This window comes from Polyangium mundeleinium, assembly GCF_028369105.1.
GTDB lineage: Bacteria > Myxococcota_A > Polyangia > Polyangiales > Polyangiaceae > Polyangium > Polyangium mundeleinium.
In genome coordinates this window covers 11,988,250-12,218,935 of the sequence record NZ_JAQNDO010000001.1, presented here as the reverse complement: position 1 = coordinate 12,218,935, position 230,686 = coordinate 11,988,250, and the positions used below count along the sequence as shown (strand labels likewise).

The window sequence follows — 230,686 nt, the reverse complement described above, 5'->3', positions numbered from 1 at the left end:
CGAAGACCATGCTCACTGCCCACCAGATCGAAGAGATTGCCTTGCGGTTCTTCCCGTTCGAGCACGACGGGGACACCTTCGGGTTCAAGAGCTTTTTTTATGAGGACCAGTCGCCCTCGGACGACATCCGGATCGAAGGCGATACCCTCACCCTGACCTACACGATCGTGAAGCGAATGCCGGATGGCAGCATCTCCGACGTTTACGAGTTCGAGGACCGGTACGACCTGACGAAGCTCACCGAGGAGCGCTGGACGGCCTATCTGGAAGGCTTCCGGCGGGCGTTTCCCTCCCTCGAGCACGACCCGGGGATGAGGCGTCCGGAGGCGCTCGACGATCCAGCGAACGTGACGGCGGACGATTTCGAGCGGGCGTTCCTGACGCCTGATCCCGAGGACGAGGACCGCCGGCCGTTCCTCGAGAAGACCGAGGAGGGCTACCAGGCCTACCTGCTGAAGGCGCGGCCCAAGGGCAAAGAAGACGCCCGGCGCCGGCGCGCCGAAGCCGTCGACAAGTTCATGGCCCGCCACGCGGAGGTGGCGGCCCGGGTCGAGCAGACCTACGGGCTTCTCCTGCCCAAGCATGCGGCGCTGACCTGGGCTTTTTTCTCCAGCCTCTCCCCGTATGAGTGGCGGGCACCAGCCCAGCGCCTCGGTATCGGCCCGTATACGGTGTCCTCGGGGGTGCTCAGCCTCTATTCGGAGCGCGCTTTCCAGCGGCCGCTCAAGGAGGGATTCGATCCGCAGATGCACTTCGTCGCTCCGGCCTTCCCGCCGGAGGCCCTGATCATGTTCTGCGGGGACTTCAGCGCGTTCGCGCTCTTCTATGACGATCCGGCCTACCTTCCCAGCGGCGCGGTCGTTTACGACATGGAAGACAAGTCCCGCTGGATGGGAGAGACCTTCCTCGACTTCTTCCGGGACTGGGCCCGTGAACTCATCAAGTACCCCGGGATTCTGAGGGGCGAGGACGGGGAGATCGACGAAACCACGTTCTTCAACGTCCGCTTGTTTCTGGAGGCGCTCGAGGAGTTCGAGGCGTATACGGAGCAGGTCCGCGAGGAAGATCGCGCTCGAATGCGCTGGCCGTACAACGAGCGCGCGCAGATGGCGGAGCACGGCTCGGGGGTCGGCATTTGCACCGATCAAGGGGATGGGGCGGGCTTCGAGATCCCGTCGGACATCCATGCCCCCGAATCCCAAGCGGCCGTCGCGCAGGCGGTCGCGCGCGCCAGGCAGCTCCTCGCGGAAGGAGATCCGCGATATGCATTGGCGCTCGGCCGGGAGCTCCATTGCGCCTGCACCATCCCCCCGGACCGGAGGAACGTCTCCCCGCTCTGGCAGGCGGAGGCGCTTTCGTTGATGGTGGCCGCGTACGAGGCCCTCGGGCGCGGCGCGCTCGCGCGCAAAGCGGAGGTCCACCACGCAAACCGTGGGATCTTCATGCAGGACGCCTACAAGAATGCAGATCCCGTCACCGAGCCGCTGGGGTTCGAGAGCGCCGTGTCGCTTGCGGGAGACTACTTTCCCTTCCTGCGCCGTGACTACAGCCTGGGCTTCGAGACCACAGACGGACAGCGCGCGGAACCGATCGATTGCATCCAGCTCCAGGATGGAATCCTCACCATGAACCTGGCCTTCACCTGCACAGATCCCACGGACGGCTCGGCTGTGGGATTTTTCGTGGCCGCGCAGTACGACGTGACGAACGTCTCCGTGCAGCGCTTTCGCGCGTTCCTCGCCGGGTGGCAGAAGGCGTTCCCGGACCTCGTGGCACGCTGGGAGACGTGCATCGAGCGCATTCGAGAGGAGAACGCGGACCAGGATCCCCTCGAGGGGATGGACATGGCGGACATATGGAGCGCCTATGCGCTGGCCAACGAAGCGAATACCTCCGAGGAGGACTTCGCGTGGGCGATCCGCGACGGTCTCCAGAGCGGCGGCAGAAACAAGGAAGAGCAGTACCGGGCGTACCTGGAGGCCGTGCATCCTTCGGACCCGGAGCAGGACAAGCGTCGCTGGGCCGCCGCGCTCGAAACGGCCCTGGTGCGCTTCCCGGCGGTCGCAGCGCGGGTGGAGAAGACGTACGGGTTCCGCCTGCCCAAACATGTCGCGCTCACGTGGGCCTACTTCAATGGCCTGCAGGAATCCGAGGCGCGTGGTTTCCGGGAGCTGTTCAGCGTCGAGCCCGCGGGCGTGATGGAGCTCTTCGAAGACGGCGGGCTCGATCGAAAGGTCAAGGAGGGCTTCGACGAGCGATTGCACCAGGTCCAGCCGTGCGATCTCCCCGAGTACCTGCTCGTCGCGGCAGCCGGCTCCGACCATCGGCTCGTCCTGGTCTACGACGATCCGTCCTGTACGCCGAGCGGCGTGATGCTCGTCGACAGTTATTTCATGGTTTGGCGCGGGGAGACGCTGCTGGACCAGATTCGCGACTGGGTGGACGGCGTCCTCAAAGACGAGGTGGGCGCATTCCACGGCCGAAAGGTCGAGATGCTTCTGGCGCGGCGGTTGCTCGAGGTGCTGGATGGATTCGCGGAGCACGAGGAGCGAATTCGACGGGAGGACCGCGCCGCCATGCGCTGGTCCTACGAGGAGCGGAGCGCGGTGGACTTCAAGCTGGGCATCGTGGGCATCCGGACCGACCAGGGTGATTCCCAAGGAATGGAGCTCGCCGACGCGCGGACGAAGTACCAGGACGCGGAGGACGAGGTCCAGGCCAAGCTGCCGGGCTGGATTGCGCGCGCCAAGCGAGAGCTCGCGGACGGAGATCCTCGTTATGCGCTGGCCCTCGGGCGGGAGCTCCACGCGTCCTATCCCTGGCCGCCTCAGGAGGAGCGTCCTCCGCGATGGCAAGCTGAAGCGCTTTCGCTGATGGTCGCAGGGTATGAGGCGCTCGGACGGCACGCGTTGGCGCGGCGGGTGGAGGCCCACCACGCCGAGCGGTCCCGGTCCTATGAGAGCGCGTACGAGGATGAGCCCTCGTCGAAGCGCGCTCCCTGATCTCCTCTTCGACCGCGCCTAAGCTTCGTCTTTGCGCTCTTCCCCGGACGTGGCCTCTTCGGCCGGCGGCGGCGTCGGGGCCGGCGTCGCCGGTGCCGCCGCCTCGTCCGGCGCCGCGATCACCTTCCGGATCGCCGTCAAATGCCGCTTCGTCACGCCCGTCACGGCGAGGATCTGCGCGTCCGTGGCCGTGCGTAGCGCACCCATGGAGCCAAGCTCGCGCAGGAGCGCTTTGCGCACGGCGTCGCCGAGGCCCGCGATGTCCTCGATTTCGGAGCGCAGGCGCCGCGCTTTGCCGAGCTTTTCGCGAATGTGGTTCGCGAACCGGTGCGCTTCGTCGCGGGCGCGCGCCAGGAAAAACAAGGACGAGCTGCCAGGCCGGAGCAAGATGCCGTTCTTCTGGCCAGGCAAGTAGACGCGGTCGACCATTTTCTCGCCGATCACGCTCTCCCGCTCTTTTGCCAGGCCCACGATTGGCAAATCGTGCAGCCCCAGGTCGCGCGCCGCCGAGAGCGCCACATTGAGCTGTCCGCGCCCGCCGTCGACCACGAAGAGGTCCGGCAAATCCCACTCGACCTCGGCCTTCTTGCCCGACGACGGCGGCGGCGCTTCGGTCTCCGGCTCGGTCTCCGCCATTGCGTCCGCGGCCGCCTCGATCTCCGTGGCCGCTTCCGCTTCCGCTTCCGCCGCCGCTTCCGCCGCCGCTTCCGCAGCCGCCTCGGCCTCCTTGATTTCTTTGGCCGTGCGGCCGCGCCGGAAGCGGCGGGCGAGGACCTCGTACATCGCCGCGTAATCGTCGCCCTCGGTCTTCGTGCGCACCCGGAAGTTGCGGTAATGCTTGCGGTCGGGCTGGCCGTCGCGCAGCGCCACGATCGAGCCGACGGTGTCGCCGCCGCCGAGGTGCGAGATGTCGCAACATTCGATGCGCCGCGGGAGCGCGGGCAGGCGGAGGCGCTCGCGGAGGTCGTCGAGGCGCGCTTCGATGTCGTCCGAGGCGCGTTGTTTTTCCTTGAAGGCGTGCTCGGCATTCTCGCGCGCCATCGCGAGGAGCTCGACGCGGGGTCCACGCTGGGGCACGACGATCGCGACCTTGCGGCCACGGCGATCGCCGAGCCATTCGGAGACGCCCTCGGCGCCGTCGGGCAGGACCGGCAGGAGGATCTCGTCCGGAATGACGTCGACCGGGACCTCGGCCTCGTCGCCGTAGTATTGCGTGAGGAAATTGCCGAGGATCTCCTCGTCGGGCAGCTCGACGCCGCGCAAGGAGAACGAGACGGTGTCGGCGACGCGGCCGCTCCGGACCTTGATGAGCTCGACCTCGGCGATCGAGCCTTCGCGGTAGAGGCCGACGACGTCCTGGTCGACGTCCTTCACGGAGACGACGCGCTGCGATTCACGCGCGATTTCGACGGCCTTGAGCTGGTCGCGGTAGATCGCCGCGCGCTCGAACTCCATGGAGCGCGCCGCGTCCTTCATGCGTTTTTCGAGCTCGCCCGTGAGCTCGTCGTGCCGGCCTTCGAGGAAGAGCGAGACGGAGCGGACCTGCTCGGCATATTCGTCGCGGTCGACCTCGTAGACGCAGGGCGCGGGGCAACGTTTGATCTGGTATTGCAAGCAGGGCCTGCGCCGCGAGGCCATGTCGAGGTCGGTGCAGGTGCGGAGCTTCCAGTGCTTGTTGACGAGGTGCAGCGTGCGGCGCGCGCTCGTCGCCGAGTGGAAGGGGCCGAAGTAACGGGCGCCGTCGGGCGAGGGGCGGCGGACGGTCTCGAGGCGCGGCCACGCGGCCTTCGTGTCGATGCGCAGGCAGAGGAAGTCCTTGTCGTCCCGGAGCTTCACGTTGAAGCGCGGCTTGTGCTTCTTGATGAGCTCGTTCTCGAGGACGGCCGCTTCCTTCTCCGTGGAGGTGACGACGGTCTCGAGGTCCCGCACGATCTTGCGCAGGATCGGGATGAAGTAACGCGAGTCGCTGCCGCCCTCCTGGAAGTAGCTGCGGACGCGGGAGCGCAGGCTCTTCGCCTTGCCTACGTAAATCGCAGCGCCGCTCTTGTCGTAGAAGAGGTAACAGCCAGGCTTGGGCGGGAGCGTGTCGAGCTTCGCGAGGACCGGATCGGTCTCGGGCTCGGGAGCACGTGCGTCGTCGGACACCTCCTTCGTCTAGCGCCGGATCGCCGCTCCAAGCAAGCTCTGGCTTGACGCGACGCCGAACCGAGAGCGACGCTCCCGTCCGCACGAACGTCCATGCCCAGCCCCAAACCCACGCCCAAGCCAGCACCCAGGCCCACGTCGAGCGAGCCGTCGAAAGGCTTCCGCGTCGCGCTGACCCTCCTCAAGATCGTCGCGATCGTCTGGGGGTTCGTCGCCACGCTGATCTCGCTGATGGCCGTGGTCGGCGCGATGACGGAGAACGGCTATGCCCGGCTGCTCATCGCGCTCGCCGTGACCGTGATCGTGCCGCTCGGGATCGCCGACAAGCTGCTTCCCGAGGGGCAAACCAAGGGGGGGGCGAGCATCGTCACCGACGTGCTCGCGATCGCTTGGCTCGGCGTGGCGCTCGCGTTCACGGGCGCCGCGAAGTTCACCGGGTCGCTCTACGTGAGGGAAGGCGATCGGCTCGCCATCGCGGGGTACAAGCAGCTCGCGCAGGTCGCGTACCTGCTCGGCGGCGTGCGGCCCACGTTTTGGGAGCCCACGCCCACGCCCGCGCCCGTCGCGGACGGGGCCGCGGACGCCGGCGCAGACGCCGAGGCCGCAGCGGATGCGGGCGCGGCGGCGGACGCAGCGGCGGCGGTGCCGGCGGTCGTGGATGCGAGCGCGCCCGTGGATGCGGGCACGCCCGTGGACGCCGGCGCGACGGGGAAGGCCGACAAGACGCCGGCCGAGCTGTTCCGTGACCTCTCGCCTTCAGTCGTGACGATCTTCGTGAAGAAGGGCGAGGCGCAGGGCGGCGGGACCGGGTTCTTGATCGACGAGGCGGGGGTCGTCGTGACGAACCACCACGTGATCGAGGGCGCGACGTCGGCGCGCATCAAGTTCGAGAACGGCGCGGCCTACCACGACATCCAGGTGCTCGTGGACAACCGCGAGGTGGACCTGGCCCTGCTCGCGATCGATCTGAAACAACCGCTCGAAGGCGGCGCGCCGCCGGACGCGAAGCCGCTCGATCTCGGCGACTCGGAGAAGATCGTGGTCGGCGAGAGGGCGATCGCGATCGGCAACCCGCTCGGGCTCGAGCACACGCTGACGGACGGGCTCGTCTCGGCGCGGCGGCTGCACGAGGGGCGGCAGTGGATCCAGATCTCGGTGCCGATTTCCCCGGGAAATTCGGGCGGGCCGCTGTTCAACATGCGCGGTGAGGTGATCGGGATCAACACGGCCCAGTTCGGCGGCGCCTTCGCAGGGGCGCAGAACCTGAACCTGGCCGTGCCGGTGAACGAGCTCAAGCGCCTCGTCAAATCGAGCTACCCCGGGCGGCGCAAGCTCGGCGATCCGAGCGCCTCCTCCAGCCAGTGGTGAGTCCCTTGCGCCAGAAAATCGTCTTCGTTTTGCTCATCTGTCTCCTCGGAGGGTTCGGCGCGATCTTCGTGACGCGGAGCCGCGCGCCCCACACGGCGCCGGCGCCAAGAGACGAGGCCGTCGCGGCGCTGCCCGCCCCGAGCGAGAGCGCAAGCGCGGGCGCAGGGACGAGCGCCGCCGCGAGCGCCGGGCCGGTGCCGAGCGGGAGCGGGAGCGCGGGCGCTGCGCCCGTGGCGAACGGGAGCACGAGCGCGGGCGCGCCGCCGGTGGAAACGAAGCCGCAGCCGTTGCTCGATCGGCCGCTGAAGGTGGTGTCGCTCGGCTGGGAGCTGGCGGCGCCGGGGCTGCTCGCAAACGAGGGGCAAACGCCGGGGCCGAAGAGCGTGTTCACGGCGTCGGGGCTCGACGTGCGGCTCTCGGTGTCGGACGCGATGAGCGCGGTCGAGGAGGCGCTCGCGCGCGGCGGCAGCGACGAGAACGGGGCGGATGTGGCCGTGGTGCCGCTGCCGACGTTCCTCGCGGCCTACGAGCGGCTGCGGGCCCTGTCGCCCGAGGTGTTTTTCGTGGTGGGGTTTTCCCGCGGGCGGGAGGCGTTCGCGGCGAAGGACGGGCTGCCGACGGCGCCCGTGAAGGGCGACGTGACGCTCGTGGGCACGCCGGGCGCGCCGGCGACGTTCGTCGGGCTCTTCTTGCTCGACGTCGCGGGCGTGCCGGCCGCGAACGTGAAGGTCGTGGCGCCCGGGAGCCGTGACGAAAAAGAGGCCGGGTTCGTCGCGTTCGATCGGACGGAGATGGGCGCGGACGGCGCGGCGGGGCGCAAGATCGTGCTGACGACGGCGGACGCGCCGCGGCTCGTTCCGCTCGTGGCCGTGGCGCCGCGCGGGCTCGTGGCGGACAAGGAGCGCGCGCTCGTGGCGCTCGCGAAGGGGTTTCTGGAGGGGCAGAAGAAGCTCGCCACGGATCCGCCGGGCGGGGCGCGGATCGTGGCGGCGGCGAAGGGCGCGCCGGAGCCGCTCGCGCTCTTGCGGCGGCTCGGGGACGTGGCCCCGGCGTCGATCGGGGACAACGCGAGGATGGCGGGGTTGTCGGGGCGCGGGGCGCTGACGCTGACGACGTTGTTCCAGCGGACGTGGCAGCTCTATCGCGGGGCCTCGGTGCTCGCGACGCCGCCGCCGGAGACGCCGCCGATCGCGACGAACGTGATCGCGGCGCTCGCGCGCTCGGGCGCGCTCCCCGGCGGGGACATGAAGAGCGAGGCAGGCAAGGGGAAGCCCTCGGAGGGCGAGAAGCCGCTCGTGGTGTTCCGTCAGGAGAAGCTCGACGAGGAGGCGTTGATCGACACGATCGGGCTGCTCGCGGCGGTGTTCGAGCGGAGCGTGGTGCGCGTGTCGGTGACGAGCGCGGGGGGCGTGGACGGGGCGAAGACGAAGAAGGTGATCGAGGCGGCGGAGGGGCGCTTCGATCTGGAGAGCGGAAAGCTCGTGGCGCCGAAGAAGGCAGGCGCGAAGGGGGCGGCGGTGGTGGAGGTGATGGCATTGCCATAAGGGGGCGCCGTGATTTCGGTCGTCGGGAAGAACGATTCGCCGCTCGTGACGGGCGCGTGATCTAGAGGACTTCCAGAGGTCGGGGCACCTCGTGTACCCTGTCCCGGATGGCATCCGAGAGCGGCCGTTACGACAAGCTCGCCGAGATCGCCTCGGGTGGCATGGCCACGGTCTACCTCGCGCGGGCCCACGGCCTCGGCGGGTTCGAACGGCTCGTCGCCGTGAAGGAGATGCACCCGCACCTCGCCAAGGAGCCGGAGTTCGTCGCGATGTTCCTCGACGAAGCCCGGCTCGCCGCGCGGATCCGGCACCCGAACGTGGTCGCGACCCTCGACGTGACCGAGGCCGAGGAGGGCGCGCTCTCGCTCGTGATGGAATACGTCGAGGGGCCGAGCCTTCAGCAGATCCTGCGGCGCGCCGCTCGTCAGAGCGATCGGGTCCCGGTCGACGTCGCGCTCCGGATCTTCCTCGACGCGCTCGCGGGCCTCGAAGCCGCGCACGAGCTCGCGGACGAACAGGGCGTACCGCTCCGGATCGTGCATCGCGACGTGTCCCCGCAAAACATCCTCGTGAGCACGGACGGCATCACGAAGCTCACGGATTTCGGGGTCGCCCGCGCCGATTCACGGCTTTCGAGCACGCGCACCGGGACGGTGAAGGGGAAAGTGCCGTACATGGCCCCGGAGCAGATTCGTTCGAAGCCTCTCGACAGGCGCACGGACGTGTACGCGGCCGGGGCGGTGTTATGGGAGATGCTCGCCCGTCGCCGGCTGGTGAAGGCCGAGAGCGAGGTGGCGATGATGTACCAGATCACCGAGAACGCGGCCGTGTCGCCGCGCGAGGTGATCCCGGAGGTGCCCGAGGCCATCGCGCAGGTTTGCATGAAGGCCCTGGAGAAAAACCCCGACGAGCGTCACGCGAGCGCCGCCGATTTCGCCGATGCGCTGGAGGCAGCGGCGCGCGCCGACGGGGTCGTGGTGGCAAACGCTCGCGTGGTGGCGGCGTATGTCCGGACGATCAACGTGCACCGTCCGCCGTCGGCGCTTGCCCCGGAGGGCCGGCGATCGACGGTGTCCGGTATTTCGAGCGTGACGGGGACGGGAGGAACGGGGAGCCAAGAGGCAGCCCTGCCCGCGCCGGCGGCGACCCCGGCGCGCACGGCGCTCACGAGCACGCGGGACGCGGAGGTCGAGCCGCCGAAGAAGAGGTCGTTCCGGGGGATGTTTGTTCTGGTGGCCGTGGCGGCGGCGGCCGTCGGGGTGTTCGTCGGGGTGCGGTATGGGCAGCCGTCTCCGGAAGCGAATGGGCCGAGCGAGGGGCGCGTCACGCAGGGCGCGCCGATCGAGACGCAGGCGCCGGCCGTGACGACGGCCACCGAGCCGCCGCCCGTCGCGTCGACGGGGGCGTCTGCAGCGGCGGCGCCAATTCCCACGCCCACGCAGGCGGCGCCATCCGCGGTGGCGAAGCCTGCGACGCCTCTTTCGACGGCTTCGACCCTTCGGACGGCAAACCCTCCGTCGAAGGGGGGCTATCGTCCCCGGGAGTTATGACGCGTTTCATCCGACGTTCCCTCGCTGCATTCGTGGTGGCGGTCCAAATCGCCCTTTCGGGCGCGCCCGCGCTCGCCGCGCCGACCCCTGCATCCACGGCCGCGGCGCAGAAGGCGTTCGACGCGGGGCAGGAACTGTATGACAAGGGCCAGCACGAGGAGGCGATCGCCCGGTTTCGCGAGGCCTACGCGATCACGAAGAGTCCGAATGCACGGATGATGATCGCCCGGTCGCTGCTCGCGCTGGGCAAGCTCGTCGAGGCGTATGAAGAGCTCGCGGCGACGCGGGTCGAGGCGGCGGTCCTGGCCCAGGAGCAACCGAAATACGAGCGGGCCCGCGACAGCGCCGCGGCCGACCTCGCCGCGCTCGAGCCCAAGGTGGCGAAGGTGATCGTGGCCCTCGCGCAGCCCGAGGGCGCCCGCGTGACCCTCAATGGCACGGCGCTGCCGGCCGAGCGGCTCGGCGTGGCCATCGTCGTGCTGCCGGGCAAGGTGGTGGTGGAGGTCGAGCCGGCCCAAGGCGCGCGGATGCAGCGCGAGGAGACCGTGGTCGGCGGGCAGACGAAGACGATCTTCGTGGCCCCGGGCGCCGAGGGGCCGAAAAACGAGCCCATCAAGCCCGCGCTCGCAGAATCGACGGCGGGCGGCGGCGTGCGGATCGCCGGGTACGTGGTCGCGGGGCTCGGCGTGGTGGGGCTCGGGGTGTTTGGCGTGACGACTGCGATGGCGCAGAGCAAATACGACGGGCTTCTCGCCGATTGCGGGGGCAAACGGTGCACGGATCCGCGGTATGCGGACGTGATCGACGAGGGAAAACGGCTCGACGCGATCGCGCTCGGCTCGCTCGTGGGCGGGGCGGCAGGCGTGGCGGCGGGCGCGTTGATGATCGCGCTCGGCGGGCCGAAGGCGGCGAAGCGGACGGACGCGCGGGTCGTGGTCGGGCCCGCGGGCGCGTTCGTCGAAGTGGGTGGAGCGTTCTGATCCGGGCGAGGTTTGGCATGATGTGCAACAACATGATTTCGAGGCTCGCCTGGTTGCCGCTCTTCGCTCACCTCGTCGGCTGCAACCGGGACTGGGACGCGTACGATCCGCGGCTCGGCGGCGGAGGCGCGGGCGCGGAGATGGGCGTGTCGAGCGTCAACAGCAGTTCCGGGTCGGGCGGCGTCGGCGGAATGGGAGGCGAGGGCGGCGCGTCGAGCAGCAGCTCCGCAATGGGCGGCGCAGGTGGTGTGGGCGGCGCGGGCGGCGCGGGCGGGGCTCCGCAGTGCACGATCGCCTTGAAGGACAATTTCGACGACGGGATGACCGATCCGGAGAAATGGTCGAACTACGTGGAAGCCGGCGCGTCGATCGCCGAGTCCGAGGGCAACCTGATCGTGACGATGGAGTCCGGAGCCCCCGGATACGCGGTGCATTACTCGACCCAGCCGTACGACATCTCAAACTGTGGCGTGTTCGTCCAGGTGCTGGAGGTCCCGAACCCGACCGCCAAAGCTTATGCGGCGTTCCAGGTCGGCACGGGGAGCGATAACGCGGTCGAGATCGCTTTCTACCAGGGGACGCTGTACTGCCACAAGATCCTCGCCGACAACTACACCGATGTGGCGTTCACCGAATACAATCCCACCGAGCACGCGTTCTGGCGTATTCGCGAGCAGGACGGGACTACGTTCTGGGAGACGTCGCCCGACGGGCAGCAATGGAAGGTGCAGGCGAGCGAGCCGAACCCGCTGCCCGCCGGAGAGATGTACGTGGCCCTGACCGGAGGGATCGACGAGCCGGCGCCGAACCCGGGCCGGGCGCGTTTCGACAATCTGAACATCCTGCCCTGACGCGGGCCGGCGGTTCAGCGCGTCAATGCGATTCGACGCTGATCACGTTGCCCGTGACGTCCGTGGCCACGGCCCGGATGCGTAGCAGGCCGCTCGTGACGGCGCCGACGAGCCCCGTGAACGTGAAATCGACTTCGTACGCGGGCATCGTGTTGTTGTATTTCTTCGGCCGTACGAGGATGCCCTCGTTGTTCGGGTCGTCGATGACGACGTCGGATTCGCTCGATGAATAGGTGCGATTCCAGTCGTCGATGTCGTAGGCCCGCTCGGAGAGGGGCACGAGGCCTTCGAGGATGGCGCCGGTGTCGGCCTCGAAGGTGGCGACGGAGACGCGGCGGAGGTCGAGCTCGCCCGCGCCCACACGCGCCGTGATCGTGACCTTGGGCTGGAGAGGGTTCGTCATGTCCACCTTGCCAATCTCCAGCGTGGGTGCGCCTTTGTCCGTGTAGGGCAGGACTTCGAGCGGGTGGACGCAGTCCTTTTTGTTGTCGCCGGGCTTGCGAATCTCGAAGTGCAGGTGCGCGAAGCCATTCGAGGCTTTGCCGCTCAGGGCGATGACCTCGCCGGCGTCGACGCTGTCGCCGACGTCGACGTCCACCTCGGAGCAATGCACGTACGTGCTGTAATAGCCGCCGTGGTCGACCTTGACGAGCATGCCGCCGGCACTCGTGTTTGTCTGAATCTCGCTGACCCTGCCCGCGGCGATCGCGGAGACGTCCGTGCCCTCGGGGACGGCGATGTCGATGCCGCGATGAAAGTCATAGATGTCGTCTTCCGTACGGACACGGGGACCAAAGGTGGATGAGAGCGGAAAATCACCGTCGGTCGCGCCGCTGATAGGCCATACGACTGGGCCATCCGCGCCGCAGCCGGCGAGGAAGAGCGCACCCGCAGAAACGAGGACGGAAGCACCCCGTAGCCATAAGAATTTCATGAATGGTATGATATCATTCGTGGCCGGCCGCGGGAGGGAAATGCGCCGGCGATTGCGTGCCGTTCAGGGCAACGTGGTGCCTTGTGGCAGCTCTGCGCGAAAATTCGGCGCAAGCAGGTCCCGCGCGAGCTGGACCTCGACGAGATCGAAGATCGGGCTGTCCGCGACTTTACGCAGGCGCTCTTGTGTGGCCGGGTCGCCCGAGGCGCGTCGTGCCATGGCCGTGTAAAACTCCGCCTCGACTCGCTGTGACGCATTCTGCGCAGCCGCGAGGAGGCCTTCGTCCGTCATACGTCCGAGCGCCCACTGCGCGAGCTTGACGACCCACGCGTCACGGTCGCCATTTGTCGAGAGCGCACGCGCCGTCGTATCGTCCGGCGTCGCGCGAAGTTCCCGTTCGAGGAGGAAGAGCCAGAGGCCGCCATAGATGCGTTCTTCCTGATCGACGTCGGCTTCGAGGCCCTGGCGAACGGCCGCGCGCGCCGCGTCGAGGTCGCGCCGGACGAGCGCGCGCGAGACGACCTGGAGGACCGTGGCGCCGAGCGCAGGACGATCGGTGGCCGCAACCGCGAGGGCCCGATCGTGCGCGCGTCGTGCAGTCTTGGCGTCGCCGTACGCTTCGAGGACGCGGCCGAGCAAGGTCTCGGCCCGGGCGCGCGTGCCCGCTTCGCCGCGCTGCTTCTGGGAGGCGAGCGCGGCGGAGAGCGCGTCCGCGAGCTCGGCCTTCGCCGCATCGGTGGCCCCGAGGTCGCGATGAATCTCGAACGCGAGCAGGTGCGCCTCGGCGAGGTCGGCGAGGGAGGCGCGTGCGTCGGGCGCGGAGAACGAGCGGCGCAGGTTGTCGAGCGCCGCCGCAGAGTCCTTGGCCTGACGATCCGCGCGCGCGACGCGCAGCCACGCGGCGACCGAGGGGTCCCCCTTGGCAGCGGCCACGAAGAGCGGGCGCGCCGCGGCGAGGTCGCCAGCGTGCACTTCGACGGAGGCCATGAGCAAGCGCAGGCGCGCCGGCGTGGGTTCGAGGCCCGCGGCCGCGATCTCGGGGCGATCGGCCGCCGCGAGCAGGGGCGCGGCGGCGCGGAAGGTGCGGCGCACGGCGTCGATGTCGCCGATGTCGGCGTCGACGGCCATGCCATCGAAGACGATGTGGTTCGCGGCCGCGATGAGCCTCGCGTTCGGCTGCGGGCCAAGCGCGCTCGCAAGCACGGCCGGCGCGCCCTCGGACATGCCGAGCAGGACGAGCTCTCCGGCGAGGATCCGGGCCGCGGAAAAGTCCTTCGGGTCCTTGCGGTACGCTTCGAGCACGCTGCCCCAAAGGCCCGCCTCGACGAGGCGCGGATCGAGCCGCTCCTCGCGGTCCTCCTCTTCCTCGTCGCTCATCGGCGTGCGTTCATTGACGAACGCCGAGGCGAGCAGCTCCCACGCCCGCGCGTCGCCGTCCTCGGAGGCCATCAGGAGGCCTTGGCGGAGGCCAGGCGCGGCGATGAGGCGGACCTCGGAGCTCTCGATGCGCGCCAGGGCGCTCTGCGCGTCGCCGTGCCGAGCGAAGATCGACGCGAGCATCATCGCGCCGGTTTCGATGGCGCGCGCGGCCTCCATGGCCTCGGCGCGCTCGGGCCGCTTGCCCGTCTGCCGGAAGATGCGGTTGATCTCGATGCCACGCCCGACCCACGCCTCGATCGCGTTCGCCGCAGCGTCGAGCGTATCGCCGGACGGATCGACCATGGCGCGCGCAGCGAGGTACCGCGCCTCGGCGCCGAGCTTCACGCCGGGGCTGCCCGCGTGGGTGTCGCCCATCCAGCGTTCGAGGTTCGCGAGGTGCTCGTCGAGCTCGGTGCGTCCCGGGGCGTTCGTGCCGAGCGCGGCGGCGCGCATGCGCATGAGCGCGTGCACGCGGCCCTCGTCGCCGAGGCCCGAGAGGTGGCGGATCGCGCCGTCGAGCGCGCGCGCGCCGGTCGCGTCGACCATCGCGCCTTGCCCTTCGCCGACGCGGACGAGGTAGAGCGCGCCGAGGACGCTCGCGGTCCCTCGCTCGGCATGCCCGAGCGCGAAGCGACGTTCGGCATGCGCGAGCTGGCGGCGCACGACGCCCGCGACGAGGCCGAGCCGCTGCGGGGTGCGCGCGCCGTCCGAAAGGACACGCGCGAGGCTGGCGGAGAAGTCCGCGTCCTGGACGTCGACGGGGCGGACAGGGCCCTCGACGACCTGCACAGGGGTCTTCGTGGGCCGGTTCGACGTCCCGCAGCCGACGGCGCTGGCGGCGAGGAGCGAGGCGAGGATGGCTCGGGCGAACGCGCGCGCGCGGGGCGTAGATCTCGGAGGCATCTTCGCGGAGTGTACACGGCGGGCGCGAACCTGCACGAGGGCACGAGGCCCCCCGGACGTCGGAAGCAGGCTCGAAACCGGCCGAAACCAGGATAGACGAACCGGATCGCTTCGCGCTTACGCCTTCGTGCTCGGCTTGTGTCCGAGGAGCTTGCCGGCGAGCTCGTCGCCAAGCTCGTTCGCCATGAGCTTCTCGACGATCGCCTCGGTTTCGCGTCGCTCTTTGTCGTCGTTGTACTGGAACTCGATGCCCATGCCGGCGGGGGAGTCGGGTGTGGCGTCGACGGGACGCACGATCCACTTGACCCGCCCGCGGAGGCGGAGCGGCTCGGCCAGGTTCTTGATGCTGAGCGCGAAGACGAACTCGGTGTTCACGTCGAGGGGCCGGTCCGTGCGGATGAAGGTGCCGCCCTTCGAAATGTTGCGCGTGTAGTCGGCGAAGAACGTGTTGAGCCGCTTGTACTCGACGTTCAGCTCGATGGCCGCGCGGCCTCCGGTGGTTCGCCGCTCGCTCACGGGAGTAACCTATCCCCAACGTCGCGAGACTACAATCCGAGCATGCACTGGAAGGAGAGGCTCTCCTCGCTCGAGCGGGTCGCCAAGGATGTCGTGTTCGGGGCGCGGACGGTAGGCCGCGTCGCGATCCAGACCAAGATGCCGAGCCACGTTCGCTGGGCCGGGCTCGAAGCCACCGCGCGCGAGCTTTTGCGGACGCGCAAGGCCGCGCCGCCGCTGCTTTTTCACTTCATGGCGCACAACGATCCCCACACCGTGGGCCTCGTGGGGCTCTCGGCGTCGCCGAGCGGCAGGCTCGTGGAGGAGCGCGCGTACTCGTTTCAGGAGATGAACGAGCGCATCGAGCGCATCGCCGCGGGGCTCGCGGAGCGAGGCGTTCGGCCGGACGATCGGATCGCGCTGATGATCAAGAACCGGCCGGAGTTCGTGCTGCTGCAGATCGCCGCGGGCAAGCTCGGGTGCGGCGCAGTGAGCTGTTCGTTTCGGTCGACGCCGAGCGAGCTGGAGTATGTGGCGACGCACTCGGGCGCGCGCGCGCTTTTCTTCGACGTGGACGTGGCCGAGACGGTGCGCGAGGCGGCGCCGAAGCTCGCGCAGATCGGCGGAGAGCGATGTTTTTCGGTGGGCGGCGAGGTCGCGTCGTTTCCGACGCTCGAAGCGCTGGTCGCGTCGGCGAAGGGGCCGCCGCCCAAGCCCGGCGACGAGCCCGCGGTGGTGATGTACACGTCGGGCACGACGGGCAAACCCAAGGGCGCGGTGCGGCAGTTCGCGAAGGGAGCGACGAGCGCGGCGTTCGCGTTCATCGGGGAGACGCCGATGCAGATGGGCGAGGTGCACCTCGCGGTGTGCCCGCTCTATCACGCGACGGCGTTCGGGTTCATCACGATGTCGTACCTCGTGGGGAGCACGGTGATCGTGCTGCGCGACTTCCGGCCCGAGTCGTTCCTCGAAGCGATCGAGCGCTACCGCGTGACGACGACCGCCGTGGTGCCGACGATGCTGCACCGGATCGTGGAGCTCGGGGAGGAGAAGATCCGGCGCTACGACACGTCGTCGCTGAAGGCGATCTTCACGGGCGGCGCGGCGATCTCGATCCCGCTCGCGAACGAGGTGCTCCGGCTCTTCGGGGACAAACTGTTCAACTTCTACGGGGCGACGGAGACGGGCGTGGTGACGCTCGCCAAGCCCGCGGATCTGCGCGCGGCGCCGGGGACGATCGGCCGGACGATCCCAGGCGCGGAGGTGCGGCTCTACGACGAGGCGGGGCGCGTCTGCGGGCCGGGAGAGGTGGGCGAGCTCTACGCGCGGAGCGGGCAGCTCTTCTCGGGCTACCACGCCGACGACGCGGGCACGCGCGACGCGATGCGCGACGGGTTCTTCTCGGTCGGTGATCTCGCGCGGAGGGACGAGCGCGGCTACTTCTTCCTCGAAGGTCGCAAGCGCGACATGATCATCTCGGGCGGCGTGAACGTGTATCCAGCCGAGGTGGAGCACGTGCTGCACGATCATCCAGCGGTCGCGGAGGTCGCGATCGTGGGCGTCCCGGACGAAGCCTGGGGCGAGCGGGTGCGCGCGTTCGTGGTGCTGAAGGCGGGCGCGCGCGCCGAGTCGAAGGAACTCGAAGCGTTCGCGCGCGCTCGGCTGTCGGGCGCGAAGGTGCCGCGCGAGTTCGTGTTCGTTCCGTCCTTGCCGCGCAACCCGACAGGCAAGGTGCTGAAGCGCGAACTGCGCGCCATGGCCCTGTGACGAGCGCGGAGGTTTGGTGTAGGAGGGCTTCATGGTCCTCCGCGTTGGCTTGCTCGTCGGACGTGAGCGCTCCTTTCCCGATGCCCTGATCGCCGAGGTCGCGCGGCGCGACGCCGGCGTCGTGGCGAGTTACGCCGAGCTCGACATCACCTCGATCGATCGGCCGCCGCCGTACGACGTGCTCGTCGATCGCATCTCGCACGAGGTGACCTGTTACCAGCCGGTGCTGAAGCTCGCGGTGCTGAATGGCACGCGCGTGGTGAACAATCCGTTCTGGCGGATCGCGGACGACAAACTCTTCGGGACGGCGCTCGCGGCGCGGCTCGGCGTGCGCGTGCCGAGGACCGTGGTGCTGCCGTCGAAGTCGTACGGCGAGGGGGTGTCGAACGAGACGCTCTGCAACTTGCGCTTCCCGCTCGACTGGGAAGGCGCGGCGCGCGAGCTCGGCTTCCCGATGTTCATCAAGCCGCACTGGGGCGGAGGGTTCCGTGACGTCTATCGCGTGAGCTCGCTCGAAGAGCTGTGGCGCGCGTACGATCGGACAGGGATGCTGACGATGATCGCGCAGGAGGCGATCCCGTGGTCGCAGTACGTGCGGTGCATCGTGGTCGGCAAGGAGCACGTGCTGCCCGCGTTGTGGGATCCGCGGCTCGGGCACTTCGACAGGTACGTGCGGGCGAGCGAGACGATGCCTCCGCTCGAACCCGCGCTGCTCGCGCGATGCGTGGAGGACGCTCGTTCGCTCTGTCGCGCGCTCGGCTACGACATGAACACGGTCGAGCTCGCGATCCGCGACGGCGTGCCGTACGCGATCGACTTCATGAACTCGGCGCCCGACTTCGACATCTCGTCGCTCGGGCCCGAGCACTTTCCGTGGGTGGTGGAGAAGATGGCCGACCTCGTGATCCGGCTGGCCCACGAGGGGCCGCCGAAGCCGGCGATGAGCTTCAAAGACGTGATGCGCTGATCACTCGGCGTCGGCGAGGGCGAGCGCCTCGTGCGCGTCGGCCTTCGCGGACACCGGCTTGCGGGCGCCGGGCGGCGGCGCGAGGCGCTTGCGCTTGATCATCTCGACGAGCGTCGTGCGGTTCAGGCCGAGCAGGCGCGAGGCGCGGTTCTTGTTCCAGCCCGTGCGCTCGAGCGCCTGGAGGATCATGCGCGTCTCGAACTCCTCGACCGCAGCGCGCAGATCGAGCCCCTGCACGGGCAAGGCGCCGAGAAGGAGCGGCGAGGCGGGCGCCTTCGGCGCGCGGATTTCCTCGGGCAGATCCGAGACGGTCACGTACGGGCCCTCGGCGAAGCCGACCGCCTGTTCGATCGCGCGTTCGAGGCCACGCGCGTGCTCCGCGAACGTGTGACCTTCGAGCAGCGAGCTCGCTTCGGGGGAGATGCCGCGCAGATCGTTGCGGTGCGCGCGCGCGGCGTGGAGCTCGAAGAAATGCTGGACGAGCTGGGGCAGGTCGTTCGCGCGCTCTTGCAGGGTCGGGAGTTTCACCGTGGTCTCGGCGAAGAGCGCGCAGAGCGCAGCGTTACAGCCGCTGCTCGGATCGAGCGGCCGCTCGGAGGTCACGACGAGGCGCGTGTCGCCGCGGTTCGCGAGGGCGACGAGCTCGGCGGAGAGCTCGGCGGGGAGACGATCGATCGCGACGACGACGAGCGTCCCGCCGCGGGCGCTCTCGGCGGCGGCGTGGAGCGCGGCGGTGTCGATGGGCGCGCTCTCGTCGGAGAGCACGACGAGCGGACCCTGGGCCGTCGTTTCGTGCAGGACCCGCGCGAAGAAGCGCTTGCCGGCGCCGGGCTCCCCGACGAAGTGCACGGGCACGCGGGACATCGAGAGGCGTCCGATCACGCGGACGACCTCCTCGATCGTGGCGCTCTGCCCGACAACGCGGGATCCCATGAAGGCCAACGCCGGGCGCACGGCGCGGGTCTGCGAAGAGGGCTGGGTTTCGTGGCTGAGCTGATCCTGCGTGGCCGTCGACATGTCAGGAACTCCCCGATGCTGAAGTCAGGTCCGCAATGGACTTCAGCAAGGGATATGCCAGCCAAGGAATTGGCAGAGTTTCGCAGATTTACATCAAACCGGGGGGTCAAGGAAGACCCAGGCTTGATTTTGTAAGCTATCGAAATGACGTGGGTGTCGATCCCGTGACGTTCCGTCAGGAGGGTCGTGCGTGACCCATGGGGGTCAGCGTGGACCCCCCTTACGGAATCGACGTACGAGGGCCGCGACGCCGGCGAGGGCGCTGAGGGCGAGGCCACCGGAGGTGGGCGCAGGCGCGTCGGTGCCCGCAGCGCGACAGGCGCAGCCGCTCTCCTGCGAGATGTCCTGCGACGGAGCCACGGGGCCGCCGAAGCCCACGCCCTTGAGGACGATCTCCTGGACCGGGTCGTTCGGATCGTTCGAAGCGATGAACAACGTCGCCTCGAAGGGGCCGTTTTTCTTGGGCATGAAGCGCACGGCCGTGTCCGCCGTGACGCCGGGTTCGATCTCGAGGCTCGGATCCCACGCGGGGAAGAGCTCCGGGCTGCTCGACACGATCGTGACCTTCGCGCGCGCCTCGCCCGCATTCCACAAGCCGAAGCTTTCGAGGCTCTTCTGCCCGACCTCGACCTCGCCGAAATCGATCACGTCCTTCGGCAGCACGAGGTCGGGCAGCGGGACGTGCACGCGCTGCTTGGGGAACGACCACTTCGTCTCCGTGATCGGGAACGAGATCGGGATGTCGATGAGGTCGAACGAGAAGTTCTGGCCGAGGATCTCGACCCACATGCCCGGGATGAGGTGGATGATGCCGTCGTAATCGACGTACCCCTCGGGATGCACGTCGAGATCGATCGAGGGGCCGTTCAAGTACTCGGCCTTCGTCTCGCCGCCCTCCTCGGTGATGTCGCCGCCCACGACGAATTTGCCCTCGGCGGTCTCCACGACGATCCGCTCGGTCGTGTACGTCGCGGCGAGCTCCATCTGCACGTCGACCTTGAGGCCGCCGTCCACGAGGACGCTGGGAATGCTGATGATGTCGCTGAGGGGGACCTCGATGATCGTCTGCGGCGTGGTCTTGCTGGAGAGCGTGGCGCCAGGTTTCCAGCCCCATGCATCGAAGACCTGTTCGCCTTCGACCTGGAAGTCGATCTGCGGGATGTACGGGATGTCGCCGACCCAATCGTACGGGATGCCGGCGATCTTCACGTGGAGCTGCGCCTGCGCGCCGAGCTCGACGCCGTAGTGATACGAGAGCAAGCCGCCCTCGGGCGTGCCGGGCGCGCGGAGCAGGAGCGCTTCGGGCCAGTTCGTTTCGAGCGCGCCTTTGAGCGAGACACGCGTGGTCGCATAGACGCCCGCCCATAGGTGGACCTGCAAGGGCGAGTTTGCCGGGACCCAACCGGTGTCGAAGCTCCATTCGATCGGCAGCGAGTCGCTGCGCGAGAAGGCGATCGGAGCGGTCTTGCACCAGTCGGGATCGACGTCGCAATCCACGGCGACGACCTCGGCGCGCGCAGCGCTCGGAAGAAGCGCGACCCCGAGGGCGAGGGCGGAGGCCGCGAGAACACCTTTTCTCCAAAGAAAGCGCGTCTTCATGGTCGCGGCGCATTATCGCCGCGATGCCCCGCGAAAGCCATCCGCGATGCGTGGCTTCTACCGCGCGCCCGCCATCGCGCCGACGGCGATGGCCGCGGCCGCGAGCACGACCGCCAAAAGGATCCACGGCCACCGTGTCGCCGGCTGTCCCGGGCGCTCCGCGGCGGCGTTCACGGGCGGTGCAGGCTTGGGAGCGAGCGCGACGGCCTTCGCGACGGCCGTGCGGAGCTCGAGCTCGGTGTCGCCCGTGGCGAGCGCGTCGGCGTCGTCGACGGCCGCAGGCGCGATGACGTGATGCTCGTCCCGCGCGCCGGAGAGGGCCTCGGCGAAGGCGCGCGCGGTCTCGTACCGCTCGTCGGGGTTTTTCGCGAGGGCGCGATGGACGACGGCTTCGAGCGCGGGCGGGATGTCCCGATCGGGGCTCGACGCGCGCGGCGAGGGGACGGGCTCGGTGAGGTGCGCGGTCATGGCCGCGATGGGCGTCTTGCCGGTGTACGGCGCGCGGCCCGTGAGCATCTCGAAGAGGAGCACGCCAGCCGCGTAGATGTCGCAGCGGTGATCGACGTCGTCGCCGCGGACCTGCTCGGGCGACATGTACTCGGGCGTGCCGAGGATCATGTTGCGCTCGGTGAGCGAGGTGCCCGAGGGATCGCGGTGCAAGGCCTTGCCAAGGCCGAAGTCGACGACCCAGACCATGGGCACGCGGCCCGTGCCGAGCTCGCCCTGGATGATCACGTTCGCGGGCTTGAGGTCGCGGTGCACGAAGCCGCCCGCGTGCGCGGCGCCGAGCGCGGCGCAGATCTGGAGCGTGATCTCCACGGCATCGTCGATCGAGGGCCGATGCTTGCGGAGCGCCACGTCGAGCGAGAGGCCCTCGACGTATTCGAGCACGAGCACGGGCAGGCCGTCGTCCTCGGTGACGTCGAGCAGGCGCACGATGTGGTTGCCTTCGAGCTGCTTCAGGATCGAGGCCTCGCGCGTGAAGCGGCGCGAGAAGTGCGGGTCGAAGCAGAGGGTCCGGTGGATGACCTTCAGCGCGACACGCGCGTCCGTCTCGCTGTCCTTGGCGACGTAGACGATGCCGCTCGCGCCCTCGCCGACGACGGACTCGACCGTGTACCGCGAGGCGACGACACGGCCCGGCGCGAGCTGCTCGGCGCCGGAGGCGATCGGGGCGCGCGGCTCGCCTTGCTCCACGCCTACCGACCTCCCGCAGGCGCGCGGCGTGGCGCGGTGGGCGCCGCGGACGCGGACGCAGAGGGGATCACGGAGGGAGGCGGCGCGGCGGCGCCGAGGGTGCTCGCGTTCGTACAGGCACGAACGATCTTCGGGGAGAGCTCGATCGGGTCGAGGACAATCGCGGGATCGGCCTCGCGCCAGGCGAGGCAAGAGGTCTCGGCGAGGCCCTGGGCGTCGAGCGCGACGTAGGCCTCGACGAGGCGCTGGTGGATCTGCGCGAGCTGCGTCCGCGAGAGGTCCCCCGAGCCGAGCATGCGGCTCGCGCGCGCGACGGCGTCGACGTAGCGGCCGTTGCGTACGTCGGCGGCGAGCTGCGGCAGGTCCGTATCGACGCGGCGCTGGGCTTCCCGCGCGCGGCCTGCGCCTTCCGAGCGGACGAGCGCGCCTGCGCTCGCGGCGAGGGCCTTTCCTTCGGCCGTGAGCTCGAGCTCGGTGAGCGGCACGAGCACCACGTCGCCGCGCTGGAGCGCCTCACCGCCGAGGCGGTTGTACCGATCGAGCATCCACGCCTTGTCGCGCTGGCCGAGGAAGCGGTAGGCGACGGTCAGCGTGGAGTCGCCTGGGCCGGCGACGTACCGGAGGTTGTAGGGGACGCGGATCTCCTGGCCTTCGGTGGGCTGGATCCAGGGCTTGGCTTCGTTCGTGAGGGCGAGGACGTCGCTGCGATCGGGGTGGCCGAGCAGCGTGTCGGCGAGCGAGGTCCAGGTCTCGCCGGCGGCGACGCGGTGGTGCCCGACGGACGGGATCTCCAGGCGCATGCCGGGCACGATCGAAAGGCCCCTGCCTGCGTCGAGGGCGTTCGCGGAGACGAGGATTTGCTCCATCTCGACGCGGCCGTACACGCGCTCGGCGATCTGAGCGAGCGTCTCGCCGGCGCGGACGACGTGCGGGAACGCGCCTGCGGGCCGGGCGGGGACGAGGAGGAGGGCGAGCGCGGTCGCCACGCCCGCGAGGGGGATCCTCCGCGGGCCGTGCCGGCGACCGAGACCTTGGCGAAGCACGCCCCGAGCGTACCAGACGGACGCGAGGAATGGCGACCGGTTACGCCCGCGGGGGGTGTGGGGGGCAGAGGAACGACCGCAGAGCCGTCCGACCGGAGCCCCCCACCGTCAAGCCAAGAGCGCCTCCAGGAGGGACAGGCTCTCCTCCTCTTCCGGATCGACGCTCCCGTCGGCCTTGACCATGCGTTGCGCGAAATCGAGCACCATCTGCCGGTGCGCGCGCGGGATGGCGGCCGGGTCGACGTCCTCGGCGCGCGGCGGCACTTGCAGCCAGCTCTCGACCTGCTTTGCCTCGTCCGGATCGAGCTTCAGCTCCTTGACCATCTTGTGGACGAGAGCGCGCTCCTTGGGCTTGACCTCGAGATCCGCCCAGGCAAACGAGCACACGAACCCCATCACCCGGAGACGATCCTCGCGGCTCAGGTTCTTCAGCATGGCGGTACTCTATCAGACCTGGTCAGGACGGTGGGGACCGTCTGCGGCCGCGGAGGAGGGCGCGGCGAGCGCTCGGGAGGGTCGAAACACGAGGGCCGCGAGCAGGCAGAGGACCGGCGTGATCACCACGTGATAACGGTCCTCGCCGAAGAAGATCGCGTGCGTGAGCGCCACGGTGGCGACGGCGAAGACGAGGTAGCCGACGGTGGCGTTGCGGGCCGGCGCGCCCGGGAGCGGCAAGGCGCCGAAGAGCACGATCAGCACGGCGAGCGGCCAGAACGGATGCGCGTCCGCGGAGATGCCGTGGAGGACGACGCCCACGACCGCGAGCAGCGCGGCGATCTGCGTGAGCCGCGCGCGCAGCGGCAAACGACCGAGCGGAGAGGCCACGAGGCCGAGCGCGGCGAGCGCGAGCAGCGCGACGTGCACGGCGGTGAGCACGGCGCGGCCCGTGGCTTTGCGGGGCTCGGGCCAGGCCGCGGGGTTCGCCTCGCCGAGGTAGCCCATCGGGAACGACTCGTGATCGAAGGTGTGGCCGAGCTTCTTCGGGACGAGCGAGAGCCAGCGGATCGGGTCGTTTGCGATCCAGCGCAGGCCCTCGTCGCGCCAGCATTGATCCTGCTGGACCTGGCCCGTGACGACCTTGCAACCGTCGCTCGCGCGCAGCGTCTCGAAGCGCCCCGTCGCGCGCGGGGAAGCGCCGATCGCCAGGTTCCATCCGGCGTTCGTCGAGACGAAGGCGCACCCGTCCATCACGCGGCAGTTGCGCGCGGTCCAGGGCAGGACGACGAGCACGGCGGTCGCGAGCGCCAGGCCGGCCGTGATCATGCCCTTCTTCAGCTTCGCGCGGAGCGTGCCGTCGCCGAGCGTGAAGAAGCCTAGGGCCGGCGCGCAAAGCAAGCTCTGCGGCCGGACCAGCGTGGCGAGGCCAAGCGTGAGGCCCGCGAGGAGTGCGCCGCGCAGGGGTTTTTCCTTGGCGTCCCGCGCGACGAGCCACCCAGCTGCGATGAGTCCGAGCGCGGCGAGCGGCTCGGTCATCACGAGCGCGGCGTAGACGATGAGGCCGGGATCGAGCGCGCAGAGCAGACCCGCGGCGCGGGCGCGGTTCTTCGTCGTCGCGTACCGCGCGAGCCTGTGCACGAGCACCGCGACGAGGGCGCCCGTGACGGCGTTGACCACGGGCGCGGTGGCGGGGCCCGCGCCGAAGAGGCGGTAGAAGATCCCGAGGAAGCCGCTGTAGCCGACGGGGTAATGGCACCACGGGTGCCAGACGCGCTGCCCGCCGATGACGACGTCGTCGGAGTAGCCGAGGCCCTCGGCGATGCGGCGTGCGCCGAAGTCGTAGTAGTGCCCGTCCCACACGGGCTCGCGGGCCCAGGCGATCGCGACGTAGAGGCGCGGAAGGAGCGCCAGCACGAAGAGGGCGGCTGAAAAGAGCCGATCCCGTCCTTCGTCCGAAGGCTTATCCACTGCTCCTCGCGCGCCCAAGGGAGAGATCTCGCAGCCTTCGCGTGTACGTCTTCGCGACCTGCGCGGGGTCGAGCTTCAAGAACTTCGCGATCTGCTGGACGAAGCCCTGCACGTACACGAGCGCGGGCAGATCCCCGAACGACTCGTTCTCGATCGCGTGGAGGTGCGTGATGTTGATCTTCGTGCGCTGCGCGATCTCGGTGATCTCGATCCCCTGCGACTCGCGCACCTTGCGCAGGAGCGCGCCCGAGAACTGGGTCTCGGCGTTGATCTCGCGCGCGAGCTCGGCCTGGAGCATGGCGAGCTCCGCCATCTGCGCGGCGTTGCTGCTGCGCTGCGGCACCACCGTGGCCGGCGTGTCGTCGGGGAACGTGGAGAGGTCGTAGGCGCGACGGCGCACGGGATCGAGCAGCGTGTCGTGCGCCTCCTCGATCCGCGCCTGCACCTGGCGCAAGACCTCGGGCGCGACGACCGAGCAGAGCGGCAGGCTGCCCTCGCGGAAGATCTCCCGCTGACGCTTCACGGCACGGCGGATCTCGTCGTCGGCCGCGGTGCGCGGCACGCCGAGCACTTCGTACAACGTGGCGGGCAAGGCGGCGGCGCGCTGCTGGGTGACGGGCGCGCGGGGCGGGAGCGCGCCGCCGCGGGTGCTCTGCGCGGCGAGCAGCGCGAGGATGCGGCGCGCGACGCGCTCGATGTTGCGCGCGCTCTTCGAGGTGGGGCTGTCGATGAGGAGCGGCTGCCTGCGCCGCACCGTGAGCCACACGGCGTCGTCGTGCTCGATGTGGCCGAGGTTGTCGAGCGAGATGCCGAGGAAACGCTCGGCGATCACGGACATGCTCATGCCGAGGTCGAGGTCGGAGCGCAGGCGCGTCTGCCCGACGACGAGGTGCGCGGCGACGCGGAGCATCTCCTCGGCCGCGACCTTGGCGACGCCGTCGTCGTAGCGCTTGATCTCGGCGACGATCGCGGGCGGCGGGGCGAGCGGCGGCAGCGCCGCGATCACGCGCTCGACCAGGCGCAGCTTGAAGCGCTCCTTCGTGAGCGCGCGCCGGAGCACGCGCAGGTAGAGCGCGCGGCAGAAGCGGTAGGTCGTCTCGATCGCGAGCGGCTCGGGCGCCGTCACGCAGATCCCGACGTCGGCCTGGAGGAAGAGATCCAGCGTCGAGGCCGTCGTCGAGGCGCCGAGGTTCAGAAGGACGTAGTCGACGTCGAGCTTCTCGATCTGCCGCGCCCAGTGCGATCCGCGGTTCGGTCGGATCGGCGTCGCCGTCATGGGATCGTAGGCCGTGGGCAAGAGGCGCAGACCCGGCACGATCGTGCTCACGGGCTTGGCCTTGCCTTCTTCGAGCGCCTCGCTCGTCACGAGCGGCGGCGTCTCCAGGCCGAGCACGCCGTGCAGGTTCGAACCGAACGGATCGGTGTCGCAGACGACGACCTCGCGGCCGAGCTGGGCGAAGTAGACGCCGAGGTTCACGGTGAGCAGCGTCTTGCCGACGCCGCCGCGGCCTCCGCCGACGGCGATGACCCGCCGCGTGCGTGCGCCCGAGGGCGACTCGATCATGGGCGGCGGCGGGATCGTGGGTGTCAGCCGCTCGTTGTCGTCGTCTCCGGGCACGGGCACGCCCGGACGTGTACCACAGGATCTGCTTGGTCAAGGGGGAGGTCGGGGTGAGGGGGCGCATGTCCGCGTTTGGCGAAGGCGTGTGCGCGCGTCCGCGAGGGGTTGTGGCGTCGCGGCGAGGGGTTTTGGCGGGTTTGGGACGAGTGATCAGACGTCGACGACGGGTGTGGTTGAGGTTCCTCGAAAGCACTGTTGACGCCGGTTGTACGTCGGGGCATCACCGGGCGGCATGCATCAGCATAATCGAGCAGCATTCTTCAATGTGGATGGGTCTGCTTCGCTTCTTCGACTGTACGTCCGGCTGGTAGCGTTGGAGTTGACGTTGAAGGACGACGACTCGACGAACTATGCGGAGGGGCACGACGTCATTGAGATGGTGAACAAGCGAAGCGATCCTGCGTTGACTTCGCTGGCAACGGCGCTCGATACTACCCTCAGGAAGCTGTGGTGCAGCCACAGGGATGGTACTCCCAGGCAGGTCAACTCCAAGAAGTACCCGGATATCCGGTATTTGCGTCATGAATTTGATTATACGGGCACGACGACGGATACAGACCTCATGGCGGCCCTGGATGCTTTGGAGAGCCTCTGGGAGGAGTTCAGGAAGAAGGGGCTCAAAGCATGCTGACGGGTGCTGATCTGATTGCTCAGATCGACGCTGCGTTTCCAGGTGAGACAAGGCGTCGGTTTCAGTTTCCCTTCGTCCGCATCCACGTGGTCTCTGCTTCTTTCGAGGGGATCGACGAGGACGACCGGGAACAATTCCTGGCCAGACGGGTACGCATTTCGATAGCGGATCTACAAGCTGTCTGCAACAGGCTATTCTTCCGATTGGATCTCCAGACGCCGGGCGAGGCCTCTACCGCGAGAAAGGCGGATCGCGGTCACTTTTGGGCACGACTCCTCATCGAGGAAGACCCGCAGCCCGAGCCACTCGATAGCCCCAGCCCCCTTGTAGCTCATTTTTATGGCTACAAGGGTGGGCAGACGCGCTCCACCGTACTCTGCTTTCTTGCTCGAAAGTTGGCGGATGATGGGTGGCGCGTACTGACCATCGATGTCGACGCCGAGGCGCCTTCGCTAGACATCCTCTTCGGTACACCCGCTTGGGGTATGGCCTCCTCAATCCTCGGCATACATGCCGGCGCGGACGTGACCCCCGTGCGCGCAGTGACTCCGGCGCGCGGTCGAGGTTACGTGGATGTTTTGCCATTTCGACCTCAAGGGGAGCGTTTTGATCTCGATGCGGCCGCGCTGGCGCTAGAGGGCAATGTCCACCCACCAAGTCAGAGCAAAATTATCTCCGGCGTCGTAAAGCTCGCTGTCGACTACGATGTCGTGCTCGTCGATCATCGTACAGGACTTTCATCGACGCTCCCTCCTTGGGTGCGGCATTTGCCTGGTCCTGTCATCGTCTTTGCACGTATGGATGGTCAGTGGAGACCTGCAAAGAATCATTTGCGGCACCTTTGGAGCCTGAGGCCTCGGAACCCAGGCGCGCTCGTATCGTTCAAGCCGGACAACGAGTCCACGGTGGAAGAATATCGCAGGCGAATGTGGGACCAGGCATCGGAGCCGGTCGGAGAGCTGGCTGCCGCCAAAGCGACGCCTGAGATGGATCCCGATGACGTGCCAACCGCCGAAGACATTGCCGATCACTGGATCGTGTGGCCTTATGATACTGCATTCAATGAAACACGCGTTCCGGATGCCGGACGCGTCGGGGCTGCGGTACGTGAATCATGTGAGATGCTTCGAAGGCTTCTCGACCTGGCGGGTCGACCTGCTGTAGAGAAAATTGCATCAGCGCCTACCAAGCAGGCTGTGCTCCATCCGAGCGGTGCGCTCGATGAGGGCGATTTGATTCAAACAGAGGCGTTGCGCGCGCTGCGACCGCGCAACAGCCCATATATTTTCATTGTTGGGCGCAAGGGTACTGGCAAGACCCGCCTCATGCGGACGCTCGTCGAGGAGAATCTGGGCGAAGCGCTTCTCGTACCGAGCGAAGTTGCTGGAGAAACTGGCATCACGGCGGGCGACACCGTGCTCCAAGAGTTCGCGCGCAAAACGAGTCGAGACCCGGAACTGTTCTGGTGGACGCTGCTGCGCGTGGCTCTGGAACGTGAGGACACCGAACGCTCCGCGATGTCTGCAGCACTCGACATGGCCGGTCATGAGGCAGAGAGAAGCTTGCGTCTGGCCAGGATGGCGGCTGCAAACGCAGCATGTGCAAGGACGTTTTTGATTGATGGGCTCGAGACGGCCTTCAGGCCAGCCGAAACATTTGATTTCGTGGGAGCCCTTTTTCGCGTGGAGTCTGCGCTGCGGAGTGACCCTGTCTTCAGCGACAAAGTTCGCATGCGAATCTTCATTCGTAAGGATTTGGCCGATCGAGGTTACGAGAACTTCGAGCAACAGGCGCATGGCCGTAGATGGGATCTGGTTTGGTATACCCAAGGCATCTTGAACTTTGCTCTGTCGCGTATACGCAAACTCCCGTGGTTTGAGCGACGGTTCGCTGCGGCGTACGAGGTAATCAACGAGCATGAGTATGCAGGCGCGATTCTTAATGGCGCGCTGACAGTTGAGGCGTGTGAGGAGTTGCTGCTCGAGATATTTCCGAGGAATCTCGGTCGCCTTAACTTGAACACAACCACGTTCCTGAAAACCTATTTCAGCGATGACCCGACGGGCGAGTCTTCGTACTACCCCCGGATTTATGACGATTTCCTTCGCATCATCGCCGGTCAGGATGCGAAACGAAGAGCGTTCCACGGTCCAGAGCTGGGGGATGACGGGAAGATCAGCGATGCGCTCGTGTTCTTTGCACACGAAGAGGCGGCCGCGAAGTTCTTGATCGATGTTAACGCCGAGCTCCGTAACCTCGTCGAAATGGACAACGAGATGCTGTCGCGCTTGATCGCGGCATTCGCAGGCACCGTCACTCCGTTCGAGGTCGAGAGCCGTCGTGACGAGCTGGCGAGTCGTACGGGCATCGACAGAGTGACCGTTGGGCACGCGCTCGACCGAATGCGTCAGTTCGGTATATTCGAAGATCGCCCCAAATACCCGGGACAATGGCGAGCCGGACGACTCTTCAAGACCTCGCTGAGAATGCGTTACTACCGCAAGCGGAAAGGAGAGGAGTAAACGAAATGAGCTTCGCTCCCCATCCCCCCGCGTTCCGCCTCGACACCTGAGCCCAACCGGGCTAACCGCAGCGCATGGCCAAAGTCCGCCCCTTCCGCGCCTTCCGCCCCCCGCCCTCCTTGGCCCCTGAGGTTGCGAGCCCGCCGTACGACGTCATCTCCACGGCCGAGGCGCGCAAGCTCGCGGAAGGCAACGCGGCGAGCTTCCTGCACGTCTCCCGCCCCGAGATCGACCTCCCCGAGGGCACGGACGAGCACGACGACGCGGTCTACGCCATGGGCGCGCACAACCTGGCGAAGCTCATCGCTGAAGGCGCGCTCGCCGCGGACCCCGAGCCGCACCTCTACCTTTACGCGCAGACCATGGGCGACCACCGCCAGATCGGCGTCGTCGGCTGCGCGGCCGTCTCCGAGTACCTCGCCGAGACGATCAAGAAGCACGAGAAAACCCGGGCCGACAAGGAAGACGACCGCACGCGCCACATCGACGAGCTCGCCGCGCACGACGAGCCCGTCTTCCTCACGTACCGCAAGGACGGGGCGATCGACGCGCTCGTCCGGGCCTCCACCGAGGCGCCGCCGATCTACGACTTCACCACGAAGGACGGCGTTGGCCATCGCTTCTGGGTGCTCGGCCGCGACGCCACGCGCGCCCTCGAAGAGCGCTTCGAGGACGTGCCGTGCCTCTACGTGGCCGACGGCCACCACCGCAGCGCCGCCGCGGCCCGCGTGCACCAGACGTATCGCGGCGACGGCCGCGAACATGACGTCTTCCTCGCGGTCGTCTTCCCGCACGACCAGATGAAGATCCTGCCGTACAACCGCGTCGTGCGGGACCTCGAAGGCCGCTCGCCCGAGGCGATCCTCGAGCGCCTCGCGTCCGTGATGCAGGTCGAGCCGCGCCCCGACGGCCTCGCCGCGACCCCGCCCGAGCCGCGCACCTTCGGCGCTTACCTCGCCGGCAAGTGGTACCTCCTCCGTGCCCCGCAGGATCCCGCGCGCGACCAGGATCCGGTCGCCTCGCTCGACTGCTCGATCGCGCAGGACCTCCTCCTCGGCCCGATCTTCGGCGTGAAGGACCCTCGCCGGGACAAGCATGTCGACTTCGTGGGTGGCATCCGTGGGTACGGCGAGCTCGAACGGCGCGTCGACGCGGGGGCGTTCACGCTCGGCCTGCACCTCTACCCGACGCAGATCGAGCAGCTCTTCGCGGTGAGCGACGCGGGTCTGCTCATGCCGCCGAAGAGCACCTGGTTCGAGCCGAAGCTCCGGAGCGGCCTCTTCGTCCACACGTTCTGATGCGGATCTCGACGCGCCTGTCCGCTTGCCGAGCGGCCTTTTCCGTGGAAACGAGACGCTGAACTCGCCGATGCCCCTCACGCGCCGCCAAGCCCTCGCCTCCGGCCTCGCCCTCCTCACGCTCGGCGGCGGCGGTTACGTCTTCTGGGCGGCGTCTCGTTTCCCGCCGGACACCACGCCCGAAGGCGCCTACCTGCGGATCGCCTTCAACCTCGCGCAGGGCGACGCCCGCACCTGCTTCCATTACCTCGAAGACTCCGCGCAGCACGCCGCCTACAGCATCCGCGATTATCGCAAAAAGGCGAGCGAGCGCATCGCGCAGGCCTACCCCGAGGCCGAGCGCACGCGGCTGCTCGACGCGTACCGGACACACGCGACGGCCGAGGACGGGGCGGACGTATGGGTGGATCTCGCGACGAAAAAGGGATTCGTGACGCGGCTCCGGCGGGATCTCTCCGGCATGGCGAAGGTTGAAATCGTGGGCGAGCGGGCGACGGTGGAAACGGCGCGCGGGACGCGGTATGGGTTTCGGCGGCGCGAGAATGGGATCTGGGGGCTCACGTTGTTCACGGCGGATCTCGTGGCCGAGTCGGAGCGGGCGGCGCGGGATTGGGACATCGTCGAGCGCGCGGCGAAGGATTACGAGCGGGGGCGGTGAGCGGAGGGATTTCGATGGCAGACGACGACGATCTTCAGCAGAAACTCGACACGATTTCGATCTCCGAGATGCGGCGCCGTGTCGACCTCGTGGTGGCTTTTTTGCGCGAGCAACGCCACGCGCTCGCGGTCGAGGTGGGCATGACGCTGGAGAACGCCCCCGGCCCGAGGCCCGCGCTCGACCATGAACAGGGCCAGCGGCACCTGCAGGAGCTGATGGAGATGCTCCCGCTGCTCCGGAGGCGGCTCACGCCGGAGGAGCGCGCGCAGATGAAGCCGAGGAGCGAAGCGCGCACCGAGCAGATGAAGGAGGTCCTCGACGAGCTCGCCTCGCAGCCGGAGCTCTTCGATTCCCTCATGGAGGAGGGGGGACACGACGTCCGGCACGAGGACATCGTGCGGATGCGCGAGGACGTCGAGAAGATGGAGATGCTCAAGGACGTCGAGCGCGAAATGCGTCTCCTCGTGGAGGAGATGCACGCGTACCGGGAGCGGCTGGAAGCGAGCGTCGTGGAGATGATGAAGAAGGCGAGCGGACCGATCGGCCAGGGCTGAAGCTCCCCGTAGGCCACCCCACGGGCCTCTTGTCCGCCCGCGGTATCCCATGGTACCGTCCGCGCACACCATGGCCTTCAAGAACCTCCAGACCGAAGAAATGCTCCAGGTCTCCGCCACCTGGACCGACCCTCACTCCCCCGCCCGCGCGGCCATTCTCGGAAACCCCGATCTCTCCGCCAAGCTCTCCCGCATCGACGAGATCCATTCCATTCTCGGCGCCGCGGCGCAGCCCTCCAAGAATCCGCGGCTCGACGAGATCAGCGCCGAGGAGACCAGGATCGACGTCCGCCACGATGCGATCATCCGGGGTGCCTTCGGGTTCCTCACCTCCACCGCCGAACTCCTCGGCGATGAGATCGGAGCGGATCTCATCCAGCTCCGCGATATCCTCGTCCCCGACGGCCTCCCCAGCTTGCAAAAGACCTATCGCGCGCAGGCCGGCCAGGCGCAGCAGCTCGCCGATCGCCTCACGCCCGCGCTCAAGATGCGCACGAATGCCATTTTCATCGGCCAGGGGCCCGCGCAGAAATCCCTCACGGCGTACCTCGAAGAGTGGATTTTCCTCGGCAAGCAGCTCGGCGAGCGCGAGGACGAAAAAGGGCGCCTCCTCGCCGAGCAATCCGAGCTCGCCACCGGGTCGGCGCTCGTCAAGGCGCGCAATCGGTGGATCCGGGTCGTCAATGCCTTCGTCGCCGACGCCGAGCTCGCCGAGCTCGCGCCCGCCACCGAGGCGCTCGTCTTCGGGCCGCTCCGCGACGCGGAGAAGAAGGCCGACGCACGCGCGAGGAGCGCCCCCGCCGCCAAAGTCCCCGAAAAGGCCTAGTCGAACCACTTCAAAGCGCCGTCGACCCGGCGTTCGCGTGGTTCGAAACCGCCTCGAAGCGCCGCCGACCCGGCGTTCGCGTGGTTCGAAACCACTTCGAAGCGCCGCCGACCCGGCTCGCCGGTGGTTCGAACCACCTGGAACCGCCGCCGACCTGGCTCGCCGGTGGTTCGAGACCCCTTCGAACCCTCGACGACCCGCCTCGCGGGTGGTTCAGTCCCTCTCGCCCCACCATGACCGCCTACCGCGGCCGATTCGCCCCATCGCCCACCGGCGCCCTCCACCTCGGCAGCGCCGCCGCCGCCCTTTTTTGCGCCGCCGCCGCCATGCAAGCGCGCGGCACCCTCGTCCTCCGCATGGAAGACATCGACCGCCCGCGTGTCGTCCCCGGCGCGGCCGAGGCCCTGCTCGACGACCTCGCGTGGCTTGGCCTTCGCTGGGACGAATCTTCCGCGCAGGGCGGCCCCTTCGCGCCGTACGTGCAATCCGAGCGCCTCGCCCTCTACGAAGCCGCCATCGAGCAGCTCGCCGCGCGCGGGTTCGTCTACTACTGCGACTGCTCCCGCGCCGAGATCGCCCGCGTCGCCAGCGCGCCACACGCCGGCGAGGAAGGACCTCGTTACCCCGGCACGTGCAGGCCCTTCGGCATGCAGAAGCGTGACTTCCGCCGCCCGCCCGCTGTTCGCCTCGCCGTGCCCGACGACGACCGCGCGATCGTCACCGTCCACGACCGCGTGCTCGGCACGTACACCGAGCACGTCGGCCACGTGACCGGCGACTTCGTCCTCCGCCGCGGCGACGGCGTCTTCGCGTATCAGCTCGTCGTCGTCGTCGACGACCTCCACATGCAGATCACCGACGTCGTGCGCGGCGGCGACCTCGCGAGCTCCTCCGCGCGGCAGATCCTCCTCGCGAGGCTGCTCGGCGGAGCACCTCCCACGTTCGCGCACGTCCCCTTGCTCGTCGCCGACGACGGCAGCCGCCTCGCCAAGCGGGACAAGCTCATGCCGCTCCACGATCATCGCGCCGCGGGGCGCGACCCGCGCGCGCTCGTGCGCGCCATCGCCCGCGCGTACGGCCACGACGTCGGTGACGCCGATGCGCCGCTCGAAGCGCTCGCCGCGTCGCTCGACTGGTCTCGCTTGCCGCGCGAATCCGTGCGTGTGTCGGCGATCGTCGCGCGGTAAGATTCCCCGCCGATGCACCGCGAGAGCTCCGCCACGTCCGATGCGCTCATCGGAGCTGTCATCGACAAGCGCTTCCGCGTCATCCAGTACCTCGGCAGCGGAGGCGTGGGTCACGTCTACGTCGCCGAAGGGCTGCGCGGCGGGCGCAACGGTCCTCGCGTCACCGTGAAGGTGCTGCGCTCCGAGCACCAGTCGAACGAGATGCTGCGCGCGCGCTTCCATCGCGAGATCGCCTCCGCGTGCCGCGTCGCCGATCCACGCGTCCTCCAGATTCACGACTCCGGCACCTTGCCGAATGGCTTGCCGTACTTCGTGGCCGAGCACCTCGTCGGGCTCGACCTCGCCGACACGCTCTCCTACGCGCGCACGCTCACGCCCGTCCGCGCCACGCGCATCGCCGTCGATGCCGCCTTCGCCCTCGCCGCCGCGCACGCCTCGGGCGTCGTGCACCGCGACGTCAAACCCGAGAACATCTTCCTCGTGCACGCGCCGGACGGGCGCGAGCTCGTCAAGTTGCTCGACTTCGGCTCCGCATGGATCGACGGGGATCCGGGCGGCCCGGGGTTTGGGGCGCAGGGCGCCGAAGGCGACCCGATGCCCCAAGCGTTGAAGGACTCGTTTCGTCTCACGTCGCGACGCTCGGCCGTCGGCACGCCCGAGTACATGCCGGCGGAGCAGGCCGCGGGCGAGCTCGCGGAGCCGACCGCCGACATCTACGCGCTCGGCGTCGTGCTCTTCGAGATGCTCGCCGGCGCTCCGCCGTTCGTCGGCCCGCCCGCGGTGGTCGCCGAGAGGCACGCCGTCGAGCGCCCGCCGCCGCTCCGCATGGTGAACGCCGCGCTCGAAGCCTCGACCGCGCTCGAAGCCGTGGTCGTTCGTGCGCTCGAAAAGGACCCGGCCCGGCGTTACGGTTCCGCCGCCGCCATGGCCGAGGCCCTGCGCGACACCCCCGAGGGACGCTGTTTGCGGTGAGAGTGCTCACGATTCTGCGGTGGACATTTGCCCCCGGGGCCGTCCCCTGCTAGACGCCGTGAATCCTCTCGAAGGGCGGCCCTGGACGTGCAAATCGCTCGGACGAGCCGAGCAACACTCCCACGAGCCGCATGGAAGCCATGGGGCGAACGACCCCCTCTCCTCTGAATCCCCTCCCTGATTACGCCGAGGCCGACCTCGAGCCGAGTTACACCGTCGGCCCGGCGCCGCTCCCGCTGTGCGAGCCTGCGCGTCGATACGACGTCTCCTTCGACGAGGCGCGCATCGACCCGGACGTGCAGAAGGTGATCCGGCGCCTCACGCGTCACGGTCACGAGGCGTACCTCGTCGGCGGTTGCGTCCGCGACCTCCTGCTCGATCGGAGCCCCAAGGACTTCGACGTCGCGACGAGCGCGCGGCCCGAGGAGGTGCGCGAGCTCTTCCGCAACTCCCGCATCATCGGCCGACGCTTCCGCCTCGTGCACGTCCTCTTCCAGGGCGGCAAGGTCATCGAGGTCGCCACGTTCCGGCGCAACCCGAAGGACGACGGCGACGAGTCCGCCGAGCTGCTCATCCGCAGCGACAACGTCTTCGGCGTCGCGAGCGAGGACGCCATGCGGCGCGACTTCACGATGAACGCGCTGTTCTACGACATCGAGGCGCGCCAGATCCTCGACTGGGTGGGCGGCATGGCCGACGTCGAGCGCCGCGTGGTGCACACGATCGGCGACCCCGAGACGCGCTTCCGCGAAGACCCGGTGCGCATCCTGCGCGCGCTCAAGTTCGCAGGGAGGCTCGGCTTCGGGATCACGCCCGACGTCTACGACGCCATCGTCTTCTGCCGCGAGGCGCTCGCGCTCGCAGCGCGTCCGCGTCTGTCGGAGGAGATTCTGCGCCTGCTGCGCGGCGGTCAGGCGCGCCGGACGATCTACCTGGCCTGGGAGACGGGCGTGCTCGACGTGCTGCTGCCCGAGCTCTCCTCGCTGCTCTACGACGAGGAACGCGAGGACGGCCCGGGCATTCGGCAGTGGCGCTTGCTCGAGTACATCGATCAGCGCAGCGTGGAGGTGGGCGGGCTCGACGACACCGTCCTCTGGACCTTGCTCCTGCTCGAACCGCTCAAGGAGGCGTGCGACGGCGCGCGCGACCGGGGCGCCGCCGTGGCCGATTTCCTCGAACCGCTCATCGAGCGGCTCGCGCTCTCGCGCAGGTACGCCGACGGCATCCGCCGCATCATCGGCGTCATGCCGCGCCTCTCGACGGGCCGCGCCGGTCGTTTCGCCCGCACCGAGCTCTTCCAGGCGGCCCTGGAGGTCGCCTTCGCCGACCTGACGGCCCGCGGCGAGCCCACGGCCGCGCTCGAACGGTTTCGCGGCTCCGCGCCTTCGACATCGTCGCTGCCGCACCACCACCATCGCGAGCGGCCGCATCCGTCCCATCGCGGACGGCGATAGGCCCAGCACGCGGATCGCTCTGGTACGCTTCGCGCGTGTCCCGCACGACAGGAGGACCCGCGATGACCAGCTCGAACGACCTTCCCTCGCGCATCGATCGGCTCGAATCGCTGGAGGCGATCCGCACGCTCAAGGCGCAGTACGCCGTCTTCGCCGATCGTTGTCTCGTCGCGCCGAGCGTCGAGCACGCCCGCGCGCTCGCGGACCTGTTCACCGACGACGCCACCACCGACTACGGCTTCTTCGGCACGTTCTCCGGCAAGGAGGCCCTCTTCCACGCCTTCGCCGAGGTGCTGCCCGCGAGCGCGCGCTGGGCCGCCCACCACGTGATGAACCCCATCCTGTCAGTCGACGGCGACACCGCAGAGGGGACGTGGGCGTTCGTCGCGCACAGCGTCCCGCGCGAACCGAAGGACGCCGCGCGGCTCACGTATTTCGGCAGCTACGAGGAAAAGTACCGTCGCGTAGGAGGCGCCTGGAAGATCGCCTCGATCGTCGTCCACTTTTCCTCGCCCTGACGCGATCTCACGCGCATCGCGTGGAACTTCCGCGCCCGTCGTGGTTCACTAGCGGAACGTCATGCGCGTGGCTCCTCCTCCGCTCCCCGCCCGCTCGCGACTTCGACGCGCTCTGGCGCGTCTGCCCTTCGTGCCCTTCGTCCTCGCCGCGACGATCGCCCTCTCGGGCACGGTCGACGCGCAGCAGAGCTCGATCCTGCACGAGTTTCTCCCGCCCGATCCGCAGGAGAACCTCTCGTGGAGCACCACGACCATCGACGGCGACTTGCCCGCCGCGGTGCAGACGCCGAGCGGCATCGCCACCGCGCCCGACCCGCGACGGCCGCCTGACGCGCGGAACCTCTACGGCGGCTCCACGACCGACGACACCCCCGAGTCCACCTACGAGCCCGACCGGGACACGCGCCGCCCCAACGTCGAGAACTACGAAGATCCTTTCACGCCCTCCACCGCGCCGTTCAAGCGCCTGCGCGCCTTCGACGCCGTCCTCGACGACTACACCCTCGCCGTTCGCGACAAGACCCTCCGCCCCGTTCCCATCGGCGGCACGCTCGCGCCCGGCGAGGAGACCTTTTACGGCGACTTCTCCGTCGGCCTCATCCCCGAACAGCCCGTGCGCATCCCGAACGTCGGGCCTGGCTCGCGGCTGCTCCGGCTGAGCTCGAATCCCGAGACGCGCATCGAGGTTCTTCGCGACGGCGCCGACAACTGGTTCGTCCGTGGACACGATCGCAAGGAGGTGCGCCTCGTGGTCCAGCTCGGCATCCCGCGCGCCGCGTTCGGCAGCGCGTTCGCGGACGTAGGCTGGACCGAGCTCGATCGTCTCGTGCCGCCGCAGCCCACCACGCACCGCACGGCCTTCGCCCAGGTCGCCGACGCGATCGGCATCTCACGCGCGATGCGTCCGCGCGACGTGCTCGAAAAGATGGTCGGCTACTTCCGCTCGTTCGAGCCCTCCGACGATCCGCCGCGCGGGCGCGAGGACATCTACCTCGACCTCGCGCTCACGCGGAAAGGCGTCTGTCGGCATCGTTCGTTCGCGTTCCTCGTGACCGCCCTCAACATCGGCCTGCCCGCGCGCATGGTCGTCAACGAGGCGCACGCGTGGGTCGAGGCGTTCGACGGCAACATCTGGCATCGCATCGACCTCGGCGGCGCCGCGCTGAACATGGAGTCGCAGCAGGACGATCGGCCTGCGCACCAGCCGCCACCCGATCCCTACGCTTGGCCGGAGAGCCAGGACTCCGGACAGGAGATGGCCGACCGCGCACGGAACGACGCCGGCGGTCAGAGCGGGAACGCGCAGAATGGCGGGACGAACGGCGCCACGCCTTCGCCGAGCGCGACGACGTCGTCCAGCGCGGCCCCGCCCGAGCCCGCGCCGAGCGCCACGGAGCCCACGGATCCGAACGCGCCGCCCGCGGAGATCACGGTGGGCGAGGTCGGCCGGGACGTGCGTCGTGGCTTGCCGGTGATCCTGCGCGGCGAGGTGAAGAGCGGCGGCAGCGCCTGCCCGAACGTGCGCGTCGACGTGGTCCTGCGCAGCAGGAACGCGCCCGAGGGCATCGTCGTCGGCTCGCTCTCCACCGACGATCGCGGCACGTACAACGGGCCTGTCGTCATCCCGCGCGAGCTCTCGCTCGGCGAGTACGAGCTCGTGATGCGCACGCCGGGCGGCGCGCGTTGCGGGGCGGGGGAGACCAAGTGACCGAGCGAGGCGAGCCTTAGGTGTTCGTCGACGGCGCGCCTCGCCTGGCCGTCGGCGCGGCCGTGATCGATCGTGGTGAGAGCGAGCCGCGTATCTTGCTCGTCCGCCGCGCGCATCCTCCGATGGCCGGGACGTGGTCGCTACCGGGGGGACGTGTCGAGCCGGGCGAGCGGCTGGAGGTCGCGGTCGCTCGGGAGGTGATCGAGGAGTCGGGGCTCGTCGTACGCGTGGGTCCGCTCGTCGAGGTCGTCGAGGTCGTTGATCCCCCCTACCATTACGTGATCCTCGACTATGCGTGTCTCCGGACGGGCGGCGACCTACGGGCGGGGGATGACGCGAGCGAGGTGATTCTCGCGCGTGTGGACGATCTCGGCCGTCTCGGGGTGACGGAGGCCGTTCGGCGGGTCGTGACCCGGGCGCTCGTCTTGCAATGAGGTCGGATGGCGGGATCGTCCGCGCGCCATGCCAGAGGCCTGCGCAATGCCCGTGCAAGGGCCGCGCATCGGGAAGCGGTCCCTTTGTTTGGGACGGATGAATTGCATGTGAGGGACGTGGGAATCCGCGCGCCACGCCGAGGCCACGTGGCCCATCGATTGCACCCCTGACCTTCGTGCGCATCCTCGAAGTCGACCCCGGTCGCTGGCGCGTCGAATTCGACAGCGGCCTGGGCCTCGAAGTGGTCCTGTTGTTCAGCCGCACCGTGGCCTTCTGGCGATGGGGCGGCGAGCTCTTCGCGGAGGTAAATATCGGGGAGTCATGAAGGCGATTGGAAATGAAGAGGAGGCTTCGGAAGAGCCTGCCCGGTGTGGCAGGCTCTTCCTCTTTTCGGCGCCGGAGCCGGGCGTGGTAACCTCCTTGCCGCGAAGCCCATGACGAACGCGCGCCGAACCTTTCCAACCCTCGCGTGTGTTGCGACGCTCGCCGTGCTCTCCGCGGCTTGCGGGGCGCGTCGCGACGTGGGCCCGGGTCCGGCGGTCCCGGCAGCGCCTCCGCCGGTCTCCGCGGGCTCTCAGGCGCCGCCGCGGGTCTGGTCGGATCTCCGTTGCTTGCGCCTCGCGGACGGGCGCGTGGCGGTGGCGTCGATCTGGCGTGGGTCGGATCAAGTGATCCTGCGGTCGAACGGGGTGTCCGAGGCGCCGGTGGTCGATTTCTTGTGCCGCGACAACGACATCATGCTGCTCCTCCCGGATGGCCGCGTGGTGCATCGATATTTCGAGGCATCCGGCATTGGACCCGAAAAGCCGTACGACGATTTCACCGAGGGGAGAGTCGGGTTCGAGGTGAAAGGCGGGAAGCGGCTCGTCGAGGTCACCGGGCGAGCGTGGGCGCTCGTTTGTGTGGCGGGCGCCGGCGACATTCGTTGTCCGCGGGACCTGAAGGTGATTTACGGGGAGCTCGAGGCGTTCGGCGCCATCCGGAATTTGTATGCGCAGGGGAGGGCGGCGCTGCTCGAAGACGGCCGCTTCGTCCTCGGAGGTCCGCAAATGACGAACGACCCGGACAGGTCTCCGCTCTTGCTCGACCGGGTGGTCCGGGCGGAGGTCGCGGACCTCGGCTTCAACCATATCGTGGGCTGCCTCCTGCGCGACGACGCGAGCGTGTGGTGCTGGGGTCCGAACGAATTCGGCCAGCTCGGCGACGGCACGCGCGAACGTCACGACAAACCTGTGCGTGTGGTCGGATTGCCGCGCGTGGTGGACGTAGCCACGTCGGGCCAGCATGCCTGTGCGATCGACGAGCAGGGCGGCGTGTGGTGCTGGGGCCGTTCGGAGCAGGGAGAGACGGGCGAGGCGGGCCGGGAGGCGACGAAAAAGGAAGAGGGGCATCCGGTGCCGGTGAGGCTCGAGGAGATCGAAGGCGCCGTCGCCATCGAGGCAATGCCCGGGCGGACGTGGGCGGTGCGTCGGGACGGGGTGATCGTGATGTGGGGAATCGACGCGCAGGATGGCGAGCCGCGCATGCAGGCGTTTCCCGTGGAGAACGGGGCGGCCGCTTTTCCTAGTTCGCGCTGACGACCTCTTTCCGCACCGCCACCACCCAATCCCGCGCTTCCCATCCCCGCTCGTTGGCCATCACCACCGGCACCGGCCGATACAGCGCCGTCGCCGTCACCGTTGCGCCCGGACAACCCGCCGGCAGCACGAACGAATGCAGGCTCGTCACCGGCGTGAACGGCGGCAGCCTGCTATCGCTCGCCATGTCCACCGCACGGTAATGCGGGACGAACCGGTTTCCCTCCGCGTCCACGAGCACCCGCGCGAACGCCTGCCCCGGCGCCCCCGCGAGCGCCGCCGAGCCCGATCCGTCCATCACCTCCGCCGCGAGCCCATCCCCGAGGAACACCCGATCCCCGGGCATCACCTCCGCCACGCCCGCCGCCACGATTTGCCCGTTCGCCGCCGATACAACGTTCACCTCCGCGACCTGTACACGAATCGGTATTCCCTTGTCCGCCGGAGAAAGCGCAGGATCCGCGAAGACGCCGATGCCCGGGTAGTCCAGCCAATTCCCCGTCTCCCGCACCACCCGCAAGACCTGCCCCGGCTTCGCGCGGGCCGCGCCCTCCGGCCAGGACCAGGATGTCCCGACGACCGCCACGCCTTGCCCGATCCCCCCCTCCGCCCACGCGCCGCCGACGTCCGGCACCGTCGGCCCCGCGCTCGCCACGAGCACCTCGCCGCAGGCCTCGGCGCGAATCACGAGCACGAGGGATCGCATCGGCTCGCCCGTCGGCAAGGCGTGACCACATCCCTGGTTCGAGAGCGTCACCGAAACGTCGACCACGCCTCCCGCGGTTTTCGCCGTCATCCACATCCCGAGCGCCAGACCCAGGAGCCGCGGCGTCCCCGCGAGGGGCCCCCGAAAGGCGTGCGACCGAATCTGCTCCGGCGGCCGCACGAAGCCGAACGTGATGCCTCCATTTTTCGGGGTCGTCTTGTCCAGCGTGTTCCAGAGCCCCTCGTTCGGCGGCATGTGGCAATGCTGGCAAGGCGCGCCCGCCTCCGCCCACGGGCTCGCCGACCATTCCGCGAACGTCGAATGCACGGGCAGGCCGCCGGGGAAGCGCGCCGGATCGACGACCTGGCCCGGGAGGAGCGCCGGCTGCGCCTGCTCGTGGCAGCCCGCGCAGAACGTCGCCTCGGAGAATTTCGGTTGATAACTCCCACCCATGAACTCGTTCGGCACGTCCGGCAGCGGGCCGAACATCACCTGGCGGAGTTTGGCCAGGGGGTCACTGGAGACTTTTTCGCTCGGCCGCTGCAAAAGGAGCCGGCCTGCGGTTCCCGGCGGTTTCGTCAGGTCGATGTCCCGCACCTTGTGGCACGTGTCGCAATGGTTCCCGTTCTCGAACGCGATCCCGGTTGCCTCCAGCAGATCACGGCCGCCCGCCTTTCCGTCGAGCCCCGCCGCGTGGCAATCGGCGCACGCGCCGAACGCAGTCGGCTTTTCGGCCGCGGGCAAGGCCGGATCGTCGCAGGCGAGCGCGCCCTTCGCGCCGCAACCATTGAGGTCCGGCAAAACCCCGCCGCCGAGATAACAACGCGACGCCGTGCCCATCATCGTGCCCGGCACCCGCCCCGTCCGCCATTCCCCGCCCGCCGCCGCGCACGACGCCGCGTCCCCGTGCGCGCGCGACGTCCCCGCATAAAGGTCTTGCACGAGCGGATCCCGTGTCGCCTTCGCGTGCGCCGATTGCTGGAACTGCGCGACGAGCGTCGTGTGACAGTGCCCGCAAATGGCCGTCGTCGCGTCGAGGTTCTCGTCCCCGACGCCCGGCGTGCCGAATTTGTAGCCGTCGGCATTGTCCGGCGGCGCCGCTTCGTGCAGGACGAGCTCGATCGGCCCCTCGGGCAGCGCGTCGAATTCGATGCCGGCGCTCCGGTAGCCCACCTTCGCCGCGACCACCGTGGGCGCGCCCGGGATCGACGTGGAGAGCTCGATCGAAAACGCACCGTCGGGCCCCGTCACGAGCGCAGGCGCGCCGCCGCCTTGCATCACGATCGCGCCGGGCAGCGGCGACGCGCCGTCCGTCACCACGCCCGTCACGGGGAACACCTCGGGCAACGCGCCTCCCGCGCCCGTCGTCGGACCCACTGCCGCTGAAGACGACGACGACGACACGGACCCGGCCGCGCCTTGCCCGCCTGCGCCACCTACGCCCGCGGGTTCGGCTTCGCCGCAGCCGGAGAGCATCCTGGCGGCGGCCGTGACCACGATCGAGGCCGAGGCGAGACGCGCGTGTTTCCCGGGACGCCACATGCACCCGACGCTACCACCGCGCTCGCACGTTTGCGCGGGACGCTCCTTCGGGGGACGCTCGGGGCATGGACGAGCCCGCGCTCCTCTCCCGCATCGCCCGAGCTGCGTCGCTGCTCGTCGCCACCGACTTCGACGGAACGATCTCGGACATCGCCACGGATCCCGACAAAGCCCACGCTCGAAACGACGCGCTCGACGCGCTTTCCAGGCTCACGCGCGCGCCCGGCGTGCACGTCGCCGTCGTCTCGGGACGCACGATGGAGAGCCTGCACGAACGAACGGGCGCCCTCGCGTCGATCTACCGTGTCGCCGAACACGGCGCGTTCATCGAGGGCCCTGACGGAGGCACGATCGGGGGCACGCACCCCGGGCGCGCGGCCGGCCGCTCCGCTCTTTGGGACTTCGTCGAGGCGAACCATGCGCGTGTCCCCGGCATGCGCTTCGAGCGCAAGTCGGTCGGCGCCGCCGTGCACGTGCGCGAGGTCGAGCCTGCGATGCGCGAGGCCGCGGCAGAGGTGCTCGACGCGTTCCGCAAGGCCGCGGTCGCTGCGGGGTTCGAGATCATCGAGGGGCGACAAGTCGTCGAGGCGCGTGACCCCGGCGCCACGAAGCAGACGGCGCTCGCGCAGTTGCTCGCGCGCTTGCCGCCCCGCACGCTCGTCGTGTACGCGGGGGACGACACCACCGACGAGGGCGCGATTGCCCTCGCCCGGCAGCGCGATGGGGTAGGGATTTACGTGGCCTCGGCGGAGCGGCCGACGCCGAACGTCGGGGCGGACCTGGTGCTGCCCGGCCCACGGGCGTGGGCCGAGTTGCTCGCGCGGATCGCCGACGCTCGTGCTGCGATCACTGCCCGATCAGGGCCTTGATCTCCTCGGCGATCTTGTCCTCTTCGCCCTCGCCGTAGCCGGCGTGGATGTGGCGGATCGTGCCCGTCTTGTCGACGACGAACGCGGTCGGCATCTTGGGCGGGCTGTAGGCCTTCGCGGCGCTCTTGTCCTTGTCCCACACGACCGAGAACTTCACGCCCGTCGCCTTCACGAACTCCTCGAGCTTGGCCTTGTCCGTGTCCTCCTCGTCGACGCTCACCGCGATGACGCTGAGGTCGCCGCCGAACTGATCGACGAGCTCCTGGTACTTCGGGAACGACTTCTTGCAGGGGCCGCAGTACGTCGCCCAGAAGTCGATGATGGTCACCTTGCCGGCCGCTTCCTTCACGCTCTTCGGGCCCTCGCCGGTGACCGCCTCGGCGGTGAACTCGGGCGCCGGCTTCCCGACGAGGCCGCCCTCGGCGCCTCCGGTCTCTGCACCGCCGCCCGACGCGGCGCCGCCGCCGCACGCCGCGACGGTGAGCGAGAGGGCCGCGCCCATGACGAGCGCGCTGAGGGTGCGGACAATCGACGATCTCGAGCTCATTCAGGTCTCCTGGTTTTGCTAAGACGGCGCTCTTTGCGCTCGGAAACTGCGGCGTCGGGCCTCGATCGCGAGAGCACGACCGATCCTTCGAACCGCGCGCACGGCGCGAGCTTACCTCAGCCCAAACCCACCCAGTCGACTTTGTGACGAACCGAGGGCACCATGCGGGGCCATGACCGCGAGAACCTCGCCCAGGGCCCGGTCGCGCCGCACCTTCCGCGCCGCCCTCGCCCTGATCCCCGCCCTCGCGCTTGGCGCGTTTGCCGGCTGCCAGATCGGCGTGGGTGACCAGGCGTGCACCGAGCAGTCGATCGTCAACGACAAGGACGACGCCTGCCCCTACGGCCCGCCCGGAGGCCCCAAGGTCCGCGAGACCGGCTGCCCCGAGCTCACGATCCTCGACCCCTCGGCGTGCACCACGGCCCCGACCTGGGCCGAGGTCTACTCGATCCTCACGGGCCCCTCGGCGGGCTGCACGATCGGCGGTTGTCACGGCGCGGCCCCGGGCGCGCGCGGCATCTTCCTCTCGGCCGACAGCTCCGACGCGTTTTACGACGAGCTCAAGGGGTACTCGGGCGCGCAAGGGTATCCCTACATCAACGAGGAAGACCCTTCGCGGTCGTGGATCCTCTGCAACCTGCAAGGCACGCCGGGCGGCGGCGCGCCGATGCCGCCCCCGAGCGGCCTGTCCGACACCGACTACGCCATCATCGAGCAGTGGGCGCTTTGCGGCCTGCGGCGGACGGGCGGCGGCGGGGACGCGGGGCCGTAAGGAACACGCGGCGCTGGAAGAATCTTGACGCGGGGTGAGAAAAACCCCGTTATACAAGAGAAAACCGGAGCTTCCCGCGATGCTGAACGAAGACACCTCTGCCTCGCTCGTCGTGCGCGCCGGTCGCGCGCTCCTCGTGGTCCTCGTGCTCGGCGGAGGCTTGCTCGCGAGCACCGGCTGCGCGCCCGTCGCGCCGTACGAGCGCGGCAAGCTCGCGCACCCGACGATGACGGCCGCTGACATGTCCGGCTTCGGCGAGTCGCACCTGCGCGCCATCACCGAGGGCGCGGTCGGCGGCAGCGGCGGCACCGGCAGCGGTTGCGGCTGCAACTGATTTCCTCCTCCGAGCCGAAGGTCGCCATCTTGTCGGATCCTTTTTCCCGGGGACGGGTTTATCTTGGCCGCCGCGTGATCCGCCGCCTCGCACAAGCCCTCCTCGCCCCGCTCGTCGCCGCTGCGCTCACGCTGGCCCCCGCGCCTGCGAGCGCCGCGCCCAACGACGAGGAGGTCGAGGTCCTCGTCCAGACGGTGCTCGAAGCGAGCTACAAGGAAGGCAAGTACCAGGAGGCGCTCGACACGCTGAACCTGGCGAAACAAGCGTGCGCCAAGAAGAGCGCGTGCAGCTCGAAGGTCCGCGCGAAGCTCTACGTCGCGCTCGGCACCGTGCTCGCCGGCGGCATGAAGAAGTCGAGCGAAGCGAAGGCCGCGTTCGCCACGGCGATCAAGGAAGATCCGACCATCGCGCTCTTCCCCGACTTCACCTCGCGCGAGATCGAGAAGGCGTGGAGCGAGGCGCGCAGCGCCGGTTCGCCGAGCGGCGGCAACCCGGAGACGAAAGAGGCGAAGGCCGCGTCGGGCGGCTCGAAGAAGCTCAAGGCCACGTACGAGGGGCAGCCCCCGGCGCGTGGCTGGCGCACGGGCGAGGGCTCGTTCTACTATGAACTCGCGACCAAGGCCGAGAAGGAGCGCGAGTGGCTCGACTGCATTGCGTACGGGCGCGCGTCGTACGAGGCCGAGGATCGCACCTCGACGCTTTTCCTCGTCGCCGCGTGCGAGGCGCGCGCCGGCCTCTGGGTCGAGGCCGTCTCCGACTACGAGGCGACCGCCGAGGCCGCGTCGCGCAAGAACATCCGTCAGATGGCCGCGCAGGCGCGCAGCCGCGCCGATGAGCTCCGCGCCAAGATCCCGAAGATCATCGTCCAGAAGCCGGCGAACGCGACCGACCTCAAGGTTCGCGTGAACGGCGTCGAGCTCGCAGAGGATCAGCTCGGCGCCGAGATCCCCGTAAACCCCGGCGAGCGCACGATCATCGCGACGGGCAAGGTGAACGGCGCCGAGCAGTCCTTCGAGCAGAGCGTGAACGTCGGCGAGGGCGAGACGGCGACGGTCGAGGTCAAGCTCGTGCCGAAGGGCAAGGCGATCGACCGCGCGCTCGTCCAGTGCATGCAGAACGCGCAGACGCAGGACCAGTTCGACGAGTGCATCGCGAAGAACCGCAAGCTGCCGTTGAACCTCAAGTTCGGCCTGGAGTTCTCGGCGTACCACGACTCCGACAAGGTCGACGTCGTCAGCCCGACGGTCTTCTTCAACGTCGAGAACCCCACGAGCGGCTGGGGGTTTGGTGGCTCGTTCCTCGTCGACGTCGTCACGGCCGCGTCGACCGACATCGTGGCCACGGCCTCGCCGCGCTGGACCGAGCAGCGGTACGTGCCCGCGCTCGGCGGCCACAAGAAGTTCGGCGACGTCGACGTGAACCTTCACACCGCGATGTCGATCGAGCCCGACTACCTGGCGACGAGCGTCGGCACCACGGTCGCGATCGACCTGCGCCAGAAGACGGTCACGCCGAGCCTGAGCTACGACTTCTCGTACGACATCGCGGGCCGATCGGGCACGAGCTACGAGGTCTTCTCGCGGCGCATCCAGCGCCACGCGCTCGACCTCTCCTCGTCGTTCGTGCTCGACAAGAACTCCATCCTGACCACGAACTTCAGCGCGGTGATCGAGGCGGGCGACAGCTCCAAGCCCTACCGCTACATCCCGACGTTCGCGCCGGACATCGCCCCGCGCGTCTTGCCGGGACAGTCGCTCGCGACGGTAAATTTTTACCGGAACCCCGAGCGCATCCTCGAACAGCTCCCGCTGAGCCGCCAGCGCTTCGCGTTCGCCGCCCGCTACGCGCGCCGCTTCTCCGCGAGCACGTTGCGCGCCGAGGAGCGGCTCTACGCGGATAGCTGGGGCCTCAAGGCCACGACGACGGACCTCCGGTACCTCTACGACATCAGCCAGAACGTGCGCATCTGGCCGCATTTCCGGTTCCACGCGCAGACGGGCGCGGCCTTCTGGCAACTCGCGTACGTGTCCGAACGGACGCCCACGGGCCTGCAAGTGCCTGCGCTGCGCACCGGCGACCGCGAGCTCGGCCCGCTGATCGGCGTGACCGGCGGACTCGGCACGCGCATCGCGTTTGGCGAGGCCAAGAACTGGGGCCTCATCGTGAGCGGCGACGTGATTTACACGCGCTTCTTGAACACGCTCTTCATCCTGCAGCGCTTCGGCTACTTCGGCGCGCTCACGCTGGAGGTCGACGTCGAATGATGACGGCCAAGACCGCCCTCGCCTCGTCGCTCGTTGTGCTTGGCATGCTCGTCGGCTGCGGCAACCGCGCCGTCGACGAGCGTATCGCCGCGCTCGGCGAAGAGGATCCGAATGTCCCCGTGGGCGAGTTTCATCGCCCTGGACAGCCCTGCGTGCTCTGCCACGGCGAGTACCTACGGGAGAACCCGGTCATGAGCGTCGGCGGGACGATCTATGCGTATCCGACGCAGACGCCCGAGCAGAAGCCGCTTCCCGTCAAGGGCGTGAAGGTCAAGCTGACCGATTCGTTCGGCGAGCAATACGAGGTCGGCACGAACTGCGCGGGCAACTTCTTCATCGAAACGGACAAGTGGGACCCGGCCTTTCCGCTGCGCGCCGAGATCGAGTACCCCGTGCCTGGGGCCCTGGAGAGCACGAAACGTGTGGTCATGTCGACGCGCATCAGCCGCGACGGATCCTGCGCGGGGTGCCACGTGGGCAATCCGAACCAGGGTTCGCCCGGGTGGGTGACGTGCGCCGCCGCCGAGACGAATCCTCCGTTCCCGCCGCAAGACCCCGCCTGCCCGGGAGCTGCGAAATGAACACACGACGCAAGGCGAGCCTCTTTTGCTCCAGCGTGGCGCGCTTCGCCGTCGCGGGCTGCGGCGTCATTCTCGTCGCCGCTGGTTGCGGCGTCATTCTCGTCGCCGCTGGTTGCGGCGACCTGGGCCCTGCCGTGAATGAAATCGTGGCCCCGCCCTTCGACCCGACCTCGTTCCGCGCGGTCTCTGCGGTCCTCGAGCGCCGTTGCGGCACGCTCGATTGCCACGGCCACGCCGCGCGGCCGCTGCGGCTGTATGGCCAGTACGGGCTGCGCCGGTACGAGGAGCGAACCTCGCCGAACGTCGAGAACTACGACGAATACTATTCCGGCGGGAAAGAGCCCACGACGATCGCCGAGCTGGAGGACAACTACCGCTCGATTCTGGCGCTCGAACCGGAGCTCGCAGCGAAGGTATTCGCGAAGACCGCGGACCCCGAGGTGCTGTCGATCGTGCGAAAGGCGCGATTGCGCGAGAAACACAAGGGCGGGCTCTTGTGGAACAAGGGCGACCCCGGGGACGTGTGCATGACCAATTGGCTGACGGGGAATACCGATACGACGCAGTGTGAGGTCGAGCTCGGGCATCCTTAGCGGCCCGTGGCCCCGAGGCCACGGGTGAGATATCGCTGCTTGCCACGTTCGTGTTGCGCCAGTCGCGCAATTTGCACAAGTAGCGCAATGCGCGAACCGTGCATTTGAGGCCATGGCGGGGCCGTGTGCCGATGGACGTCCTCCCCAAATTCGACGTCCCCGTGGTTGGTATGGTACCTGCCGTCGCTTCCACGTCCCGGGATGGCGCCGTCGTCACCTCGTGGATTTGTTTGGGAGGTTCAGCATGCTTCGTCGATTCGCCACTTTGATGAAACCGTTGGCCGCGCTCGTGCTCTTCTGCGCTGCCCCGGCTGCATGTCTCATGAGGAGCCCCGACCCGCAGGAGAGTGTCGAGGAGGACACCGACCAGGCGAGCAGCGAGCTGCTGCTGCCAGCGGGCAGCCCGTGTTCGTCGAACTGTCAATGCGAGCTGGGCACGGCCTGCAAGGCGAATGAATCCGGTCAAAAGGTATGCTCGAAGATCAATAATGTCAGTCCGCCCCCGCCGAGCCCCTTTTGCGTAGCCTCATGCCAGTGTACGGGTTCCAAGAGCTGTGTCTTCTTTTCCGAGAGAGACTATGGCTCCTGCGAGGCGCCGACGGAGCCTTGCAGTAGCAATTGTGATTGCGGCGTCTCCAGGATTTGTTCCAACGGAGTCTGCGGCACTGCCTTCAAGCCCTACCCGCAGTGCGTTTGCGACAAGCATTGTCCCACCGGGAAGTCCTGCATCAGCGGCGCCTGTAAGTAGCTGCGCCAGCGCGGTTCCCATCGCGAGACATCGTGGCGGCGATCTCGCCGTTCAGTTCATTCCCGTCTCGATCTCCGTATTTTCTCGACTCCGCGCAATGCGGCTCCTCTGACCCTCCTTCAGCCCCACGCGTGATCTCGTAGGGACGGCTGACGACCCGGTCTGGCTGCATTACGTTCCTCCGCAAAGGATACGTTCCACGAGGAGGGGCTCATGACGCGTACTCTATTGGCGGGTCTTCTCGCGTTCGCAAGCGTGCTCGGTGTCGTTGGGTCTGTCTCGCCCTCGGCGCAGGCCGATGCTCGGCAGCAGGCCCAGGCGCAACGCGCGCCGCGAGCCGGGGTGACGTTTCACGCGAACATCGACGCGCTCACCCGGCAGAATGAAGCCTATCGTCGCGTGCTCTTCACGGCGAAGCGGATGCAGGTGGTGGCCATGAGCATCCCGCCGGGTGGTGAAGTCGGGCAGGAGCAGCACAAGCGGGTCGAGCAGGTCCTGGTCCTGGTCGAGGGAGAAGGAAAAGTCGTCCTCAATGGCGTCGCGTCGCCGTTCCGACCTGGTGACGTGGTGCTCGTGACGCCCGGCGTCCGCCACAACTTCATCAATACGGGCAAGACGCCGCTCAAGCTGTATACGCTCTACGCGCCCCCGAACCACATCCCCGGGCGGGTCCAGCAGACGAAGGCCGACGCCGAGGCGGACCTTGCGGACGAGGCGTTCGGGCAGCAAGTCCGGTGAAGGGTGTCAAAGACCGCCCAATCGAAATCGTGTTTCCCGTCGAAGTCGGTGATCGACGTGAAGCGGCCCACCCGGCTGCGCGAAACTCGCGCGCCCGCCGTGAGAGCCGTCGCTCGCTGCCGTTCCTGAGGGAGTGCCGCCGAGGCCGTCGTTCAAGAAGGGCGGCCATGAAGCCATACAGAGAATCCCTATCGGCAGAGGCTGTCGAGGCCATGCGCACGTCAATCGCAAAACTTGGCAACAAGTCCCGCACCCGTGCTCCGAAAATTTCGAGGATGAGGCTGCCTTCGCCCTTGACGATGCAATCGATGGCTCGATGAATCGAATGCACCCGTGGATTCGCGAGATGAATCACGCGGTTCAAAGGAGGCACCACATGTCCACGCACAAGAATATTTTTCAGCTCAAAGAGGTCTCGGCCAAGGTGAACGCTGCGGCAGAAACGCAGAAGCCCCTCGACTGGGAAGACTGTAAGTGCAAGTGCAAGTGCAAGTCGTTCAGCGATTGAACGATCTCTAGCATAGAGTCGTGGGGGAGCGGCTGCGCCCTGGGCCTGTCGCACAATGGATTGCGCGATGCCATGAGAACGCAGCCGTTCGCCCCTCCTCCGAAATGGAAGAGGTGGCTCGTGAGCCTCAGCGAAATGCAGCGTTACCTCGTCCGCCTGTACACGGACGATTGTTTTCGGATGTTATCCCATATAGCTCCAGAAAAGACGCTTCACATGTACGCGCTTTCGCCTGAAGAGGGTCGGGCTGTTACGGAGATCGACCGCGACATGCTCGAAACGTTCGCGGCCTCTTTGAAGGGAAAGCGACTCGAGCGGATCCAGGAAAACTACCCGCTCACAGGCCGCCTCGTCCCCGCCGCAATGGATCGCTATACCGATCGATTCTACCAGCTTTTCCCGGCGAGACCTCATGCTTCCACGCAGGAGTACCTCGGGAGCTTTGGCACGTTTCTGGAAGAGACGCTTCGGGGGGATGAGGATGTCCCGACATACGCCGCGGAGCTCGCCCGTTATGAGCGCCTCTTTTGCGCAGCCGGATTCCCGCCGACGCGAACGGACGACGACGTAGAGGGCGCCGGGGCGCCCGCCGGTGGCATTTCAATAGACGCCTGCCCCGTCGTGAAGAGCGGCGTTTGTTTTGGTGGATTCGAATACAACATCACGGACATCGTATCCTCGCTGCGTCACGATGAGCTCCCCTGCCGCATCGAAAAGGCCCCAGTTTGGATCGTATTTCAACATCTGGCAGGGCTTTCGCCTCCGCGCGTATTCGAGGTAAACCAGGCTCTTGGGAGCCTGCTCGACCTGTGTGATGGCGTGCGGACCGTGCGGGGTATCGTTGCTGAGCTCGAACATCAGCTTGCTATTGAAGGCCTCATGGAGGATCTGATTCAGGCGCTGGGACACATGGCGTCGATAGGAATTCTCAGGAGCTAAAGCAATGTTACAGTCCTCCGCTCATGCGATCCCGCACCTCGGCTCCGGCCTCGGATTTCGGCGCCGGATGAAATCATCCATCCTGGCTCATAGGGACTCCATCGATTTCATCGAGATCACGACGGAGCATTTCATGACGCCGCGCCAGCTCGACGAGCTCGAGGCGCTCTGTGCCCTCCTGCCCTGCGTGCCCCACGGGCTCCAGCTCTCGGTCGGTTCGACGGCGCCACCTACGACGGAATATCTGCGGTGTATCAAGAAAGTTCTCGAAGTGACCGGCGCTCCCTACTACAGCGACCATCTGGCGATCACTTCCGCACCAGGCATCGATCTCGGACATCTCTCGCCGATTGTGCTCACCAGAAGCAGCCTCGAGAGCATCGTACGCAACATCTCGACCGTGCAGGACCATACGGGCAAGCTGCTGATTGTCGAAAATATAAGCTACTTCTTCGATATCCCTCAAGGCGAGCTCTCCCATACGGATCTGTTGAACGAAATCGTGGAACGCACGGGTTGCGGGCTCCTCCTCGATGCGACCAACCTGTACACCAACGCGACCAACCATGGCTATGACCCCATTCACTTCCTCGAGCAGATACCGCTCGACAGGGTCATACAGGTGCACATGGCCGGCGGCGTTCGGGCGGGCGGGCTGCTCTTCGACTCGCACTCCCATGCGGTCGAAGAGGGGAGCTGGGACGTGCTTCGGGCGCTCGCGCTGCGGACCGACGTCAAGGGCGTGATCATCGAGCGGGACGACAACTACCCGCCGATAGAGGAGCTGCTGGTGGAGATAACCAAGGCGCGGGATATCCTGGAGACGGCGCGCAAGCAGAGAGAGGCGGCCCAGCGATTCGAGTCTCCGAGGCCAAACCTGCCGGGCGGCGCCATGGAGGGAGTCGCATGAACGAAATACTGCGTAGCGTCTTCCCTCCACTTTACTGGAGCTTCCTGCCCTCGTTCTTCGACGAGCCTGCGCCCCGGGAAGACAAGGCCACGTGCGACCGCTGTGCCATGGCCCCGGCCGCTGAGGGCGGCCGTGCCTTGCCAGGCGCCGTCCGTTTTCGTCCCGATGTCAAGTGCTGCAGTTTCCACCCCAGGCTCCCCAATTATCTCGTTGGCGCGATCCTGGCGGACAACAGCCCTGACATGGCCGAGGGGCGCAGCCGCATCCGCGCCAAGATCGCCGCGCGCTCCGGCGTTACGCCACAATGGCTCGCGCCTCCCGCCAAGACGCAGCTCCTGCTGAAGGCCACCCGCCGCACGAGCTTTGGCCGATCGCTCGTGCTGCGCTGCCCCTATTACGAGGTCGAGAGCGGCCTTTGCACCGTATGGCGGCACCGTGAGTCGACTTGCTCCACGTTCTTCTGCCGGTATTCGGCAGGCGCAGATGGCGCAAATTTCTGGACGGCCATGCGCAGCTACCTATCTCACGTGGAGAGCAGGCTCGCCGAGCACGCGCTACAGCGCGTCGCGCCTCAGCTCCGCGAGCCCGCAGCTACGCTCGGCGAGCTCACCCTGGAGGACCTCGAAGACCGGCCTCCTGCCCACTATTCCGCGTGCTGGAGCGAGTGGGAAGGACGCGAGGAGGAGCTGTATCTCCGCTGCCACGAGCACGTCGCCGCCACCAACAGTCAAGAATTCGAGGCCGTTGTAAACAATGGCGATGGCCGGGCTCTGCTCGACGAAGCGGTCCGAGCTTACCGGCAGGCCACGGCGCCGACCTTGCCCGAGCGCCTCGTGATGAATTCTCATATGGTCGGCATCCCCGCGAACGGCGGCATCTATGTGAAGAGCTACAGCCGCTATGAAACCTTCTTCCTGTCCCTGGAGCATCAAGAGGTCCTCCGCGACTTCCGCGGGGACCAGACCGTCGCGGAGAACCGAGTTCGGCTGGCGCAGGAAAAGGGCGTAAGTATCCCCGACGATCTCCTCCTCACGTTCTACCAGGCCCGGATCCTCGTCGAACCATCCATATAACTCGAGCAGGGGGTTTCGCCGGTTCAACGGGCGCCCTGGCCTGCTCGAGCCGACAGGCTGGGCTTTCCTGTCGCGCACTCGCCGTAGCCATGGCTCGTATGCCGTGGGGAGAGGCGAGGACGTTCGTCGTTTTTGCCGCCCTCCAGAGATTCGGGCTCCCCGTGGCATGGCCCCTGCGGATGGCTTCACCCAGGAGGAGAAGGATGCTCCAACGTACCCACGTAGCACACGCCGCGACCCTTTTTGCTCTAGCTTTCTTCCCTGCTTGCGGCGGCAATGGCGAAGGCACAGGCGGCCCGCCATCGTCGAGGCCCCCGAGCCCCTCGGAGAGCGGCGGCGAGCGCGGCGCCGTGTCCGTCAGCGCGGTCGACGTCTGGATCGGAGAAACCGCCACCGTCGAGGCCCCCCGAGACCTCAGCACGACCCCCATCGAGGCCCTCGTTCCCATGGGCGGCGGGCAGTGGCAGACATTCAAAGGCACGGGCAAGGCGGATGGCTCGGTCCTCATTCCCGGCGTCCCCGAGGGCCCCTATGTCCTCCGCGTGGGCGAGTTCGAATATATCTATACCTCGGCCAGGGTCGTCGACCTCGGCGGCGCAATCGCTGGACGCAAGGGTGCGCCGCGCGCGACGGTCGTTCCGACCAACCTCGTCCTGGACATCACGAACCTCGCTCCTTGGCAGGCCAAGGATGACATCCAATTGTTCGTGCCCAACAGCGGTGCAGGGCAGAGGATGTTCGGCTCGGGCTCGGGCGCCGAGAACTGGCCTGCGGTCGGCGACACCAAGCTCGAGAGGTTCACCGTGAACTGGTCGGGCTTCGCCTGGGGCAGCCTCATCGACGCGGGCAAGGGGGATGTCCTCACGGTCTCCCAGCTCTCACAGCAGACGGGCGCTTCCGGCGTGCCTTACGCCATCGTCACGCGATTCGCGAGCTTCGACGATATCACGCAGACCGACGGGAGTACCGTCTCGAGGAGCGGCGCGTTCACCAGCGTCCCGTCGAACGTGAGCGTCTCGCTCGATGTCCATACAACGAAATTCACGAGCCACGTCACAGCGGTGAACCCAAAGGCCGTCGACCAAGGTACCTTCGTCGAGATCCGCACGCGGCCCGGCAACACGTACGCCCCCGTCGGCGCTTCCGCGACGCTTCTCACCCTCGGCATCGCTCCCGGACCCGCCGACGTGAATCTGGGAGCGATCCCGTATGGAAACCCGTATCCCGCGGCCTGGGGGAGCTCCGTGTTCGTCTACCACTATGGCCTGGTGGCCTATACCGCGCCCGGCGTGGCGACGCCGTGGAACGACTTCGGTGTCATCATGTTCAGCCGTGATGTCGCGAGCGTCAGCGGGCGGCCCATCGAGCCGCTGGTGAGCCCGGTCCAGGACCTCGAGGTCAACGGGAAAAACGCGTTCAGCGATCAGACGGGCGTCACCCGGACACCACGCTTGAGCTGGACGGCGCCGGCCGTCGGGACGCCGACGCACTACACGATCGATATCTTGAAGCCCGACGGGGGCTCGTTCGGGACGCTTATCGCGAACCTGCGCACGAAGGACACGAGGATCGATCTCCCTCCGGGCATCCTCGATGACGTGAGCGCCTTCTATGTCCGTGTCGCAGCCCATGTGTCGGATGTCGACATCACGACCCATCCGTTCCGCTCCGCCGCAAAATTCGCGCAGGCAGATGCCTTGTCGAATATCCTCGTACCCTGACGCCGCACAGGGGAGCGCTCGGGCCGGGCGGCCTACGGCGCGTCGATATCGAAGAACGCGGCGAATCTGATCAAACGTACCACCTCGCCCGCCCCCGTCGTGACACCGACGGTGTATGGAACGGCTTGTCCTCGACCGTGCGTCGCACGGCAGTCAGGTTTGTCCCACGCCGTGCTCGTCGGTCCGACGACGATATGGAGTTGGTCCGAGTGGGCCCGGAGGTTCGTCGTGACAGAACCATGCGCCTCCCCCCTTGTCGTTTCCAGACGTTTCCTGATAGCATCAAGGTTCGTCCACGGACTCGATGCGCTACCCCGGTGTAAAGTTACTCACCGCCTCCGTCGTCGCGCTTGCGACGCCTGCGACGCCTGCGATGGCTGACGATACGTCGGTGGACCAGCGGATCGCGTTTCGTCTGGCGTATGTCGTTCCTGCGGACGTTCGATGTCCCACGGAGGCGGCCCTTGCCGAGCTGACGAGCGCGAAGTTCCGCTACGACGTCTTCCCGGAATCGGCGCGTGCGTCCCTCTCCGTCACGGTGCGGCGTGCCGGGGGCCAACTGGAGGCCGTGCTCACCGCGCGAGACGAGCAGGGGACGCTGCAATGGGAGGAGACGGCGACGCCCCGAGGGAAGTGTATTGATCTCGTCGAGGACGTCGCGCTCATGGTGGCGGCGCGTTTCGTCACCGTGAAGGGGGAGACGCCGGAGGCGTGGACACTCCTTGCCCCACCGGCGCCTCCGGAGGCACCCAAGCCCCCGCCGCCGAGCATGGCGGTGCCCCTACCGCAGCTCCGTCGGCGGGCTTATGAGGAGCCCCTGTTCCCACCCTCAACGCCCTCAACGCCCTCAACGCCCTCGGCTCCCGACGGTCCGCCGTTCCGGACCGAGCTGTCTGCGGCCGCCGTGTTCGGACCGTTCGACACTCCGAATGTTGCGCTCGGCGGAGCCTTCCAGGTCGCGATACGCTGGGAATGGGTAACGCTGGGCGCCGAGCTGCGGGGTGTGATCGATCTTTTGGGGGAGGTGGAGGGTGTCCCGGTCCGCACGTCGCTTGCAACCGGTGCAGTTGTTCCGTGCCTCGTGCTTGGGGCGCGGGGACGCATCTGCACCCCCATTTCGGCAGGGTGGTATCAATTCAATTTGGGCGACGCGTTTGGAAAATCCGATGGCATAGCCCAACCATTCTTCGGCGCGGGCCTACGAGGCTCGTACGATCATCCAGTCGCTACGAACGTGTGGGTGCGCGGATATCTGGAGCTCCTGTTCGCGGGAACGAGAAGCGAAGCGGCTGTATTTATGGGCGAATCTGACGCGCAACGATTTTGGAGCACGCCGGGATTTTTGCCTTCTTTCGGAATAGGTGTGACGTGGCAGCCGTCAATGATGAGGCAACCGGAATGATGAGGCATAGAACGTTCATTGTTGTATTGTCTACCCTGTTGACCGCATGTTACACGGGGACCTTCGAAGTTTATCCCTACGTCGACGCCGGACCGGACGCCGAGGACGCCGGAGCGAACGATGGCGGCGAGGAAGACGGCGACGACGGCGGCGTCGAGGCCAAATCATGCGAGGCACGAGGGGGGCAGTGCGTCCCTTTGCGGCCCCTCGGATGGAGCGACCCCATTCTCGTCGCACTGTCGCCGGGGCACCCCCTCGAATGCCCACCGGAGGCGCCCGTACACCATTTTACCAAGTACGCTGAGCTGATCGCGGGGCCGCTCAACTGCGCCTGTGGCTGCAAGCCATCCACCGGGACATGCAAGCTCCCCGCGACGATGACCGCGTCAAACGCCGCCTGCTCCACGCCGGGAGCCGTCGTGACGTCGTTTGATCCTCCGACCGCGTGGGATGGAGCCTGCTCGAACGCGAGCGCAGTCGCTGCCGGTAAACAATGCGACGGGAAGGCGTGCGTCGAATCCCTCACGATTGGCCCGATGGAAGCCGTGGACGAAGGCTGCGAGGTGGAGGAGGATCCCATCCTCACGGGAACCTCCGACGTGCCGAGATGGGGGCTCACGGTCCTTGGCTGCGAGGGCTTCCCGGAAGGTGGGGAGGTGGGGTGCGGCTCCGCGGCGAAGTGTGCCCCCGCGCCCGCGCCCCCGCCCGCGTTCCGCGTCTGCGTGTATCAGGAGGGGGACGTCCCCTGCGAGGCGAAAGTTATACCGAGCGCTTCGTCATTTATACCGGCTACGACGACAAGCGGACCTGCACGGATTGCACGTGCTCGCCCGAGGTCGCCGGCAGTCTGTGTACAGCGACCGCCTCGATCTACTCGGACAGCATGTGTCTGACGCCAGTGATTTCGGGATACCCGATCTCGTCGCTGGACGAGGTGTGTTTGCCCTTGACGCCACCCGGACCGGCGCTCGGGAGCAAGGCCGTGTCGGACGTCAAGTACCACCCGGGCACGTGTCAGCCGATCGGCGGCGCGTCCACCGGCGAGGTAGAGCGCCTCCGCCCATCGACGATTTGCTGTCGCCCTTAGGATTTTGGTGTCCCTCTCGGGGGCTCGACCCAATCCCCGAAGATGTGACCCAGGAACGAACCTCGAACACGTCGACTCGTGACCAGCTCGTGCAGCTCTCGCGCCGCGTCCCGATCTGGTTGGCCCGTCTCGCGCCCCCGTGGGGGCCCGTCGCCGACGAGCACATCCCAGACCTCGCGCAGGAGGTGCTTGTCGCGGCCGTCGCTGGGTTGTCGCGGTACGATCCGGCCAAGGGATCGCTGGGCGTCTGGCTGTACGTGATCACGAGGCGGATGGCGCGCGATCATCGCCAGCGCGAGGACTATCGGAGCGATTTCACCGACGATGCAGACGTGACCATCCTGCCGGTGGGCACGAGAAACCCCGAGGAAGCCATGGCGACAGCGCAGTACGAGCGGCTCGTTCACGAGACCATCGGGGAAATGGACGAGGATCTCCGCGAGGTGCTCACGGCCGTGGAGCTCGCGGAGCTGAGCTACGAGGAGACGGCGCAGCTCATCGGGGGCTCGAAACGAACGGTCAAGGATCGGCTGGAACGGGCGCGGCAGGATTTTTCCCGGCGGATCAAGCGGAAGATGCGCGACCGCGGGCTCGTCGTCCTGCCCTTCGCGGTGGACGGGCTGTTCGCGTTCCTTCGCGCTCGCACGGAGCAGGTGCCGGAGGATCAGCTCGCGCAGCTCCGCGCCATCGTCGAGCAGAGCCCCGCGTCGGGGGCTCGGCCAGCGGTTCCGGATGCCGCGCCGAATGCCGATGCGCCCACGTCTGGCGGGTCGGATGTCGGCTCGTTTGTCGGCGGAAACTTCACGGGCGGTCTTGTGGGTGGGGCGATCGTCTATCTCCTCATGCAGACCGCGTCGGCCCCCGTGCCGGTGGCTGCACGGGCGCAGTTCGACGAGCGCGTCCCGCACGTCCCGACCGTGGACGCGATGCCTATGCAGCAGCCAATCATGCCGCCAGCGGCGACACCGCGGAAACTCCTTGCGGGGCATCCACCGGCGGATCCCCTGTTGGAGGCGCGCGCCTTGCTGGATCGGGCCCGAGGCGCCTTGGAGCGGGGCGATATCGCGGATGCCCGAGAGGCGCTTGCTCGTTACGATCGCCGCTTCCCTGCGAACCCGTTCCCCAAGGTGAGGGCAGCGCTCCTCGGGAAAATCGTGAAGGCCGCGCGCTGAGTGAACTTTTGGGTGTCCTTTCGCCGCGGCCGAACCAATCCCCCTAAGTAGGCCCGCCACAACGACGGGCCGAAGGAAACGTCCCGCAAAGAGGGCGAACGAGGCTGCACGCCCTGGGCGCGTGGTCTCCATCGTCCCCTTTGACGTTCGTTCAGGAGGTAGAGCCATGCCCAGGAAGCCCAGCAAGAGAATGGTCCCCGCCGAGCACGAGCCGTCCGAACCTGAGAAGCTGGCCACGGAGCTCGCGCTTGCCAGCGACGGCAAGCTTTATTTCCAGTTCGAGGACGAGCCGCCTCCGGGGCGTCCGGTATTCGTTGGTTATGCATTGCATGCGGAAGAAGCCGTGAAGTTCAGCGCGGCGGACTTGCTCGCGTGGGCCATGCTCCACACGCTCGCGCTCGGGAGTGATGGCCGCATTTACGTGGAGGAGGGGGCTATCGATGCGGAAGGCCGGGACGTGTTCCGCGGCTTTGCTGCGACGGCGGAGGAAGCGATGCGCGCGGCCGATGTCATGCACCGCGCCGCGTTCAACCTCACGGTGGAGGTGTTTGCGCGGAAGCGCGCGGCGTAGAATCGGTGCGGATCACACCGGATGTGTTCCACGCCTGGCGGGGAACGATCGCGCATGCGATATGCCACGGCGAGACGGCGAGGTCGAGGAGGGGCGGTCGGGGCCGACCATTCGCACCTGATACGATCACGACGGTTGCTCCCGCGGCATGAACAGGGCAGAGATGAGGGCGAGAGGTCCCATGCTCGAGGCGGATCCTTGAACCGACCAACCCCGGCGCAGCTGGAGACAGCCAGGCGATTGCTGGTGTACGAGGGTGCGGCCCGCGTCGCGGACGAGCGTACTGCGACGGCCGCCGGCCGCGTCTACGAGAAGCTCCATGCTCACATGGTCCCTCTTGTGAGCGTCGCCGGCGTCCAGTTGTTGTTCGCGCGTAGCGCGAAGCTGACGCAAGGTGAGTTCGCTTGCCTCGCTGAGTCCTCCCGCCTCGAAGGCTCGACGGAGCTCTGCGCGTGTTTACAGGCACAAGATCCCGCCGTCGCCATGGCGGCGGCCACGGCCCTGTTTGGAACCTTCATCGCGTTGCTCACGACCTTCATCGGAGAGCGACTCACGACCCAGGTGCTACGCAGCGCTTGGCCGAGGATCGAAGAGATGCCGCCCACGGAGAACGAACCATGATCGACCGCGTTCCGATTCGACGATTGTCCTCCGGGGTGCCGGGCCTCGATGAAGTATTGGGCGGTGGGATTCCGGAGTTCTCGTTGAATCTGATCGCTGGCGGCCCAGGGTGCGGCAAGACGACCTTGGGACATCAGATCATGTTCGCGAACGCGAGCCCCGAGCGGAGGGCCGTGTACTTCACCATCATCGGCGAACCTCCCATCAAGATGCTTCGCTATCAGCAGCAGTACACGTTCTTCGACGCGACCAAAGTGGGCGACGGCTCGGTTCGTTTCATCCACCTCGGCAAGCAGGCGCTCGACGGAGGGATGACGAAGGTGCTGGAGGCCATCGCGCAGGAGGTCGAAGCGTCAAATCCGGGAATCGTCGTCGTGGACTCTTTTCGATCCATGGTGCGAGGCACGCTCGCCTCTGGGCCGACCGGCGAGCTGGAGCTGACGGACTTCATGCAGCGCCTCGCGCTGGCGCTCACGGGCTACGAGGCCACCTCCTTCCTCATCGGGGAGTATGCAGAAGGCGAGCACGACAGCGCCGTGTTCACGGTGGCCGACGGGCTCATCTGGCTTTACCAGGCTGTCGAGCGCAACTCCGTCGTGCGCAAGGTGCAGGTGATGAAGTCGCGCGGCCAGGGGCAGATCCCCGGACTCCATACGGCCCGCATCACGGACGAGGGCTACAGCGTCTTCCCGCGGCTCCTCAAGCCGATGGAAGTCCTCATCGAGCGCCCTCTCGAACATCGCCTCTCGACCGGCGTAGAGGGCCTCGATGAGATGATGGGAGGCGGCATCCCGCGCGGGTACTCCACGCTGATCGCCGGCCCTTCCGGCTCGGGCAAGACGGTGCTCTCCAATCAATTCATCCTCGAGGGAGCCGCGCGTGGCGAACATGGCATCGTGGCCATCTTCGAAAAGCGGCCCAACGATTATCTGCATACGACGCCGCACGGGGAGGATTTCGAGAAGCTGGTCCGCCAGAAAAAGTTGGAAGTCATTTACCTGCGCCCGCTGGATCTCTCGATCGACGAGACATTGCTGGAGATTCAAGGTGCCGTGAAGCGCCTCGGCGCGAAGCGGGCGGTGATCGATTCGTTGTCCGGTTTGGAGCTGGCGCTCGCCCCCACGTTCCGAGAGGACTTCCGCGAATCGCTGTACCGAATGATGGGAGCGCTGACGGGGCTCGGCGTCACGGTCATGGCGACGGTCGAGCACGCAGACTCCTACGGCGATCTTCGATTCAGCCCACAGGGCATCGCGTTCCTGACGGACGCCATCATCATGCAGCGCTACGTCGAGATTGACGGGCAGCTCAAGCGAGCGCTGGCGGTCGTGAAGGTGCGCTCCAGCCAGCACAGCAAAGACCTGAGAGAGTACGAAATTTCGTCGGATGGCGAGGTCGTCGTCGGCCGAGCGCTCAAAGGATACGAGGGCCTTCTCACGGGGCGTCCGAGCGGTGGGGAGAGGGGCAAAGGCGGAAGAAAGAGGCGCAGGACGCGCTGAGAACCGCCCGCTCACGATGGATTTCGTGAAGGGCGGTGCACCTGACGCGCGAACCGAGTAATGTAGATGTCGGCGCACGAGGGGCGCGAGTCATGGCGAAGCAAAGCATCGTCGTCGAGCTGGACGACGAGACGATCCGTTCCTTGGCCGTGCTCGGCCAGCCGAACGAAGTGCTCGTGCGGCTGGCTGATTCCGTGAGCGAAGCCGTGCACCGCCCCGACCACCAGCGACGCGCCCGTACGGACGAGAGCCTGCGGATTGAACGGGACAAGGCCGACGACCGCGACGCGGAGGCGCTGGAGCCCTTGGACCAGCGAGCCGCCGCGGATGCGATGCTCGCGCACGAGCGCGCGGAGCGGAGGCGTGACCTGGCCGGCATTCTGGCGCACGAACGCCAAGCCACCGACGAGGATCTCACCGGCGAACGGGCTCACGTCGATACGCTGCTCGTCGACCAGCGCGAAGCGAACGCGCAGATGGTCCGCGCGGCGATTCGTGCGCACGAGCTGGCGGACGAGGCGGACGCGGCCATGGAGCGCGCAGAGGAGAGCGCGCGCGAGCTCCGTAGGATCGCGGAGTTCCGGGAGCTGTTCATGGGGATCCTCGGGCACGACCTGCGTAACCCGCTCGCGTCGATCGTCACGTCCGCCGCCGCGCTGCTTCGGCGCGGCCACCTCGACGAGCACGACGCCAAGACGGCCGCGCGTATCATCCGCAGCAGCCAACGCATGAGCCGAATGATCAGCCAGATGCTCGATTTCACGCGCGCTCGTCTTGGCGGCGGGTTCCCGCTCGAACCGCAGCCGACCGATATGGGTGATGTCTGCCGAAACGTCGTCGAGGAATTCGATGCGACCGTCGACCTGGAGGTGGAAGGCGACGTGACAGGCGCATGGGACCAGGATCGCTTGGCGGAAGTCCTCTCGAACCTCGCGGGCAACGCGATCGAGCACGCCGCGCGGGGAACGGTCGCACGCATCAAGGCACACGCCGAAGGAGCGGAGGTCGTCGTCGAGGTCAGCAATCAGGGCAATGACATTCCCGCGGACGTGCACCCGTTCATTTTTGAGCCCTTTCGCCGAGCGAAGCCGCAGGAGAAGTCAGCGACCGGGAATCTCGGCCTCGGCCTCTACATCGCCCACGAGATCGTGCTCTCGCACGGCGGTACGCTCGAGGCGCACTCTGCCGGCGGCACGACAACCTTTGTGATGCGCCTGCCACGCCGTTCCCCTTCCTGCTGACCCGCAAGGACATCCAACGGCTCCCCCGTTTCAGGCCCTCCGCGACGCGGAGCCACCACGCGTCAACGGGGCGGATCCGTCGTCAGCTCGCCGCGGACCGAGCGGGTGACGCCGAGTCAGAGGTGATGGAACCGACCTCCGAGGTCGGGTCCGAGCGCATCGCGGAGCTCGAAGGGAACCTCGGAGGTCGGATCGAGGTGTCGCGCGACGCTCGAAGGTCGCCTCCGAGGTCGAAACGCAGCTCGGCGCAGCGCTCGAAGCCAACCTCCCAGGTCGATTCGGACGGCAACGGGCGCTCGAAGGTGACCTCAGAGGTTGGCTTCGAGGTCCGCGGCGAGCCCTGAACCAACGTCCGAGGTCACCTTCGAGCTCGGCGTGGCGCTCGAAGCCAACCTCCGAGGTTCCTCCCGTATCCATCCCACCCTGTCATCCTTCCCTTGCCAACCGTTCCGTGTAGGCCGTACAGTCCCACACCATGACAGCTTCCGTCCGTGACCTACAAATCGGGGAGATGATCAGTGTCTCTGCGCACTGGCTTGATCCCCAACACAAACCGACCCTCCTCGCCATCCCGGAGATCGCGCCGCTCGTCGGGCGCATCGAGACCGTGCACGTGAACCTCGTCGCGGCGCGGGACGGCGACTCCTCGGCGTCCGTGCTCCGCGCCCTCGGCGAGGAGGCCGAGGACCTCGACGATCGGCACGACCACCTCTCGCGCGCGCTCTTTTATTCAATGCTCGCGGCCCAGCATTACGAGCTCGGGAAGCCCGTGCCCAATGAAGCGGCCGCGGAGGCCATCGAGAGCGGACGGGATGCGCTCTTCCCCCAGCGTCTCAACATCGTTTCTGCCTCGTACCAGGCGGAAGCTGGCAATGCCGCGCAGATCGCGAAGCTCGCCGAGGGCGAGCTCGCCCCCCTGCTCGAGGTCATTCACGTCGATAAGGGGACGTCGGCCAAGGACCTCGCCTTGCAGCTCGGCGAGACGGGACAAAAGCTCGGGGCCGTCGAGAACCAGAAGCCGCAGGCCGCCGCCGAGGCGCAGAAAATCGCAATCACGCCGGCCGAGGTCCGAAAGCGCATGCGCGCTTGGGCCGCGGTCGCCGAGACGATTCTCGCGAACCTGGAGCAATCGACCGCGCCCGCTGCGGTGGTGGACGCTATGCGCGCACCGCTGCTCGCGGCGGCGGAGAAGGCGACCGCGCGGAGGCGCGCGAAGCGGGCCGCGAAGGCAAAGCAAGGGGCCGGGACGCCGGAGGGGTGATGCGCTGGGGGGGGGCGGGGTTGACGCTCTTGTCGACCCCGTGTGAACCTACCCGCATGAAACGGCTCCCCCGCGCTGCGGCGATCGGGATGCTCGCCTTCGTTCTCCCAAGCGGCTCGATCATGGATCCGGATGATCGCCAGGCGCTGCGTGATCGTCTCGCCGCGATGGCGCCGGACGACATCCTCCATTTGCGGCGGACGTCCCATGAACGTGAAGGGGGTCAACTACTTCAGCGTGAAGCCGGAGGGCGATCAACTGGGCAAGCTCCAGTGCCGTTTCAAGGCCGGCAACCAGTGGACAGAATGGCATGACGAGGAGGACAGCTGGCTCGTCTGGCACCTCTTGGAGTGTCTTCGGGGGAGGCGCTGCTCGCGGAACTCCTGGAGCTCGATCGCCGGGCGAAGCAAGATCCCATTTCCGAGGAGGACGCGGAGTGGGCCCGTGCCCATCGGAAGGGTGAGCGTGGCCTCCTACGAAGAATACGCGCCGCGTGCAGCGAGATCGCCGCTGAGTTCGCCTACCGCGCGTATTGCGAGACCGAAGGCATACCGGTCGACGAGAAGGCGCTCGCGACCCGCCTCCCGGACGCCTTCTACTGGGTCGGTGATCGGATGATCGACAAGCCCGAGGAGCCCGAGCAAGAGCCGCTCGCGGCGGCCCTCGCCGTGTATGCGGCCTGCACGCGAAAGGAGCCGCCCCGCCCCTCGGAAGCCTGGCTCGCCGCGATCCGCAGGCCCGCGAAGTTCTGCCAAAGCCCTACAAACCATGATCCCCCGCGCCACGATTGGTTTCTGCGCGCCCTTCCTCGCCGCGTCCCTCCACGCGGGCTCGGCCCACGCGGAGCCCAATGCCTGGCAATTCGACGTGAAAGCCTCCTACGTGGTCCTCGGCGACCACGCCAAGCGCTCGACCGGCGGCCTCATGCCTTCCTTCTCCGCCCGCCGCTCCTTTGCCCTGCGCGAAAACGTTTCCCTCGCCCTCGGCGCGAATCTCGGAGCGTTTGGCCTCTTCCGTGACGCAGCCTGGATGGGCATCCTCGATCCATCTCGGGATGGCCTACACGCTGGCGAAGCACCTGGCCCTTGTCGCGGCGTGCGGCGTGCGCTTCCTCCGAACGCTCGCGTGGACCGGCGTCAGCGTGGAACCCGCGGTCGCCGGCAGGTTTTTCCTCTGACCGACTTGTCAAGAACCAACCGAGATCCCCCCGCTACGCCCCGTCCGTTCGAGCGCTCTCCGCGGGTGGCGCGGGGGCGGCAGGCGGGGAAACCGCTTCGGTCCGACATTTCCACAGATGATGGATCACGCAGATCGCACAAAGCGCCCACGCGATCTGCGTGGCTCGATGGTCCAGCAGCCGGTCGAGGAGGACCTGCCGCGCGAAGTCCCATACCCGCGGCCCGCGGGGCGTCTCGCCGGGGATCAGGCATAACACCCCTGCGATGAACGTGCACCAGGCCAGGGTCTTCCGTTCCGTAGCGTCTAGCATGCGATAGCCCCGCGCTGGATACCCACGGGCGCGCCGAGCCTAACGCAAACGGCCATGCCCGGGAAGGGGAGGGGAAGGGAAGAGGTGCGGCGGCTCGAAATTCGCGCTAATGGGGGAGCGCCCCATGAGCTCCGCTACCGGCCAGCCGCCCATCGACGCAAGCACGGCCTCCGAGGCCCTCGAAGAAGCGCCGGAAGAGCCTTCTGTAGAAGACACGCCCGCAGGCGCGGCCGAGAAGCCGACGGGGCTCGGGTGGCTCTCGTGGCACCTCCAGGGCTACTGGACGATCTTCCGCGACGTCTACCTCACCATCGACCGGCGGACCCTCGGCTTCGCCCGGCTCATGCTCGGCTTCCTCCTCGTCACGGACCTCATCCGGCGCACGCCGGACTGGCTCCACATGTACTCCGACAAGGGGGTCCTGCCGACGCACCTGAACCTCTTCCGCCCGCAGGCCTGGGGCGCGTTCACCCTCTTCAATGCCTTCTCCACCGCCCCGGAGTTATGGGCCCTCTGGGCGGTCCTCCTCGTCACGTTCCTCTGCGTCTTCGTCGGCTACAAGACGCGTATCGCCCACGCGCTCGCCGCGATCTTCGTGGCCAGCATGAATGGCCGCATCCTCCTCATCGAGAATGGCGGATACGTCGTTTTCAACCTCCTCGTGATGTGGACCGCGTTCCTCCCGATGGGGGACCGTTTCTCCGTCGACGCCCTGCTCGACTCGATGCGCCGCCGCAAAGAGGCGAACGCGGACGAGCTCAACGACCGCACGAACGTCATCGATCCGCGGCGACTCGCGCCCCACGTCTCGCTCGTGGCCGGCGTGATCCTCCTCCAGATCATCGCCATTTATTACTTCAACGTCATTCACAAGACCGGGGCGGCCTGGAAAAACGGTACCGCGGTCCATTACGTGCTCTGGGTCGACCGCATGGTCACCCCGATCGTGGCGGCCGTGCGGGGCCTCGTCCCGCCGGCGCTCATCATCGTGGGCACGAAGTTCGTCTTGATGGCCGAGGCCACGATCCCGATCTGCCTCGCCTCGCCGCTCGGCCGCGCCTGGGCCCGAAGGCTCGCCGTCGCGCTCATGTGCATCCTCCACATCGGCTTCGGCGCGACGTTCGTCCTCGGTCCCTTCGCCTGGGCCATGTGCGTCTTCTCCACGCTGCTCTTCACCTCCGACGACTGGGACCTCGCGACGCGCACGATGCGCCGCGCCCACCGCGCGCGTGTCGTCCTCTTCGACGCCTCGTCCGGCGCCTCGCTCTGGCTCTGCCGCGTGCTGAAGCGCCTCGACCTCTACGAGCTGCTCACGTTCCGCGCCGAGGAGGGCCTGACGCGGGGCATCACCGTCGAGCATCCCAAGGACCACGCGCGCCTCGAACGGAGCGCCGCGCTCGCCGACATCGTCGCCGCGTTGCCGCTCGGCCCCACGATCGCCTGGCTGCTCCGCGTGCCTGGTTTCTCGCACCTCGTCGACGCGATCTGGAAGGCCGTCACGGCGCGCGACGTGTCGCGGATCTTCGGTCTGCGTGTCCCGCGCGCGCCGGGCGCGGTGATCGTCACGGAGCCCTCGCCGCTTCGCCGGAAGGTGGGGCGCTTCGTCGTGACGCTGCGCGAGCTCGCGGTCGTCGCGATGCTCGCGGGCGCGGTGAACCAGGCGATGGTCGAGCTCTGGGTCATCAACCGCCGCGTGAAGGTGCCGCACCCGGAGCCGCTGCGCGTGCTCGCGCAGAAGATGAGGTACCTCCAGGGCTGGTTCATGTTCTCGCCGAACCCCGTGATGGACGACGGCACGATCGTGGTCGACGCGAAGACCGTCGACGGCCGCTCGATCGACCCGTTCACCGGCAAGCCGCCGGAGTTCGACCTCACGAAGGCGCAGAGCCTCCGGTACAACCAGATCTGGAGCGACTACTTCAACCGCATGCACCTGCCGGCGAACACGGCGTACCGGGACGCGATGCGGGACTTCATCTACCGCTACCCGGAGCGCACGGGGCGCCCGGAGGACACGATCGTCTCGGGGGACGTGTACTGGGTGCAGGACATGAACCCGCCCTTCGGCAAGACCGCGTCGTACAAGCTGGAGAAGAACAAGCTGTTCTCCTTCGAGAACCCCGCCGCTCGCAGCCAGCCGAGGCCTGGGGGCTGACCGAACGGCCGAAACGAAAACTTTCGTCTTGACTCGCGAAGCTCTATCAGTAGAGTCCCGCGAGTCGCTGACGGGCCTGTAGCTCAGTTGGGAGAGCGCTAGAATCGCACTCTAGAGGTCGCAGGTTCGATCCCTGTCAGGTCCACAAAGAAGACCCGCAGCGAAAAGAAACGCCGTGTTCCAGTCTGGAACACGGCGTTTTTCGTTTTCCATTCCCCTCTCCCTCCCGGAGACGGCCGGGGCTGAGGCCGGCGCCTTCGAAAACGCGGGAAAGGAAGCGCGCGGCGAGCGCCGTCCGAGGCTTGCGGCTGCCTGCTCGCCTCCACAGGTTCGCCAGCGGACGGCACGGCGGGGGCGGTCTGGGCGGACCCCTGCGCTTTCGTCGTGCCCATGCACCGCCGCGGGTCGTCACCCGCGAGCGATCGAACAAGGGGGGTATCAGAATGAAGAAGCTGCTCGTTGCGCTCGTCGCGGCCAGTTCGGCAGTCCTCGGCATCTCTTCGCAGGCCGATGCACAGCCCTACGACCTCGTCGACGCACCCGAGGGCGTCCAGATCCGCGGGCTCGTGTACAACGGGACAGGTTGCCCGCAGAGCTCGGTCGCCGGCACCCTTTCCGAGGACCGCAAGGCCCTGGAACTCATCTTCGGGGCGTTCACCGCCGAGGCGAGCCAGGTCGGGTTGCCGAGCGAGGCGCGCAAGTTCTGTCAGATCACGGTCGATCTGGCTTTCCCGCAAGGCTACAGCTTCTCGCTCGTCTCGGGCGACTACCGCGGCTACGCCGACCTTCAGGCGGCCGTCGTCGGGACGCAGACGTCGAGTTACTACTTCACCGGCGGCTTCGGGTACACGTTCCGCACGAAGATCGTCGGGCCCTTCTCGGAGAACTACTTCCGCCGCGACAACCTCGCGCTCGAGGCCGCGGTGTGGTCGCCGTGCGGCGCGACCCGTCCGCTCAACATCAACACGCAGGCGGCCGTCTCGACGCTCGCGAACCGCGCGGGCAGCGGTCTCATGACCCTCGACACGCTCAGCCTCGTCGTGCGGCAGACGTACGGTCTCGCGTGGCGCAAGTGCTGACGCGCTTCTCGTGAACGAACCACGGGCCTCCGGACGAGCGTTCGTCCGGGGGCCCGTATCGTTTTCAGGTCAAACCTTCGAGGTGGCTGCGGTCGTTGATGCAGACGATCCGCACGGTGTCGTCGTGGCGCTCGACGCGCTGGACCGAGCAGTTGTCCACGCGGAAGACGACCGGCGGCGGCGCTTCGACCGGCACGCCGAGCAGGTGGTAGAGGAGCTGGTTGATCGCGACGCCGTGGCTCACGAGCACGATCCGACCCTCGGCGCCGCGGGCGAAGAGGGCCTCGACGAAGCCTGCGATCCGGGCCCGGCAGTCGGCGTTCGACTCGCCGCCGGGCGGGCGGAAGAGCGGGTCACGCGCGAGCAGCGCCCGCCACACGTCGGGGTGGCGTGCTTCGATGTCGGCGAACGAGGTGCCCGTCAGATCGCCGAAGTTGCGCTCCCGCAGGGCGGGATCCGCGACGAGCTCTACGCCTGTCTTCTCGACGAGGGGCGCTGCTGTCTCCAGGGCGCGCGGCAGGTCACTCGCGAAGATCGCCGAGACTGGCTTCTCTGCGATCTTCCGCGCGACGGCGTCAGCCTCGCGACGGCCGCGTTCGGTGAGCGGTGAGGGACCGTGCCCCGTGAAGACACGATCACGGTTTCCCTCCGACTGGCCGTGGCGAACGATGATGAGTTCGATGTGCATGGTATGAGAACGTTGCCCTGTGGCGCGCGGCGAGCATAACGCCTCTGCGCGGGGTGAGGACCACGGGCCGCACAGGATCGATGCCTACAGGCATCGATATGAATCTTTCTTCATCGAGGAAGAGTGCGCGGTTCTTGGGGATGACGCGCGCATCCACTGCTGGTACGAAACTTGAACATAACCAAGGTGACCATCCGATTGCTTGGAGAGGATGAATGAGAAGAAGAACGGCCCTCAGCGGTATCGTCGCCGCTCTCGTCTGCGGGGCGGCGGGTACGGCGAGCGCAGAACCGACGCTGCGCGTGCAGGTCACCCAGCGGGGTGACTTCGCTTTGATCGGCAACACGCTCGCGCAGGACTGCGCTGCGAGCGTCCCTGCGCCCGTCGTGGGCGTCATCGGTGCGGCGGGGTGCGGTCTCAACACGAGCGACAACGCGCCTGACGTGTACTGGCGCTCCGACTCGCCCGCCGCGGGGCAGGCGACGGCAGACATCACGGTGCTGCCAGCGTCCGCGCGGACGACCGCGATCTTGAGCCTGCCGGCCGGAGCCACCGTCACGCACGCGTACCTCTACTGGGGCGCGCGCAGCCCCGTCGTCGGCGGGCCCGATCTCGACGTGTCCCTCGATGCCCCCGGCGCGCCCATGTCGACGTCGATCACGGCGGACGAGCACGTGGTGGGGAACTCGAGCTTCACCACCTCCTACCAGGCCCGTGCCGACATCACCGCGCTCGTGCAGCAGCACGGCTCGGGTCCGTACCGCCTCGGCGGCATCGACGCGTTCGTGCTCGCCGGTAGCCCCAGCACCACGCCGTTCGCCGGCTGGTGGATGGTCGTGCTCTACGAGCTCCAGAGCGAGCCGCCGCGCAACATCGCGCTCTTCGACGGCTTCGAGGAGGTCGGCGACGGCGCGAGCGCCGCGACCACGATCTCGGGCTTCAAGGTGCCGCTCGCGGGCTACAACGCGAAGCTCGGCGTCGTCGCGTACGAGGGTGACAACGGCTCGATGGGCGACAGCCTGAGCTGGAACGGCACGACGCTCTCGAACGCGCTGAACCCCGCGAACGACTTCTTCAACAGCACGCGCTCGCTCCTCGGAATGCCCGTCTCCGTGGTCGGTGACCTGCCGCAACTCACGGGCGGCCTGGGCAGCATGAGCGGCATCGATCTCGACATCCTCGACATCACCGGCAACGTGATGCCCGGATCGACATCGGCCGCGATCGAGGCCGCGTCGCTGGGCGACACCTACGTCCTCGGCGGCTTCATCACCTCGATCTCCACGCTGAAGCCCGACTTCACCACGTCCGCGAAGAGCGTCGCCGATCTCAACGGCGGCGTGGTCGACCCCGGCGACGAGCTCGAGTACACGCTCGTCGTCACCAACACGGGCGACGACACCTCGAAGGACACGATCCTCACGGACAAACTGCCCGCCGAGGTCACCTACGTCCCCGGCTCGCTCGAGATCGCCTCCGGCCCGAACATGGGCGCGAAGACGGACGCAGCGGCGGACGATCAAGGCGACTTCGACGCGGGTTCGGGCACGGTCACCGTCCGCCTCGGCACGGGCGCGAACGCCACCGTCGGCGGCAGCCTCAACGTCGGCCAGACGACCTCGGTCCGCTTCCGCGTGACGGTGAACCCCGGCGTCGGCGGCAGCATCCTGAACCAGGGCGTCATCAACGCGAGCGGCACGCAAGGCGCGCCCGCCGAGGACACGCCCACCGACGGCAACGGCGGCGACCCCGGCGCGCCTCCCACCGTGATCATCATCGACTCCGACGGCGACGGCCTCTCGAACGACGACGAGAACGCCGCCGGCACGAATCCGAACGACGCCGACTCGGACGACGACGGCGTGCCCGACGGCGACGAGCCGTTCTGGAACATCGATTCGGACGGCGACGGCCTCATCAACGCGCTCGATCCCGACAGCGACAACGACGGCCTGCTCGACGGCACCGAGCTCGGGCTCGACTGTTCGAATCCCGCGACCGACGTCTCGAAGGGCGCATGCCGCCCCGACGCAGACATGGGCGCGACGAAGACCGATCCGCTCGACGCCGACACCGACAACGGCGGCGTGGACGACGGCTCCGAGGACGGAAACCTCAACGGCCAGATCGACCCCGGCGAGGGCGATCCGAACGATCCGAGCGACGACAACACGATCGTCGACACCGACGGCGACGGCCTCTCCGACATCGTCGAAGCGACGCTCGGCTCGGATCCGAACGACGCCGACAGCGATGACGACGGCGTCATCGACGGCGACGAGCCGAACCCCGGGATCGACACCGACGGCGACGGCGTGCCCAACGTGCTCGACGCCGACAGCGACAACGACGGCCTGTTCGACGGCACCGAGCTCGGGCTCGACTGTTCGAACTCCGCGACCGACACGAGCGCCGGCACCTGCAGGCCGGACGCGGACATGGGCGCGACGAAGACGAGCCCGATCGACGCCGACACGGACGACGGCGGCGTCTCCGACGGCTCGGAGGATACGAACCTCAACGGCCAGGTCGATCCGGGCGAGACGGATCCGAACATCTTCGCCGACGACAGCACGAACACCGACACCGACGGCGACGGGCTCTCGGACAAACTCGAAGAGACGCTCGGGACCGATCCGAACGACGCGGACTCGGACGACGACGGCGTGCCCGATGGGCAAGAGCCGAACCCGGCCGAGGACTCGGACGGCGACGGGCTCATCAACGCGCTCGATCCCGACAGCGACAACGACGGTCTGCTCGACGGCACCGAGCTCGGCTACGACTGCAACGGGCCCGGGACGAACAAGGCCGTCTGCGTTCCCGACGCGGACATGGGCGCGACGAAGACGAGCCCGATCGACCCCGACACCGACGGCGGTGGCGTGAAGGACGGCTCGGAGGACTCGAACCTCAACGGCCAGATCGATCCGGGCGAGAAGGATCCGAACGATCCGAGCGACGACAGCACCGTCGTCGACACGGACGGCGATGGCCTCTCCGACGACCTCGAAGAGCACCTCGGCTCGGATCCGAACGACGCGGACTCGGACGACGACGGCGTGCCCGATGGGCAGGAGCCGAACCCGTCGTTCGACACCGACGGCGACGGCGTGCCCAACGTGCTCGACGCCGACAGCGACAACGACGGTCTGTTCGACGGCACCGAGCTCGGCCTCGGCTGCGACAACGCCGCGACCGACACGAGCGCCGGCCGCTGCGTGCCCGACGGCGACATGGGCGCGACGAAGACGAACCCGCTCGACGCAGACACGGACAACGGCGGGCTCTCCGACGGCTCCGAGGACTGGAACCTCAACGGCGTCGTGGATCCAGGCGAGGGCGATCCGAACGATCCGAGCGACGACAACACCATCCTCGACACGGACGGCGACGGGCTCAGCGACGAGCTCGAGAACTTCCTCGGCTCGGATCCGATGGACGCGGACACGGACGACGACGGCGTGATCGACGGCAAGGAGCCGAACCCGGCCGAGGACACGGACGGCGACGGCATCAAGAACGTCGTCGACCCGGACAGCGACAACGACGGCTTGCCCGACGGCCTGGAGCTCGGTCTCGATTGCTCGAACCCGGCGACGGATCCGGCGGCGAACATCTGCAAGCCGGACGCGGACATGGGCGCGACGACGACGAGCCCGATCAACGCGGACACCGACAACGGCGGCATCCCCGACGGCGTCGAGGACGCGAACGGCGACGGCGCGGTCGACGGCGGCGAGACCGATCCGAACGACCCGAGCGACGACGTGACATGCTCGACGGACGCTGATTGCGGCGGCGAGACGAGCGGCTTGGTGTGCAACCCGAACAAGGCTTGCGTCGAGGGTTGCCGCGGCGTCGGCGGCAACGGTTGCCCGACGGGGCTCGAGTGCACCTCGACGGACAGCACCATCGGGCAGTGCGTGATGCCCGGCGTGGGCGGCGCGGGTGGCGAGGGCGGCGCGGGCGGCGCGGGCGGCGCGGGCGGCGCGGGCGGCGCGGGCGGCGCGGGCGGCGCCCAGGCGGACGGCATCGCGCTCTCCGGTGGCTGCTCGGGTTGCGCGGTCGCGTCCGACGACGACGCTTCGCGTGGCCTGATCGCGGCGCTCGGCGCTGCGCTCCTCGCCTTCGGCCGCCGCCGTCGGCGCGCCTGACACAAGGCAAAAGGGGCTCGGCCTTCCGCGCCGAGCCCCTCCTTCCCCCCGTTCATCCTTCCAAAGCCGGGCTCACTTGCAGCAGAAGGTCACTGCGCCTTCCGGGCTGAGCTCGCCGATCGGCTGGCCGCCCGTGGCGGTGCAGACGCCGCTCGGCGTGGCCAGGACTTGCTGGATCGACCACGTGTTCGAGTCGAGCGACGCGCCCACGTTCCTGCACGTGTTGCTGTCGACGGCGATGGGATTGTCGCCGCCCTCCGTGCACATGTCGTAGTCGAAGAAGCGATACTGCCCGCCCGTGCACGTCGTCGGGGGCGCACACGAGCACGCGCTGCACGCGCGCGTGTCCGTGGCGCTCTTGTAACTCACGACCTGGCTGAAGCCGTCGGGGCAGGCGTGATCGCCTTCCTGCCGGATGCACAGGCTCTCCGTGTCCATGGCGGGTTTCGGCGCGCAGGCCGCGCCGGCGCCGCATCCGCCGTTCGAGGTCTTCGCGGCGCACGCGAGGATCCGTCCGGCGAAGGGCTCCTTGTTCTGGAAATCGCTCGCGGACGGCGGACAGATCCCGGGCGTGGTCACCATCGCGCTCCCGTTCAGGCGGCAGGAGAGCAGGCCTGCGAAGCCGAGCAGGTCCGTCGGTTTCACGCAGGTGGCGCCGTTCTGGAACGCGCTCGTCCAGCTCTCGCCGCCGCCGAAACAGCTGTTCGAGTTCGGATGACATTGCAGTCCCGGCATCGAGCACGCCGCGCCTTGCAGATCCCCGCAGGTGCACGCCGAGCACGCGGCTGCGCCCGCGGGATCCGTGAAGAGCTCCTCGGGCGCAGGGCCGTTCCCGCAGGACGGGGGCGGCGTGTCCCCTTCCGCGGTCCACGCGTACGACCACCCCGAGGGCGCCTCGTCCACGCAGGTAAACCCTGCCGTGCAATCGTCGTCCTCGCAGTCGACATCGCCGTCGTCGTCGTTGTCCTTGCCGTCGAGGCAGTCCTCGGACCCGGTCATCCCGGCGCCCGCGCCGCCTTGCCCGCCGCCGTTGCCGCCTTGCCCGCCCCCACCGGCTTGCCCACCGGCCCCGGCCGAGCCGCCGGAGCCCGTGTTCGTGTTGTTTCCTGCGCCGGCGCTCCCGCCGGTCTGAAACACGCCAGACGTATCGGTGCCGCATCCGAAGAGCGACGCGCCGAGGAGAGTGAGCGCACCACCTGCCAGGGCAGTGGACGCGATGACAGAGAGACGCAATGTGCGACGAGGCCGAACGCGGGTGAACATGGCAAGCTCCCGGGTTTTTGAAGGATTCGAACAGCCCCGAGAGATATCGTGAAACGTGGGATTCGAGAAGGATCGTCTTGAACGTTACTGCGCCCATTGCGCGCGAAGGCGACTGCCCTTAGCATCGCGCCTCTCCGGACCCCCACCGCGTTTCTTGCGATGACGATGTCCATCTCTGCGGTCCCGCGTGCTTCCCAGGTCCAGCTCGTGCCGCCGCGCGCCGCGCATGCGCCGCTGTGGTTCGGCTGGCGGAGCGAGGCGCACGCCCAGCGTCACATGCCGATCGAGCCCTGGTCGGTGGATGCGCTGCGCCGCCGCCTCGTTGCGTCGACGCCGGACCTCGCGGATCCCGAGAAGCAGGAGCATCGCTGGATCGTGCAGTGGCAGGAGGAGTGCGTGGGGATCGTCTCGATCCTGCGGCCGAGCTTTCGCCTCGGCCATGCCGAGCTCTCCTACCACGTCGCGCAGGCCCACCATCGGCGGGGCATCGCCACGCAGGCGGTGGCGGCGCTCGTCGATCGGGTCTTCGAGCAGACGGACCTCGCGCGGCTCTACGCGTTCATCAGCGAGCCGAACCGCGCCTCGCGCAAGCTCGCGGAGAAGCTCGGCTTCGTGCACGAGGGCACGCTGCGCGAGCATTTCATGATCCACGGCCGCCGCATCGATCAGTGCGTCTACGGCTTGCTCCGCCGCGAGTGGTGCTCGCCACGCAAGCGCTGAAGAATCAGCCGAGGACGGGGTACTTGCGCTCGTCGTAGAGCTCGCCGAGGCGCTTGCGCATGCGGCCGACGACGAGGTCGAAGCCGGCCTGCACGATCTCCGGATCGGAGGCATGATCGGGCTTCAAGTCACGGCCGAGCGCTTCGGAGAGGTGGATCGGGGGCAGGACCTCGGTCGTGATCTTCGCAGGCAACGGGATTTGCGGCAGGAACGGCAGCGCCCACACGCCCCACGGCAGCCCTGCGAGCAGGGGCCATACATCGGCGGAGCGAACGATTTTCGGGATGCCGAGCATCTTCGCGAAATCGTGGCCACCCGACAGTACGACGACGGTCTCGTGCGAGCCGGCGGAGACCACGGGCGTGATGGGCAGCCCCCAACGGATCGCCTGCGCGATGAAGCCCTTGCGGCCGCCGAGGTCGATGTTCCTGCGGTGCCAGAACGGGCGGAACGACTCGCGCGCGGCGCCCGGGAAGATCAGGACGGATTGCCCGCGCTCGAGCACGGCGTCCATGGCGTTGCGGTCAGCGCGGAGCAGGCCCGAATCTGCGAGCAGGCGGGAGAACGGATCCCACAGGCTGTGCAGGAGATCGTGCGTGAGGACGTAGAGCGGACGATCGAAGCCGAAATGGTCGTACCAGTGGACGCCGAGGCAAAGGCCATTGATCGGCAGCACGCCGCCGTCGTGGTGGGAGACGATGATCGTCTGGGACGACGGGAGCCGCTCGGCGCCTCGAATCTCGCTGCGAAAGTACGATTTCACGATCCGCGAGATGATGCGGTGCGAGCGACGGACGACGTCGGTCCGGATCTCGGGGACGGTATGTCCGTATTTTCGGGAGTTTCGCGGCGCGCTCGAATGCTGCGCGTCTTCGGATTTCATGCGGGGGCCGTCCTCGTCACCTCGGGCACGATCACGGAGCCGAAAAAGCCATCGATCGTCCGGACGACCTCGTCCGGGCATTCGATCATGGGCAAGTGGCCGCACCCAGGAATGACTCTCATTATAACCTTCGGTAGCTTGGCTGCCACCTCGGCCGCGCTCTCCTGCGGAATCAGTCGGTCCCGCTCTCCCCAGACGACCAGGACTGGCATGCGGAAGAGGTGCGCATTCTCCAGGATCGTCGGGGACACCAGATCCTTTGCCAGGTCGTGAAACACCTTCGCCATTTCATCCATGGTCGGGTGAATCGGTCTGTCGAGGGAGTCTTTTACGAATTTCTCGGTATACGCGTTTCGCGCGACGAACACGTGGTCGAGCATCGGCATCGCGAGCCGGTCGAGCGTGCGCGACAGGAGCCAAGGCTGAAGGAGCGTCTCGGCGAGCCACGGCGTTCCGGGGGGGTACCGCCGCATCCCCGCCGCGCCGATCAGCACGAGCCGCTCGACCCGATCCGGTGCTTGGAGCGCCGCCTGTGCAACGACCTGCCCTCCGGCCGAGTGCCCGACGAGCGTCACCCGATGCATCCCACGCTCATCCAACCATTCCAGGAGCGTATCGGCGTATCCCGCGATCGTGTTTCGCGTCCTCGGTTTGTACGAGAGCCCGCAGCCCGGAAGATCGAGCCCTGCGAGGCGAAATCGTCCGGCGAGGGGCTTCATGAGATGTTCGAAGTGCGTGAAATCACCCACGAGTCCGTGGACGAACACCACGCTTTCACCCTCTCCGGCGTCGAAGTAAGCGACGTTCCCACGGCGGAGCGCGGCGAAGCGCGTAGGGAACGGAAACGACTGCGAACGCCCCTGACCCTGACCACCGGATACGACCACGCGCCCGAGGGTAGTGACGAGGCGAGCGACGTCGAGCGAAACCATTCGCCGTGACGCACCTCCGGGTCGGGGCGCGCGTCGCGCCGAACCCGTGAAATATTGCCCACATCACGCGACGACGCGAAGGAAAGCTTTTTCCTGGGGTGCATCGTGGGGGCTCGACGGCGCGCCCACACCGAAGTACATACGCCGCTCGCTCGGCCTCGATCCGGGGCTGGAACGGGCAAAATGACACCTCCTCGAAATCGGCGAAGGTCGGCCTCTCCTCGGGTGGAATCGGAAAACCACGGCGAGCCGGGCTTCGTGCTCGCAAGCCGCGACGCGCAGGTCGATTGGGTCTTCGAGATCCTGTTCGGCAAGGGCGCGCTCGACAGGGACGACGCCGTCGGGCAAGCGCTCGACGCGCTCGTCCTGCTCGGTCTCGCCGACGAGGAGGACGAAGCCAAGAAGGCCAAAGCGCGCGTCGCCGTCGAGCGAGCGATCGACAACGGCCTGCGCGCGGGGCGCTTCGATCGGCCGAAGCGCGGCCAGATCCGGGCCATTCGTACCGACGCGAAGGATTATTCGTCCGAGGATTGGACGCTCTGCCTGGTGAACGCGCTCGACCGCGAGCCGACCGATCGCGACGCGGCCTTGCGCTTCGCGGCCTACTGGGCCGCGTCGAACACGGGTCTGTCGTTTGCGCGTTTGCAGCGCGGCGGATCGATCCTGACGGGCCTCGACGCGGCGCTCGAGTCGGCCTTGCGGCGGGGCCGCTTCCTCGACGTGGGCGGCGGCTGCGTACGCAAGGTCTGACAACCGATCGCTTCGTGATACGTTCCGCGCCATGTTCGGCCGGATCGGCGTCATCGCCCTGAACACGTACCGCGAGTCGGTGCGCGCGCGCATCTTGCTCGGGCTCGCGGTCATGGCCTTCTTCGTGTCGCTCTTCGCGCTCGTGGTCGGCGCCTTCACACTGAAGAACGCGCCGCGCGTCGTGAGCGACCTCGGCGCGGCCTCGATCTCGATCTTCAGCTTGCTCGTGGCGATCGTCATCGGCGCGACCTCGCTCTACCGCGAGCTCGAACAGAAGACGCTTTTTCCCATCCTCGCCCGGCCGATCCGCCGCGGCGAGTACCTCGTCGGCAAGTACCTCGGCACGCTCCTCACGATCGCGGTCTTCGTGATGGCCGACGCGGGCCTCGTGCTCCTGCTCAGCGCGGGCCTCGGCGCGCCCGACTCGGCTGTGCACCTCTATCGCATCGTGGGCGGGCCGCTCGGCTGGCTTTTGCTCATGGTCCTCGTCGGCTGGCGGATCCCGACGATGCGCACCTACGGCGTGATCCCGTGGGCCGCGGGCATGCTCGTGCTCGGCGTCGTGCTCTCGGACGTCGCGCCCGACGAGCGGCGCGTGGTGCTCGCGTCGAGCGCGCTCACGCTCCTCGAGATCGCGATCGTCGCCGCGGCTGCCACGCTCTTCGCATCGTTCTCCACGCCGTTTCTGTCGGCGCTTTTCACGCTCGGGGTGTGGATCGTGGGCCGGTACGCCGACAACCTGGCGCGGCTGCCGGTGAAGCAATTCGGACAAACGATTCACGACATGGGTGTCGGGCTTTCGAAGATTGTCCCGAACCTGCAGATCTTCGTGCCACCGCGGCCGTTGCTCGTCGGCGAGGCGATCGACGTGAAGCTCTCTTCGTACCTCGGCATGGCCTCGCTCACGTCGCTCGGCTGGTCTTTGGGGCTTTTGGCCGTGGCTGCGCTCGTCTTCAACGAGCGTGATTTCCTGTGAGCGACGCGGCCCCTTCGCCCTCGATTTCGCCGGCGCGCGCGCGCTTCGTCACGCGGGTCGTGCGCGCGCTCGGAGCCGTGGCGATCGTCGGGCTCTTGCTCGGCGCCGTGACGGCGCGTGTCGTGTGGTCGGGCGAATCGGAGATCGCCGAGAGCACGGCGGCCTTGCGGCGCGGCGATGCGTACGAGGCGACGGTGCGGGCGCGGAGGGCCGCGGGCTGGTATGCGCCGGGCGCGCCGCACGTGCGGGTCGCCTACGAGCGGCTCGCGTCGATTGCTACGACGGCGGAAGGTCTCGGCGATCGGGATCTCGCGCTCCTCGCCTGGCGCGGCGTCCGCACGGCGGCGCTCGAGACCCGCTGGCTGCTCGTGCCGCACAAGGAGGACCTCGACCGCGCGAACGTGGCCATCGCGCGGATCGAGGCCGCGGCGCCGCGCCCGCCGGGCACGCGGACCGAGCCGCCGCAGCGCATCGAGGAAAAGCAACTCGCGGCGTTGCTCCGCGACGAGGCCCCGCGCACGCCGTGGGTCGTGCTCCTGCTCGTCTCGTTCGTCGCGTGGGCGGGCGGCGCGGCGTGGGCCCTGCGCCGTTCGAGCGCGTCGTCGGGCGTCTTCGAACTCGCGCGGGCGCGGGCGGGCGTCTTCGTCGCGCTCGTCGGTGTTTTCTTGTGGGTGCTCGCGCTCTGGCGCGCTTGATTCAGGGTTTGGCGAGGCCCATTTCCGAGGCCACACCCGTCCCGGGCGAGGACGCGACGACGGGCGGGGGCAGGAGCTTCGGCCTCGGCTGCATGCCGTGCGTGGCCTCGGCGAAGGCGACGAGCGCGTTCGTCTGGACGTGCACGCGCTTGGCGAGCGAGCGCGCCCCGTCCGCGGCGATCTTCCCTTGCTCGTCGCGGTGGGAGCGCGCTGCGCCGATCATCTGCTCCTTCTTCGACACCTGAAGCGGCTCGGTCACCGAAAACAGGATCGTCCCCGTGCGCACGTCGAGGAAATCGGCCTGGGCGATCCCCTGGCTCTCGACCGTCACGCCGGGCGCGAGGAACATGCCGATCACGGTCGGATAGAGCCACGCCCAGCCGTTCAGGTGCGTGCTGTCCTCGAAGCGCTCCGAATAAAGGACGAGATACCGGAGGCGGTAGCGAGCGGCGATCACGCGCAGCCCCTCGATTCCGCCCACGTTCGGGAGATCGGTCGAGATGTCGGTGACCTGCGAGAAATGGGGATTTCCCGCGAGTGCCTTGGCGAAATGGTGTGACGCGGTGTTGCGGAGGCCGAGGGAGGGCGAACCCTTCGGATCAAAAGGCTCGGCCAGGGGAATCACGCCGATGCGGGCGGGGAGCTGCAGATCGATCGGCGCTTCGAGCACGGTTTGCAGGTCCTGCTCGGTGAGCGCGCCGGTGACGTCCTTCGTGAAGTACGAGCGCTGGAGTGCGGGCGCGGCGGGCGCGACCATTTCGGGCCGCGCGGCGGCGTAGGCCTGGGGGTCGGCCATCGGCGCAGGCGCGCCGCCGCAGCCGGCGAGCAGGGCGATCGAGGCGAGGACGGGGGCGATTGTCGAGGCGAAGCGCGTGCGGGCGATCATGGCGGGTATCCGTTCTCCGTGGCGTGTGCAGGAGAACGAGGCTCGAGCCTTCGCCTTACACGGCGATCATCAAGCGCGCGCGAGGGGGGCGAAGAGCAGCGACCGATAATGGGCGAGCTCCTCGATCGATTCACGGATGTCGTCGAGCGCGCGGTGCGTCTCCTTCTTCTTCGGCGCCTGCCGCTCTGGACACCACCGCTTCACGAGCTCCTTCAGCGTGGACACGTCGATCATGCGGTAATGCAGGTGCGCCACGAACGCGGGCATGTAGCGATCGAGGAACTCGCGGTCCTTCCAGACGGAGTTTCCGCAGAGAGGCGCCGTCCCTTTCGTCACGTGCTTCTGTACGAAGGCGAGCGTCTGCGCGGCGGCGTCGTCGAGGGTGACCTTCGAGGTCGGGATCCGTTCGAGCAGCCCCGAGCGCGCGTGCAGGTCGCGGACGAAGTCGTTCATGGTGGCGAGCACCTCGGGCGGCTGGTGGATGACGAGGTTCGGGCCCTCCTCCACGACGCGGAGGTTACAGTCCGTGATGATCGTCGCGATCTCGACGATCGCGCAGCGCTGTGGATCGAGCCCGGTCATCTCGAGGTCCACCCACACGAGGCGGTCCGACGGTTCGGCCATGGGGCGGAGCATAGTCAACGAAGCCCATCCCCCGCCAAGTTTTGACCCGCTCGGCCCGCCCGAGCGGAGCGCCCGAGGCCCGAGCGCGTCGATCGGTGTCTTCGCCCGCTCGTGGATGGACTACCCTCCCGGCCATGGCCCGTGCGGCGCACCCCGACGACCACGCGCATCACGACCACGCGCATCACGACGGTCATGAGCACGACCACGATCACGACCACGATCACGACAAACGCACGAAGGGCCACGCGCACGACGACCACGACCACGGCCACGCGCATGGCCTGAGCGAGCTACGGCGCACGCCGATCCGGCGGCTCGTCGTGGCGTTCACGATCACCGCGGGTTTCATGGTCGTCGAGGCGGTCGTCGGCTTCCTGTCGGGCAGCCTCGCGCTCCTCGCGGACGCGGGCCACATGCTCGCGGACGCGGCGGCGCTGGCGCTGGCCATGATCGCGCAGCGCATCGCCTCGCAGCAGCGCACGCGCGCCCGCACGTACGGCTATCGCCGCGCAGAGGTGCTCGCGGCCTTCGCGAACGGCGTCGCGCTCGCGCTCACGGCCGTGTGGATCTTCGGCGAGGCCGTGCAGCGCTTCCAGGAGCCGCGCTCGATCGACGGCACGGCCATGACGGCGACCGCGGTGGCCGGCCTCGTCGTCAACCTCCTCGCCGCGGCGGTGCTCTCGCTGGGCGACAAGGGGCACAACATCAACACCCGCGCCGCGCTCGCGCACGTGCTCTCCGACGCGCTCGGCTCCGTCGGCGCGATCGTGGGCGGCGTGCTCGTCCTCTCGCTCGGCTGGACCCGGGCCGACCCGGTCATCAGCGCCGTCATTGCGCTCTTGATCTGCTGGGGCGGCTTCAAGCTCGTGCGCGACACCTCGCATGTGCTCATGGAGGGCAGCCCCATCGAGATCGACATCGCGCATGTGGAGGAGACGCTCCTGCAGGTCCCTGGCGTCGTGGGCTTTCACGACCTGCACGTCTGGTCGATCTCCGAGGGCTTCGACGTGCTCACGGTGCACATCGTCATCGCGCGTGGCTTCCACGGCACCGACGTCGTCCAGGCCGTCGCCGCGCGCATGCGCGAGGCCCACGCCCTAGAGCACTGCACCATCCAGCCCGAGCCCTCCTCCGAGCCTCAGCTCGTCCCCCTCCGCCGCAAGTCCCAGGGGGAAAATCCTTCGACCTCCAACGAAGGGAAGAACTGAGCGTCACGACCCCGAGAACAGCTCCGTCACCCAGTACGACCCATCCGTCCCGCGCGACACCGCCACCCCTACGCGCGAAAATCGCTCCAGCAGCAGGTTGCCCCGGTGTGACGGGCTCGCCCAGAGCGCCCGGTGTGCGTTCGGCAGCGAGCTCGCACTCGCCACGTTTTCCCCGGCGATCGCCGCCTGGATCCCCGCGGCCTCGATGCGCTTGCGTGGATCGCCGCCGCCCACGTCGTGGCCCACGAGCCGCGCCTTCATCATCTCCTCCGAGTGCGCCCGCGCCACCTTGTCGAGCGCCGCGTCCCGCACGAGCGGCTTGCGACCTTCGGCGATCCGCGCCGCGTTGATCATGCGCAGCATCGCGTCCGCGTCGTCCTTCGCGCCCGCCGCCGCCTCCTCGCCTGGCACCGCGGCTCGGACGAACTCGCTCGGCGGCTTTTGCCCGGCGTAAATCGTCGTTTCCAGCACGGGCCGCGGCCCCGTCGACACCGTCGCGAGCACCTGTACGAGCCATGCGCCGGGCTGGTCCACCGCGAACGTGGAGCGAATCTTCCCGCCCGACAGCGAACTCGGCACCGTGCGCGGCGCTGCGCGTGGCCCGAGCAGCACGACCTGCACGCCCGAGGCCGGCACGAGCATCGTCCCTTCCAGCGTGATCCATTGCCCCACGCGCGCCGTCGTCGCCACCGGCGCCATGTCCGCGAGCGCGTCGAACGTGATCACCGTTGCGACCGAAGCCCCTGCTTCGCCGTCGAGCTTCGCGACCCCGCACCGCCGCGCGCCGAGCGACCGAAGCCCGCCGATCCACCCCTTGAAACGCGTCTCCGAGTCCGCGTCGTCGAGGTTCACCCCGGACAAGGACCATGCCTTCGGCCACACGTGCGGGTCTCCCGCGGCGCGCAGCGCGAAGGCGAGCTCGTCGGCTGTCAGCGCGCTCGCCCCGTCGAGCTGGCGCCGCGCCACGAGGCCCGCGACCTCCATGAGCGCGCTGTCAGCGGGCCCGCAAAGGCCGAGCAGCGCGGCTTCGCGGGGCCCGGCCTTCGCGGCGGGGTGCGGGGACGAAACGGCTTGCTTCCAGGTGACGCGCAGCGCGCCGGCTTCCGCGGAGGCGACGAGCGGCAGCGCCAGGGCGGCCAGGGCGGGAAGCGAGCAAACGAGCGCGTGGAGGAGGGACGGACCTCGGTGCAATCGGCGCGCATGAGCGTTCATCGACGATCTCCGGGTGGTGTCAACGCGCCGCCGTGTACACCCCTTGCGCGGGGTCGGCGACGAGCGGCGCGCCGAGCATCGTGCGTTCGACGTACCGCACCATGGCCTCATGCACCTCCCGTGGCGCGACCCGCGCCCGCTCGGGACGGTGCCGGCCCAGGATCTCGGTCATGACGTACCCGCCGAGCCCTTCCTCGTGGGCGACCTCGAGGAGCGCGTCCATCGCCGGATCCGCGGGAGCGCGCTCCTTCGACATGCGCGCGGCGACGTACGTCCCGATCGCGGACTCCAGGCAGATCAGCTCTTCCATCATCGTGAGGTGGTAGGGCACGTCCTCGGGCTGCTCGAAGATCCGCGCGCGGATCTCGGGCTCGTAGCGCATCACGGCGCGGCAACCAGCGTAGATCCGCGCGGGATCGCCGCCCGAGGAGCCGACGTGGATCGCGCCCGCGTTGTCGACGTCGAAGAAGACTTGGAACAAGGGCAGGCGCGTGTGACGCGACGAGGCGAGGCCGTTCGAGAGCCGGTCGGCGAGCGCCATCGCGCGGCGCGAGGCGGGCCAGAACGCGATGGCCTCGGCGAGCCTGCGGCGCGCCTCGTCGCGATCCCCTCGTTTTTCGGCAAGCTCGGCGAGGCGGAGGTGCGCCGTCGCGAGCGTGGGGTCGATGCGGACCGCATCCTCGAAGGCCTCGCGTGCTTCCTGCGTCTGCTTTTGCGCGACGAGCATCTCCCCGAGCTCCAGCGCGATCCCCGCGGCCCGCGCGAACCCGCGCGCCGCGCGAAACGCCTCGACGGCGGCCTTCGTATCGCCCGCGTCGCGTTTCGCGCGGGCCGTCGCGAGCGACGCCTTCGCCTCGTCCGAGAGCTTCACCGGCGCCAGCGTGAGCGTGCGGTTCTTGGGGACCACCTCCGCCGTTTGCCACGGATCCGGCTCTGCGGCCGGGGGCGGGCCGTACTGCGCGATCAGGTTCGCGAGCTCGGGGGCTGCGTCGTCGAGCGCGTAGAGCCGCGGGGACTTCTCGATCACCGTGACGATCAACGTGGAAAACCGGAGCGTCCTCTTGAGATCGTCGAGGCGCGCGGGGCCTGCGTACTCGAACCGATGCAGGTCCGGATACACGCGCGATGCGGGCGCCTGAATCGGCGTATCGACTGGCGCGAGCAACGCGCGCTGCGCATCCGTGTACGCGGGGAGCCACGCCGGCCTGTCCCCTCTGGCTTGCGATTCTGTGGCCGGCGCCGTGGGGGCGGGCGTCATCGGCGCGGCGCCGGTGCAGCCCATCCCGCCGAGCGCGAACGTCACGAGCGCTGCCCGAGCTACGCCACGCATGCCTCAGGTGGTAGCAAATTTCGGCGCGCCTGTCGCTCCCTGGTGATCGCCCCGGTGACCACGCGAAACGAGCGCGTCTCTTCAGCATTTCCGTGGTACGCTCGGCTCGCTTGGGCATCGAGGTCAATAAAGGCGCCAAGGTCGGCTTGATGACCGTCGCGCTCGCGGCTGCGGCGTGGGGCGCGTATCGCTTCATCTCGCCCGATGCGGGCACTGAGAACGGTTATCGCGTCTGGGCGTACTTGCCCGACGTGACCGGCGTCGCACCTCATTCGCGCGTGATGATCCAGGGCATCCAGGTCGGCACGGTCGACCGCATCTGGCTCGACGGCGGCAAAGCGCGCGTCGACATCAAGATGTTCCCGACGGCCCCGCTTTTCGACGACGCTGCCATTGGCAAGCGCGCGACGAGCCTGATCGGCGAATACTACATCGTGCTCGCGCCCGGGACGGAAGGCACGCCGCGCATCCCGGATCGCGGGCAGATCACGCACTATATCGAAGAGCCCTCGATCCAGTCCTTGCAGGGGCAGGTCTCGGAGATCCTGAAGGACGTCAAAACGGTGACCGAGTCCTTGAAGGGCACCGTCGGCAGCGACACGGGCAAGGATCAGCTCGAAAAGATCCTGAAAAACCTCGCCGAGGTCACCGAGGCGCTGAACGAGACCGTCAAAGAGAACCGCACGGCGGTCCGCGACACGATCAACAACATCAACACGATCACGCAGAACTCGCAGCCGAACATCAACGCGATCCTCGACAACCTGCGGCAGGTGACGGGCGACGTCCGCAAGATGACGAGTGCGCCCGGCGAGAACGGCAAAGGGGGCGAGCTCCGGAACGCAGCGGCGCGCATCGACAAGGCGACGACCTCGCTCGAGAGCGCGCTCGCGCACGCGGACAACGTCGCGGCGCGGATCGATCGTGGCGAGGGCACGCTCGGCAAGCTCTCGAAGGACGAGACGCTCATCAACGAGGTCGAGAGCGCCGTCGGCGACGTCGGCGAGCTCGTCGGCGGCATGGGCCGGCTTCAGACCATCGTCGGCCTGCGGACCGATTACAACTTCCTCGCGAACACCATCAAGAGCTACGTCGAGCTGCGCCTCCAGCCGTCCGAGGACAAGTATTACCTCATCGAGCTCGTCAACGACCCGCGCGGCCTCACCACGTTCGAGCAGATCGACGTCGACACGACGAACCCGAACGACCCGCCGCATTACCGCGAGGTCCGGACGGTCACGACGAACGCCTTTCGCTTCTCGTTCCAGTTCGCCAAGCGATTCGGCCCCTTCACGGGCCGCTTCGGCATCAAGGAGTCGACGGGCGGCATCGGCCTCGACTTGCACCTGCTCGACGATCGATTCGAGCTCCGCCAGGACCTCTTCGGCTTCGGCGAGCAGGTCTCGCCGCGCTGGAGGGTCGCGCTCGCGTACGAGTTCATCCGCAAACTGTGGCTCCTCGGCGGCGTGGACGACATCCTGAACGCCGACCGGCGTGACTACTTCATCGGCCTTCAGCTCCGCTTCAACGACAAGGACCTGAAGACGATCCTCCCCTTCGCGCCGCCCGTCTTCTGACATCCATCCCGCGCGCGGTGCGGAGCCTGCGCCGCGCCGATCTCTCCGCACGTCGCGCCCGCGGCGATCGCTCCGCAGCCAATTTCCGGCGAAAATCGCGGATCCGCCGCGCGAACGGGCTCGGCACGGTGCGTGCAATTCCTCCTCGCGAGCGCCGAGACAGGCGCTGTCCCAAGGAGCCAGCCATGACGTACGTCCCCTCGTTCTTCCGCCCCCTCGCCGTCGCTCTTTGCCTCGCTTTCGCCGCCGCGCCCACGGTCGCTTTCGCGGGTGAGGGCAGCGCCCCGGCCGGCGCCAAGGCCAGGGACGAGGCCGGCAAGAAGAAGCGCGTCGCGTTCCCGATCCCGGCCGATCAATTCACGAAGCACGTGGAGAAGCGCATCGAGAAGGCCCGCGGGCGCATGGAGAGCCACATGAAGGAGAAAAACCTCCCCGAGGCCGACCGCGCCGCGCGCCGCAAGGCCTTCGACGCGAGCGCGACCGAGGTGCGCGCCGCCGCCAAGCGCGTCGCGCAGGACGGCACCGTCACGAAGGACGAGGCCAAGGAGGTTCGCAAGGCCGCGAAGGGCCTCAAGCAGGGCGGCCACGACAAGAAGAAGGGCCGCGCCCACGACAGGAAGCCCGGAAAAGCGGCCTGATCCTTCGCCCGCTCGCAGCGCCCTCGCTCCCTGAACCTGCCCGCCCCTCACGCCCGCCTCGACCGGAGGCACTTGCTGTACTACTGAACAACCGCCCCCTGTTCCCTCCGGTCGAGGTGCCCTGAAGAACGTATCCCGCCCAACGGCACGTCCGTTCGTCCCCTTGGAACCACAGGTGTTTTTCCACGGTGGATCCCGCGCCGAACCTGGATCGAGAGCCCCGTTGACATGAACTGAAACTTCGTTCAGTATCCGGCCCAGGTCGCGCCTCGCCCGGTCGTGCTGCTCGGGCCTGCTCGCGCGCGCCAGGGAAGTCGTCATGGCTCCGCCCAGCGCCAGTCATCGTGTCGTTTGCCTCGGAGTGCCCGGCGTGTCGCAGCTCGGGTGCGAAGAGACCAATGCCCGCGACGTGTTTCGCCTGTTCACGGGCGCGCTCGGGCCGCCGGACACCGTCGCGACGTGCCTCGTGGGCGAGGACGCCACGAAAATGGCCGTCAACAGCGCATTCGACGCGGCGTCCCGCGAGAGCACGCCGTTCTTCGTCGTGTATTTTTCAGGTCGGGCCAGCGACAAGGGGCTCCATGTCGCGGACGGGTGTATTGGCGCGGAGGCGCTCGCTCGCCATTTCGAGCGCGTGTCTGCGCCGTCCGTGCTTTTCGTCCTCGATCTCGTGGTCGGGGCGGTGCCCGACGAGGACGTGGTGCCAAAATGGGTCGAGGCGGTGGCCCGGGCGCGCAAAGGCCTGCGGGTGGCTGCGGCGCGGGCGACGCGGATCGGCGTGGGGACCGAGGGGGAAGGGCGAGCGCGTTTCACCGGAGCGCTGCTCGAAGCGATGCAAACGTCCGACGGTGATCTGGAGTTTCAGGGCGCGAAATACATTTCGGATATGCGGGCGCTCGACCAATCGCAGGGGATCTTGCAGCGGCGGTGGCACGCGACCCATGTACCTGTTCGAATCGGCACATTCGGTGATTTTCCGTTATCGCGTTGCCAGGCCGCCGCGGGGGTCGGAAAAGGCAGCATCCTCGGCGTCGCGGCCGGGACGCGTCTCTCCGCGACGGTGCGGTATTCGATCGAAGGCCGGGCGCACGTGCCGACGACGCTGCATTACGCGCTCGAAGATACGAGCCACGAGGTGCTCGGCGAGGGCGACGTGGTGGTGATACCCGACAGCAACGTTCATGTCGGTCGCCAGCGCATTCGCTTGCCCTCGCGCGTGCTCGCCGACCACATCGTATGGGGGCCGACGCTCGACCTCGGCGAACGCGTGCATGTCCGCTGGCGCGTCTCCCTGCGTGATGCTCGGGGCCGCACGCTCGATCGGAAGGTCTTCGGACACGAATATGCGGCGCTGCCGAAGTCGTCGCGGCGGTCGCGGGGCTGAGGCGCGAGGCGGCCGGCCGGCGACGAAGCGCCGCGCGCTGTGCTACAAGCCGTCCGATGCCTCGCGCGCTTCCTAGCACGGCTCTCATCCTGTCCCTCGTCCTCGGAGCCACCGTGGCCGCGTGTCAGGGTTGCCGGACGCCTCCCGCTGTCACGGCCGAGGACGACGCGGCCCCCGCGCAGCCGACAATACGCCTGTACCTCCTGAGCACGGTCGCCGGCGCGATCGAGCCGTGTGGTTGCACGAAGGATCAGCTCGGCGGGGTCGATCACCTGGCGGCGTTCCTCCGCGCGGAGTCGGCCGGCGTGCCTGCGGGCCTGGTTCTCGGCGCGGGTCCGATGCTCTTCGGCGAGCCGACGCTCCGGCCCGAGGAGGTGACGCAGCAGTCGTGGAAGGCGGAGACGCTCGCGGCGGCGGCGAAGGAGCTTGGGCTCGTGGCGTGGGCGCCGGGCTTGAACGATTGGGCGGCCGGCGGCGAGGCGCTCACGAAATACGTGTCGACCGCGGGATCGGCGCTTCTCGCGGGGAACGTGGACGGCGTGCCCGGCGTGACGGGCGTTGTGGTGCGCGAGGTCGCGGGCGTGAAGGTGGGGATCATCGGCGTGGCCGAGCCGCGGGATCGCGCGGGGAAGCTGCCCGACGGGATCCGCACGAAGCCCGCGCTCGACGCGATGAAGGCGGGGGTCGCGGAGGCGAAAAAACAGGGCGCGCGCGTGCTCGTGGGGCTCGCCGCGATCCCGCGCGGCGAGGCGCTGCGGCTCGCGGACGCGATTCCTGAGCTCGCGGTGCTGGTGCTCGGCAAGCCACAGGAGACCGACCATAACAACGACGCGCCGAAGCCGCCGATGCGCGTGGGCTCGACGCTCGTCGTGGAGACGTCGAACCACCTGCAGACGGTGGGCGTCGTGGATCTCTACGTGCGCGCGCGGGATTCGGAAGTCCTCTCGTTCGCGGACGCGAGCGGCATCGAGCGCGCCGAGGAGCTCGTCTCGCTCGCGGGCCGCGTTCGTGACCTCGAGACGCGCATTCAATCGTGGGAAAAGGGCGGCAAGGTGAAGGCCGAGGATCTCGCCGCGCGCAAGGCCGACCTTGAAAAGCTGCGCGCCGAGCGGGCGAAGCTCGAAGCACCGATGCCTGCGCCGAAGGGCAGCTTCTTCCGGTACAAGCTTGTCGAGGTGCGCGAAAAACTCGGCGCCGACCCGACGATGGCGACGAAGCTCGTCGATTACTACAAGCGCGTGAACGAGCACAACCGCACGGCGTTTGCCGACCGCAAGCCCGTGGCCGCGGCGGCGGGGAAGGCGACCTTCATCGGCATCGAGGCGTGCACGGTTTGCCACGACGAGGAGCGCAAGGTCTACGACGGCACGGCGCACGCGAAGGCGTACGAGACGCTGCAGAAGGACTTCAAAGAGTTCAACCTCGACTGCGTGAGCTGCCACGTCACGGGCTACGACAAACCCGGAGGCTCGACGGTCACGTTCGTGGACAAACTCAAGGACGTGCAATGCGAGGAGTGCCACGGGCCGGGGTCGCTCCACGCGAGGAAGCCGGATGCGGAGGGGCTCATCATCCTGAAGCCGGATCCGCAGTCGTGCGTCTCGCAATGCCATCACCCGCCGCACGTCGAGAACTTCGACCCGGTGGCGAAGATGGAGCTCGTGCTCGGCCCGGGGCACGGCAAGTAGCGTTGCGCCATTTTCGGGGCCGCTCGCGGGTTCCTCGCGGAGGGGGGCACCCCGCGCCTGCGTCCGCGGTAAAACGTTTTACTTGACGGAACCCCACCCCATCGGTACACGGCGCGTGTGTCCCCCGAAGACGACAGCGTCGATCTGATCCTGCGCCACATCTCGCAGCGGTTCCCGGACGAACTCGCGCGCGGCCTGCTCGGCTGCGAGGGACCGCTCACCGCGACCGTGCTCGAGACCCAGGTCACCTCGCGCCACCGCGAGCTCGATCGAACGCTCGATGTGCGCATCGACGGTGAGAGGAGGCTCCTCCACGTGGAATGGCAGACAGCGATGCCCTCGAACATGCCATATCGGACCTATGAGTATCAGGCGCTCCTCGGCTTTGCGGTCGCGGAAGAGAACAAGAGCGGCCCGGAACTCGTACCGCCCATCGAGAGCATCGTCGTCCTCTTGGGCGGTCGCGAAGAGCCGTGGCCCCTGTACGGCACCTATCGGGTTTCTCCGCGCGGCGCGCCGTTTTCGGGGGTCCACTTCCGCATCGAGCCGGTCTACCAGCGGACGATCGCCGAGCTTGCTGCCTGGGGGAGCTTCTGGCTCGCCTTCGCGCCACTCGCCGTGGACGCGGACGAACGCAGCGTCGAGCGCGTGCTCGGCGAGCTTCGCGCGCGTGTCCCGCCCGCGACGTTCGACGAGCTCGGCACGGCCATGGCCGTCCTGGCGGAAGCGGATCAACGCGAGCGGGGATTACGAGACGTGGTACGATCGCTGTTGCCGAGGGAGCTGGTGATGCAGAACTGGATCTACAAGGAAGGGCTGGAGGAAGGGTACTCGAAGGGGATCGAGCAAGGAATCGAGAAGGGGATCGAGCAAGGAATCGAGAAGGGGATCGAGCAAGGGATCGAGAAGGGCCTCCAGGAAGGCCTCCAGGAGGGCCTCCGGCCGCTCATTCACCTCTTCGAGCGCCGACTCGGCCGCGCGTTGACCGAGCCCGAGCAACGTTGCTCGCGCGAATCCGCGCAGACGGCCCTGACCGGGTCGGCGACGCTGTTCTCGACCTCTCCCCGCAGGACCTCGCCGCCTGGATTGCCGCGACGAACGGTCATTGACGGCCGTGTGCCCCCTGCGCGCCCTTTACCCCTTCCTGCGCAGCCGCAGCCTTCCGTACTCCAAAAGCCTTCCCACCAGCGTCCATCGCGAAATACCCGAGCATCTCGGCGGCGCGGATCTGGTTCTCTCCGCATTGACCGAGCGCCTCGTCGATCTGTCGACGCTCGATCGCCGCCGGCGCCACGCCCCTGTATTCAGCTCCGCGCGGGCAACCCGGCGTTCATCATGACCCGCGTCGCATTGTCGTCGCCCTCGTCGTTGCCCGGCTGGGCGCGGAGCACGACGCGGTCGCGGAAGCGGTACGTGCACTCGATCGACGAGAGGCCCGCCGCGTCGAGGCGTTCTTCCAGCTCGGGGAGCTGGAGCCTGCGCACGGGACCGTCGAGGCCGCCGCGGGCCCAGGGCGCGCCGAGCGTCTCGGCCAGGAACAAGGACCCGTTCGGCGCGAGCATGGCTGCGAGCTCTTCGAGCGCTCGATCGAGCCATGCGAGCCCGTCGCGGAGCGTCCCGCCGCGCAGCTCCATGATGGGCATGAGCACGCTGCCCACCGTCACGACCGTGGCGAGCGGCGTGATGGCGAGCCCGCCTTCGCCGAGCCCCTGCGCGATCGACTTGATGCGTGTCGAGGAGCGGGTCAGGGCTTCCGCGAGCGACCGCTCGGCGCGGATGATCTTCTGGATGTTCGGCTCGACCAGCGTGATGCGGCCGAGCTCGGGGTACGCCGACGCGATGAGGCGCGTCAGCTTGCCCGTGCCGGCGCCGACGTCGACCAGGTGATCGTCGGCGTCGAGCGGCGGGAGCGAAAGGACGAGCTCTCGGTAGTGCTCGGGTTCCCGCTCGGGTCCGGCCGTGAAGGTGGTGTCGTGCAGGTCGTACCAGTCGGGGTGCTCCCACGGCGGCAACATGCCCCGAGCTTATCGCGCCGCCGCCGTCCGCGCCACGCACCGCCCGGCTGACCCCGGGGGTCGCGCGTGCGCCTCGGGCGGGTTCGGCCGGACGTACCCAAGGTTTGCCCTGGGACGCATCCGATGAAAAAAACGTGACCCGGGACAAACGTCGAGGTTGTCAAACGTGAGCACTGTGCCTATAGTTTGCCTCGGAACGATGTTCGTCTGGACAACCGATGGCGAGACACACTGCGCGGGATTCGACGAGACCGGCGCGCTCTTCGGGGGCGCGTTTGCGCTCGTGTTCGGGGGATTGCTCGCGGTGCTCTTGTCCCTACCTTCGCTCTGGGGCCTCGGGGTGCTCGGGATCGTCGTCACGTTGTGCGTGGGCTGCCGGTATTCGATTCGGATCGGACCGGACGGCATTCGCCTGACGCTCTACCGTTTCTGGCTCGTCCCCGTCCACCGGCGGCATTCCTTGCTCGACGCGAACATCGACCTTCATCACGACCTCGACGTGGCGGAGCTCAGGGGGCTCGTCATTCGCGAGCTGTACGCCGATCCCGGCTTCGACAACGAGTCCGACGTGTTCGGGCCTCGGTTTGGCCAGACGCGCCTCGTTCGGCTGCACGCGAGGCTCGTGAACGCGCTCGAAGCCATGCGCGCGGCCGCGGCGAACGCGCCGGTGCCGCCCGAGCTCCGCAATTTCAAGCTCGGCCCGCAGATGGGCGCGTTCGACCTCGTCCGGGCGATTCGCGACGACCGAGGACGCCTTCGACGGGTCCGCTCCGTCTCGCCCGTGTACCTCGGCGAGGTCGAGGTGCCGCCGGGGTCGATGTTTCATTTCAATGAAGACCGCTTCCTCGATCCACGCCGGGAGGACCGGCTGCACGAGGTGGTGCTCGGCGGGCCGATTCCGCTGCTCGGGAAGACGGTCCGCCCGGGGGCGAGCTTCGTGTTCGCCCCGTCGGGGCGTTTGTCGAGCCTGCGCGGCGCATTCGAGTCGGAGGTCGAGATCGACGGGACCTGGGTGAACGGACGCGACGTGCTGTCGTTCAATGAAGAGGGCGAGCTCATGGGATTCACGCTGGCGAAGGACGGGCGCGCGGCCGGCCGTCGTTTTCCCATCGGCAGCCGGTTTCAATGCTGGCCGGGCGACGATCTCTTGCCCACGCGCTGGACCGTACGCCTCGGAGGTCCCCTCGAATTGCCCGACATCACGCTACGCGCGGGGGAGTCGATCGAGCTCTCAGACGACACCTCCCGGATCACGGGCATCTGGCCGCGCCACGACGTGAAGGCCCACGGGCTCGTGGTGCGGGCCGGCATCGTGCCGATTCCGCTCCGCAAGGACGGGCGTATCGATCTGGCTGGCTGCTTGAAAAGCGGAATCTTGCGGCCCCGCGAGGGAGCCGAGGCGCAACGAGGCTACTGACCTCAGGCCCTCGGCATCGGCGGCGTCGGCACGAAGAAACCTTCGAATTCGTCCCAGCCTTCACGCGGGCCGGGGAACCCGAGCACGGCGAGCGTCCGGCGCGCCGGCTCGACGACCCCGGGCGGCAACTCCTCCTCGATGGGAGCGCCGCCCGGCAGCGCGTCGCAGATCTCCTCGACGAGCGTCGCCGCCTCGACCACGCGGCCGACGTCCCCCGAGAGCGAGCCGTTCCGAGACCGGATCCCTTCTGCCGTGCGCACGAACGCGCGGAGCGTCTCCGTCGCCGAGGCGAGCGCCTCGGGGCTGGCCGAGCGGACGGAGGCGAACACGCGGGGCGCCGCGAACATGAAGAGGAGGTTCATGCACTGGGACATCGCATGCGCGACCTCGGCCGCGCGGGGAGAGCTCGCATTCATGGAGGGACATGGTACCACGGACTTTCGGCGTCGGAAAAGCCCTTCGCCGCCTACAGCACAGCCACGACGAGGCATCTCCGTCGCTCCGTCCACAATGGAGAATGACGGTACGATCACTCCGCCGACGAGGAAAAAACTCGTTTGGCGGGGTCAAACGTGACGTTGCGGAGCCTGCTTTTCGGCGGGATGACGGCGCGCATATCCCAGGCGGGCGCCCAGAAAGCCGAAGAGCGCGCCCAGCACGCCGAGCAAGACGAGCAGCGCAGCCCACGTCGGGGCGCCGGGGCCTGGTGTGGGCGCTGCCGCCGCGAGCGCCCAGGCGAGGGCGGCCGCGACGAAGCCGCCCACCGCGCCCTCCTTCGGCCCCGCCTTGCCGCCGAACCGACCCACGAGAAATCCGCCCGCGAGCGTGGCGATCAAAAACCCCACGAGCTGCAGGCCGATGAACGCGAGCTGCGCCGAGAGCGGCACCGCGAGTTTTGCGTCTGCGGGCGCGGGGACGCCGAGCTCGGCCCGATCGACGAGCCGCGCGCCGAGCTTCGCCGCGATCGCCGCGAGCGGCAGCCAGACCAGGAACGTCGCGACCGCGCCGATCCCGGACCAGTGCCACGGCGGCCGATCCTCGGCGTCCGGCTCGTCCGGCGGCGGGCCCGCTTGCACGAGGGGCAGGCGTCGCTTCTTGTCTTCCGTGCTCACCTAGCTCGGCCTGCGCCAGCGCGCGCGAGCCTCGTCCTGCATGCGGAGGAGCCGGCGCTGCTCCTGGATGAAGCTGCCGTAGGCGCGCGGGACACGCGAGTCCTTCGCGAGCGCGTAGAGCACGCGCAGCGCGGCCTCGGCGTCGTCGGTGGCGCGGTGCGCGTTGACGAGCTCGATGCCGAGCAGCGCGGCCATGTCGCCGAGCGCACGGCTGCCCTCGTGTTTGTAGAGCTCGCGCGCGAACGTGAGCGGATCGATCCAGTCGACCTCGCGACGCATCGCGGGCGGCGGGTTTTCCGGACGAATCGAGGCGCGCTCGAGCTCGGCGAGCATGAAGCCGCGGTCGAAGACGGCGTTGTACGCGGCGGGGATCGCGGCCGCGAGCGTCGCGAGGATCTCGCTCGCGACCTCGGCGAAGGCGGGCTTTCCGGCGACGTCCTCGTCGCGGATGCCGTGCACGGCGGTGGACTCGGCGGGGATCGGGCGGCCGGGGTTCACGAGCCAGCTATGCCGCGCGACCACGTCGCCGCGGAGGCCGATGACGACGGCGACCTCGACGAGCCGATCCTGCGCGGCGTTGCGGCCCGTGGTCTCGACGTCGAGGAACGCGATCGGGTGATCGATCCACGGCGCGCTCGCGTCGAGCTCGGAGGCGACGCCGACGGCGCGCACCTTGAGCAGGTGCGCGATGCCGGGGTAGTGCCTCCCGGTCGGGAAACAGCCGCAGGGATCGGCGACCTTCATTTCTTCGCGGGAGCCGTCGAGGGAGCTGCCGAGCCAACCGCAGGGATCGCGGAGCCAGCCGCAGGCACGGCCGAACCCGCCGCGGGGATCGCGGAGCCAGCCGCAGGCATGGCCGAACCTGCTGCGGGCATCGCCGAAGCTGCGGGCTTCGCGGGCGCCGGGGCCGGCTTGATGCCCGCGAGCTCGAGGTCGAGCTTGATCCAGTCCTCGAGGTCTCCGTAGAGGTCCGTGAGTTTGCCGAGCTCGACCTCGCGGCCGTTGATGAAGACCGTGGGCGTGCCCTGGAGACCCACGCCGTCGGCTTGCTTCTTGTCCTTCTCGATGCGGCCGCTCGTGTCGTCCGAGTTCATCTCCACGCGGAACTTCGCGACGTCGAGCTCGAGCTTCTTCGCGTACCGTTCGAGGTCCGACTGCTCCAACCGATCCTGGTTGTCGAAGAGGAGATGGTGCATCTCCCAGAACTTGCCCTGCTTGAACGCCGCGTTCGCCGCGCGCGCGGAAATCTCTCCGTGGGGATGGCTGCCCAGCGGGTAGAACTTGTAGACGGCGCGGACCTGCCCCGGGAACCGCTTCACGAGGTCGTCGACCACCGGGTAAAACGCGCGGCACGCGGGGCACTCGAAGTCCGCCCACTCCACGATCGTCACGGGCGCGTCGGGAGGACCGAGCTCGGGGGAGCCGTCGGTCACCAGCGTGCGGACCTTCTTCGGATCAAAACGAGCCGTGTACGCTTCCTCGCGCTCTTGCTTGCTGCGCCCGGCTTGCACCTGTTTCAGGAGAAACTGCGCCGCGGGAAAACACGCCTTGCAGGGCCGGTTTTCCTGGATGCACTGGCTGATCGGGACCGGCGTCTCGGCGCAAGGGGCGAGCAGCGTCGAAACCTGCGCCGTCCAATCGCGCCGCTCCCGCGGCGTGAGCTGGCCGAGCTCGATCCCCGGGACGCTCGGATCAGGCGTCGCAGAGGGGGCGGGTTTTGGTTCGCTCTGGTCGGACGAACCATGACAGGCGCCGCCGCTCCCGAGGAGGGCCAAGAGGAGAGGCGACCATCGCAGTAGGGCCATCGCGGCGCGAGCTTAGTCGGACCGTTCGTCAGGCGCTAGCCCCGTAGCCCCTTGGGCGAACTGGGTGTAGCGTGTGCGCGTGCGGAGCATCTGCTATCGGTTTCCCGACCCTCGGCAGTTCGAGCAGATGATCGGTTCGGCCGGGGATTCCGAGCTCGAGCTCGGGCTTCCTTCCGGCGAATCGGTGGAAGACGGCGAGTGGGTGCTCGCCATCTTCGACGTCGGTCCGGAGAGACGGGCCACGTCCGCGGCGGCGCGCGCCTCGATCGGCCCCGAGGGTCCTCTCCTCGCGTTCGAACCTCGCGACTGGCGCAGGCTCGCGGACTTCGCGGCGATCGAGGCGTTCCATCGCCCCTCGTCGCGGCCGCCGGCGCGCGCCTCGCAGCCCGACATCGAGCTGCCGCCGAGCCTGCCGCGCTCGTGGCCACCGCGTGCCGGCGAAGGCGCGCAGATCCTCGTCGTCGACGACGACCCCGACATCCGCGACGTCGTCAGCGCGATGCTCGAAGCCGTGGGCCTCGTCGTCACGACCCGCACGAGCGCGGAGGAAGCGCTCGAGACCGTGCAGCGCGAGCACTTCGATCTCCTCGTGCTCGACTGGAACCTGCCGAAGATGACGGGCATCGAGCTCTGCCGGATGATCCGGCGCGACCTCAACGTCACGCTGCCGGTCCTGTTCTTGACGGCGAACGCGTCGAGCCAGGATATGGTCGAGGCGTTCGCGAGCGGCGCCGACGACTACGTCGTCAAACCCTTCCGCGCCCCCGAGCTCGGCGCGCGCATCTTCAGCTTGCTGCGCCGGACTGTAGTTCGAGGAGCGTGATCTCCGCGGGCGCGCCCACGCGCATCGGCGGCCCCCAGTAGCCCGTCCCGCGGCTCACGTAGATCTGCGTCTCGCCGAGGCGATCGAGCCCCGCGACGAAGGGCTGCTGCAGCCGCACGAACATCGTCGCGGGGAAGATCTGCCCGCCGTGCGTGTGACCGCTGATCTGCAGGCCCACGCCGTGCGCGGCGGCCTCGAAGATCTGGCGCGGCTGGTGCGCGAGCAGCACGAGCTCGCGGTTCGGATCACGGCCTGCCACCGCCTTCGCCATGTCGGGGCCGTGCCCCTTCACGTACGAGCCGCCGGTCCAGTCGTCGACGCCCGCGAGGTCGAAGCTCGCCGCGCCCTCGCCGATCGACACGTGCTCGTTGCGCAGCACGCGCACGCCGATGCGGCCGAGCTCCTCGATCCATGCTTCCACGCCCGAGTAGTACTCGTGGTTGCCCGTGACGAAGTAGACGCCGTGCTTCGCGCGCAGCTCCGCGAGCGGCGCGACGTGCTCGCGCAGCGCCTCGACCGAGCCGTCCACGAGGTCGCCCGTGATGACGACGACGTGCGGGTCGAGCGCGTTCACGCGGCCGACGATCTCCGCGAGCCACGCGCGCCCGATCGTCGGGCCCACGTGCACGTCCGTGAGCTGCACGATGCGCAGGCCCGCGAGCTCCTTCGGCAACCTGCGCAGCGCGACGTTCACCTTGCGCACCGCGACCTCGCCGAGCGCCTCCGCCGCGCCCGAGCCCGCGAGGCCGAACGTGATCACGCCGGCCGAACCCGCGATCGTGCGCGAGAGGAACTTGCGCCGCGCCTCGTCGAGCGGACGTGAGGCGAGCTTCGAGAGCGCGTGCACCGCGGCGCGCATCGGCTCGCTGACGAGCAGCGTCGAGACGAGCAGCGCGGCCACGCCCATCCACGTGTACACGACGAACGAGACGAGCGCGCCCGCCGAGCGCGGCAAGAGCCGCACGAGGAACATCGACACGGGCAGCGCGACGCCGAGCGCGACGAGCACGCGCTTCCCCCAGGTCTGCACGCGCTGGTGCAGCGCCGGTGCGCGGAGCAAGCGGTGCCAGAGGTAGAAGTGGATCCCGCCCACGAGCAGGGCGAAGACGGCGAGGAAGATCGCGTACTGGAGGAGAGAGCGCTGCACGCGCCGCAGGATGCCACGCGTTCCTGCGCGGCGCTCCGTCCGGCCCGCTCGATCACACTACTTCACACAGACGCCGATCCCGTCGGGGAAGCTGTTCGCGCCGCCCTGGCAGAACATGCCATCGGGGCAGTCGTTGCCGCCCGTGTGGCAGAGCGCGAGACACTTCTTGAAGGCGGCCACGCAGAGGTAGCCCGCGGCGCACGGGCAGGGACCGTCGAGCCCGCTCGCCCCTGGCGCCACGCAGCTCGTCGTGCCGTCCTCGCGCACGAGCGTGCACGTCAGGCCCTCGGGGCACGACGTGTCGTCGAGCAGCGTGCACTCCGTCGCGGGGATGCACACCGGGATGGGGAGCGGCGTGGGGTTCATCGTGTCTTCCGCCATCGGCGCGGGCGCGCAGTACGTGTCCTCGGGACAAGCCTCGACCGCGCCGCAGCAGTAGGGCCTGCACGAACCCACGCTCGACCCGGTGAGCGCGCAGCCGAGCCCCGCCGCGCAGTCGCTCGTGCGCGTGCACGGGTCGCCCGTCTGGAAGGTGCCCGGCGTCAAACACTGGGCTGACGCGCCGTTCGGGGTCGGCACGATCTGACACGCGATCTGGGGCGCGCCTTCGGGGTTCATCGTGACGCCACAGCCGAGCGCGCTCTCGCTCGACATGCACCCCGCGCCGCAGAGGTGCGTGTACGACGTGTTGCCGTCGGGCGCCGGGTTCGGCGGGGGCAACGTGATGCCGCCCGAGGTGGCCCCGCCGCTCCCGCCGGAGCCGTCGGCCGTGGTCGGCCCCGTCGCTTCACCGCCGCCTGAGGTCCCGGAGTCGTAGTTCCCCACAGTCGAACGCTCATAACTGGCGTCGAGCTGGAAGTTGCACGCGACGCCGAGGACAGACGTGGCCGCGAGGGAAGAGAGAAGGAGAAGGGAGTGGAGGGAGCGCTTCGTAGAGGCCATGGCTAAGGAGGGGTGCGAGCGCGGGAAGGAATGCCCGAGTTTATCACCACCCCTCATTCACGTCCCGTGCCGCGAGGCGCTCACGCAAGGGATCGACGCGTCAGAATCCCGCCTCCCGCCCGCGGATGCTGCGCGAGCGCGGTGCCGAGCACGGACGATGGGGGAGGCTTCGGCGTCGAGATATGACGCCCGTGTCGTGGCGCGAGGTCGAGGCACAGCATCTGGCGCGTCCCGCTCCCTCGACAGGAGCGGGACGAGCGTCAGGGCGCCGTCGGATTACTTCGCTTCGACGTCGCGCGTGACCACGTTGCCCGCGCTGTCGTAGGCGCGGACGGCCACGATGTGCGCCCCGGGCGGCACGATCGACGCGAGGTCGACGTCGAAGGCCTCGGAGGGCTCGTCGAGGACGCCGTCGCTCGGGAAGAGCGGGCGCCACTCGTCGGAGCCGGCGATCGAGACCTCGATGCGGGCGATGGGGCCGAGGCCGTCGACGACCTCGCCCTTCAGCTTGCGGCCTTGCATCGCGAGCGCCTTGTAGACGGGCGGCGTGTTGTCGACGAGGACCGTGGCCGACTCGAGCGAGTGCTTCTGCACGCGGTCGGGCGGGTTCGAAAGCTCGTCCGTCGCCTCGACGAGGATGCGGTAGGGGCCCTCGGGCAGGCCCGTCGTGTCCCAGTCGAGCTCGGGCCGCGTGAGCTTCTCGCCCGGCTTCTGCACGCTGCGCCACGTGTTCTGGCCTTCGAGGCGGTACGAGACGCGGTAGCGCAGGTCGTCCTGATCGGGGTTGTCGACGCGCCACGAGAGCTTGACCGAGCTCGACGGCCGCGGCGACTCGCCGCCCGAGGCGACGATGCCCATCTTGCCGCTCTTGCTGCCGCTGTTCTTCGCCGTCGCGTCGATCGAGGTGATCACCGCGCGCGCGTTGTCGGTGACGAAGTAGAGCGTCACCTCGCGCAGCACCGCCTTCGGGTCGCGGCCCCACCGCGCGCGGATCTGCACGTAACGGCCCGGCGGGCTCTGCACGTCGCCGGGCGCGCCGAGGCCCGAAGACCACGCGCCCCACGTCGCGTCGGGCGTCTCGGTGTTGCCGCTGCGCGTGGAGAGCTCGAGCTGACCCTCGGAGCGCCACGCCAGACGACCGAACGTCGCGCGCAGGCCCGCGTCGAGCACCTTGCTCGTCCACACCGCGTCGGCGCCGCCCGTGCCCTTGATCTCGCGGAACACCACGGGGTCGGTGGTCGCGAGGAAGCGCTGCTTGCCGCTCACCACGACGGCGCCGATCTGGCGCTCGTCCGTATCGGCGACGAGGCTCGCGACGTGCGCGTCGTCGACCGTGTAGAGCCGCCCCTCGGCGCCCGTGCCCACGTACGGCGCGCCGGTGTCGTCGACCGCGAGCGCGACGTAGTGCGACTCGTTGTCGGTGAGGAGCTGCTCGGCGATGCCGTCCTTGCCGAAGCGGTAGAGCATGCCCTTGCCGGGCTTCGCGGGCCGCGTCGACTGCGGGCCGGCCGGGCCCGTGCGGTTGCGCTTCGGCGCCGCGAAGCTCTCGCCCATCTTGTTCGCCACCACGAACATCGAGCCGTTCTTGCCGAACGCGATCGCCTTCACCTCGTCGGCGTCGAAGTCGTACGCGACCGTCGCGCGGCCCGGACCCGTGATCTTGTAGAGCAGGCCTTTGCCATTCGAGCCCGCGTAGACCGTGCCGTCGTCGGCGACCGCGAGCGAGACGATATGCGCCTCGTCGCTGTCGAAATGCACCTGCGCCTTGCCCGCTTGATCGACCCGGAAGACCTTCCCCTCGGGCCCCGTCGCCGCGTAGAGCGACTTCGACTTCGCGTCGAACGCGAGTGCCCACACGTCCTCTGTGCCCGGCAGATCGCCGAACGCCGCCGCGGGGCCGCCGTTGCCGCCGCCCGCGGGCAATCGATAAAGCTTGCCGTCGGGGAACGTCCCCGCGATGACGTCGCCGTTCCAGGCGACGACGAGCGAGCTCACGGCCATTGCGCCCGTCGTCGCGACGAGCGTGGCCTTGCCGCCGGAGACCTTGAAGATCTTGCCGTCGCTGCCGGTGCCGAGCAGCACCGAGCCGTCGGGCAGCACGACCGAGCTCCACACGCTGCTCGCGTCCTGCACGGGGATCGAGCCGAGCGTGAGGCCCGCGCGCACGTTGCCGTTCGAGTCGACGCTCACGCCCGTCAGATCACCGCCCTTGAGCTCGTCGATCGTGTCGAGCTGGAAGGTGCGCGTACCGACGGCGGAGGCGGTTTTCGCGGGAACGACAGCGGCAGCGAGGACGAGCGCGCCGATGCCGAGGCGCGCGATCTTTCCAGGAGAGAGGGATGTCATGCGTGGAGCTTTCTTCGGGGCGGCGAGAAACAAGGGGCTACTTCGCCCCTCTCCCTCAGGGAGAGGGGTTGGGGGTGAGGGGCGTCCAATCAGCGCAGGACGTTGCGGACCTTCACGCGCACGGTGTCGCGACCGATCATGAACTGCTTCAGCGGCACGGCGGTTTGCACCTGGGCGACGAACACCTCGGCCGAGTCGGAGTCGACGCTCGAGCGGAGCGTGTCGAGCGCGCCGGCGGGCAGCCGCGAGGCGAGCTTGCCCTTGTAGGCAGCGCCGTTCTCGCGCAGCCGGAACGAGGCCACGATGCTCTCCGGATCGAAGGTCTGGTTCGGCAGGTTCGCCACGAGCTGCGCCACGTTCTCGGGCGAGGGCAGCGGGCGCTCCACCTCGTAGCCGGGGGCGAGCTCGATCTCGACCTCGCGGCCCGCGAGCTCCGTGGGCACGTCGACCTCGATGATCTTCGTCTCGGTCTTGCCCTGGTAGCGCTGCAATTCGAGCTGGATGTGCACCTTCGCGCCCGCGTCGATCTCCGGCTCGAGGATCTTCGCGCCGCGCAACGTGACGACGTCGCGCTCGTAGGAGACCTTCACCTCGGTCTCGATGCCTTCGATCGACACCGACTCCCAGGGGTTGTTCATGAGCGAGCCGACGGCGCGCACGAGGCGGCCGCGCACGAAGTCCTCGGCGCCGGGCGGATTGCCGTTGCCGGCGCCGAAGTCCGTCAGCGTGATCGTGCCCCAGCGGCCGATCTTCAGCTTGCTCGTGGCGCGGTAGGTGAGGTCGTTGCGCTCGGAGGCCGAGGTCTCGAACGCGTTGCCGATCGCCATCGCGACGAACGTGGGCGAGAGGAATTGATCGTGCGCGACCTCCAGGTTCCACGTCGGGTGCGGGACGCCGCCGGGCGCGGTGATCGTGACCTTCATCGGGAAGACGGGCGCCTTCACGCCCGAATCGACGACGATCGCGGCCTGGCGATCGTTGACGAGCGCGCCGACGGAGCGCACGGACTCGCCGATCTTGAAGCTCCGGTTCTGGCTCGCCATGATCCAGTGCACGCGCGCGACGGCCGTGGGCAATGCCTCGACGCCGCCGCCGAGCATGGGATGACCAAAGGCGACGAGCTTGTCGCCGCTCACGCGCGTGACCGTGCCGAGGCCCATTGCGGAGATGTCGCCGCGGATCAACTCGACGCCGATCGCGCCGCCGTCGACGAACTTCGTGGGCGCGTCGGCCGGGGGCTTCGTCGAGGTGCCGCCGCCGGCCTGGAGCGGCTCCATCCCCATCGGCCCGAGCAGGTTCTGCGCGATCTTGAGCGACGACCCCGCGAGCCCGCCGAGCATGATGGGCGTCGAGGCGCGGGCGAGCGCGCTGCCCTCGGGCGGCGCGAGGAGGCTCGCCGCGCGCGACGCGAGCTGCGTCGCGTGTCCTTGGAGGTCATAACTTTCCGGCGCGCCGTGGAACGTGCGGGCGTGTTTGTCGCGCTTGACGCGGCCGTCATCGTCGGCCGAGGGCAGGGGGCCCTTGCCGGGGATGGGCATGATCGCCTTCGGCATGGGGCGAGCGAGCTCTTCGAGCATCGACTTGATGGGCGTGACGCCGGCGATGGGCTCGACGCCGAAGAGCCATCCATAGGCGTAGGCGCCGATCATCTTGCCATTGAGGTAGATGGGGCTCCCGCTCATGCCGCCGACGGTGCGGGCGACGTCGAGGCGCGGGTGGTTCGGCGTCTTGATGAGGATGAGATCCTGGTTGGGCCGGAAATTCCTGAGCGTGGAGATGACCTCCACGTCGAAGCGCTCGGGGTTCGTCCCGGAGAACACGGTGAGCCCGTAGCCCTTCATGCCGGGCTTGACCTCGGAGAGCGGCAACGTATCGGGCGGGTCCGTGACGGCCTCGGCGACGCCCACACCCACGAGGGCGCTCGTGATCACACCGAGGGCGAGGCCTGCGGGCACGACGCGGGAGCCGGGGAGGAGTCTGTCGAGGAGGGAAGATCGAGGAGAGGCGGGGCGATCTGTGTCGCGGACGGGGATGAGGCTTCTCGGCACGGGCAGAGCTTAGCGTGAAAATGGAGCGGGGACAGAGCCGCGAGCGTGGATCGATCGTGGTGATCGCGCCGGGTTCGTGGGAAAGGGCGCGGGAGGTCTGCGAAGTCGAGGCGAGTCGGCTCCGCCCGCGCTAGGCTCGGGCGCGTGTCCGGTAAGGACGTTGCCGTCGTCGTCCTCCTGATCGTGGGGTTCGCCTCGTTCGTGACCACGCACGTGTGGCTCGCGGGGAGGTTGATTCTCCGCGGATCGTCCCGCTTGCGTGGGATGCTCGCGCTCGTCGTGCCGCCGCTCGCGCCGGTCTGGGGATATCGGCAAGGCTTCCGAAAAGGCGCCGCGTTGTGGGTGGTCGCGCTCGTCACGTACGTGACGGCGCGGGTCGTCGCGTTTTTCGCTTGAGCGAGCTAGCGCGTCAGGGGCTCGGGCGCCTCTTTGACGTGGCGCTCCCAGACGAGCTTGTTCGCGCCCTCGGCGACCCATCGATCACGCACCTTCTTGGCGACGTCGCGGTGTTCGGTGGCGACGACGGCGAAACCCTGGACGAGGCACGTGCCCGGGAAGGACTGGTAGGCGGCGACGGCGCCGACGTAATCGTCGCGGCCGAGCAAGCTGTCGAGCCTGCCTTCGACGAGGTCGACGATCATGGGACGGATCTCGGCGCCGACGCTCTGTGTCATGCGGACGCGTTGACGCTCGCCGATCCGGACGCCGTTCGCGTCGGCGATGGGCGTGGCCATGTCGAGGAACTTGGCGAGACAAGCCTCGGGCTCGTTCGGGCCTTCGATGGTCGTGTACCAGATGGAAGCGACGGCGTAGTGGTCGTCGCCGTACCGATAGGAGGCGCGGGTGGGGTGTCCGAAGATGCGGACCCTGCGCCAGTTTTTCCAGTCGGCGAGGGGGACGTGGAGGGTGTTCCAGAAGTCGCGGCGAAAGCCCCAGGGTTCGGCGCCGAGCCTGGCGAGGGCGGCGCTCTCGGGATCATCGGCGTCGCCGCCCGGGTTCTCGCGGGTGACGGTCTTGGGCGTCGGGGGCGCGCCGGGGGGCTGCGTGTTCGTCTGCGAGGCGCATCCCTCGGCAACGAGGAGAAGTGCAAGAAGAGGAAGCAAACGCGACATCGACATGGCGAGCCCCTCGGGGTGAACGAGCTTCAAGGCTAGCAGGTAGACGGAGGTCGCGTGCGGAGCACGCAGGGGCGCGGGCAGGATCGTGGGGCCTCGCGGTCGAGGTCGGGGACGTCGCGGGCGAAGTCGGGGAGCTCGTGGAGGAGGTCGGGGAGCTCGTGGCGGAGGTCGGGGGACCTCCTGGCGGAGGTCGGTGGACCTCCTGGACGAAGTTGGGGAGCTCGTGGAGGAGGTCGGGGAGCTCGTGGAGGAGGTCGGTGGACCTCCTGGACGAAGTCGGAGAACTCGTGGAGGAGGTCGGGGACCTCGTGGACGAAGTCGGAGAACTCGTGGAGGAGGTCGGGGACCTCGTGGTCGGAGTCGGGGACCTCGTGGACGAAGTCCGGGGACCTCCTGGACGAAGTCGGGGAGCTCGTGGAGGAGGTCGGCGACCTCGTGGTGGAAGTCGGCGACCTTGTGGTGGAAGTCGGGGACCTCGTGGTCGAGGTCAGGCGGGTTCGCCGATGGCGTTCGCGAAGGCGCTCGCGCTCGTGGCGGTGGCGGCGAGGACGAGCCAGCGATCGAGGGTCTCGATGTCGGTGCACGTCGCAATGCGCGCGCGCGTCAGAGGCGGAATGTCCAGGCCGCGAGCGAGGAGGACCCGTTCGATCGACGTGACACGACCACGTGCTTCCCCACGCGTCTCGCCGCGCGCTTCGCCACGCTTTTCCACCCACTCGTCCGTGTAACGCGCCACCTCGCGCTGATCGAAGAACGCGGTCACGGGCAGCGCCGTGAGCCCGTACTTGTCGAGCGCGGGGATCATCGGGACCTCCGCGCCGGGGCGGTAGACGACGGACGCGACCCCGCGGCGCAGGACCTCGACCTCGTGCCGCTCGGCGTGGACGATCCAGACCTCGGGCCAGTCGTGTTCGAGGTAAAGCTTCACCTTCTCTTCGAGGTACTTCTTCGACTGCGTGCCGCGGATCTCGACCGCGAGCACGGGCGTGCCGCGATAGGCGTCGTTTCGCGGGGCGACGAGGTCGCTGACGACGACGACGTCGGGCGCGCGGAGCGAGGGGCCCTGCTCGTCCGTCAGGTCGCAGTAGATGTCGGCGAGGACCGTGTGACCCTCCCGGGCATGCACGCGGAACAAGGCCGCGAGCAGGGCCATGGTGATGCCGTGGATGTCCTTGCTCCCCATCTGCTCCACCAGCTCTCCTCGGTGGAGCTCCCACGGGCTGCCGTCGTAGCAGTCGTCGGGCGTTCCCAGCCGAAGACCGTTCGGTCCGAAGTCGCGGAGCTCGATCGGGCCGGTCCTGCGGGGAGGGCGGGTCGGTCGTGCGTCCATGTGTGGAACGTAGCACGGGCGGAGGGTGGATTGACCGGGCGAGGGCAGCCGTGCACCGCCCCTGGGCCGGCTCCTCGATGGAGAGCTACCGCTCGCCGCGGCGGAGGCGATCAAGCTCCGCCTGGAGCGCTGCCACTCGTTGTTCGGCCTCATCGGCCCGCTTGCGCTCTTCCTCCACCTGCTTGCGCTCTTCCTCCACCTGCTTGCGCTCTTCCTCCACCTGCTTGCGCTCTTCCTCGGCCCGCTTGCGCTCTTCCTCGGCCCGCTTGCGCTCTTGTTTGGCCCGCCGACGCTCTTCCTTGACCTGCCGCCTCGCCTCTTCGAGCGCGCGTTCGTCCTCCTCGCGGCGGTGCACGAGGCCGTCCACCATCGTTTCGAGCTGACCGATGATCTCTTCCGATTCCAGGAGCGGCGTGCCTCCGACCACGAAGCGCAGGCGGCCCTCCACGAGCATCAAGTCGAGCCCCAGCAGCGCGGACGCATAACGTCCCCCCTGCGGCACGATGGGCTGGTAGACGCGCGCTCCCGGCGACACGAGTCGATGACCGCGCAGGCTGAGTCGGCCCCGGTCGAAGATGAAATACTCCGGGATCCCCAGCTCGGCGTAGAGCGCGACGTTGCGCTCGTGATCCTTGCGCTTGTCGCCCTCGACGTGCACTTCGAGCACGAAGTCGAGCCCCTTGCCTTCCGTGGCGACGACCCACTTCGACCGCGGACGCGGGTCGACGTCGAGGACGGCCAGGACATCGGGCACGATGCGCGGGCGGTCCGGGTAGTACGTCGCGAGCTCCGAGGAGAGGTAGACCCTGCGGCCCATGCGGCGGAAGAAGCGGCCGAGCACGTCGAGGGTGCGCTCCTTGGCCTCGCGGTGCGGATCCCCTTCGGGCGCCATGACGTCGATGGGGACGTCGGCCGGAAGCATGTCCACGACGCGCCGCCGCTCCTCGGCGGACAGGGCGTTCCAGACCTCCTCGGAAGGGGCGCGCGGGTCCTCGGGGTCGACGGCGAACACGAGCGGCGGCGTCATAGGGGAAAACGTAGCATGTCGGGTGTCGCCATCGCCGCTGCGCGCCGCGGGTGCGTCGCCGAAGGCCGGTGTGTTAGCGTCGCAAGAACGAGTTTTTCCGCCCGCATGAGCACCGATAGCGCCCCAAAGAGCCCCGCCGGTGCCTCGCCCGAGCCGAAGGCGCCCGAGCTGGGGGACGTCGTCGCGGGCAAGTACCGCGTCGAGCGCGTGATCGGAAAAGGCGGCATGGGGCTCGTCGTCGAGGCCCAGCACACGACGCTGCCTCAGCGCGTCGCCATCAAGATCCTCCTGCCCGAAGCGGCCAAGCAGGATGACGCCGTGGAGCGATTTCTGCGCGAGGCCCGCGCCGCCGTGTCGATCCAGAGCGAGCACGTCGCGCGCGTGATGGACCTCGGCACGCTCGCGTCCGGCTTGCCGTACATGGTGATGGAGCTGCTCACGGGGGCCGATCTGCAAGAGATCGTGCGGCAGCGCGGGCCCTTGCCCATCGCGCAGGCCGTCGACGCCGTGCTGCAAGCCTCCGAGGCCATCGCCGAGGCGCACGTGCTCGGCATCATCCATCGCGACCTCAAGCCCGCGAACCTCTTCGTCACCACGCGTCCCGATGGCTCGCCGCTCGTGAAGGTGCTCGATTTCGGCCTCGCCAAGGCGACGAGGGGCGACGCGCTCTACACGAGCCTCACCGCGGCGAACGTGATCATCGGCTCGCCGTTTTACATGTCGCCCGAGCAGATCCGCGGGCTCAAAGGGCTCGACGCGCGCACCGACATCTGGGCCCTCGGCGTCATCCTGTATCAGATCCTCACCGGCAAGCGGCCCTTCGAGGCGGACGCGACGCACGCGCTTTTCCTGATGATCGGCGGCGATCCGCCCGCCCCGCCGCGCTGGCAGAGGCCCGAGATCCCCGCGGGGCTCGAGGCCGTCGTGCTGCAATGCCTCGAAAAAAAGCCGAGCGATCGCCCGCCGTCGGTCGCCGATCTCGCGCGGCTCTTGCTCCCGTTCGCCTCCGAGGAGGGGCGCATTTCGGTGGAGCGCATTCATCGCCTGCAAGGCGTCGCGCCGCCCGAGCGTCCGCCCTCGATCGTCGAGGGGACCGAAAAGGGCAGAGCCCTGGAGCAGGCCGCGAGCCGAGCCTTCGGCGAGGTCTCGATGTCGGACCATGCGACGACGTTGCGACAACCAGCCAAAGCGCCTCCAGCCGAGGCGCCGAGCGCGCAGAATGGCGCCACCGTGGTGATCCCGAGGCCCGTGCCGATGCCCCCCGCGCCCATCGTCGAAGCGCCGACGTCGAGCTCGCGGGGCCTCGCCGCTGCCGTCGTGGCCGTGGTCGTGGTCCTCGTCGTGATGGCCGCGGTGCTCGCCCTGCGCGCGTGGTGATACCGTCGACGGGCCATGGACGTCGTCGCTCAAGGCCCGCTCCCCGTCGCTTCGCTCCTCTGGCAATCGCGCCCCGGCGCGTGGGCGCTCACGGTGATCTGCAAAGCGACGTTTTTGCTCGTGCCCACCGCGGCAGAGCTCGCGCCCGAGCAGGATCCGATCGTCGAGCAGGACGAGCACTGGGACGACGACGAGACACGTAGCCTGCGCGCCGCGAGCGACATCGCCCCGCTCAAGCAACGCGCCGACGTCGTGCTCGTGGGCATGGCCTTCGCGCCCGAGGCGCGCCCCGTGCGCTCGTTCGTGGCGCGGATGATCGTGGGCGACATCGATAAATCGATCGAGGTGTTCTGCGACCGGGCCTTCACGCTCGACGGCGCGCTGCAAGAAGGGCCGCGCATCACGCGGATGTCCTTGCGTTACGAGCGCGCCGGCGGCGGGCCGGATACGTGGAACCCCGCGGGCATGCGGCCCGACGCGCGCGATCGGCAGGGCCGCATCGCCGTCCCCAATTTGCAGCCGCTCGACAAGGTGGTGAGCGGCCCTGGAGATTTGCTGACGCCGATCGGATTCGGTCCGATCGCGGCGCGCTGGCCCTCGCGGCAGCAGAAGCTCGGTCGTCACGCAGGTCGATGGAGCCCCGCGGATCTCACGCGCGCGCCCGCGCCGGAGGACGTCGAGCTCGCGTATTTCCAGGTCGCGCCGCCCGATCAGCAGGTCGACGCGCTGCGCAGCAACGAGCGCATCGTGCTCGACAACCTGCACCCGACACACGCGCACCTCGTGACGAGCCTGCCGGGGCTCGAGCCGAAGGCCGTGCTGTCGGGGCGCGAAGGGGGGCCACGCGTGATCCCGATGCGCGCCGATACGCTGGTGATCGATACGGAGCGCGCGGCCTGCGTGGTGACGTGGCGCGCGCAGATTCCCCTGCGGAGCGAGAAGGAAGAGGGGCGCGTGGTGGTCACGCTCGACGCTCCAGGGAACACATCCGAGGCGCCCGAGGAGAGGAGCCGGACGACGGTGTTCGTGCGCGAGGAGCGCGCGCCGTCCGAGGCCACGATGCCGTTCAAGGCGGCCTCGCCGGACGTGGTCGTCACGTTCGCGTCGCCGCCGCCGCCGCGCGCGCCGCTCGATCGGCCTCCCTCGGAGCGGACGGCGGCGATCGAGCGCGACGAGCTTCTCGCCCCCGCCGCGGCGTTGCCCTTCGCCGCGGCGGCGCCGGAGGCGAACACGAGCGCGGCGGCTCCGGCGATCAAGCCGCCTGCGTTGATCTTCGACACGCCCGCGCCTTCGCCCGCGCCCGCGCCGAGCCCGTGGGCGAGCGGCGTGCCGCAGGCGCCCGCGCCGGAAGCGGTGGAGCCGATCGTTGCTGCTCGAAAGACCATCGGCGAGGCCGTGGTCGAGAGCGCGCTGCCCGCGGCGCCTGCGGCGTCGACCGCGGAGGCGCCGGGCTTCACGGTCGCGGCGGCGACGTACCGAGGCGCGTCGAAGGGTGACGCGCTCGTGCTCTCGTGGCTCGATCGAAAGAGCATGCCGCGCGTCGTGCGCAAGCGCGCGTGGCAGGAGATCCTCGACGCGCGGGAGGAGGAGCCGATCGATCCGGAGATCGACGATCCGGCGCTGTTCAAGGATCCGGCCGAGATGGAGGACCGCGCGCAGGCGCACGTGATCCTCGATCGCGCCGCGCCCGTGGGGTTCGGAGGGCTGCTCGACGTGGCGACGAGAGCGGCGAAGCGCGGCTCGCTCGTGCCGCCCCTCGAGATGTGCGAGGGGGAGCTCGTGCTGACCTTCGACGCGAGCGAGGCGTCGAGGCTCCGCGAATCGTACGCGGCGCGCACGCCCGCGCCTGCGGGGGACGAGCTCGACGAGCTCGTCGCGCGCGCGCTCTGCGAGGAGCGGCATTACGAGCGGCGCCGGCTGCTCGGCGGGCCGCACCTGCGCGCGCTCCTGCACCCGCCGGGGGAGCCGCATCCGATGGTGGTTTATCTGCCGGCGGCCCTCGCCGACGAATTACCGCTGTTCTCGCGGTTTCCGGCGCGGCTCCTCGTGGAGGTGCATTTCACGGTGGACCCGCAGGAGAAGCTGCCCATTGCATTGCGGGCCGTGGCGCTCGGGCGGGTGGTTCGGCTGCCCCAGGGGTGAAGGCGCCGTCATGCCGCCCCGTAGGCCTGGCCGCCCGAGTCAATGATCCAGCGCCTGCACGTGCGGCACGCACCCAGGCGGGATTTGTCGGACGCTCTGAAGGCGACGAAATAACAACCCTGGAGGTTGGTCGCCCTCTTGCCCGCCGCATAGGCATTGACGAGGGTGTGCACTTCGGCGCAATTGATTCCGAAGCACCACTCCGCACGGTCCGCGTTGGTGAGGTCTTTCGGGATCCGATCCCAGATCTCGGCGGGTACGAGGCCCTGGCGGTTGGGTTTGCCGCTGCTCCCGCTGTACCAGCGCTTCGTCTCGGAATCCCACATCTCGCACCAAACGGTCGCGGATCCGGAGCTCCGCTTCTTCAGGTTCTCCGTGGCGATCGCGACGGCTTCCGCGAGGTTGGTCGGCGTCAGCAGGCGCTCCCGGATCATCGCAGCGGTGATCTGAACGTCTGCGGGGGCCATGGACCTCAGATTGATCCCCTGGGCGACGGCGGTGATTCCGTGAGGGGTCGTGATTCTCTCCGCTCGCACCTGCTCGATCGCGCTCGCCAGGAGATCTTGCCGGGTGAGGCCCATCGCGCTGCCGGGGATCCGACAGCGCACGATTCCGGTCGGCTCGCCGTTGTGGAGCACCTGAGACGCTGCGATGATCCGGCGAGCGTGTTCGCCCGGCTGAAACCTCTCCAGAGGGCTGTCATCGTCAGGGCGCATCATGGCGCGTGTCCTCGCTCGGAGGCGCATTCGGCTGCTGCCTCCCATTCTTCATCGGAGAGACGCTCCCCCAGCAGGCGAATCCGCTCGTCCTGTGGGATCGATTCGTCCGAAAGCACGGCGCGCACGGCCGGGTGCTCGTGAAACCTCGGCCCCACGACGAGCGAGAGCCCCACGAACGCGCCGAGCGACGATTGCCACGTGAGGCCGAATGCCCGGCCCTGCGCCACGCCCGCGCGGATGGCGGCGCGGAGGTGCGCGTCGTCGAGGCGATGAACCTCGGGGTCGGGACATTGGCGGAGGAAGACGAAAATGCCCTCGACGAGCGCGTCCTCCACCAGCGGTTCGAAGGCCTTTTGCTGCCCCCGGCGCAACGTCAGCATCGCCCTATCCCTCCTGCCCGAGCCGCAAGAGCTCGCCCGTGGCGCCCTCGACGAGGAACGATTTGATCTCCGTCCCCAGGATCTCGCTCCGCTGCCGCGGCGTGCACGCCGGCCAGAAGAGGCGGAGGACGCGCGGATCATAGAACCTGAAATAAAGCCGCTTCCCCGTCTCCTCGTCGCGCACCATGAGCGACCGACGTAGCCTTTGGCGGACCTCCTTGAAGGGCCGCTCGCTCGTCAGATACACGCCCCAGCTCTCGCCCCACGCGTCCTCCACGAGGACCGAAAGCAGCGGCGAACCCGGCTGGAGGTGCACGAGGTACGGCGCCACCTCGGCGAGGGCCTCGCCTTTCGGGCCTTCGTAGAGCGAGCGGAATTCCTCGTCGCATGCGGCGAGCAAGGCGCGGACGCGCCGATCCCGGGCCGCATCCAGAATCGCGAAGAGATGCTTCTCCCGCGACAGCACCACGAGCGCCTCCCGGCGCGCCGAAAGCATCTCCGGCGAAGGTGGCGTCCCGGGCGGCGCCGGCGGTAGCTCCGAGCGGAGATCCTCGCTGCGGATGCGGAACAGAAACCGCGTCCCGCCCGCGCCGATCCACGCGCCGTTCCTCAGCTCGGCCTCGTCCACGTGCTTGCCGTCGAGCTCCGTCCCTTGCCGGCTCCGGTCGCGCAGGCGGCACGTGGCGCCGTCCCATGCGAGCTCGAAATGCGCGAGGGCCATTTTCTCGTCGTGCGCCAGGATCAGATCCGCCTGCCCGCCGCGCCCCACGCAAAAGGGCCGGCCCAAAGGGAGCCGCACCTGCTGCCCCGCGGATCGCCCCGTGACGATGGAAAGAACGGCCTTCATGGCTCCCCGCTCGGCCCGGCGAGCGCGCTCGGCTCGCATTCCTCGCAGAAGGGCAAACCCAGCGCCGCGGCCAGGAGCAGCACCTGGATCTGCGGCGTCGTGCCGATGTTCACCGTGGCAAACCCGGTGCTGATCACCGCGCCGTCCACGGCCAGATCGTCGACGCGCGCGGCCGGCATTCCGCCGATGAACACCGTCTCGCAACCCTTGGCGATCTCGCTCGGCACCTCCTGGCAAAGGATCTCGTCCTCGACCCGCGCGGCCGGCTGGAAGCCGATGATCACCGTCGGGCACCCTTCCGTGATGATGCCCGCGCCGTGGACCTCGCACGTCAGCACGTCGTCGATGCGCGCAGCGAGGGGCATGGCCTAGCTCCCACCTTGGCCGGACGTGCCGCCGGTGCCCGTGCTCGAATTCCCCGCCGGCGCGCCGGGCGGCCTGTCGCGCGGCTCGGCCTCCATCGCGTCCTCGGGGGCGTCGGGGGAGGCGCCCTTGCCGAAGGCCGGAAAACCGCCGCTGTTGATGTTGACGAGGAGCCCCACGATATCGATGCCCATCGGGTGGAAATCGATGAAGCCGGCCGGTCCCTTGATGGTCAGCCGCAGCCCGGCTTCGAGCACGAGCGTCATCCCCGCCTTGAGGTGGATCTCCTGCCCGGCGTCGAGCGCGTAATCGGCCCCCACCTTCTCCTGCTTGCCCATCTTCACGGTGAGCGAGACGCCGCCGTCGACCTGGCTGCGCTGGTCGAGCAACACGTGCAAATGGTCCTCCGATTCGATGAGCTGCTTGCGCGCGCCCTTCACCACGAGGTCGGACGTGCCGTCCACCGTCTCCATCTTGTTGTGCTGCGTGCGGAGCACCTCGTCGTTCTTGACGAGCTTGTGCAAATCCCGCTCGGCCTGCACGTAGACGCGCTCCGATCCGGCCTTGTCGTCGAATTTGATCTCGTTGTAGCCGCCCGTGGCCGGGGAGGATTGGCTCTTCCACGTGCTCACGGTCATGTCGTCCGGCAGCTTGTACGGCACCTGCTCGATCGCATTGTAGACGCGGCCCGTCACGATCGGCCGATCCGGGTCGCCGTCGAGGAACGTGACGAGCACCTCCTGGCCGACGCGCGGAATCGTGATCATCCCGTACGCCGTGCCGGCCCAGCCCTGGCTGACGCGCATCCAGCACGAGGAGCGGTCGTCGTTTTGGCCCTCGCGATCCCAGGGGAACTGCACGCGGACGCGGCCGAATTCGTCGGTATGGATCTCCTTGCCCGGCGGGCCCACCACGGTCGCGCTCTGCACGCCGAAGACCCGCGGGCGCGGCGTCTTGACCGGCGGACGATACGGCGCGGCGGGGTCGGAGAAGACCGCGGCGCCGCTCATGGTCCATGCGTCGCCCGGCGTGCCTTCCACGGAGAACGACGAGACGAGCAGCCGCTGGCTCGGCGCGAGCGAGGGGTGCAAGTGGTCCTCGATCGTGAAGACCGCGCCGGGGAAGAGGTCGAGGGTGTTCGTGCCGAACGTGATCCGACGTCTGTCGGCGCGCAGCGATTGCAGGCGGCGCGTCGCGAGGTCGGTCCCGTATTTGGGGTCGTGCCGGGCGATGCCCTGATCGTCCGCCACCGGCGTGCCGCCGCCGCCCATCGTGCCCTCCACGAGGAACGCGCCCGGGCCGTAGGTGTATTGTTCGTATTTGCCCTCGGGGCCCGTCGCGGCAGGGGTGGCCTTGCCGAGGAGCTCGAAGGAGGGCTTGCGGAAATCGTGGTCGCGCATCACGTGCGCGCCCGGCCGGACCTCGTGGCCGAGGCGCACGAGCGAGAGGAACTCGCGCTGCGCGGCCTGGTTCGGGTTGTCGACGAAAGGAATGGGCGGGCGCGGCGCCGCCGCGTGCAGCTTGTCGCCGAACGTGAGCACGGAGCCCGCGCCGCCCCGGTCCGAAAACCAGAACGTGATGCCGGCCTCTTCGAGCAGGCGAGAGAGGAACGTGAAATCGCTCTCGCCGTATTGCACCTTGAATTCGAGCTTCGGGTAGAGCCCACGATCGATCTGCCAGGTGGGCTCGACGCCCCATTCGCCGAGGAGCACGTCGGCGATGTCGGGGATGGAGAGGTGCTGGAAGATGCGGTGGTTCGTGCGTTGCGTGAGCAGCCAGAGGTCGGGGACGATGGTCAGGTAATAGGTCGAGAGCCCGGTCTCTTCGGTCTGGGCCTGGCATTGCTCGATGTAGCCGCAGACGCCTTTCCAGGTGCGCGTGCCCTGGTCCTTCACATAGGTCCATCCGGCCACGATGTGGAGGGAGGCGGGTTTGCCGACGATCGCCTCGAGGTCGAGGTCCGGCCGCTGCGCCCGCGCCACGACGGAGACGTGGAAGAGCTCGGAGAGGGCTTCCTGCACGGAGAAGTTGTGCACGGAGAGCTTCGCTCCGCCTGATAACGTGAGTTCGAGGATTGGCATACGGGTCCCCCTTCGATTGCCCGCTCAAGGGGGGAGCGGCTTGGGTTCGTCGTTGCGGGAGATCACCGCGCGATCGGGGTAGATCCGCGAGACGCGCAAGGTGCGGTTCGCGCACTGGAAGATCGGGCCGCCGGGGCCGCGGCGATAAAAGACGCGGGCGTTCTCCTGGAGGTAGAACGACCAGCGCCCGGCCTCGTCGCGCAGGCCGAACACGCAGCCGAAGCCGGTGCAATCGACGAGCTCGAAGGTCCTGCCCGCCCGCGCCTCCTCGTCCGTGACCTGCTGGATGTATTCCGTCACGAGTGGCGGCACGCACGGCTGTCCGAGGAGCTCGCCGCCCATGTAATGGCGCTTGTTGACCTCGACGTATCTCTCGTGCGCGAAGGTCCGGGGGCGGCTCCTGGCGAAGAGCGCGCGCCAGTGCGTGCCGGCGCTGCCCTGCCAGCTCGCCGCGTGCGCGCCCGAATGAAAGATCTCCGGGCGCCGCTGGTCGCCGCGAATGAAGACCGAGCAGCCCGTGAGCTCGGCGGTGAAAAAGACGGGCGGATTGACGTTCGCGCCCGCGTCGTCGTGGACCTCGCCCGCGGGGATGTGCATCGTGACCTGGCCGCCGCCGGGGTTCCACGGCAAATACCAGGTGAGGAAGGTGTCCGCGGCGCGCGGCGTCCCGGGTTCGTAACGTTCGAGGACGAGCTCGTAGGCGAGGTTCCGGTCGACGGTGGGGTTGTGCGTCTTGACGAGCTTCGCCGCGTGCAGGCGTCGGCTCCGCCGGATCTTGTGGCGCTCTTCGTCCGCCAGGCGCTCGGCGTTGTCGTCGTTCAGCGCGAGCAGGGCGTTCGCCACGATGGGCCGCGTCCTGGCGAATTCGATGGCTCCGTGCGCGAGAAACTTCTGTGTGCCGGTGGCGCTGGACATGGGCGCTCGCTCCGGGAGAGAAGCAAACCGGATCTCCTCGGTCCTGGCAAGCGCGTTCGTGAGCGTTGTAAGATTCGCGCATGAGACGTTCGTTCCTTCGTGTTTCTTCGATGGGGTTCACGGCCGTGCTCGTGTCGAGCTGCGTCGGCGAGGGGTACGACGAGTATGCCCCGAAGCCCCCGCCAAACCTTGCGTGCGCCGTGATCCCCTGCGGGGGCAGCGGCGAGGCGTGCGAGCCGTTCGTGATCGAGCCGAACGTCGTCATGGGGGCGCTGACCTCGGACGCCGAGTCGATCGTCCTCCGGCAATACGAGACGCCCGGCTCGGTGCGACGCTTGCCGAAGCCGGGCTGCTCGGCGCCCCTCCTGGACGTCGGGGGCCTGCGGGTCGAATGGGCCGTGGTCTCGCACGATTTCATCGCCTGGACCCAGCGCGGCAATGAGACCACGTGCCTCGGGTCGAATCTCTCCTGGTGCGACCCGAGGGACTGCAATCCCGACGTGATCCCCGTGCTCGGCGAGCAACCCGAGTTCGAAAAGCTCGCCGGGATCACCCTCGGAGGCGATTCTCTCTATTACATGCTCACGGACGGGCTCGTGGGGCGGGTGAAGAAGGGCTCGACGAAATACGAGGCGCTCTGGATCGACCCGGACTACAAGCAGGGAGCGGCGGCCGCGCTGCTCTACGATATCCGCTCCAGCGAGAGCGACGGCCGGCTCTATTTCACGCGCTTCGCGCTGGGGGACGACGTGCCGAACTCGTGCGACGATGGCGAGAAGCCTCTGACCGGCGCGGTGTACTCGATCGATCCGTCGGTCGGCGTGGGCGTCGAGGAGAAGGCGCTCGCGACGGGCCTCAATTACCCGTCGAGCCTCGACGTCTCCGAGGAATACGTGTTTTTCTTCGCGCAGAACAACGCGCTCCTGAACCGCGTACCGAAGGCCGGTGGGGCGGTGGAGTCGTTCGTGCCGACCAGCGGCGAGCTCATCTTCTCGAATGCGGCGACGGACTTCACGCTCGCGGTCTTGCCGCCGATCGAGGTGAGCGGGGACTGGGTCTATTTCGGCGCGTCGACGTACGACGGCGGCAAGGCGATCGCGCGGCTGCCCGTGGGCGGCAAGAACTGGGGAAGCCAGGTGGCCGAGATCGTCGTGCGGCCGACCGGGCCGTTCCATTTTACGGTCGACGACGAGGCGCTCTACTGGATCGAATGCGAGTCGAACGCGGCGTGCAAGACGGGGCGGCTCAAGGCCCTCGTCCTCGCGCCGGCGCCGTGAGCGCTCGGAGCGAGGCGAATCGAGCGCGACTTCGCCGCGGTCAGTTCGGCTCCCGCACGGCGTCCCCGCGGAGCTGCACCACCACGTCGCCCCGCTTGACCTCGACGATCCGGGCCTCCTCGCCGAGCGCGAGGAACGAGACGACATCGCCGCGCTGGAGGTTTTTCGCCTCCGCCGCCGGGACCGTGACCGGCTTGTGCCGCTCCGACTCGACGGTCACCGGTCGCCAGTTGCAGACCTCCTCGTAGTCGAGCCTGCCGTCCCTGTGAATGCGGGAGATCCGGTTCGTGGTGCGGCAGTTGTACGCCTCCTGCGATGGGTGGCGGTCCTTCTCGAACGTGATCTTCACGCCCTTGCCCCCGGCGGCGGGCTGCACGCTCCCCACGGGGAACGCGCTGGCGCGCGGGGATCCGAGGCCGCTGCCGTCGAGCGCCTTCGCGTACGTCGGCAGGCGCAAATCGACATGGAAGAACGCACGGTCTTTGAAGCGAAATCCGGTCGTGCCCCCCGCGAGGGTCCGCGCCGTCTGCTCGTCGATGCCGTTCTCCTTGGCCTTCTGGTACTTGGCGGAGGCCTCGCGCATCCGGCTGAGCTCGGCGTATTGCGCCGCCGTGATGGCTTGGATGAAGCCGCCGACGTAGCTGCCTTCCCTTTCGTGCATGTGCGACTCCACGTGCGCGTCGAGCCTCTTGCCCTCCGCCACCGCGAGGAGCGCCAGTTCGCGCGTCGTGTGGGCCCAGAGCGGCCGGCCCCTGCAATCGAGCGTTCCGCATTTCGCCACGAAGCGGCTCCGGAGATCCACGAACGAAGGCGCGAGCGCCGCGGCCGCCTCCGCATTGCCGCGGGCCTTCTCGGACTTCGCGAGGAGCTCGTCGAGCTCGGCGTAGAGCTCGGTGTACGCCTCGTAGTGCTTGCTCCGCGACGCATGCACGTCGAGGGGGATCTTCACGTACACCGTCATCTCCTCGGGCGCGAGCCCCGCCGCGCGGGCCCTCTGCGCGGCGCCGTCGAACTGCGCGAGGAACGTCGTCTTGACCTCCGCGGGCACGGCGATGCGCGCGAGCGCGGCCGAGAGGTCTTCACGACGGATCAGCGACGCATAAAAAAGCACGAGGCCCTGATACCGCGCGTCCTTGTAATGCCGCTCGTGCTGGAAGCGCGCGGCGACCTCGTCGTTCCCGATGATCACCGCGCTGAGCGCGGCCGAGACGATATCGAGGTCGCGATCGTCGAGGGAGAGGTACACCTTCTCGGGGTCGAGCGGCTTGATCCGGTTCCATTGGCGGGTCTCGTGCCCGAGCCGCCCCTTCTTCATGTGCCGCGCGCACGTCGCGAGGAGGAGCTGCGCCTCGGGGGACGTGTCCTCCCCAATCGGGAACTTCTTCTCGTTGTGGTTGTAATCGCTCTCCGGGTCGTGGTCGTCGAGATCGTAATAGACGCGACGACACGCCTCGCCCTCGTACGTGCCGGCCCCCGTCGTCTCGCCGCCGCCCCCTGGTCGGAGCACGCCGTTGAAACCGGCACAGCCGCTCGTCGATCCGAGGATCCCGAGAAGGACCACGGTCGAGCCGAGGAGGGATGTACGCGAGGTCGTCGTGCCGCTCATGGCGGCGGTAGAGTTGAGTTTCGAACGCGCGTCAACCGGGTCCGGGTGAAGAAACCCCGCTTTCCCCTCAGAGCGTGACCTCGCGCAAGGAGATGCGGTTCTTGTCGTACACGCCGAGCCCGAGCTCGCTCGCGATGCGGATGTACGTGGGTTCGCGGCCGGCGTCCTTGAGCGTCGGCAGGCCGCTCTCCTTGCGCCACTGCTCGAGGATGCCCCAGCCGAGCGTGTCCATCGCGACGGGGTCCGTCGTCGCGTAGACGGCCTCGTGCAAGACGCGGCGCTTCTTGTTTTTGTCGAGCGGGCCCTCGTCGTAGATGAGCTTGAAGCCGTCGATGATGTGCAAACGCACGCGGCTCCTCACGACGTCCTGCGCGTAGAGCTCGGCGATCTGCGGGCTCGCGTTGTGCTGGTGGAAGGCGTGCGGGTTGATCGTCGCGCCGTGCGTGATGTTCTTGAGGCAACCCGTGAAGCCGCAGATCGAGTGATCCTTGATCAAGCCGAGGTTGATCACGGCCGTCGCCTCGGTGAAGGGTCGGACGAACTTCGTCGGGATGCCCATCACGCTCCGCTCGGGCATCGTCGCGTCTTCGTTCTCGTGCACGGCCGTCGCGATGCCCGCGGGCAGCGCCGGGTCGGGGCCCTTGTGGCGATCCCAGATGCGCGTGCCCTCCAGGAACTTCGGGTACTGCTCGAAGATCATGATCTGGCTGGCAGGAACGCCGGCCGCCATGACGCCGCGGACGACCTCGAGGATGAGCTCGCGGTTCGTGGCCATCGTCGCGCCCTTCTGGCCCGCGATGCCGTTCGGCTTGATGGCGACCTTGTCGTCCTTGTGGACGAACTTGGCGAAGGCTTCGCCGAGATCACTCTTGCCCGTGAGCTCGGCCATGACGCGCTCGAGCATGACCTTGGCCGCGCCCTCGGTGGGCCAGAGGCCGTTCGGCTGCATCACGTTCGACTTCGCGACCTTGGCGACCTTCCCGGGGATCGAGAGGGGCACGAAGCCCGCGGGCGGTTGGGCGACGAGGCCGGAGCCCGCCGCGAGCGCGTGATCAGCGCCGAGCAGCGCCGCGCCGGTCAGCGCAGCGCCGAGGAAGGTGCGACGCGAGAAGGCCTCGGGGTACGGGGAAAAACGCCGGTCGGACATGGTCACCTGCTCCCGCGCCATCGTAGCGCAGGTCGAGGCCGAGGTCGCTCTTGCACGCGGGGGCTACGCTCGGACCAGCCGAGCTATGCCCCCGAACCCCCGATGGCGTCGCCACCCGGCCGCCATGGCGGCGCCACCCCCACGCGGATCCTTTGCACGCCAAAGGGCCGCGCTTTCCCGCGTTCCGTCCGTCGGCACGAAGATCGCCAAGGAGCCCGCCGAGGAGGCTCTCGGTGGAACGTTCAGCAGACGACAAGCAGGTCGGGGCGCGGGGGCAGGCGTTTTTCGGGTCGATCGGGGCGCGGCTGCGCGGGTCGGCATGGACGCCGCTCGCAGGGAAGGTCGCGCTCGGGGCGCTCGGGTTTCTGGCGCTCGCGTTCGTGGGCTCGGGCGCGGCGGCGGATTTGATGCCCCGTCGCGTCGGGGCTTACCTCGGTCCGCCGGCGACGAGCGCGAGCGCGGCGGCGCCGGTGTCGGTGGGGGTCGCGGATGCGGGCGCGGGAGCGGATGCGGATGCGGGCGCGGGAGCGGGAGCGGATGCGGCAGCGGCAGCGGCAGCGGATGCGGGCGTGGAGGCGGGCGCGCCGATCGCCGCGGTGACAGCCGATGGGAGAGTGATCCTGAACCTCGCGACGGAGGAGGATCTGCGGAAGCTGCCGGGCATCGGGGCCACGAAGGCGAAGGCGATCCTCGCGCTGCGGGCGAAGCTCGGGCGGTTCAAGCGGCCGGAGGATCTCCTCCGGGTGAAGGGCCTCGGGCGAAAGTCGCTCGCGCGGCTCCGGCCCAAGCTCCTGATCGACCCGCCGTAGCGGTCGAGAAAGGGCGTGCCAGACTGCGCGCCCATGCGAACGCGCCCCTTCGCCGTCCTCGTCTCGATCGCCGTCGCCGCGTGTTCCCAGGAGCCAGCCGGGGACGCGGCAGCGCCCGCACGAACCGGGACACCCGCGCCGCCGTCCGCCGCGCCGCCGCCCCCCGAGGCCGTCGCCGCGCCCGACGATCTCGACATCGCCGCGCTGAAGAAGGCGCTCACGTGCGCGGCCGACGCGAAGAGCGGTCCGTGCGCGGTGGTCAACGCGTTCGGGTCGTGCAAGCCGTGGAACCCGGTCGTGCCTTCCGGCGACGGTCGATGGATCGGCCGGGGCTACCGCGTCGAGGGCGGCAAGACGAGCGACGAGTTCACCATCGTCCGGTCGCGCCGCGTGCCTTCGAACGAGGTCGGCCCGGGGCAGCTCCCGGCGAAGGTCGGCATCAGCGACATCGCCAAGCAGGAGGGCTCGGCGTTTTCCCAGGCGGACCGGCTGATCCGCACCCTCGAACGGTCGGACGTGCCGCCGCGGAGCAACATGGCGCTCGACTATTTGAAGAAGCGCGCGTCGTGGCCCGAGGGGTTCACCATGAAGACCGTCGGGGGTCAGGTGTACGTCGCGTCCGAGGGAGGCACGTTCGTCTGCCAGGGACCCAAGCAGGAGCTTTACCTGGTCCAGCGCGCCGCGACGCGCGGCAAACCGGGCGACGGGCTCTACGCCACGGCCTACCCCGTGAGCTGGTAAAACCAGGCACCGGGCGCGCAGGCCGGACGAGGAGGGCGCGGGCCGGGCGTGAGGAAGCCCTACGCGGCGTTGCGCCTGTGCTAAGGACGCGGCGTGTCCCGCCCCGATGGCCGTAGCCCCGCCGAACCTCGCTCCGTCGAGATCGTCCCGCACTTCCACCGCAACGCGGAGGGCTCCGTGCTCTACCGCGCCGGCGGGACGGTCGTGCTTTGCACCGCGTCGATCGACGCCGTCGTGCCCGCATGGATGGCGGGCAAAGGCAAAGGCTGGTTGACGGCCGAGTACCAGATGCATCCGCGGGCGAGCCGCGCGCGGCGGGAAGCGCGTGAAGGGCGCGGCAAGTCGCCGAGCGGGCGGACGCAGGAGATCCAGCGGCTCATCGGGCGCGCGCTGCGCAGCGCGATCGACCTCGAAGCGATCGGCGAGCGCACGATCGTGATCGACTGCGACGTGCTGGAGGCGGACGGCGGGACGCGGACGGCGTCGGTGACCGGAGGCTTCGTGGCCATGGCGCTCGCGCTCGCGAAGCTGCGCGCGTCGAGCGTGGTCGCGCCGGTGCTGCGTGATCAGGTGGCCGCGATCAGCGTGGGTCACGTCGGCGGTGAGGCAATGCTCGATCTCGTCTACGAAGAGGACAGCCAGGCGCGCGTGGATCTGAACGTCGTGGCCACGGCGCGCGGCGCGATCGTCGAAGTGCAAGCGACGGCCGAGGGCGAGGCGCTCGAACGGCGCGCGCTCGACGGCATGATCGATGTCGGGCTCGCGGGCGTCGCAGAGCTCGTGACGATGCAACGAAGCGCGCTCACGGCCGCAGGCGTCGAGCTCGCTTCGCTGTTCCAGGCGGGGAGGTTCGCATGAGCGAGCCGAACCTGCCGCTCTCGATCCTCGTTGCCACGACGAACCGCGGAAAGCTCGCGGAGCTTCTGGCGATCTTCGCCGACCTGCCCATCAAGCTCCTGCCGCTCTCGCAGGTGCTGCCCGATCTGCCGCCGATCATCGAGGACGGCGCGACGTTCGTGGACAACGCCCTGATCAAGGCGCGCACGGCGTCCGAGGCCGCGATGATGGTGACGCTCGCGGAGGACGCGGGGCTCGAGGTCGACGCGCTCGCGGGTCGTCCCGGCGTGCGCTCGGCGCGCTTCGCCAAGGAAGGCGCGACCGACTCGGAGAACAACGCGGCGCTGCTCGCGGCGCTCGAAGAGATCGACGACGAGCACCGCACGGCGCGCTTCCGCTGCACGATGGTGCTGCTCGATCCGTGGAACGAGGTGCAGCCCGAGGTCATCTGCGAGGGCCGCTGCGAGGGGACGATCGCGCAGCAGGCGCGCGGCGCGGGCGGCTTCGGATACGATCCGCTCTTCATCGTCAAAGGCGACGGTCGCACGATGGCGGAGCTCGGCGACGACGAGAAGAACCGCATCAGCCACCGCGCCGAAGCAGCGCGCGCGATGCGGCCCGTGCTGGAGGCGTTGATCGAGAATCGGCGCGCGACGACGACGCGCGTGGTAGGCGAGCGGTGAACGGCAAGGAGCGCAAGCGCCCGCCGAAGGTGGAGGAGTGGCGCGGCGTCGGCAGCCTCGGGACCATCGGGCTCGAGGTCGTCCTGTCGATCGCGTTCGGCTACTTCGGCGGCCGCTGGCTCGACGGCAAGTTCGGCACCGAGCCGTACCTCGCGGTCCTCGGCTTCTGCTTCGGCATCGGCGCGGCCGTGAGGGCGTTTCAGCGCGCGCTCCGCGAGATGAAGGCCCAGGCCGAGCGCGAGGAGCGCGAGCAGGGCAATCCGCTTCCGCGCTACGACGCGCCCGACGAGCGCAAGGACGAGGCGCCGATCACGAGCGCGAGCGACGAAGACACGAACGTCGCGAAGGACGACGAAGGCGCGAGCGACGGCGAATCCGACGGGAGGCGAGGCGGATGAGCGACGCGGAAAAGCCTTCCAAGCTCGACGCGCCGATGCGCGGGGCGCTCGCCGGGGTGATCGGGTCGGCGGTCGTCTTGACGATCGGCTCGTTTGCGCTCGGCGGGCCGCGGTTCGGGATCGGCGTGGCCATCGGCGGGGCGCTGGCGCCCGTGAACCTGTGGGTGTTCGCGCAGGTGGGCGAGGCGTTTTTGTCCCGGCGGGGAAACACCGCGCCCTGGGCGGTCATCGCCACGTTGAAGCTCGCGCTTTTGCTGGGCGGGGTTTGGCTCATTCTGCGCAGCGGGATTGCGTCGGGCCTCTCCCTCATCGTGGGGTATGGGGCGCTGCCCATCGGGATCACGGTGGGGACGCTGTTTGGCCCGAAGCCCCCGGACGACTTCCCGGAGGGTGATCCAAAGCGCAGATCTTTCGGGGACGCGCCGCGCAAAGATGTGCTAAAGGCGAGGCCCGCCGACGAGGGGGACCCCTCGAACGAGCCCTGAGATCGAGCAGCGAGTACGAGTTCGAGATTGGAGCGCTCCGGTGATGGAGCGACGACGGTCATGCCCGAGCATACTGGTTTTCTGACCTTCCTCCTGGCCCACCTCCCTGGTCTCCGCGAGAACGCGAAGAACCTCGGCTACAGCTTCATCGGTCACGAGCCGATGAGCTACCACTCGGTCGAGCCGATCTTCGCGAGCCTGCTCATCGTCATCGTGTTCATCGCGATGGCGATGTCGGTGCGCTCGAAGTTCCGGCGGCTCGACGAGTCGGTGGTCCCGGACGATCGCCTCAGCCTGCGCACGTTCTTCGAGGCGTTCTTTGGCTACTTCTACGACATGGCCAAGGACGTGATGGGGCCGGAGAACGCCAAGCGGTACTTCCCGCTGATCGGCGGCGCCGCGGGCTTCATCTTCTTCTCGAACGTCTCGGGCCTGATCCCCGGCTTCTCGCCGCCCACGTCCAGCCTGAACGTCACGCTCGGCTGCGCGCTGCTCGTCTTCCTCTCCTTCAACATCTGGGGCATCAAGGAGAACGGCTGGAGCTACATCGCGCACCTCGCGGGGCCGAAGTGGTACCTCGCGCCGCTCATCTTCCCGATCGAGGTCATCTCGACGTGCGTCCGTCCGATCACGCTCAGCGTGCGTCTGATGGTCAACATCGCGGTCGACCACCTCATCGCCTCGGTCTTCTTCGGTCTCGTGGCGATCTTCCTGCCGCTGCCCGTGATGATGCTCGGGCTCATCGTGATCGTCGTGCAGACGCTGGTGTTCTGCCTGCTCAGCAGCATCTACATCGGCCTCGCCACGGAGCACCACCACGCAGACCACCACTGAGGCGCCCCCACCGGAAGATCGCGGTGGAATCCTCAAAAAGTCCCTAGCCAAACCGTCAGATTCGGATTAGAGCGGGGCCGCCCGAAGCGAAGCCCCCGAGCCCTCGAGGACGTGAGACCGAAGAGTCGGTCCCCCCGAACCCCGCGGGTCGTCTCGATTGATGCATGCAGCCCCCCATGGGGGCGCGTGGCCTGAAAGGAGCAGAATCGGATGTCTCTCAAGAGCAAGCTCACCCTGTCCACGCTGGTCGCCACCGCGCTGGCCCTCGTTCCCAGCATGGCGTTCGCGCAGGATGCTGCTGCTTCGAACAAGTTCGACACGAGCGGCATGATCGCGCTGGCCGCCGGCCTCGCGATCGGCATCGCCGCCCTCGGCGGTACGCTCGGTCAGGGCCGCGCCGCTGCGGCCGCCCTCGAGGGCATCTCGCGCAACCCGGGCGCCGCAGCGCGTATCCAGACGCCGATGATTCTCGGCCTGGCGCTCATCGAGTCGCTCGTGCTCTTCGCGCTGATCATCGCGTTCTTGCTCCAGGGCAAGATCCCGCAGCTCTGATCAGACAGGCCGCGCGCGGACTTCACCGGGCCGCGAAGCAGGGCGTCGAGGAAGCTCGGCGCCCTGCTGCGCATGTGGCGGCCTGATGCAGTTGGCGGCTAACGGAGGTGGCGGAGCACGTCGAGGACGACGTGCCCGAACATCACGAGCACGCCGAAGACGAGGAGCGTGATGCCGAGCGGGTCCTTCCGATCCGTTTGAAGCAGCCACGTCCCCGCGAAGACGAAGGTCGCCACGACGAGGCCCGCGAAGAGGCGACGTCCAAGGCGATCGACCGTCCGCGGGAGGGTCGGATCGGTGGTGCGTAAGGTCAGCCGCCCGAGGCGCAGGTCGTCGAAGATCTCGCGGAGCTGCTGCGGCATGTCGTAGGCAGCGCCGGAAAGGCGCTCGACGCCGCGCCAGAGCTCCATGCCGATGCGCTCGGGCGAGTAACGTTTGCGCAGGAGATCGAGGAAAAACGGACGAGCGACGCCAAAGACGTCGAGGTCCGGATCGATCTCCTTGCCAACGCCTTCGATCGTCATGATCGCCTTGCCGACGAGCAGGAAGTCGGGCGGGATCTCGATGCCGTATTTGGCCGCGCCGCGCATGAGGTCGCTGATCATCGCGGCCACGTCGATCTCCTTGAGCGGCCTGCCGACGTACTTCTCGGCCAAGAGGCTCACCTCGGCGCGGTAGGCGCGCATGTCGATCTTCTTCGTCGGCGTGCCAATCGCGTAGAGCGCGTCCGCGACGCCGAGGTGGTCCTGACGAACCGCCGCGATCATCAGGTCGAGCGTCTTGTCGCGCATCTCCGGCGACAAACGGCCGACCATGCCGAGATCGATGAGCCCGATCGTGGGGCTGTCAGGATCGCCGGAGATCAAGATGTTTCCAGGGTGCGGGTCCGCGTGGAAAAACCCGTCCTCGAAGATCATCTTCACGACGATGCCGACCGCGGCCTGCGCGATCGCCGGGCCCTTGTGCCCATGGTGGCGGATCTCGTCGTAGACCTTTCCGCCGGGGAGGAGCTCCAGCGTGAGCACGGTCTTCGAGGAGGCCTCGCGGTAGACACGCGGGAAACGCGCGTGCGGGTGGCCCGCGAAGTTCCGCGCGAACTTCTCGGCGTGTTCGGCCTCGAGCGCGAAGTCGAGCTCGCTCGTGATCGCACGGTCGAACTGATCGACGAGCGCCGAGGGTTGGTACAAGGACGATTCGGGGATCGTGCGCTCGATGAGCTTCGCGAGCGCATGCAAGAGTTCGAGGTCACGCGCGACGGTCGTGCGCACGCCGGGTCGCTGCACCTTCACGACGACCTCTTGCGGGCCATCCGCGTGCTTGAGCACGGCGCGGTGCACCTGGCCGATCGAGGCCGCGGCGAGAGGTTTTTCCTCGAAGCCCTCGTAGACGTCCTCGATCGGCGCGCCGAGCGAGGCCTCGACCGCGCCCTTGATGTCGCTCCACGGGAGCGGGTTCACCTCGTCCTGGAGCTTCTTCAGTTCGAGGATCCAGTCGTTCGGCAGGACGTCGGGGCGCGTGGAGGCGATCTGGCCGAGCTTCACGAACGAGGGGCCGAGATCCATGCACACGAGCCGCACGCGCTCGGGCAGCGAGATGCGCCGTCGTTCTTCCTCGCCGCGCTTCGCGTCGGCCTCGGGCGCCTCGACCGCCTCGACCAGCGCGTCGCTCGCGTCGCTGCCTGCGGGGAGTTCGGGCAAGGTTTGCGCGCGTCCACGACCGCCGAGCCCGAGCCGCTGCGCGAGCTCGCCGAAGCCGTGACGAACGAGCACGACGTAGATCTGGCGCAGGCGGCCGAGATCACGAACAGCGTTGACGATCGAGACCATGCGGTGCGCTCTCTAGCGTACACGCACGACGGTGCCCACGTCGTGTGTGCTCGGCAAGGCGGCCGTCCATCCGGCGGGCACACGCGGCGTGGTCCAGAAGAAGAGCCGCTGCGCGTCGAGCGGCGCGAGGTTCACGCAGCCGTGGCTGCGCACGTGGCCGAACGAGCGATGCCAGAACGCGCCGTGCAGGCCTACGCCCTTGGAGAAGAACTGCACCCACGGCACGTCTTCCATCCGGTAGTACCGCGTCGCGCCTTCGTCTTCGAGGTTGTCCATGTTCGACGTGAAGAGCTTCGCCCAGATCCGCGACGTGCCGCGCGGCGTGGCCGTGGCCGATCCTTCGCGGCCCTTGCCCGTCGAGACGAGCGTTGCGAACACCGGGCGTTTGCCCTCGTAGGCGACGAGCGTCTGGCTTTCGAGCTCGACGTCGATCCACTTCTCGCCCGCAGCGACGTCGACCTCGGGCGGCGGCGGCGCGATCGTCGCATGGCGGAGCTCCGACGAGCGGACCCACGCGTTCTCACCGATGCGCGAGAAGCGCGCGCCGCCGACGTTTTTCTCCTCGAAGAAGGGCACACGCTCGAAGCGCGCGCGGCTCGACTCCACCTTGCCGAGGGCGCCCGGCGTCGAGAACACCTTCGCCTTGTCGACGAGGATCCACGCGAAGGGCAAGGCGTCCGCGGGCGCGTCGGGCTTGATCTCTTCGCCGCGGAAGGCGAGCGGCCGCGCGGGGCCGAGGTCGCGCATCGGGATCCAGAGCTCGTTGTGGCTGCGGCCGTAGCGGGCGCCCTCGACCACGCGCTCTTCCACGATCGCTACCGCGAACCCCGGTTCGAGTTGCATGTCGGGCGCGCCGATGTCGACGGCGTGAAGCTTTTTGTACGCAAACGATCCGTCGGGGCCGACGAAGTAGTACCGGAAGGGCAAACCATCCGCGGTCTCGCGGATCGACCGGTAGGCGGCGTCCACGAAGGGCGTCTCCGCGAGCTCGACGGCGTCCTCGCAGACCCAAGCGATCGGGCCGATCGAGAGGAACCGGCCCTTGCAGCCCGGGCCGCGGCGCACGGCGAAGATCGGAAGGTGCACGTCGAGCGCGGCCGAGCCGCGGCGCGGCGCGCCTTCCCACGGAGAGGCGAGGATCGGCTGATCGGCCTTGAGGATGCGCGCGCTGACGATGCCCTGGGGCAGCGGCTCGGTCTCGGGCGCGACCCAGGGAAGCTCGTTCGAGGCGCGGGCGTGTCCCGTGACGAGGAGCGCGGCGAGCGTGAAGGAGAGGAGGGGCGGGGCGTGACGGGTGGCTCGCACGGTTTGTCCACGCGAGCCACCCATGACCACCCCCATCAGCGCGTCAGCGGTAGGAGAACCGGACCTCGTGGTCGCAGATCCGGTACGAGTCGCCCTCACCGATCGCCTTGCGCGTGATGCGCTGGCCGTTGAACTCGACGCCGTTCGTCGAGCCCATGTCGACCATGTAGTACTGGCCGTTCAGGTACTCGACCATCGCGTGCTGGCGCGAGACGTTCGGGTCCTTGATCGTCAGGTCGCTCGACTGCTTGCCGCGGCCGATGATGAAGCGGTCCTTGTTCACGACGCTCCGCTCGCCGCCGTAGTAGGCGAAGAGCGGGATCGCGCCCGGGATGCCGCCGGCCGCGGAAGGCGCAGGCGCGGGCGGAGCCGGCGGCGGGCCGGGCGGCGCCATGTTGCCGTACTGCGGCGGCGGAGGCGGCGGCGGAGCCCCGAAGCCGATCGCCGACGGAGGTCCCGGCGGCGGGGGCGGCGGAGCACCCATCATCGGGCCCGGCGGCGGGGGCGGCGGCGCGCCCATCATCGGGCCCGGCGGCGGGGGCGGCGGCGCACCCATCATCGGGCCGGGCGGAGGCGGGGGCGGCGCGCCCAGCGACGGCGGGGCCGGAGGAGCGCCAGTCGCCATCGGGGGCACCGGCGTGGCGGCCGGGGGCGGCACCGAACGCGTGAGCGGAGGCGGAGCACCCGGGCCCATCGTCTGCCGGTTCGGCGGCGGGGGCGGGGGCGGACCCCCGGGACGCGCGGCGCCCGTGGGCGGCGGCGGCGGCACGTTCGGGCGCGACTGCATGCCCGGTCCCGGCGGCGGCGCGGGGACGCTAGGCGGCCGGTTCGCCGGCTTCGGGGGCGGCGGCGGCGCGCCGGTCATGGAGGCAGACGGCGGACGCGTCGTCCCCGGCGGAGGCGGAGGCGGCGTCGCAGTCGCGGGGCCAGGCGGCGGAGGCGGCGGCGCGCCGAGGCCGGGGGGACCCCCCATCGGGGGACCCCCCATCGGGGGACCCATCGGAGGACCCCCCATCGGAGGACCCCCCATCGGGGGACCACCCATCGGAGCTCCTCCCATCATGGGCGGAGGCCCGGGGGGCGCGCCCGGACCTGCGGTCCCCGTGAGGCTCGGGGGCGCACCGCCGTAGGGCGAGGGCGGCGGAGGCGGCGCGCCGTAGGGCGAAGGCGGTGGAGGCGGAGGCGCACCGAGGCCCGGTCCTCCCATCATGGGCGGAGGCGCACCGAGGCCCGGTCCTCCCATCATGGGCGGCGGCGCGGGCGGTGCGCCGGGGCCTCCCATCATGGGCGGAGGCGCGGGCGGCGCGCCCGGACCTGCGGTCCCCGTGAGGCTCGGGGGCGCACCCCCGTAGGGCGAGGGCGGCGGAGGCGGCGCGCCGAGCATGGGCGGCGGCTGCTGCGCCGACGGGGCGCCGACCATGGGCGGCGGCGCGGGCGGCATGGGAGACATCGGGGCCGAGCTGTACGCCGCGGGCATGGCGGCTGCGGCTGCGGCGGGGGCCGGCGGGTAGCCCGGCGGCGGCGACGGCGGCGGCGCGGGGATTCCCGGCGTCGAATCGGGCTGCCGCTCCCGGGGGCCGACTCGTTGCGGACCGCGCCGGGGAACGGTGTACGCGGGCTGTAGCTGCGCTGCCGCGCGTACTGCTTCATCGACTCGTTGATGAGGTAGTCGATCGAGCACTCCAGCTCGCGTGCCATCTGTTCGAACGTCTCCCAGAGGACGTCGCGGCACTGGAATGTCCTTGCGCTCTTCTTGTTCGGATCCGCGCTCATTTTTCCCTAATCGTCGTCGATGGTTCCGAGCCGTGCTGAGGATCCGGCGATCCCGATCCTCCGAGACCTGGGCGGCACGCTCGGCGATCGCTCGCCGGGGCGTGCTCGGCCGCTCATTTCTTTTGCTCCTTGGCAGCGTCGGGTTTGCGCTCCTTCATGGCCGGCACGACGCAGTGGCGGACGAACTCGCCGATCGTCTTGATCTCTTTCTGCTCGCGCTCCTGGCTGCCCTCTTTCGGGACATCGCAGACCCATTTGCAGTCGGGGTCGCTGTCGCACTTCGGGGCCCTGCCCTCGTCGGACTCCAGCGACGACAGGGCGGAGACGTCCGCCGACGTCCCGTACGTGAAATAATACGCGATCGCGCTCGTCCGCGCTGCGGGTGATCCAGGGCCGAAGTATTTCTTCAGCGCATCGAGGGGCGTGCCCTCCTTCAGCTCACCCATATATGCGCCATACGTGAGCGCCTCGCCGAGGGCGAAATTTTTGTCATCGGGGAGCTTCCCGAGGAACTCGCCCACGTCCTTGACCGTCGACATTTTGAGCACGGTCGTCGCGGCGGCGCGGCGCACCTTCCATTTGTCGGTCTTGAACAGGGCGTAGAGCTTCTCGACGACGGCCTCGCGGGGCAACTCGCCGATGCGGCGGAAGGCTTGATCCAGCACCACGTCGGGCGCGTCGCTGCCCGCGATCTCGAGGATCCGCTTGACGTCGTCGGCGTTGTCCTTCTTGAGGTGCCCTTCGAGCGCGGCGAGCGCCGTTTGCCTTCGTTTCTCGGCCTGATCCTTGCGCGCCGCGAAGCCGAGCAGGTGATCGACCACGGGCCTTTGGCCGACCTTGCGCATCGAGGCGAAGACCTTGATCAGCTCGTCGTCCTGGAGCGAATCGATCTGCTTCTTGAACTGCTCCTCGGTCGGCGTGAGCTTCTGCGCCGCGTTCGAGTCCTTGAGCTCGGGCGTGCGCACCTTCGTCCAGTCGTCCGAGAGGATCCACTTCGCGACCTCGACGAGCGCCGCCGACGCGGCTTCTTTCGTCTTCGCGTCGCCGAGCTCCGCCACGAGCGAGGCCATGGCGTCGAGCTTGCGCGTCTCCTTCGTCATGAGCTTCGGCAGCCCCACGACCGCTTCCGCCCCGATCACGCGCAGGAGCTGCTCCATCCCGTAGGCCTGCCCGCGTGCTTCGAGGCGACGTTCGAAGTCGGCCATCGCCCACTCGACGAGCGCGCCGCGCAGCGTCTGCTTGAGGCCTTCGTCCGTGACGAGCGGCGGCTTGTCCGCCACGAGCATCGCGTAGGCCGCGTCTTTGTACGGGAACGATCCGTCCGCGGGCGCTGGCTGCCCGGGCTGGGCGACGGGCGGCGGGCGCTTCAGCTCCACGATGATCGAGGAGACGAGCTGCGACACGATCGGCGCTTGCACCTCGGCGCGCAGGCCCGAGAGCACGTCGACGAGGCTGCCTTTGCAGGCCTCGTTCTCCGGCGGATCTTCGCTGTCGATCTGCGTGAAGGCGAGGCGCCTGCCGGATCGCGGCTTCATGCGGATCAGCGCCAGCGCGCTCTCGACGCGGAGCGAGGTGTCGTACTTGTCGTACAGCAGCACGGCGCAGAGCTTTTTCGGGCCGTGGGCCGTGTTCTCCCAGCGGTGGATGTCGTTGTCGTCGACGCGGCAACCGCTCGACACGAGCCCCATGCCCAAGGCCACGAGGCACGTCGCGAGAACCCTCGCGGTCTTGGGGCGCGGCCCTGCTCCATCAACGCTTCGCATGCTGTCCTTGGGAATGGCGGCGATGGTACCGCTCGGGGCGTCCCAGGCTCAAAGAATTTCGGGTCCTTAACAAAGGCGCAGCCTCGCCGCGCCGCGCCGAAGAGGGGGATCCTCTGTACCCTCGATCACGAACCCGGCGCGTCCCACCAGCTTCGCCACCAGGGACTTGCATAGAGGGAAGAGTGGGAATATGTAGGCAAGGTAGGTTCAGGTAGGCCATGACCGTTCCCCTCTTCGCTCCGCGTCGTGTGCAGACCGCCCCGGGTCCCGGTGAAACTGTTTCGTCGCCCACGAAAAAGACGCGTGGCGGCGGAGGCCGGGGGGGCGAGGGCGAGGGTGCGTCCGCGGCGATGGCCGCGCCGGCGCGCCATACGTATGCGCGGGAGGCAGCGGCGCTCGTGCTGCTCGCCTCTGCGCTCTACACGTCGCTCGCGCTGGCGTCGTTCCGTGGAGATCCGCTGCGCCCGGAGGTCGTGGGGCCGGACTGGGTCGGGCCCGTGGGCGCGGCGTTCGCCGGATTCGCGGCGAGCACGGTGGGCGTCGTCGCGTGGGCGCTGCCGATCGAGCTCGTGGCGCTGTCGGCGCCGCTGCTCGGGGGCAAGCCGTCGCGCGCGAGCGTGTCGCGCTTCGGCGGCGACACCGTGGTCGTGGTGATCCTGGCGGCGCTCGCGCACGTGGCGTTTCCGCTGGCGACGTCGTTCGGCGCGATGCCGCTCGGCGGCGCGGTGGGCGAGCTCTTCGGCGAGGTGATGCGATCGCTGTTCTCGGCGATCGGCTCGTACATCATCGGGCTGACGGTCGTCTCGTTGATCCTGGTCCAGCGCGCGACGTTCTCGTTCATCGAGCTCGTGCAGCGGATGCGGCGATCGCTGGAGACGGCCGGCGAGAAGGGCGCATTCGGCCTCCGCGCGCTCGCGTCGGCGTGGCAGAAGGCGCGCGAGATCGAGCGCGCGAGCACGAAGGACGAGAAGGCCGAGCGCGCCGCGGACGCGAAGATCGTGGCGACGCCCGCGGCGGACGCGATCATCGCAGCGCTGACGGCCGGCGACGATGGCGACGAGATCAAGAAGGACGCGACGCCCGATGCGATGAACGTGGTGATCGCGAAGGGCGCATCCGAGCCGGCGTTGCCGGTCGCCGCGTGGAACGACGGCGGCGCGATCGCGAGTGCGCTCGTCGAGGCGGATGCGCCGAAGCCGCAACAACGCAAGCGGCGCGCGCAGTCGGCGAAGCCCGCGGCTGCGTCGGGGGAAACGGAGACGAAGGAGGAGAATGCGGCGCCGGCTGCGGTGATCGTGACGAACACGTCGGCGGCGCCGATGGAGGCCGCGCGGTCGATCACGCCTGCTGCATCGACTGCGCCTGCACCTGCTGCGCTCACGCCCGCTGCACCTGCTGCGCGCGTTGCGATCGCGCCTGCCCCGATCGCGCCCGCCGCGCCCGCTGCACCTGCGCCCGTGGCAGCGCCGATCACGTCGAGCGTCAAGGTGTCGTCGGGCCCCGCGATCTTCGCGCCGCCCGCGGATCCCGTGGCGATCGTGGCCGTCTCCGACATGGCCGCAGGAGACTCGTTCTTCGAGGCCGCCGCCACGCCGACGCCGCCTGTCGCGCCGCCGAAGGCACAAGCGCCCAAGGCGATCACGAAGTCTCGTCCGATCGAGTCGCCGAAGACGCCGGCCGCGCCTCCGCCGCCCACGCCCACGCCCACGCCCGAGCCCGCGGTCGTGAACGAGGAGGTCGACGACGAAGAGGACGAAGCGGACGACGAGGACGAGCGCGACTTCGAGCGCGACCTCGAACACGAAGCGCCCGTGAGCGAGGACGAACCGGACGAGGTGATCGACGAGAGCCCGATCGCGCCCGTGAAGGTCGAGGCCCCGAAGCCCATCGCCAAACCCGTGACGCCGCCGATCGCCGTCGCGCCGGCCGCACCGCCTGCTGCACCTCAGGCGATCCCGCGCGCGCCCGAGAAGCCGAGCGCGCCCGAGGTCGTGAAGGTCGTGCCTGCGGTGGGCAGGGGCTTCCGCTTGCCCACGACGGACATGCTCGAACCGCCTTCGCCCGGCGATCGCTTCGCCATTGACGAGGAGCAACTCCGCGACAACGCCGCGCTCCTCGAAAAGACGCTCGCCGACTACGGCGTGAGCGGCAAGGTCGAGGAGATCCACCCGGGCCCGACCGTGACCACGTTCGAGGTCGCGCCGGCAGCGGGCACGAAGGTCTCGAAGGTCGCGAGCCTCGCAGACGACCTCGCGCTCGGCCTCTCGCGCAAGGTCCGCATCATCGCGCCGATCCCGGGCAAGAACCGCATCGGCTTCGAGCTGCCGAACGAGCGGCGCATGCCCGTCTCGCTGCGCGAGCTCGTCGAGGATAAACGCTTCCAGGAGATGAAGGCGCCGCTGCCTTGTGTCCTCGGCCGCGACATCATCGGCGCCCCGTATTTCGCTGACCTCGCGTCCATGCCGCACGTGATCGTCGCGGGCGCGACGGGCGCGGGCAAGAGCGTCGGGCTCAACGTGATGCTCGTGAGCTTGCTCTTCCGCAAGACGCCCGATGAGCTGCGCATGCTCATGATCGATCCCAAGGTCGTCGAGCTCGCGCCCTTCGATCGTATCCCGCACATGCTCCTTCCGGTCGTGACGGACATGAAGCAGGCGGCGAACGCGCTCAAGTGGGCCGTCGACGAGATGGAGCGGCGCTACCAGCTCTTCGCGAATGCGGGCACGAAGAACATCGGCACGTACAACGCGTGGGTCGAGAAGGTGCAACGCGGCGAGGCCAAGCCCCCGCGGCCGCCGAAGAAGGTCGCCGCGATCTCGGCCGAGGGGCTCGAGGTCGAGGTCGACGCCGCGAAGGACGGAACCGACGTGGCCTTGCCGGAGAAGATCCCGTTCATCGTGATCGTCGTCGACGAGTTCGCCGACCTCATGATGCAGCAGGGCAAGGACGTGGAGGCCAGCGTCGCGCGCCTCGCGCAGAAGGCGCGCGCGGCGGGCATGCACGTCATCCTCGCGACGCAGCGCCCGAGCGTCGACGTGATCACCGGCATGATCAAGGCGAACTTCCCGACGCGCATCGCCTTCCGCGTGGCGCAGAAGGTCGACAGCCGCACGATCCTCGACGAGCAGGGCGCCGAGCACCTGCTCGGCCGCGGCGACATGCTCGTGAAGATGAACGGCGCCACCGACACGCGCCGCGTGCAATGCCCCTTCGCGAGCGAGGAAGAGGTGCAGCGAATCACGGACTTCCTGCGCCTCCAGGGCGAGCCCGTCTACGACGAGGCGATCCTCAAGCCGCGCGACGAGGAGGGCCAGGAGGCCGACACGAATGATGCCGAGAACGATCCGATGTACGACGCTGCCGTAAGGATCGTGGCCGAGACGCGGCGCTGCTCGACGTCGTGGATCCAGCGCAAGCTCGGCGTTGGATACAACCGTGCCGCAAAAATCGTCGAGGCCATGGAAAAGCGCGGGATTGTCGGTCCCGCGAACGGAGCGAAGGACCGTGAGGTGCTGATCGCGCCGCTCTGATCGCTATTTGTTTTCCGTCCCCGCGTGCTAGAGACACCGTTCGAGATGGCGTGCGAAGAAGAGCGCACACGGCTCATCGGGCAGATCGCGAGCCTCCTTCGGGAAAACGCGTTGCCGCCCGCCGCTCGGGAAGCGGGGCTCACGCTGATCGCGTGGCTCGCCCGGCGTATGCCCGGCGAGTCCGTCTCGCTCGCCGGCAAAGAAGAGATGATGCGTCGCTGCGTGGAGCACGGCTACACGCTGAACGGCGTGCACGGCGCGAACGGCGCGGCCACGAACGGCGTGCACGGCGCGCATGGTTCGTCGGGTTTGAACGGCGCGAGCCCGGGGCAGAGCCACGGCGCCGAGAAGCGTAGCGGGTCGTCGCGCAGGAGCGGTCGTCGCGCGCGGTGAGGGGCAAGCCGGGGCCGCTCCTCGCGTCCGCGGCCGTCGCGACGATCTGTTCCGCACTCGCCGCCGGACGCGCGCCGCTGACGCTCATGACTGCGCGCGCGACCGAACACGCGATCCTCGACCCGGCGCTCCGCCTCGCGGAGGCCTTCCCGCCGCCTGCACCGCCTCCGCCGCCCGAGGTCGTCGTGCGCGGCCCGCCGAGCCGCACCTTCCGCGGTGACGCCAAGCGCCGGCATCAAAGCCCCTTCTACGGCCCGCGCGCGCTCCCCGCTGCCTCCGTCCTCCACGAGGTCGCCGCATCCATCGCCGCGATGCCCGCCATCCTCGAAGGCGGCGATCTCCTCGTCGCCTCGCTCGGCGGCGCGCTCGTGCGCCTCTCGCCCACCGGCGATCTCCGCTGGAAGATCCAGCTCGGCGATCGCATCTACGCGAGCCCGCTCGTCACGGGTGATCACGCCATCCTCGGCTCCGACGCCGATCGTGTCGTCGCCGTTCGCCTCTCGGATGGCCGCATCCGCTGGCAGCTCCTCGTCGATGGGGACGCCGACACCGCGCCGGCGGAGGCGCCCGATGGCTCGATCGTGATCGCCGCCGGTACCTCGCTCTACGTGATCCGCCCGAGCGGCGCCTTGCGCACGCGCATCCGCTTGCAGCGCAAGATCTACGGATCGCCCGCGATCGACGACGACGGCACCATCTACGTCGGCGCGCAGGACGACCACCTCTACGCGTTCACGCTCGCCGGCGCGCGTGTCTTCCGCCGTGATCTCGGCGCCGATGTCGACTGCGCTCCGCTCCTCGGCGATGACGGCGCGATCTTCGTCGGCACCGACGGCGGCCACGTCTTCGCCTTCGAGAAGAGCGGCGCGCTCCGGTTTCGCGTGGACGTCGGCGGATTCGTCCGTGGGGGGCTCTCGCTTGGCCGTGATGGAAGCGTGATCGCGGGAGTGTACGGCCCGAGGCCTGGCATTGTCGCCCTGGATCCGACGAGCGGCGTCGAGCGGTTTGCCTTTCGGATACGTGAGGGCGGCCCCCGGGAGCTCGGCGTGCATGGCGGGCCCCTCGTCGATGCCGAAGGACGCCTCTACTTCGGCGCGGCCGACGACCACGTCTACGCCCTGGATTCGCGCGGATCGCGCCTCTTCTCGGTGCTGCTCGGCGGCGACGTCGACGCCCCGCTCGTCCTCGGCCCGGGCGGGGTCCTGTACGCCGGCGCAGAGGACGGCCGCCTCTACGCGATCCAGGGGGCGGCACTTCCCGCACCGACCAGAAACGGCCTGTGGTAGGGGTTGTCTGGTCATGGCCGAGCTTTCGGTGACGCTTCCCGATCCGCGCCCCGACGACGCGGAGGATGTCGTCTGGGGGTTGTCGACTGCGAAAACGTTGTGGGCGCGTGGTGAGCGGAGAGACGCGGTTGTGTGGCTCCGCCGCGCTGCCGAGGCCGCTGAATCCTCGGGCAACGCGTTCCGCGCCTCCGAGCTCGGGATGTACGCCCAGGAGATCGACGACGCGCTCGCCGCCGCACCCGACGTGCCGCCTCCGCCGCGCGCGCCCTTGCCCTCGTTCGACATCGAGTTCGATCCCAACACCGGCACGCCGCCGCCCGCGCACGTGAGGCCTGCGATCGTGCCGCCGGCGCCGCTCCCGCCGATGGCGCCGCCGCCCGTGCCGCCGCCGCAAGCGACGACGCCGCTGCCTCCTTCGGCTGTACCGCACACCGCGCGGCCGCCCTCGATGGCGCCGCCGCCTCTCCCTCCGCAGACCACGCCGATCGCGCCGTCGCCCGGCTCCTTGCGGCCGCCGCCTCCGCCGTCCGTGTTCCCGCAGGCAGCGCCGTTCGTCGCGTCTCCCGCGCAGGGCGGCCCGCCTTCCGTCGCGCCGCTCCCCCCGCCCGTATCGCCCCTCCCGCCGGCGGCGCCGCTCCCCGAGGGAGACCTCCTCGCGCCCGTGTCACGCCCGCCCTCGGTGCGCCCTCCGCCTCGCTCGGTGACGCCGCCGCCGATGTCTGCGACGACCGCGCGGACGACCTCCACGCCCCCGCCGGGGCCGGGCAAGTCTGTCGCGCCGCCCCGCAAGACGCCGCTTCGCTCGCCGATCCTCGATCCCTGGTCGGAGGGAGATCCGCAGAGCGCGAACCTGCCGCGTGGCGAAGAGCCTGTGCAGCGGCGTAAATCGGCGACCGGCGAGTCGAGCGCCAGCCTCGCGCGGCCGCGTGTCCCGGCCATGCGCGAAGACGATGACGTCCTCACCTCGGCCGCGCCGCTCGAGCAGACCCTCGGGAAAAAACGCGCCGTCCCGCCGCCGCTCCCTGGCGGCACCGCGCTCGCCGCTGCGCCGGCTTCCACCGCTGCGCCGCCCGCCAAGCCGCCGCCTCCGCCCCTGCGCGCCTCGTCCCCCGCGAACCCTGCGGTCGCGCCGCCCGGGCCGTCCCCGGCCTCGGTGCGCCCGCCCGTGCCTCCGCAGCCGCCGTCCGTGCGACCGCCGCCGCTTCCGCCGCCTGTCGCCGAAGCGCCGAACGAAGCCGCGGCCGCGCCGCTTCCCCCGCCGGTCCCTGCCGCCCCCGAACCGCCGGCTCCCGCGGCGCCGGCTCCTGCGGCGCCTGCGCCTGCGGCGGAAGCGGACGGATCGGGCGAGCCCGCAGCCGCGCCGCAGCCGGGACAACTCGCCACCCAGACCGCTGCCATCCCGCAAAAACAAGGACCGCGCGCGCCGAGTGTGCCCCCGAAGGCCCCCGCGCCGGCCATCGTGCAGAAGACCGCGGGGCCTGCCACCACGCCTTCCCCGCCCGTCCTCGAACCGCGCACCGAGGCGAAAACACAGCCGCCCGTCATCAAGACGGATGCGCCGCCGCCCGAAGCCCCGAAGGCTCCCGCTCCGACCAAGCCCACGACCGGCGGCATCAACCCCACCGCGCGTCGCGCCCTCGCCGACACGCTCCAGAGCCCCATCGCGGCGAGCGCGCTCCGCGTCCCGAAGCCCCCGGCCGTCGCCACGCAACCCACGCCGGACAAGGAGCCCGGCTGGGCCGTGTCTCCGACGGCGAAGACGGTGCCCGCCGTCCCCGATGCCGTGAAGAGAGCCGGCACCACGATGCCGCCGCCCGCGCCGCCGCGCCCCGCGGCCTCGCCCGCCGGTCGCGCTGCGCTCGCCGCGCTCAAGCCCGACGCGGCTCAGCCTGCGGCCGAAGCGCCCAAGCCCGAAGCGCCCAAGCCCGAAGCGCCCAAGCCCGAAGCGCCCAAGCCCGCGCCGCCGGCCGCGGCTGAGCAAGCGCCGCTCTCCTCGGGACCGCCGCGCGTCGGCGACGTGATGCTCGAAGCGATCGAGCCGCTCACGGACCTGCCCGAGGACGTCCAGCGCGCCCTCTCGCGCGCCGCGAAGATCGAGACCCTCGGCCCCGGCCAGACGCGCGTGCTCGGCGTCATGCTGGTGATCGCGGGCGACGTCTCCGTCTACGCGACCGACGCGACCGTGCCGGGCCACGTCGCGGGCCCGCGCTCCTTCTTGACGTCGCGTGGCTCGTTCGAAGGTGGCTTCTCCATGCGCATCGTCACCGGCGCGAGCGGCGCGAAGATCGCGTCGTGGGACGAGGCCACCTTCGACCAAGCGCTGCGCTCGTGCCCCTGGGTGCTCGACGACTGCAAGGCGAGCGCCGATCGCTTGCAGGCGCGCGCCGGCCTCGCGCTCGGCGCGCTCGGTGGGCTCGACGGCAAGACCCGCGACGCCCTCGTCACGCGCCTCGACATGCGCGTGCGTGAGTCGGGCGAGATGATCACGCAGGAGAACGAGCCGATGCCTGGGCTCGTCTTCGTCGTCGGCGGCGGCGTCGAGATCCTGGAAGGGGAACCGCCGGCCGTCGTCGGCGAGGCCCGCGCCGGCGAGCTCCTCTTCGCCGATGCGTTATGGGCCGGCGTGCCTGCGCCGCTCTCGTCGCGCGCGATGGCCTCCGGCGTGATCCTCCTCGTCGGCGATCGCAAGCTCGCGCTCGAGCTCGCGGCCGACGTCCCCCTCGTGGCCGAGCTGCTCTCGCGCTGAGCTGTCCTCTCCCCTCTCCCTCGCGGGAGAAGGGAGGATCAACGAACCGCCGTCGTCGTGCGGAGAGGATCTGCGGCCGGCGCGTTCGGGCTTGCGGGATCGGCGGAGCTCGCCCCTTCGGCGGGCCCTGTCTCTTCGATCATCCAGATGAGCTCGCTGTTGCCTTGGGCGCCGGCGAAGCGGACCCCGAACCACTTGGCTTGGGGCGAGATCGTCGGCCTCCCGTCGCCCGTCGAGCGCGGGAAGCGGATCCGGAACGCTTGCCTGTGCACCGTGCTGTACGGGAAGTACGTCCGTTCGAGCGCGTTCGGCTTCGTGATCGCGATGATCTCTTCCGGCGCCGTCTCGTTGCCCGTGTCGTCGATCAGCCGCACGATCCATGCGCTGTCGGGCTTCGTCAGATCGTTGAACCGACGCTCGCCGCCGTAGAGCGCCACGAAGAACTGGTGCCGCTGCCGTGTCTCGTCGAGCGTCCGCTCGAGCAGCTTCTTCCGTTGATCGATCGTGAGCCGGTAGTCCTGCACGTAGCGCACGACGTAGGCCCATCGAAAATCCCACGACTCGAACGTCGCCGTCGCGGTCAGGTAGTTTTCGAGCTCGCTCACCGCGAACAGGTCTTCGGTGCGCGTCCACTTCCGCAGCACGCTCTCGTAGTCCGTCGCGACGTACTCGCGTGGACCTTCGGCGAGGCTCACGCGTGGCGTCACGCATCCTGCGGCGCCGAAGAGGAGTGTTGCCGCGAGCGTGACGCCGAGGAGCGTGCGTTCCATCGTGATCACTTCGAGAGCATGTGCGGCACGTCTTTGAAGACCGTGATGTACAGCGCGAGCCCGAGCAGCGTCAGGATGCCGAAGCCGTTCGTGTAGACCTCGACCATCGCGTTCGGCTTGCGCCGCGTCACCGCCTCGTAGGCGAGGAACACGAGCCGCCCGCCGTCGAGCGCTGGGAACGGCAGCAGGTTGAAGATCCCGATGTAGGCCGACAGCACGCCGAGCAGCCACAGGTATGCGGCGAGCCCTTGCTTCGCGGCGTCCTCGGTCTCCTTCATCATCCGCAGCGGCCCGCCGAGGTCCTCCGTGTTGCCGCGGAAGAGCTGCGACAGACCTGCGCCGATGCTCTTCACCACCTTCGGCGGCTCGGTCAGCGCGAAGATCGCCGCCTCCTTGAGCGGCACGGGCAGCTTGTGCGGCGCGACGCCGATCTTGCCCTTGCCGTCCTCGTTCGAGGGCGTGATGTCGAGCGTCTTGCGCTCCTCGTGGTTGTCGTCGACCTTTCGCTCGACCACCACCTTGATCGGCGCGCCCGGCCGCTTCGAGATCTGCTCCGCCATCTCGTTCCACGTCGCGACGGGCGTGCCGGCGACCTCGACGATCTTGTCGCCGGGCTGCACGCCCGCGTTATGCGCCGGCCGGCCGGGCAACGCGTCGACGTAGGTGAGGAGCTGCCGCTCGTTGTTGATGACGACCTCGGCTGCTTTGCCGCCGTAGAGCGTCGCGCCGAAGAAGAACACCGAGGCGAAGAGGTAGTTCGCGAGCGGGCCGCTGAAGATCGTCACGATGCGACCCCACAGGCTCCCGTTCGAGAAGTTGCCCTTGTCCTTCGGGTCCACCTCTTCGAGCGGGTTCATCCCGTCGATCTGCACGTACGCCAGGAAGGGGATCATCGCGACCTGGTAGACCGTCGGCCCTTGCTTCTCGGCGTCGTGCTTCCAGAGCCTGAGCTTCACCTTCTCGGCGGCCGAGGTGAACCAGTAGTAGCCGTCCTTCGGGGAGATCTTGAAGAACGTCGGTCCGAACCCGATCGAGAACTTCAGCACGCGCATCCCGAACGTACGCGCTGCGAGGAAGTGCCCCCCTTCGTGGACCACCATCAACAAGGCGAGGGCCAGGATCCCGAACATCGTCGCCAGTCTACCTGCCCGGCAGACGATCCGCACGCAGGAGATGCGCTCGGATCACCAGCTTTACCGTGCTTTTTGCGTCGGATGAGGGGGCCTCTCGGGGGGCGTCCGAGGCCGCCTGGGGGCGGGCCCCTCCCCGGCGAGCGGGGAGGCGGGCCCCGGGGGCGCGGTCAGCTCCCGACGAAGAAGGACACGCCGACGCTGAACATCGGGTACCCGAGGCGGAAGGTCAGCGCGATGTCGTTGTTGAAGTGGATGCGCGTGCCGACCCAGAACGCCGGGTCGATGTCGACGTAGCGGAAGGCGCCCTCGCTGCGGAGAATGCCGCCGAACTCGGCGAACCCGCTCCAGCTCCGCGTGAAGAAGAAGTTCCACTGGAGCGCCACGGGCGACCAGATCGCGTAGTTGTCGCGGTAGTAACGACAGTAGCGACACTGGGTGAAATCGATGCCGAACGAGATGCCGATCGTGTTGTTGATCTTCTTGATGAACATCGGATCGGCGAGCTCGATCGTGGCGCGGAAGCCACCGCCGAGCTCAGCCCCCGAGCCATATCGACCGATGCCGTAGCCGCGTCGGAACAGGATGAAGTTGGCGTGCGGCTCGAGCTCGGCCCGGTACGCCGGGTGTTGCGAAGGGTTTTTGATCACCCAGTCGACGGCGTGGGCGTCCGGCGAGTACGCCACGAAGGCCCCGGCGGCAGCGAGACCTGCAGCAAGCAGGCGGTGTGTCGTGCGCGTCTTCATGGAACCTTCGTAGCAGCAGAATTTCCGGGAAGGAAGGAACCAGCATCAACTCGCTCGCCTGGTGGTAACGCGAGATTCCAGCCCGCGAGCCGCTCTCCGCGTCTTTTTGCGTCGAGGGCGGCCCCAATGCATCAAACGCTCGCCTCGCGGTGGGGATCGATCTACCAACGGCGCGGTTCGTCCCCGTGGGCGCACGGGTGACCACGTCCCCGGATCGGCATGTCTCCCCGCACGAGCGCACGTTTTCTCGGCGCGACCGCGCTCGTCGCGGCGCTCGGGAGCCCCGCGCGTGGCCATGCGGAGGACGACGCCGCCGACGAACCCACGAAGCCCGCGCTCGACGTCACCGTCCGTGGCTCCACCACGCCTGCGTTCGTCTCGCGCGCGTCGATCGACGATCGCGCCCGCGAGCCTGTGGATGCCGCTTCGCTCGTCGCCGAGCTGCCGAGCGTGCACGTGCGTCGCCTCGGCGCCGACGGCGCGCAGGCCACGCTCTCCATTCGTGGCTCCGCGTCCACGCAGGTCGGCGTCTTGCTCGCCGGCATCCCGCTCACGAGCGGCGCCGATCCTTCGTTCGACGTCGGCGCGCTCCCGCTCTGGCCTGGCGCGAGCTTCCGCGTCTACCGCGGCTTCGCGCCGGCCTCGCTCGGCGCCACGGGGTACCTCGGGGGCGTCCTCGTCATCGATCCGCCGACGCCGCTCGCGGGCGCGCGCACCGAGTGGCAAGCGCTCGCCGGCTCCTTCGGCGCGCTCAAGGTCCGCGCCGGCGACGCGCGCAAGATCGGCGACGTCACGCTTGGCCTCGGCGTCTTCGGCGCGCGCTCCGACGGCGACTTCTCCTACGAGGTCACGGACCCGTTCACGGGAAAGCGCGGCACGCGCACGCGCACGAACGCGGGCGCCGTCTCGGCGGGCGCGGTCGGCCGCGTCGCGCTCGAACGATCGTGGGGCTCCGTCGGCGCGACCTTCCTCGCCGACGCGCGCCGCGTCGGACTGCCCGGCTCCGCCACGTACACCACGCTCTTCCCGCGCCTCGAAACGGATCGCCTCGTCCTCGGCGTCGACGCCACCGTGCGTGACGTCGCGCGTGGCTCGCTCCGCCTGCAAGCGTGGGGACGACGCGAGGGCGCGACCTACTCGGATCCGTATGGCGAAATCGATCCCACGCGTGTCGGCGTCGACGCGCGCCAGACGATCCTCGCGGCGGGCGGCTCCGTCGGTTACCGCGTCGTGATCCCGCGCGCCGCGCACGCGAGCCTCGGCGTCTTCCTCGACCTCCGCGGCGAGTCGCTCACGCCTCCCGAGACGAGCGCCGTCCTCGCGGGCACCACGGCCTCACGCCTCGCGGGCGGCGCCGGCGTCGAGCTCGAACTGCGCCCGTCCGAACCGCTCCGCCTCTTCGCGACCGCGCGCCTCGACGCGCGCCGCGACCGCGCGACCGACGTCCCTGCCTTGCTCTCCCCGACGGGCGACACGAACCCCACGGCGGCGGACCTCGTCCCGAGTGGCCACCTCGGCGCCTCGTACCGCTTCTCCGACGCGGCGATCCTCTCGGCGCACGGCGGCTTCCTTCGCCGCTTCCCGAGCTTCGTCGAGCTCTACGGAGATCGCGGCAGCTTGCTCGGCGACCCGCGCTTGCGTGTCGAAGGCGCGCTCGCGGCCGACGTCGGCGTGCATGGCGACGTCGCGGCGGGCCGCGCGACGTTCCGCTACGAGCTCGTCGGGTTCGTCACGTCGCCGCGTGACCTCATCGTCTTCCTCCCGCTCGGGCGCAGCACCTTCCGCGCGAGCAACGTGGACGCGGCGCGTATCGTGGGCGCGGAGGTCTCGGCCTCGCTCGTCGCTGCGAACCTCGCGACCACGTTGAGCTACACGCTCATGCACACGGAAAACCTCGGCGCGGATCCGCTCTCCTACGGCCGCCCGCTGCCGGGCCGCCCGCTGCACGACCTCTCGTACGACGCGGCGTATCGATTCGGCCCGGTGCGGCTGCGGTATGGCATCGACGCGGTGGCGGGCACGACGGTGGACACGGCGGGCACGCTCCTCGTCCCGCCGCGCTTCTTCCACAGCGCGGGCGCCTCGCTCGACGTGCCGCGCATGCGCGCGTTGCGGATCGGCGTCGAGGTGCAGAACCTGTTCGACGTGCGCACGTTCGGGGTGCCGTCGGAGCTGCTCCGGACGAGCGTGGCGATGCCGGTGAGCGACTTTCTGGGGTTTCCGCTGCCGGGGCGGACGTTGTGGGTGACGGCGCGGTATCGGGCGCCGTAGAGGGGAACCCTCCCCACTCCACGCGCGGAGGTGGAGCAGGGAGGGTCGGGGAGGGGGAGGCGAATCAGCCGCTCGTGCTCTCGGGGGCGGGCTGCGTGGCCTGTTTCCCCCGCCGCGTCGCGCGGCTCGCGGCGAGCGCCTTTGCATGGGCGACGGCGTCGTTCAGGGGAGCGAGCAGGGCCCGATTCTCGCGGGCGACCTCGACATTCCCCGCCGGCACGCGGCATTCGAGGTATTTGCGCAGCCGCCCGACCACGTCGACCCACGCGGCCTCTGCCGCCTTCCCCAGGCTGACATGGTCGCCGACCGCGCCACGCGCCGTGGCTCTTTCCGCGAGCGCGAGCTCACTCTCTCCGACCGCGAAGTCGAGCCGCTCGATCCATTCCATGGGAAACGAAATGCCCGCGAGCGTCGCTGCGTGCTCCGGCGCGCGCAGGACGGCGAGGATCCTCCGGACCTCCCGGTTCTCGTCGGGGACGTGATCATCGAGGAATGCGCGCCCGCGCGGGAATGCGGCGGTATGGAGGGCGCGCGCCGAGACGACGTAGGGACCAGCCCGGCGGCTGCCTTCGACGTCGATGTACCCCTCGATGTGCCGGCCGATGGTATCGACCTCGATATCGGCCTTCTCGCTGCGGTCGGCATGCGCGACGCGCGCGGCGCTCGTCTCGTCTTTGCCGGCGACGTGCGCTTCGAGGCGCGTCGTCGTGGCGTCGAGCTGGGGGATGAAGGCGTCGAGCGTGGGCTCGGGCGGGCCATTTTGGGCGCGGAGGATGAGGTTTTCGTGGAGCTTGCGGCCGATGGTGGCTTTTTCGGCGCGGGAGAGCTTGGCGGGGGAATGGTTCTTCGGCACGGGAAACACCTCGCTGAACCGAGCGCGGCGGAATGCCGCGCGGCGGGTTTCGGGGGATCGATATGGCAAGTCGGATGCCAGCGTGGAATGGGGCGGAAAAGAAGGGGGCGAGGGTTGGGAGCGGAGGGCGGGTGCTCCGAAACGGAGCGGCGAGCGCTCCAAAACGGAGCGGGGCGCTCAAAAACGGAGCGGCGAAGCGCCAACGGGAGGTCGGGAGGGGAGAGGAGGGGCTTGGCGAGGCGCCAGGTGGGGGTCGGGAGGGGAGGGGAGGGGCTTGGCGAGGCGCCTGGCCGGGGTCGGAGCGGTCCGGGAGGGGCTTGGCGAGGCGCCGAGGGAGGTCGGGAGGGGAGGGGAGGGGCTTGGCGAGGCGCCAGGTGGAGGTCGGGAGGGGAGGGGAGAGGCTTGGCGGGGCGCCAGGTGGAGGTCGGGGCGGTCGGGGTGGGGCCGGGCGGTGCGCCGAGGAGAGGTCGGGGGGATCCGGGCGGAACCTGGCGATACGCCGGGCGCGAAGGGGCGAGCGGTCCGGGGCTTTGGGCGCGGCGCCGAAGCGGACCTGCCGGTCGGGGCATGGTAGGGTGCGGGGCATGTCGGCGAGGCAGGACTGGGAGGAGGTCTACAAGCTGTTCGATCCCGAGCAGCCCGCGTACGACAGCCGGATTCGCGTGGATCGGACCGATGGCCCCGTCACGCAGATCGTGAAGGCGCTCGGGCGGACGTTCGGTACGCCGCGCGTGCTCTTCACCGGGACGACGGGGACGGGCAAGACGACCGAGCTCCTTCGGCTTGTCGAGCAACGCCAGGGCATCGAGCTCGTCGTGTTCCTCGACCTCGAACGGCATTTTTCGGACGTCGTCCAGGACCCGAGCGCGCTCCAGAAAGTCAGCCCGTGGGAGGTCTGTTTCCTCGCCGGCCTGCACCTCATCGCGGAGTTTCGCCGGCAATGCGGGATGGAGCTGCCAAAGGAGCTCGTCCAGGATTTCGCCGAGGCCTGGTCCCGGGCGGCACGGCGGACCGATACGCCGAGGGCCGCCGAGGTCGACGTGGGGGTCTTGACGAAAGCGCTGCTCACGGTGGCCTCGGGCGGCGTGGCGATGGCGACGGGAGCGCCGGCCGCGGCGGTGCCGGTGATGGGCAAGCTCGTCGCAGACGCGTTCGGCGCGCTCAAATTGAGCTTGCCGGTGGGCCGCAGCGCGCGTGAATTGCCGGATCAGGACCCCGACATGCAGACGCTGCTCGGGTGCGTGAACAACCTCGTGACCGAGGCGCGCCGCAGGAGCCGCCCAGTGCTTTTCGTCATCGACGGCCTCGATCGAATTCGTGACATCGAGCGGGCCAAGGCGCTTTTCGTCGATTCGCAGATCATCTCGAAGCTCGACTGTCCGAGCATCGTCTGCGGCCCCTTTGCGCTGCGGCATCATCCGTCCACGGCCGCGATTCGTGGCTGGAGCACCGTGCGCGTCCTGGTCAACGAACCCGTCCTCCTTCAAGCGGATCCCCGAAAGCCGGGCCCGGGAGTCGAATTCTTCTGCCAGCTTTTCGACCGCCGGGTCGAGCACATCCAGAAAAGGAACAACCAGAGGCTGATTCCCGACGAGCTCCTTCACCGGCTCGCCTATCGATCGGGCGGGCGGGCGCGGGATTTCATTCGTTTCGTGCAGGCGGTCGCGGAGCAAGCATGGGACGCGGACGAGGCCGTCGCGTCCGAGAAGACCGTGAAGGACGTGCTGGACACGATGCGGCGGCAGCGCGAGATGGGCCTGCACACGGGGCACATCGACATGCTGGAGCAGGTCGCCGCCGATCCCGAGCATCGCTTGCCGGAGCATCCGCTCGCGCAGGAGCTCCTGACCTATGGCACGCTTCTCCCGTACCCCAACGAGTCGGAATGGTTCTACCCGCACCCCCTCCTGACGATGCACCTCGTGAAGGAGCCTGGCTCGACGCCATCCTCCGCGAGCTGAAGCTTGCGGGCGAGGGCCGGGGCCTGCTCGTCCTCGTGGACCACGCGCGCCCGGAGCGGCTGCGCGACCTCGTCCTCGCCCTTTTGCCGACGTATCCGGACGTCGAGGTCTATACGGACGTGCGGGCCGTGTACGAGGTGCCGGAGGGCGCGGTGATGATCCTTGCGCCGCGGGCGGAGGATGCGGACTGGCTGAACCAGCAGCGTCCGGTCTTCGCGCGTCGGAAGCTCAAGGTGATCCTGTGGTGTGATGCGGAGACGTCGGTCGCGCTCTCGCAGAAGGCGGTCGACTTCTTCGATTGGATATCGCATCGGCACGAGTGTCCGCCAGGGGTGCCGATGCATGCGGTGTATGGGATCCGGGCGGCGCTTTGTGCGCGGGCCAAGGGGATCGCGTGGCAAGGGGATCATCTGGAGGCGTGTTTTCGGGTGGCGTTGCCCGGAAGGCGGCTCGTTCATCTGAGCGCACGGATGCCACAAGACGACCTCGTGCAGGCGATGCGTAATGCGGGGCGCGCGTGGCTCGTCGTGCACGATGCTGCCGACCAGGCCGACGCATCGAAGGTAGAGGCTGCGCTCAAGGAACTGGGGATCAGGACGCGGGTCATTTGTGTTGATAGCGTGATCGGGTTCGGCAGTTCGGTCTTCTTTTGGACCTTCAAAGAGCATTGTCTTAGCCTCGTCGAGGCGCGTGCGGGCCTGGCGGCCCTGGGAGTGCGCACCCCCGGGCGACTCGCTGTGCTCGCCGCGCTTGAGCCGGAAGCCGTCCAAGTGATCGAGTTCGGTTTGCGGCGCGGCGTTCCGGAGACGGACTTCGAGCGGTTGATGCGAAACGCCGCGGATCCCGGGGCTGCCGCGGTGCGCCTTGTCGAAGACGATATCCCGTGGCTATGGGTCATGTTTTGGCGTTCGCTGTTGTGGCGCGGCACGGGACGACTGTGGCCCTCGTGGCTGCGTCTGCCTGTTGAGGAAACGCCCGTCGCCTGGTTGGCGTTTTTCGCGACCAAGGACGCACTCCGGCGGGGAAAGCTGCGCGAGGCGACCCGATGGGCTCGCTCCTCGCTCATTGCTGCCGATAGTCTCGACACGGTACGTGTCAGCGTAGAGAGCGTCAATGCGCTTCGGGCGCTCGCACTGGTGTACTCCCGTAAGGAAAACTTCGCCGAAGCTACGTCCCACCTTCGCGATGCGCTTCGCCAGGCCGAAATCCGCCTCGGCCCCGAAGACCCCTTCCTCGGCGGCCTCTACGGCGACCTCGCGGAGATCCTCGCCCAGAAGGGCGACTTCGACGAAGCCAAACGCCTCGCCGAGCGCGCCTTCCAGATCGAAAAAAGCATCCCCTCCCTGTCGAGCCCCTACATGAGCCGCGCCTACAAGCGCTTCGCGTACATCCAATCCCTCGAGGATGCAGCGGCCGCTCAGGCCCAAGGCGGGAGTCGGGGCAACGAATGAGAAGGAAAGCATCTGGCCGGGGCGCACCGGACGTTGCACCCGCGAGGAGGTGGTAGTAACCCCCCGTGAACGACCGCCATGCCCCCCCTTTCCACACCACGTTACGACCACATCGGCCAGGGCTACGCCCATACCCGCAAGGAAGACCCGCGCCTCCGTGATCGCATCCTGGCGGCGCTCGGCCCTGCACGGACCGTCGTCAATGTCGGCGCGGGGGCCGGGTCGTATGAGCCGCGCGACCGCCACGTGATGGCCATCGAGCCGAGTGATGTCATGGCCGGACAGCGCCCGCGCGAGCTCGCCCCCGCGATTCGGGCGACGGCCGATTCGCTGCCGCTGCGTGATGGCAGCGTCGACGCGGCCATGACCGTCTTGTCCCTCCACCACTGGGACGAAGGGCGGGAGCAGGGCGTCCGCGAGATGCGACGGGTCGCGACAGGGCCGGTCGTCATCGTCACCTGTGATCCGGAGGTGAGCGGCGCGATGTGGCTGATGGCCGATTATCTGCCCGAGGTCGCGGCGCTCGACCATCGGACCTTCCCCCGCCCCGCACAGCTCGCCGCCTGGCTCGGCGGCCGCACCGAGATCGTGGTGATGCCCATTCCTCGCGATACCTCCGACTGGACGTTGATGTCGTTCTGGGCGCATCCCGAGCGGGTGCTCGATGAGGGGGCGCGCAATGCCACCTCCGGTTTCGCCCGGATGGAACCCGCGGTCGTGCATCGCGTGGTGACCGCGGTGCGCCGCGATCTCGAAGACGGTACCTGGGACGCACGCCATGGCCACTTGCGAAGGCTCGACGAATACGACGCCGGCCTGCGGCTCGTGCTCAACATGCCTTCCTGACCGCCCTGCTCCATGGGGGCTCGGAATCCGTACCGCTCGGCCGCGCCGCGAAACGCCCACGTCAATCGACGCTCTCGCAGATCCGCTCCGGGGGCGAGGGAGGGCTTCCTGCCCCGCACCAGATCTCGATCTCGCAGATATGGTTCGTGCGTATCCCGCGCAGCGTGTTGCCCCTTGGCACGCCGTAGCAGGTGATGACCGTCTCGCGCCCCACGACGGTCGTATAACTGCTGGAGGAATAATAGTATCGCATGATCCTGTAGGCGGGCAGCGCGTTCCCGAGGGTCGCGACGAGCAGCACGCTCGCGCCGGCCAGGAGGGCCATGAACATTCGTTTTTTGGTCATCGTACGTTCCCCCCTCCCTCGAAGGGCAGCTCGCATGCCAGGGCGAACGGCCCCGCGACGTACGGAAACCACACGTCACCCCGTCGAGCGGCGGCCTCTCAAGCCCACCCGAACCGCCGATAAAACCACCGCTTCACCACCTCCACGGTCACCAGATACGCCGCCACGAGCGGCACCAGCAGCACGAAAAACACCGGCGGCAGCGGCGCGAAGCCCACCTTCGCCCCGAGCGATGTGAAGGGAAGGAACAACGCCAGCGCCACCACCAAAAGGCTCGTCCCGAGGAGCGCCCGGCTCGGCCTTCCCCGCAGCGCGCTGCCTTGCGTCCGGATCACGAAAATCACGAGCACCTGCGTCGCCAGCGATTCGACGAACCAGCCCGTCTGGAACAGCCGCTCGTCTCCTTGGAACAAGTACAAGAGCAACGCGAACGCGGCAAAATCGAAGATCGAGCTCACCGGCCCGATCACCAGCATGAAGTGACGAATGAACGGCATGTCCCACCGGTGCGGGCGGGCCACGAAGTCCTCGTCCACCCGGTCCGTCGGGATGGGCAGCTCCGAGAGGTCGTACAGAAAGTTGTTCAAGAGGATCTGCGCCGGCAACATCGGCAGGAAGGGCAGGAAGAGCGACGCGCCGGCCATGCTGAACATGTTGCCGAAGTTCGAGCTCGTCCCCATCAGGATGTATTTGAGGATGTTGCCGAGCGTCCGACGCCCCTCGAAGATCCCCTCCGCCACCACCGAGAGGTCCCGTTCGAGCAGCAGGATGTCCGCCGCCTCCTTCGCCACGTCCACCGCGCTGTCGACCGAGATCCCCACGTCCGCCGAATGCAACGACGGCGCGTCGTTGATCCCGTCGCCGAGATACCCGACCACCCGCCCTCGTTTCTTCAAGGCGAGGATCACCCGGTTCTTTTGCGTCGGGTTCAGCCGGCAAAACAGGTTCACGCTCTCCACGCGCGCCCCGAGCGCGTGCACGTCGAGCTCGTCGAGCTCCGTCCCCGTCAGGCAACCACGCACCGGAACGCCGAGCTTTTGGCACACGTGCGTGGCCACGTGCTCGTTGTCCCCCGTCACGATCACCACGGACACGCCCGCGTCGCGCAGCGCCCGGAGCGCCGCGCCCGCGCTCTCCTTCGGCGGATCCTCGAAGGCCGCGAAGCCCGCGAAGACGAGCTCCGTCTCGTCGTCGATGACCACGTGCCGGCAATCGGCGGCCTCCGCCTTCCAGGCGATCCCGAGCACGCGGTATCCCTCCCGCCCGAGGTCCTCGAATCGCTCGAAGAACGCGCGCCGCGCCGCCGCGTCGAGGGGACGCACGTCGTCGGGACCGTTCCCCTCGTAATGCGTCGAGAGCCGCAGGATCTCCTCGAACGCGCCCTTCACGACGAGCCGCGTGTCTCCGTTTCGCCGGACCAGCACCGAGATGCGCCGGCGCTCGAAATCGAACGGCACCTCGTCGAGCTTCTCCCAGCCCCCGATGTCGACCGGCTCGCGCCGCAGGATCGCGTCGTCGAGCGGGCTCCGGAGGCCCGACTCGAAATAGCTGTTGAGATAGGCGAGCGCGAGCACCCGCGGGCTGTCGCGACCCTGCGGGTCGAGGTGCTTTTCCAGGCGAATGCGCGCTTCGGTCAGGGTCCCCGTCTTGTCCGTGCAGAGCACGTCCATGCTCCCGAGGTCGTGAATGGCCGAGAGCCGCTTGACGAGCACCTTCTTTTTCGACATTCGCAGCGCGCCGCGCGCCAGGGTCACCGAGACGACCATGGGGAGCAGCTCCGGCGTGAGGCCCACCGCGAGTGCAATCGCGAACATGAACGACGTGAGCCACGTGCGCTCGCGGACGAGGTTCACGAGCAGCACGAACAGCACCATCCACATCGCCAGGCGCAGGATGAGCAGGCCGAAATTCCGCGTGCCGAGCTCGAAGGCCGTGGGCGGCGGCTGTCTCGTCAGCGCGACGCCGATCTTGCCGACCGCCGTGTTCGACCCCGTCTGCGTGATCACGGCCTTGCCGCTGCCGCTGATCACGGACGTGCCCATGAAGACCTCGGCCGTGGCGCCGTCCGCGTTCGTGGCGTCCGCGCTCGGCCCGGGGTGTTTTTCCACGGGATAAGGCTCGCCTGTCAGGAGCGCCTGGTTGACGAAGAGGTCGCGCGCTTCGAGCAACGTTCCATCGGCGGGGACGAGGTCCCCGGCTGCGAGGAGCACGACGTCGCCGGGCACGATCTCCTCGGTGGGCACTTCGCGCGCCGCGCCGTCCCGCACGACGGTCGCGTGGACCCGCGTCGCTTTGCGCAGCTGCTCGGCCGCCCGGCCCGCGCGGTGCTCCTGCACGAAATCGAGCACCACGCTGAGCACGACGATGACCATGATGATCGTCGAGCTCCCGAGGTCCCCCGTCACCGCCGAGACGACACACGCCGCGAGCAAAAGGAGAATGAGCGGGTTCTTGAATCGCGCGAGGAGCTCCACGACGGCGGAGCGGCGTTTGGCCCCGCGGAGCACGTTGCGCCCGTGGAGGGCGAGTCGCCTCGACGCTTCGGCCTGCGAGAGCCCCTCGTCCGTGTTCAAGGCGCCTCCCCGAGGCCGAGCTCCTCCGCGAGCGCGAGCGTCCTCCGATGCGCCGGCACGTCCTCCGAATAGCTCCGTCGGAATTTGGGATCCTCGATGCGCGCTGCCGTCGTGACGAGCAGCTCCCTCGCCTCGATGCATGCCTCGCGCGCGGCCTCCGTATCTCCCGTGGCCCACCGGGCCTCCACCACGGCCAGACGAAATCGACTCTCGCCGATGCCCGTGCTCCCGCGCCCCGCGAGCAGCCCGAGGTCCTGCTCGGCGATTTCACGCGCCTCGGCCGCGCGCCCCTGCCGGAGGAGCGCCGTGACCAGGTACGACGACGCGAGCAGACGATAACTCGGCATCGTCGTCAGGTTGTCCCGTGCCATGCGGGCCTCCGCTTCGGCGCTCGCGAGGTCGCCCTCGTGGAGCGCGGTGCTCGCAAGGCAGATGTGGGCGAACGCCGAGAACAGGCTGGGCCCGGGGTAGACGTGGATGTTCTCGCGCGAGAGGCCTTTCAGCTCCTCGATATGCGGGGCGTCCTCGAGCAGGGCCCATTGGAGCGTGCTTTGGGCGTACGCCCGCACGAGCGGATCCTGCACGCGCTGGGCGAGCGCCAGCGTCTTTCGTGCGTCCTCGATGCTCGCCTCGCGCTGCCCCATCCAGAACAGCATGACCGTGGCCCCATTCTCCACGAACACCTTTTGCCGGAGGTCCCCCACCTCCGTGAAGCCCGCGGCGGCCTTCCGGAAGAGGACGAGGCTCTTCCAGGGATCCTGGTCCCGCACCATGAGGTACCACGCTCGGGTTTGCCAGGCATGGCAGCGCTCGAGGAGGTCTGTCTCCTCCAAACGATCCTCCACGCGCTGCAAGTAGTCGATCATGTCGCGCGCAATCGAGCCCTCGCCGACCGCGGCCAGTCCCCCGACGACGATCACGAGGAGCTCCATCACGACGGGGCGCGCCGAGGTGTCGGGTGAGGTCGCGGCGATCTCCCTCGCGAGCGTGATGGCGTACTCCCGCTGGCCGGTGAACATGCAATGGGAGCACAAGACGTGGGTCATCCGGTACCACGCGGAGCTGCCAGGCCTCGCCTTCGCCCGCGCCTCCTCGGCCAGGCGAATCACCTCCTCCGTGAAGCTCCCGCGGAAATTGTGCGCCATGAGCTGCCAGCTCCGGAGCGTGAGCAGCACCTCGCCGGTCGCCCCGCACGAGACCCCGCGCTCCACATGAACGAGGACGCCATCCAGATCGAAATGCGCGAACGACCGCTCGGCCGCGCGGGCGTGGTAATGGCAGGCGCGTTCGAGGTCGCCGCCGCGCTCGAAATGCTCGGCCAGCACCGTCGGCTCCTGCTCGCCGTGCCGTTCGAGCCATTCTCCGGCGAGGAGGTGGCCGAGCGCCCGATCCTCGCCGAGGAGCATCGAATACGCGCCTTCGCGGAGCAGCGCGTGGTGAAAGCGGAATTCTTCCTCGCCGGGGAACCGGCTTTCGCGCGCCTTTGCGACGAGCTCGCCGTCCACGAGCCGCGAAAACGCTTCGTGCATCTCGGACGCGTGGAGGCTCGCGCCGAGCAAGGCCGCGACGCCTCCGGCCCAGAACGTCTCCCCGAAGACGCTCGCCGCCCGCAAGATATGCCGCGCCGGGCCGTCGAGCTGCGTGAGCCTCGATTGCACCATCGACACCACGGTCGCCGGGAGCGTGGTCTGCTTCTCCTCCGCCGCGCGGATGAGCTCCTCCAGGTAAAACGCATTGCCGTCGGAGAGGGCGCAGATCCGCGTGACGGTCTCCTCGGGGGCCGCGTCGCCGAGCACGTGCCGGACGAGCTCTTCGCTCGCCTTCGGGCCGAGCTTGCGGAGCCGGAGCTCGTACAAGCGCCGCTTCGACCAGAGGTTCGGAAAGACGTCGTGGACCTCCGGCCTCGCCAGCGCGAGCACGAAGAGCGGAGAGCGCTGGCCTTCCCGCAGCGCGGCGTCCACGAGCTGCACCGTCGGCCGATCGCTCCATTGCAGATCGTCGAGCAAGAGCAGCACCGGCGCCGCGCTGCATTCGGCTTGCAGGAAGGAGAGCCAGGCGTCCTGGATGCGATCGGCGAGGAGCTGGGCGTTCTTGCGCGCCTCGCGGAGCGGCGCGCTCTCCGCGTCGGGAAACGGCGTGGAGGTGATCTCGCCGAGCACCTCGGCCACGGGTCGCCCCGCGGGGCCCATTCGCTCGGTGATGCGCGCGAGCAGCGCCTCCCTCCGCGCTTCGAGCGGCTGACCTTCGCGAAGCCCGCACGCGCCGCGGAGGGCCTGCCCGAGGAGGCCGAGCGCCGAGCTTTGCCGGAGCGGATCGGCGCGCACGTTCCAGATCGACGGGGGGTTTGGGGGCGCAGCTCGGCTCGTCCGAGCGGAGCCCCCAAGCGTCGAAGGAGGCTTGGTCCGCGCGCGGAGCTCCCGCACGAGCTCGTGGGCCAGGCGCGATTTGCCCATGCCCGGGGGCGCCACGACGAGCACGCCGTGCGCGACACCGTCCTCCACGCATTCGTCGAAGAGCTGCAAGGCCAGCGCGAGGTCGCGCTCCCGGCCCACGTACGGCGTCGGCTTTCCGAGGAGCAAACGCGGGCCCTCCGCGATCTGTCGCCGCACGACCGTGCGCCGCTCGCTTCCGGTGATCGCGCTCCGGGGGCGCTCCGGCGTCGGGGCGTCGTCCACGAGCCACGACGTCGAGAGGGCCGCGGCGACGGCCCGCCCATCCGCCGGCCGGTCCTCCGGGTGTTTCGAAAGCATTCGCGCGACGAGCGCTTCGAGCCCCTCCGGCGCCCGAGGGACGAGCTGCCGCAGCCGCGGGGGTTCGTCGAAGAGCGTCTTGCTCAGGACGGCGAGGAACGTCGCCCCCGGAAACGCGCGCTGTCCGGTCAGGCATTCGAAGAGGACCGCGCCCAGCGAAAAGACGTCGGCCCCCGCGCCCACCCCCTCGCGATCCCTCGCTTGCTCGGGGGCCATGTACCCGGGGGTCCCGAGGATCAACCCCGTGTCCGTGAGCCGCGAGGCCCCGGGGAGCTGGGCAATGCCGAAATCGAGCACCTTCAATCCCTCGATGCGCCCGCCGACGAGGAACAGGTTGCCCGGCTTGATGTCCCGATGGACGACGCCGCGCGCGTGCATGGCGCCGAGCGCCTCGGCCGCGGCGCGGAGCAATCGAACGCCCTCGGCGATGCCGAGCGGACCCCGCCCGAGGCGGCTCGCGAGGTCCTCCCCCTCGAGCCATTCCATCACGAGCCAAGGCTCTCCCGAGGGCAGCACCCCGCGCGCCACGTACTGCACGATATGCGGGTGCGACGACGTGGACAGGATCGCCGTCTCCCGCTCGAAGCGCGCGGCCGCATCGTCCCGGCCGGCCCGGAGCACCTTCACGGCGAGCCGCTTGCCCGTCGAGTGCTCGCGCGCTTCGTAGATCTCCCCCATTCCGCCAGTCCCCGCGAGCCGCACGAGATCGTACCGCCCCCCCAGGGTCTCCCCGATCACGAGCATAGGTCCCCCCTCCGACGCGGACGCGCAACGCTACCATTGCCTCCGGCCCGCCGCGAGGTTATGCGCGAACGACGGCCATGACCACTCCTGCCGAGCCTGCCGAGACCGAGACCGAGATCCCGCCGGAGCTCGTCCCCCGCAAGCGCCGCTTCTGGCCTGTCATCGGCGTGTTCGCCGCGCTCGCGGGCGTGGCCGGCTTCTTCGGCCTGCGCTCGCTCGCCGAGCCCGAGCCGCTGCGCGTGGTCGTCGCCGTGGATCTCGACGGGCACTTCTGGGAAGGCTCGCGCGCGTCGGCCCGGCTCGTGAACGAGCTTTGCCAGCGCCTCGACGCGATCGGGTTCGAGCCCGTGCGCGCCGGTGACCCCGAGGTGCTCGACGTCCTGCGCGAGGCCGAGAGCCCCGAGGCCGCCGCGAAGAAGCTCCGCGCCGCGTTCGTCGTCAAGGCGAAGTTGAGCCCCGAGACGCTCGAGCATCCGGTGGAAGGAGGCTACTTCGAGGTCCGCGCCGACGCTTCGTTCGAGGTTCACCATGTCCGCGACGAGGTCGCGCAGAGCGGCCGCCTCGTCGGCTGGGCGGGCGGCAAGCAGAAGGGCGACGCCTTGCGCCGCCTCGCCGACACGCTCGCGCTCCAGGCCTTTGATCAGGTCGTCCCGCACCTGGTCAAGCACCCGGCGCTCCAGAGCATTTTCCAGGGCAACGACATCAAGCTCGCCGATCACGTCGCCAAGGCGAAGAAATACGTCGAGGTCCGCGGCGACCGCCTCGGCGACGCGCAGCGCACCTACGAGGACCTGGAGAAGCGCCGCAAGGAGTTCGACAAGGGCCCCGCGAAGGTCACCTACCACAGCGCCCTCGGCGCCGACGACGCGCTCGGCGGTTCGGCCGCGCCCGGGTTTCTCGTGAAGACGGCCGACATCACGCCGTTCGTCGCGCCGCGCACGATGAACCTCTCGTGGATCACGGGCCTCGAAACCCTCGAATGGCGAAAGCCCGGCGGCGAGCGAAAGCTCCTCTGGAGCGGGTACCACCTCTTCAGTTATCCGGCGGCTGCGCCGGACGGCGGGCGCGTGGTGTTCGCGGAGGACCTCTTCGGCTGGGCGAAGACGCTCACCGTGGTCGAGCCTGACGGCAAGGCGCGGCGCCTGCGGATCGACGAGGATCACCGATTCTCGTCGCCCGAGGTCGCGCCGGGCGGCAAGGCGACCGCGCTTTATGATCGCCCCTGCCGCGATTGCCCGGGCAACCTGCTCGTCGTCTCGCTCGACGACGGCAAGACGCTCTACGAGCGCGCGCCCGAGGGCGGCTTTTTCTCGGGGTTCGCCTGGATCGACGCGAACCGGCTCGCGTTCCTGCACATGCCGGGTTCGCAGGAGGAGCCGCCCGCGCCGAGCGAGGAGGCGTCGGGCGAGGCCCCGTTCAAGCCTCTGCACCAGACGTTGTACGTCGCCGACCTCGGGGCCTCGCCGCCGGCCGTGACGCGGCTCTACGAGGTGGACCCCCACGACCGCTTGTCGGCCCTCGAAGCGAGCCGCGACGGAAAGAAGCTCGTCATGGAGACCCTGGGCCTCGCGATGTTCGACCTCGAGGCGGGCAAGCTCCTGCGCTTCGACATCGGGTCGGCCGAGAACCCGAGTGTTTCGCCCGACGGCAAGCTCGTCACGTTCACGCGGCGCGGGGACGTGTTCCTGTTCGACATCGAGCAAAAGCACGTCCGTCGTTTCACGCAGAACCCCTGGAAGGAGCGATATCCGCTTTTCTCCGAGGACGGATCGCGCATCTATTTCGAGTCCACGAGCGACGATCCGAACTACGAGCGCCGCACGATGTCGCTCATCGGCTCCGTTGCGGTCAAGGATGCGGGGCCGCCGGAGCCCGCGAGCGCACCTTGACGCCCTGATTCCCCCTCCTTACCACTTCTTCTTATCCCCTTATGCTCCCGCGTGCGGGAGAGGCAGACGGCATCATGTCCCAGCAGCGGATCGTCCTCGTCACCGGCGCGACCGACGGAATCGGGCGCCAGACCGCGCTCGAGCTTCTTCGGCGCGGCGCCCGCGTCGTCGTGCACGGGCGGACCGCGGCCAAGACGAACGCGGTTTGCGAAGCGCTCGCGCGGGAGAGCCATTCGAACGATCTCGTGCCCGTCGCCGCGGATCTCTCGTCGATGTCCTCCGTCCGCGCGCTCGCCGCGGAGGTCGCGGGGCGCGTGGAGCGGCTCGACGTGCTGCTCAACAATGCCGGCGTCTTCATGCACGAGCGAAAGCTCACGGAGGACGGATTCGAGATGACGTTCGCCGTCAATCACCTCGCGCCGTTCCTGCTCACGCACCTCTTGCTCCCCCAGCTCCGCGCGAGCGACGACGGCCGCATCGTCACCGTGAGCTCGATCGCCCATACCCGCGGGCAGATCGAATTCGGCGATCTCACGTCCGAGCGCTATTTCCACGGGTATACGGCGTATGCCACGTCGAAGCTCGCGAACGTGCTCTTCGCGTATGAAATGGGGCGAAGGCTCGCCGGGACGCGGATCACCTCGAACGCGCTGCATCCGGGGGTCATCGGCACGAAGCTCTTGCGCAGCGGCTTCGGCATGGGCGGGGGCACGGTCGCGCAGGGGGCCGCCACGTCCGTCCGGCTCGCGACCGACCCCACGCTTGCCGGGGTGACGTGCAAATACTTCTCCGACGAGCACGAGGAGGCCTCGTCGAAGGCTTCGCACGATCGCGCGCTCCAGCGCCGGCTCTACGAGGTCAGCGCGAAGCTCGTGGGCGTCGAGGGGTTGCCGGACGTCACGTAGGGTCACGTTCGCCCCTTGTGGCGCTTGCCCTTGTGTGTACACTCCGCGCCAAACCGAACAGGGAGACGATCCACATGGCGACGATCACGCTGAAGGGCAATCCGATTCACACGTCCGGCGAGCTGCCGAGCCTGGGGAGCAAGGTGCCCGATTTTAAGCTCCTCCGGGGCGACCTCGCCCGGGCCTCGCTCGCGACGTTCTCGGGCAAGAAGATCCTCAATATCTTCCCGAGCATCGACACGCCCGTTTGCGCCGTCTCGGTCCGCAAGTTCAACGAGCGCGCGTCCAAGAGCGGCGTGACGGTGCTGAACATCTCCGAGGACCTGCCCTTCGCGCAGAAGCGCTTCTGCGGCGCCGAAGGCCTCGCCAACGTCGAGACGCTCTCCGCGTTCCGCTCCTCGTTCGGCAAGGATTACGGCGTCGAGATCGCCGACGGCCCCCTCGCCGGCCTCACGGCGCGCGCCGTGCTCGTCCTCGATGGCGACAACAAGGTCCTGCACGCCGAGCTCGTCCCCGAGATCGCGCAGGAGCCGAACTACGACGCCGCGCTCGCCGCCATCGGCTGATTCTCCCCGCCTGGCGCACCTCCCGCCTCCCTCCGCGAAAAAGATTACACATTTCCAGAAGTTGACGCCGCTTCCGCGCGCCGCGAGAATCTGGCGCATTGCGTCGTGCTCACGCCTGCTTGGAAGGCGCCGGCCCGGCGCTCCACGGGAGATGGCGTATGAGGAAGCTTGCGCTTGCGGTGGTTCTCGGTTCGGGTCTCGCTTCCGTGGGGGGATGCACGGTGTCGCAGTACGAGCCGCCGCCTCCGCCGGGGCTGGGCGACGGCTGCACCGCGGAGGTGACCTGCAAAGGGACGCCGGTTGCGGTCGAGCACGGGGTCGTCACCGCGAAGGACGACGCCTTCCATGCTGTCGCAGCCTCGAACGACGGCGTGGTGTTCATGGGCGGCTTCGGGTCGGGGACGGCGGAGGCCGACGGCGTGCCGAAAGACGGCCGCGTCCTGCTTACCCGGCGCGGCCCCGACGGGGCGATCTCGGATTGGTCCACCAAGTTCCTGCCGGAGTCGGATGGCAAGCTCATCACCGTCGCGGGCCTCGCGGTCGCGCCGAACGGGGACGTCGCGGTGGCCGGGTATTTCAGCGGCAAGATCCAGATCGGGATCGAGTCGTACGACTCGTCGTTGGGTTCGCGGGACGCGTTTTTGGCCGTGTTCGACGGGGGGGGAGCGCTCAAATACCTCAAGGCCCTCGGGGACCAGGCCTACCAGGTGGCGCACGCCGTCGCGTTCGATGCGGAGAGCAACGTGTACCTCGGTGGCTCGTTCGCAGGGGCGGTGAATTTCGGCGACAAGGCAGGGCTCGAGGCGTCAGGGACGGGCGACGGGTTTTTGGTGTCCTACAATCGCACCGGCACGCTTCGCTGGCAGGTGCCTGTGCGCGGCCCCGGATTTCAGGCGGTCTACGCGCTCGCGGTCACGGACGACGGCGACATCATCGCGGCGGGGCTCATGGATGGGGAGAGCTCCCTCGGGTCGCTCGAAGGGGAGCTCACGCAGGGGAAAGACATGTTCCTCGCGCGCCTCGACGCGGCGTCGGGGGATGTGCAATGGGCGCAGAGGATGGGCGGGTCGGGCGATCAGATCGTCGACGCGATCGACATCTCGCCGAAGACCGGTGAAATCGCGCTCGTCGGCAATTTCCGCGGCGGGACGATGGATCTCCTCGGCAAGCAATACACGAACGACGACATGCTCGCATGGGACATGTTCGCCGCGTTTTATTCGCCGACGGACGGCGCGCTCCTCCGGAGCGCGGCCTTTCAAGGGCCCGGGATCCAAGCCGGCACCGGCGTCGCGTTCGATCCGGCCGGGGATGTCGTGATCGGCTGCCTGTTTTCGCAGCAGCTCCAGCTCGGCATCAAGCTCCTCGCAACGGAGAGCGGGCTCGACGCCGACGCCTGCGCCTTCAAGCTGCGGGGCGGGACCCTCGACGTGGTCTGGGGCCACGACTTTGGCGACGCCTGGGCGCAGGGGATCACCGCCGTCGACGTCTCCCCCAAGACGGGCCGTCCGCTCCTCGTCGGCGGCTTCCAGGGCAAGCTCGTGGGGGCCCTCAACGAGCCCGCGAGCGCCGGCGGGTTCGACGCGTTTTTCCTCGAACTCTCGCCCTGACCGGGCCGCGCTTCCCTTCCATCGACTGGCGCCTCGTCCCGGGCGTTTCGTCCGTGGGCCCCGGGGGGGACAGGGCCGCCGTGGCGGCGAGATCTCCTCGTCCCGAAAAAAGTTGGTCACATCGAGGCCCGACCTCGCCACATGGCGAGCGCGCGACGCTCGCGCTCGGAGGGAGGAACCGATGGTGAATGTGTGGAAGGTCTCGACGCTGGTGCTCGCGGGAGCGCTCGTGGTCGTCGTCGGCAGGGGCGCGGTGCAGGAGTCAGCCGCGTGTGACGCGGATCTCCCGTCGGCCGAGCAGGTCACGCGGCTCAAGCTCGCGCGGGGCTTCGCGTTCCTGGAGCGCGCCGAACAAGAGGTCGAGCAAGCCACGGCGGCCCGACCGCGGGAACGCGCGAATGCGCTCGCGCAGATCGCCAAGGCCAAGGCGTCGATCGAGCTCGCCCTCGGCCCGGCCGTCGAGCCCCAGCCCCTCCCCAAGCCCCAGCCCCTCCCTCTCCCCAAGCCCAAGCCGCGCATCCCGCGCAAGCCGGTGAGCGAGACGCCGGCCACGCAGGCGGCGACCACGACGGTGCAGCCGCGCGGCAATCCGTTCCTGGTCGCCACGCACAAGGACCTGCTGAACGGCCGCAACTGAGCGCGCGGCCGCGAATCTTCGCCCTTCCCCTCAAACCCGACGCTCGCCTCGTGCGTCCAAGGGCCATGGCCTACCGCGACGACGAGCACGCCCTGGAGATCAAGAAGGCCGAGATCGAGGCCCGCCTCGCGCAGATCGAGGCGCAGCAGCGCGAGCTCGAAGGTCTCTCGCGTGAGGGAGCGGATCTCGGCAAGGAGCTCGCGGACGTGCAACGCCGGCTCGACGAGAAGCGGCGCTTGCCTCTGCTCTCCCGTGTCGAGGTCGCGGCCCCTTGCAGCGCGGACTGGGCCTCGATGGTGGGCGACGACCGGGCGCGGTTCTGTCCGTCCTGCGAAAAGAACGTTTACAATCTCTCGGCCCTGACCGCCCAGGAGGCGGAGCAGCTCATCCGCGCGAAGGAGGGCAACCTCTGCGTCCGGTACTTCCAGCGCAAGGACGGGACGGTGATGACCTCCGATTGCCCCGTCGGCGTGCGGAGGAGGCGTGTGCGGCGCGTGCTTTCCGTGGTCGCCGTCGGGACGGGCGCAGTGGCCGCGGCCTGGGTGGGCCTGGGCATGCGCACGGAGCAGACGGTGGGGCAGATGATGCTCGCGCCGGAGCCCCCTCGCACGCGCGCGGGGGTCGAGACGATGGGGGAGCTCACGCCCGAGCAATTCCTGATGCACGACGAGGCGGCCGGGAAAGCGGCGGAGAAGACGCCGAAAAAGCCCGCGGAAACACCTTAGCCGTTCAGCCCACGCGCGCCGTCACCGCCCGAAGGATCTGCTTCTGCACCGCCGCGAAGAGCGCGAGGACGGGCAAGCTCAGGATCACGTTCCCCGCCATTACGATGTGCCAGCGCACGCCGGTGCCTTGCTCGCGGAGCAAGGCCACCGCGAGGGGCAAGGTGCGCACGTCGTCGTCGGTGGTCATGACGAGCGGCCAGAAATAATCGTTGTAATGGAACACGAAGCTGAAGAGGAACAACGACGCGAGCGTCGGCCGTAACATCGGAGCGAGCAGGCCGTAGACGATCCGAAGCTCGCTCGCGCCGTCGAGCCGCGCCGCTTCGATCATCTCATCGGGCACGGAGAGCAGCGCTTGCCGCACGAGGAATGTCCCGAGCGCGCTCACGCCGAACGGCAAGACGAGCGCCGCGAACGTGTTCACGAGGCCGAGCGGGCCGAGCATCGAGAAGACGGGGACGAACGTCACCTGCGCCGGGATGAGGAGGCACGCGAGCACCAGGGCAAATGCGACCTTCTTGCCGACGAAATGCAATTTGGCGAGCGCGTATCCCGCGGGCAAGGCGAGCAGGATTTGCAGGAGCGCGATGGCCACGGCCATGGCCGTCGTGTTGAGGAAATACCGACCGACGGGGATCGCCGTGAGGACCTCGCGGTAGGCGTCGAACTGGATCGATTTCGGGATGGGCCACGCGGGCGCCGCCACGATTTCCGGCAAGGTCCGGAGCGAGGTCAGCACCATCCACGCATACGGCCCGACCCAGAGCAGGGCCACGACGACGAGCAGGATGCGCGAAAAGGCGAGCTTCATGCGCGCCTCGCGCCGGTTCGGCCGAGCCGCCAGGTGCCGAGCTGCAAGGCCGTGAGCCCGAGCAGGAGCACGAAAAACGCGACAGTCATCGCGCTCGCCCGCCCGACGCGCAGGTTCACGAAGACGTGCTCGTAAATCGCGTAGACGAAGACCGTCGTCGATTTCACGGGCCCACCCTGGGTCATCACGCGGACCACGTCGAAGGCCTGGAACGAGAGGATCAAGCTGGTCGTCCCGACGAACGATGCGCTCGGGCGCAACATGGGCCAGGTGACGTGGAGGAACCGCGAAATGGCCCCGGCCCCGTCGAGCGCCGCGGCCTCGTGCAAGGAGCGCGGGATGTCCTGGAGGCCCGCCAGGAAAATCACCATCGAATACCCCGTGATTTTCCAGACGCTCACGGCCGCGAGCGTGTAGAGCGCGACCGAGGGATCGCCGAGCCAGTTCTTGGGGACGATGCCGACGGCGCGGCAAAGCGAGGAGAGCAGCCCGCCGTCCGCGTCGAGGATCCACATCCAGAGCAGGGCCACGGCGACCCAGGAGACGACGTACGCGCTGAAGACCGCGCCCCGCACGAAGGCATAAAGTTTTCCGGGGCGATCGAGCGCGAGCGCGAGGCCGAGGCCGAGGCCGAGCGAGATCACCACGACCACGACGCTGTAGGAGAGCGTCCGCCCGATCGTGCCCCAAAGCTCGCCGCTCGCGAGGATCTGTCCGTAGTTCGCCGTGCCTACCCATTCGGGGGGCGTGAGCATGTCCCAGCGATAAAAGCTGTTCTTGAAGACGAGCGCGAGCGGCCAGAAAAAGAAGAGGCCGAGCACGAGCGCCGTCGGGGCGAGGAAGAGATAGGGATCGAGCGGGCGCTTCGGCTTCATGGCTCCCCCGCTGCGCGGCGCGCTTCGTCGAGCGTCGCCCGCGCGTCCCTCCTGGCGAGGACGGCCTCTTCGAGCCGCGGCTGCACCGCCTCGCGCTGGATGCGGAACAAGGTCGGCGCCCACGGCCACGCGAACGCGTCCTTCAATTGATCAAGCGCGACCCGGTCGTTCGGGTGCTCGCGGTAATACCCGCTCGCTTCGAGCTCGGCGAGCCCCTTTTGCGAGACGGGCAAATACCCCGTCCGCGTGGCCCATTCGTTCGCCTGCCGCGGCTGCATCATCCATTGCAGGAAGGCGCGCGCGGCGGGGCGCTCGTGCTCCGATGAGGCGGCTGGCACGACGAACATCGTGCCACCCGTGGGCACACTCCTGCGCACATCCCCCGGCAGCGGCGCGGCGCCGACCGGGAATTTTGCGTTTGTTTCGAGGTACTTGAGGAACGCGGTCGAGGTCCAGATCATCGCCACGCGGCCCGCGAGGAAATCGGTGTTCGTGGCTTGCCAGGCATTGTAATCACGCCCGGGCGGCGGCTTCATCGTGCGCTCCTCGTGCACGAGCCGCTGCCAGAATTCGAGCGCGCGCACCCCGGCCTCGCCGCCGAGCGAGGGTGTCCCGTCGTCCTCCACGACGGTCCCGCCCGCTTGTCCCACGAGCGCCACCCAGAACCACCAATCGATGGGGCAAGCGAATCCGTGGCGGGTCACGGTCCCGTCGTTTGCACGGACGGTCGCCGCGCGGGCCACAGATTCGAGCTCGCTCCATGTGGTCGGCGGGTGCAGGCCGAGTTCGTCGAAGATCGCGCGGTTGTAATACGCAATCGGCGTCGATCGATTGAAAGGCGCGCAGACGATCGGCCGCTCCCCGCCCCGCACGAAACACCCGGTTTGCCCGAGGGCAGGGACGACATCCCCGGTCACGTGGTGGGTCTCGTCGATCGGCAGGAGCGTGCCGGCCTGCGCGAGGTAAGGAACGACCTCGCCGACCACGTGCGTGAGCGCCGGCGCCGTGCGCGCCGCGATGGCCGTGCGGAGCTTCGCCAGGGCCTCGAAATAGTCACCCTGGTAAATGGCCTTGATGCGATACGTGGTTTGCTCGGCGTTGAAGCGGTTCACCAGCGAGAGCAGCACCTCGCGGTTGGTGCCGCCATACGCGAACCACAACGACGCCTCGCCGTCCTTGCCGCCGCGCGCGCAGCCCGCCCCCGCGAGGGCGGCGAACGACGAGGCGAGCGTGATCAGCGCGTCCCTGCGCCGGAGGCGCGCGCTCATCCTCGCGCCTCCGCGAGCCTTTGGCCCGTCCTGGCGTCAAAGAACAGGCAATGGCGCAGCTCGACCGCGGCCACGAGCGTGTCACCCGGAGCGAAGGCCCCCCAGCCCGGCATGCGCGCCGCGATCCTCGTCCCCGCCGCGTCGAGATAAAGGTACGTCTCGGCGCCGAGGGGCTCGGCGTGCACGACCTTCGTGGTGATCGAAATGTCGTCGGCGCGTGGTTTGTCACGCACGATGGATACGTGCTCCGGCCGGATCCCCACGATGACGCGGTTCGGCAGCCCGAGCGTGACCGGCACCGAAAAGAGGAGGCTCGGCGCCTCGATCGTCCCGGCGTGGTACGTCGCCTCGATGCGATTGATGGCCGGCGTGCCGAGGAACGAGGCCACGAAGACATTGGCCGGTTCTTCGTAAATCTCCTTGGGCGTCCCCACCTGCTGGAGCACGCCGCCCTTCATCACGGCGATACGATCGCCGATCGTCATCGCCTCGACCTGATCGTGGGTGACATAAATGCTCGTGACGCCGAGCCTGCGCACGAGCGAAGCGAGCTCGACGCGCAGCTCGGCCCGGAGCGCGGCGTCGAGGTTCGAGAGCGGCTCGTCGAACAAAAAGACCCGCGGCGAACGCACGATGGCCCGCCCCATCGCGACCCGTTGCCGCTCCCCGCCCGAGAGCTCGCCGGGCCGCCGATCGAGCAGCTTCGACAACCCGAGCATCTCCGCCGCCTCCTCGACTTTTTTGTCCTGCTCGGGACGCGGCACGCCGCGCATTTTGAGGGGGAACGCCAGGATCTCGCGCACCCTCATGTGCGGATAAAGGGCATACCCTTGAAACACCATGGCCACGTCCCGATCTTGCGGCGCGACGTGCGTGACGTCGCGACCGTCGATCCGGATCGTCCCGGCGTCGGGCGTGTCGAGCCCCGAGACGAGGCGCAGCGTCGTCGATTTGCCGCACCCCGAGGGGCCGACGAGGACGAGCATTTCGCCGTCGCGCACGTCGAGATCGAGTTTGTCGAGGGCGGGGATTTCGGTGCCGGGGTGCTTTCGGACGAGGCCGCGGAGCTCGATCGTCGCCATGGCTCAGGTACCAAGGACGACGAGGCTCGGGATCTCGGCCGCGCGCGCGAGCAATCCCGCCTTCGGACGCACGCCGACCGGCACGCGTGACGCTGCGAGCATCGGCACGTCGTAACTCGAATCCCCGAACGCGCCGAGGAGCGTCGCGCCCGGGCACGCCTCGCGCAGCGCGAGGGGCTTGTGCTCCCCATAAACAGGCCGCCCGACGAGCTCGGCCGCGATGCGACCGTCTTGGATACGAGGCGTCATCGCGACCACGCGATTCGCCGGGATTCCGAGGAGTGCGACGCCAATCTCGACGATCCAGCGCGGCGAAGCGGAGACCACCCACACGGGCACCTTTTCCGCCTCGGCCCAGGCGAGGACGGGTGAAAGAAATCGATGCAGCCGTGCTTCGAGCCCGCGTGACGCGACGACGCGGCCGGCAAACTCCGCCACCTCGCCCAGGGAAAACCCCGCGAAGACCCAGGCCATCATGGCGAACGCGCGCGCTTCTTCATACGTGCCTTCTGCGAGCGCGCGGTAGAGGCCTTGTGCGATGTCGAGCGTGTGGCCGTCGGCTTTCGCGCCGGCCGCGCGGGCTTCGACGATGAGCGCCTCGCGCGCCTCTTCGCGCACCGCCGACTCGGCGATCAGCGTCTCGAAGAGGTCGTTGCCGACGTCGCCGCTCCAGAGCGTACCGTCGGCGTCGAACGCGAGGACCAGGTCCTCCTCGCGCGGGAGCGCCGCGCGCGCGGCCACGAGGCGCCGAACGACGCCCTCGGGGGTCTCTTGAATCGGGGTTCGACCTTCCTGCACGGTCTCCCCCTACCACATCCGCGGCGCGGCGGGCCATCCAGCCAGCAGGCAAACGCGTCCGTCGCAGTCCTTGCGCCGCCACGCACGCCTTGCGTTTCGTGACGAGGGGATCCGCCGCGCCTCGCGTGTTCCCCGGCGTTTTTCGTGGCGTTGCTCCGCGGCACGTCCGTTGCGATGGCAGCTTTGCCATGACCACCCGACATGCCGTCGTTTGGCTCGATCACAATGAGGCCCACATTTTCCACCTCACACCCGAGAGTTATGCCGGGGAGGTGATCAGGTCGCCGCACGCGCATACGAAGCTGCACCGGAAGGCGGGCCCGACGGCTTCGTCGGGGCACGCGGGCGAGGACCCGCATTATTATCACGATGTCGCGATGCTCCTCGCCGGCACCGAGGAGATCCTCGTGGTCGGGCCGGCGAACGCGAAAGACGCGTTCGTCCGGCACCTGGAGAACCACCACCACGACCTGAAATCCAGGGTCGTCGCGGTGGAGACCCTGGATCACCCGACCGACAAGCAGATCGCCGCCCACGCGCGCGCGTACTTCAAGCGCGAGGGGACGCTGTAGCGCGGCGCCTCAGCCTTCGAGCATGCGCGCGAGGCCGCGGAGCGGGATGGCGAGCCAGTCGGGGCGATTGTCGAGCTCGTAGCCAATCTCGTAGATGCACTTCTCGAGCACGTAGAAATCGAGGAGGAGGTCGGTGTCGGGATCGTGTTTCGGGAGAAACTCGCTCCCCGCGGCCGCGTTGAGGTAACCGGCGAGGTACACGGCCTCGGCCCAGGCGACCCAGGCATTCGTCCAGGGTTCGAGCACGGGCACGTCCTCGGGCCGCGCGCGGCCGGAGGCGAGGGCGGATGCCGCCGCATAATCGAAGGAGCGGATCATGCCGGCCACGTCCCGGAGCGGCGTGCGGCGGTAGCGGCGCGTCGCGAGCGGGCGCATGGGTTCGCCCTCGAAATCGATGAAGACGAAATCGTCGCCGGTGAAGAGGACCTGCCCGAGGTGGAAGTCGCCGTGGCAACGGATCCGCGTGGCGTCGACCTTGCGCGCGCCGATCGCCTTGAACCGCCGGTCGACCTCGTCCTCGCGTCGCACGATCTCCCGCGCGAGCTCCGCCGCGCCCTCTGGCAAGCTGCGCGCCCGCCGGCGAAGCGCGTCGAAGGTGCGCGCGAGCATCGTGTGCGCGGCTTGATAGAGGGATTGCTGGTGCAGCGTGGAATAGGGCTCGCGGCCGAACGTGGTATCGGTCGTATCGGCCGCGAGGGTCGCGTGGAGCTCGGCCGTCCTCTGGCCGAGTTTGTTCAGCCAAACCACCTGCGCGCCGAGCAGGTCGTGCGCGAGGGGCGGCGTCGCGCCGCGCGCGCGCTCGGTGAACGTGCCTCGCGGCAGGGGCGGCACGGCGCCCGAGCGCGCGGCTTCATCGGCGAGGACCCTATCGAAGAAGAGGTCGAGGGATTCGAGCGCGAGCTGGAAAGCATTCCCTCGACTCGGCATCCATTGCTGGACCATTCCGAGCACCGTGCGGTCGCGCCCGGTCACCTGGTATTCGATGGCGCCCCCGAGCCGCGGGACGCTGGGGTAGCGTTGCGCGTCGAGGAACGCCTGGACCTCGAACTCGGGATTGATGCCCTCCTCGACCTGGCGGAAGAGCTTGAGCATCACGGATTCGCCGTACACGAGGATGCTGTTCGATTGCTCGGCCGAGAGGAGCCGGCCGTGCTCGGTGGCCTCCTCGGGCACGTTTTGCAGGAAGGGATGCGGGACGAACCGGAGTTCCCCGCGCGCCCCGGAAAACTTCGCGCCCTGGCGAACGAAACGAAGGAGCGCATTCGAGAGGTCGGGGTCGACGAGCGCGTCGATGAGCGTGCCCTCGATGACCTCGGTGTGCCCATTGCTCACGTGCAGCCGAACGGCCGCGATGACCGCGTGGGCCGCGTTGGCTTCGAGCTCTCGCGCGCGCTCGCCCGTCGCGAAGGCGATGGGCAGGACGTAGGTCTCCGGTGGCCCGGAGGCGAAATCGACGCGGACGAAGAGGAGCCATGCGAGCGGGGCGCTGGGATCGCCGAGGGGAATGGCGTCCAGGATCGTGGCGCTCGAACGCGCGCGACCCTTGCTGCGGAAATACCGCCGCGTCGCGAGGTCATTGCAGAGGACGCGCTCGAGCGCGCGTCGCCCCTCGGGCCGCTTCACGAGGCTCTCGATGGACTGCTCGGCGAGCAGGACGGGGAGCCTCTCGCGCGCGGCGATCGTGAGAGGCGCGGTGCGTTCGAGGCCGAACCAGAAGAAATCGTGCGGCCCGAGCGAGAGCGGGTATTTGCCTTCGACCTCGGGGAAGCGGGTCCGGCCGAAGAGCTCCGTGGGCACCATGCCGCGGAAGCGCGAGAGGTCGAGCTCGACGAATTGGCCATACCGCGAGAGGTTCGCGACGACGAGCACGTTCTCGTCCCGGTGGGAGCGGATGAACGCGAGGACGCGGTGGTTGTCGGGCTGGAGGAACTCGATCGTGCCGCGGCCGAAGACCTCGTATTGCTTGCGCAGGCCGATGAGGCGCTTCATCCACCAGAGCAAGGACTGCGGGTTCGCCTGCTGGGCCTCGACGTTGACGGCCTCGTAATGGAACTCGGGATCGACGATGACGGGCAGGTAGAGCCGCTGCGGGTTGCAGCGCGAGAACCCCGCATTGCGATCGGAGCTCCATTGCATGGGCGTGCGGACGCCGTCGCGGTCACCGAGGAAGATGTTGTCGCCCATGCCGATCTCGTCGCCGTAATAGAGGACGGGCGTGCCCGGCAGCGAGAAGAGGAGCGCGTTCATGAGCTCGATGCGGCGGCGCGTGCGCATGAGCGGGGCGAGGCGGCGGCGGATGCCGAGGTTGATGCGCGCGTTGCGCTCCTCGGCGTAGACCTTGACCATGTAGTCGCGGTCCTCGTCGGTGACCATTTCGAGCGTGAGCTCGTCGTGGTTCCGGAGGAACGTCGCCCACTGGCAGGACTCGGGGATCGACGGGGTCTGGCGGAGGATGTTGACGATGGGAAAACTATCCTCGAGCTCGACCGCCATGAACATGCGCGGCATGAGCGGGAAATGGAAGTTCATGTGGCACTCGTCGCCGGCGCCGAAATACGCGGCGGCGTCGCTGGGCCACTGGTTCGCCTCGGCGAGGAGCATGCGGCCCTCGTGGCGAGAATCGACGTGGGCGCGGAGTTTCCTCAGGAAGGCGTGGGTCTCGGCGAGGTTCTCGCAGTTCGTCCCTTCGCGCTCGTAGAGGTAGGGCACAGCGTCGAGGCGCATGCCGTCGACGCCCATGTCGAACCAGTGATCGACGACCTTGAGCAGCGCCTCGTGGACGGCGGGGTTGTCGAAGTTGAGGTCGGGCTGGTGGGCATAAAATCGGTGCCAGTAATAGGCACGCGCGAGCGGATCCCAGGCCCAGTTCGAGCTCTCGAAATCCTGGAAGATGATGCGCGCCTCCTCGAAGCGGTTTGGCGCGTCGCTCCACACGTAAAAGTCACGGTACGGGTCGCCGGGCGGGGCGCGGCGCGCGCGCTGGAACCAGGCGTGCTCGCTCGACGTGTGATTGAGGACGAGCTCGGTGATGACGCGGATGTCCCGGTCGTGGGCCTCGCGGAGCAGGCGGGCGAAGTCCTCGCGCGTGCCGTAGCTCTCGCTGACGCCCGTGTAATCCGCGATGTCGTAGCCGCCGTCCCGGAGCGGCGAGGGGTAGAACGGCAGGAGCCAGATGGCCGTGACGCCGAGGTCCTGGAGATAATCGAGCTTGTGCGCGAGCCCCGGGAGGTCCCCGATTCCGTCGCCGTTCTGATCGTTGAACGCGCGGACGTGCAGCTCGTAGACGACGGCGTCCTTGTACCAGAGGGGATCGCGTTTCATAGGAAATACTCGTAATCGATCTCCCTGCGGGCGAGCCTCCGCGCATGGAAGACACAGGCGGGCGAGGTCCGCGGATCGAGCTCGACCCAGTTTCGCTTTCCTCGGAACGTATAACGCGCGCCGCTCAGGAGGTCATGGACCTCGAAGCCACGCCCCGCGTCCGTGAGCCCCGGCAGATCGAGCTCGACCCACGCGCCATGATGGTGGTACGGGTCGAGGTTGACGACGACGATCAGCGTGTCGTCCCCGTGCGTCTTGCCATAGGCGAGGACGAGGTCGCTGTCCGTCTGGAAAAAATGGAGATTGTCGCTCCGCGCGAGCGCGGGGTGCTCCATCCGGATGCGGTTGATGCGCGTGATCATGGGGCGCAGGCTGTCCGGGCGGCGGAGGTCCCAGCGGCGAAGCTCGTATTTCTCGCTGTTCGCATACTCCTCGGCGCCCTCGCGCGGAGGACTGTGCTCCATGAGCTCGAACGCCGGGCCGTACATCCCGTACGAGCTCGACAGCGTGGCGGCGAGGATGAGGCGGATGAGGAATGCCGCGGGCTCGCCGTTCTGGAGGTGCTCGGGCAGGATGTCGGGTGTGTTCGGCCAGAAGTTCGGCCGGTAAAACTCGGCGATCTCGGTCTTCGTGAGGTCGTGCATGTAGGACGTGATCTCGTCCTTGGAGACGCGCCAGGTGAAATACGTGTACGACTGGGTGAAGCCGCGTTTGGCGAGGCCATACATGAGCGCGGGGCGCGTGAACGCCTCGGAGAGGAAGACGACCTCGGGGTGGTCGCGCTTGATCGAGCGGATGACCCACTCCCAGAACGGCAGGGGCTTCGTGTGCGGGTTGTCGACGCGGAAGAAGCGGACGCCGCGGGCGATCCAGAACCGGAAAATGCCTTCGAGCGAGCGCCAGAGCTCGGGCCACTCCTCGGCCTCGAAATCGAAGGGGTGGATGTCCTGGTATTTCTTCGGAGGATTCTCGGCATACCGGGCGGTGCCGTCGGCGCGGCGCGGGAACCACCCCGGATGCTCGTGGACCCAGGGGTGATCGGGCGAGGCCTGCAAGGCGATGTCGAGCGCGACGTCGATGCCGAGGCGCGCTGCGGCCTGGAAAAACCGATCGAAATCGTCGAGGGTGCCGAGCGAGGGGTGCACCGCGGTATGGCCGCCTTCGGGCGCGCCGATGGCCCAGGGGCTGCCGACGTCGCCCCGCTGCGCGACGAGGGTGTTGTTTTTCCCTTTGCGGTTCGTCTGGCCAATCGGATGGATCGGCGGGAGGTAAAGGACGTCGAAGCCCATTTCGGCGACGTACGGCAGGCGCGCCTCGGCGTCGGCGAAGGTGCCGTGGCTGCCCTCGGCGCCGAAGGAGCGGGGAAAGAGCTCGTACCAGGTGGAGAAGCGGGCCTTTTCGGGGTCGACCACGACTTCGAGGATGCCCGGATATCGCGTGGCGAGGCGGCGATCGGGGTGGCGCGCGGCGGCCATGCAAAGGCCGCTGTCGAGCGCGAGCGTGATTCGTTCGGTGAGCGGAATCGTGTCGTCGCGCAGGCGCGCAGCCACGTCCGCGAGGGAGCGGGCGTCGTCGCCGGTCGCGTCTTTGGCGGCCTGTTCGAGCAAGGTCGCGCCGTCGAGGATGTCGACGGAGACGTCCTGCGCCGCCTCGACGCGTTTCTTGAGGTCGCGGCGGAACGTGCCGAACCGATCGATCAAGGCTTCGACGGTGTATTGCCAGAGGCCGATCGTGTCGGGCGAAAACGATGCGACGAATCGATCGGGCTCGGCGGTGGCTTCGAGCGGTACGGAGAGCCAGGGCGGATCGGGATCCCCGATGGACGGCGCGGGACGATAGAGGAGCGAGCAGACGAGCAGGTCGTGCCCATCGGCGTACACGAGGGCCGAGACGTTGATGCGATCGCCGAGGATTCGCTTGATCGGGAAGCGCCCGCCGTCGATCTCGGGACGGACGCGCTCGATCTGCACACGCCGGCGGCCTTCTTCAGGGAGCTTGTCGAGATCCACCAAGGCGTTTCGATGCGCCGCGGGGGAGGGGGGTTGTTCGAGCGGGCGGGCCCGGGAAGAGAAAGGTTGTCGTCCGGGCGAGGTCCAGGGTAAGAGCGGACGTCGTGATCAAAGCCTCCCTGGATCCCCATTTGCGCGCCCGCATCCTCACGTCCCGGCCCCTGCCCGGGGTGCGGGCGGGATCGGCGCTGGTTTGGCATGACGAGCGATTGCTCGTGATCCAGGACGACGCATTCTCCGTGGTGTGGGTCGATCCGGCGTCAGGGGCGATGTCGCGCGTGCGGCTCGAAGGGGGCGGGGAGGAGCTGCCCAAATCCAAAAAACCTGATTTCGAGGCGGCGTTCGTGGGGCCGGGGCGCGCCGTGACGGTGCTCGGGTCGGGCTCTGCGGCTGTGCGTAGGCAGAAGGCGTCGGTGGATCTCGATTCGGGCCGCGTGCAGGTCACGGATCTCGGGCCGCTCTTCGACGCCGTGGAGGCGCGGATCGGCGTCCGGCCGAACATCGAGGGCGCGGTGCTGGCGGGCGAGGTCTTGCGGCTGTTTCATCGCGGCGCGGGGCCCGGGGCGAGCGCGACCGTGGACGTTGCGGCGAGCGTGCTCCAAGGCCGCGCGGTGGAGCTCTTCGGACACGTGTTGTACGACCTCGGAGTCGCGGGCGGCGTGCCGCTGCATTTCACGGACGCGGCGGCATTCGGCGGGCGGACGTTTTACCTTGCTGTCGCCGAGGGGACGCCGAATGCGATCGACGACGGGCCGGTCGTGGGCGCCGCCGTCGGGTTCGTCGCGGGGGAGCAGGCGCGGTATGCCATGCTCGAAGAACCCTCGGGGGAAGGCTCGTGCCGCAAGGTCGAGGGGATTGCGTTCGATCCGGAGCGAAAGACGATCTGGGCCGTCACCGATCCCGATGATCCCGAGCGGCCCGCGGAGCTTTGCGTGATCGCGCTGGAAGGGTTTTTCTGAGGCGAGGCCCGCGGCTCACCACGACGACGGCCGCCTCCGCGAGGAGACGACCGGGACGAGCTCGTTCGGCGTGAAGAGATCCTTGGTGCGCCAACCTTGGAGGTCGTACTCGTCGAGGCAGCGGCCCGCGAAGGCCTTGCAGCGCTCGGAGAGGCCACTCGTGGCGGCCGCGGAGAGCACGTCGATGCGCATGTCGTCGGCGCTCTCCAGGCGGTCGCCCGAGGCGAAATGGTTGTCGATCTGGCCGCCGAGCGCGTCCCAGAGCAGCTTCGTGAGCTTGACCCGATCGAGCGCGGTGTAGCCGTTCTCGCCGCGCACGAAGCGCTCGAGGTACGCCCGCGTCTCGGGGTTCATGAAGTCGCTCGCGTTCGCGGAGAGGAAGACCTGGCCGGTGCCTACCGCCCGCTCGATGACGTCGCGCAGCCGCGGATAAGCGAGGGTCGAAAAGATGCGGAAGGACAAACCATGCTCGGGGTTCGGGAGCAAGGCGCCGTTCGCCCAGGGGGCCGGGACCCGCGCCTGCGCCTCGGTCAGGCCCCAAAACAGATTGCGGTAGGAGAGGACCTCGCCGAGCGCCGCGCGGACCTCCGGCGAGCCGCCCGTGCCTGCCGCCTCGACGGAGCGCAAAAGCAGGCCCGCGAGGAATTCGAGCTTGATGCTGAGGCGCGTGCACTCCTGGAAGCTCGCGCGCGCGGCGAAGGAGGCGCGCTGGAAGGCCGCGGTTCGCCCGCCTTCGTCGCGATACAGAAACACGTTTTCCCAGGGGACGAGGACCTCGTCGAACGAAAGGACGGCCTCGTCCTCTTCGAGGCGGCTCGTCAGCGGGTGGTCGAAGGGGCTGCCGTGGAGCTTCGTGTTCGTGGTGGCGCTCGGGCGGCATTGCAGCTTCACGCCGCGGCTGTCCATGGGCACGACGAACGAGAGGAGGATCTCCTCGTCGCGCACGATGCCCGGGTGGACGACGAAGCTGCCATGGGAGAGCGCCGCGACCGAGGGGACGGGCGTCGCGCCATTGATGACGATCCCCGCGTCGGTCTCGCGCTCGATGTAGAGCGGCGCAGGGGCCGCGGCATTCGGCGGATGCGTGCGGCGTTCGAGCATCGCGTGATGGAAAAAGAGGGCCTGCGTGCTCGCATTGCGATACCAGGTCCGCGCGTTGTCGGCGAACCGGCCATAGACCTCGGGCGCGGCGCCGAGCGTCGCAATGAGGCTCGCGCCTTCTTCCGGGCTTTGCCCCATCCAGCCGTACGTGATGCGCGCCCATTCCGCGATGGCGTCGCGCGTCGCCACGAGGTCCTCGATGCTCCGTGGGAGGCAGAAGAAGCGGTGCGTCCGGGCGCCCGAGTCGAGGGCCGTCTCGGCCGTGAGCACGCCTTGCCGCGCGGGATCGTGCAGGGCGTCGTAGAGGCGCGCGAGCATCCGCGCGGCGTTGCGGAAGATCGGGTGGTTTGGCAGGTCCGTGACGCGTTCGCCGCGGATCCAGACGTCACGCCCGTCGCGCAGGCTCTCGAGGTACTCCGCGCCGGTGAGCGGGCGGGTGCGAGGGGCCGCGGTGCCATTCGTGCGAGGGGCGCTCATGACGTCGTCTCCTGGGCAGCCCGGTAGTCTAGCCCGGTCTGCCCGTTCTACCGCAGATTTCGCCGAGAATACCCGACAGCGCCGCGAAAGGACCGCGCTTTTTTTGGCGCTCCCGGCTGTCCGGTGCAACATCGCGGGCGCCCCATGCGGAGCTCGCTCGTTCGAAAGGTCGCCCTCGCCTGCGCGCTCGCCCTCGGCGCAGGCTGCTCGCGCGAGGTCGCAGAGCTCGACGCGTCCTTCCTTCTGCCGCCCATCTCCACGGCCGAACCACGCGCCGCGCTCGCCCTCGACTGCGACGATCTGCCCAACCTGTCGCCCGAAGAAGCTGCCCGTCCGCCGCTATCGCCGCCGCGCCTCGAAAAGTCGACGCCACGGGGAAAACCGCCGGCCTGGAATGCCGTCGCGGACGTGACGCTGCCGGATCCGGTCGCGGACAAGGTCGATGCGATCGACGAGGCGTACTTCCGGCGGACGGGAAAACACGTCACGGTCACGAGCGGGACGCGGGACGCGGCGCGGCAGGCCAAGGCCATGTACAAGATGCTGCGCCTCGGCGGGGATCCGATCCGGCTCTACCGGAACAAGGAGGCCGCGCGCGAGATCACGCAGGCCTACGAGAAAGGACGCGCGGCGCGGAAGGAGCCGGACGACGTCGTCGCCGCGATGTACGAGGTGCTCAAATCGCAGATCGCCCGCGGCGTGTACATTTCGGCGCACCTCCGCGCGGGGGCCGTGGACGTGCGAAACCGCGACATGTCGTCGTCCGACAAGAAGGCGTTCGTCGCGGCCGTGAACGAGGCGAAAGGCGTGACGCTGCTCGAAGAGTCGGCGCCGCCGCACTGGCATTTGCAGATCGATTGAAGGCGCGTCAGGCGAGTGACGCTGCCCATTCCGCGATGTCTCGCCAGACGGGGAGCGAGCGCGCGTCGGTCACGAGCCCCATGTGATCCGGCGCCCGGCCTTCGTGCTCGGCGTGCGTCACGATGCGCAGCCTCTTCTCCGTGCTGCCGATGCGGGAGAAGAAACGCGTGACGGATGCGGGGTGCGCGAGGAGTTTGTCGCCCTCGCTCGCCACGGCGAGGACCGGGCAGGCGACGCGGGTGAGCGCCTCCGCATAATCGTACCGATCGTCCATGCTGCTGTAGCGATCGGAGGACCACACCTTCCAGAACTGGCGGATGTACGGCAGGGCGACGGCGTCCGAGCCGATGCGCAATGGTTTGGGGTCAAAATAGCCGACGGCCTCCGCCGCGGCGAGCCAGGTCCGGAGCGTGGCCGCCTTCGCGGCGCGCCGCGCGGCGCTCGGTTCGTCCGAAGGGAACCAGAAGTTCCCGGCGATCGAGGCGATCGCGTCGGGGGCCTTGTCCGGAAAAACGCCGGCCGACACGAGCGCCGCGTGCGCGCCGAGGCTGTGGCCGATGATGATCACGCGTTTGTCTGGGAACAGGGAGCGGGTGAGGCCGACGAGCGCGGGGACGTCGAAGAGCACGCAATCGTCGTACGTGTACCGCGCGCCTTCTCGCGCGGAGGGGCCGCTCTCGCCGTGGCCGCGGAGATCCATGGAGACGACCGCGAGCCCGGCCGCGGCGAGGGTCGCGGCGAGGCCCGCGCCGCGTGGTTTGTCCATGCTCCTGCGGCTCGCCATCATCGCGTGCAGGAGCAGCGCCACTGCGGGCCGCGTGCCTTCGGCGAGGATTTCGCCGCGCAGGTGCCAGCCGTCGTCAGTCCGGGCGGAGACGGGCCCGATTGCGATCATGGAGACGAGGCTACCACGCGCCGCATCCTTCGCTACAGTGCGCGCCATGCTGGACCAACCCCCGATCGCCCTGTTCGCCGCGCAGCCCGGCGTGACGCCGGGATGGGTGATCCGCAACCTCCCCACCTGGACTTACACGAAGTCGGTGTACGGCGTGGCGATGTGGCAGTGGGTCGCGCTGCCGCTCGCGCTCGTGCTCTCGATGCTCATCGGCGCCCTCCTGTCCGCGCTTTTCGTGCGTCTCATGTCGCCGATCGCGCGGCGCACGGCGACGAAGTGGGACGACGAGCTGCTCGTCGCGCTCCGCGGACCCGCGACGCTCTTCCTCGGGACGACGGCGTTCTGGTCCGTGGAGCCGGCGATCGCGCTGCGCCGCGCGGCGAGCGACGTGGCGGGCCGCGGCGTCGACGCGCTGCTCGTCGCGAGCCTGCTGTGGGGCCTCTTCGGCCTGCTCGACGTGCTCGCCCACCGCGTGGGGGCGCGGATCGCGAAAGCGGGCGACACGAAGGATCGCGGCGGCGCGCTCTCGCTCGTGGCGATCTCGACGAAAGCCGCGAAGGTCCTGCTCGTGGTCTTCGGGTTCATCGTGGTGCTCGGGCAGCTCGGGCTCCAGGTGACGGGGATCATCGCGGGCCTCGGGATCGGCGGTATCGCCGTCGCGCTCGCGAGCCAGAAGACGCTGGAGAATCTGTTTGGCTCGTTCACGATCGGCGTGGACCGGCCGCTGCACATCGGCGATTACGTGAAGGTCGACGATCTCGTGGGGACCGTGGAGCAGATTGGCCTGCGCTCGACGCGGATCCGGACGCTCGACCGGACGCTCGTGACGATGCCGAACGGGCGGCTGTCGGACATGCGGATCGAGAACTACAGCGCCCGTGACCGGCTGCGCCTGCACGCGAAGCTCAACCTCGTGTATTCGACGCGCCCCGCCGCCGTGCGGCGGATCGTGGAGGAGATGCGCGGTTATCTAGCCGAGCGGCCGGGCATTTACCCCGACGCGATCAACGTGAACCTCATCGGCTTCGGCGAGTCGTCGCTGACCATCGAGGTGATGGTGTGGCTCGACTCCTGCGAGTGGACCGAGTTCCTCACGTGGCGGGAGGAGATCCTGCTCGGGCTGATGGAAATCGTCGAGAAAAACGGCTCGGCGCTCGCGTTTCCGACGCAGACGGTGCACGTGGCATCGTATCCGTCCCCTCCGCAGCCGGGCCCGGCCGAAAGGAGGCCCGAGCGGTGAGGCTTTACAGCGCGACCGATCTGAAGGATACGTGACAAAAGTCCGAGACGAGGAGGGCCCCGTGGCAAGCTGGCGTGACGAGCTCATCGAGGCAGCGAAGACCAAGGCGGAGCGCGACGCCGAGGAGCAGGAACGGCATCGAAAGCGCGTCCAAGAGGCGCTCCACACGGCCGAGGCCGCGCTCTCGCTGGGCGCCGAGGCACTGCGCTTCACCCGCGACCGGCTGCGCGACAAGGGGCAGCCGCCCTCGTTCGCCGAGCAGGCGGACGACTACAAGCTGAAGCTCGGCGATTTCAGCCTGCGCGTGGAGCTCGCCCGGGACGCGGCCGTCGTGCGTGTGACGTTCGGCGACGGCAAGCCGCGCGAGTTCGACTTCGCCAAGGACCGGCACATCGCGCCCGCCGACGTCGAGGAGTACATCGGCCGCCGCGCCGTCGAGCTCGTGCGCACGGCCCAGAAGGCATCCCCCTGGTGATCGCCTGGGGCTTCGCTCGGACAAGCCGAGTTATGCCCCCGCACGTCCGTTCGTGGTAGAGGCGTGGCTGTGAAGCCGACCCTCCTACGCCTCCGTGGGCGCCTCGCGATCCACGCGTCCATCCTCGCCCTGCTCGCCGCCTGTGGCCCCGCGGCCGAGCCCGTGACCCCGCCGCCGCCCGCGCCGCCGGAGCTGCCCCAAGCGGCGGCGCCGAAGGCGGAAAACCCCATCGAAAAAGGGGATCCGCAGCGGATCGACGCGGACGTGAAGCAGCTCGCGTCGGACGAGTTCGCAGGTCGCGGGACGGGCGATACGGGCGCGCAGCAAGCCGCCGAGCACGTGGAGAAGCGCTTCCGCGAGCTCGGGCTCGAGGCGTTCGGAGACGCGGAGGGGAACAACAAGAGCTTCAAGCAGAAGTTCTCCGCGCGCGTCGGCGCGAAGGTCGAGGCGCCGACCGTCTCGCTCGCGAAGAAGGGGCAGAAGGCGGCGAAGACGCCGGCAGCGGCCGACGTGATCACGGCGGAAGGCGCGCAGACGGGCGAGGCCAAGGGCGAGGTCGTGTTCGTCGGGCACGGCGTGACGGCGCCCGCGGCGTCGTGGGACGACTACGCCGGCAAGGAGATCGCAGGGAAGGTGGCGCTGATTGTGGACGGCGCGCCGAAGCCCGAGTCCGGCGGCAAGAACGCCGAGGCGCTGCGCGACTTCAAGAGCGTGCGGTACAAGCTGCGCACGGCCCGCGAGCACAAGGCCGTCGCGGCGATCGTGGTGGCCGCAGGCGAGGAGCTTCCGGCCGCGCCGGAGAACGCGAGCGGGATGGGCATCCCCGCGGTGGTGATCAAGCGGAGCGCGGCGAAGGTGCTGTTCCCGGAGATCAAGTGGGACGACGCAGCGGTCAGCGCACCGAAGGCCGCCGTGAAGCCGAAGCCGCTCGCGGGCACGGAGCTCTCCGTGGCGACGCGGATCGAGCCGACGTTCGCGGACGCTTGGAACGTGGTCGCGCGGCTGCCGGCGCGCGCGGGTTCGAAGACGGCCGAGGAGTACGTCGTGGTCGGCGCGCACTACGATCACCTCGGGAAGGGCGGCACGTCGCACTCACGCGCGCCGGGCTCGCGCGAGATTCACCACGGCGCGGACGACAACGCCTCGGGGACGGCGCTCCTGCTCGACGTGGCTAGGCGCTTCTCGAAGCTCGCCGAGAAGCCTGCGCGGAGCATCGTGTTCATCGCGTTCGGCGCGGAGGAGCTCGGCACGCTGGGTTCGCGGCACTGGGTGGAGCACCCGCCTGTGCCGATCGGCTCGGTGACGGCGATGATCAACGCGGACATGGTCGGGCGGATGCGTGACCGGACGCTGGTCGTCGACGGCACGGGGACGGCGGCAGCGTGGCCGGAACTCGTGAACGCGGCGAACGCGGGGCTCTCGCTCACGCTGAAGCTCGGCGCCGAGGGCTTCGGCGCGAGTGATCACGCCTCGTTCACGGCGGCGCGTGTGCCCGTCGCGTTCCTGTTCACGGGCGTGCACGACGACTACCACAAGCCGAGCGACACGGCCGACAAGGTCGATGTGGGCGGCATCGACCTCGCCGCGACGCTCGCCGCGCGCCTCACGCAAGCCGTCGCGGAGCGCCCGGAGCGGCTCGCGTTCGTGGAGGCGCCGGCGGCGCACGATCCGCACAAGGGTGGCGGCGGGGGCGGCGGGCGAGCCTTCCGCGTCTCGCTCGGCTCGATCCCGGACTACGCGTGGCAGGGCAAGGGCGTGAAGCTCACGGGCGTTCGTCCAGACGCACCCGCGGCGCGCGCGGGCCTGCAGGCGGGGGACATCATCGTGAAGCTCGACAAGCACGAGATCACGAACGTGCACGACTACACCTTCGCGCTCGGCGACCTGGAGCCGGGTCGCGAGATCACGGTCGAGGTCGAGCGCGACGGCAAGCGCGTGGCGCTGAAGATCATCCCCGCCCCGGGCCGATGAGCGAACGGTACACGACGTCGTCGAGGCTGGGCCTCGGCTTCCTTTTCTGCGTCGCGCTCGCCACCTCGGCGACGGCCCCCGCGTGCTCGGGCGGCTCCACGCCAGCCGCGCCCGACGCGCCTGCGGACGCCGCGATCGAAGCCGCGGAGGCGGCTGCAGAGCTCGACGCCGCGCTCGCCGATGCAGCGCTGGATGCAGATGCAGACGCGGATGCGGATGCGGACGCCCATGCGTCTGCGGATGTGGATGCGTCTGCGGATGCGCCGCTGCCTGGGACGAGCGAGGGTTGTCCGGGCGACATGGTGCTCGTGGCCGGCGAGTATTGCCCGCTCGTGCAGCAGAGGTGCGTGGAGCACCACGACGAATTCGAGAAGGATCAGGCGAAGAAGAAAAAAGCTTCCGAGCAGGGCGAGGGCTCCGGGGCGAGCACGGTGAGCGAGCGTTGCATGCGGTACGAGGAGCCGTCGGTGTGCCTCTCGAAGAAGCGCACGCCGATGCGGTTCTGCATGGACCGTTATGAATGGCCAAACCAGAAAGGCGAGCTGCCGGCGCTCCTGGTCTCGTGGGGCGACGCGCAGAAGCTCTGCGAGGCGAAGGGAAAGCGGCTCTGCGCGGAGGCCGAGTTCAACTTCGCCTGCGAGGGCGAGGCGATGCTGCCGTACACGTACGGCTACGAGCGCGACCCCACGGCGTGCAACATCGACAAACCCTATCGAAAACGCGAAAAGAAGCTGTTCAAGTACGAACGGTGCATGAAGCGCCCGGAGTGCAAGGCCGAGCTGGAGAAGCTCGACCAGCGCTTGCCGACGGGCTCACTGCCGCGCTGCGTGTCGCCGTTCGGGGTGTACGACCTGAATGGCAACATCAACGAATGGGTGGTGCGGCCGAAGCAGAAATACCCGAACCGGAGCGGCCTGAAAGGCGGCTGGTGGGGCCCGGTGCGCGGCCGCTGCCGGCCGACGGTGGGGTTCCACAAGGAAGACGATTACGGCTACGAGGAGGGGTTCCGCTGCTGCAAGGAGGCGGAGGGGACGTGAGGGAGCGGACGGGCGTCCGTGCCCGTTCGTCGCGGCGTTCGTTCAGAAAACGTTTGTCGAAACATGCGACATCCACGCGATTGATGCGTGAAATGAAAACGCGTGTCGACACACCTCCACGTAGACGGCCCTTCTCCGTCCCCGGCACAGCCCGGCGGGCACGATCCCTCGGTTTTGACCCACTGCGTCGAGCACGCCCCCGCCTCTCGTTGGGGTTTTCCACCTGCCCTCGTCTCCGCTAGGCTGCGGGCATGGGGCTAGGACATCGTGGGCAGCACGGCTTCAGCGGCGGGCTCGGGCTCGCGGCGGTGCTCTTCTTCACGGCGTGTGGCGGTAGCCAGGCCGACGGCTCGCCCCCGACGGTCGAGGGCGGCAACGCGTACGCACCTACGGCCGGGCAAGGGACCGTCGCCGGACAGCAGGCCCCGTACGGGCCGTCGACACCTTATGGCACCGCGCCGCAAGGTCAGGTCGCGGGATACGGGCAACCACAAGCCGCGCCGACAGGCACCACGCCCCCGCCGAGCGCGCTCTCCCCCTTGTGCTCCGAGGCCACTGCGATCGTATGCGGCGGTCATCGCTGCAATGCGCAGGTCGGACGGTGCGCGATGCCCTGTGGCTCGGCGCAGGATTGCAATCCGGGGTTCTCGTGTCTGGGGGCGGGCGGGCCGACGGCGATCTGCGTGCCGGGCGGACCGTGAAGGAAGGTCAGGCCGCGCCGGGCTGAATGCCCTGCACGGCGAGCATCTTCTCGCGCTCTTTTTGCTTGTCGAGGCCGCGGTACTTCTCCTCGAGCTTGGCGACGTCGAGCTTCAGGATCCGGCCGAGGAGCATGAACATCGGGCCGAGCACCGAGCCGTGGCATTCAGCCTTCACCCGCTCGTCGTAATAGGGATACGCGGCGTGGTGGAAGCTCTTCAGGTTGTAGAACGGGATCCCCGGGTACTTGTGGTGCTCGTTGTGGTACGTGACGTTGTTCCACAAGAAATTGAGGAAATGGCTCTGCGTCCCGTACGTGCGTGAGCTGTAGGCGTCGTCGTCCGTCGCCGGCATCTCGAAATGCTCGATCATCGACGTCAGGCTGGCCAGGATCGCGCCGAAGATGAACGGCAGGCCGAAGAAGAAGAACCATACCTGAAACGGCATCTTCCACGCTGCGATCCCCACGAGCGTGAAGATGCCGATCGTCTCGAGGTGCGTCCGCACCTGGAGCGCCGGCGTGAGGCGCTTCATGTAGAACTTCAGCATCTGCCCGAGGAAATAGAACGGGTACGCGAACAGGTAGACGCAGAAGAGGAAGAGCTTCGCCAGCGTTGGATTTTTCGTGTAATCGGTGACCACGACGTTGTCGACGTCGGGGTACGTGTTCGTGATCTTGTGGTGGTGCAGGTGATAGTTCGCGTAGAGCGTCACCGGAAACCCCGAGGGCGACCAGCACAAGAGCGCGAGCAGGTACGAGATCGTCTTCGATCGCGAGAGATTTCCGTGCACGGCGTCGTGCCCCACCGCCCCGAGCCCGCGGATCAGGTTCGCGATCGTAAACGCGACCACGATGCCGATCGGGATCGCGAAACGATGATGCTGCGTCGCGTAGAGGACCCACGCGAGGCCCGCCCAGAGACCATAATGCAGCGGGATCTTGAGCAGGTAGATCGGCTTGCGCTCGTAGGCCGCGCGCAAGATCTCCCGGGGTACCGCGTCCATGCCCTGTCCGGCCATCACTCGCTCCACGTAAGAATCGTCGGGGGCGGAAGGTGGCAAAGATCGGGACAGATGACAAGCGCGGACGCTGCTAAGCCTGCGGCATGACGACGCGCATCGAGACCGACACGTTCGGACCCATCGAGGTCGAGGCCTCCCGCTACTGGGGCGCGCAGACCGAGCGCTCGCTGCACCACTTCGCGATCGGCGCCGAGCGCTTCCCGAGGCCGCTCCTCCGTGCCCTCGGCCTCGTGAAGAAGGCCGCCGCGCTCACGAACGCCGAGCTCGGGCTGCTCGGGCCGCAGGAATCGCAGCAGATCGTGGCCGCCGCCGACGAGGTGATCGCAGGCCAGCACGACGCGCATTTCCCGCTCTCGATCTGGCAGACCGGCAGCGGGACGCAGACGAACATGAACGCGAACGAGGTGATCGCGAACCGCGCCATCGAGACGAGCGGCGGCGTGCTCGGCTCGAAGAAGCCGATCCACCCGAACGATCACGTGAACCTCGGGCAGAGCTCGAACGACGTGTTTCCGACCGCGATGCACGTGGCGATCGCCTCCGAGATCACGGGCACGCTCCTGCCGAAGCTCGCCACGCTGCGCGCGACGCTCGCCCGGAAAGCCGAGGCGTGCGCGGAGGTCGTGAAGATCGGAAGGACGCACCTGCAAGACGCGACGCCGCTCACGCTCGGGCAGGAGATCTCGGGCTGGGTCGCGCAGCTCGATCAAGCCAAGGGGATGATCGAGCGGGCGCTGCCGCCGCTCTACGAGCTCGCGCTCGGCGGGACGGCGGTCGGGACGGGGCTCAACACGCATCCGGAGTTCGCCACGCGCGCGGTCGCGAAGATCGCCGCGCTCGCGGGCCTGCCGTTCGTGCCTGCGCCGAACAAGTTCCAGGCGCTCGCCGGGCACGAGGCGATCGTGTTCGCCCACGGCGCGCTGAAGACGCTCGCCGCGAGCCTGACGAAGATCGCGAACGACGTGCGGTGGTTGTCGAGCGGGCCGCGCGCAGGGCTCGGCGAGATCACGATCCCCGAGAACGAGCCGGGCAGCTCGATCATGCCGGGCAAGGTGAACCCGACGCAAAGCGAGGCCGTGATCATGGTCGCGGCCATGGTGCAAGGGAACGACGTCGCCGTGGGGATCGCCGGCGCGGGCGGAAACTTCGAGCTCAACGTGATGAAGCCACTCCTCTTGCACGTGACGCTCCAGTCGATCCGGCTGCTCGGCGACGCGATGGCCTCGTTCGAGGAGCACTGCGCGCGCGGGATCGAGCCGAACCGCGCCCGGATCACCGAGAACCTCCAGAAGAGCCTGATGCTCGTGACCGCGCTCGCGCCGCGGCTCGGCTACGACGCGGCGGCGCGTATCGCGAAGAAAGCGCACGCCGAGGGGACGACGCTGCGCCAGGCGACGCTCGCGCTCGGTCTGCTCACGGGTGAGGATTTCGACGCGATCGTGCGGCCAGAGCTCATGATCGGCCCGAACAAATCGATCTAGCCACGGCGAGCGGCCTCATGGGACGATGAGGGCATGCGCACGTTGGTCCTGGACATCGGAGGGACGGGTCTCAAGGGGAGGGTCCTCGACGTCGAGGGAAACGCGCTCACCGAGCGTGTCCGCGTCCCCACGCCCGAGCCCGCCACGCCCGAGGCGGTGCTCGCCGCGATCGCCGAGCTGATCCGCGGGCTCGGCGAGTTCGATCGGGTGTCGGTGGGATTTCCCGGCGTGGTGACGGAGGGGACGACCCGCACCGCGCCGCACCTCGACGCGGCCTGGGCCGGTTTTCCGCTCGCGAAGGAGATCGAGCAGCGCACGGGGCGGCCGGCCCGGGTGCTCAACGACGCGGGGCTGCACGGGTTCGGGGTCATCGAGGGGCGCGGGACCGAGATCCTGATCACGCTCGGCACGGGGATGGGCTTCGCGCTCTACGTGGACGGGCATTACGTGCCGAACATCGAGCTCGGGCATCACCCGTTCCGCAAGCGCCAGACGTACGAGGATCGGATCAGCAACGCGGTGCGGAAGAAGGTCGGCAAGCGCCGGTGGAACGAGCGGGTCCGGGGCGTGGTCGCGCAGATCGCCCCCATTTTCAATCACCGCAAGCTCTACCTCGGCGGCGGCAACGCGCGGCACGTGGAGGCCGAGGGGCTGCCGAGTGATGTCGTGCTCATCGACAACGTGATGGGCCTGCGCGGCGGCGTGCGGCTCTGGTCGGTCTGAAAAAAAGACCGGGCGCGCGTGGCCAGGGGGATTACCACGCGCGCCCGGCGACCCGTAGCATTGGGATCCCCTACGGGATCATCCAGGGCAGCTCGAGCTGAAAGCCCATGAGCACGCCCTGCATCCCGCGTGACTCGGCGACCACCGTCGTGGCGGTCTCGATGGGGATGAGCAGAGCCCGCATCGGTCCCACGTAAATGGTGGGCTGCTCGGGGCTCTGCGGGATGAACGTCCGCATGTCCGCGCCCCACAATTGCGAGGGGACGCTCACCTGTACAGCCGGTGTGATGGCGGGCGGCGCGCCATAACGCGTGAGATCCGCGAACGCCTCGAATGCCTCGAACGTATCGAGCAGGACGCGGCGGTAGCCATCCCCGAACGGGGTGGCGGGTGTCACCACCTGGGCGGGCTGCCAGGGCTGGCTCCCTGCCGAGAGCGGCGCCAGCGGCGCCTGTGCCCAAGCCAAAGCAGGCGTGCCGAGCGCGATTCCTATCGCGACGACCGCTCCCAGCACCTTCGTGCAAGCTCCCATCGCACGCTCCTCCATGGACGCACGCCGCGCGCGCGCCGGTGACCGTGGGAGGCGGCGAACCGCCCCCGAATCCAATGGCAAACACGAATATAGCGAGTGCCAGCGACAGTGAAAAGAGGGTCTCCTCACGCAAGCGGCATTTTCCAGCGCGCGCTCGCGTTCCGACCCGCTCGCCCGAGGAGGGGCCCGACGTGCCTACGGCCCTTCCTCGGGTGCCTGCTTGCCTCGCCCGGACATGACACGCGGCGGCAGAAATGAAGGGTGCGTGGGGTGCAGCCCGCGCGGTGGCGTCACTCCCAGGTGACGTCGACCGGCGTCATCGCGCCCGCGGGGTCGAAGCGCAGGGCATACACGCCCGTCACCGTCGAGAGGAGCAGGATCGCGAATCCCTCGCGGGAGAAGAGCCGCAGGTCGAAGAGCGTCGAGAGCTTCTGGACCTGGCCGTCCTTGTAGAGGTCGTCATAGAGGATCGCGTCGTCCACACGCTCGATCTCTTCGGCCTTGGCATAACGCATGCGCACGCCGCCACGCTCGCCGGCCGCCCACACGACGAGCAGCTTTCCGTCGACGTCGACCGCGTCGACTTTTCGCTCGCGCGGGCCAAACTCATATTGGCTCTTCAGGATCTTGTCGAACGCGACGTCGTGCACGCGGCAGCCGGCGGTCGTGCACTGGCTCTGCGCGATCTTCGTGGCCCAGCCTTTGTCCGGGCCGCCCGGATAGAGCCGCGTGACCACGGCCTCGGTGCCGTGGCAGGAGAGCACGCCGTCGCTGACCGTGGGCGACATCGGCGGGCTCCACTTGCCGCCGACGAGGAAGCTCATGAAATCGTTGTCGTAGCCCTTCACGCGGACGACCATGGCCTGCGACGACCGGCAGCCGCTGATGTGCGGGGGTTCGTCCGCGCCGCCCTCGACGAGGCCCGGCTCGGGCAGATCGCCCACGTCGGCGAACGAAGGCTCGGCCTGGCCCGCGAGGCCATACGGCGAGACGAAGAGCCGGCGCTCGTTCTGCTTGGTCACGCCGCGCAGGATGAGCTGGTCCCAGAGGATCTGCGTCGAGTAATAATAATTGCCGACCCGGAAATCAGGCTCGATCTTGGTGCGTCCGGGCGCGCCGCCGGCGGGCCTTCGCGTGAGCAGGAGGTCCTTCGTCTTCTCTTCGAACCCGAGCGCCGCGGCCGCGCCGTCCTTCTTGGCATAGCCGCCATAGCTGTACATGGCGTCGATCTTGTCGCCGCTGTCCGCGCGGAAAATGCCGGCCTGCCCGCGCTCGCCCGCGAAGACGAGCGGCGCGGAGTCGTCGTCGGCCGTGCCCCAGAGGCGCAGGCCGTGGCCCTTCGGCATCGAGCCCGGCAGCGATTTGCACGTGGCCTTCGCGTCCTTCGCGGCGAACGTGCAGAGGAACGGCGCCTTCTCCACGCCCTTCTCCTCGATGAGCAGGCGCATCACGCCCGCCGGATGCGCGTCCGTGTAGGCCGCCTTGAACGTGAACGCGGTGCGCGAGAGCGGCTCGCTGAGCTCGTCGAGGCGCGTGGCGTCGAGCGGACGCACAGGCTCGGGCGCGCGCGGGCCCTTCTCGACCACGACGCGCTGCACGCCGGCCTTCTTGGCCTGCGTGAAGGCCGCGTCGATCGCCTCGGAGACGTCGTCCATCCGTGCCGTCGGCTCGCCGAGGGATTTCGCCAGGGCTTCGGCCGCGGCGCCGAGGTCCTTGCCGCCTTCCTCGGTGCGCCCTGCGCTCTTCCACACCTCGGCGACGGCGTGGCCGAGCGGCGCGCACGCGGCTGGCCAGGGTTTGTCCACGCCCGGCGTCATCCGCTCGGCGTCCGTCATCGTCATCGCTTCGAGCTGCACGCGCCGAAAGCGCAGGCTCGCGGGCTCCTTCTCGTCGAGCTCGGCGCCGATCGCGCATGTGGCGAACGCGCTCCACGCCTCGGAGATCGCCTTCGTGTTCTGCGCGTCCTGATACCGGAGCAGCCCGAAGATGCCGCCGCCCCCGAGGACGACCGCGAGCGCCCCGAACGTGAGGAGCCGGCGCGAGCGCTTCTTGCGGTCTTCCACGAGATCGTCGATGGGCTCGGGCGGCGGCGGCTCGTGATCGGCCGCGTGCGAGGAGATGGGTTCGTTCATGATGGAGTGTTCTCCCTCCCTGGGCGGCCCGAGACATACCACGCGTTCCGATGATTCCGGAAGATTCCCCCGATGGACAGGCGTGGGTCCCTCTGGCAAGCTCGCGCGCCCATGGCCGGATCCCTCCCCATTCGCAGACCTCTCTACCCCGAAATCGAGCCCTTCCGCACCGGGCGCCTGCGCGTCTCCGACGTGCACGAGCTTCATTTCGAGGAGTCCGGCAATCCCACCGGAAAACCCGTCGTCTTCCTGCACGGCGGGCCCGGCGGCGGCAGCGACGCGAAGCAGCGGCGCTTCTTCGATCCCGCCCATTACCGCATCGTCCTCTTCGACCAGCGCGGCTGCGGCAAGAGCACGCCCCACGCGTCGCTCGAGGACAATACGACCTGGCACCTGGTCTCGGACATCGAGCGGCTGCGCGAGCACCTCGGCATCGAGCGCTGGCAGGTCTTCGGCGGCTCGTGGGGCTCGACGCTCGCGCTCGCCTATGCGGAGAAGCACCCCGAGCGCGTCACCGAGCTCGTGCTCCGGGGGATTTTCCTTCTGCGCAAGTGGGAGATCGACTGGTTTTACCAGGACACCGGCGCGGGCGCATTTTTCCCGGACGCCTGGGAGGCGTACCTCGCCGCGATCCCCGAGGCGGAGCGGGGGGATCTCGTGGCCGCGTATCATCGGCGCCTCACGAGCGACGACCCGGCCGTGCGACAAGCCGCGGCGCGCGCGTGGAGCGTGTGGGAAGGCAGCACGAGCTTCCTTTTCCAGAACCCGGATTACATCGCGCGGTGCGCGGGCGACGCATTCGCCGACGCGTTTGCTCGTATCGAGTGCCATTACTTCGTGAACCGCGGGTTCTTCGAGCACGACGGGCAGCTCCTCACGGACGTGGGCCGCATTCGCCACATCCCCACCGTCATCGTTCAGGGGCGGTACGACGTGGTTTGTCCCGCGAAGAGCGCGTGGGATCTGCACCGCGCCTTTCCCGAGGCAAACCTTCGTATCGTGCCCGACGCGGGGCACTCGGCGTTCGAGGCCGGGATCATCCACGAGCTCATCACGGCGACGGACGGTTTTCGCAGCAAGAAGTGAGCGTGCCCAGCGATTGACGGCCAGCCGTGAGCCTGGTTGGATGGAAAGGCCATGAAGCGAAAGGCCCCCCGGAGAGCGCTGGCCATGACGGTCGAGACGCTGTTCGAAGCGGCCGCGGCTTCCTCCGCCCTGGGCGAGACGACGAACGACGACGTGCTGCTCGTATCGGGGCACGTGTACGGCGTGTTCGACGGTGGGCGGAGCGGGACGATCGCGAGCGAGGTGTTCGGCGACCGGACACGCGCGCCGCTCGCCGAGCTGTGTCAGGAGGCGAATCGGCGCATCGGCGAGGCGCGGGCCGAGGGCGGGGCGCAAACGGGCAGCGCGGCGGCCGTGGTGCGGGTGGCGAAGGACGCGTTCGAGTGGGTGATGGTCGGAAGGAGCCAGGTCGTCGTGGTCCGGGCGGATGGCTCCTTCGAGCGCCTCGCGCCCGAGGACGCGCACCTGCTCTCCGGCGAGCCTTCGGCCGAGGCGTTCATGCGCGCAGGGGAGCGCAAGCTCGCGGGCGTGCGGCATCTCCTTCTGTTCACGGACGGTTTGCTCGCGTCCGACGCGGACGAGGCCATGGAGGACCTCGTCCGCCGTTTCCTCGACGGAGGCCTCGGGGCGGCGCGGCAGACGGCGAACGAGGCGGACGTCGCCGCGGTGGCGATTTCGTTTTTGCCGCCAAACCCGGTGGCGCGGAAGCGTATCTCGATGTTCCCGCGCCGGATCCTCACGGGAGGCGCGAAGCGGAGCTCGGGCGCGCCTTCGCGCAGGCGACGGGGCCGGTCGTGACCCTCCGTTTTTCCTAGGGCTTCTTGGCCAGCTTGTCGGCGAGGTCCTGCGTGAGCGCGACCATCGTCATGGTCGGGTTCCACGACCCGCTGGTCGGCCAGAGGCTGCCGCCCGTCACGTACACGTTTTCGACGCCGTTGAGCTTGTAGTTCAGGTCCACCACGCCCTCCTTGCCCTTGCCAATCCACATGGTGGAGCCCTCGTGGACGAGGCCGGGCACCCGGCGCTCCGTGAGGCTCGGCCGCTCCTTCGTCCATTCGCCTTTGTTCGGGTCGCCGTGCCAGTACTCGATTCCCTTGTCCTTTGCGGCCGGGGGACACAGCGCGCCCTCGAGGAGCTGGAACGTGCCCTCATCCATCGTGTCCCACGTCTTCCGGTCCTTGTCGTTGGCCAGCACCTGCAAGGTCACGTTCGTCGTGGGATCCGACCCGCCATTGGGACGGAAGAAGTTATGGGGGTTGTTGCTATCGAGCTCGCCCAGCACGGCGCACACGAAGACCAGGTGGTCCTGCGAGGTCGCGAGCTGCGCCTGCGACGCCGTCGCCACGACGTCCGGCATGTAGCGTGCTGCCTTTTCGGCGTATTGCTCCGGGTTCTTGTCGGAGAGCACCGAGAGCTGAACATGGTACTGCATCTTGCTCTTCGGGTTCTCTCCCGCGACGTAGATCGCCGCGAGCTCGAGATCCTCGAGTTTGTCGCCGAAGGGGTAGGCGTTCCGGGGGATACGCGCGATCACCGAGGTGATGAAGTGCGAGGTGAAGCGCGTGCCTGCCTTCTCGACCTGCGGGAACGAATTGAGCACCAGCGTCGTCGCCGGAAGCGTGCCCATGGCCAGGATCACCTTCGCATTCCCCACGTTCACGACCCCGCGGGAGGTCTCGAGCGCCGTGGCGTGGTACTCGGTTTGCTCATTCTTGATGAAATTCTGCTGGAGAATTCGCGTGACCACGCAGTCGGTCGCGATGTGCAGCGGGCTGCCTTCGCGCTTCGCGGCGAGCCTCGCCTGCCGGTCGATCAGGTTGAGCAGCGGCGCAGGCGTCGAGAATTTCGCGAAGTCGAGGCCCTCCTGCACGCCGGCCCCGACCGCCAGCGGCGCCGCCATGAAGCGCGTCAACGAGGAGACCTTGCGCCGGTTCTCCTGCAGCATCTCCTGCAGCTCTTGCTGCAGCTTGGAGTAGACCGGGCGGCTCTGGGCGACCTTCCGCCGGAGCGTGGAATCATCGAGGTTCTTGTCGATCTCGTCGGCGGGGACGACGTTGAGCAGCTTCTCGGCGTCTCCGAAGTATTCGTTCGCCGCGCGAATGACCTCTTCAGGCCAGCCCTCCATTTCCTCGTGCGTGGGTCGGGGGCACCACGCGCTCCACAGGGTGCTGCGACCGCCGAAGAAGGGCACCATTCCGTGCTGGAACTGGATGTTGCCCGCGGGCTGGTTCACTGTATTGGCGGACAGGGTCCAGGGGAAGGTCTCGGAGAGACCCCCCAGCGTGCGCTGATAGGAGATGGGCAGGTTCTGGAAGTGCTGCGGGAGGAAAAACGAGCCGCGCTCGATGATCAGGATCTTCGCGTGGGGGTTCTTGTCGAGCGTACGCTCGGCGAACGCCAGCGCGCAGAAGCCGCTGCCGATGATGATGTAATCGAACGTCTCCTCCTCGCGGGCCCGCTTCCAGCCCGTCTCGGAGAGGAAAAACACGTGATTCATCACCTGCTGCCCGGTGGGATGCTGCGGGCCGGGTGTCGGGTATCCATAATTGAAATTGGGAGATGACGAAGCAGCGCTCATGGCTTCTCCACCTTTCGTTCGAAAATAGGAAGGTCGCCCCCTGGAGCTCGGACAACGAGCCCACGCTCGGCCCCGCGACGTCACCGACGTAAGAATCGTCCGTCGGGTGCCCGGAGGGCGAGCGTATGAACCATGCAACGTCAGCCGTCTTCCCACGTCAAGGCTTTTATCGCGTCGGCTTCGCGAAATCGGCGTGATCTCCGCAGCGTGTGTCGTGGACGTTTTCACGCGCAGGCGGCGGAGCGGACCTGATTTGCTTCAACCGCAGTGGGCCCAGCGCAGTCGATAGGTTTGTCGAACCACGCCGTCCACGCTATCGACGGTGAGCAGGCCGCTCTTGCCGCGGGCGAGGCGGTCGTCGAGGAGGGCGTCGGTCTTGATGTGCAGGTTTTTCCGGCCTGTGCAGGGGACGGGGTGGTCCGGCGCGAGGACGTCGTGTTTCTCGTAGATTTCGTCCATCACGCCCTGGAACACCATCTCGAAGGCGCGCTCCTCGCGGGAGAGGCCGGGGAACGAATAGATCGAGCGGACAATGCCGGTGAGGCCCGCTTCGAGGAACGCATAGCCGCGCACGTCGCCGCCCTCGATGGCGAAGGACCAGCCAGGCGGGACCTCGAAGAGAAGGGTGAGGTTGCAGCGCTTCTTGGCGTCGTCGCGGTCCACGTTCGGCCCGATCTCGGCATAAAGCTTGGAAAAGAGGATCGTGAAGGCCGCTGCGTCCTGCGAGGCGAGGTACGCGACGGATCCTTCGGGGCAGCCGGCGCCGGCGTATTTGAGGTCGCGGAGGGCGAACGCCCCCGGTGCTTCGGCCCGCGCTTCGGCGGAGAAGGCGGCGCTCACGGCGAAGAAGGCGAAAAGCGAGCGCGCGAAATGCCTCATGGTCGTGGCCTCCCGGGGAGGCTCCATGAGACGGCCCCGCCGGCTCGGCAAGCGAGCCTCCCCCCAGCCGCTTTCCCGCCGGGAAAGAGGTGAAACGAGGGAATGTGGGGGGAGGGAAGGGAGGGGAGCGGGACGGGCGGAGGCGATTACTTCATCAGGCTGACGAGCGTCGCGGCCATATCGGCCGGGGTCGGAGCGACCTTCACGCCGGCGTCTTCGAGCGCCTCGATCTTCTCGGCTGCCGTGCCCTTGCCGCCCGAGATGATGGCGCCCGCGTGGCCCATGCGCTTGCCAGGGGGCGCGGCGCGGCCCGCGATGAGCGCCGCCACGGGCTTCTTCATGTTCGCCTTGATCCACGCCGCGGCTTTCTGCTCCGCGCCGCCGCCGATCTCGCCGATCATGATCACGCCGTGCGTGTCCGGGTCCTCATTGAAGAGCTCGAGCACGTCGATGAAGTCCATGCCCGCGACCGGGTCGCCGCCGATGCCCACGCACGACGACTGGCCAATGCCCAGCGCCGTGAGCTGACCGACGGCCTCGTACGTGAGCGTGCCCGACTTCGACAGAACGCCGATATGGCCCTTCTTGTGGATATGCCCCGGCATGATGCCGATCTTGCATTCCTCGGGCGTGATGATGCCGGGGCAATTCGGCCCGATGAGGCGCGTCGGCTTGCCTTCCAGGTACCGGCGCACCTTCACCATGTCGAGCACCGGAATGCCCTCCGTGATGCAGATGACGAGCCGACAGCCGGCGTCCGCGGCCTCGACGATCGCGTCGGCCGCGCCCACGGGCGGGACGAAGATACAGGAGACGTCAGCGCCCTCTTTCTTCACGGCGTCTTCCACCGTGTCGAACATCGGGACCTTGTCCTCGAATCGCTGGCCGCCGCGGCCGGGCGTGACGCCGGCGACGACCTTCGTGCCGTACGCGAGGCAGGCGCGGGCGTGCTGCGAGCCGTACTCCCCGGTGATGCCCTGGATGACGACCCGCGTGTCCTTGTTGACGAGAATGCTCATCGCAACTGGTTCCTTTTCGTGACGAAAATCATCCCCGGCATCAGGCCGCGGCGCCCGGTTTCACCGCGGCGACGATCTTTTGCGCGCCGTCGCCCATGGAGGAAGCGCTCTCGATTTTCAGGCCGCTTTCGTCGAGGATCTTGCGACCCGCCTCGACGTTCGTGCCTTCGAGCCGCACCACGAGCGGCACCGACAAACCGAGCTCCTTCGTCGCCGCGACGATACCCGCCGCGACCACGTCGCAGCGCATGATGCCGCCGAAGATGTTGACGAAGACGCCCTTCACCTTGTCGGAGCGAAGGATCATCTGGAACGCCTTCTTCACCTGCTCCTGCGTGGCGCCGCCGCCGACGTCGAGGAAGTTCGCGGGCTTGCCGCCGTAGTGCAGGATGATGTCCATCGTGCCCATCGCGAGGCCCGCGCCGTTCACGAGACAGCCGATGTCGCCGTCGAGCGAGACGTACGAGATACCGACCTTCTTCGCCTCGAGCTCGACCGGATCTTCCTCATCCGCGTCGCGCAGATCCGCCCACTCGGGGTGGCGGACCTCGGCGTTGTCGTCGAACGTCACCTTGCCGTCGAGCGCGACGATGTCGCCCTTCTTCGTCACGATGAGCGGATTGATCTCGATGAGCGAGGCGTCCTCGGCGAGGAAGCACTTGTAGAGGCTGTCGACGAGCTTCGTGAACTGCCGCATCTGCTCCTTCGCCCCGAGCCCGAGCGCGAACGCGAGCTTGCGGGCCTGGTAGGGGGCGAGGCCGATCACGGGGTCGACGTGCAGCGTGTGGATCTTCTCGGGCGTGTCGTGGGCGACCTGCTCGATGTCCATGCCGCCCTCCCGCGAGGCCATCACGGCGATGCGGCGGCGATCACGGTCGAGCGTGAGCGCGAGGTAGATCTCGCGGTCGATGTCGAGGCCCTGCTCGATGTAGAGCCTGCGGACCTTCTGCCCGGCGGGGCCCGTCTGCACCGTGACGAGCTGCATGCCGAGGATTTTCTCGGCGAGCTCGCGCGCCTCGGCGACGCCGCCCTTTGCGACCTTCACTCCGCCGCCTTTGCCGCGGCCGCCCGCGTGGATCTGGGCTTTCACGACGACCACCGGGATCCCGGTCGCCTCGATCAGGCGCTTCGCCGCGGCCTCCGCCTCCGCCACGGAGAAGGCAGGCTCACCCTTCGGCACGGGGATCCCGTAGCGTGCGAAGATTTGCTTGGCTTGATACTCGTGGATTTTCATGCGAGGGCGGGCAAGGTATCACACGCATGAGTCCAGCATGGGATCGAATTTGAAAAGGTTGACCGTGGCCGCCGTGATGTCCCTCACGGCATCGAGCTGCGGCGGTCCAACGGAGTTACCAAAAGGGGCGAACACGACGGGCGTGCCTGGCCCAACGTCGAGCGCGCCCCCGGCGGAGCTCGTTCCCACGGCGAAAACGGCCGCTCCTTCCGCGAGCACGAGCGCGGAGCTGATGTCCGCGGCGCCGGCGAGCGAGGCGAAAGCGAAGTCGCCTTGCCCGGACGACATGGCCTTCGTCGACACGACGTATTGCCCCGACGTCGAGCTCGAGTGCCTGAAAAAAGAGCACAACAAGCCGAACAAGATCATCATCTGCCACGAGTTCGCCGAGCAGGCGCAGAAGTGCAAGACGGAGCTCCGGCGCCAGCGATACTGCATCGACAAATACGAGTATCCGAACAAAGCGGGCGCGCATCCGCCGGTCATGGTCGACTGGTACGACTCGCTTCAGATGTGCCAGGAGCAGGGAAAACGCCTCTGCTGGGAGAGCGAGTGGGTCGCGGCCTGTGAAGGGCCGAAAAAGACGCCATTCCCTTATGGGTACAAGCGCGACCCGAAAACCTGCAACATCGACAACCCCTGGTACCAGCCCGTCCTCAAGAACATTTATTCGCGTGAGGCCTGGCTCCAGGATCAAGAGCTTTTTCGGCTCGACCAGAGCGTGTCGAGCGGCGAGATGCCCGGCTGCGCGAGCGGGTTCGACGTCCACGATCAAACCGGAAACGTGGATGAGTGGGTCAACGCGGAGAAGAACTACGAAAAGTCGAAGTGGGCCGGGCTGAAAGGCGGCGCCTGGGGCCACGTGCGGAACGCCTGCCGGCCCATGACCGTGAGCCACGAGCCGGAGTTCACCTATTACTTCGTCTCCTTCCGCTGCTGCGCCGACGCCACGCCCGACCCCGCCGCCGAGGCCGATCCGACACTCTGGCGCCCGCCCCCGCAGCCCACGCCGAAGAAACACGGCGCGTACTCCAAGGGGTGGACGCCGAAGACGCGCGCCCCCCACCAGCCGTCGCCCCCGAAGCCGTGACCGGGCCCCACGTCGGCCGGGGGGGCTTGGGGGACCGAGAGGTTTTTCCCCGGCGCGAGCAAGATCCCGGACTTCTCGCCCCTTCCATCCGCGCCCGAACCCGCCGTATCGTGCGGTCGAAACTCCCCCTCCGGCGGAGGCTCCCCCCGCATGGTCCCCGAGTTCCCCGGCTGCACCATCATCGCAACCCTCGCTGAGGACACGCGCTTCGCCCTGCATCGCGGCCAGCTCGAGGACGGCACGCCCGTGCTCGTCGAGACGGCGCGTGCCCGCGCCCGCGGGGAGGAACGCGCGCGCATCCGCCGCGCCCACGCCATCGCCAAGGACCTCGGCGAGACCATCGTCCCGCGCACGCTCGGCCTCGTCGAGCACGGCGACGTGTTCGCGCTGCTGCGCGCCGACCCCGGCGGATGCACGCTCGCGGAGCTGCTCGCGACGCGCAGGCTGCGCATCGAGACCGCCCTGGAGATCACGATCGCGCTCGGGCGGGCGCTCTCCACGCTCGCGGCGCACGGCATCGTCCACCGCGACATCGCCCCGAAGAACGTGCTCTTTCGCGAGGACGACGGCGCCGTCTGGATCCTCCACTTCACCTCGGCCGCGCGCGTCGGCGAGGAGTCGCTCCGCACGCCGAACCCGCAAGCGCCCGAGGGGACGCTCGCGTACATGCCGCCCGAGCAGACGGGCCGCACGAACCGCCCGGTCGACCACCGCGCCGACCTCTACGGGCTCGGCGCCGTGCTCTACGAGATGCTGACGGGCTCGCCGCCCTTCACCACGCAGGACCCGGTCGCGCTCGTGCACGCGCACCTCGCGCGCACGCCGAAGCCGCCGCACGAGCTCGAACCAAACGTGCCGCCGGCCGTGTCGCGCCTCGTGCTCAAGCTGCTCGCGAAGGGCGCCGACGATCGGTACCAGAGCGCGCGCGGGCTCGTGGCCGACCTCGAGACGTGCCTCACGCGCCTGCGCAAATCGGGCCGCATCGATCCCTTCCCGCTCGGCGGTCAGGACCGGCCGACGATGCTGGCGTCGGCGGTGCGGCTCTACGGCCGCGACGCGGAGCGCGAGACGTTCGCCTCGGCGATCGAGCGAGCGCGGCGCGGCGGGCGTGAGCTCTTCGCCATCCAGGGCGCCCCCGGCATGGGCAAGACCGCGCTCGTCCTCGACGCGGCCACGCGCATCGGCCCCGAGGACGCCTACATCGTCACGGGCAAGTTCGATCCGATCGGGCAAGGCCTGCCGTTCTCGGGCTTCGGCCACGCGCTCGGCGAGCTCGTGCGCGCGGCGCTCGCCGAGAGCGAGTCCGAGCTCGCGCGCATCCGCAGCGAGATCGACGTCGCGCTCGGGCCGAACGCCGAGCTCGTCACGCGCGTGGTCCCCGAGGTCGGGCTGCTCTTCGGGCCCGCGGAGGCCGCGCCGGACCTCGGGCCGATCGAGTCGCAGAACCGCTTCGCGCTCGTCGTGCAGCGCTTCCTGTCGGTGTTCACGCGGCGCCGGCCGGTGCTGCTTTTCCTCGACGATCTCCAGTGGGCCGACCCCGCCTCGCTCAAGCTCCTGCGCGACCTGCTCGCCGATCCGCAGTCGAGTTACCTGCTCGTCGTCGTGGCGTTCCGCGGCCGCGAGGACGGGGATGGGTTCCGGGCCGTCGGGCGTGTGATCGACGAGGTCGAGTGGCAAGGCGTGCCCGTCTCGAAGGTGGAGCTCCGGCCGCTGCGCCCGTCGGACGTGCGCGCGCTCGTCGCGGGGCTGCTCGGCTGCGACCTCGCGGACGTGGAGTCGCTCGGCGTGCTCTTGTGGAGCAAGACGAGCGGCAATCCGCTCTTCATCCGGCAGCTCCTCGGCACGCTCGTGCGCGAGGGCCTCGTCGAGGTGGATCCGGCGACGGGCGCCGTGGTCTCGGACGAGGCGCGGATCGAGGAGACGGTCACCGACGACATCGTGACGCTCCTGCTCGACAAGATCGGCGACCTCTCGCCCGCGGCGCAGCGGACGCTCGAGCTCGCGTCGGTCTTCGGGCACGAGTTCCAGATCGACGCGCTCGGGGCGCTCGCCGACAGGCCGGAGGTCGAGGTGCGCGCGGACCTCGCCGCGGCGCTGAGCGAGGGGCTCGTGCTTCCTGTGCGCGTGCGGCCTTCGACGCCGCGCGGGTCGGGCAAGTCGACCCCACCCCGGCCGATCGCGCCGCGCGCGTTCCGGTTCTCGCACGACAAGGTGCAGCAGGCGGCCTACTCGCTCCTGCGCCCGGAGGAAGTGCCCGCGCTGCACCTCGCGATCGGGCGGCGGCTGCGCGACGAGATCGGCATGGAGGGCGAAGGGCTCTTCGAGCTGCTCTTGCACATGAGCCGCGGCATCGCGGTGATGAAGGATCCGGCCGAGCGGCTGGAGATCGCGCGGCTCGCGCTCGACGGCGGGCAACAGGCGAAGGGCGCGGCCGCGTACGAGGCGGCGATCGGCTACCTCGCGACGGGCATGGAGCTGCTCGGCGAGCGCGGCTGGGACGAGCACACGTTCCTCACGTTCGCGCTCACGCGTGACCGCGCGGCGTGCGCCTACCTGACGGGCCAGTTCCACGAGGCCGAGCAGCTCTTCGCGCTCCTCCTGTCCCACGCGAACTCGGCGCTCGATCGCGCCGGCGTGCACGACCTTTTGGTGGTCCTCTACGTGACGCAGGGCAGGTTCGCGGACGCCGTGCGCGTGGCCCGCGAGGCGCTCGCGTTGCTCGGCGAGGCGCTCCCGGACGAGGCGGACCTCGAAGCGGCGCTCGCGCAGGAGCAAGCCGCGCTCGCGGCCGAGCTCGAAGCCCGCTCGATCGAGTCGATCACCTCGGCCCCGCCGCTCGACGACGCGCGGAAGCGCGCGACGTTGCGGACGTGGATGCACCTCGTGTCGGCGGCGTACGGCACGTCGCCGTCGCTCCTGTTTTTCGTGTGCGCGCGCATGGTGCGCGCGACGCTCGCGTGGGGGCCAACGGAGCTCTCCGCCTACGGATTCTCCGCCTACGGCATGAGCCTCGTCGCGGCGCGGCGGTACGAAGAGGCGCACCGGATGGGCGAGATCGCCCTGCGCCTGCATGACCGGCTGCCGAGCCCGAACATCGCCTGCAAGGTCTACCTGAACCAGGGCGCGACCCTGCACCCGTTCCGCCGCCCGCTCTCGGCGTGCCTGCCGTTCCTCGAACGTGCGCACCGCGAGGGGCTCGCGACGGGCGACTTCTCGTTCCTGTCGTACGCGTGTTTCTCGACGACGATGGTGCGGCTCGGGATCGGCGAGGACCTCGCCGTCGTCGAGCAGGAGGCCGAGGGCTTCCTCACGCTGATGCAGAAGACGCGGGACGCGACGTCGGAGGCGTACCTGCGGATCATGTACCAGCTCATCCGTTGCCTGCGCGGCCGGACGCGCGGCCGGATCTCGCTCTCGGATCGCGAGTTCGAGGAGGTCTCGTTCGTCGCCTCGCTGGTCGAGAAGAAGCTGCCGTTCATCGCGTGCCGCTACCACGCGGCGCGCCTGGAGCTCGGCCTGCTCTTCCACGACCTCGAGCTCGCGGAGAAGGCGGCCGCCGAGGCCGAGACGCTGCTCCCCACGGTCGTCGCGCAGTACTTCGCGACGGAGGTCGTCTTCCACGGCGCGATCGTCGCGGCCGCATTGCTCCACACTGGCACGCCCGCGGATCAGGCGCGCCGGCGGGCGGACCTCGATCGACGCGAGGCCGATCTCGCCGCCCTCGCGCGGAGCTGCCCGGAGACGTACCAGCACCGGCTCGACCTCGTCCGCGCGGAGCGCGCGCGCGCGGAGGGACGCGACGCCGAGGCGATCGACCTCTTCGAGACGGCGATCGCGGGCGCGTGCGAGCACGGCTTCATCAAGGACGAGGCGCTCGCGAGCGAGCGCGCGGCCGTGCATCACATCATGCGGGGCCGAAAACGCCTCGCCCGCGCCTACGTGCTCGACGCGCGCAAGGCCTACCAGCGCTGGGGCGCGCGCGCGAAGGTGGAGAACATCGCGGCGCGGTACGAGGATCTCTGGGAGAACGAGACGCCGCCGTGGGACATGCCGGCGAACTCGAGCCCCGGCGAGCGTTCGTTCGCGACGCTCGACACGGCCACGGTGATCCGCGCGGCGCAGGCGATCGCGGGCGAGATCCTCCTCGAACGTGTGCTCTTGCGCGTCGTGCGCGCGGTGATCGAGAGCGCGGGCGCGGACCGGGGGATGCTGCTCATCGAGCGGGGCGGTCGTCTCTGGGTCGAGGCGATGATGGTGGTGGATCCCGAGCGGCTGACGGCGGGCCCGAGCGTGCTCGCGGAGGAGACGGAGGAGCTGCCGCTCTCGGTGGTGGAGTACGTGCGGCGCACGCGCGAGCCGCTCTTGCTCGGCGACGCGCGCTCGGATCGGCGCTTCGCGAAGGATCGGTACATGGTGGCGCGCTCGCCGCGCTCGATCCTGTGCACGCCGATGCTGCACAAGGGCCGGCTCGTGGGGATCATCTACCTGGAGCACGCGCTCGCGACGGAGGCGTTCGTGCCGGCGCGGCTCGTGCTGGTGGACTTCCTGGCCTCGCAAGCGGGCGCCGCGGTGGAGAGCGCGCTGCTCTACACGGAGGTGCAGCGCGTGACGGAGGAGCTGCTGCGCACGAACGAGGGCCTCGAAGAGGAGGTCGCGCGGCGGACGCGGGAGTCGAACGAGACGGCGGAGCAACTCCGCGTCGAGCTCGAACAACGCATGCTCGCGGAGCTCGAGCGCGAGTCGCTGCAAGCGCACATCATCGAGGTGCAGCGCGAGCGCCTGGCGGAGCTGTCGACGCCGATCATCCCGATCACGGACGACGTGGTGGTGATGCCGCTCATCGGGGCGATGGACCGAGCGCGCTCGGACGAGGTGATGGGCGCAGCGCTGCGCGGCGCGTCAGAGCGGCGAGCGCGCGCGGTGATCCTGGACGTGACGGGCGTGAAGGGTGGCGACATCTACATCGCGGAGGCGCTCGTCCGAACGGCGTCGGCGCTGAAGCTGCTCGGAGCGCAGGCGATCCTGACGGGCGTGCGCGCGGACGTGGCGCGGTCGCTCGTGGGAAGCTCGGCGGAACTGCAGGGGATCGTGACGAAGGGGAGCTTGCAGGCGGGAATCGCGTTTGCGATGGGCGCGCGGAAGCGCGGCTAAAACGCCAGAAACCGCGGAAACCAGAGCTTCGTGAACGCGGCCAGCACCCCGAGGCCGACGATCGTGAGGAACGTACCCGGGACGATCATGTCCCGCGCCGTGAACTCGCCCCGCCCGGAGGGATCCACGCTGAACCCGTACGCCATCGCGTTCGGCGGCGTGCTCACCGGCAGCGGCATCGAGAGCGTGCACGCGAACGCCGCGACGAGCAGCAGGGGCGCGGAGGGCACGCCTTCGAGCCCGATCACCACGGGCGCGAGCAGGTTGACCGCGGCCGTGTTGCTCATGACCGACGAGACCACCACCGCGAAGACCGCCACGACGCCCATCACGACGAAGGGTGGCAGCCCCGCGGTCGGGAGCTTTTGTGTCGCCCACGCGGCGAGCCCCGATTGCTCGACGGCCGCGCCGAGCGCGAGCCCGCCGCCGATGAGGAGGATCACGTCCCACGGCAGGGCGCGCAGGTCCGGCGCGCGCAGGAGGTCCGTGCCGAAGAAGACCACGACCGGCAGGAGCGCGACCGTGCCCGAGGTGATCGAGAGCGCGCCGCCGAAGATCCAGCCTGCCACCGTCAACACGAACACGCCGAGCACGAGCGCCTGCGGCCGTCCGAACGGACGTGGCGCCTCGTCGTCGAGCGTGATCGCCTTCACGCCGCTCGGGTAACGACGCCCGAGGTAAACGAGCAAGAGGAGCTGAAGCACCACCTGCAGCGGCACGGCGAGCGCCATCCACACCGCGAAGCTTGGCGCCTCGGCGCCGAGGTACCGGATCACGATCGCGTTGGGCGGCGAGCTGATCGGCGTGGCGAGGCCGCCGAGGTTCGCCGAGAACGCGATGCCGAGCAGGAGCGCCTTGCGGAACCCGTCCCCCGGCGGGACCCGCGCGAGCATCGACGCCGCCGGGCCGAGCATCAACGCGCACGCGGCCGTGTTGCTCATCCACACGCCGATCACGCTCGTCGCGATCATCATGGCGAGCAGCACGCGTTGCGGGGACGTGCCCGCGCGGCGGAGGAGCGCGCGCGAGATGCGCCGGTCGAGCTGGGTGCGCTCGATGGCGACGCTGAGCACGAAGCCGCCGAGGAAGAGGAGCGTCACGTCCGAGAAGAACGCGTTCAGGAAGAGCGTCGGGCCGTGGTGCGCGGGGTCGAGGGCGGGCGAGAGCCAGACGAGCTCGAGCGTGAGGATGACGAGGCTCGTGACGAAGAGCGGCACGGCCTCGGTGAGCCAGAGCGTGGCCGCGACCGCGACGATCCCGAGCGTGATCTCTGCGGGCCGCGTGAGCCCGAGCGGCCCGCCGAGCCAGCCGCGGTGCGTCACGAAGGCCGCGACGATCGCCAGCGTGAACCCGACGAACGCGCGCGGATCGAGACGCAGCGCGAGGGGCGCGAGGCTCGATTCCTTCGCCAGCTCACGCGACATGGCCTGCTTATAGCCCGAGGGCCGGCCTCGACGCACGCGGCGTTGCCCTTTGCGCCGCGTGAGAATCGGCGCATTCTCGCGCCCTTGTGACCGACGCCCGTCCCGCCCACGACACCCGGATCTGGCTCTACGCGTTCGGCTATTTCGCCTGCTATTGGCCCTACAGCGCGCTCACCAAGCTCGCTTCGCAGGGCCGGATCCCCGGCATGACGCGCGCCGTCTCGGGCTTCGAGCTCTTGCCCGTCACCACCCTCGCCTCGCTCGTGGGCATGCTCGTCTTCCTCTCGTGGCGTGGCCTCTTTCGGTACGCGACGCATCGAACCGTGTTCGGCCGCGTGATCCCCGTCCCCACGCGCTGGACCTTCCTTTCGGGCGTGGCCACGGCGGTCATCATCGCGACGACCACGCTCGCGTACACCTTCGACGGCGTATCGATTGTCCTCATGATGCTCCTCATGCGCGGCGGCGTGCTCGTCCTCGCGCCGTTCGTCGACGCGTGGAGCGGGCGCCGCGTCCGGTGGGTCTCGTGGATCGCGCTCGGGCTCAGCCTCGCCTCGCTCGCCGTGACGCTCGCCGATGGGGCGAGGTACGACATGACCGTGATGGCCGCGGTCGACGTCGCCGCGTACCTCGCCAGTTATTTCGTGCGGCTGCGTTTCATGAGCCATCTGGCGAAATCGGAGGACCCGCGCGACACGTATCGATATTTCGTCGAAGAGCAGATGGTCGCGACGCCGGTGGTGGTGTGTTTGCTGGTGGTGGGCGCGGTGATCGGAAAGGGCGCGGTGCTCGGAGAGCTGCGGGCCGGATTCGTCTCGCTCGGGGAGACGGGCGCGCTGCTCCCGGCGATTGCCATTGGCTTGCTCTCGCAGGGCACGGGTGTTTTCGGCGCGCTCATTCTGCTCGATGGGCGCGAGAATGCGTTTTGCGTGCCGGTGAATCGCGCGTCGAGCGTGCTCGCCGGGGTGCTCGCGTCGGCGACGCTCGCGCTCCTCGGGCTCGGCCAGGCCACGCCGATGCGTGAGGTTGCGGGGGCTGTGCTCGTGCTTTCGGCGATCGTGGTGCTGGCGTGGCCGACGTTGAGCGCGCGGCGGCGCGGAGGACCTGCGTCCACGGCGCGGCCTGTGTCCTGATCCCATCCGCCCTCGTCGCTCGTGGGAAGCTCGGCGGAGTTTCAAGGGCTCGTGACGAAGAGAGCTGGCCGCCGGGGATTGCGTTTGCGGTGGGGCGCGGAGGCGGAGTTAACTCAGAAGGCTAGGAGCTCGTCGAGGCGGCCAAGGTCGAGTTTCCGCCCAGGCTTGCTGTGAGGGAGTCCGGCCAGATCGGAAGCTTTGTCGAGCGCGAGCCCGAAGACTTGTTCGAGCGTGAGACCACGATCAACCCAGCGCTCAGCTGCGTCGAGGACCGGCTCCGTCAGGGCTATGAAGCGCTGATACAACTCTATGGCAGCATGGTCTCTTTCGAGCGTCTCTCCGCCGTGCGCTGCACGGTTGCGAGTCTCATAGACGTGGGCGAAGAATGATGCGATGTCCTCGTAGAGCTGGCGGAAGTAATCAGCGAGCTTAGTTCCGTTCCCGACACTCTCGCGCTTGGTGTCCTTCTCTTCCCCTGTAATGACAAGATAATCGTGCAAACCGGCGGCCGCGAAGGGGGCCCAGACGGTGAGCACATCTTTGAACTCGAGGAGCGTCCTGCGTTGCTCCCAGAGCCACCGCAACGAGCTTTCCTCGCCCAGCGCAGGAATTCGGTCCATCACCCTCTTTCGGCGCATGGATGGGACGGCCTCCGGGTCGAGCACCGCTCGTTGTTCCTCGGACAGATCGGGTAACCATTGCGCAACGAGCCGTGCCAAAGGTTCGTTCTGAGGCTCCATGCACGCTGAAAGCCAGAGACCCGCTCGCGCGTCGTGAAGGATCCGAGTGAACGTACCCTTAAGGTGGAGGAGCGCCGCGGGCGCTGCCAGGCACGGGATCGTTTCGACCTTACTCTGCAAGCCTGTGGCGACTAGGCGCTCCATCGCCATCCAGGCGAGCATGGTGCGTTGTTCACCATTCAATCCCGGGCGACGCGTGTCCAGAATCTCACGGCGGGCTCGCAGAATCCGCTGACGCGGAACCGAGGTTTCCGTGCCTCTCGATGGGTTTGCCCGCAACGCAGGGGCCGAGGAATCGCGTCGGTAGGGGGCAAGACCGGGGAAGCTGCGATCGGCGTCCAGGGGCTCCTCGCGGTCGGCATGCTCCATCGAGTGCGCCTCAATGGACTCGACGTGCTCGTAGGCCACACGCTCGTGCAAATCTATCGTTACGTCTGGCTCAGGCATCACACGACGTGCGAAGCGCTCGCTGAGGAGCGCATGCACCCGTTGTCGCCCCATCTGTCGAGCCTCGAAATTGGAGCGAGCTTGCGTCTGAAGGATGAACTCGACGATATGCGTACCATCTTCGGACGCAATTGGGCCTATACGTATCTCGATGTCATCCGATGCGGAGGCGTTGGCCTTATCGAGTTCGAGCTGCGTCACGACGTCGAGCGGTAGTCGCCGATGCTGGGTATAGCGAGCCGACCACGGTTTCGCGAAGAGCACGTTCAGGAAGGCGCTCGCCGCGTCTCGGGGCCGCTGTCGTCGCAATTCCCTGTGCAGGCGTTCGCGTAAGCTTCGAGCGCTCCCGATCCCCGCCGCGATCGCGTCATGGATGATGCTCCTCGTGGCTTCGCGTGCTGTGTCCCACCGCTTCCAGAATGATGTGTTTTCAGGCGGCAGATCGAGAAACGCATCGATATCGGTTCGTAGCTTGTCCGCGACGGTCGCCGCATATCTTCGTCCTCTTTCCAGCACGGGGCGCGGATCACGCGAACCGTCATCCAGCCACGTTTGCTGGATGCGCTGGACGACCCAATCCTCTTCGATGGCCCGCAGCATGGGCTCTAGGCGCGCGAGGGGATGAAGGCAATAAGGATTTGTACTCGGCTTCTGCGCTTGGGGATGGAGGATTTCGTCGTGGCGCAGGGCACGCTTCTCTCTTAGCCGGTGCTCGGGGAGATCCATGAGCAGCCCGTCGAGACGCGCCATCGCCATGACGAGTCCACCCCAGCGTACGACATCGAGCGCACCTCTCTGGGGGGGAGAGAGGAGTTGGTCGACGTAATGCAGCCAGAGCCTTTGATGAACGGGGACAGCGGTGCGCAGTAAGGCATCCGGATCCGAAACTTCTTGCTTCGGAGGTTCGGTGGGAATCACGGATGGTTCCGTCTCGCGTTCATTGGTCGTTCCGGTTTCCGAGGAAGCCTCTTTCGTCGAGCCTATGGGCGCCAGAACTTCTGCAGTCGAGTCTATCCGCGTCGGAGCGGCGGATTCCGCCTTGTGCGCGACGGGCTCGTCCACTGGTACATCGACGTCCCATCCGCGCTCCTCAGCCAGGACCGCCGCGCTCTCCCATGCGACATTGAGGTCTTTCACGGAGCCGCCTCGTTTTACGGCGATGCTGATGCCCCTATGCGCCGCAGCGTTGAGGAGAGCATGCGCGCGCTGACGATCGATCCAGGCCCCAGGCGCCTCGTCGAGGAACTTCGCTTGAGCTAGGAGAACCGCCGCATCCAGTAGGACTTCCTCGCGGCGGAGGACGGTCAGTTCCTTAGGAATCGTCGCAAGTGTATTGGCGAATTCCCGACCCGTCGAAGGCCGCAAGAGTTCGACCCCCTCGCCCCGAAGAAAGACGCGAGAAATCCCGCTTCGGAGCAGGGCCTCGGTGTCCCCCTCGAAGCGCTGTCGCTCGCTTCGTAGCCGCGAACCTGCTTCGGTCAAACGGTACCCGGCCCCTCCCCCCACCACCGTCGTTCGCTCAAGGTATCCAAGGTCGCGTAAAAGCTCCACGTACGGGTAAAGGACCGTATGTGCCTTGAAACTTTTCTGTTGCGGCGAAGCGCCCTCTGCCTGTTTCCGAAGGACGCTCCGGTCCTCACGGGCTTTTCGGGCGAGCGTATCCAGCACCTCCGAGAGCCTCTCCGCAACCTCAGCTGTGGTTTGTTCCTCTGTGGGCCACCCCGAAAGGAGTGGCAGGACGACGTCACCCGCAGCTTGTACGACGATGTAGAAGGCAATCCAGCGCGAGGCTCCTCGCCATACGAGCGGATTGCCGTCATCGGGCGACCATGGAGCTACCGCGCGCAGGACATGGCCTATTTCCGTGAGCGTCTCGGTCGTCGTGTCATAGATACCGAAGTTGACGCCCATCGCCGCGAGACGATCGATACGGCTGGGTGGTACGTTTCCTCGGGGGGACACGGAGAAGCCAGCTTCGTCGATCCATGGCTCGAAGTTGCCCTGGAGAGACAGGATCGATGCCCGGAGGGAGTCGAGAGGTAGGCGCTCCGTGCCGACGATGCCAGCAATGAGCCGCAGCCATCCCAGTCGAATTTGATCGGGCGACGTTTGCCGCAAAAAACGCATGCTAGCCCTTCGTCATGGCGTACCAGCGCCGGATCATGTCCGCCCGGATCGGAGGTTCGACGCCCTTCTCGACGGCGTTCAGTCCGATGTCCGAGAGCACGTGGAGGAGGTCTCGGGGGCTCGACGTAGCGAAGAGCTGCTCTTCGTCCCGGACCAGCCTGCGGTAGAGGTCTTCCAGGCGATGCGCGACAAGGTCGAAGGCCGCTCGTTCGAGCAGGAATGGCAGGCTGTTGGCGTCGCTCGTCAAGCCGGGCCAAAGCCGCTCCATGAACTGGCTGCGGTCTTCCGCGGTGCCGAGCGGCTTCAAGCGGAGCTGCCGGTTTCCGATTCGACTCTGTACGTCACTTCGGAGCAATGGATGGATGCCGCCGCGCACCCGCGGTGTATTCAGGCCGAGGAAGAAACCCAAGCTCTGATTCTCGCTGTCGAACAGGGTGCGCATCCCACTGCCGATGCTGGCTTGCGCGTCGATATCCACGACGTTGCTGAAAGTCTCCGCCTCGTCCAGGAGGAGCAGGAGCTTCTTGCCGAAGACACTCCGATGGAGGTCACTGATGGCCTTGTAAAGCTCCACGATTTGCGTCGGTCCTGCTTCCTCGAAGAGTGTGCATGTGAACTTCGCCTTGGCCATGGCGGGACCCGAAAGCTTGCTGCTCGCCATCAGCCATTGCTTGGCGGTCGTGGCGCCGGGATGCGCTGTCCCCACGCCCGGGAGTCCGAGATCCCGTAACGCGAGGCGCATGTTCTCCGTAATGCCGTGGATCCCATCCAGCCGCTTTTCCCTCTCCTTTCCCGGCGCCTGCATCGCTGCGGTGGCTTTCTTGATGAACTCCGGGGCGATCTGCTGGTGGACCGACAGGAAGTTCGAGCGTCGATGAAAGCCGGAAAGCGCTACGTAGACAGGTTCGAAACGAACCAGCGGGCTGTCAGGGCCGAGGAGGACGTGCTCGACGTAACGCAGGAGGTGGCTCTTTCCCGTTCCAAAATCCCCCTCTACGACGAGGAGGGGGGTTTCGACGCGGAGGGCCTGCTCGACTTTTGGGAGGGATCCGTCCAGATCGACGTAAAGCCGCAGGTGCTCGGGCAGCTTCGTGCTCAACCGAAAGTCGGTTCGCTCGGCATCCTTGAGCTTGAAGTAGCGTGCGAAGGGGGTCACGGACGAACTTTCCGATGGAGCCATGCACGGTCGTCATGCACCGGCCGCGCCGAGCCTAGCCGGGAGCCCCCTTGGAAGTCTACAAAACTGACGCAAGGGGCGCCGGGGTCTTCGCAGAACCGGGGCGCCCTCCTGTGCAAGTTAGCCCTCCTCGTAAGGAGATGCCGCTTCCTCACTCCGCACCGGCGCTCGCGCGCAGGTGAATCCGCTTATACTCCTCGACGCCGGACGGTGCACCTCGCGCACCACGTGCTTGAACGACAGATACTTCTCGTAGGCGGGGCCGTAGGCTGCCGCGCGCGCCTGGTTCGCGTTCCCGAGCGCCTTGTTCGCCGTGACGGGTTCACCATCTTGGATGGCCTGCGGGGCGAGCTTGCCGAATTCGCCGCCGAGGAGGTCATTGGCCCAGGCCGTCCCCACGTGGTCGTCGATAGCGTCGGGCAGGTTCTCGATCGCCGTGATTTTGTTGGTATCGGTGACTGCCTCTTCAGGGTATCGAGCAGCTTCAGGGGGGCTATAGGCCGATGCGACGGCGCGTGCTTCACGGTAAAGCTCGTCGAGCGATTCGGGGGCGGCTGCTGCCTCGGACCTTTCCTTCGCCGCGGTGTTCTCGCCTGCGACCACCGTCTTGTTACGCGGCGACGAATTCATCTGCCGGGGCTTTCAAGAGGTCGCATGCACCCGCGCCACGGCCGGGCCTGCGTCCACGGCGCGGCCCGCGTCCTGATTGCGTCAAGAAATGTTGGCCCCGGAGCTACCGCCCGCCCCGCGGAGCCACGCCGCCGGTAGATCCGTCGTCGCGCCGCCCGGCCCCCCGCCGCCGTCTCGCCACGGCGACACCCACGCACAGCAGCACAATCGCCTCGACCTCCTCCGCCTCGCTCGTGCAGCCCGGAGACGCGCACGCGCACGACCGTCGCGGCGGCACGGGCGGCGGTGTGGCCGCTCCCGCGCCGCCCACGCGGAGGGCGGGCAGCGTGAAGCGGCGGGAGAGGCTTTGCTTCTTGTCGTCCTCGATGTCCACGCGCAGGTCGAGCGCATAATGGCCCGGGGCGAGCGGAGGCGTGAACGCGAGGAACGCGTGGTCGATCTCGGTGCGGCCGCTCATCGATCCCGAGAGCATCTCCGGCATCAGGTCGAGCGTGCCCGCGGCGTGGTCGCCGGCGCGCGCCGTGATGACGACGCGGGAGACGTGAGGGCGGCGCTCACGGGTGCTCGTCAGGAAGATGTCGACGACGCGGCGGCGGCGCCTCGCCCATACGATGGGCTCGATCACGTCGTGGCTGCCGAGGAGCTTCTCGCGCAGGGCGAAATGCTCGGCGCTCTCCAGGAGGCTCCACTGCACGTGCGCGTCGGTCTCGCGACCCCAGCGGGCCAGGAGGGCCGCCGCGACGGGCGGGGGCGGCTCCTGCGCGCTGAAGCGCAGGTCGAGCGCGGCGGCGCGCACCTCGGGCTCCGGATCGTCGTAGAGCGAGGCGAGCTGGGGCGCGTGCTTGCGCGATGGATCGAGCTTGCTCGACAGAGGGAACCTGCCGATCTCCAGCAGCGTGAGGGCGGCGAGGCGGCGGTGGAGTGGCACGGCGGGCGAAGCGGCGGCCGCGAGGAGGCTCGGACCGGACACGCTTTCGGGGATCATGGGCAAGGAGACGCCTCCGACCCGGCGCGCGACGCCGTCGAGGAGCGCGTCGAGATCCCCCGTGCTCGCGAGCGCTTCAATGGCCTTCGTCGCAATGCGATCGTCCCAGGAGGAGACGTGGCCGAGGGGCACGGGAGCGTCGTCGTCGTCCGCGGGCGGGCCGATGAGCTCCACGAGCTTGCGCCGGCCCTCGGGGGTGGCCCGCGCCGCGATCGCCTCGCGGGCGGCTCGGGCCCGCGCGACAGCGGCGTCGATCGCGCGGCGCAGGCCGTCCTGATCGAGCGGCGCGCCGGCGCGAGGATCCCCCATGATGTCGAACGGATCCGCGCGCTGCGGGACGGGCTCGGAGAGGCCGGGGTTCATGTGCTGCTCGAAGCGGTAGGCCTGGCCGTCCCGGAAGATGCGCAGGCCCGACAGCTCCCAGGGCGGCGCGCCGGCCGCGTCGCTGTCGGTAGGCTGGAGGAAGAGGACCACCTCGTCCCGAGACGACACCCGCGGTCGCACCCGGAGCGGGGCGTGGCCACCCCCACGACGGTTCGAGGACGTGGCCGTCGTACGACACCTCCACGCGATCACCCGGGCGAAGCGGGCCCGTGTACGACTCCAGGACGTGGTGCTCGATAACGGTCTCCCCGGTCGCGCGCCGCTGCTCCGGCCCTCGCCGCGCGAGGACGATGGCCTCGCTCTCGAACGCGAGCGAGGCCAGGTCCTGGTGGAGCATCTGCGCGGCCTCGGCCGGCTTCGCCAGGAACGAGAGCAGCGCCGCGACGAGGAGCGCGAGGGCGCGTTTCCGGACTTCGGGCGGACGGGTCGAGGGGGGCATGGGATCTCGGGGACGGTTCAGCCGGATGGCCATTGGGTGCGCGTTGGCAGAAATCGCGACCACGACCCGCGTCGGAGATGGGTCGCGACCACGACCCGAAGTCCTGGCCGAGGGGGGTGGACGGGCGACATGCCGTTATGCAGTCTGAGCCGATGTCGCGGGGCAAGCTTGGTGAATTCGCCGATGATCCGGACAGCGTCTTCGTCGACGTTCCACCGAACCCTGCGTGGATCGCATGGGTCGATGCGCTGATCGCCGGCGGCGCGGCCGTCGGAACCTTCTTCGCGGCGAAGCACTTCGGGGCAAACGGAGTCCTCGCCGCGGTGCTGGCCGCTCTGGCGGCTCCCCTGGCGGGCTTCAAGCTCTCGTTCTTTGCTCGGCACCGCAGGATTCCGCGGCTCACCGTCGAGGAGTTCGACGCGGCGCGCCGCGCAGGCTCGTTGGCGCTCGCGGAGTTCCGCCGTGCCAACCCGGAGCACACGCAGGTCGACTGGTCGTTGGTCGCCTCGTCGTCCGAGGGAAACGTCATCGGTTGCATGGGAAGCCGCGAAGGGGCTGACCGCATGGCCCGCCGCGGCCTCATCGTCGTCTATCTCGTCGCCGCCGACGGGGCGATCCGCGAGGTCGCCGATCCACGCCTAGGCAGCTACTCGCAGCGCATCGGGCGATCCGAGTGCGTGAATGCCCGCGGTTGAGTGGCTTGTTACGGAGGAGGGACCGACTCCGCTTCGACGAGGTCGCCGACCTTGAGAAGGAGGTTGCCGACCTTGCGTAGGAGGTCGCCGACCTTGCGTAGGAGGTCGCCGACTTTGCGTAGGAGGTCGCCGACTTTGCGTAGGAAGTCGTCGACCTTGCGTAGGAGGTCGCCGACTTTGCGTAGGAGGTCGCCGACTTTGCGTAGGAGGTCGCCGACCTTGAGAAGGAAGTCGCCGACCTTCAGAACGTGGTCCTTGGACCTCTCGTACGAGGTCGCCGATCTCGAGTAAGGGGTCGCCGACCTCTGGTCGGAGGTTGTTGGACCTCTGGTTGGAGGTCGCCGACCTCTGGTTGGAGGTCGTTGGACCTCTGGTCGGAGGTCGTTGGACCTCTGGTCGGAGGTCGTTGGACCTCTGGTCGGAGGTCGTTGGACCTCCTCCCCGAGGTCTACTCCGCCGCAACCACGAGCGGCTCGCAGCAGAAGACGCTTGGATCCCTGGGCACCGCCTCCCCAATCGCCTCGCCGCCCGCCACCACGCACGACCCCGGCTCCTCCGCCAACCACCCCGCGGAGATCGAGCCGAGGGAGAGCGGCATGGACGTGTCGTAACAGGCGGAGGCGTTCAGGCCAACGGCCGCGTTCTGAAAGATAGGCATGGGCGCACCGCCGCAGCTCGCGTCCTGGAACGCGCTCACCGACGCAATGCAGATCCCGTCGGCCGGCGGTGCACACGAGCACGCGGTGCATTCGCGTGTATCCGAGAGGCCTGCATAAAACACATGCCGCTCCGGAAACTCCGCCGGACACACCTGCGTCTCGCTCTCCTCCGTCCCCTCGGGGTAACGAAGGCAGCGCTGAAACCCGGCCGGAAGCTTCTCGATCCCACGCACGCATGCGGCCCCTGCACACGCGGGCGGGCTCTCCTCTTCTTCCGCAGCACAAGCCCGCGCGGCCACCGCCCACTGGGCCGGCCATGCACTCGCAAACTGCGGTACCGGCAGGGGATCCTCAATGACCTCGCAGCCCGCCGTGCCCACGGCGCCGATGTGCACCGAGCTGAACGTCCCAGGCCCGAGCGACGGCCCCGCGAGGCACCCGCCTTCCCACGACGGCGGCGGCTCGACCGCGCCGACGACACTCCCGCCGCACGCGTCCCCCGCCGTCGCGCGCACCGAAGGCAAGACGCACGAGGGCTCGGAGCATCGGCACGGGGCGCACATCGGGGGCGCCGTGAGCCCGGCATACCCATTAAAGACCGCCTTGGGCGCCTGCTTCGGGCACGCCGGCTCCTTGCCCTCGGGGCCCACCCACAAGGCGACGATCGTCCGCTCGAACGCCAGGGAAATCTCCTCGCAGCCTCCCATGCAAATGGACTGCGGCTTCCCTTTCTCCTCCAGATGGCACGGGTCGGGGTTTCCCTTGGAATCGAAGTGGCCGATGTCCGGGTTGTCGCAGGAGTAAACCACGTCCTCGGTTTCCACCTCGCAGCCGAGGACGAACGTCGACATCGAGAGCAAAACGAGCGCAAAGCGTAATTGCTTCATTCCAACGGTTCCTTCGTTTCGTATTGCATGATGTCGTAAATGATCTGCATCGAGAGGACGCCGAACACAGGAAACGGCGGGCCCCATCTCTGGTCGAACCTCGCGTCCACGCGGAGCGTGGGTTTGGCGAAGGTGTACCCACCTTCGGCGAGAACCCGAAAGGAGAGCCTTTGCGCAAACCGCCAGGAAAACTCGGCGCCGAGGAGCGCCGCCCCGCTCGACCCCTTGGACTCCAGGGGGCCACTTGGGGTCTTGTTCCAGCCGTACCAGTCGCCGAGCCGAGCGCCGGCAAAGACCCCGAAAAACGCCCAGGGGCGGACGCCGACGTGCGCGAAGAGGGAGACGTCGTATCCGCGCATCGGCGCGAGGAAGCGCTCCTCGGGGACCACGGCCAGGGCGAACGTCGTGCCGAGGTCCCACAGCCACATCGGGCTCCGGATGCTCAGGTTCACCATGCCCCCCGCGTGATAGAGGCTGGGGACGGGCCCGCCGATCTGGGCGAGCGGGCCAGCGGCGACGGAGAACGACTTGAGGCCGCGCGGGGAGGATGAGGATGAGGATGAGGATGGGTCCGGTGGCGTGGGCGGTCTGGTGGGCGCGCCGGGGGTTGCGTTCGCGGCGGAGGAAGCCAGGGCCCCGAGAAATACGGCTCCTCCTACGCCCAAGGCCAGACGTCGACAAACCCGCATCCGTAGGCCTTACCGGGGGTTTTTCCGGGGGTCAAGGGATGTTTGTCCTCGTTCCACCGACAATTCGGTTCGTCGGCGTCCCTCGGTCCCCACATATCGACGCCCGTATGCACGCAGCGGTCGGTGTTCGGTGCAAATCGAGGAAAACGCGGGCGGCGCAATCGTGGCGTGTATCGCGCACACCACGGACGTTGCTGGACGTCCAGGCTGTGGCCCCGAATTCTCCTTGTCGCTCGCCCTGTTCTGTGCCCTCCCGTGTCCGCCACGCCGTGCCGATCACCGCGGTGGTGGGCGTCGTTCACCTCCGCGCGAAGCGACGCGCGCCTCGTCGCCGCGTCGTTCCAGGGCTTCCGGCGCGTCCGCCGTTCGGCATGGCGCGACGCGTCCGAGGTGCGTCACAAAAAATTGGGCCCGGCGGCGTCGCTTCCGGTAGGGGGGCTTCATGATCATCGCGCTCACCGGACAGAAGGGTGGGATCGGCAAGAGCACGACAGCCGTGAGCCTCGCCGTGGCGGCGCTCGCGCAGGGGCAGCGCGTGCTCCTCGTGGACGCCGATCCACAGGGCACGGTGCGCACGTGGGGCGAGGTCGCGAACGAGGCGGGGCACAAGGCGCCGACGATCGTGGCCATGGGCGCGCAGATGCATCGCCCCGGGCAGCTCGACAGCGTCTCGCTCGCGTACGACCTCACGATCATCGACTGCCCGCCGCGCCACGGAGAGATCACCCGATCGGCGCTCATGGTCGCGGACGTCGCCGTCTTCCCCTGCGGCCCGACCGCGGCCGACGCCTGGGCGCTCACGGCCGCGATCGAGGTGTTCCAGGAGGCGCGCGCGCTGCGGGACAAACTCGCCGGCTGCGTGCTCATCACGCGCAAGCAAGGCCGCACGGCGCTCGCCAAGAGCGCGCGCACCGCGCTCGAGACCTCGGGCCTGCCGGTCCTCGGCACCGAGCTCGGGTTTCGTGTGGCGTACCAGGAGGCGATCGCCGTGGGGAAGGGCGTGACCACGTACGCCCCGCGCGACGCCTCCGCGAAAGAGATTCACCAATTGCTCGACGAGCTCACGAGGTTTCACCATGGCCAAGAAGCAAGTCGCGGTTTCGCTCCGCAAGCCGCCGTCGCCTGAATCGATCGACGCATTCGTCAGCGGAGACGAGCCGCCCGCCGCCGCAGCCGCGGCCCCGAAGCGCGCGCGCCGCGCCCCGGCGAAAGCGGAGCGTGGGGGTTTGGGGGCGCAGCTCGGCTCGTCCGAGCGGAGCCCCCAAGCGGGGACCGAGGCCGACGCCACGCCCGTCCCGGAGAGCGTCACGCCCGTCCCGGAGAGCGCCGTCGTCGCCGTCGAGGCCCGCGCCGAAGCGCCTGCCGCGGCCGCGGCCGCGCCTGCCGAGCCCGTCGCCGCGCCCGCGCCTGCTGCGCCTTCGCCGCTGCCCGAGCCGACGGTCGTGGGCGGCGTGCCGCTCCGCCCCGTCACGATTTACCTGACGCCGGAGCTCGCCGAGCGCCTTACGATCCATTGCATTCAGCACGATCGGGACCTCAGCAACGTCATCGGCGAGGCCCTCACGAATCACCTCGCGCCGCGCCTCGGCGCCGGCACGGCCGAAGCTTCCGCCGCGCCCGGGGACGCCTCGCCGCCGCGTCCGTCCCCGTTCTGGGGCAAGGAGCCCTTCCCGCACGTGGAATGGCCTCCCCGCCGCTTCGAGCAGATCGTGGAGATCGGCCGTATTCTGCTCAGCGTCGTGCGTCGGCGCGGATACGCCGCGACCGCGTAGTCCTGCGTGTGACGAAATTCCGTCCCCCCGCGGGGGCTCCCCGTCAACCGGAGAAATCTTGCACAGCGGTTGAAAGCGCCCCGCTTTGCGCTGAACATGACCGCTCGGCGCCGGCCCCCCGTCGCCGTGACTTCGTTACGTACTCTCAACCCTTGGTGGCTCTCGCTCGGACGTGCCGAGCGACGCCGCCAAATCCCCTTACGAGGAGCTTTTTCCCATGCGAATGAGCCGAGTGGGTCTTCTGTCGTTGTCTCTCGTCACGCTGTTTGCGCTCGGTTGCTCCGGGGATGCCGGTCCGCAGGGGCCCGCGGGACAGCCCGGTGAAGAGGGGCCGAGCGCGGACCCGAGCATCAGCGCCGTCACGCCGGGCAAGGTCTTCATCTCGCGCCGCGCGGACATCACGATCAGCGGCTTCAACACGACCTGGACCGACGCCGCGTCGCTCGACTTCGGGCCGGGCGTCACGGTCGTCGACAAGAAGATCGCGAGCCCCACGGCGATCGTCGCGACGATCGAGATCGACGCCTCGGCCGCGATCGGCCCGCGTGACGTGAACGTCAGCGAGGGCGAGTCGAAGGTCACCTACGCGGGCGCGTTCTCCCTCGACGCGCCGCTCGAAGTGTCGTTCCTCGGCACGCAGGCGCAGGGCTCGATCCTCATCGCGAGCGCCAAGCAGCGGGACCTCTCGACGCCGTTCGACCTGACGACCACCGGCGACGGGTTCTTCGAGCCGCTCGTCTACACGAACCTCGCGGTCTCCAGCGCGGGCGGCGTCTTCGGCGACGTCGCGGACGCGCAGCTCTACGCCGCCGAGCTCACGGTCTTCACCGACGTGACCGCGGCCGCCGGACCGGCGGACGTCACGATCGCCAGCGGCCTGCCCGGCGAGGAGATCCTCTCGCCCGCGCCGGGGAGCTTGCAGATCGCGGCGCGCCAGCCGACCGCGCTCACGCCGGGCATGAACCTCAACGGCACGATCGATCAGCCGTTCGCCACGGTGCTCTACCAGTACACGCCCACGGGCCCGGGGAAGATCATCGCCGTCGAGGCGCTGGCCGACTCGCCCGACGCGTCGCCCGGCTTCGCGGTGCTGCCGGCGAGCGGCAAGTTCACCGACCTCATCACGTTCGAAGAGGCGCCCACGGTCGAGGTCGGCGCGGACCCGATCTACTTCATCTACTGGGACAACACGGGCACGTCGGGCTACGGCTTCGACCTGTCGATCACGGAGATCGTCCCGGCGGAGGTCGAGCCGAACAACACCTGCGGCGAGGCGCAGGCGGTCGCGTCGCTGCCGGCGTCGCTCGACGCGTTCAAGATGGCGGACAAGGACGACCAGGACTGGCTCGTCATCGACGCCGTGGAGGCGGACGTGGGCAAGGTCATCCACGTCGTCACGTCGGCGGGCGAGGCGCAGACGGACACGGTCGTCGAGGTCGTGGGCTCGGACTGCACCACGTCGCTCGGCGTGAGCGAGGACTCGAACTACCACGAGGACTTCACGAGCGACCCGATCCCGGCGCCCGGGAAGTACTACATCAAGGTCACGAACTCGACGTACGGCTACTCCGGCGCGCTGTACAACCTCGAGATCACGCTCGAGTGATCCGAGGGTGAGGGGAGCGCGCGGCGTGCCCGCGTGCTCCCCGCTGTCCCGCCCATTTCCCGGAAAAACCTCCTCTGCGAGCCGAAGGCCTTGACGCATGTCCGGGCCTTGGGAAAACTCTCGCGCGCTCCGAAGGAGGAGGGAACCACATGACCACGCAAGAACCGTCGAAGCCGGCCCCGCCGAACTGGCCCCGCATTTCGTGCTCGCTCTACTACGAGGATTCGAGGGCCGCGATCGACTGGCTCTGCCGCGCCTTCGGATTCCAGGTGCGGCTGCTCGTCGAGGGGGAAAACGGGTCGGTCGAGCACTCGGAGCTCGGGTACGGCGAGGGGCTCATCATGGTGGGTCATCCCAAACCGGAGAAGTTCCCGTACATGAGGGCCCCGAGCCAGATCGGCGGCGCGAACACGCAGAACATCCTGGTGTACGTCGACGACGTGGAGGCGCACTGCGCGCGGGCCCGGGACGCGGGCGCGCGGATCGTCAAGGAGCCCGCGACCGTCGATTACGGCGAGGAATACTGGTCGGATCGCGGATACGAGTGTGTCGACATCGGCGGCCACCACTGGTGGTTTTACCAGCGGCTCCGCGATCCGAAGACGAGCTGATCGTCAGGGTTTCTGGAGCTCGATCGCGCTCTCCCCGGCGCCCGCCGGGACCTTGACCCACGCCGAGCGCGTCTCCGCTTCGTAATAAAAGCCCGAGGGGGCCGCATCCAGCGCGGCCCGCGTGGCGTGTTTCGTCGTCGCGCTGCCGGAGATCGTGACGCTGCCCGGCTCCTCCTCCACGCGGACGCGGAGGAGCGTCTCCACGAGCGTGCGCGAGATCGACACGGACGCCGCATTCGCGGTCGCGGACGCCTTCACGACGGTGACCACGTCATCCGTGTCGTGCAGGGAAAAGCTCGACGACGTCGCGTCCGGGAACACGAGCACCGTCAGTTTGCCCGCGGACGCCGCATTGCCGAGCCCCGTGACCTCGTCCGCGACGTGCATCGGCACGATCGCGCCGGACCGGAAATACAGCGGCACCTTCTGCAGATCGGCCGAGAAATCGGCGGCGACCGTCGTCCCGCCCTCGATCGGCGCCGCCGACGGCGTCCAGAAATCATAATAACGCGCTCCTGCCGGGAGCGTGACGTCCCGCTTCCCCGTGCCATCGAGCAGCGGCGCGACGAAGAGGGCGTCGCCGATCGCATACCGATAATCCTTGGGCCAGCTCGCCTCCGCGCCCTCGGGCCGCACGGGGACCGCGGCCCCGGCATACGCTTCCTCGGAGAGGCTGTACCAGAAGGGGACGAGCTCGTGGTGGAGCTTCGACCAGAATCGATAGATGTCGGCGATCTCGGTCCCATTCTGCGGCACGGTCCAGGGCGTGATGTTCGCGCGGCCGTGGAGCTGCATGAACGGCGAGAGCGCGCCGATCGCGGTCCAGCGCGCGAAATTCACGGGGTCGAGCGGGATCTGCTCGCCGAGCAGGTCCTTGTCGTCCCGATCGAGATACCCGCCGATGTCGGAGCCGAGCACCACGTACCCCGCGGCCGCCGAGCGGAACATGTGATCGAGCGAGTCCTCGAGGCCCACCCAATCGCGGCGGTTGTCGCCCATCCACGCGACGGGCGCGTGCTCCTTGCGGGCGAAGAAGCGGCCCTTGAAATCGTACGACTCGTCCCAGGCCCGGACCATCGTGACGAACTCGGGCCCGCGCCGCGCCACGCCATAGGCCAGGAAGTCCTGGTAATAGGCCTCCGAGTATTCCTGGTGCGGGACGGGCCCCGCGGCCGTCGTGACCGTATCGAGCCGGACGTAGCTGTCGCCGAAATCGATCTTCCAGCCGTCGATCCCCATGTCGAGCACGCCGTTCTGCTGCTCGTGCCACCACGACCGCGCCGACGGGTTCATGAAGTCGACCGCGGCGCCCGTGCCTTTCCACCATGCGAACCGCGCCGAATCCTCGACGAAATACCCACACGTCTCGCCCTCCGCGAGGTTCGGCGAGGCGCCCACGTAGCCGTCGCCCCCTTCTTCGAGGTCGTACGAGACCGCGTTCACGAGGTTCGTGATCCACAGGACGACGCGCACGCCGTCCGCGTGCATGTCCGCCACCATCTTGCCGAAATCGGGGTACCGCGAGGGATTCGGGATGAACGTGTTGTAATGGGTTTCCCACGGGCTATCGAGGACCACGGCGCCGACGGGGATGTCGCGCTCGCGGAAGCCGGACACGAAGGCATACGTGTCCGGGCCGTCCGAGATGTCCTTCGAGATCCAGGGCTCGAAGGCCCAGCGCGGCGTGTGGCGCGTGGGCTCGGGCAGGTTCTCGGCGGGCCGGAGACAAGGATCCGCCGGGTCCGGGGGGGTCGGTTTGGGATCGTCCGAGCAACCAGCGAGCGCGAGAACGACGAGAGGCAATGGTAACAAATGCAACGGGAACGAAGCCAGCTTCATTGGGGGAGCCTATCGCGGCTCGTTTCCCCCTGCCACGCTCGTCTCGAAGGGGACGTCTGGCATCCACAGGAGCGTATGGGTTTCCCCTCTTCTGCCCCACGTTTGCGCGAGCCGCTCCACTTCCTGCGCGCCGAGGCCTTCGTCCACCTGGGCTTGGGCAAGAAGCCCGACCGCCTCTGAACACATGCACCCGGCTCGCGCGGCGGACCGATCGAACGCACGGGACCCCCCCCGGCGTTCGTCCCAGGGCCCCGGGTAAAACCCCACCGGTTTGGAAATCTGTAACTTTCTGCGTTTGTCGCTTGACGCGGCGCCTCGATTTGGGGACGGTATTCGCAGTGGAGGACGTCCTCTCGCTCCGTGCGCAAACGCCTCGCGAGCACCCACCCGGCAGCACCGGGAGACGGGACCGAGGAAAAATCAAAGCCGGACCTCGCGGGGACCTCTCCTCCACGCCTTTTTCCGTGACTCGCTCTCGTGGTCCCACGATCCAGGGACCCACCGTTGAAATCGACATGTCGGGTGAAGTTTTTGCCTCACGAAACCTCGCCTCCGGTGAATACAGGCCATGAGTGCTGGTTCTGCCCCCCGCCATTCCGACCTCTTGGCTCGCGTCGCAGACCTCCGTCCCGACGTCGAGCGCTTCCTCGCCAGCCGCCGGAAGGGCCGCGAGGACGGCGACAGCCTCGAAGACGAGGTGCAAGTCGTGATGACGGAGGCCGTCGCGAGCCTGCCGAATTACCGCGAAGACGAGGGTGATCTGAAGTCATGGGTCCTCGGCATCGCCGCAAACATCGCGAAGCGCGCGGAGCGGACGCGGCAGCGGGACGCGTGCCTCGCGACGGAGGACGGCGCCGTTTCGGTGCTCTCGCCGCACGCTTCCCCGGAGCGCATCGCCCGGATGCATGAGCTGCGACGAAAGGTCGGGCTCGTGCTCCAGGCGATGCCGGAGCCGCTGTTCATCGTGCTCTACCTCGTTTGCATCGAGGAAAACTCACACCAGGAGGCGGCCGAGCTGCTCGGGATCACCGAAGAAGCCTCCCGCAAGCGCCTCCAGGACGCGCGCGCGTACATCGAGAGGGAGAGCGGGATCAGCCGCGACGAGCTGCGCGTCGTGTATCCGTTCTGCGTCGAGAGCGAAGAGGAACAACGGGAGGGCACCGGGATACTGGCCAGGCTGTTCTCCTTCTTTCGGCGCGGCGGGGACTTCCTGACGGTGTGGATCATCGCGGCGCTTTCGTGGCCTTCGCCGTCGGTGCACACCGCGCGTGCGGGGCTCTCCGTGCCCGCGGTCCATGGGGCGACGGCCGAGAGCGCTTCCGCCGTGATCGAGATCGCGCCTGCGCCGCGTGTCGATGTCCCCGCGCCCGCGCCCTCCTCCGCGAAGGTGAGCGCAAAGCTGCCCGCGGCTCGCCCGAAGCCCGCTGAGCCGGTCGAGACTGCACGCGGCGCCGCAGCCGCGACGACGGATGAGCCCTTCCTCGACAACGTCGCGGACCTCGAATTCCGGCGGCGTTAGGGGTTCGTCGCGTGACCGCTTGGGCTCCTCGGCGCCGCGCGCATGGAGTATTGTGGAGCGGGATGCGGCCCCTCGTCGTCGTGGCCATCGCGCTTGTCGGCATTGCATCCCCTGCGGCTGCCGACGAGCCACGCGCCGCGCCTCCCGTTCCGCCGGACGCTCTCGCGGACGCGGCGAAGAACGCGACGTTCACGGCCCACGTCATCGACGGAGACAACGCGCGTGCGGCCGGCCGCAAGACGGCAGCCGCGAGGTCTTACGCCGCAGCGCTCGCGGTCCGTCATGACCCGTTGATCGCAGGCCGGCTCGGGGTGCTGCTCGTCGAGCTTGGTCGCCCCGTCGATGCGGCCGACCTCTTGCTCGACGCGATCCAGCGCGCATCGAGCGCGAGCTCCGAGGAACGACAGGGGTTCTTGAAGGCGTACGACGCGGCGCGCGCCGAGGTCGCGTGGATCGACGTCACGATCTCGCATGTCGGGGCCAAGCTCACGCTCGACAGCGAGCCCCGAAACAAGAACGGCTTTTCCGCGCTGTCGATGTTCGTCATGCCGGGCGAGCACGAGCTCCGCGCGACGCTGGACGGGTACGAGCCAGCGGTGGAGAGCTTCACGGCGCGCAAGGGGGAGCAGAGGACGATCACGCTGACGCTGCGCGAGCGGAAGAAGCCGCTGCCGCCGTCGGAGCGGCTCTTGCGTCGGCGAGACGTCGATCGGGTCTACACCGTGGAGGAACCGCCGGAGGACGAGCGCGCGCGGCGTGAGCCGATCGTCGGCGGTGTGGCCGGGCAGGAGAAGAAGCCGGGCTTGCGAGGGACGATCGGCGCGGGCCCCGTCGTCGTGTTCGGCGTCGCGTCGTGGAGCCCGGCGGTGGGCGGCGTCCTCGCGGGTAGTTTGAGGACGAACGAGTACGTGTCGATCGGCGTGGAAGGACGTGCCGCGTGGCTCACGTCGGGCGTGCAAGGCGGGCAGATCAACGCGATGACCGGAGGCGCCCTGCTCAACGCTTGTGGACACTACCGCTGGTTCTACGGTTGCCTGGTCGGGCACCTCGGTGTGATCAACATCGAGTTTGAAGGGACCAGCTACAAGGAGCGGTCGCTCTCCTTCGTGAAGCCCGGTGTGGGGGGCCGGATCGGAGCAAGGCTCAGCTTCGGTTCCTCCTTCTCCGTGCAAGCGGCAGCGGAGGCGCTGGGGCTCGCCCGCGGCACAAAACTGGTTGCTGGTCAAGCCATCTTCGTGGACCAGCCGCCGATGATGATCACGTCTCAGCTACTCGCGGAATGGAGCTTCTGATGTTGCGCCGAGGTTTGTCCTTCGGGTTGATCGTGGGTCTGGGCATCTGGACGGGCGGTTGTTCGAGCTCGCCCCACGTGGGCGTGGCTGAGTGCGATCCCGATGCTCCCTTCCCCGATCCGTGGTGCCTCCCCGCCGACGCCGGCCCCGACGCCGCCGACGCCGGAAGCGACGCCGACTCCCTCATCGATCCCGGCACCCCAGCGCCGCAATCCTCCTGCTCCGGCCGCTGCCTCCCCGAGCCGAGCGACGACTTCGCGGGGAGCTGGCCCCGCACGCCCTTTCTCCTGTGGGTCGGTCCTCGCGCCCTCGCGCCGACGAGCTGCGACGAGGCGCGCAAGGCCGCAGGCCTCCCCGAGGACGTCGTCTTCTTCGAGAAGTACCGCCGCTTCACGGGCCTCGTCGCCCCACCCGCAGCGTGCGAGGCCTGCACGTGCGCCATGTCGGAAGGCACATGCACCGGGCTGCCCGGGAGCCTGGAGGTCCGCGCGGGCACGTGCGCGGAGAGCGACGCGTCGTCGCTCCCGTTCGGCGGGCCCGACGGCTGGGAGGGCGCGTGCACGAGCGCGAACGCGCTGCCTTCGGGCGCGCAGTGCAACGGCGAGCCGTGCGCGCAGTCCGTCTACGCCTCGCCGCTCCCCGGCCCTTCGAGCGAGGCTTGCCCGATCAGCTCGACGCCGCCCGCGTTCGTGAAGACGACGGACTGGGAGACAGCAGGCGTCGCGTGCGAGGCGAAGGAGCTCGACGAGCCCTGCGACCCGACGACGTACCGCTGCATGCACAACGCGCCGCTGCCGTGGCTCCAGTGCGTCGCGCTCGACGGCATCCACGAGACGTGCCCCGGCAACTACACGTTCGCGCGGTACGAGCTCTACGGCGAGCAGCCGATCGACACGCGCGACTGCACGACGTGTGAATGCGGCGGGGCGCCGGTGGGGAGCGCGTGTTTGGGCACGTTGCGGCTCTACAGCGATGGCGCCTGCGCAGTGCCTGCGGACAACGTCGGCCTTTCCAGCTACGGCGAACAGTGCGTCAACGTGTACCCCGTCGGCCGTGCCCTCGGCGGCAAAGCCATCACGGACCTCGGGTACATGCCCGGCATCTGCCTCTCCACGGGCGGCGAGTCGACAGGCTCGGCCGAGCGCGACCCCGCGCAGGCCGTGACGTTTTGCTGCCGGTCGCCGTTCGACGACGAGCCCCAGCCGCCCAAGTAGCCGCTGGCCCGGCTCTCCCGACCGCCGGGGAAAATCGACCCGATGCGCCTCACGAAATTCTCTCTCCGGTGAATATAGGGGAACGAGGCCATGATTCCCCAAAGCTTTGCCCGGCTGGACCCCAGATTCAGGACGGCGTACGCGCACCGGAGCGATGGCAGGCTCTACGTCGAAAGCTTTTATCTTCGCGAGCCGGAGAGCCGCGAGGCGGCGAGCGCCTGGTATGCGCTGACCTACCGCGAATCGGAGCGATTCCTCGAAGATCTTGCAGAGCGGCTACGGGGCGGGCTTTACCTCGTCGGCAGCGATCACCGCATCTATGTCCCCGGGGACAAGCTCACCCATCTGCATCGTCGGCGCGTCTTCCACGGAAGCCCGGCCAGCGAAGAGCTGGCAGCGCTGCTCATCGAGGAAATCCACAAGATAGCCTCCGAGGTGGTCAGCCTCGCGCTGATCGAATGGCGTGCGCTCGGGCGCGGCGGGACCCCTGTTCGACTTCTGCCATGAGCAGGGTTCCCCTCGCGCCCCCGGTCACGCGATGTTGTCGGGCTTGAGATCCGGATACTCTTTGTAGAGTGGACTCAGAACGTCCGTGTAAAGATACCCGAGCGCTCTCCCGAATCCCATGATGTATTCTTTTCTTTCGGGTGACGAGCAGCTCGCGTGCACGAGGGCGACGGCGTCGTGGAGCTTGAAATAGGCTTCGAGGGTTATCTTGTTCAACTTTTCGGCCGTGTCTCGGTCCATTGTCTCCTCCTTACGGGCAGTTGGCCTTCTCCATGCACGCTCGTAGGCAACGGGTGAAGTGCGGTTCGTGCATCCCTTGGTGCAGTGTCGTATCGGCACAGAATTCGATACAGCCTTGCTTGACCTTCTTGCACCGTTCCTTCTCGGCGTCCTCGTCGGCGGCATCCTTCAAGGAAACGGCCGCGGCCACGACGAGGACCGCGACGCCCACGACGATCGTCACGCCGGATGCCGAGACGATCAGCGGGGCGAGTCGGATCAACTGGGAGATCACCGACACGTTCGCCAAGAGGCCCCGCGCAGGCAAGAGGCCGCCGCGCGAGATCAGCTCGTCGGGGTTTGGCGTGTAGCCCGCGTCCGCCATCGTCCGCAGCGCATCGAGCATGCACCGTTCGAGGCCGGCGTCGTCGAGCCGCGGACCCTTGGGCCTCACCTTGGAGACCTGGTTGTCGGTCAACTCGACCTGGAAGTCGATCTCGTACGCATGGCGCCCGAGCCGCCCCGCGTGCTTCTCCGCGCATGCTTGAAGCGCCCGGACCGTGCTCGCGGGGAGCGACCCCTCGGTCGGGGGCACAGGCATGGCGGCGTATTCATCGCTCGCCCCGCATCCCATGGGCGCCAAACACACCGCCATGCACGTAGCGAACAACGTTGCCCCGGCAAGCCGCCCCTTCCCCATGAGCTCACCCCCCTGCCTGCGGACGAGAGGATACGGCCGTTGGGCTGAGTTGGAAAAGCGGAACCCGGCGCCGGGCGGGGGGTTTCGGAGCCCTCCGGCGCCTGTCGACGACCCGGGGAGGGGGGTTTGGGAGCCCCGGCGCGCCTGTCAGCGTCCTCCAGGAGGGGTTTTTCAGCCTCCGGTGGGTCCTGCCGGGGCGGGCTCGGGCTTTTTCTTGCCTCGGCCGCCTGCCCGGGAGCGAACGACGCTGAAGAGCGAGGGGAAGGTCTTTTCCGGCGCGGGCTCGTGACGCAAGAGCCACCGGCCGGCGGAGGCGATTTCCTCGTAGGTATCGAGCAAGAGCGTGAACGCGCGAGCGAGGTCATCGGCGGCCGCACGCGCCTCCGGGCCAAGCCGCGCGCCCAGCGTGGCGAGGATCTCCTCCGCGACCTTCACGGCGTCGTCGGCGTCGGTCGAACGGAAGTGCTTTTTATCGATGGAGAGCGCGTCATAATGGTCTCGATACACACTGGCATAACCGAGCAGATCCGCCGCGAGGTCACGGTGGCCCGTGCCCCCGCGCAGCATGGCGAGGTAGGGGCCGACCTCGGGGTGATCATTCAAATGGTACTCGCAGCAGGCCTGCATGCGCGCCTCGATGGCGAGGGCCTTCTGCACGAGTTCGACCGGGAGTTTCGCCTCTGTGGAGAGAGCGCGCGCCTTTTGATCCTCGGTCGCGGCGTACCAGCACGCCCAGGCGGCCGTGGGGAGCAGAGCGACGAGGCTCGCGTCGAATTCGCTCGCGGGGAGGCTCTTGTAGCGGGCGAGGAGCTTCGGCTCGCTCGCCCGTGCGGACAATCCGAGCGCCGCGACGGCGACGAGGCCCGCGTCGGCATTCACGACGGAGAGGGATTCCACCGGCATCGCCTTGTAGCGAGGGAGGAGTGTGTCGAAGGCTTGCTTACCCTGGATGGGATCGAATGAGGGGCTGCTCATGCGCGGCATGGGACCACAGGAGGAGAAGCGCGCGCAAGAGGAGAAAGGTGTGGACGCACTGTGGGGGTAGACACGGCCTGCGTTGACAGAAACCGGTGTTCCTGATCGCATCCTGGCAATGACGGTCCCGCGTGTGCGTACCTTTCTGTCCCTCGGGCTCCTCGGCTGGGCGACGGCAGCGCTCATACCGCTCGGCTGCGGGGCGAAGATCACGTACCCGGAAGCGAGCGAGGGCCCGCGCGTACCGGATGCAACTGCGGAGCGCCTGCGAGAATGCGTGGATGCGTTCGGTGGTGACCTCCCCCGAGGGAAATTCACGTTCGACGTCGTGTTGTCGGTCGACGAAGGCGGACATGTCGTGGATGTCAAGAGCAAAGGCGTGCCCCATGAAGAGCTCGCGATATGCATGCGGATCGCGTTGCGAAGCATGACCATCCCGGAGGAGCTGCTCAGGCTGCGCAAGCTGCGCCTGTCCGCGTCGCCCGCGCCTGCGAATGTGCAGAGGCCGGCCGAGCGTGGGCTTGTCGGAAACCCCGCGGTGCTCGTGGCCGTGGCGATCACGCTGGCCGACCTCATCATCGAGGCGGCCCCCGTTGTCATCGTGGTCGCCGCGTCGGTGGAGCTTGGCAAGTCGGATATTGCGAAGACGGCTCGGAAGAAAGACGATGACCCGTGTCAAGAGCCCCTGAACGACTGCCTTGACTCGGCTGTACAAAGCAAAAAGGGGAGCGTATGGAACCATTCGAGATGTAAGACGTGCTTTGAAAAATGTCGTGGGGAGGGCAAATGGCCCGACAAAATCATGATGTCCAAATGGGAGACGTGTAAATGAGCGATGAGCGGGAATCCGGCGAAGAGATGGAGGGGGAGGAGCTGGCCTTCTGCAACGCCAGCGACCGCCTTTTGGTCAAGTCTCTGGATAAGGAGCGAAGCTTCGCCGAGGCCGTGGATGATTTCCGTCGGCTCGAGGAGGAGTTCGTGGTGCGCGGATGCGACAGTGACTTTCACGTGCTCGAGACGAGGCGACGCATCGCCGAGACGATCCTCACGCTCGCGGAAGTGAAGCACCCCCCCTTCGAGGTTTGCCGCCAGGCGTGGAACGAGTTGGTTCGCCTCGGCTTCTCGGCCAAGGACCGAGAATACGTGATGACGTGGTTTTTCGCGGAGTGCTGTCGGTACGACGAGAACCCCGAGGAGGGGCTCGCCGTGCTTTGGCCGCTCATCGCCGAGCTCGAGCGAGGGCTCGAAGAAGCGAGGGCGACGCAGAGCGACACGGAGTTCTACGAATATCACCTCGAACCTCTGCTGAAACTCCGTGACGAGCTCCTGGCCCAACAAAGGGGCGAGCAAATCCCGGGGAAGAGGACGCGTCGGATCGACGAGGCGCGCATCAGCGCCCCGGATGAAGACTGAGCCCCGTGAGCGTCCCTCGACGCGTGCGTCCATCCTGTGCGGCGAGCCCGAAATGCGGCTCGTCCGCCCCTGTCATTCGCTCCGGCCTCCACGCCCTCGCTCCCTGCGTGCATGGTATGCTCGGGAACGATGCCTCCCCTCGCGCCGGTCGACATCCTCGCCCCCGCATTCAAGGCGGATCCATTTCCCTTTTACGCCCGCCTCCGGGCCGAGGCGCCCGTCTTTCGCACGAAGCTCGAAGACCGGCGCACGGCCTACTTCATCACCCGGTACGACGATGTCGTGTCCGTCCTGAAAGATCCGCGCTTCGCCAAGGATCGCACGGCCGTCCTCACGCCGGAGCAACAGGCGAAGCAGCCGTGGGTCCCGGACTTCGTGAAGCCCCTCGAGCGCAACATGCTCGACGTCGACGAGCCCGATCACCGTCGCCTGCGCAACCTCGTTCACCAGGTATTCACCCCGCGCATGGTCGAGGACATGCGCGCGCGCGTGCAGCAAATCGCCGACGATCTCCTCTCGAAGGTCGCGTCGCGCGGCCGCATGGACCTCGTGCGTGATTATGCGCTCCCGCTCCCGCTCACCGTGATCGCCGAGCTCCTCGGCATCCCCCCCGAGGCCCGGCCGAGGTTCCATCGCTTCTCGAAGGCGCTGATGGAGACGACCTCGAACGTGAAGATGCTGCTCTCGCTCCCGCACTTCTACTTCATGCTGCGGTATCTCCGCGGGCTCATCGCCGAGAAACGCGCGCGGCCCCGGGACGATCTCCTGAGCGCCCTCGCGCGAGCCGAGGAGGAGGGCAGCCACCTCAGCGAGAACGAGCTGCTCGCGATGATCATCCTTTTGACCGTCGCCGGGCACGAGACCACGGTGAACCTCATTGCCTCCGGCACGCTCGCGTTGCTCCAGCACCCGCGCGAGCTCGAGCGCCTCCGGCAAGATCCCACGCTGCTCAAATCGGCGATCGAGGAGTTGCTCCGGTTCACGAGTCCCGTCGAGATGGCGACCGAGCGGTATGCCCGCGAGGACGTCGAGCTTGCCGGCGTCACGATTCCCCGCGGCGAGCTCGTGCTCGTGGTCCTCGCGTCCGCGAACCGCGACGCCTCCCAGTTCGTGGACCCGGACCAACTCGACCTCACGCGCGACCCGAACCGCCACGTCGCCTTCGGCCAGGGCATCCATTATTGCCTCGGCGCGCCGCTCGCGCGGCTCGAAGGCCAGATCGCGCTCGCCACGCTCCTGCGCACGCTGCCCGATCTCCGCCTCGACGCGGCCCCGCACACGCTGCGCTGGCGCCCCACGTACATCGTGCGCGGGCTCGAAGCGCTCCCCGTCGCGTTCTAGCCCCTGGAAACACGAAACCCCCTCCCATCACGCGGATGAGAGGGGGCTTCGGGGCGTACGAGCGGGCGCGTGTTACTGCTTGTCGCCCTTGTCGCCCTTGCCCTTCGGCTGCAGCGCCGAGAGGTCTTCGGCGACGATCGCCTTCGGGTTCATGATCTCGAAGAAGGCCTTCTTCGCCATCTCGCCCGTCTCGCCCTGCTCCTGACGGAGCGCCATCAGGACGCCGCGCTCCTTCATGAACTTGAGCGTCTGGATCGCGCCCTTCTTCCGGGTCGCGTCGCCCGTCTTCGCGTCCTGCCAGAGCCGGTAACGCAGGACGACGCGCGTCTCGGAGTGCGGGCCGTTGTCGAACTTGAGGTTGTCGAACTGCGACTGCAGGCGCTGACGCGACCACTCCTGCGGCGTGTCCGCCACCTTGATGCGCGCGATCGCCTCGGCGTTCGTCACCCAGCGGTAGATGTTGCCGCGCTTGAAGTCCTCGTCCGACCAGTAGCCGAACGCCC

The 230,686-nt window shown here is 68.5% G+C and carries 191 protein-coding genes and 1 tRNA gene (1 of these 192 cut by a window edge); 111 read left to right on the top strand and 81 right to left on the bottom strand.

The annotated features are described in order from the left end of the window. Positions 1-8: 8 nt before the first annotated feature. Positions 9-3,002 carry a hypothetical protein gene (locus POL67_RS48370; RefSeq protein ID WP_271928847.1) on the top strand — a complete coding sequence of 998 codons (2,994 nt, stop codon included), beginning with the start codon at positions 9-11 and terminating at the stop codon, positions 3,000-3,002. Between the two features lie 18 nt (positions 3,003-3,020). Here POL67_RS48370 and uvrC read toward each other — a convergent pair whose 3' ends face one another. Beyond that, positions 3,021-5,147, bottom strand: a complete 2,127-nt coding sequence (uvrC, locus tag POL67_RS48365; protein ID WP_271928845.1) for an excinuclease ABC subunit UvrC — start codon at positions 5,145-5,147, stop codon at positions 3,021-3,023. Between the two features lie 93 nt (positions 5,148-5,240). Here uvrC and POL67_RS48360 point away from each other — a divergent pair, with 93 nt between their 5' ends. The 5 genes from POL67_RS48360 (at position 5,241) to POL67_RS48340 (ending at position 11,440) form a co-directional block, all read left to right on the top strand. Then, positions 5,241-6,515 carry a S1C family serine protease gene (locus POL67_RS48360; protein WP_271928843.1) on the top strand — a complete coding sequence of 425 codons (1,275 nt, stop codon included), beginning with the start codon at positions 5,241-5,243 and terminating at the stop codon, positions 6,513-6,515. 5 nt (positions 6,516-6,520) lie between these two features. Continuing rightward, the gene (locus POL67_RS48355) at positions 6,521-8,059 is read left to right on the top strand and encodes a substrate-binding domain-containing protein (RefSeq protein WP_271928841.1); all 1,539 of its coding nucleotides are present in this window, start codon (positions 6,521-6,523) and stop codon (positions 8,057-8,059) included. A gap of 107 nt (positions 8,060-8,166) precedes the next feature. Then, complete coding sequence (locus POL67_RS48350) at positions 8,167-9,609, top strand: serine/threonine-protein kinase (protein ID WP_271928839.1); 1,443 nt, start codon at positions 8,167-8,169, stop codon at positions 9,607-9,609. A 32-nt stretch (positions 9,610-9,641) separates the two neighbouring features. Next, the gene (locus POL67_RS48345; RefSeq protein ID WP_271928837.1) at positions 9,642-10,589 is read left to right on the top strand and encodes a hypothetical protein; all 948 of its coding nucleotides are present in this window, start codon (positions 9,642-9,644) and stop codon (positions 10,587-10,589) included. Positions 10,590-10,621: 32 nt separating this feature from the next. Then, positions 10,622-11,440 (top strand): hypothetical protein, encoded by an 819-nt coding sequence (locus POL67_RS48340; RefSeq protein ID WP_271928834.1) that lies wholly within the window; start codon positions 10,622-10,624, stop codon positions 11,438-11,440. 22 nt (positions 11,441-11,462) lie between these two features. Here the strand turns inward: POL67_RS48340 and POL67_RS48335 are convergent, their stop codons facing one another. From POL67_RS48335 to POL67_RS48325, 3 genes are all read right to left on the bottom strand, one after another. Beyond that, the gene (locus POL67_RS48335) at positions 11,463-12,374 is read right to left on the bottom strand and encodes a M23 family metallopeptidase (RefSeq protein WP_271928831.1); all 912 of its coding nucleotides are present in this window, start codon (positions 12,372-12,374) and stop codon (positions 11,463-11,465) included. A gap of 63 nt (positions 12,375-12,437) precedes the next feature. After that, entirely contained in the window at positions 12,438-14,696 is a 2,259-nt protein-coding gene (locus tag POL67_RS48330) for a tetratricopeptide repeat protein (protein ID WP_271928828.1), read from the bottom strand. A gap of 117 nt (positions 14,697-14,813) precedes the next feature. Continuing rightward, positions 14,814-15,212: a PilZ domain-containing protein gene (locus POL67_RS48325; protein WP_271928825.1), complete on the bottom strand. Its 399-nt coding sequence runs from the start codon at positions 15,210-15,212 to the stop codon at positions 14,814-14,816. 42 nt (positions 15,213-15,254) lie between these two features. On the opposite strand from POL67_RS48325, the gene POL67_RS48320 reads away from it, so the two are divergent. Continuing rightward, entirely contained in the window at positions 15,255-16,958 is a 1,704-nt protein-coding gene (locus POL67_RS48320) for a class I adenylate-forming enzyme family protein (protein ID WP_271928823.1), read from the top strand. A 31-nt stretch (positions 16,959-16,989) separates the two neighbouring features. Continuing rightward, the gene (locus tag POL67_RS48315) at positions 16,990-17,925 is read left to right on the top strand and encodes an ATP-grasp domain-containing protein (RefSeq protein WP_271928820.1); all 936 of its coding nucleotides are present in this window, start codon (positions 16,990-16,992) and stop codon (positions 17,923-17,925) included. Here POL67_RS48315 and POL67_RS48310 read toward each other — a convergent pair whose 3' ends face one another. The 7 genes from POL67_RS48310 to POL67_RS48280 all read right to left on the bottom strand — a co-directional run bounded on the left by POL67_RS48310 (position 17,926) and on the right by POL67_RS48280 (position 26,310). Next, positions 17,926-18,942, bottom strand: a complete 1,017-nt coding sequence (locus POL67_RS48310; protein WP_271928817.1) for a helix-turn-helix domain-containing protein — start codon at positions 18,940-18,942, stop codon at positions 17,926-17,928. Positions 18,943-19,146: 204 nt separating this feature from the next. Further along, positions 19,147-20,541: an Ig-like domain-containing protein gene (locus POL67_RS48305; protein WP_271928816.1), complete on the bottom strand. Its 1,395-nt coding sequence runs from the start codon at positions 20,539-20,541 to the stop codon at positions 19,147-19,149. 57 nt (positions 20,542-20,598) lie between these two features. Further along, the gene (locus POL67_RS48300; RefSeq protein ID WP_271928814.1) at positions 20,599-21,738 is read right to left on the bottom strand and encodes a serine/threonine-protein kinase; all 1,140 of its coding nucleotides are present in this window, start codon (positions 21,736-21,738) and stop codon (positions 20,599-20,601) included. A 2-nt stretch (positions 21,739-21,740) separates the two neighbouring features. Further along, the gene (locus POL67_RS48295) at positions 21,741-22,781 is read right to left on the bottom strand and encodes a LysM peptidoglycan-binding domain-containing protein (protein WP_271928813.1); all 1,041 of its coding nucleotides are present in this window, start codon (positions 22,779-22,781) and stop codon (positions 21,741-21,743) included. Positions 22,782-22,889: 108 nt separating this feature from the next. Next, positions 22,890-23,216, bottom strand: coding sequence for a tellurite resistance TerB family protein (locus tag POL67_RS48290; RefSeq protein WP_271928812.1), 327 nt, complete (start codon positions 23,214-23,216; stop codon positions 22,890-22,892). Between the two features lie 12 nt (positions 23,217-23,228). After that, a complete protein-coding gene (locus tag POL67_RS48285) occupies positions 23,229-24,686 on the bottom strand; it encodes an ArnT family glycosyltransferase (RefSeq protein ID WP_271928810.1) in 1,458 nt (485 codons plus the stop codon). Beyond that, positions 24,679-26,310: a helix-turn-helix domain-containing protein gene (locus POL67_RS48280; RefSeq protein WP_271928808.1), complete on the bottom strand. Its 1,632-nt coding sequence runs from the start codon at positions 26,308-26,310 to the stop codon at positions 24,679-24,681. The genes POL67_RS48285 and POL67_RS48280 overlap by 8 nt, the downstream gene beginning before the upstream one ends. Positions 26,311-26,632: 322 nt before the next feature. Between POL67_RS48280 and POL67_RS48275 the strand changes: the two genes are divergently transcribed. The 14 genes from POL67_RS48275 (at position 26,633) to POL67_RS48210 (ending at position 40,647) form a co-directional block, all read left to right on the top strand. Further along, positions 26,633-26,938 (top strand): hypothetical protein, encoded by a 306-nt coding sequence (locus POL67_RS48275; RefSeq protein ID WP_271928806.1) that lies wholly within the window; start codon positions 26,633-26,635, stop codon positions 26,936-26,938. Beyond that, positions 26,932-29,460 (top strand): MinD/ParA family ATP-binding protein, encoded by a 2,529-nt coding sequence (locus POL67_RS48270; protein WP_271928803.1) that lies wholly within the window; start codon positions 26,932-26,934, stop codon positions 29,458-29,460. Before POL67_RS48275 ends, POL67_RS48270 begins: the two co-directional genes overlap by 7 nt. 74 nt (positions 29,461-29,534) lie before the next feature. Then, positions 29,535-30,758 carry a DUF1015 domain-containing protein gene (locus POL67_RS48265; protein WP_271928801.1) on the top strand — a complete coding sequence of 408 codons (1,224 nt, stop codon included), beginning with the start codon at positions 29,535-29,537 and terminating at the stop codon, positions 30,756-30,758. Between the two features lie 70 nt (positions 30,759-30,828). Continuing rightward, complete coding sequence (locus POL67_RS48260; RefSeq protein ID WP_271928799.1) at positions 30,829-31,416, top strand: hypothetical protein; 588 nt, start codon at positions 30,829-30,831, stop codon at positions 31,414-31,416. Between the two features lie 14 nt (positions 31,417-31,430). Further along, positions 31,431-31,970 carry a hypothetical protein gene (locus POL67_RS48255; protein WP_271928796.1) on the top strand — a complete coding sequence of 180 codons (540 nt, stop codon included), beginning with the start codon at positions 31,431-31,433 and terminating at the stop codon, positions 31,968-31,970. Positions 31,971-32,040: 70 nt separating this feature from the next. Beyond that, positions 32,041-32,796, top strand: coding sequence for a hypothetical protein (locus POL67_RS48250; RefSeq protein WP_271928794.1), 756 nt, complete (start codon positions 32,041-32,043; stop codon positions 32,794-32,796). 233 nt (positions 32,797-33,029) lie between these two features. After that, on the top strand, positions 33,030-33,983 hold the full coding sequence (gene gluQRS / locus POL67_RS48245; RefSeq protein WP_271928793.1) for a tRNA glutamyl-Q(34) synthetase GluQRS: 954 nt from the start codon (positions 33,030-33,032) through the stop codon (positions 33,981-33,983). 12 nt (positions 33,984-33,995) lie between these two features. Then, positions 33,996-34,955 carry a serine/threonine-protein kinase gene (locus tag POL67_RS48240; RefSeq protein WP_271928791.1) on the top strand — a complete coding sequence of 320 codons (960 nt, stop codon included), beginning with the start codon at positions 33,996-33,998 and terminating at the stop codon, positions 34,953-34,955. A 140-nt stretch (positions 34,956-35,095) separates the two neighbouring features. Beyond that, positions 35,096-36,409, top strand: coding sequence for a polynucleotide adenylyltransferase PcnB (gene pcnB / locus POL67_RS48235; RefSeq protein ID WP_271928790.1), 1,314 nt, complete (start codon positions 35,096-35,098; stop codon positions 36,407-36,409). Between the two features lie 62 nt (positions 36,410-36,471). Next, positions 36,472-36,927, top strand: coding sequence for a nuclear transport factor 2 family protein (locus tag POL67_RS48230; RefSeq protein ID WP_271928788.1), 456 nt, complete (start codon positions 36,472-36,474; stop codon positions 36,925-36,927). 130 nt (positions 36,928-37,057) lie between these two features. Then, positions 37,058-38,635 carry a transglutaminase domain-containing protein gene (locus tag POL67_RS48225; RefSeq protein WP_271928785.1) on the top strand — a complete coding sequence of 526 codons (1,578 nt, stop codon included), beginning with the start codon at positions 37,058-37,060 and terminating at the stop codon, positions 38,633-38,635. Between the two features lie 20 nt (positions 38,636-38,655). Continuing rightward, the gene (locus tag POL67_RS48220; protein WP_271928783.1) at positions 38,656-39,069 is read left to right on the top strand and encodes an NUDIX hydrolase; all 414 of its coding nucleotides are present in this window, start codon (positions 38,656-38,658) and stop codon (positions 39,067-39,069) included. A gap of 176 nt (positions 39,070-39,245) precedes the next feature. Beyond that, positions 39,246-39,395 (top strand): hypothetical protein, encoded by a 150-nt coding sequence (locus tag POL67_RS48215; protein WP_153823572.1) that lies wholly within the window; start codon positions 39,246-39,248, stop codon positions 39,393-39,395. 109 nt (positions 39,396-39,504) lie between these two features. Then, on the top strand, positions 39,505-40,647 hold the full coding sequence (locus POL67_RS48210) for an RCC1 domain-containing protein (protein ID WP_271928779.1): 1,143 nt from the start codon (positions 39,505-39,507) through the stop codon (positions 40,645-40,647). Here the strand turns inward: POL67_RS48210 and POL67_RS48205 are convergent. Then, the gene (locus POL67_RS48205) at positions 40,634-42,895 is read right to left on the bottom strand and encodes a carboxypeptidase-like regulatory domain-containing protein (RefSeq protein WP_271928775.1); all 2,262 of its coding nucleotides are present in this window, start codon (positions 42,893-42,895) and stop codon (positions 40,634-40,636) included. The two genes, POL67_RS48210 and POL67_RS48205, sit on opposite strands and share 14 nt — an antisense overlap. A 65-nt stretch (positions 42,896-42,960) precedes the next feature. Between POL67_RS48205 and otsB the strand changes: the two genes are divergently transcribed. Next, positions 42,961-43,764, top strand: a complete 804-nt coding sequence (gene otsB / locus POL67_RS48200) for a trehalose-phosphatase (protein WP_271928774.1) — start codon at positions 42,961-42,963, stop codon at positions 43,762-43,764. Here the strand turns inward: otsB and POL67_RS48195 are convergent. Continuing rightward, positions 43,742-44,311 (bottom strand): TlpA family protein disulfide reductase, encoded by a 570-nt coding sequence (locus tag POL67_RS48195; protein WP_271928773.1) that lies wholly within the window; start codon positions 44,309-44,311, stop codon positions 43,742-43,744. The two genes, otsB and POL67_RS48195, sit on opposite strands and share 23 nt — an antisense overlap. Before the next feature lie 172 nt (positions 44,312-44,483). Between POL67_RS48195 and POL67_RS48190 the strand changes: the two genes are divergently transcribed. The 22 genes from POL67_RS48190 (at position 44,484) to POL67_RS48085 (ending at position 69,069) form a co-directional block, all read left to right on the top strand. Then, entirely contained in the window at positions 44,484-45,083 is a 600-nt protein-coding gene (locus POL67_RS48190; RefSeq protein WP_271928771.1) for a hypothetical protein, read from the top strand. 79 nt (positions 45,084-45,162) lie between these two features. Continuing rightward, a complete protein-coding gene (locus POL67_RS48185) occupies positions 45,163-45,417 on the top strand; it encodes a DUF4266 domain-containing protein (protein WP_271928769.1) in 255 nt (84 codons plus the stop codon). 74 nt (positions 45,418-45,491) lie between these two features. Beyond that, positions 45,492-47,681 (top strand): DUF3570 domain-containing protein, encoded by a 2,190-nt coding sequence (locus POL67_RS54005; RefSeq protein ID WP_271928767.1) that lies wholly within the window; start codon positions 45,492-45,494, stop codon positions 47,679-47,681. Further along, positions 47,678-48,262, top strand: coding sequence for a hypothetical protein (locus tag POL67_RS48175; protein WP_271928765.1), 585 nt, complete (start codon positions 47,678-47,680; stop codon positions 48,260-48,262). Before POL67_RS54005 ends, POL67_RS48175 begins: the two co-directional genes overlap by 4 nt. After that, complete coding sequence (locus POL67_RS48170; RefSeq protein ID WP_271928762.1) at positions 48,259-48,855, top strand: hypothetical protein; 597 nt, start codon at positions 48,259-48,261, stop codon at positions 48,853-48,855. Before POL67_RS48175 ends, POL67_RS48170 begins: the two co-directional genes overlap by 4 nt. Before the next feature lie 961 nt (positions 48,856-49,816). Further along, on the top strand, positions 49,817-50,341 hold the full coding sequence (locus POL67_RS48165; protein WP_271928760.1) for a cupin domain-containing protein: 525 nt from the start codon (positions 49,817-49,819) through the stop codon (positions 50,339-50,341). Positions 50,342-50,717: 376 nt separating this feature from the next. After that, a complete protein-coding gene (locus POL67_RS48160; RefSeq protein ID WP_271928758.1) occupies positions 50,718-50,849 on the top strand; it encodes a hypothetical protein in 132 nt (43 codons plus the stop codon). A gap of 120 nt (positions 50,850-50,969) precedes the next feature. Continuing rightward, entirely contained in the window at positions 50,970-51,788 is an 819-nt protein-coding gene (locus POL67_RS48155) for a hypothetical protein (protein WP_271928756.1), read from the top strand. Between the two features lie 4 nt (positions 51,789-51,792). Further along, a complete protein-coding gene (locus tag POL67_RS48150) occupies positions 51,793-52,698 on the top strand; it encodes an MbnB/TglH/ChrH family RiPP precursor modification enzyme (protein WP_271928754.1) in 906 nt (301 codons plus the stop codon). Further along, positions 52,695-53,771: a hypothetical protein gene (locus POL67_RS48145; protein WP_271928752.1), complete on the top strand. Its 1,077-nt coding sequence runs from the start codon at positions 52,695-52,697 to the stop codon at positions 53,769-53,771. Before POL67_RS48150 ends, POL67_RS48145 begins: the two co-directional genes overlap by 4 nt. Before the next feature lie 350 nt (positions 53,772-54,121). After that, a complete protein-coding gene (locus tag POL67_RS48140) occupies positions 54,122-55,492 on the top strand; it encodes a hypothetical protein (protein ID WP_271928749.1) in 1,371 nt (456 codons plus the stop codon). 304 nt (positions 55,493-55,796) lie between these two features. Beyond that, positions 55,797-56,894 (top strand): hypothetical protein, encoded by a 1,098-nt coding sequence (locus tag POL67_RS48135; protein ID WP_271928747.1) that lies wholly within the window; start codon positions 55,797-55,799, stop codon positions 56,892-56,894. Between the two features lie 1,131 nt (positions 56,895-58,025). After that, the gene (locus POL67_RS54000; protein WP_271928744.1) at positions 58,026-59,153 is read left to right on the top strand and encodes an RNA polymerase sigma factor; all 1,128 of its coding nucleotides are present in this window, start codon (positions 58,026-58,028) and stop codon (positions 59,151-59,153) included. Positions 59,154-59,319: 166 nt separating this feature from the next. After that, complete coding sequence (locus POL67_RS48125; protein ID WP_271928742.1) at positions 59,320-59,724, top strand: hypothetical protein; 405 nt, start codon at positions 59,320-59,322, stop codon at positions 59,722-59,724. A 327-nt stretch (positions 59,725-60,051) separates the two neighbouring features. Further along, a complete protein-coding gene (locus POL67_RS48120) occupies positions 60,052-60,345 on the top strand; it encodes a hypothetical protein (RefSeq protein ID WP_271928741.1) in 294 nt (97 codons plus the stop codon). Next, positions 60,342-61,844: an ATPase domain-containing protein gene (locus tag POL67_RS48115; RefSeq protein WP_271928739.1), complete on the top strand. Its 1,503-nt coding sequence runs from the start codon at positions 60,342-60,344 to the stop codon at positions 61,842-61,844. The genes POL67_RS48120 and POL67_RS48115 overlap by 4 nt, the downstream gene beginning before the upstream one ends. 92 nt (positions 61,845-61,936) lie before the next feature. Next, positions 61,937-63,085, top strand: a complete 1,149-nt coding sequence (locus POL67_RS48110; RefSeq protein WP_271928736.1) for a sensor histidine kinase — start codon at positions 61,937-61,939, stop codon at positions 63,083-63,085. A gap of 511 nt (positions 63,086-63,596) precedes the next feature. Continuing rightward, positions 63,597-64,346, top strand: a complete 750-nt coding sequence (locus tag POL67_RS48105; protein ID WP_271928733.1) for a hypothetical protein — start codon at positions 63,597-63,599, stop codon at positions 64,344-64,346. A 1,054-nt stretch (positions 64,347-65,400) separates the two neighbouring features. Then, positions 65,401-65,523: a hypothetical protein gene (locus tag POL67_RS48100; protein WP_271928730.1), complete on the top strand. Its 123-nt coding sequence runs from the start codon at positions 65,401-65,403 to the stop codon at positions 65,521-65,523. A 436-nt stretch (positions 65,524-65,959) separates the two neighbouring features. Then, positions 65,960-67,990, top strand: coding sequence for an HTTM domain-containing protein (locus POL67_RS48095; protein WP_271928729.1), 2,031 nt, complete (start codon positions 65,960-65,962; stop codon positions 67,988-67,990). Positions 67,991-68,062: 72 nt separating this feature from the next. After that, positions 68,063-68,135: transfer RNA gene (locus POL67_RS48090), tRNA-Ala, on the top strand. 298 nt (positions 68,136-68,433) lie between these two features. Next, positions 68,434-69,069 (top strand): DUF4360 domain-containing protein, encoded by a 636-nt coding sequence (locus POL67_RS48085; protein WP_271928727.1) that lies wholly within the window; start codon positions 68,434-68,436, stop codon positions 69,067-69,069. 64 nt (positions 69,070-69,133) lie between these two features. Here POL67_RS48085 and POL67_RS48080 read toward each other — a convergent pair whose 3' ends face one another. Next, positions 69,134-69,757: a histidine phosphatase family protein gene (locus POL67_RS48080; protein ID WP_271928725.1), complete on the bottom strand. Its 624-nt coding sequence runs from the start codon at positions 69,755-69,757 to the stop codon at positions 69,134-69,136. Positions 69,758-69,972: 215 nt separating this feature from the next. Here POL67_RS48080 and POL67_RS48075 point away from each other — a divergent pair, with 215 nt between their 5' ends. After that, complete coding sequence (locus POL67_RS48075; RefSeq protein WP_271928723.1) at positions 69,973-73,914, top strand: isopeptide-forming domain-containing fimbrial protein; 3,942 nt, start codon at positions 69,973-69,975, stop codon at positions 73,912-73,914. Between the two features lie 72 nt (positions 73,915-73,986). Here POL67_RS48075 and POL67_RS48070 read toward each other — a convergent pair whose 3' ends face one another. Continuing rightward, positions 73,987-75,147, bottom strand: a complete 1,161-nt coding sequence (locus tag POL67_RS48070) for a hypothetical protein (RefSeq protein ID WP_271928720.1) — start codon at positions 75,145-75,147, stop codon at positions 73,987-73,989. 195 nt (positions 75,148-75,342) lie between these two features. On the opposite strand from POL67_RS48070, the gene POL67_RS48065 reads away from it, so the two are divergent. After that, complete coding sequence (locus tag POL67_RS48065; RefSeq protein ID WP_271928717.1) at positions 75,343-75,897, top strand: GNAT family N-acetyltransferase; 555 nt, start codon at positions 75,343-75,345, stop codon at positions 75,895-75,897. 4 nt (positions 75,898-75,901) lie between these two features. Here POL67_RS48065 and POL67_RS48060 read toward each other — a convergent pair whose 3' ends face one another. Together POL67_RS48060 and POL67_RS48055 are read right to left on the bottom strand one after the other, a co-directional pair. Next, on the bottom strand, positions 75,902-76,780 hold the full coding sequence (locus POL67_RS48060) for a 1-acyl-sn-glycerol-3-phosphate acyltransferase (RefSeq protein ID WP_271928715.1): 879 nt from the start codon (positions 76,778-76,780) through the stop codon (positions 75,902-75,904). Further along, complete coding sequence (locus POL67_RS48055) at positions 76,777-77,550, bottom strand: alpha/beta fold hydrolase (protein WP_271928712.1); 774 nt, start codon at positions 77,548-77,550, stop codon at positions 76,777-76,779. Before POL67_RS48055 ends, POL67_RS48060 begins: the two co-directional genes overlap by 4 nt. A gap of 387 nt (positions 77,551-77,937) precedes the next feature. On the opposite strand from POL67_RS48055, the gene POL67_RS48050 reads away from it, so the two are divergent. Genes POL67_RS48050 through POL67_RS48040 form a run of 3 tightly spaced genes read left to right on the top strand, consistent with a single transcriptional unit; the run spans position 77,938 to position 80,133 of the window. Then, the gene (locus POL67_RS48050) at positions 77,938-78,462 is read left to right on the top strand and encodes a hypothetical protein (RefSeq protein ID WP_271928709.1); all 525 of its coding nucleotides are present in this window, start codon (positions 77,938-77,940) and stop codon (positions 78,460-78,462) included. 31 nt (positions 78,463-78,493) lie between these two features. Beyond that, the gene (locus POL67_RS48045) at positions 78,494-79,438 is read left to right on the top strand and encodes an ABC transporter permease (RefSeq protein WP_271928708.1); all 945 of its coding nucleotides are present in this window, start codon (positions 78,494-78,496) and stop codon (positions 79,436-79,438) included. After that, positions 79,435-80,133 (top strand): hypothetical protein, encoded by a 699-nt coding sequence (locus POL67_RS48040; RefSeq protein WP_271928705.1) that lies wholly within the window; start codon positions 79,435-79,437, stop codon positions 80,131-80,133. The genes POL67_RS48045 and POL67_RS48040 overlap by 4 nt, the downstream gene beginning before the upstream one ends. Before the next feature lies 1 nt (position 80,134). On the opposite strand, the gene POL67_RS48035 is transcribed toward POL67_RS48040, so the two are convergent. Continuing rightward, positions 80,135-81,019 (bottom strand): hypothetical protein, encoded by an 885-nt coding sequence (locus POL67_RS48035; RefSeq protein ID WP_271928704.1) that lies wholly within the window; start codon positions 81,017-81,019, stop codon positions 80,135-80,137. Positions 81,020-81,088: 69 nt separating this feature from the next. Then, positions 81,089-81,643, bottom strand: a complete 555-nt coding sequence (gene orn / locus POL67_RS48030) for an oligoribonuclease (RefSeq protein WP_271928703.1) — start codon at positions 81,641-81,643, stop codon at positions 81,089-81,091. Between the two features lie 134 nt (positions 81,644-81,777). Between orn and POL67_RS48025 the strand changes: the two genes are divergently transcribed. Further along, complete coding sequence (locus POL67_RS48025; RefSeq protein WP_271928702.1) at positions 81,778-82,854, top strand: cation diffusion facilitator family transporter; 1,077 nt, start codon at positions 81,778-81,780, stop codon at positions 82,852-82,854. Between the two features lie 3 nt (positions 82,855-82,857). Here POL67_RS48025 and POL67_RS48020 read toward each other — a convergent pair whose 3' ends face one another. Together POL67_RS48020 and POL67_RS48015 are read right to left on the bottom strand one after the other, a co-directional pair. Continuing rightward, positions 82,858-84,066 carry a CAP domain-containing protein gene (locus POL67_RS48020; protein WP_271928700.1) on the bottom strand — a complete coding sequence of 403 codons (1,209 nt, stop codon included), beginning with the start codon at positions 84,064-84,066 and terminating at the stop codon, positions 82,858-82,860. Positions 84,067-84,085: 19 nt separating this feature from the next. Further along, positions 84,086-85,396 carry a tetratricopeptide repeat protein gene (locus POL67_RS48015; protein ID WP_271928698.1) on the bottom strand — a complete coding sequence of 437 codons (1,311 nt, stop codon included), beginning with the start codon at positions 85,394-85,396 and terminating at the stop codon, positions 84,086-84,088. Positions 85,397-85,506: 110 nt separating this feature from the next. Between POL67_RS48015 and POL67_RS48010 the strand changes: the two genes are divergently transcribed. From POL67_RS48010 to POL67_RS47995, 4 genes are all read left to right on the top strand, one after another. Continuing rightward, the gene (locus POL67_RS48010) at positions 85,507-86,973 is read left to right on the top strand and encodes an MlaD family protein (protein WP_271928696.1); all 1,467 of its coding nucleotides are present in this window, start codon (positions 85,507-85,509) and stop codon (positions 86,971-86,973) included. A 185-nt stretch (positions 86,974-87,158) separates the two neighbouring features. Continuing rightward, positions 87,159-87,611 (top strand): hypothetical protein, encoded by a 453-nt coding sequence (locus POL67_RS48005; RefSeq protein ID WP_271928695.1) that lies wholly within the window; start codon positions 87,159-87,161, stop codon positions 87,609-87,611. Positions 87,612-87,930: 319 nt separating this feature from the next. Then, positions 87,931-88,995: a hypothetical protein gene (locus tag POL67_RS48000; RefSeq protein WP_271928694.1), complete on the top strand. Its 1,065-nt coding sequence runs from the start codon at positions 87,931-87,933 to the stop codon at positions 88,993-88,995. A gap of 56 nt (positions 88,996-89,051) precedes the next feature. Beyond that, complete coding sequence (locus POL67_RS47995; RefSeq protein WP_271928692.1) at positions 89,052-90,683, top strand: multiheme c-type cytochrome; 1,632 nt, start codon at positions 89,052-89,054, stop codon at positions 90,681-90,683. Between the two features lie 78 nt (positions 90,684-90,761). Here the strand turns inward: POL67_RS47995 and POL67_RS47990 are convergent, their stop codons facing one another. Continuing rightward, a complete protein-coding gene (locus POL67_RS47990; RefSeq protein ID WP_271928689.1) occupies positions 90,762-91,418 on the bottom strand; it encodes a hypothetical protein in 657 nt (218 codons plus the stop codon). A gap of 569 nt (positions 91,419-91,987) precedes the next feature. Further along, complete coding sequence (locus POL67_RS47985) at positions 91,988-92,698, bottom strand: small ribosomal subunit Rsm22 family protein (protein ID WP_271928687.1); 711 nt, start codon at positions 92,696-92,698, stop codon at positions 91,988-91,990. Between the two features lie 199 nt (positions 92,699-92,897). Between POL67_RS47985 and POL67_RS47980 the strand changes: the two genes are divergently transcribed. After that, positions 92,898-94,115 carry a hypothetical protein gene (locus POL67_RS47980; protein ID WP_271928684.1) on the top strand — a complete coding sequence of 406 codons (1,218 nt, stop codon included), beginning with the start codon at positions 92,898-92,900 and terminating at the stop codon, positions 94,113-94,115. 2 nt (positions 94,116-94,117) lie between these two features. Here POL67_RS47980 and POL67_RS47975 read toward each other — a convergent pair whose 3' ends face one another. The 4 genes from POL67_RS47975 to POL67_RS47960 form a co-directional block, all read right to left on the bottom strand. Next, positions 94,118-94,531, bottom strand: coding sequence for a hypothetical protein (locus POL67_RS47975; protein WP_271928681.1), 414 nt, complete (start codon positions 94,529-94,531; stop codon positions 94,118-94,120). Positions 94,532-94,681: 150 nt separating this feature from the next. Beyond that, the gene (locus POL67_RS47970; RefSeq protein WP_271928678.1) at positions 94,682-95,227 is read right to left on the bottom strand and encodes a hypothetical protein; all 546 of its coding nucleotides are present in this window, start codon (positions 95,225-95,227) and stop codon (positions 94,682-94,684) included. Then, positions 95,228-95,971 carry a 3'-5' exonuclease gene (locus POL67_RS47965; RefSeq protein WP_271928676.1) on the bottom strand — a complete coding sequence of 248 codons (744 nt, stop codon included), beginning with the start codon at positions 95,969-95,971 and terminating at the stop codon, positions 95,228-95,230. Continuing rightward, positions 95,968-97,032 (bottom strand): DsbA family protein, encoded by a 1,065-nt coding sequence (locus tag POL67_RS47960; protein ID WP_271928673.1) that lies wholly within the window; start codon positions 97,030-97,032, stop codon positions 95,968-95,970. The genes POL67_RS47965 and POL67_RS47960 overlap by 4 nt, the downstream gene beginning before the upstream one ends. A gap of 79 nt (positions 97,033-97,111) precedes the next feature. On the opposite strand from POL67_RS47960, the gene POL67_RS47955 reads away from it, so the two are divergent. Then, positions 97,112-97,855 (top strand): response regulator transcription factor, encoded by a 744-nt coding sequence (locus POL67_RS47955; RefSeq protein ID WP_271928670.1) that lies wholly within the window; start codon positions 97,112-97,114, stop codon positions 97,853-97,855. Here the strand turns inward: POL67_RS47955 and POL67_RS47950 are convergent. The 4 genes from POL67_RS47950 to POL67_RS47935 form a co-directional block, all read right to left on the bottom strand. Continuing rightward, positions 97,818-99,002, bottom strand: a complete 1,185-nt coding sequence (locus POL67_RS47950) for a metallophosphoesterase (RefSeq protein WP_271928667.1) — start codon at positions 99,000-99,002, stop codon at positions 97,818-97,820. The two genes, POL67_RS47955 and POL67_RS47950, sit on opposite strands and share 38 nt — an antisense overlap. A gap of 57 nt (positions 99,003-99,059) precedes the next feature. Then, positions 99,060-99,944: a hypothetical protein gene (locus POL67_RS47945; protein WP_271928665.1), complete on the bottom strand. Its 885-nt coding sequence runs from the start codon at positions 99,942-99,944 to the stop codon at positions 99,060-99,062. A 276-nt stretch (positions 99,945-100,220) separates the two neighbouring features. Next, the gene (locus tag POL67_RS47940; protein ID WP_271928664.1) at positions 100,221-102,290 is read right to left on the bottom strand and encodes a hypothetical protein; all 2,070 of its coding nucleotides are present in this window, start codon (positions 102,288-102,290) and stop codon (positions 100,221-100,223) included. 89 nt (positions 102,291-102,379) lie between these two features. After that, positions 102,380-104,245 (bottom strand): SpoIVB peptidase S55 domain-containing protein, encoded by a 1,866-nt coding sequence (locus tag POL67_RS47935; protein ID WP_271928663.1) that lies wholly within the window; start codon positions 104,243-104,245, stop codon positions 102,380-102,382. Between the two features lie 237 nt (positions 104,246-104,482). Here POL67_RS47935 and POL67_RS47930 point away from each other — a divergent pair, with 237 nt between their 5' ends. Then, positions 104,483-104,734, top strand: coding sequence for a hypothetical protein (locus POL67_RS47930; RefSeq protein ID WP_271928662.1), 252 nt, complete (start codon positions 104,483-104,485; stop codon positions 104,732-104,734). A 5-nt stretch (positions 104,735-104,739) separates the two neighbouring features. Here POL67_RS47930 and POL67_RS47925 read toward each other — a convergent pair whose 3' ends face one another. The 3 genes from POL67_RS47925 to POL67_RS47915 all read right to left on the bottom strand — a co-directional run bounded on the left by POL67_RS47925 (position 104,740) and on the right by POL67_RS47915 (position 107,813). Further along, entirely contained in the window at positions 104,740-105,486 is a 747-nt protein-coding gene (locus POL67_RS47925) for a hypothetical protein (protein WP_271928661.1), read from the bottom strand. Positions 105,487-105,943: 457 nt separating this feature from the next. Further along, a complete protein-coding gene (locus tag POL67_RS47920; RefSeq protein WP_271928659.1) occupies positions 105,944-106,786 on the bottom strand; it encodes a Uma2 family endonuclease in 843 nt (280 codons plus the stop codon). Positions 106,787-106,871: 85 nt separating this feature from the next. Continuing rightward, positions 106,872-107,813 (bottom strand): Uma2 family endonuclease, encoded by a 942-nt coding sequence (locus tag POL67_RS47915; RefSeq protein WP_271928658.1) that lies wholly within the window; start codon positions 107,811-107,813, stop codon positions 106,872-106,874. A gap of 105 nt (positions 107,814-107,918) precedes the next feature. Between POL67_RS47915 and POL67_RS47910 the strand changes: the two genes are divergently transcribed. Together POL67_RS47910 and POL67_RS47905 are read left to right on the top strand one after the other, a co-directional pair. Further along, positions 107,919-109,190 (top strand): serine/threonine-protein kinase, encoded by a 1,272-nt coding sequence (locus tag POL67_RS47910; RefSeq protein ID WP_271928657.1) that lies wholly within the window; start codon positions 107,919-107,921, stop codon positions 109,188-109,190. Between the two features lie 15 nt (positions 109,191-109,205). Further along, complete coding sequence (locus tag POL67_RS47905) at positions 109,206-111,332, top strand: DUF2169 family type VI secretion system accessory protein (protein WP_271928656.1); 2,127 nt, start codon at positions 109,206-109,208, stop codon at positions 111,330-111,332. Positions 111,333-111,340: 8 nt separating this feature from the next. Here POL67_RS47905 and POL67_RS47900 read toward each other — a convergent pair whose 3' ends face one another. The 6 genes from POL67_RS47900 to POL67_RS47875 form a co-directional block, all read right to left on the bottom strand. After that, positions 111,341-111,913 (bottom strand): hypothetical protein, encoded by a 573-nt coding sequence (locus POL67_RS47900; RefSeq protein ID WP_271928655.1) that lies wholly within the window; start codon positions 111,911-111,913, stop codon positions 111,341-111,343. A gap of 134 nt (positions 111,914-112,047) precedes the next feature. Then, positions 112,048-112,431, bottom strand: coding sequence for a hypothetical protein (locus tag POL67_RS47895; protein ID WP_271928654.1), 384 nt, complete (start codon positions 112,429-112,431; stop codon positions 112,048-112,050). A gap of 4 nt (positions 112,432-112,435) precedes the next feature. After that, complete coding sequence (locus POL67_RS47890) at positions 112,436-113,278, bottom strand: DUF4123 domain-containing protein (RefSeq protein WP_271928652.1); 843 nt, start codon at positions 113,276-113,278, stop codon at positions 112,436-112,438. Next, a complete protein-coding gene (locus POL67_RS47885) occupies positions 113,275-113,643 on the bottom strand; it encodes a PAAR domain-containing protein (protein WP_271928649.1) in 369 nt (122 codons plus the stop codon). The genes POL67_RS47890 and POL67_RS47885 overlap by 4 nt, the downstream gene beginning before the upstream one ends. Positions 113,644-113,646: 3 nt before the next feature. Further along, entirely contained in the window at positions 113,647-115,722 is a 2,076-nt protein-coding gene (locus POL67_RS47880) for a type VI secretion system Vgr family protein (protein WP_271928647.1), read from the bottom strand. 24 nt (positions 115,723-115,746) lie between these two features. Beyond that, positions 115,747-116,637, bottom strand: coding sequence for a hypothetical protein (locus tag POL67_RS47875; protein ID WP_271928644.1), 891 nt, complete (start codon positions 116,635-116,637; stop codon positions 115,747-115,749). Positions 116,638-116,717: 80 nt separating this feature from the next. On the opposite strand from POL67_RS47875, the gene POL67_RS47870 reads away from it, so the two are divergent. Beyond that, positions 116,718-117,914: a hypothetical protein gene (locus POL67_RS47870; RefSeq protein WP_271928642.1), complete on the top strand. Its 1,197-nt coding sequence runs from the start codon at positions 116,718-116,720 to the stop codon at positions 117,912-117,914. Positions 117,915-117,954: 40 nt separating this feature from the next. Here POL67_RS47870 and POL67_RS47865 read toward each other — a convergent pair whose 3' ends face one another. Together POL67_RS47865 and POL67_RS47860 are read right to left on the bottom strand one after the other, a co-directional pair. After that, on the bottom strand, positions 117,955-119,520 hold the full coding sequence (locus POL67_RS47865; protein ID WP_271928640.1) for a hypothetical protein: 1,566 nt from the start codon (positions 119,518-119,520) through the stop codon (positions 117,955-117,957). A 67-nt stretch (positions 119,521-119,587) separates the two neighbouring features. After that, on the bottom strand, positions 119,588-120,667 hold the full coding sequence (locus POL67_RS47860) for a DUF362 domain-containing protein (RefSeq protein WP_271928638.1): 1,080 nt from the start codon (positions 120,665-120,667) through the stop codon (positions 119,588-119,590). Between the two features lie 233 nt (positions 120,668-120,900). Between POL67_RS47860 and POL67_RS47855 the strand changes: the two genes are divergently transcribed. The 8 genes from POL67_RS47855 to POL67_RS47820 all read left to right on the top strand — a co-directional run bounded on the left by POL67_RS47855 (position 120,901) and on the right by POL67_RS47820 (position 126,006). Beyond that, the gene (locus POL67_RS47855) at positions 120,901-121,476 is read left to right on the top strand and encodes a ComEA family DNA-binding protein (RefSeq protein ID WP_271928635.1); all 576 of its coding nucleotides are present in this window, start codon (positions 120,901-120,903) and stop codon (positions 121,474-121,476) included. Positions 121,477-121,509: 33 nt separating this feature from the next. Then, positions 121,510-122,217: a hypothetical protein gene (locus POL67_RS47850; protein WP_271928633.1), complete on the top strand. Its 708-nt coding sequence runs from the start codon at positions 121,510-121,512 to the stop codon at positions 122,215-122,217. A gap of 93 nt (positions 122,218-122,310) precedes the next feature. Further along, positions 122,311-123,075 (top strand): ribonuclease PH, encoded by a 765-nt coding sequence (rph, locus tag POL67_RS47845; RefSeq protein ID WP_271928630.1) that lies wholly within the window; start codon positions 122,311-122,313, stop codon positions 123,073-123,075. Next, positions 123,072-123,737, top strand: coding sequence for an RdgB/HAM1 family non-canonical purine NTP pyrophosphatase (gene rdgB, locus POL67_RS47840; RefSeq protein ID WP_271928627.1), 666 nt, complete (start codon positions 123,072-123,074; stop codon positions 123,735-123,737). Before rph ends, rdgB begins: the two co-directional genes overlap by 4 nt. After that, positions 123,734-124,135 (top strand): AtpZ/AtpI family protein, encoded by a 402-nt coding sequence (locus POL67_RS47835; RefSeq protein ID WP_271928624.1) that lies wholly within the window; start codon positions 123,734-123,736, stop codon positions 124,133-124,135. Before rdgB ends, POL67_RS47835 begins: the two co-directional genes overlap by 4 nt. After that, positions 124,132-124,620 (top strand): ATP synthase subunit I, encoded by a 489-nt coding sequence (locus tag POL67_RS47830; protein ID WP_271928622.1) that lies wholly within the window; start codon positions 124,132-124,134, stop codon positions 124,618-124,620. The genes POL67_RS47835 and POL67_RS47830 overlap by 4 nt, the downstream gene beginning before the upstream one ends. 60 nt (positions 124,621-124,680) lie before the next feature. Next, a complete protein-coding gene (atpB, locus tag POL67_RS47825; RefSeq protein WP_271928620.1) occupies positions 124,681-125,454 on the top strand; it encodes a F0F1 ATP synthase subunit A in 774 nt (257 codons plus the stop codon). Between the two features lie 210 nt (positions 125,455-125,664). Continuing rightward, a complete protein-coding gene (locus POL67_RS47820; protein WP_136928778.1) occupies positions 125,665-126,006 on the top strand; it encodes an ATP synthase F0 subunit C in 342 nt (113 codons plus the stop codon). A gap of 98 nt (positions 126,007-126,104) precedes the next feature. Here the strand turns inward: POL67_RS47820 and POL67_RS47815 are convergent, their stop codons facing one another. From POL67_RS47815 to POL67_RS47805, 3 genes are read right to left on the bottom strand one after another with little or no spacing between them, the layout of a single operon-like run. After that, positions 126,105-127,832: an ABC1 kinase family protein gene (locus tag POL67_RS47815; protein ID WP_271928615.1), complete on the bottom strand. Its 1,728-nt coding sequence runs from the start codon at positions 127,830-127,832 to the stop codon at positions 126,105-126,107. A 12-nt stretch (positions 127,833-127,844) separates the two neighbouring features. Further along, positions 127,845-129,137, bottom strand: coding sequence for a L,D-transpeptidase (locus POL67_RS53995; protein WP_271928612.1), 1,293 nt, complete (start codon positions 129,135-129,137; stop codon positions 127,845-127,847). A gap of 43 nt (positions 129,138-129,180) precedes the next feature. Continuing rightward, positions 129,181-130,110: an FHA domain-containing protein gene (locus POL67_RS47805; RefSeq protein ID WP_271928609.1), complete on the bottom strand. Its 930-nt coding sequence runs from the start codon at positions 130,108-130,110 to the stop codon at positions 129,181-129,183. Between the two features lie 409 nt (positions 130,111-130,519). Here POL67_RS47805 and POL67_RS47800 point away from each other — a divergent pair, with 409 nt between their 5' ends. Continuing rightward, positions 130,520-130,648 (top strand): hypothetical protein, encoded by a 129-nt coding sequence (locus POL67_RS47800; protein WP_271928607.1) that lies wholly within the window; start codon positions 130,520-130,522, stop codon positions 130,646-130,648. 375 nt (positions 130,649-131,023) lie between these two features. Here the strand turns inward: POL67_RS47800 and POL67_RS47795 are convergent, their stop codons facing one another. Then, on the bottom strand, positions 131,024-132,673 hold the full coding sequence (locus tag POL67_RS47795; protein ID WP_271928605.1) for a HEAT repeat domain-containing protein: 1,650 nt from the start codon (positions 132,671-132,673) through the stop codon (positions 131,024-131,026). A 218-nt stretch (positions 132,674-132,891) separates the two neighbouring features. Here POL67_RS47795 and POL67_RS47790 point away from each other — a divergent pair, with 218 nt between their 5' ends. From POL67_RS47790 to POL67_RS47775, 4 genes are read left to right on the top strand one after another with little or no spacing between them, the layout of a single operon-like run. After that, positions 132,892-136,203 (top strand): FtsK/SpoIIIE family DNA translocase, encoded by a 3,312-nt coding sequence (locus POL67_RS47790; RefSeq protein ID WP_271928603.1) that lies wholly within the window; start codon positions 132,892-132,894, stop codon positions 136,201-136,203. 45 nt (positions 136,204-136,248) lie between these two features. Then, positions 136,249-136,596, top strand: coding sequence for a hypothetical protein (locus tag POL67_RS47785; protein ID WP_271928602.1), 348 nt, complete (start codon positions 136,249-136,251; stop codon positions 136,594-136,596). Continuing rightward, the gene (locus POL67_RS47780; RefSeq protein WP_271928601.1) at positions 136,593-137,882 is read left to right on the top strand and encodes an outer membrane protein assembly factor BamB family protein; all 1,290 of its coding nucleotides are present in this window, start codon (positions 136,593-136,595) and stop codon (positions 137,880-137,882) included. The genes POL67_RS47785 and POL67_RS47780 overlap by 4 nt, the downstream gene beginning before the upstream one ends. Before the next feature lie 13 nt (positions 137,883-137,895). Beyond that, positions 137,896-140,628: a hypothetical protein gene (locus POL67_RS47775; RefSeq protein ID WP_271928598.1), complete on the top strand. Its 2,733-nt coding sequence runs from the start codon at positions 137,896-137,898 to the stop codon at positions 140,626-140,628. Between the two features lie 38 nt (positions 140,629-140,666). Here POL67_RS47775 and POL67_RS47770 read toward each other — a convergent pair whose 3' ends face one another. The 3 genes from POL67_RS47770 to POL67_RS47760 all read right to left on the bottom strand — a co-directional run bounded on the left by POL67_RS47770 (position 140,667) and on the right by POL67_RS47760 (position 143,274). Further along, a complete protein-coding gene (locus POL67_RS47770; RefSeq protein WP_271928597.1) occupies positions 140,667-141,398 on the bottom strand; it encodes a hypothetical protein in 732 nt (243 codons plus the stop codon). A 5-nt stretch (positions 141,399-141,403) separates the two neighbouring features. Next, the gene (locus POL67_RS47765; RefSeq protein ID WP_271928595.1) at positions 141,404-142,528 is read right to left on the bottom strand and encodes a M50 family metallopeptidase; all 1,125 of its coding nucleotides are present in this window, start codon (positions 142,526-142,528) and stop codon (positions 141,404-141,406) included. A 170-nt stretch (positions 142,529-142,698) separates the two neighbouring features. Continuing rightward, positions 142,699-143,274: a hypothetical protein gene (locus POL67_RS47760; RefSeq protein ID WP_271928592.1), complete on the bottom strand. Its 576-nt coding sequence runs from the start codon at positions 143,272-143,274 to the stop codon at positions 142,699-142,701. A 219-nt stretch (positions 143,275-143,493) separates the two neighbouring features. Between POL67_RS47760 and POL67_RS47755 the strand changes: the two genes are divergently transcribed. After that, positions 143,494-145,545 carry a TonB-dependent receptor plug domain-containing protein gene (locus POL67_RS47755; protein ID WP_271928589.1) on the top strand — a complete coding sequence of 684 codons (2,052 nt, stop codon included), beginning with the start codon at positions 143,494-143,496 and terminating at the stop codon, positions 145,543-145,545. A 64-nt stretch (positions 145,546-145,609) separates the two neighbouring features. On the opposite strand, the gene POL67_RS47750 is transcribed toward POL67_RS47755, so the two are convergent. Next, a complete protein-coding gene (locus POL67_RS47750; RefSeq protein WP_271928587.1) occupies positions 145,610-146,398 on the bottom strand; it encodes a hypothetical protein in 789 nt (262 codons plus the stop codon). Positions 146,399-146,982: 584 nt separating this feature from the next. On the opposite strand from POL67_RS47750, the gene POL67_RS47745 reads away from it, so the two are divergent. The 3 genes from POL67_RS47745 to POL67_RS47735 all read left to right on the top strand — a co-directional run bounded on the left by POL67_RS47745 (position 146,983) and on the right by POL67_RS47735 (position 150,656). Next, on the top strand, positions 146,983-148,359 hold the full coding sequence (locus tag POL67_RS47745; RefSeq protein ID WP_271928585.1) for a hypothetical protein: 1,377 nt from the start codon (positions 146,983-146,985) through the stop codon (positions 148,357-148,359). After that, positions 148,284-149,810 carry a tetratricopeptide repeat protein gene (locus POL67_RS47740; protein ID WP_271928582.1) on the top strand — a complete coding sequence of 509 codons (1,527 nt, stop codon included), beginning with the start codon at positions 148,284-148,286 and terminating at the stop codon, positions 149,808-149,810. Before POL67_RS47745 ends, POL67_RS47740 begins: the two co-directional genes overlap by 76 nt. Before the next feature lie 78 nt (positions 149,811-149,888). After that, on the top strand, positions 149,889-150,656 hold the full coding sequence (locus POL67_RS47735; RefSeq protein ID WP_271928581.1) for a class I SAM-dependent methyltransferase: 768 nt from the start codon (positions 149,889-149,891) through the stop codon (positions 150,654-150,656). Between the two features lie 61 nt (positions 150,657-150,717). Here POL67_RS47735 and POL67_RS47730 read toward each other — a convergent pair whose 3' ends face one another. The 3 genes from POL67_RS47730 to POL67_RS47720 all read right to left on the bottom strand — a co-directional run bounded on the left by POL67_RS47730 (position 150,718) and on the right by POL67_RS47720 (position 157,069). After that, positions 150,718-151,002 (bottom strand): hypothetical protein, encoded by a 285-nt coding sequence (locus POL67_RS47730; protein WP_271928578.1) that lies wholly within the window; start codon positions 151,000-151,002, stop codon positions 150,718-150,720. A gap of 98 nt (positions 151,003-151,100) precedes the next feature. Then, positions 151,101-153,575: a magnesium-translocating P-type ATPase gene (gene mgtA / locus POL67_RS47725; protein ID WP_271928575.1), complete on the bottom strand. Its 2,475-nt coding sequence runs from the start codon at positions 153,573-153,575 to the stop codon at positions 151,101-151,103. Beyond that, a complete protein-coding gene (locus POL67_RS47720) occupies positions 153,572-157,069 on the bottom strand; it encodes a protein kinase domain-containing protein (RefSeq protein ID WP_271928574.1) in 3,498 nt (1,165 codons plus the stop codon). The genes mgtA and POL67_RS47720 overlap by 4 nt, the downstream gene beginning before the upstream one ends. A gap of 77 nt (positions 157,070-157,146) precedes the next feature. On the opposite strand from POL67_RS47720, the gene POL67_RS47715 reads away from it, so the two are divergent. The 6 genes from POL67_RS47715 to POL67_RS47690 all read left to right on the top strand — a co-directional run bounded on the left by POL67_RS47715 (position 157,147) and on the right by POL67_RS47690 (position 163,401). Beyond that, positions 157,147-158,958 carry a TolB-like translocation protein gene (locus POL67_RS47715; RefSeq protein WP_271928573.1) on the top strand — a complete coding sequence of 604 codons (1,812 nt, stop codon included), beginning with the start codon at positions 157,147-157,149 and terminating at the stop codon, positions 158,956-158,958. Between the two features lie 74 nt (positions 158,959-159,032). Next, positions 159,033-159,863 carry an SDR family oxidoreductase gene (locus POL67_RS47710; protein WP_271928570.1) on the top strand — a complete coding sequence of 277 codons (831 nt, stop codon included), beginning with the start codon at positions 159,033-159,035 and terminating at the stop codon, positions 159,861-159,863. 74 nt (positions 159,864-159,937) lie between these two features. Next, positions 159,938-160,429, top strand: a complete 492-nt coding sequence (gene tpx, locus POL67_RS47705; protein WP_271928567.1) for a thiol peroxidase — start codon at positions 159,938-159,940, stop codon at positions 160,427-160,429. A gap of 158 nt (positions 160,430-160,587) precedes the next feature. Continuing rightward, entirely contained in the window at positions 160,588-162,039 is a 1,452-nt protein-coding gene (locus POL67_RS47700; protein ID WP_271928566.1) for a hypothetical protein, read from the top strand. A gap of 181 nt (positions 162,040-162,220) precedes the next feature. Continuing rightward, complete coding sequence (locus tag POL67_RS47695; RefSeq protein ID WP_271928564.1) at positions 162,221-162,676, top strand: hypothetical protein; 456 nt, start codon at positions 162,221-162,223, stop codon at positions 162,674-162,676. Between the two features lie 50 nt (positions 162,677-162,726). Further along, entirely contained in the window at positions 162,727-163,401 is a 675-nt protein-coding gene (locus POL67_RS47690; RefSeq protein ID WP_271928563.1) for a hypothetical protein, read from the top strand. Positions 163,402-163,405: 4 nt separating this feature from the next. On the opposite strand, the gene POL67_RS47685 is transcribed toward POL67_RS47690, so the two are convergent. Genes POL67_RS47685 through POL67_RS47665 form a run of 5 tightly spaced genes read right to left on the bottom strand, consistent with a single transcriptional unit; the run spans position 163,406 to position 168,235 of the window. Further along, positions 163,406-164,212, bottom strand: a complete 807-nt coding sequence (locus tag POL67_RS47685; RefSeq protein ID WP_271928562.1) for a carbohydrate ABC transporter permease — start codon at positions 164,210-164,212, stop codon at positions 163,406-163,408. Then, a complete protein-coding gene (locus POL67_RS47680; RefSeq protein ID WP_271928560.1) occupies positions 164,209-165,087 on the bottom strand; it encodes a carbohydrate ABC transporter permease in 879 nt (292 codons plus the stop codon). Before POL67_RS47680 ends, POL67_RS47685 begins: the two co-directional genes overlap by 4 nt. Beyond that, the gene (locus tag POL67_RS47675; RefSeq protein ID WP_271928557.1) at positions 165,084-166,355 is read right to left on the bottom strand and encodes an ABC transporter substrate-binding protein; all 1,272 of its coding nucleotides are present in this window, start codon (positions 166,353-166,355) and stop codon (positions 165,084-165,086) included. Before POL67_RS47675 ends, POL67_RS47680 begins: the two co-directional genes overlap by 4 nt. After that, a complete protein-coding gene (locus POL67_RS47670; RefSeq protein ID WP_271928555.1) occupies positions 166,352-167,437 on the bottom strand; it encodes an ABC transporter ATP-binding protein in 1,086 nt (361 codons plus the stop codon). Before POL67_RS47670 ends, POL67_RS47675 begins: the two co-directional genes overlap by 4 nt. Before the next feature lie 3 nt (positions 167,438-167,440). Then, complete coding sequence (locus POL67_RS47665; protein ID WP_271928552.1) at positions 167,441-168,235, bottom strand: HAD family hydrolase; 795 nt, start codon at positions 168,233-168,235, stop codon at positions 167,441-167,443. Positions 168,236-168,423: 188 nt separating this feature from the next. Between POL67_RS47665 and POL67_RS47660 the strand changes: the two genes are divergently transcribed. Continuing rightward, a complete protein-coding gene (locus tag POL67_RS47660; RefSeq protein ID WP_271928550.1) occupies positions 168,424-168,807 on the top strand; it encodes a hypothetical protein in 384 nt (127 codons plus the stop codon). Positions 168,808-168,816: 9 nt separating this feature from the next. Here POL67_RS47660 and treS read toward each other — a convergent pair whose 3' ends face one another. Together treS and POL67_RS47645 are read right to left on the bottom strand one after the other, a co-directional pair. Next, positions 168,817-172,128, bottom strand: coding sequence for a maltose alpha-D-glucosyltransferase (treS, locus tag POL67_RS53325; RefSeq protein WP_276076156.1), 3,312 nt, complete (start codon positions 172,126-172,128; stop codon positions 168,817-168,819). Then, the gene (locus tag POL67_RS47645; protein WP_271931029.1) at positions 172,125-174,137 is read right to left on the bottom strand and encodes an alpha-1,4-glucan--maltose-1-phosphate maltosyltransferase; all 2,013 of its coding nucleotides are present in this window, start codon (positions 174,135-174,137) and stop codon (positions 172,125-172,127) included. The genes treS and POL67_RS47645 overlap by 4 nt, the downstream gene beginning before the upstream one ends. Before the next feature lie 104 nt (positions 174,138-174,241). Here POL67_RS47645 and POL67_RS47640 point away from each other — a divergent pair, with 104 nt between their 5' ends. Beyond that, on the top strand, positions 174,242-175,096 hold the full coding sequence (locus POL67_RS47640; protein ID WP_271928548.1) for a DUF6929 family protein: 855 nt from the start codon (positions 174,242-174,244) through the stop codon (positions 175,094-175,096). A 15-nt stretch (positions 175,097-175,111) separates the two neighbouring features. Here the strand turns inward: POL67_RS47640 and POL67_RS47635 are convergent, their stop codons facing one another. Beyond that, a complete protein-coding gene (locus POL67_RS47635) occupies positions 175,112-176,674 on the bottom strand; it encodes a 4-hydroxyphenylacetate 3-hydroxylase N-terminal domain-containing protein (protein ID WP_271928545.1) in 1,563 nt (520 codons plus the stop codon). A 144-nt stretch (positions 176,675-176,818) separates the two neighbouring features. Between POL67_RS47635 and POL67_RS47630 the strand changes: the two genes are divergently transcribed. Then, a complete protein-coding gene (locus POL67_RS47630; RefSeq protein ID WP_271928544.1) occupies positions 176,819-177,535 on the top strand; it encodes a hypothetical protein in 717 nt (238 codons plus the stop codon). 7 nt (positions 177,536-177,542) lie between these two features. On the opposite strand, the gene POL67_RS47625 is transcribed toward POL67_RS47630, so the two are convergent. Beyond that, positions 177,543-178,430 (bottom strand): alpha/beta fold hydrolase, encoded by an 888-nt coding sequence (locus tag POL67_RS47625; RefSeq protein ID WP_271928542.1) that lies wholly within the window; start codon positions 178,428-178,430, stop codon positions 177,543-177,545. A 46-nt stretch (positions 178,431-178,476) separates the two neighbouring features. Here POL67_RS47625 and POL67_RS47620 point away from each other — a divergent pair, with 46 nt between their 5' ends. The 5 genes from POL67_RS47620 to POL67_RS47600 all read left to right on the top strand — a co-directional run bounded on the left by POL67_RS47620 (position 178,477) and on the right by POL67_RS47600 (position 183,854). After that, positions 178,477-179,670 carry a mechanosensitive ion channel family protein gene (locus tag POL67_RS47620; RefSeq protein ID WP_271928539.1) on the top strand — a complete coding sequence of 398 codons (1,194 nt, stop codon included), beginning with the start codon at positions 178,477-178,479 and terminating at the stop codon, positions 179,668-179,670. Between the two features lie 61 nt (positions 179,671-179,731). Next, a complete protein-coding gene (locus tag POL67_RS47615) occupies positions 179,732-180,145 on the top strand; it encodes a hypothetical protein (protein ID WP_271928538.1) in 414 nt (137 codons plus the stop codon). A 69-nt stretch (positions 180,146-180,214) separates the two neighbouring features. Continuing rightward, complete coding sequence (locus POL67_RS47610; protein ID WP_271928536.1) at positions 180,215-182,116, top strand: M20/M25/M40 family metallo-hydrolase; 1,902 nt, start codon at positions 180,215-180,217, stop codon at positions 182,114-182,116. Beyond that, positions 182,113-183,153, top strand: coding sequence for a formylglycine-generating enzyme family protein (locus tag POL67_RS47605; RefSeq protein WP_271928535.1), 1,041 nt, complete (start codon positions 182,113-182,115; stop codon positions 183,151-183,153). Before POL67_RS47610 ends, POL67_RS47605 begins: the two co-directional genes overlap by 4 nt. Before the next feature lie 251 nt (positions 183,154-183,404). Then, on the top strand, positions 183,405-183,854 hold the full coding sequence (locus POL67_RS47600) for a hypothetical protein (protein ID WP_271928531.1): 450 nt from the start codon (positions 183,405-183,407) through the stop codon (positions 183,852-183,854). A 7-nt stretch (positions 183,855-183,861) separates the two neighbouring features. On the opposite strand, the gene POL67_RS47595 is transcribed toward POL67_RS47600, so the two are convergent. After that, the gene (locus POL67_RS47595; protein ID WP_271928529.1) at positions 183,862-184,872 is read right to left on the bottom strand and encodes a fatty acid desaturase family protein; all 1,011 of its coding nucleotides are present in this window, start codon (positions 184,870-184,872) and stop codon (positions 183,862-183,864) included. 86 nt (positions 184,873-184,958) lie between these two features. Here POL67_RS47595 and fumC point away from each other — a divergent pair, with 86 nt between their 5' ends. Together fumC and POL67_RS47585 are read left to right on the top strand one after the other, a co-directional pair. Further along, on the top strand, positions 184,959-186,356 hold the full coding sequence (gene fumC, locus POL67_RS47590; RefSeq protein WP_271928527.1) for a class II fumarate hydratase: 1,398 nt from the start codon (positions 184,959-184,961) through the stop codon (positions 186,354-186,356). A gap of 33 nt (positions 186,357-186,389) precedes the next feature. Beyond that, entirely contained in the window at positions 186,390-187,079 is a 690-nt protein-coding gene (locus POL67_RS47585; protein ID WP_271928524.1) for an ROK family protein, read from the top strand. Positions 187,080-187,149: 70 nt separating this feature from the next. Here POL67_RS47585 and POL67_RS47580 read toward each other — a convergent pair whose 3' ends face one another. Together POL67_RS47580 and POL67_RS47575 are read right to left on the bottom strand one after the other, a co-directional pair. After that, positions 187,150-187,611: a hypothetical protein gene (locus POL67_RS47580; protein ID WP_271928522.1), complete on the bottom strand. Its 462-nt coding sequence runs from the start codon at positions 187,609-187,611 to the stop codon at positions 187,150-187,152. Between the two features lie 290 nt (positions 187,612-187,901). Then, a complete protein-coding gene (locus tag POL67_RS47575) occupies positions 187,902-189,743 on the bottom strand; it encodes a hypothetical protein (RefSeq protein ID WP_271928520.1) in 1,842 nt (613 codons plus the stop codon). 111 nt (positions 189,744-189,854) lie between these two features. Between POL67_RS47575 and pip the strand changes: the two genes are divergently transcribed. Then, positions 189,855-190,829 (top strand): prolyl aminopeptidase, encoded by a 975-nt coding sequence (pip, locus tag POL67_RS47570; RefSeq protein ID WP_271928517.1) that lies wholly within the window; start codon positions 189,855-189,857, stop codon positions 190,827-190,829. A gap of 51 nt (positions 190,830-190,880) precedes the next feature. Next, entirely contained in the window at positions 190,881-191,606 is a 726-nt protein-coding gene (locus tag POL67_RS47565) for a protein phosphatase 2C domain-containing protein (protein ID WP_271928515.1), read from the top strand. Between the two features lie 13 nt (positions 191,607-191,619). Here the strand turns inward: POL67_RS47565 and POL67_RS47560 are convergent, their stop codons facing one another. From POL67_RS47560 to sucC, 4 genes are all read right to left on the bottom strand, one after another. Next, entirely contained in the window at positions 191,620-193,386 is a 1,767-nt protein-coding gene (locus POL67_RS47560) for a GMC oxidoreductase (protein ID WP_271928513.1), read from the bottom strand. 258 nt (positions 193,387-193,644) lie between these two features. Continuing rightward, complete coding sequence (locus POL67_RS47555) at positions 193,645-194,265, bottom strand: DUF4360 domain-containing protein (RefSeq protein ID WP_271928510.1); 621 nt, start codon at positions 194,263-194,265, stop codon at positions 193,645-193,647. A gap of 146 nt (positions 194,266-194,411) precedes the next feature. Further along, the gene (gene sucD / locus POL67_RS47550; RefSeq protein WP_271928508.1) at positions 194,412-195,284 is read right to left on the bottom strand and encodes a succinate--CoA ligase subunit alpha; all 873 of its coding nucleotides are present in this window, start codon (positions 195,282-195,284) and stop codon (positions 194,412-194,414) included. 40 nt (positions 195,285-195,324) lie between these two features. Beyond that, the gene (gene sucC, locus POL67_RS47545) at positions 195,325-196,518 is read right to left on the bottom strand and encodes an ADP-forming succinate--CoA ligase subunit beta (RefSeq protein ID WP_271928506.1); all 1,194 of its coding nucleotides are present in this window, start codon (positions 196,516-196,518) and stop codon (positions 195,325-195,327) included. A gap of 64 nt (positions 196,519-196,582) precedes the next feature. Between sucC and POL67_RS47540 the strand changes: the two genes are divergently transcribed. Both POL67_RS47540 and POL67_RS47535 read left to right on the top strand, forming a co-directional pair. Next, entirely contained in the window at positions 196,583-197,608 is a 1,026-nt protein-coding gene (locus POL67_RS47540; protein WP_271928504.1) for a formylglycine-generating enzyme family protein, read from the top strand. A 150-nt stretch (positions 197,609-197,758) separates the two neighbouring features. Next, complete coding sequence (locus tag POL67_RS47535; RefSeq protein ID WP_271928501.1) at positions 197,759-202,759, top strand: AAA family ATPase; 5,001 nt, start codon at positions 197,759-197,761, stop codon at positions 202,757-202,759. On the opposite strand, the gene POL67_RS47530 is transcribed toward POL67_RS47535, so the two are convergent. After that, complete coding sequence (locus POL67_RS47530; RefSeq protein ID WP_271928499.1) at positions 202,756-204,183, bottom strand: SLC13 family permease; 1,428 nt, start codon at positions 204,181-204,183, stop codon at positions 202,756-202,758. The two genes, POL67_RS47535 and POL67_RS47530, sit on opposite strands and share 4 nt — an antisense overlap. 86 nt (positions 204,184-204,269) lie before the next feature. On the opposite strand from POL67_RS47530, the gene POL67_RS47525 reads away from it, so the two are divergent. Further along, positions 204,270-205,316: a hypothetical protein gene (locus POL67_RS47525; protein WP_271928496.1), complete on the top strand. Its 1,047-nt coding sequence runs from the start codon at positions 204,270-204,272 to the stop codon at positions 205,314-205,316. A 113-nt stretch (positions 205,317-205,429) separates the two neighbouring features. Here POL67_RS47525 and POL67_RS47520 read toward each other — a convergent pair whose 3' ends face one another. The 4 genes from POL67_RS47520 to POL67_RS47505 all read right to left on the bottom strand — a co-directional run bounded on the left by POL67_RS47520 (position 205,430) and on the right by POL67_RS47505 (position 211,914). After that, the gene (locus POL67_RS47520; RefSeq protein WP_271928494.1) at positions 205,430-208,630 is read right to left on the bottom strand and encodes a hypothetical protein; all 3,201 of its coding nucleotides are present in this window, start codon (positions 208,628-208,630) and stop codon (positions 205,430-205,432) included. Position 208,631: 1 nt separating this feature from the next. Continuing rightward, the gene (locus POL67_RS47515; protein WP_271928492.1) at positions 208,632-209,786 is read right to left on the bottom strand and encodes a hypothetical protein; all 1,155 of its coding nucleotides are present in this window, start codon (positions 209,784-209,786) and stop codon (positions 208,632-208,634) included. Between the two features lie 141 nt (positions 209,787-209,927). Beyond that, positions 209,928-210,437, bottom strand: coding sequence for a hypothetical protein (locus POL67_RS47510; RefSeq protein ID WP_271928491.1), 510 nt, complete (start codon positions 210,435-210,437; stop codon positions 209,928-209,930). Positions 210,438-210,540: 103 nt separating this feature from the next. Further along, positions 210,541-211,914: a hypothetical protein gene (locus POL67_RS47505; RefSeq protein WP_271928488.1), complete on the bottom strand. Its 1,374-nt coding sequence runs from the start codon at positions 211,912-211,914 to the stop codon at positions 210,541-210,543. Positions 211,915-212,397: 483 nt separating this feature from the next. On the opposite strand from POL67_RS47505, the gene POL67_RS47500 reads away from it, so the two are divergent. Continuing rightward, complete coding sequence (locus POL67_RS47500) at positions 212,398-212,940, top strand: hypothetical protein (protein WP_271928486.1); 543 nt, start codon at positions 212,398-212,400, stop codon at positions 212,938-212,940. A gap of 448 nt (positions 212,941-213,388) precedes the next feature. Here the strand turns inward: POL67_RS47500 and POL67_RS47495 are convergent, their stop codons facing one another. Both POL67_RS47495 and POL67_RS47490 read right to left on the bottom strand, forming a co-directional pair. Continuing rightward, positions 213,389-214,486, bottom strand: a complete 1,098-nt coding sequence (locus POL67_RS47495; RefSeq protein WP_271928483.1) for a hypothetical protein — start codon at positions 214,484-214,486, stop codon at positions 213,389-213,391. Beyond that, positions 214,483-214,941 carry a hypothetical protein gene (locus tag POL67_RS47490; RefSeq protein WP_271928481.1) on the bottom strand — a complete coding sequence of 153 codons (459 nt, stop codon included), beginning with the start codon at positions 214,939-214,941 and terminating at the stop codon, positions 214,483-214,485. Before POL67_RS47490 ends, POL67_RS47495 begins: the two co-directional genes overlap by 4 nt. A 676-nt stretch (positions 214,942-215,617) precedes the next feature. On the opposite strand from POL67_RS47490, the gene parA reads away from it, so the two are divergent. The 4 genes from parA (at position 215,618) to POL67_RS47470 (ending at position 219,164) form a co-directional block, all read left to right on the top strand. Beyond that, the gene (parA, locus tag POL67_RS47485) at positions 215,618-216,301 is read left to right on the top strand and encodes a ParA family partition ATPase (protein ID WP_271928478.1); all 684 of its coding nucleotides are present in this window, start codon (positions 215,618-215,620) and stop codon (positions 216,299-216,301) included. Continuing rightward, positions 216,252-216,947, top strand: a complete 696-nt coding sequence (locus tag POL67_RS47480) for a hypothetical protein (RefSeq protein ID WP_271928476.1) — start codon at positions 216,252-216,254, stop codon at positions 216,945-216,947. Before parA ends, POL67_RS47480 begins: the two co-directional genes overlap by 50 nt. Before the next feature lie 217 nt (positions 216,948-217,164). Further along, positions 217,165-218,553 (top strand): hypothetical protein, encoded by a 1,389-nt coding sequence (locus tag POL67_RS47475; protein ID WP_271928474.1) that lies wholly within the window; start codon positions 217,165-217,167, stop codon positions 218,551-218,553. Between the two features lie 149 nt (positions 218,554-218,702). After that, positions 218,703-219,164, top strand: coding sequence for a VOC family protein (locus tag POL67_RS47470; RefSeq protein WP_271928472.1), 462 nt, complete (start codon positions 218,703-218,705; stop codon positions 219,162-219,164). 3 nt (positions 219,165-219,167) lie between these two features. On the opposite strand, the gene POL67_RS47465 is transcribed toward POL67_RS47470, so the two are convergent. Beyond that, positions 219,168-221,003, bottom strand: a complete 1,836-nt coding sequence (locus POL67_RS47465) for a TIM-barrel domain-containing protein (RefSeq protein WP_271928471.1) — start codon at positions 221,001-221,003, stop codon at positions 219,168-219,170. 604 nt (positions 221,004-221,607) lie between these two features. Between POL67_RS47465 and POL67_RS47460 the strand changes: the two genes are divergently transcribed. The 4 genes from POL67_RS47460 to POL67_RS47445 all read left to right on the top strand — a co-directional run bounded on the left by POL67_RS47460 (position 221,608) and on the right by POL67_RS47445 (position 225,535). Beyond that, positions 221,608-222,522, top strand: a complete 915-nt coding sequence (locus POL67_RS47460; RefSeq protein WP_271928469.1) for an RNA polymerase sigma factor — start codon at positions 221,608-221,610, stop codon at positions 222,520-222,522. A 62-nt stretch (positions 222,523-222,584) separates the two neighbouring features. Further along, positions 222,585-223,814 (top strand): PEGA domain-containing protein, encoded by a 1,230-nt coding sequence (locus POL67_RS47455; protein WP_271928467.1) that lies wholly within the window; start codon positions 222,585-222,587, stop codon positions 223,812-223,814. Then, on the top strand, positions 223,814-225,028 hold the full coding sequence (locus POL67_RS47450) for a hypothetical protein (protein WP_271928466.1): 1,215 nt from the start codon (positions 223,814-223,816) through the stop codon (positions 225,026-225,028). Before POL67_RS47455 ends, POL67_RS47450 begins: the two co-directional genes overlap by 1 nt. Before the next feature lie 90 nt (positions 225,029-225,118). Continuing rightward, complete coding sequence (locus POL67_RS47445) at positions 225,119-225,535, top strand: hypothetical protein (protein ID WP_271928465.1); 417 nt, start codon at positions 225,119-225,121, stop codon at positions 225,533-225,535. 24 nt (positions 225,536-225,559) lie between these two features. On the opposite strand, the gene POL67_RS47440 is transcribed toward POL67_RS47445, so the two are convergent. From POL67_RS47440 to POL67_RS47430, 3 genes are all read right to left on the bottom strand, one after another. Continuing rightward, entirely contained in the window at positions 225,560-225,775 is a 216-nt protein-coding gene (locus tag POL67_RS47440) for a hypothetical protein (protein ID WP_271928463.1), read from the bottom strand. A 10-nt stretch (positions 225,776-225,785) separates the two neighbouring features. Further along, on the bottom strand, positions 225,786-226,355 hold the full coding sequence (locus tag POL67_RS47435) for a hypothetical protein (protein ID WP_271928461.1): 570 nt from the start codon (positions 226,353-226,355) through the stop codon (positions 225,786-225,788). Positions 226,356-226,625: 270 nt separating this feature from the next. Beyond that, on the bottom strand, positions 226,626-227,429 hold the full coding sequence (locus POL67_RS47430; protein ID WP_271928460.1) for a hypothetical protein: 804 nt from the start codon (positions 227,427-227,429) through the stop codon (positions 226,626-226,628). An 82-nt stretch (positions 227,430-227,511) separates the two neighbouring features. On the opposite strand from POL67_RS47430, the gene POL67_RS47425 reads away from it, so the two are divergent. The 3 genes from POL67_RS47425 (at position 227,512) to POL67_RS47415 (ending at position 230,183) form a co-directional block, all read left to right on the top strand. After that, positions 227,512-228,261 carry a hypothetical protein gene (locus POL67_RS47425; RefSeq protein ID WP_271928459.1) on the top strand — a complete coding sequence of 250 codons (750 nt, stop codon included), beginning with the start codon at positions 227,512-227,514 and terminating at the stop codon, positions 228,259-228,261. Continuing rightward, the gene (locus POL67_RS47420) at positions 228,258-228,842 is read left to right on the top strand and encodes a hypothetical protein (protein WP_271928457.1); all 585 of its coding nucleotides are present in this window, start codon (positions 228,258-228,260) and stop codon (positions 228,840-228,842) included. The genes POL67_RS47425 and POL67_RS47420 overlap by 4 nt, the downstream gene beginning before the upstream one ends. A 129-nt stretch (positions 228,843-228,971) precedes the next feature. Further along, on the top strand, positions 228,972-230,183 hold the full coding sequence (locus tag POL67_RS47415) for a cytochrome P450 family protein (RefSeq protein WP_271928455.1): 1,212 nt from the start codon (positions 228,972-228,974) through the stop codon (positions 230,181-230,183). 72 nt (positions 230,184-230,255) lie between these two features. Here the strand turns inward: POL67_RS47415 and POL67_RS47410 are convergent, their stop codons facing one another. After that, positions 230,256-230,686: the end of a HEAT repeat domain-containing protein gene (locus POL67_RS47410; protein WP_271928454.1), read on the bottom strand. The gene runs 2,338 nt beyond the window's last position; 431 of the gene's 2,769 nt are visible here — the last part of the coding sequence; the start codon falls outside the window, past its right edge — the gene reads right to left on this strand; the stop codon is at positions 230,256-230,258.

Excerpts from the sequence above, each read along its gene's own strand:
- POL67_RS48370 (WP_271928847.1), top strand. The coding sequence starts at position 9 with ATGCTCACTGCCCACCAGATCGAAGAGATTGCCTTGCGGTTCTTCCCG.
- POL67_RS48360 (WP_271928843.1), top strand. The coding sequence starts at position 5,241 with ATGCCCAGCCCCAAACCCACGCCCAAGCCAGCACCCAGGCCCACGTCG.
- POL67_RS48350 (WP_271928839.1), top strand. The coding sequence starts at position 8,167 with ATGGCATCCGAGAGCGGCCGTTACGACAAGCTCGCCGAGATCGCCTCG.
- POL67_RS48340 (WP_271928834.1), top strand. The coding sequence starts at position 10,622 with ATGATTTCGAGGCTCGCCTGGTTGCCGCTCTTCGCTCACCTCGTCGGC.
- POL67_RS48335 (WP_271928831.1), bottom strand. The coding sequence starts at position 12,374 with ATGAAATTCTTATGGCTACGGGGTGCTTCCGTCCTCGTTTCTGCGGGT.
- POL67_RS48330 (WP_271928828.1), bottom strand. The coding sequence starts at position 14,696 with ATGCCTCCGAGATCTACGCCCCGCGCGCGCGCGTTCGCCCGAGCCATC.
- POL67_RS48320 (WP_271928823.1), top strand. The coding sequence starts at position 15,255 with ATGCACTGGAAGGAGAGGCTCTCCTCGCTCGAGCGGGTCGCCAAGGAT.
- POL67_RS48315 (WP_271928820.1), top strand. The coding sequence starts at position 16,990 with ATGGTCCTCCGCGTTGGCTTGCTCGTCGGACGTGAGCGCTCCTTTCCC.
- POL67_RS48310 (WP_271928817.1), bottom strand. The coding sequence starts at position 18,942 with ATGTCGACGGCCACGCAGGATCAGCTCAGCCACGAAACCCAGCCCTCT.
- POL67_RS48305 (WP_271928816.1), bottom strand. The coding sequence starts at position 20,541 with ATGAAGACGCGCTTTCTTTGGAGAAAAGGTGTTCTCGCGGCCTCCGCC.
- POL67_RS48290 (WP_271928812.1), bottom strand. The coding sequence starts at position 23,216 with ATGCTGAAGAACCTGAGCCGCGAGGATCGTCTCCGGGTGATGGGGTTC.
- POL67_RS48270 (WP_271928803.1), top strand. The coding sequence starts at position 26,932 with ATGCTGACGGGTGCTGATCTGATTGCTCAGATCGACGCTGCGTTTCCA.
- POL67_RS48265 (WP_271928801.1), top strand. The coding sequence starts at position 29,535 with ATGGCCAAAGTCCGCCCCTTCCGCGCCTTCCGCCCCCCGCCCTCCTTG.
- POL67_RS48260 (WP_271928799.1), top strand. The coding sequence starts at position 30,829 with ATGCCCCTCACGCGCCGCCAAGCCCTCGCCTCCGGCCTCGCCCTCCTC.
- POL67_RS48255 (WP_271928796.1), top strand. The coding sequence starts at position 31,431 with ATGGCAGACGACGACGATCTTCAGCAGAAACTCGACACGATTTCGATC.
- POL67_RS48250 (WP_271928794.1), top strand. The coding sequence starts at position 32,041 with ATGGCCTTCAAGAACCTCCAGACCGAAGAAATGCTCCAGGTCTCCGCC.
- gluQRS (WP_271928793.1), top strand. The coding sequence starts at position 33,030 with ATGACCGCCTACCGCGGCCGATTCGCCCCATCGCCCACCGGCGCCCTC.
- POL67_RS48240 (WP_271928791.1), top strand. The coding sequence starts at position 33,996 with ATGCACCGCGAGAGCTCCGCCACGTCCGATGCGCTCATCGGAGCTGTC.
- pcnB (WP_271928790.1), top strand. The coding sequence starts at position 35,096 with ATGGGGCGAACGACCCCCTCTCCTCTGAATCCCCTCCCTGATTACGCC.
- POL67_RS48230 (WP_271928788.1), top strand. The coding sequence starts at position 36,472 with ATGACCAGCTCGAACGACCTTCCCTCGCGCATCGATCGGCTCGAATCG.
- POL67_RS48210 (WP_271928779.1), top strand. The coding sequence starts at position 39,505 with ATGACGAACGCGCGCCGAACCTTTCCAACCCTCGCGTGTGTTGCGACG.
- POL67_RS48205 (WP_271928775.1), bottom strand. The coding sequence starts at position 42,895 with ATGTGGCGTCCCGGGAAACACGCGCGTCTCGCCTCGGCCTCGATCGTG.
- otsB (WP_271928774.1), top strand. The coding sequence starts at position 42,961 with ATGGACGAGCCCGCGCTCCTCTCCCGCATCGCCCGAGCTGCGTCGCTG.
- POL67_RS48195 (WP_271928773.1), bottom strand. The coding sequence starts at position 44,311 with ATGAGCTCGAGATCGTCGATTGTCCGCACCCTCAGCGCGCTCGTCATG.
- POL67_RS48190 (WP_271928771.1), top strand. The coding sequence starts at position 44,484 with ATGACCGCGAGAACCTCGCCCAGGGCCCGGTCGCGCCGCACCTTCCGC.
- POL67_RS48185 (WP_271928769.1), top strand. The coding sequence starts at position 45,163 with ATGCTGAACGAAGACACCTCTGCCTCGCTCGTCGTGCGCGCCGGTCGC.
- POL67_RS48175 (WP_271928765.1), top strand. The coding sequence starts at position 47,678 with ATGATGACGGCCAAGACCGCCCTCGCCTCGTCGCTCGTTGTGCTTGGC.
- POL67_RS48170 (WP_271928762.1), top strand. The coding sequence starts at position 48,259 with ATGAACACACGACGCAAGGCGAGCCTCTTTTGCTCCAGCGTGGCGCGC.
- POL67_RS48165 (WP_271928760.1), top strand. The coding sequence starts at position 49,817 with ATGACGCGTACTCTATTGGCGGGTCTTCTCGCGTTCGCAAGCGTGCTC.
- POL67_RS48160 (WP_271928758.1), top strand. The coding sequence starts at position 50,718 with ATGTCCACGCACAAGAATATTTTTCAGCTCAAAGAGGTCTCGGCCAAG.
- POL67_RS48150 (WP_271928754.1), top strand. The coding sequence starts at position 51,793 with ATGTTACAGTCCTCCGCTCATGCGATCCCGCACCTCGGCTCCGGCCTC.
- POL67_RS48145 (WP_271928752.1), top strand. The coding sequence starts at position 52,695 with ATGAACGAAATACTGCGTAGCGTCTTCCCTCCACTTTACTGGAGCTTC.
- POL67_RS48135 (WP_271928747.1), top strand. The coding sequence starts at position 55,797 with ATGCGCTACCCCGGTGTAAAGTTACTCACCGCCTCCGTCGTCGCGCTT.
- POL67_RS48125 (WP_271928742.1), top strand. The coding sequence starts at position 59,320 with ATGCCCAGGAAGCCCAGCAAGAGAATGGTCCCCGCCGAGCACGAGCCG.
- POL67_RS48120 (WP_271928741.1), top strand. The coding sequence starts at position 60,052 with ATGGTCCCTCTTGTGAGCGTCGCCGGCGTCCAGTTGTTGTTCGCGCGT.
- POL67_RS48115 (WP_271928739.1), top strand. The coding sequence starts at position 60,342 with ATGATCGACCGCGTTCCGATTCGACGATTGTCCTCCGGGGTGCCGGGC.
- POL67_RS48110 (WP_271928736.1), top strand. The coding sequence starts at position 61,937 with ATGGCGAAGCAAAGCATCGTCGTCGAGCTGGACGACGAGACGATCCGT.
- POL67_RS48105 (WP_271928733.1), top strand. The coding sequence starts at position 63,597 with ATGATCAGTGTCTCTGCGCACTGGCTTGATCCCCAACACAAACCGACC.
- POL67_RS48100 (WP_271928730.1), top strand. The coding sequence starts at position 65,401 with ATGGCCTACACGCTGGCGAAGCACCTGGCCCTTGTCGCGGCGTGCGGC.
- POL67_RS48095 (WP_271928729.1), top strand. The coding sequence starts at position 65,960 with ATGAGCTCCGCTACCGGCCAGCCGCCCATCGACGCAAGCACGGCCTCC.
- POL67_RS48085 (WP_271928727.1), top strand. The coding sequence starts at position 68,434 with ATGAAGAAGCTGCTCGTTGCGCTCGTCGCGGCCAGTTCGGCAGTCCTC.
- POL67_RS48080 (WP_271928725.1), bottom strand. The coding sequence starts at position 69,757 with ATGCACATCGAACTCATCATCGTTCGCCACGGCCAGTCGGAGGGAAAC.
- POL67_RS48075 (WP_271928723.1), top strand. The coding sequence starts at position 69,973 with ATGAGAAGAAGAACGGCCCTCAGCGGTATCGTCGCCGCTCTCGTCTGC.
- POL67_RS48065 (WP_271928717.1), top strand. The coding sequence starts at position 75,343 with ATGTCCATCTCTGCGGTCCCGCGTGCTTCCCAGGTCCAGCTCGTGCCG.
- POL67_RS48060 (WP_271928715.1), bottom strand. The coding sequence starts at position 76,780 with ATGAAATCCGAAGACGCGCAGCATTCGAGCGCGCCGCGAAACTCCCGA.
- POL67_RS48045 (WP_271928708.1), top strand. The coding sequence starts at position 78,494 with ATGTTCGGCCGGATCGGCGTCATCGCCCTGAACACGTACCGCGAGTCG.
- POL67_RS48035 (WP_271928704.1), bottom strand. The coding sequence starts at position 81,019 with ATGATCGCCCGCACGCGCTTCGCCTCGACAATCGCCCCCGTCCTCGCC.
- orn (WP_271928703.1), bottom strand. The coding sequence starts at position 81,643 with ATGGCCGAACCGTCGGACCGCCTCGTGTGGGTGGACCTCGAGATGACC.
- POL67_RS48025 (WP_271928702.1), top strand. The coding sequence starts at position 81,778 with ATGGCCCGTGCGGCGCACCCCGACGACCACGCGCATCACGACCACGCG.
- POL67_RS48020 (WP_271928700.1), bottom strand. The coding sequence starts at position 84,066 with ATGAACGCTCATGCGCGCCGATTGCACCGAGGTCCGTCCCTCCTCCAC.
- POL67_RS48015 (WP_271928698.1), bottom strand. The coding sequence starts at position 85,396 with ATGCGTGGCGTAGCTCGGGCAGCGCTCGTGACGTTCGCGCTCGGCGGG.
- POL67_RS48005 (WP_271928695.1), top strand. The coding sequence starts at position 87,159 with ATGACGTACGTCCCCTCGTTCTTCCGCCCCCTCGCCGTCGCTCTTTGC.
- POL67_RS48000 (WP_271928694.1), top strand. The coding sequence starts at position 87,931 with ATGGCTCCGCCCAGCGCCAGTCATCGTGTCGTTTGCCTCGGAGTGCCC.
- POL67_RS47995 (WP_271928692.1), top strand. The coding sequence starts at position 89,052 with ATGCCTCGCGCGCTTCCTAGCACGGCTCTCATCCTGTCCCTCGTCCTC.
- POL67_RS47985 (WP_271928687.1), bottom strand. The coding sequence starts at position 92,698 with ATGTTGCCGCCGTGGGAGCACCCCGACTGGTACGACCTGCACGACACC.
- POL67_RS47980 (WP_271928684.1), top strand. The coding sequence starts at position 92,898 with ATGTTCGTCTGGACAACCGATGGCGAGACACACTGCGCGGGATTCGAC.
- POL67_RS47975 (WP_271928681.1), bottom strand. The coding sequence starts at position 94,531 with ATGAATGCGAGCTCTCCCCGCGCGGCCGAGGTCGCGCATGCGATGTCC.
- POL67_RS47965 (WP_271928676.1), bottom strand. The coding sequence starts at position 95,971 with ATGAAGGTCGCCGATCCCTGCGGCTGTTTCCCGACCGGGAGGCACTAC.
- POL67_RS47960 (WP_271928673.1), bottom strand. The coding sequence starts at position 97,032 with ATGGCCCTACTGCGATGGTCGCCTCTCCTCTTGGCCCTCCTCGGGAGC.
- POL67_RS47945 (WP_271928665.1), bottom strand. The coding sequence starts at position 99,944 with ATGGCCTCTACGAAGCGCTCCCTCCACTCCCTTCTCCTTCTCTCTTCC.
- POL67_RS47940 (WP_271928664.1), bottom strand. The coding sequence starts at position 102,290 with ATGACATCCCTCTCTCCTGGAAAGATCGCGCGCCTCGGCATCGGCGCG.
- POL67_RS47920 (WP_271928659.1), bottom strand. The coding sequence starts at position 106,786 with ATGGACGCACGACCGACCCGCCCTCCCCGCAGGACCGGCCCGATCGAG.
- POL67_RS47915 (WP_271928658.1), bottom strand. The coding sequence starts at position 107,813 with ATGACGCCGCCGCTCGTGTTCGCCGTCGACCCCGAGGACCCGCGCGCC.
- POL67_RS47910 (WP_271928657.1), top strand. The coding sequence starts at position 107,919 with ATGAGCACCGATAGCGCCCCAAAGAGCCCCGCCGGTGCCTCGCCCGAG.
- POL67_RS47905 (WP_271928656.1), top strand. The coding sequence starts at position 109,206 with ATGGACGTCGTCGCTCAAGGCCCGCTCCCCGTCGCTTCGCTCCTCTGG.
- POL67_RS47900 (WP_271928655.1), bottom strand. The coding sequence starts at position 111,913 with ATGGGCCTCACCCGGCAAGATCTCCTGGCGAGCGCGATCGAGCAGGTG.
- POL67_RS47895 (WP_271928654.1), bottom strand. The coding sequence starts at position 112,431 with ATGCTGACGTTGCGCCGGGGGCAGCAAAAGGCCTTCGAACCGCTGGTG.
- POL67_RS47890 (WP_271928652.1), bottom strand. The coding sequence starts at position 113,278 with ATGAAGGCCGTTCTTTCCATCGTCACGGGGCGATCCGCGGGGCAGCAG.
- POL67_RS47885 (WP_271928649.1), bottom strand. The coding sequence starts at position 113,643 with ATGCCCCTCGCTGCGCGCATCGACGACGTGCTGACGTGCGAGGTCCAC.
- POL67_RS47880 (WP_271928647.1), bottom strand. The coding sequence starts at position 115,722 with ATGCCAATCCTCGAACTCACGTTATCAGGCGGAGCGAAGCTCTCCGTG.
- POL67_RS47875 (WP_271928644.1), bottom strand. The coding sequence starts at position 116,637 with ATGTCCAGCGCCACCGGCACACAGAAGTTTCTCGCGCACGGAGCCATC.
- POL67_RS47870 (WP_271928642.1), top strand. The coding sequence starts at position 116,718 with ATGAGACGTTCGTTCCTTCGTGTTTCTTCGATGGGGTTCACGGCCGTG.
- POL67_RS47865 (WP_271928640.1), bottom strand. The coding sequence starts at position 119,520 with ATGAGCGGCACGACGACCTCGCGTACATCCCTCCTCGGCTCGACCGTG.
- POL67_RS47860 (WP_271928638.1), bottom strand. The coding sequence starts at position 120,667 with ATGTCCGACCGGCGTTTTTCCCCGTACCCCGAGGCCTTCTCGCGTCGC.
- POL67_RS47850 (WP_271928633.1), top strand. The coding sequence starts at position 121,510 with ATGCGAACGCGCCCCTTCGCCGTCCTCGTCTCGATCGCCGTCGCCGCG.
- rdgB (WP_271928627.1), top strand. The coding sequence starts at position 123,072 with ATGAGCGAGCCGAACCTGCCGCTCTCGATCCTCGTTGCCACGACGAAC.
- POL67_RS47830 (WP_271928622.1), top strand. The coding sequence starts at position 124,132 with ATGAGCGACGCGGAAAAGCCTTCCAAGCTCGACGCGCCGATGCGCGGG.
- atpB (WP_271928620.1), top strand. The coding sequence starts at position 124,681 with ATGCCCGAGCATACTGGTTTTCTGACCTTCCTCCTGGCCCACCTCCCT.
- POL67_RS47820 (WP_136928778.1), top strand. The coding sequence starts at position 125,665 with ATGTCTCTCAAGAGCAAGCTCACCCTGTCCACGCTGGTCGCCACCGCG.
- POL67_RS47815 (WP_271928615.1), bottom strand. The coding sequence starts at position 127,832 with ATGGTCTCGATCGTCAACGCTGTTCGTGATCTCGGCCGCCTGCGCCAG.
- POL67_RS47805 (WP_271928609.1), bottom strand. The coding sequence starts at position 130,110 with ATGGGGGGTCCCCCCGGCCTCGGCGCGCCGCCGCCTCCGCCGCCTGGC.
- POL67_RS47800 (WP_271928607.1), top strand. The coding sequence starts at position 130,520 with ATGGGCGGCGGCTGCTGCGCCGACGGGGCGCCGACCATGGGCGGCGGC.
- POL67_RS47795 (WP_271928605.1), bottom strand. The coding sequence starts at position 132,673 with ATGCGAAGCGTTGATGGAGCAGGGCCGCGCCCCAAGACCGCGAGGGTT.
- POL67_RS47790 (WP_271928603.1), top strand. The coding sequence starts at position 132,892 with ATGACCGTTCCCCTCTTCGCTCCGCGTCGTGTGCAGACCGCCCCGGGT.
- POL67_RS47785 (WP_271928602.1), top strand. The coding sequence starts at position 136,249 with ATGGCGTGCGAAGAAGAGCGCACACGGCTCATCGGGCAGATCGCGAGC.
- POL67_RS47775 (WP_271928598.1), top strand. The coding sequence starts at position 137,896 with ATGGCCGAGCTTTCGGTGACGCTTCCCGATCCGCGCCCCGACGACGCG.
- POL67_RS47770 (WP_271928597.1), bottom strand. The coding sequence starts at position 141,398 with ATGGAACGCACGCTCCTCGGCGTCACGCTCGCGGCAACACTCCTCTTC.
- POL67_RS47765 (WP_271928595.1), bottom strand. The coding sequence starts at position 142,528 with ATGTTCGGGATCCTGGCCCTCGCCTTGTTGATGGTGGTCCACGAAGGG.
- POL67_RS47760 (WP_271928592.1), bottom strand. The coding sequence starts at position 143,274 with ATGAAGACGCGCACGACACACCGCCTGCTTGCTGCAGGTCTCGCTGCC.
- POL67_RS47755 (WP_271928589.1), top strand. The coding sequence starts at position 143,494 with ATGTCTCCCCGCACGAGCGCACGTTTTCTCGGCGCGACCGCGCTCGTC.
- POL67_RS47745 (WP_271928585.1), top strand. The coding sequence starts at position 146,983 with ATGTCGGCGAGGCAGGACTGGGAGGAGGTCTACAAGCTGTTCGATCCC.
- POL67_RS47740 (WP_271928582.1), top strand. The coding sequence starts at position 148,284 with ATGGTTCTACCCGCACCCCCTCCTGACGATGCACCTCGTGAAGGAGCC.
- POL67_RS47735 (WP_271928581.1), top strand. The coding sequence starts at position 149,889 with ATGCCCCCCCTTTCCACACCACGTTACGACCACATCGGCCAGGGCTAC.
- POL67_RS47730 (WP_271928578.1), bottom strand. The coding sequence starts at position 151,002 with ATGACCAAAAAACGAATGTTCATGGCCCTCCTGGCCGGCGCGAGCGTG.
- POL67_RS47720 (WP_271928574.1), bottom strand. The coding sequence starts at position 157,069 with ATGCTCGTGATCGGGGAGACCCTGGGGGGGCGGTACGATCTCGTGCGG.
- POL67_RS47715 (WP_271928573.1), top strand. The coding sequence starts at position 157,147 with ATGACCACTCCTGCCGAGCCTGCCGAGACCGAGACCGAGATCCCGCCG.
- POL67_RS47710 (WP_271928570.1), top strand. The coding sequence starts at position 159,033 with ATGTCCCAGCAGCGGATCGTCCTCGTCACCGGCGCGACCGACGGAATC.
- tpx (WP_271928567.1), top strand. The coding sequence starts at position 159,938 with ATGGCGACGATCACGCTGAAGGGCAATCCGATTCACACGTCCGGCGAG.
- POL67_RS47700 (WP_271928566.1), top strand. The coding sequence starts at position 160,588 with ATGAGGAAGCTTGCGCTTGCGGTGGTTCTCGGTTCGGGTCTCGCTTCC.
- POL67_RS47695 (WP_271928564.1), top strand. The coding sequence starts at position 162,221 with ATGGTGAATGTGTGGAAGGTCTCGACGCTGGTGCTCGCGGGAGCGCTC.
- POL67_RS47685 (WP_271928562.1), bottom strand. The coding sequence starts at position 164,212 with ATGAAGCTCGCCTTTTCGCGCATCCTGCTCGTCGTCGTGGCCCTGCTC.
- POL67_RS47680 (WP_271928560.1), bottom strand. The coding sequence starts at position 165,087 with ATGAAGCCGAAGCGCCCGCTCGATCCCTATCTCTTCCTCGCCCCGACG.
- POL67_RS47675 (WP_271928557.1), bottom strand. The coding sequence starts at position 166,355 with ATGAGCGCGCGCCTCCGGCGCAGGGACGCGCTGATCACGCTCGCCTCG.
- POL67_RS47670 (WP_271928555.1), bottom strand. The coding sequence starts at position 167,437 with ATGGCGACGATCGAGCTCCGCGGCCTCGTCCGAAAGCACCCCGGCACC.
- POL67_RS47660 (WP_271928550.1), top strand. The coding sequence starts at position 168,424 with ATGACCACCCGACATGCCGTCGTTTGGCTCGATCACAATGAGGCCCAC.
- treS (WP_276076156.1), bottom strand. The coding sequence starts at position 172,128 with ATGAAACGCGATCCCCTCTGGTACAAGGACGCCGTCGTCTACGAGCTG.
- POL67_RS47635 (WP_271928545.1), bottom strand. The coding sequence starts at position 176,674 with ATGAGCGCCCCTCGCACGAATGGCACCGCGGCCCCTCGCACCCGCCCG.
- POL67_RS47630 (WP_271928544.1), top strand. The coding sequence starts at position 176,819 with ATGCGGAGCTCGCTCGTTCGAAAGGTCGCCCTCGCCTGCGCGCTCGCC.
- POL67_RS47625 (WP_271928542.1), bottom strand. The coding sequence starts at position 178,430 with ATGATCGCAATCGGGCCCGTCTCCGCCCGGACTGACGACGGCTGGCAC.
- POL67_RS47620 (WP_271928539.1), top strand. The coding sequence starts at position 178,477 with ATGCTGGACCAACCCCCGATCGCCCTGTTCGCCGCGCAGCCCGGCGTG.
- POL67_RS47605 (WP_271928535.1), top strand. The coding sequence starts at position 182,113 with ATGAGCGAACGGTACACGACGTCGTCGAGGCTGGGCCTCGGCTTCCTT.
- POL67_RS47600 (WP_271928531.1), top strand. The coding sequence starts at position 183,405 with ATGGGGCTAGGACATCGTGGGCAGCACGGCTTCAGCGGCGGGCTCGGG.
- POL67_RS47595 (WP_271928529.1), bottom strand. The coding sequence starts at position 184,872 with ATGGCCGGACAGGGCATGGACGCGGTACCCCGGGAGATCTTGCGCGCG.
- fumC (WP_271928527.1), top strand. The coding sequence starts at position 184,959 with ATGACGACGCGCATCGAGACCGACACGTTCGGACCCATCGAGGTCGAG.
- POL67_RS47585 (WP_271928524.1), top strand. The coding sequence starts at position 186,390 with ATGCGCACGTTGGTCCTGGACATCGGAGGGACGGGTCTCAAGGGGAGG.
- POL67_RS47580 (WP_271928522.1), bottom strand. The coding sequence starts at position 187,611 with ATGGGAGCTTGCACGAAGGTGCTGGGAGCGGTCGTCGCGATAGGAATC.
- POL67_RS47575 (WP_271928520.1), bottom strand. The coding sequence starts at position 189,743 with ATGAACGAACCCATCTCCTCGCACGCGGCCGATCACGAGCCGCCGCCG.
- pip (WP_271928517.1), top strand. The coding sequence starts at position 189,855 with ATGGCCGGATCCCTCCCCATTCGCAGACCTCTCTACCCCGAAATCGAG.
- POL67_RS47565 (WP_271928515.1), top strand. The coding sequence starts at position 190,881 with ATGAAGCGAAAGGCCCCCCGGAGAGCGCTGGCCATGACGGTCGAGACG.
- POL67_RS47560 (WP_271928513.1), bottom strand. The coding sequence starts at position 193,386 with ATGAGCGCTGCTTCGTCATCTCCCAATTTCAATTATGGATACCCGACA.
- POL67_RS47555 (WP_271928510.1), bottom strand. The coding sequence starts at position 194,265 with ATGAGGCATTTCGCGCGCTCGCTTTTCGCCTTCTTCGCCGTGAGCGCC.
- sucD (WP_271928508.1), bottom strand. The coding sequence starts at position 195,284 with ATGAGCATTCTCGTCAACAAGGACACGCGGGTCGTCATCCAGGGCATC.
- sucC (WP_271928506.1), bottom strand. The coding sequence starts at position 196,518 with ATGAAAATCCACGAGTATCAAGCCAAGCAAATCTTCGCACGCTACGGG.
- POL67_RS47535 (WP_271928501.1), top strand. The coding sequence starts at position 197,759 with ATGGTCCCCGAGTTCCCCGGCTGCACCATCATCGCAACCCTCGCTGAG.
- POL67_RS47530 (WP_271928499.1), bottom strand. The coding sequence starts at position 204,183 with ATGTCGCGTGAGCTGGCGAAGGAATCGAGCCTCGCGCCCCTCGCGCTG.
- POL67_RS47520 (WP_271928494.1), bottom strand. The coding sequence starts at position 208,630 with ATGCGTTTTTTGCGGCAAACGTCGCCCGATCAAATTCGACTGGGATGG.
- POL67_RS47510 (WP_271928491.1), bottom strand. The coding sequence starts at position 210,437 with ATGAATTCGTCGCCGCGTAACAAGACGGTGGTCGCAGGCGAGAACACC.
- POL67_RS47500 (WP_271928486.1), top strand. The coding sequence starts at position 212,398 with ATGTCGCGGGGCAAGCTTGGTGAATTCGCCGATGATCCGGACAGCGTC.
- POL67_RS47495 (WP_271928483.1), bottom strand. The coding sequence starts at position 214,486 with ATGAAGCAATTACGCTTTGCGCTCGTTTTGCTCTCGATGTCGACGTTC.
- POL67_RS47490 (WP_271928481.1), bottom strand. The coding sequence starts at position 214,941 with ATGGTGAACCTGAGCATCCGGAGCCCGATGTGGCTGTGGGACCTCGGC.
- parA (WP_271928478.1), top strand. The coding sequence starts at position 215,618 with ATGATCATCGCGCTCACCGGACAGAAGGGTGGGATCGGCAAGAGCACG.
- POL67_RS47480 (WP_271928476.1), top strand. The coding sequence starts at position 216,252 with ATGGCCAAGAAGCAAGTCGCGGTTTCGCTCCGCAAGCCGCCGTCGCCT.
- POL67_RS47475 (WP_271928474.1), top strand. The coding sequence starts at position 217,165 with ATGCGAATGAGCCGAGTGGGTCTTCTGTCGTTGTCTCTCGTCACGCTG.
- POL67_RS47470 (WP_271928472.1), top strand. The coding sequence starts at position 218,703 with ATGACCACGCAAGAACCGTCGAAGCCGGCCCCGCCGAACTGGCCCCGC.
- POL67_RS47465 (WP_271928471.1), bottom strand. The coding sequence starts at position 221,003 with ATGAAGCTGGCTTCGTTCCCGTTGCATTTGTTACCATTGCCTCTCGTC.
- POL67_RS47455 (WP_271928467.1), top strand. The coding sequence starts at position 222,585 with ATGCGGCCCCTCGTCGTCGTGGCCATCGCGCTTGTCGGCATTGCATCC.
- POL67_RS47450 (WP_271928466.1), top strand. The coding sequence starts at position 223,814 with ATGTTGCGCCGAGGTTTGTCCTTCGGGTTGATCGTGGGTCTGGGCATC.
- POL67_RS47445 (WP_271928465.1), top strand. The coding sequence starts at position 225,119 with ATGATTCCCCAAAGCTTTGCCCGGCTGGACCCCAGATTCAGGACGGCG.
- POL67_RS47440 (WP_271928463.1), bottom strand. The coding sequence starts at position 225,775 with ATGGACCGAGACACGGCCGAAAAGTTGAACAAGATAACCCTCGAAGCC.
- POL67_RS47435 (WP_271928461.1), bottom strand. The coding sequence starts at position 226,355 with ATGCCTGTGCCCCCGACCGAGGGGTCGCTCCCCGCGAGCACGGTCCGG.
- POL67_RS47430 (WP_271928460.1), bottom strand. The coding sequence starts at position 227,429 with ATGAGCAGCCCCTCATTCGATCCCATCCAGGGTAAGCAAGCCTTCGAC.
- POL67_RS47420 (WP_271928457.1), top strand. The coding sequence starts at position 228,258 with ATGAGCGATGAGCGGGAATCCGGCGAAGAGATGGAGGGGGAGGAGCTG.
- POL67_RS47415 (WP_271928455.1), top strand. The coding sequence starts at position 228,972 with ATGCCTCCCCTCGCGCCGGTCGACATCCTCGCCCCCGCATTCAAGGCG.